Origin of the sequence: Nocardia yamanashiensis (assembly GCF_021183565.1) — a bacterium.
GTDB lineage: Bacteria > Actinomycetota > Actinomycetes > Mycobacteriales > Mycobacteriaceae > Nocardia > Nocardia yamanashiensis.
Genome location: NZ_CP089226.1, coordinates 7,826,169 through 8,051,781 on the forward strand (window position 1 = coordinate 7,826,169; position 225,613 = coordinate 8,051,781).

Below are 225,613 nucleotides of genomic sequence, written 5' to 3' on the forward strand. Positions count from 1 at the left end.
CTACGAGCGCCGCGCCGGCTTCACCTCCTCGGTGAAGCGCTAGCCCTCGGGACAACCTGAATATTGCCTCGACCCGAAGTCCGCCGCCGATCACAATCGGCGGCGGACCTTCGTATGTGCGGCCTCCCGCAGCTGCGCATATCTACGTGCGGAAAGATGGGTGACGTGAGCGGAACCGACATCATCGACGAACTGACCTGGCGCGGGCTGATCGCGCAGTCCACCGACCTCGACGCCCTGCGCGCCGAGATGGCCAAGGGCCCGATCACCCTCTATGCCGGTTTCGACCCGACCGCCGCCTCCCTGCACGCCGGGCACCTGGTCCCGCTGCTCGCGCTCAAGCGCTTCCAGCGCGCGGGCCATCGCCCCGTCGTATTGGCCGGTGGCGCAACGGGTCTCATCGGCGACCCGCGTGACGTCGGCGAGCGCACCATGAACTCCACCGACACCGTGGCCGAATGGGCCGGGCGCATCCGCTCCCAGCTGGAGCGCTTCGTCGATCTCGGCGACGCCCCCAACGCGGCCGTCATCGCCGACAATATGGATTGGACCGGCCCGCTGAGCACGGTCTCCTTCCTGCGCGATATCGGCAAGCACTTCTCGGTGAACGTCATGCTGGCCCGCGACACCGTCAAGCGCCGCCTGGAATCCGACGGCATGTCCTACACCGAGTTCTCCTACATGCTGCTGCAGGCCAACGACTACCTGCAGCTGCGCCGCAATTACGACTGCACCTTGCAGGTGGGCGGCTCGGATCAGTGGGGCAACATCATCGCCGGCGTCGAGCTCAACCGCCGCGTCGACGGCGCGCACGTGCACGCCCTCACCGTGCCGCTGGTGACCTCGGCCGACGGCAAGAAGTTCGGCAAGTCCACCGGCGGCGGCAGCCTCTGGCTCGATCCGGAGATGACCAGCCCCTACGCCTGGTACCAGTACTTCGTGAACACCGCCGACGCCGATGTGGTCCGCTACCTGCGCTGGTTCACCTTCCTGTCCAAGGAGGAACTGGACGAGCTGGAGCAGGCCACCGCCGAACGCCCGCACGCCCGTGAAGCGCAGCGCCGGCTGGCCGCCGAGATGACCACCCTGGTGCACGGCGCGGAGAACACCGCCGCGGTGCAGCTCGCCAGCCAGGCGCTGTTCGGCCGCGGTGAACTTCGCGAGCTGAACGAGCCGACCCTGGGCGCGGCGCTCACCGAGGCGGCCGTCGACGGCACGGTCGCCGAGGCCAAGCCCGGCGACACCATTGTGGATCTGCTGGTCGCGGCCGGTTTGTCGGAGAGCCGCGGCGCCGCCCGCCGCGCGGTCAACGAAGGCGGCGTCTCGGTGAACAACGAGAAGGTCGCCGATCTGGAGTGGACCCCGGCCGACGCCGACTACCTGCACGGCAGCTGGCTGGTGCTGCGCCGGGGCAAGAAGAACTTCGCCGGCGTGCGCCGCGCGGGTTCGTAATTCGCCGGACCGATACGAAAACAAGATCGCCGAGAGCTGGGTCACAAAACCGTGCCCCGACCCGGCGATCTTGTTGTTTCGGGGGTCGGCGACCTGCGCAGACGCGGCGCTCACCAGGCGATTTGCATTCGCGTTTTCCTGGGCGTAACTTAGTCCAGGTCAGAGCGACACGGACACCGACCGGGTGCCAAACGCCCAGCTCAGAGGCTGGCAACGAGGATCCGGAAACGAGGTTGTACGAGGAGCGCCTGGCTTGAACACTCCAGCCTCGAAATTGGTTCTTGACTCTGTGGAGTCTGACCGTTAGGCTGGAACGGTTGCCTCGTTGGACATCTGATCAACTTCAGGTCGAAAACGTGTGCGTGTGTTCTTTGAGAACTCAATAGTGTGTCGATGAATGTCAGTGCCAAATATTTAATTTGGTTCCGATTCCTCACCCCCCGTGTGAGGGTCGGACATTTAGTCAGCAAATACTTTTTGCTGGCGTTCATTGCTAGGTTTTCGGACTCTGGTTCGAGATACTTCTGATTCGCTGCTTCGGCGGTAAATCTAGAGTCTTCAACGGAGAGTTTGATCCTGGCTCAGGACGAACGCTAGCGGCGTGCTTAACACATGCAAGTCGAGCGGTAAGGCCCTTCGGGGTACACGAGCGGCGAACGGGTGAGTAACACGTGGGTGATCTGCCTCGCACTCTGGGATAAGCCTGGGAAACTGGGTCTAATACCGGATATGACCACTTGGTGCATGCCTTGTGGTGGAAAGGTTTACTGGTGCGAGATGGGCCCGCGGCCTATCAGCTTGTTGGTGAGGTAACGGCTCACCAAGGCGACGACGGGTAGCCGGCCTGAGAGGGCGACCGGCCACACTGGGACTGAGACACGGCCCAGACTCCTACGGGAGGCAGCAGTGGGGAATATTGCACAATGGGCGAAAGCCTGATGCAGCGACGCCGCGTGAGGGATGACGGCCTTCGGGTTGTAAACCTCTTTTGACAGGGACGAAGCGCAAGTGACGGTACCTGTAGAAGAAGCACCGGCCAACTACGTGCCAGCAGCCGCGGTAATACGTAGGGTGCGAGCGTTGTCCGGAATTACTGGGCGTAAAGAGCTTGTAGGCGGTTTGTCGCGTCGATTGTGAAAACTTGCAGCTCAACTGCAAGCTTGCAGTCGATACGGGCAGACTAGAGTACTGCAGGGGAGACTGGAATTCCTGGTGTAGCGGTGAAATGCGCAGATATCAGGAGGAACACCGGTGGCGAAGGCGGGTCTCTGGGCAGTAACTGACGCTGAGAAGCGAAAGCGTGGGTAGCGAACAGGATTAGATACCCTGGTAGTCCACGCCGTAAACGGTGGGCGCTAGGTGTGGGTTTCCTTCCACGGGATCCGTGCCGTAGCTAACGCATTAAGCGCCCCGCCTGGGGAGTACGGCCGCAAGGCTAAAACTCAAAGGAATTGACGGGGGCCCGCACAAGCGGCGGAGCATGTGGATTAATTCGATGCAACGCGAAGAACCTTACCTGGGTTTGACATACACCGGAAAGCCATAGAGATATGGCCCCCCTTGTGGTCGGTGTACAGGTGGTGCATGGCTGTCGTCAGCTCGTGTCGTGAGATGTTGGGTTAAGTCCCGCAACGAGCGCAACCCTTATCTTATGTTGCCAGCGCGTAATGGCGGGGACTCGTGAGAGACTGCCGGGGTCAACTCGGAGGAAGGTGGGGACGACGTCAAGTCATCATGCCCCTTATGTCCAGGGCTTCACACATGCTACAATGGCCGGTACAGAGGGCTGCGATACCGTGAGGTGGAGCGAATCCCTTAAAGCCGGTCTCAGTTCGGATCGGGGTCTGCAACTCGACCCCGTGAAGTTGGAGTCGCTAGTAATCGCAGATCAGCAACGCTGCGGTGAATACGTTCCCGGGCCTTGTACACACCGCCCGTCACGTCATGAAAGTCGGTAACACCCGAAGCCGGTGGCCTAACCCTTGTGGAGGGAGCCGTCGAAGGTGGGATTGGCGATTGGGACGAAGTCGTAACAAGGTAGCCGTACCGGAAGGTGCGGCTGGATCACCTCCTTTCTAAGGAGCACTTCTCCAGAAGCACTTCACACAGGTGAATGTCGCTCTGGCAGAGACCGTTTCGGAAACATACGTTTTCCGGCGGACGCTCATGGGTGGAACACTGACAAACTCATCGCATCAAGGCACCGGCCATGTCCGGAGCCGCGATTGATATACCGACACACTATTGGGTCCTGAAAGAACACGCGAAAGCGAGTTTTTTCCAGGCAAAAAACGATCCGCTCGGATCTCCTAGATACCGGTCCTCTTCGAGGGTGCTGGTCTTGGAAAAGTATTCGATGCGGGTGTGTTGTTTGAGAACTGCACAGTGGACGCGAGCATCTTTGTTAGTAAGTGATAAAGAGCGTACGGTGGATGCCTTGGCACCAGGAGCCGATGAAGGACGTAGTAGGCTGCGATAAGCCTCGGGGAGCTGTCAAACGAGCTGAGATCCGAGGATTTCCGAATGGGGAAACCCGGCACGAGTGATGTCGTGTCACCCGCACCTGAATATATAGGGTGTGTGGAGGGAACGTGGGGAAGTGAAACATCTCAGTACCCACAGGAAGAGAAAACAACATGTGATTCCGTGAGTAGTGGCGAGCGAAAGCGGAAGAGGCTAAACCAGGAGCGTGTGATAGCCGGCAGGCGTTGCGTTTCTGGGGTTGTGGGACTCATTTTCTTCTCACTGCCGTGAGGAGCAAGAGTAAGAAACCAAGTTGTTAGCTGAAGTGGTCTGGGACGGCCTATCGTAGAGGGTGAGAATCCCGTAAGCGAAAACATCTTGGCTCTTGTAATGAGCACCCGAGTAGCAGCGGGCCCGTGAAATCTGCTGTGAATCTGTCGGGACCACCCGATAAGCCTGAATACTACCTGGTGACCGATAGCGGACTAGTACCGTGAGGGAAAGGTGAAAAGTACCCCGGGAGGGGAGTGAAATAGTACCTGAAACCGTGCGCTTACAAACCGTCAGAGCCCTCTTGTGGGGTGATGGCGTGCCTTTTGAAGAATGAGCCTGCGAGTCATCGGTGTGTGGCGAGGTTAACCCGTGTGGGGGAGCCGTAGCGAAAGCGAGTCCGAATAGGGCGAACGAGTCGCACACTATGGACCCGAAGCGGAGTGATCTACCCATGGCCAGGGTGAAGCGACGGTAAGACGTCGTGGAGGCCCGAACCCACTTAGGTTGAAAACTGAGGGGATGAGCTGTGGGTAGGGGTGAAAGGCCAATCAAACTCCGTGATAGCTGGTTCTCCCCGAAATGCATTTAGGTGCAGCGTCGCGTGTTTCTCACCGGAGGTAGAGCTACTGGATGGCCTAGGGGGCCCACAAGCTTACCGAAGTCAGCCAAACTCCGAATGCCGGTGAGTGAGAGCGCGGCAGTGAGACTGTGGGGGATAAGCTTCATAGTCGAGAGGGAAACAGCCCAGATCGCCGGCTAAGGCCCCTAAGCGTGTACTAAGTGGAAAAGGATGTGGGGTCGCGAAGACAACCAGGAGGTTGGCTTAGAAGCAGCCACCCTTGAAAGAGTGCGTAATAGCTCACTGGTCAAGTGATCCTGCGCCGACAATGTAGCGGGGCTCAAGTACACCGCCGAAGCCGCGGCATTCACGCATTATCCCGCCTTCGGGCCAGGAGCGTGGATGGGTAGGGGAGCGTCGTGTAGCCAGGGAAGCGGCGGAGTGATCCAGCCGTGGAGGCTGCGCGAGTGAGAATGCAGGCATGAGTAGCGAAAGACGAGTGAGAAACTCGTCCGCCGAATGACCAAGGGTTCCTGGGCCAGGTTAATCCGCCCAGGGTGAGTCGGGACCTAAGGCGAGGCCGACAGGCGTAGTCGATGGACAACGGGTTGATATTCCCGTACCCGTGTATCCGCGCCCAATGGCGAATCAGTTGTGCTAAGTATCCAAAAGCGGACCTATCACCTTCGGGTGAAGAGAAGTGGCTGCATACGACCCTGGCTGTAGTAGTCAAGCGATGGGGTGACGCAGGAAGGTAGCTGGGCCAGGTGATGGAATACCTGGTGTAAGCGTGTAGGGCGTGGTGTAGGCAAATCCGCACCGCATATAGCCTGAGACGTGATGCGTAGCCGATTGAGGCGAATTCAGTGATCCTATGCTGCCGAGAAAAGCCTCTAGTGAGTTGGTACACGGCCCGTACCCCAAACCGACACAGGTGGTCAGGTAGAGAATACTAAGGCGATCGAGATAACTGTGGTTAAGGAACTCGGCAAAATGCCCCCGTAACTTCGGGAGAAGGGGGACCCAGCCCGGTGAACACCTTTACGGTGGGAGCTAGGAGGGGTCGCAGAGACCAGTGAGAAGCGACTGTTTACTAAAAACACAGGTCCGTGCGAAGTCGTAAGACGATGTATACGGACTGACGCCTGCCCGGTGCCGGAAGGTTAAGAGGACCGGTTAGCACTTCGGTGCGAAGCTGAGAATTTAAGCCCCGGTAAACGGCGGTGGTAACTATAACCATCCTAAGGTAGCGAAATTCCTTGTCGGGTAAGTTCCGACCTGCACGAATGGCGTAACGACTTCTCAGCTGTCTCAACCACAGACTCGGCGAAATTGCAGTACGAGTAAAGATGCTCGTTACGCGCGGCAGGACGAAAAGACCCCGGGACCTTCACTATAGCTTGGTATTGGTGTTCGGTACGGTTTGTGTAGGATAGGTGGGAGACTGTGAAACATGCACGCCAGTGTGTGTGGAGTCGTCGTTGAAATACCACTCTGATCGTATTGGACCTCTAACCTCGGACCCTGATCGGGTTCAGGGACAGTGCCTGGTGGGTAGTTTAACTGGGGCGGTTGCCTCCCAAAATGTAACGGAGGCGCCCAAAGGTTCCCTCAGCCTGGTTGGCAATCAGGTGTCGAGTGCAAGTGCACAAGGGAGCTTGACTGTGAGACCGACAGGTCGAGCAGGGACGAAAGTCGGGACTAGTGATCCGGCACCGGCAAGTGGAAGCGGTGTCGCTCAACGGATAAAAGGTACCCCGGGGATAACAGGCTGATCTTCCCCAAGAGTCCATATCGACGGGATGGTTTGGCACCTCGATGTCGGCTCGTCGCATCCTGGGGCTGGAGTAGGTCCCAAGGGTTGGGCTGTTCGCCCATTAAAGCGGCACGCGAGCTGGGTTTAGAACGTCGTGAGACAGTTCGGTCTCTATCCGCCGCGCGCGTCAGAAACTTGAGGAAGGCTGTCCCTAGTACGAGAGGACCGGGACGGACGAACCTCTGGTGTGCCAGTTGTCCTGCCAAGGGCACGGCTGGTTTGCTACGTTCGGAAGGGATAACCGCTGAAAGCATCTAAGCGGGAAGCCTGTTCCAAGATGAGGTTTCTCACCCACTTGATGGGTTAAGGCCCCCAACAGACCATTGGGTTGATAGGCCGGAACTGGAAGCCCGGTAACGGGTGTAGGTGACCGGTACTAATAGGCCGAGGACTTACCAACAAAGCTGCTACGCGTCCACTGTGCGGTATCTGAAACAACACACTGCCGTGTGTTGAGCGGATACCACGAACTCCCGCAAGGGATTCGAGGTATCTACGCTCCACTCGCGGTGGATAGTTTCATAGAGTTACGGCGGCTATAGCGGTGGGGAAACGCCCGGTCCCATTCCGAACCCGGAAGCTAAGGCCACCTGCGCCGATGGTACTGCACTCGACAGGGTGTGGGAGAGTAGGACACCGCCGGAACATCATTCGCGAAACCCCCTGACCTCACGGTCAGGGGGTTTCTGCGTTCCGGGGTAGATCACTCGCCGGATAGGTAGTCCTACCCTGTTGCCACCCTTCCGATTCCGTGAAGCTGACGGCATGAAGAAGCACTGGGGGTCCTTCCGCTCGGCGACCACGCGCAAAGCCCACCTGACCTCGTGGCGCACTGCTCATCGCCTGGATTCCCTGCAGGGCAAGACAATTCCGGTCCCCGGTGAATTCGCCGGCGATTTCCGCCTCCTGACCGGTCGGATGCTGACCCTCGCCACCGGCGTTCACATCGTCCCCGCGGTCTTGGCCGCCGCCCTATCGCTGTTGATCGTGCGAATGCTGCGGACCGGTTCCTACACCTACTGAGCGACTCACTACAGTGGACCGGTGCGCCTCGTGATTGCTCGCTGCCAAGTGGACTACGTCGGCCGTCTCACCGCCCATCTGCCGATGGCCCGTCGCCTCATCATGGTGAAGGCCGACGGCTCGGTGCTCGTCCACTCCGACGGCGGCTCCTACAAGCCGCTGAACTGGATGAGCCCCCCGTGCTGGCTCGAGGAACGCGAAAGCGATTCGGAGACAGCCAAAGCCCTGTGGGTGGTGACCAACAAGGCCGGCGAGGAACTGCGCATCACCCTCGAGGAGATCGAGCACGATTCCGCGCACGAACTCGGCGTCGACCCCGGCCTGCAGAAGGACGGCGTGGAGGCCCACCTCCAGGAACTCCTGGCCGAGCACATCGAAACCCTCGGCGCGGGTTACACACTCATCCGCCGCGAGTACATGACCGCCATCGGCCCCGTCGACATCCTGTGCCGTGACGCCGACGGCGCGACGGTAGCCGTGGAGATCAAGCGCCGCGGTGAGATCGACGGTGTCGAACAGCTGACGCGCTACCTGGAACTGCTCAACCGCGACCCGCTGCTGGCCCCCGTGGCCGGCGTCTTCGCCGCCCAGCAGATCAAGCCGCAGGCGAAGACCCTCGCCACCGACCGTGGCATCCGCTGCCTCACCCTCGACTACGACGCTCTGCGTGGCACCGAGAGCGACGTTTTCCGGCTGTTCTAACCTCGATACCATGCCCCGCCGGAAACCCCGCCCCAGCCCGTCCGCGGCGCGGTTCCAGCAGGAACCGCGCCCCATCTCCGATTCCTTCGGCCGCACCGAGGCGGGCCCCGACGGCGAGACCTACCAGGTCCGCAATATCGCCGGCTCCCGAGCCACCAAGACCTACCGCTGCCCGGGCTGCGACCACGAGATCATGCCCGGCGTCCCCCACCTGGTGGCCTGGCCCGCCTACGGCGGCGAGGACGACCGCCGCCACTGGCACACCGGCTGCTGGAACGGCCGCCGCACCCGCACCATCACCCGCAAGTGGTCATGAGCCGCCGCAAGCTGATCGGCTGGGCGTCGCTGGTCTGGATGCTCTGCGTGTTCCTCGGCGGCATTCTCTTCGTCGGCTACTCGTTCGTGCTGGGTATGCGGATCGCGCAGTGGACGGGTTCGAGCGTCGCGGTCGTGTTCGCGATCCTGATCAGCCCCCTGGTAGGCGCCGCGCTCTGGATCGCACTGCTGGGCGTGGCCTGGCGTCGCCGGCGCGCTTACCTGCGCACCGCGGGAGCCCCGGCGGAAGGCGCGATCACCGCGGCTCGATTCCGTGAGATCCCGAATCGCAACAGCCCTTTCAACACCTATCAGCTCCGCGTCGAGGTGGCCTTCACTCACCCGGAATCCGGCGCCGATCACACCCTGGAGAAGCGCTATCGTTTCCCGGAATGGCATGCGTCCAAAGCGACTTCATTGCGTGATCGCTGCACCGTCGGCGCCTCGATCCCGCTGCTGGTCCGCCGGAACCACGCCGCTTTCGATCTTCCCGAGCGTCCGTCCTGGGCCGATATCTGGTGAGTTCGACCCCCGATAACTGGGGGCCGTCATTCCGAGTCCCGCTGCGGGAGTGATCATTACGCTGCCTCGTGAACTGAAATCTGTTCATTTCACAGGGAGTTGGATTGAGAACACATCGGATCGGCATCGCGGTGGCGGCTGTCGCCGGAGCCGCTATGACCGTCGTCGCGGCGCCGGACGCGGCGGCCGCCGTCGAGGACCTGAATGTCTACGTCGGGGATTACACGCACAGCGAGCAATGGATGATCACCGGGCGGACCTCGGTGTGCTCGGGTGTCATCTGGATCCTCGACAACGGCAAGCCGGTGACCGGTAAGGCCATCGATCCGGGAAATTGGCAGTGCGACAAGGGATATCCCGACTATTACATGGTGCCGTGGCGGCCGACCACTACCGGTGTCCATCACATCGTGATGGAGCAGCGGGACGCGAGTGGGAAAGTGATCAGCTCGATGTCGAAGGACGCCGAGGTGAAGAAGACGCCGTGCGTGTTCATCGATGGTGGTAGCGCGGGTTATGCGGCGTGCAATGTCATGTCCGGCAGCGGTTTCTGACCGGCCGGGTCACGGCATAAGGAAGGCCGCTCCCTGGAAAGGGAGCGGCCTTCGAACGGTGGGTGTCGCCCGGTCGGGTTGAATTAGCTGGAGATGTCGGCGTTTTCGCGCTCTTCGTCGACGATCTCGTCTTCCCGAACGTCGGAGATGGCCTTGCGGCCCTTGTTCGCCAGGGAGCGCTGTTCCGGTGCGCCGTCGAGCAATTCGCTCTCGCGGTTGACGGCGGCCAGCATGGCCGGCACGGAGTCGAGCTGGCCGCGGATGCCGAGCAGCTGGGCCAGTACACGGCCGCGCAGCACGCGCATTTCCTCGGCGAGTTCCTTGGCGTGCGCGATCTTTCGATCGGCGGTGTTGGTCGCCGAGGTGATGAGGCGGTTGGCCTCGTCGGTGGCGTCCTTGATGCGCTGGGCGGCCTCGGCGCGCGAGGTGGCCTCGAGCTCTTCCATGGCGCGGGTCAGCTTGGTGCGACGCTCGGCCATGGTGACCTCGAAGTCCTGCTGCGTCGCCTTGCGCTTGGCCTCGGATTCCTTGGTGAGGCGGTCGGCTTCGGCGTTCGCGGCGTCGACGATCTTGGCGGACTCGGAGCGGGCGTTCGCGAGGGTCTGCTCGAATTCGATTTCGAGGGCTTCGCGCTTCTCTTTGGTCTCGGAGAGGAGCGATTCGTACTTACCGCGCATTTCGGTCGCCTGCTGTTCGGCGATCGAAATCATTTCGGCGGCCTCGGCCTGGGCCTGCGCGCGCACCTCGGAAGCCTCGTCGGAGGCCAGGCGCAGCATGCGCGAGATGCGATCGGACATGCCCTCGGCGGTGGTCGGCGGCACGGACAGCCGGTCGACTTCCTTACGGAGCTCGTCGATCTCGTCGCGGGCGTCCTCCAGCTGGGCCGCCAAGTTGCGGGCCTGGGCTGCGGCGGCATCGCGATCGGTTGCGGTGACCCTTAGCTCGGCATCGAAACGGTCGAAGTAGTTACGCACCTCGTCACGGTCATAGCCCTTCCGCACAACGGTAAAGGGCAGTGCAACGAAGCGATTACGATCGGGCTCAGTGGACGACATGCCCCACAAACTACAGCCTGCCGACCACTGATGGTGACCCGACCGCGAATGTTGTTACAGCCTCTTTAGGGAGCTGAACTCCGGTACTAGTGGGTAGTTTTCGCGGCCGGTTCGACGAGTTCGACCAGCACACCGCCAGCATCCTTGGGATGGATGAAATTGATGCGGGAACCAGCGGTTCCGGCGCGCGGGGCGTCGTACAGCAAACGCAAGCCCCGTTCACGAAGTTGCTGCGAAACAGCTTCCACATCGGTGACCCGATAGGCGAGCTGCTGCAGGCCAGGCCCGTTTCGGTCGATGAACTTGGCGATCGTGGACTCGTCGTTGAGCGGAGCCAGCAACTGCAGCGCAACCGAACCGGCGGGAGCGCCCGCGACGGACAGCATGGCCTCGTGCACGCCCTGCGCCTCATTGATCTCGCGATGCGTCTCGACCATGCCGAGATTGTCTCGGTACCAGGCCACCGCGGAATCGAGATCCGGCACCGCGATACCGACATGATCGACGGCGGTGACGTATTCCGTGGGGATGAATTCGGTGTTCTCGGTGTTGCTCACACCACCGACGGTAGCGCGCACCCTCGGAAGGATGCGGACGTGCCGCACGTTACCTTTGAGTAAAGGCTCCGATGGTTGGCGGGGCCGACTCATCTGACGTAAGCGAGGCCCTCATCGTGACCACCACCTCCGTCATCGTCTCCGGTGCGCGCACCCCTGTCGGGCGACTGCTCGGTTCGCTCAAGGACTTCAGCGGGTCGGATCTCGGCGGCATCGCCATCAAGGGCGCGCTGGAGAAGGGCGGCGTCGCGCCCGAGCTGGTCGATTACGTGATCATGGGTCAGGTGCTGACCGCCGGCGCCGGCCAGATCCCGGCGCGGCAGGCGGCGGCGGCCGCGGGCATCTCCATGGATGTCCCCGCGCTCACCATCAATAAGGTGTGTTTGTCCGGTATCAATGCAATCGCGTTGGCGGATCAGCTGATTCGCGCCGGGGAGTACGAGGTCGTGGTGGCCGGCGGCATGGAGTCCATGACCCAGGCCCCGCATCTGCTGGAGAAGTCCCGCGAGGGCTTCAAGTACGGCGACGTGACCCTGCGCGACCATATGGCCTACGACGGCCTGCACGACATCTTCACCGATCAGGCGATGGGCCTGCTCACCGAGCAGCGCAACGACGCCGACGTGATCAGCCGCGAAGACCAGGACGCGTTCGCCGCCGCCTCGCACCAGAAGGCGGCCGCGGCCTGGAAGAACGGCGTCTTCGCCGACGAGGTCGTGCCGGTGTCCATCCCGCAGCGCAAGGGTGACCCGATCCAGTTCGCCGAGGACGAGGGCATTCGCGCCGACACCACCGCCGAATCGCTCGGCAAGCTGCGCCCGGCGTTCCGCAAGGACGGCACCATCACCGCCGGCTCCGCCTCCCAGATCTCCGATGGCGCGGCCGCGGTCGTCGTCATGAGCAAGGCCAAGGCGGAGTCCCTCGGCCTGTCCTGGATCGCCGAGATCGGTGCCGCCGGCGTGGTGGCGGGCCCGGACTCCACCCTCCAGGACCAGCCCGCCAACGCGATCGCGAAAGCCTGTGCCAAGGAAGGCATCTCGCCGGCCGACCTCGACCTGATCGAGATCAACGAAGCCTTCGCCGCCGTCGGCATCGCCTCCACCCGCAAACTCGGCATCGACCCCGAAAAGGTCAACGTCAACGGCGGCGCCATCTCCATCGGCCACCCCCTCGGCATGTCCGGCGCCCGCATCGTCCTGCACCTAGCCCTCGAACTGAAGCGCCGCGGCGGCGGCATCGGCGCAGCCGCCCTCTGCGGTGGCGGCGGCCAGGGCGACGCCCTCATCGTCCGCGTCTAACCCGCGACCGCATCCAGCGACCGCTGCGGCCCACGCCGCAGCGGTCGCTGCGTTAAAGGGAGAAACAGGGGCAAAGCCCCCGAGATGACCCCTTCCACCCGCGTGAGCGGGTGTGTGACCGGCTCCACTACGAGTCGTCGTAGCTATTCCGGCACAATGGGGGCCGTGGAAATCTTCGATCTGAGCACTGTTGCCAAGCGGGTCCGGTTCTTCGGCATTGTGGAGGCTCCGTCGTGGGCGCTGCTATTGCTCGGGTCGGTGTTGAAGCGGGCTGATTCGCTCGGTATCGCCGATGCGCCCATCAAGTGGCCGGTGATGGTGTTCGGGATGCTGCACGGGATCGTGTTCGTGTTCTACGCGATCAGCGTGCTGCTGGCTTCGCGGGAGTTCGAGTGGCCGGGCAAGGTCACGCTGATCGGGTTGGCCTCCAGCGTGATTCCGTTCGCTTCGGTCTTCTTCGAGCGCTGGGCGATCAAGTCCGGCCTGCTCGGTGAACTCAGCCAAGCCGCGAACCCCGCCGCCGCACGTTCGTGACAGACTGGAGGGCGTGACTCGACCTGCACGCCGTCCCTCCGCCGCAGTTGCCGCCGCCATGTCGGGCGCGGTGGATTTGTCCGCTCTGAAGCAGCCCGCTGCCGCCGCCGCGGATGTCCCCGGAGGCCATGCCGTCACCGAGGCCGATTTCGAAGACAAGGTGCTGCGCCGTTCGACGCAGGTGCCCGTGGTGGTGGTGCTGTACTCGCAGCGCAGCCCCGGCAGCGTCGAACTGGTGCGCCTGCTGGAGAAGCTGGTCGCCGGCAGCGGCGGCGACTGGGATCTGGCCAGCGTCGAGGCCGAGGCGAACATGCGCATCGCCCAGGCGTTCCAGGTGCAGGGCATTCCGACCGTGGTGGCGGTGGCCGCCGGTCAGCCGCTCGCCGACTTCACCGGCAATCAGCCGGAGGAGCAGGTCACGCAGTGGCTGGCCGCCGTGGTGGACGCCGTGCGCGGCAAGCTGCCCGGTGTGGGCGCGGGCGGCGAGGCCGAAGCCGAGGCGCCGGAGGATCCGCGTTTCGTGGCCGCCGAGGAAGCCCTCGAACAGGGCAATTTCGATGGCGCCATCGCCGTCTACCAGGAAATCCTGAACGCCGAACCGAACAATGCCGACGCCAAGGCGGCACTGCGCCAGGTGCAGTTCATCGCTCGCGTACAGCAGCTGGACCCCCAGGCCCTGGCCAAGGCCGACGCCGACCCGGCCGACCTGGACGCCGCCCTGGCCGCCGCCGACCTGGAAATGTTCAACCAGCAGCCCGAGGCCGCGTTCGACCGGCTGATCGCCCAGGTCAAGCGCACTGCGGGCGATGACCGCACGCGCGTCCGCACCCACCTGCTGGAACTGTTCGAACTCTTCGACCCGGCCGAGCCGATCGTGATGGCGGCCCGCCGCAAGCTCGCCGCCGCCCTGTACTGACGCGCGAATCCACGCCGTGCCCCCTCCCGTATCGGGTGGGGGCACGAGTCATATTGGGCCGCAACAATTCTGACCGCCGCGGTATTCCCGCGAGCGGGGCGAGAACACTCACAGCCCTTTCGTCCCCCGGACCACGCATCGCGAAAATAGCCTCGTCCCATGACTTCCCGCACCTACGAAGCCCTGTTGGCCGACGGCCCCGGACTGTTGGCCCTGAACGCACGCGCGGTCCGCGCCAGCGTCGATATCGTCTCCGCGCTGACCGCCGACGATCTCGACGCCCCCACCCCGTGCACCGGCTGGACACTGCGGGATCTGCTGGAGCACATGATCGTTCAGCACCACGGCTTCGCGGCGGCGGCCCGCGGCGGCGCGGCGGACCTGGCCTGCTGGCAACCGCGCCCGCTGGGCCCGGATCCCATCGCCGAATATCGCGCGGCGGCGCAGGATGTGCTGGCGGCCTTCGCGGAGCCCGGCGTACTGACGGGCCGCTTCGCCCTGCCCGAGGTGCGCGAGGGCGCGAAACTACCCGCCCCGCTGGCGATCAGCTTCCATTTCGTGGATTACGTCGTCCACTCCTGGGACGTGGCGAAGACCTTGGGCGCCACGGTGAGTTTCGATCCGGAGGTGCTGACGGCGGCGCTGCTGGTCGCGCGGGCCGTGCCCGGCGGTGATTCCCGGACCGCGCCGGGCGCCGCGTTCGCGCCGGAGGTGCAGACCGGTGACGACGCACCGGGGCTGGATCAGGTGGTGGCGGTGCTCGGCCGGAATCCCGGCTGGCCGCATTGAACCCGGACGGTTCCCCACCGACGGGGCGGGTGGGGAACCGCGCTCGGCCGTTACTTGGCGGTGGTGCCGGAGCTCAGGGAGGGGAGCAGCTTGGCGATCTCGGTCACGATGGACGAGGAGCCGGTGCTGGTCGGATCCGGCTCGCCCACGGCCACCACGGGCGTCAGCTCCACGGCATCGGCCGAGGCGAGGCCGGCGCCGGCGGTGAGAACGCCGGCGACAGCGGCGGTGGCGAGCGCGAAAGTACCCAACTTCTTCATGCGAATATCGTTCCTGTTCAAGAGAATTAGATTGGCAGGGTTGCACCCCTGCCAACCCCTTTATCGGGGTGTGGGGGCGGTAGCCCCCGGGATTGCGGCCGCGTCTCAGTCCTATCACGATCAGAAGCTCTGTCGTTTGACATTGATTCCCTTGCCCAGTGATCTGGGGGCAGCCGGTAGCGGGAATCAGTCCGGTAGCAGCCAGATTCCGCTGTTCGGCGGGAGCGTGATCGATGCCGAGGCCGGGCGTCCGTGCGCCGGTTCGCTCGTCGCCTCGACCGCACCGAGGTTCCCGATCCCATTGCCGCCATAGGTGATCGCATCGGTATTGAGGATCTCCCGCCACCGCCCCGCCGCGGGCAGCCCGACGCGGTGATCGCGATGCTCGGACCCGGAGAAGTTGTAGACGCACGCGATGATCGACCCGTCGGTCCCGTAGCGCAGGAACGACAGCACGTTGTGGTCCCGGTCGTCGGCGTCGATCCAGGCGTACCCACCCGGCGAGGTGTCCTGGCTCCACAGCGCCGGCTGCGCGGCGTACAGCCGGTTCAGATCCCGTATCAGCGTCTGAATCCCTTGGTGCAGTGGGTTTTCCAGCTCGTGCCAGTCGAGTCCGCGATCGTGGTCCCACTCCCGGAACTGCCCGAACTCCTGCCCCATGAACAGCAGCTGCTTCCCCGGATGCGCCCACATGTAGGCCAGCAGCGCCCGCACCCCGCCCGCCTTGGCGAAATCGTCCCCGGGCATGCGCGTCCACAGCGTGCCCTTGCCGTGCACCACCTCGTCATGGCTGATGGGCAGCACATAGTTCTCGCTCCAGGCGTAGGTGAGCGAGAAGGTGATCTCGTTGTGGTGCCAGGCGCGATGCACCGGATCGTGCGCCAGATAGCCGAGCGTGTCGTGCATCCAGCCCATATTCCATTTCATGGTGAATCCCAGCCCGCCGACCTCGGTGGAGCGGGTCACCCCGGGCCAGGTGGTGGATTCCTCGGCCACGGTGAGCACGCCCGGATGATGCTTGTGCACGGTCGCGTTCATCTCCTGCAGGAACGCGACGGCCTCCAGATTCTCCCGTCCGCCATGGATATTGGGCTCCCAGTCGGGGCGCGAATAGTCGAGGTAGAGCATGGAGGCGACCGCGTCCACCCGCAGCCCGTCGATATGGAATTCCTCGATCCAGTACCGGGCATTGGCGACCAGGAAGTTCCGCACCTCGTGCCGCCCGAAGTCGAAAACGTAGGTGCCCCAGTCGAGTTGCTCGCCGCGGCGCGGATCGGCGTGCTCGTAGAGGGCGGTCCCGTCGAACCGCGCGAGCGCCCATTCGTCACGCGGGAAGTGCGCGGGCACCCAGTCCAGGATCACGCCGATGCCCTTGCGGTGCAGGTGATCCACCAGATACCGGAAATCGTCGGGGGAGCCGAAGCGCGCGGTCGGCGCATAGTAGGAGGTGACCTGGTAACCCCACGACCCGCCGAACGGATGCTCGGCCACGGGGAGCAGTTCGACATGCGTGAAGCCTTGCCCCAGCACGTATTCCGCCAATTGCTCGGCGATCTCCCGGTACCCGAGCCCCGGCCGCCACGACCCCAGGTGCACCTCGTACACGCTCACCGGCGCGCGATTGGGATCGGTGGCGGCCCGCCCGCGCAGCCATTCCGCGTCGTCCCAGGCGAATTCGCTCGCCGCGATGACCGAGGCGGTGGCGGGCGGCAGCTCGGTGGCGAAGGCGAACGGGTCGGCGTGATCGACGGTGCGCCCGTCCGCGCCGTGCACCCGGTACTTGTACTTGTCGCCCACCCCGATCCCCGGCAGGAACACCTCCCACACGCCGGAACCGCCGAGTTTCCGCATGGGCGCGGTGTTTCCGCTCCAGCCGTCGAAGTCCCCGATGACCGCGACCCCGCGTGCGTTGGGCGCCCACACCGCGAACGCCGTGCCGGTCACCTCCCCGTCCATGGTCTCGTACCGCTTGGGATGCGCCCCCAGCACTTCCCACAGCCGCTCGTGCCGCCTCTCGCCCAGCAGATGCAGATCGAATTCGCCCAGCGTGGGCAGGAACCGGTACCCGTCGGCGTCGATGACGGTGCGCCCGTGCGGATACGTGGTGACGATCCGGTAGTCCCACAGTTCCGGGAACGGCACCACGCCTTCGAAAACCCCGTGCCCCAAGGCTTCCAGCGGATGATCGCTCCCGCCGATCCGCGCCGCCGCGGTCTCCCCGTGGGGCCGCAGCACCCGGATGACCGTCCCTTCCGGATGCGGGTGCGCGCCCAGCACCGTATGCGGATCGGGATGGGTGCCCGCCGCCAGCAGCAGCAGATCCCGCCGGTTCATCGCAGCGATCTGCGATAGGCGAGTTCGGTGCGCGCGGCGGCGGGCACGGGCGGCAGGGCGAGAATATGCGCGGCCGCGCGCGCGGGATCCAATCGCACGTAATTGCTCTGGCCCCAGTGGTATTCCTCGCCGCTGATCTCGTCCAGCACCACCGGCCGATCGTGCCATTCCCGGCCGATGGCGGGCAGATCGAGCGACACCATGGCGTGCTCGGTGCCGAACGGATTCAGGTTCACCACCACCAGCACCGCGTCCCCGGTGGTCGGGTCGAACTTCGAGAAGGCCAGCACCGCGTCGTTGTCCACCTGATGGAAGTGGATGCACCGCAGCTGCTGCAGCGCCGGATGCGTGCGCCGGATCTCGTTGAGCCGGGTGATCAAGGGCTCCAGGGATTCTCCGCGCGCCGCCGCCGCGGCGAAATTCCGGGGCCGCAGCTGATACTTCTCCGAGTCGAGGTATTCCTCGCTGCCCGGCTGCACCGCTTGATGCTCGTACAGCTCGAACCCGGAGTACACGCCCCAGGTCGGCCCGAGCGTGGCCGCCAGCACCGCGCGGATCGCGAACATGCCGGGACCGCCGTGCTGGAGTGATTCGTGCAGGATGTCGGGCGTGTTCACGAACAGGTTGGGCCGCGCCTCGTCGGCCTTGGCCGCCAATTCCATGCCGAATTCGGCGATCTCGTGCTTGTGTACCCGCCAGGTGAAGTACGTGTAGGACTGGCTGAACCCGCGCCGCGCCAGTCCGTAGAGCCGGGCCGGCCGGGTGAACGCCTCGGACAGGAACACGATCTCCGGATGGTCGCGATGCACCTGCGCGATCAGCCATTCCCAGAAGTCCGCCGGTTTGGTGTGCGGATTGTCGACCCGGAAGATGGTGACGCCCAAGGCGATCCAGTGCCGCACCACCCGCAGGATTTCCGCGTACAGCCCGTCCGGATCATTGTCGAAGTTGATCGGATAGATGTCCTGGTACTTCTTCGGCGGATTCTCCGCGTAGGCGATGGTGCCGTCCGGCAGCGTGGTGAACCACTCCGGATGCCGTGTCACCCACGGATGGTCGGGCGCGCACTGCAAGGCCAGGTCCAGCGCCACCTCCAGCCCCAATTCCCGTGCGGCCGTCACGAATTCGGTGAAGTCGGCCTCGGTGCCCAGCGCCGGATGGATGGCATCGTGCCCGCCCTCGTCCGACCCGATCGCCCACGGCGACCCCACGTCCCCGGGCGCGGCGGTCAGAGAGTTGTTGGGCCCCTTGCGATTCACCTTGCCGATGGGATGCACCGGCGGCAGATACACCACGTCGAACCCCATGGCCGCGATGCGATGCAGTTCCACGGCGGCGGTGGCGAAGGTCCCGTGCACCGGCTTCCCGTCGGCATCCCAGCCGCCGGTCGAGCGCGGGAAGAATTCGTACCAGGCCCCGAACAGCGCCCGCTGCCGCTCCACCAGCACCGTCTGCTGCGGCCCGTGAGTCACCAACTCGCGCAACGGCGTTGCCCGCAGGATCTCGCTCACCTCGGCGCTGAACGCCGGTGCGACCCGCGCGGGCAATTGCGCATCGCCGCGCAAAGCCTCGGCCGCGCCGCGCAATATCTCCCACTGCTTCTTCGGCACCGCCTGCGCGGCGCGTTCCAGCAGCCGCGCCCCGATCTCCAGATCATTGGCCAGATCGACCGCGCTCTGCCCGACCGCCAGCTTGGCCTCGACCCCCGATCGCCAGGTGGTCAGCGGATCGCTCCACCCTTCGATCCGGTAGGTCCACGCACCCGGTTTGCCGGGCGTGAACACGGCATTGAACACATCCGGCTGATAGTCCGGCGTCATCCGGATCCGCTGGGTGCGCGAGGATCCGGGCGCGCGCACCGCCAGCGTGGCGGCCACGGCTTCGTGCCCTTCCCGCCAGACCACGGCCCGCACCGGGAACACCTCGCCGACCACGGCTTTCGCCGGTCGGCCGCCGGGGATTGCCGGGGCGATGTCATCGATTGCGATGCGGCCGGTCACCCGTTCGAACTTACCGGGTGCCCGGCCCGCGCGGCGTTCCGGACCGGCGAGGCGCGCGGGGCCGGCCTACTGCTGGCCGGGCTTGAGGAGCACGAACAGCCCGTTGGCTTCGGCGCACAGGCGGTCGCCGTCGTGCAGGGTGGCGCGCACGAAGATCTTGCGGCCTTCCTGGCGTTCCACCCAGCCGTGCACCTGCAGTTCGGTGTTGAGCGGCGTGATGGAGCGGTAGTCCACGTGCAGGTACGCGGTGCGGGTGGCATTGCCGGAGTAGACGGCCGCGGTCATGCCCAGCAGATCGTCGAAGCCGAGGGCGATGTGCCCGCCGTGCGCCGCCGCATTGCCGCCCAGATGGAAGGTGCGGAAGGTGATGCGCGCGTGCACGCCCTCCTTGCTCACCTTGTCCACCAGGAACGGCGGCAGGGTGATATTGCCGCGCGAGGGCAGGTCGGTGCGGTGCCAGGTCGGCGCGGACCATTCGTCCACCACCGCCGCGTCCAGCTTGTCGTTGAGTTCCTTCAGCGTGGCGATGGCCTCCAGAGCCAATTCGTCGCTGGGACTGACCAGCCGCGCCTTGTCCATCAGCGTCCGGACCTGGTCGATGAGCTCCCCGTAGTGGGGGCCGCCGACGCTGTTGTCGCGTGCCAGTTCCCGGATCGGCCGGAACCCGCCCTCGTGATGCTCCTGGGTGGGGTCTGCCTCGACCGCCTGAACCTGCTGCTCGCTCATATGAAACACGTTATCGGTTGCCGATGGGATGCTCACCTCGGGGATGGCTCAGCGCCGCCGCGCGTCTGACCTGCAAGGTTCGCGGCCGTCTCGTTCTGGACCGAGTGGAGCGGAGGAGCGAAGCGGGGGAGCGGAGGGAGGGAAGAACGAGACATAGAGGCCGCGAACCCGCCCGGAGCGAAGCGGAGGGCAGAATAGACCCCGTGAAGGCACTGCGTCGATTCACTGTCCGCGCTCATTTGCCCGAGCGGCTGTCCGCGCTGACCGAGCTGGCCACCAATCTGCGGTGGTCCTGGCACGGGCCGACGCAGGACTTGTTCGCCGAGCTGGATCCGGGGCTGTGGCTGGAGGTCGGGCACGATCCGGTGCGGATGCTGGGGGAGGTACCGGCGGAGCGGCTCGATGAGCTCGCTGCCGACGAGGCGTACACCCGGCGGGTCGATGCGGCTGCCGCGGATCTCGCCGATTATCTGGCGCGGCCGCGGTGGTTCCAGAAGCAGACGGGCGGGCCGAAGGGGATCGCGTACTTCTCGATGGAGTTCGGCGTCACCGAGGTGCTGCCGAACTATTCGGGCGGGCTGGGGATTCTGGCGGGTGACCATCTCAAAGCCGCGTCGGATCTGGGGTTGCCGCTCATCGGCGTCGGATTGCTGTATCGCTCAGGCTATTTCCGGCAGTCGCTGACCGCCGACGGATGGCAGGCCGAGCGTTATCCCGCGCTGGATCCGCAGGGATTGCCGCTGCGGCTGCTCACCGAGGGCGGCGCGCCGGTGCTGATTCACGTGGCGATGCCCGAGGGCCGGGTGCTGCGGGCCCGGGTGTGGATCGCCCAGGTGGGCCGGATTCCCTTGCTGCTCTTGGATTCCGATATCGCGGAGAACGACCCGGAGCTGCGCGCGGTCACCGACCGGCTGTACGGCGGCGACCAGGACCATCGCATCAAGCAGGAGATCCTGGCCGGTATCGGCGGCACCCGCGCGGTGCGCGCCTACACCCGCGCAGACGGCCTGCCCGATCCCGATGTGTTCCACATGAACGAGGGCCACGCCGGTTTCCTGGGCATCGAGCGCATTCGCGAATTCATGTCCGCCGGAATGGATTTCGATGCCGCGCTGACGGCGGTCCGCGCGGGCACCGTGTTCACCACCCACACGCCGGTGCCCGCCGGTATCGACCGTTTCGCGAGCGCCCTGGTGCGCCGCTACTTCGGCGGTGCGCACGGGGAACGCGAATCGCTGGTGCTGCCCGGCGTTTCGGTGGATCGCATCCTGGCCATGGGCCGCGAGGCCGATCCGTCGGTGTTCAATATGGCCCACCTCGGCCTGCGACTCGCCCAGCGCGCCAATGGTGTTTCGAAGCTGCACGGCGAGGTCAGCCGCGAGATGTTCGCCCCGCTCTGGCCCGGCTTCGATGCCGCCGAGGTGCCGATCGGCTCGGTCACCAATGGCGTGCACGCCCCCACCTGGGCCGCCCGCGAATGGATCGACAAGGCCCGCGAGCTCATCGGCGACGAACTGGTGGAGGAGGCGCGCGGCTGGGAGCGGCTCTGCGATGTGGACCTGGGCGAACTGTGGTCCACCCGCAATGCCCTGCGCGGCGTGCTGGTCGCCGAGGTGCGCCGCCGGCTGCGCGCGTCCTGGCTGGAACGCGGCGCGGCCCCGGCCGAATTGGGCTGGATCGACGAGGTTTTCGATCCGCGCGTGCTGACCGTCGGGTTCGCGCGCCGCGTGCCCACCTACAAGCGCCTCACCCTCATGCTGCGCGATCCCGAGCGCCTGCGCGCCATGCTGCTCGATCCCGAGCGCCCGGTGCAGCTGGTGGTGGCCGGCAAGTCCCATCCGGCCGATGACGGCGGCAAGGCGCTGATCCAGCAGATCGTGCGCTTCGCCGACGATCCGGCGGTCCGGCACCGCATCGTCTTCCTGCCCGACTACGACATGTCCATGGCCCGCTACCTGTACTGGGGTTGCGATGTCTGGCTGAACAATCCGCTGCGCCCGCTCGAGGCCTGCGGCACGTCGGGCATGAAGTCGGCGCAAAACGGCGGCCTCAATCTCTCCATCCGCGACGGCTGGTGGGACGAGATGTACGACGGCGAGAACGGCTGGGCGATCCCCACCGCCGACGGCGTCCGCGACGAGCACCGCCGCGACGATCTGGAGGCGTCGGCGCTCTACGAACTGCTGGAACGCGCGGTGCTGCCCCGCTTCTACGACCGCGACCACGACGACCTGCCGGTTCGCTGGATGGAAATGGTTCGCCACACCTTACGGACCCTGGGCCCGAAAGTGCTGGCGTCCCGCATGGTTCGCGATTACGCCGTCGACTACTACGCCCCCACCGCGGCCGGTTACGCCGCCGTCGCCGCCGACGACTTCAAGGGCGCCCGGGAACTCGCCGAATATCGCCGCCGCGTCGAATCCGCCTGGCCCGCGGTGAAAGTCGTGCAGGTCGACAGCTCCGGCCTGCCCGACACCCCGGTCATCGGCGCGAACCTGGCGTTGCGCGCCCGCATCGATCTCGGCGGCCTCGCGCCCTCCGACGTCGTCGTGCAGGCCGCCCTGGGCCGCGTCACCCCGAACGACGACCTCACCGACGTCCACACCATCGCCATGACGCACAGCGGAACCGATTCCGGCACCGACGTTTTCACCGTCGAGACCCCGGTCCCGGTCTCGGGCGCGGTCGGTTACACCATCCGCATCCTGCCGCACCATCCGCTGCTGGCAGGTGACGCCGAACTGGGCCTGATCGCCACGCCCAGTCCCTGATCGTCAGGTCGGCAGGACCAGGGTGCGCTTGAGGATCTTGCCGGTGGCGTTGCGCGGCAGCGAATCCAGGAAGGTGACGTCGCGCGGCACCGAGAACCGGCTGACCCGGTGCCGGATGTAGTTGCGCACCATGTCCGAGTCGAGGCCGGAGCCGGGGCGTTTGACCACGAAAGCCGCCAGCCGCTGGCCGAATTCGCGGTCCGGCACCCCGACCACCGCCACCTCGCTGACCTGCGGCAGATGCGAGAGCGCCTCCTCGACCGCGCGCGGGAAGACGTTCTCGCCGCCGGAGATGATCATCTCGTCGTCGCGGCCGGACACGAACATCTTCCCGGTGGCGTCGAGATAGCCGATATCGCCGGTGTCGAGCATGCCGTCCGCCTCGTCCGGCGGCGTGGCATCGGTGTAGCCGTCGAAGAGCATGTGATTGCCGACGAAGATCCGCCCGACCACCCCGACCGGCAGCGGCCGCCGATCCGGGCCCAGCACCGCGATCCGGGTGCCCAGCGGCGGGCGTCCGGCGGTGGTGGGGGACAGCCGCAGATCGGCGGGATCGGCGATGGACGCCCACGACACCTCGGTCGAGCCGTACACGTTGTAGAGGATGTCGCCGAAGGCCTCCAGGAACTTCAGCACCACCGCCCCGGCCAGCGGCGCACCGCAACTGGCCACCACTTTCAGGCTGGACAGGTCGTAGCGTTCGCGCACGTGCGCGGGCAGGTCGAGAATGCGATTCACCATGACCGGCACCACGATCAGCGCGGTGATGCGCTGTTCGGCGATGCGCCGCAGGCACTCCTCGGCGTCGAAGCGATCGCTCAGCACCACGGTGGCGCGAATGGCCGTCGAGATCTGCAATGCCGCCAGCCCCCAGGTGTGGAACAGCGGCGAGGGGATCAGCATGGTCTCGTTGACCCCGAACGGAATTCGCGACAGCAGCGCCGCCACCGTCCCGAAACCCTTGGGATGCGGCCGCCGCGCGCCCTTGGGCGTGCCGCTGGTGCCGGAGGTGAGCACGACCAGCCGCCCGGGCCGCGGTGATTTCCGCGGGGGCTGCTGCCGCATGGCGATCAGCTCCTCGACGGTGGTGCGCCCCGGCACCGGCGCCACGTCGTCGGCGGTGAAGCGCGGCAGGTCCGCGGGCAGATACCGCACCAGCGGCTCGAACTCGTTGTCCACGAACAGCGCCGCCAGCTGATGCCGCTGCACGATCTCCTCGACCTGCCGCGCGGCCAGCCCGGTATTGAGCAGCACCGCGTCCGCGCCCGACTTGCCCGCCGCCACCATGCATTCGACCATCCCGCTGTGATTGCGGCACAGCAGCCCGATCGCGGTGCCGGCCCCGAAGCCGAGCGCGGTGAAGGCCCCGGCGAGGGCATTGCTGCGGGCGTGCAATTGCTCGAAGGTGCTGCTGTAGCGGTCGTCCACGACGGCCAGCCGCTGCGGGGAGTGCGCGGCCGCGGCGGCGTATCCGCCCGCCATGCTGAAGCCCCATTTGGCCAGGCTGCCGATCTGCCGCAGCCCGACATCGGGCCGGAAGGTGCGCACCACGCCGGAGGCCACCATCTGCTTGGCAACGCCCGCTTGCAGTTTCATCGGCGAATCCTCGCCATTGATGATGACCGCGGTGGGCGCGCCCTGGATCAGTTCGGCGACCCGCCGCAGGCCCTGCTGCACCCAGGCCGTCACCGCCGAATTGGGCAGCTCGGCCAGCAGCGGATGCACCCGGCTCGCCTTGAAGCAGGTGACCATGACCCGGGTCTGCTCGCCGATCTCGCGCAGCCGCACCGCCGCGAAGCTGCCGTAGTCGGGGCAGTGCAGTTCCAGGCTCTCCTGATCGCGCGCGATCCGCAGCAGCACCCGCAGCGTCCGGATCTCCAGGCCGGCGCCGCCGACGCGCAGATTCAGCGTCTGATGTTCCTCGGCGGTATCCGGTGTTTCACACGCGCCGATTCCGGGAAATAGCCGAGGGTAGGTCTGCGGCTCGACGAGCACATCCCAGATTGCTTTGCGGGCGATCGGAAATTCGGCGATCGCATCGATGACGTCGGTAACCACGTGCTTGCAAACTCTCGTCGGCCGGTTCCCCTGTCGTCCGGCGATAACGCATTTGTAACGTCCCAGACAGTTTAGGTCAAGGCTTCGTAATTACCGGCCGGTAATCAGTTAAATTGCGGACTAATTGCGCTGCTCGCACTGTGAATTCAAGGGTGAGGCAGCTGCGATTGCCGATGGTTCGCCGGGCCGGGTTGAGTCCCGGCGAACCGGACAAGTACGGTGCCCAGGGCATCTTTCTACCCTCCCGCCGACTGGAGACAGCACACTCATGAGCACCGGCGTCCTCACGCGCACCAAGGGGCGCGTCGACGAGTACTTCGGCATCAGCCAGCACGGATCGACCGTCAAACGTGAGCTCATGGCCGGAACCATCACGTTCCTCGCCATGTCGTACGTGCTCGCCGTGAACCCGTCCATCCTCGGCGACGGCCCCAACGGCGCGCTGGGCGACAAGGGCATGCCGGTGCAGGCGGTCTTCACCGCCACCGCCGTGGCCGCCGTCTTCGGCACCCTGGTCATGGGCCTGTGGGCCAAATACCCGGTGGCCCTCGCTCCCGGCATGGGCCTCAACGCCTTCTTCGCCTACAGCGTCGTGCTCGGCATGGGAATCCCGTGGCAGGAAGCGCTTTCGGGCACCCTGCTCTCGGGCATCATCTTCTTCGTGCTCGCCATCACCAAGGTGCGCGAGAAGATCATCGACGCCATCCCCATGCAGATGAAGCTGGCCGTCGGCGCCGGCATCGGCATGTTCGTGGCCTTCCTGGGCCTGAAGAACTCCGGCATCGTGGTGGCCTCCGACGCCACCTTCGTGCACCTGGGCAACTTCCACCACGGCACCACCCTGCTCGCCGTGTTCGGCCTGGTCGTCACCGTCGTGTTCCTGGTGCTGGGCTGGCACGGCGCGGTGCTCTACGGCATCCTCTCGACCACCGTGCTCGGCATCGTCTGCGGTCTGGTGGAACTGCCGAATTCCCTCGCGGCACTCCCGCACGGGCTGGACAAGACCTTCGGCCAGGCGGTCATCCACCTGCCCGACGCCTTCACCCAGCAGATGATCATCGTCGTGCTGACCATGCTGTTCGTCGACTTCTTCGACGCCTCCGGCACTTTGATCGGCGTCGCCAACCAGGCCGGGCTGCTGACCAAGGACGGCAAGCTCGATCGTGCGGGCCAGGCCCTGGCGGCCGATTCGGTCGGCACCGCCGCCGGCGCCATCATCGGCACCTCGACCACCACCGCCTACGTGGAATCCACCGCGGGCGTCTCGGCGGGCGGGCGCACCGGCCTGACCGCGGTGTCCACCGCCTTCTGGTTCCTGGTCGCCATGTTCTTCTTCCCGCTCTTCGCGGTCGTCGCGGGCGTGCCGGCGGTGACCGCCCCGGCGTTGATCGTGGTCGGCGTGCTGATGGCAAGGGCCCTGGGCGAAATCGAGTGGGGCAAGCTGGAGTACGCGGTCCCGGCCTTCCTGACCGTGATCATGATGCCGCTGACCTACTCCATCGCCAACGGCATCGCCATGGGCCTGCTGTTCTATCCCGTGGTCATGGTGGCCAAGAAGCGCGCCCGCGAAGTGCATCCGGTCATGTGGGTGCTCGCGGTCATCTTCCTGTCGTACTTCTGGTTCCTGGCCGAATGATTCGGAATCGGTGACCCAGGTCACCCATTCGGTGCGGTGGCGGCGGAATACGCTGCCGCCGGGGCCGGTTGGCTCCCACTGTCGGCGGCGATACGGACCATGGTCCGTTTTCAGGATCGCGGCCGGGACGCAGACCGACCGATGAGAAACGAGCAAGCCATGACCACCCTCGAGCAGACAGTCGAGAACGCCATGACCACTCCGAACACCACCGCCACCAACTCCGTCACCGGCTCCGATATCGGCCTGCTGATCGCCCGCGTGGGCTTCGGCGGCCTGCTGGCCGTACACGGCTCCCAGAAGCTCTTCGGCTGGTTCAACGGCTACGGCTGGGACGCCACCACCCAGGCCTTCGACGGCATGGGCTACAACCCCGGCAAGTTCTTCGGCACCCTGGCCGGGCTCACCGAACTCGGCGGCGGGCTGCTCCTGCTGCTGGGCCTGCTCACGCCGCTGGCCGCCGCGGCCGCGCTGGGCACCATGATCAATGCCGCGAACGCGACCTGGAGCGGCGGTTTCGCCATGTGGGAACTGCCGGTGCTGTTCGGAATCGCCGCCGCCGCACTGGCCTTCACGGGTCCGGGTCGTCTGTCGCTCGATCACGGCCGGCCGTGGCAGCGGCACGGCCTGGTGTGGGGCGCGGGAGCGGTGGCGCTGGCCGTCGTGGCCGCGATTGTCACGCTCGTGCTGAAGTCGGCGCTGTAAGAAGAAGTTTCGGGTCCCCGCGCCGCGTGCAGGGCTTGGCGCGGGGACTACGGACACATCCGATGTGGGAATTGGGGGGTCACCGGAGTATCGCCTGCCAATTTACTTCTGATCGGAAGCATGAGCCACCCCTGTGAGTGTTCTCACAGACGTTCTTGCATTTGTTAACTCGTTTTAGTAAGTCGCGCCAAGGCTTTCACCACAACTTGGGGATCGGACGTTTCCCAATAGGGCGGCAGCGAGGCGCGAAGATATCCGCCATAGCGCGCGGTCGCCAGGCGAGAATCCAGAATTGCGATAACTCCGCGATCGTCCACACTGCGCAACAAGCGCCCCGTGCCCTGCGCCAGCAGCAGCGCCGCGTGATTGGCCGCGACGGACAGAAAACCGTTGCCGCCCCGCGATTCCACCGCGCGCTGCCGGGCCACCAGCAGCGGATCGTCCGGGCGCGGGAACGGAATCCGGTCCAGGATCACCAGACTCAGCGACGGACCCGGCACATCCACGCCCTGCCACAGCGAAAGCGTCCCGAACAGTGAGGTTTCCGGGTCGTCGGCGAACTTGCGCACCAGTGCGCCGGTGGCGTCGTCGCCCTGGCACAGGATCGGGGTGTCCAGGCGTTCGCGCAGCAGTTCGGTGGCGGCCTTGGCGGCGCGCATGGACGAGAACAAGCCCAGCGTGCGGCCGTTCGCGGCGGTGATCAGCCGTTCGATCTCGTCCATGTACGACTGCGGCAGCCCGTCCCGGCCCGGCGCCGGAAGATGTTTGGCCACATAGAGAATTCCGGATTTGGCGTGGTCGAACGGCGAGCCCACGTCGACCGATTCCCAGCGCAGCTTCTTCTCGTCCGACGGCGCTTCCTTGCCGGTGGCCAGCGCCGGATCCACCTGACTCGCGGACTTGGGCGGCAGGCCCCAGGTGACCGCCAGATTGTCGAAGGAACCGCCGATCTGCAGGGTTGCGGAGGTCAGCACCACGGTGGCCTCGGCGAACAGCCGGCTGCGCAACAGGCCGCCCACCGAGAGCGGGGCCATGTGCAGCGTGCGGCGGGCGACGCCGCGCAGTTCGTCCGACGCCAGCCACACCACATCGCGATGGGCGGCCGGATCGGGTTCCTCGAAGGTTTCGAGCACGCGCACCACCGCGTCGTGCACCTCCTCGACCGCGGCGAGCGCCTGATTGCGAGCCGCCGCGCCTTCCGGATCCCCTTGCGGCGCACTGGAACCCTGTGGATTCAGGGCGGTGCGGGCGTTCCAGGCGGCATCGCGGACCAGCGCCAGCACGGGGGCCGCGCCGTCGGGCAGGCGGTCCCAGCGGCCGGGGTTCAGATCGTCCAGCAGCGCGTGCCAGGCCTCGGCCGCACCCTCCAGGCGATCCACCTCCTGCTCGTCGATGAGCTTGGTGCAGCGCTTGGCGGCGGCGCTGATCGAGGCGGTGGACAACTCGGCGGTGGCCACACCGGTCACCCGGTCGACCAGCTCGTGCGCCTCGTCGATCACCACCACATCGTGTTCGGGCAGTACCTGGATGCCGCTGATGGCGTCGATGGCCAGCAGCGCGTGATTGGTCACCACCACATCGGCATTGCCGGCCTCCGCGCGCGCCTTCTCCGCGAAGCAGTCCTGCCCGAAGGAACAGCGCGACTTGCCGAGGCATTCACGGGAACTCACGCTGACCTGCCGCCAGGCGCGGTCGCTGACGCCCGGGGTGAGCTCGTCGCGGTCGCCGGTCTCGGTCTCGGAGACCCATTCGTTGAGCCGCTGCACTTCGCGCCCGAGCCGCGAGATGGCGAAGGCGTCGAACAGCTCGGCTTCGGCGGGTTCGTCCGGGATCGCGCTGTTGACCTTGTTCAGGCACAGATAGTTGTTGCGGCCCTTGAGAATCGCGAATTGCGCGACCCGCCCGAGGGGTTCGGCGAGCGCCTCGGACAGGCGCGGCAGATCCCGGTCCACCAGCTGCCGCTGCAGGGCGATGGTCGCCGTGGAGACGACCACGGTCCGCCCGGTTCGCACCGCGTGCCGCAGGCTCGGCACCAGATAGGCCAGGGACTTGCCCGTGCCGGTCCCGGCCTGGACCGCCAGATGCTCCCCGGTGTCGATGGCATGCGCCACCGCCGCGGACATGGTCTGCTGACCCTTGCGTTCCTTCCCTCCCAGCGCCTGCACTGCGGTGGCCAAGAGCTTCGGTACGGGAGGGAGTTCGGGCACGGCGGCCAGATTACCGAGCCGATCCGACAACCTCACGCGAACCTCGGCGAGCGGCGGTTTCGCGCCACCCCGGTCGCGTCACACCGGGGTCAGTTCTCCAGGGTTCCGGCTAGTTCGACGCCCGCGGCGCGCAGCTTGTCCAGGGCGGTGTCCACGGTGGCGGGGGAGACGGCGGCGGTGAGGCCGAGCAGGACGCGGGTGTCGAAACCGGCGGCGCGGGCGTCGAGGGCGGTGGCGCGCACGCAGTGATCGGTGGCGATGCCGCAGACGTCGACCGCGTCGATGCCGTGCTCGCGCAGCCAGTCGGCCAGGGTGGTGGAGCCGTCGGTGGCGGTGCCTTCGAAACCCGAATAGGCCGCCGTATAGGCCCCTTTGGAGAAGATCTCCTCGATGGGGGCGATATTCAGGTTCGGGTGGAACTCCGCGCCCGGGGTGCCGGCGCGGCAGTGCGGCGGCCAGCTGTCCACATAGTCCGGCGCGGCGGAGAAGTGCGCGCCCGGATCGATGTGGAAGTCGCGGGTGGCCACCACGGCGCTGTAGTCGGACACGCCGAGATACTCGGAGATCCGATCGGCCACGGCCGCCCCGCCGGTGACGGCCAGCGACCCACCTTCACAGAAATCGTTCTGCACGTCGACGACGATCAAGGCCCGGCTCATGGCTTCCTCCCGATGCCAGCGGCTGAACCCGGGCGGGTCCGGCGCTCGTATTGCATTGTGCCGCCCGGCTCCCAGTCGGTCCACGCGGCGTCATCGGCCCTTGCCCGAGAGGAACGACATGGCGGGGAAGCACATTGCCTGGATACTGCGGTTCGTGGTGGTTTCCGCGTTCTGCTTCATGGGTGGGACCATCGTCACCGCGGTGGCGCTGGGCGACCGGCCCGACGATCCGGGCGCCTGGGTGAGTCTGGTCCTGCACGGCCTGCGCAGCGGGGTCGGCTACGCGGTGGTCGTGCTGATCCTGCTGTTCGTGGCGGCGGCGATCGTGGGGAAGGTGAAGGCGCGACGAGCCGCTGCCACCGACTCCGGCGAGCCGGCCACCGACTCCGGCGAGCCGGTGATCAACTCAGAAAAGTCGTCGGAATAGCGGGTTCCCCGTCCGACAGCTTCAAACCCTCCCACGGCAGGCTGACCAGCCCGCGCGCCACCAGGTCCCGGCTCTCCTGCAAGGTCGGCTGGTCCGGCAGCACCTCCCCGCCGCGTACCAGCGGAGTTTGCAGATCGCGGCTCTGATAGCCGTTGGGCGCGGGCGGTGCGGCGGCGGCCGGGTAGACGATCTCCTCCACCACGGTCCCGCTCGAGCGGGACAAGCGCACGGCCTTCTTGGTCCCGCCGCGAGATTCCTTGTGCGAGCTGCGTTTCGCCACCGGCACGCCCTCGACCTCGACCAGCTTGTAGACCATCCCGGCGGTCGGCGCGCCCGATCCGGTCACCAGCGAGGTGCCCACGCCGTACACGTCCACGGGTTCGGCGCGCAGCGCGGCCATCGCGTATTCGTCCAGGTCGCCGGACACCACGATGCGGGTGCGGGTCGCGCCCAGCGCGTCGAGCTGGTCGCGGACCTGGCGGGCCAGCACGCCGAGATCGCCGGAATCGATTCGGACGCCGCCCAATTCGGGCCCAGCCACCTCGATGGCGGTGGCCACGCCCTTGGTGATGTCGAAGGTGTCCACCAGCAGCGTGGTGCCCACGCCCAGCGCCGCCACCTGGCTGCGGAACGCCTCGGCCTCGTGCGCGCCGTCGGATCCGCTGTGCAGCAGGGTGAACGCGTGCGCGCTGGTGCCCGCGCTCGGCACGCCGAAGGTGCGGGCCGCCTCCAGATTCGAGGTGGCGTCGAAACCGGCCAGGTAGGCGGCGCGGGCGCTGGCCGGCGCGGCGAGTTCGTGAGTACGGCGCGAACCCATTTCGATGGTCCGGCGCCCGCCCGCGGCGCTGATCATGCGCGCCGCCGCGGCCGCGATCGCGCTGTCGTGGTTGTAGATCGACAGGATCAGCGTTTCCAGCAGGACGCATTCGGCGAAGGTGCCGCGCACGGTCAGGATCGGCGAGCCCGGAAAATACAGCTCACCCTCCCGGTACCCGTCGATATCCCCCGAGAACCGGTACCCGCGTAGCCATTCCAGCGTGCGCTCGTCCAGGAATTTCGACACCACTGCGAGTTCGTCCGGCCCGAAACGGAATTCGGCCAGCGCGGCCAGCAATCGCCCGGTCCCCGCGACCACGCCGTACCTGCGGCCGTGCGGCAATCGCCGGGCGAATACCTCGAAGGTGCACTGCCTTTGCGCGGACCCGTCGGACAATGCCGCCGCGAGCATCGTCAGCTCATACTGATCGGTCAACAGTGCGGTGCTCGTCACGCCATCAGCGATCTTCACGCTCCCCACTCTAGGCATATGCCCCGGCCTCGCCACGTCCCCGCGCCACGCCCGGGACGCCGGGGCGTCTTGCGGTCGGTTGTCGGCGTGTCGCGGGCTGTTGTTTATCAGCAGTCGAGTCGTACCCTGGACGTTATGGGTCTGTGTACAGATGACACTGTCCGGGTCGCCGCCGGTCCGGCCGGTGGGAACGTGACACTGTCGGCGGCACAGGCGACCCCCGAGGCGATCGAGTACAGCGAAATCCTGGAGGCCGAGGATCGGCCCTGGGTGACGGTCGTTTGGGACGATCCGGTCAACCTCATGCACTACGTGACGTACATCTTCCAGAAGCTGTTCGGTTACAGCAAAGGCAAGGCAACCGAGCTCATGCTGAAGGTGCACAACGAGGGCAAGGCCGTGGTGTCCTCGGGCTCGCGCGACAAGATGGAACACGACGTCCAACGCCTGCACGCGGCCGGACTGTGGGCGACCATGCAGCGTGACGACTGATCCGGGCGACTACGGTGAACCCGTGCGGAAGTGGAGCAGAAAGAACTCCCTGGGCGGGTTGAAACTGAAGTCGGAAATGGACGGCCACGAAGCGGAGGTCCTGCGTTCGCTCGTCGGCGCCGTCACCGGACTGCTCACCGACCGGGCCCGCTCGGCCCCCGAGGACGATCTGGCCGCCCTCACCGGGCTACAGCTCGGCAACAACACCCCGCCCGACGATCCGCGATTGCGCCGGCTGCTGCCCGATTTCCATCGCAGCGAACCCGGGTCGCCCGATGCCGAACGCGCCGATATGAACAGCGCGCTGCGCAGCCTGCACGAGCCGGAGATCATCGACGCCAAGGTCTCGGCCGGGCTGGTGGTGCTGGAAACGCTGCCGCCGCAGGGCGGGAAGATCGTGCTCACCCCCGAACAGGCCGACGCCTGGCTGAACGCGCTCAACGACGTCCGGCTGGCGCTGGGCACCGCGCTCGACATCAGCGCCGACACCCCCGATCAGCTCGATCCCGACGACCCGCGCGCGCCCAGCCTCGAGGTCTATCACTGGCTCACCTGGATGCAGGATTCCCTGCTGCAAGCCCTCGCGCCCTAGCGCCGACCGCCTTCCCGGACAGGAGAACCGTGTGAACAGCGTTGCCGGACCGCGCAATTCGATCACCGATGTGGCGGGCGTGCTCGTCGGCCACCATCACGCCCTGGACGAGAACGCCGCCATCGGCTCGGGCGCGGCCACCGGGTGCACGGTGGTGCGGGTGCCCGGCGGCGCGGTCGCCTCGGTGGACGTGCGCGGCGGCGGTCCCGGCACCCGGGAGACCGACCTGCTGGATCCGGGAAACACTGTGCGGCAGGTGAATGCGATCCTGCTGACCGGCGGCAGCGCCTACGGCCTGGCCGCCGCCGACGGCGTGATGCGCTGGTGCGAGGAGCACAAGGAGGGGATTCCGATGGATCCCGCCGATCCGGCCCGGGTGGTGCCGATCGTGCCGGGCGCTGTCATCTTCGATCTGCCGGTGGGCTCGTGGCATATCCGCCCCGACGCCGACTTCGGTTTCCTGGCCGCCGATGCCGCGAGCCAGGACTTCGCGCGCGGTTCGGTCGGCGCGGGCGTGGGGGCGCGGGCCGGATCCATCAAGGGCGGAATCGGCACGGCCAGTGTGAAATTCACCGACGGCCCGGCCGCGGGCGTCACCGTCGGCGCGATCATGGTGGCCAATCCGGTCGGCTCGGTCTTCGATCCGCGCACCGGATTGCCGTGGGGGAGCGGCACCGACGGGGCCGAGCATTTCGCCCTGCGGCCCGCCGGCGCCGAACAGCTGGCCGCCGCCAATGCCCTGGCCGTGAAGGGCACCGTGCTCAACACCACCATCGGCGTGGTCGCCACCGACGCCGCCCTGGACAAGTCCGCGTGCCGCCGGCTGGCCGCCACCGGACAGGACGGCATCGCCCGCGCGGTCCGGCCCGCGCATTCGCCGCTGGACGGCGACACCGTCTTCGCGCTGGCCACCGGTCAGGCCGAAGCACAGCCGGATTTCCCACTGCCCCCGGCCTTCCCGGCGGATCTGCTGCTGCTCGACCAGCTCTGTACCGCCGCCGCGGTGTGCGTGGAGCGGGCCATCGTGGACGCCATCCTGTCCGCCACCTCGGTCGCGGGGATTCCGGCCTACGGGGACCTGTTCGGAGCCTGACCAGGGGGTGTGCGCGGGCGCGCCGGGAATACCCGAATATTCTCACCTGTTGACGACAACGTTTGGCCGCCACGGCCGAGCCGCGCCGGGATCGGAAGGATGCGACAGTGCTGGTGATCAGGGCCGACCTGGTGGACGCCATGGTGGCGCACGCCCGCGCCGACCATCCCGACGAGGCGTGCGGGGTCATCGCCGGGCCCGAGGGGTCCGACCGGCCCGAGCGTTTCATTCCCATGATCAATGCCGCGCGCTCGCCGACCTTCTACGAGTTCGATTCCGGTGAACAGCTGAAGCTGTGGCGCGAGATGGACGCCGCCGACGAGGAGCCGGTGGTCATCTACCACTCGCACACCGCGACCGAGGCGTACCCGAGTCGCACCGACATCTCCTTCGCCTCCGAACCCGATGCCCACTACGTGCTCATCTCCACCCGCGATCCGGAGCGGCACGAGCTGCGCAGCTATCGGATTCTGGACGGGCAGGTCCAGGAAGAGCCCGTCCAGATCGTCACCACCTGAAAGCAAGGAGTCCCAGTCATGCCGGTCACCGTGTCCATTCCGACCATCATGCGCCCGATCACCAAGGGCGAGAAGCGAGTTCAGGGCGAGGGCGCGACCCTGGCCGCGCTCATCGACGACCTGGAAGCCAACTTCCCGGGGTTGAAGGAGCGTTTGCTCAAGGACGGCAAGCTGAACCGCTACGTGAACATCTACATCGACGACGAGGACGTGCGTTTCGCGGGCGGGCTGGACGCGCAGGTGACCGACGGCGGCACCGTGACCATTCTTCCGGCGGTCGCCGGCGGCGCGCGCTAGCCGTGGCGCGCTACGAGTCGCTGATCGCGACGCTCGGCGACACCCCCCTCGTCGGGCTGAAGAACCTGTCCCCGCAATGGGACGGAGAGAACCACGTGCGGCTGTGGGCCAAGCTCGAGGACCGCAATCCGACCGGCTCCATCAAGGACCGCCCGGCGCTGCGCATGATCGAGCAGGCCGAGGCCGACGGACGGCTCACCCCCGGCTGCACGATTCTCGAACCGACCAGCGGCAATACCGGCATCTCCCTGGCGATGGCCGCCAAGCTCAAGGGCTACCGGCTGGTCTGTGTGATGCCGGAGAACACCTCGGTGGAACGGCGGCAGCTGCTGACCATGTTCGGCGCCGAGATCATCGACTCCCCGGCCGCGGGCGGCTCGAATCAGGCTGTGGCACTGGCCAAGCAGATCGCCGCCGAAAATCCGGACTGGGTGATGCTCTACCAGTACGGCAATCCGGCCAACGCGCTCGCGCACTACGAGACCACCGGGCCGGAGATCCTCGCCGACCTGCCCGAGATCACGCATTTCGTGGCGGGCCTGGGCACCACCGGAACCCTCATGGGCACCGGCCGATTCCTGCGCGAGAAGGTCCCCGGCATCGAGATCGTGGCCGCCGAACCGCGCTACGGCGAACTGGTCTACGGGCTGCGCAATCTCGACGAGGGCTTCGTGCCGGAGCTCTACGACGAATCGGTGCTGACCTCGCGCTTCTCCGTCGGCCCGTACGACGCGGTCAAGCGCACCCGCGAATTGGTCCTGGAAGAAGGCATTTTCGCGGGCGTCTCCACCGGAGCCATCCTGCACGCCGCGCTCGGCGTCGCTCGCAAGGCGCAAAAGGCGGGCCGGACCGCCGATATCGCCTTCGTGGTCGCCGACGGCGGCTGGAAATACCTCTCCACCGGCGCCTACGACGGCACCCTCGAAGAAGCCGAAGAGCGCCTCGACGGGCAACTCTGGGCCTGATCGGTCGGTACGCTCGGGATCGGAACCCCAGGAGGTGCTGGCGATGAGCGGCGGCATGGGCGCGTCGTTCGATCCCGAGCGGATCGAACGACTGCGCAGGCAACTCGACAATCCGGGCGCGACCTCGCGAGGTCCGAGCCCGGTCCGGCCGGCGGGCGATCCGGCGCGTCCGGGCAATCCGGTGAAGCTGTTGTGGCAGCGCGCCATTGTGATCATTCTCGGGTTTACCGGTCTGCTCTACGGGGTAGAAGCCGTCGACCAGGTGACCGGGGACCGGCTCGACTACGAGGGCGGGGTGGAGCCGCGCGAGATCGACGGCCTCGACGGCATCCTGTTCGCACCTGTGCTGCATGCCAATTGGGAACACCTGATCGGCAACACCCTCCCGGTGCTGGTCCTGGGCCTGCTCACGCTGCTCACCGGGATCGGCCGGGGCCTGGCCGCGACCGCGATCATCTGGGTGATCGCCGGAACGGGCGTGTGGCTCACCGGCGCCACCGGGTCCGTGCACGTGGGCGCCTCGGTGCTGGTCTTCGGCTGGCTGACCTACCTGCTGTGCTGGGGCTGGCTGGCCCGGAACTGGGTCTTCGTCGCCGTCAGCGTGGGGGTGGGGTTGCTGTACGGCTCGATCCTGTGGGGCGTGCTACCCGGACAGCCCGGAATCTCTTGGCAAGGGCATCTTTTCGGGGCGGTGGGTGGTCTGGTTGCCGGATGGGTACTCTCTGCTCATGAACGTCGTCATCGTCGCGGGGCCAACGCCGGCCGCCCTGTTACGTCGGGGTGACGCTGGACCCGGTCGGCGTTTTGGGGGATCCCTCCTTTGAGCGAGACAGCAGCGTGGCAGCATGGGGGAATGCGCCTCACCGTCATCGGGTGCTCGGGCAGCGTGTCCGGCCCGGATTCCCCGGCGTCGGGATACCTGCTCACCGGCCCGGACATGACTCCCACCGTGATCGATTTCGGACCCGGAGTACTCGGCGCGTTGCAGCGCTACCTGGATCCCGGTGAAGTCGACATCTTCCTGACTCACCTGCACGCCGACCACTGCCTCGACCTGCCCGGTCTGCTGGTGTGGCGGCGCTACCACCCGAATCCGCCGAGCGGCAAGGCCATCGTCTACGGGCCGTCCGACACCTCGCTGCGGATCGGCAACGCCTCGGCCGAGATCGGCGGCGAGACCGACGACTGGTCCGACGTCATCGACATGCGCCGGTGGGTGACCGACGCGCCCATCGGCTTCGGGCCCGGGCACACCGTGGAAGCGCGCCGCATGTTCCATCCCCCGGAGTCCTACGGGCTGCGCATCACCACCGCCAACGGCCGCACCCTGGTCTACACCGGTGACACCGCGCTGTGCGACGAGGTCTTCGAGCTCGCCCAGGGCGCGGACGTACTGCTGTCCGAGGCGTCCTGGACCCACGATCCGGCCAATCGCCCGCCCGGCATCCACCTCTCGGGCCACGAAGCGGGATTGATCGCCGCCCAGGCCGGCGTCGGTGAACTGCTGCTCACCCACATTCCGCCGTGGACTTCGCGCGAGGACGTCATCGCCGAAGCCAAGGCCGTGTACTCCGGTCCGGTGCACGCGGTCTCGCCCGGCGAGGTCTTCGACATCTGAGGGTGGCGTCGCCACCCGGTAAGTGAACGGCCCGGCCCGCGTTTCGGCGCGGGCCGGGCCTTTGCTCACTTGTCTCCGCGCGCGGTTAGGCTACTGCCGTGTCGAAACGAGCCGATGGACGTGCGGATGACGAACTCCGCGAGGTAAAGATCACCCGTGGGTTCACCACGCATCCGGCGGGTTCGGTGCTGGTGGAGTTCGGGCAGACCCGGGTCATGTGCACCGCCAGCGTCACCAACGGGGTGCCGCCGTGGCGGCGCGATTCCGGATTGGGCTGGCTGACCGCCGAATACGCCATGCTGCCCGCCGCCACCCACACCCGCTCCGGGCGCGAATCGGTGAAGGGCAAGGTCGGCGGCCGCACCCAGGAGATCTCCCGGCTGATCGGGCGTTCGCTGCGCGCCTGCATCGACCTGTCCACCATCGGCGAGAACACCATCGCCATCGACTGCGATGTGCTGCAGGCCGACGGCGGCACCCGCACCGCCGCCATCACCGGCGCCTACGTGGCGCTCTCGGATGCCGTCACCTACCTGGCCGCCGCCGGGCAGCTGACCGACCCGCAACCCATCTCGTGCGCCATCGCCGCCGTCAGCGTCGGCGTGGTCGACGGCCGGGTCCGGCTGGACCTGCCGTACGAGGAGGATTCGCGCGCCGAGGTCGATATGAACGTGGTCGCCACCGACACCGGCACCCTGGTCGAGATCCAGGGCACCGGCGAGGGCGCCACCTTCCCGCGCTCCACCCTGGACAAGCTGCTGGACTCCGCGCTGGCGGGCTGCGAGCAGATCTTCGCGATCCAGAAGGAAGCCCTGGCCCTGCCGTACCCCGGCGCGCTGCCGGAACCGGAAGAGGCGAAGAAGCGATAATGCCGCGTCAGGTGCTGGTGGCGAGCCGGAACGCCAAGAAGCTCAACGAATTGCGCCGGATCCTGGACGAGGCCGGGATCGCGGGCATCGAGATCATCGGCCTGAACGACGTGCCGCCCTACGAGGAAGCGCCGGAGACCGCCGCGACCTTCGAGGGGAATGCCGTCGCCAAGGCCCGGGACGGGTTCGCCGCGACCGGATTGGCCTGTATCGCAGACGATTCCGGGATCGCGGTGGACGCCCTCAACGGCATGCCCGGGGTGCTCTCGGCCCGCTGGTCGGGCACGCACGGCAATGACGAGGCCAACAACGCCCTGCTGCTCGCGCAGCTCGGTGACGTGCCGGACGAGCGCCGGGGCGCGCAGTTCGTGTCGGCGTGCGCGCTGGTGGCCGACGGCGTCGAGGAGATCGTGCGCGGGGAATGGCCGGGCACGATAGCCCGGAAACCGGTGGGGGACGGCGGATTCGGTTACGACCCGCTGTTCGTGCCGGAAGGCGGCGAAGTGTCCGCCGCCCAGCTCACCCCCGCCGAGAAGGACGCGGCGTCGCATCGCGGCCGGGCGCTGCGGCAGCTGCTGCCCGCGCTGGCGGCCCTCGCGCAGGACTGAATTCCGCTGCGGGGAAAGAACAATGGGGTTCGGGGACCAGGTCCCCGGACCCCTGTTTCGCAGTAGGGGGCTGTTGCTCGGCCGGCCGGAGACGACCGCGCCCCGCCACAGTAGTGGCGGGGCGCGAATCTGGAACTGGGGTTTCTAGAGTCCGAAGGCGCCCTTCACTTCCTGAGTCCGCTTGTGCTCGAACACGAACGACAGGAACGGCACCGTGCCCGCCAGGCAGGTGAGCAGCGTGGTCACCGGCTTCCAGCGCGCCTTGATGCCGAGGTCGATGGTGAAGACCAGGTACAGCATGTAGAACAGCCCGTGCACCTGGCCGATGTAGAAGAACCAGCTCGGCGCGTCGTTGCGATCGTCGAGCAGCAGGTACTTGTAGACGATCTCACCGGTCAGCACCAGCAGCCAGACACCGGTGATCCAGGCCAGGATCCGGTAGCGCAGCAGCGCCCCGCGGATCTTCTCGGTCGTCGCGGCGCCGATCGGCCGGGGCGCGACGGTGGCTTCGGTCGAATTGTCGCTGGTGGTCAACCGGCGTTCCTCTCGGTATTGCGCAGCCCCGCGTCCCGGATCGCCTGATCCAGATCGTGGGCGTGCAGATCGGCCAGGTATCGGTTGTATTCGGCGAGTTCCGGATCCTCGTCCTTGACCGCCTTGGGGCGTTCGGGCAGCAGGCCCGCGGGAATCTCGCGCGGCGCGACCGGCTTCACGCGCTGGGCGCGCGGCGCGGTCTCGCCGGGGGCCTGCGGCGCGGACTCTTCCTCCGCGTCGCGTTCCAGGCGCACGAATCGGAAGTAGGCCCAGACGACGAAGCCGGCGAACAGCGGCCACTGCAGCGCGTAGCCGAGATTCTGGGCGGTGCCCGTGCCGGATTCGAAGCGCCCCCACTGCCAGTAACCCAGGCCCAGGCACGCCGCGGCCGCCACGACCACGAACACGATCAAGGCCGGGCGGCGTTGGGGAGCGGACACGCCCTCCACGGTACCTGCCTACTACGCGCCCCGTAGTAAGAGGTCCGGGGAAAGCGCGGCCGCCGCGACGAAGGTCGCGGCGGCCGGGCAGCCGATCGGGAGCGGGCTCAGAACTTGTATGTGACGCCGGTCAAACGCTCGGACTCGGCCCACAGCCGCTGCCAGAGTTCGCGATTCTGGGACAGGCGGCTGGAGGAGCACGGCTCGACCGGGCCCTGGGTGCCGCGGAAGCGGTTCGGACCCCAGTAGACGGTGGGGTCGGCGTCGGGTTCGGTGGCGGCGAACAGCGAGGAGTGCGCGGCGCGGGCGGGGGAGTGGCCGACCAGCCGGACGAACGGCTTGGAGATCTTGTCCAGCGGGGTCTCGGTGCGGGCGAACAGATCGGTGGCCGAGACACCCGGGTGCACGCCGTAGGAGCGCTTGGCCGAACCGGCCTCGGTGAGGCGGCGCTGGAATTCGCGGGCGTACATCAGGTTCGACAGCTTGGACTGCGCGTAGGCGAGATTGCGCTGGTAGCGGCGGTTCTCGTAGTTCAGGTCGTCGATCCACAGCTTCGGCGTCTGCCGGTGCGCGATGGAGGCCAGGGTGACGACCCGGTCGCGGATCTTGTCCAGCAGCAGGCCGGCGAGTGCGTAGTGGCCCAGATGGTTGACGCCCCACTGGGTTTCGAACCCGTCCTTGGTGCGTGAGAACGGAATGTTCATCAGCCCGGCGTTATTGATGAGCACGTCGATCTCGCCGGACTTCTCGGCGAACTCGCGCACCGAGTCCAGCGACGCCAGATCCAGCGCCGCCACCTGCACATCACCGTCGATCTTGTCGGCGACTTCCTGCGCCTTGGCGGTATTGCGGCAGGCCATGATCACCGTCGCGCCCTTGCTCGCGAGCACCTTGCTGGTCTGCTCGCCGATGCCGCCATTGGCGCCGGTGATCACGAAGGTGCGCCCGGACTGGTCCGAGATTTGGCTGGGCTTCCATGCCATGGGAGTTGACCTCACAGGTTCGGCGTTCGATGTGCACCGTCGCACTCGCTCGCTCAACCTTACTCCAGAGTAAGTTCCGGCGGAAGCGTCCGCGCCAGGAATGACGCCAGGAATGACAAGCCGCCCGGCCCGCCTGAACGGCGGGCCGGGCGGACCGAGGGATAGGGAGGGGGTGAATGCCTGGCGGTTAAGCCCACCGGCCGTCTGGGTCGGATTGGCTGAGCCTGGCCGGGTAGGCCGGGCCCGTAGGTTCGGCCAGGCCCGTCTGGTGGGCCGAGCTTCCCGGATGGGCCGGGCTTGTCGGATCGACTGGGCTTGCTGGCTGCGGTGAGCTTGCCGGATCGGCCGAGCTTGCTGGATCGGCCGAGCTTGCTGGATCGGCCGAGCTTGCTGGATCGGCCGAGCTTGCCGGATCGGCCGAGCTTGCCGGATCGGCCGAGCTTGTCGGATGGGCGAGACCGGTGGCTCAGCCGAGGAGGTCGGTGAGGCCGCGGGTGCGGGAGGGCTGGCGGAGTTTCTGCATGGCTTTGGCTTCGATCTGGCGGATGCGTTCGCGGGAGACGCCGAATACGCGGCCGACTTCTTCGAGGGTGCGGGGGTCGGCGCCGTCCAGGCCGTAGCGCAGGGAGATGACTTGTGCCTCGCGTTCGGCCAGGGTGGATAGGGCGCGCTTCAGTTGGTCGTGGGCGGCGGCGTCGGTGACGGTGACCGATGGGTCGGGGAGGTGGTCGGGGATGAGTGCGCCGAGTTCGGTGGCGTCCTCGTCGCCGATCGGCTGGTGCAGGGAAAGCGGTTCGCGGTCGAGGCGAATCAGTTCGCGGACCTGTTCGACCGGTAGCGATAGTTCGGCGGCGACGTCCTCGGGGGTGACGGCGCGACCGAGTCGCGGGGCGAGGGTGCGCTGGGTGCGGCGGACCTTGTTGAGCGCTTCGACGATGTGGCCGGGCAACCGGATGGTGCGGCTCTGCTCGGACAGCGCGCGGCCGATGGACTGCCGGATCCACCAGGTGGCGTAGGTGGAGAACTTCAGTCCGCGGCGATGCTCGAACTTCTGCGCGGCGCGCATCAGCCCGAAGGTGCCCTCCTGGGTCAGATCCAGCAGCGACATGCCGGTGGGCGCGGTGTAGTGCTTGGCGATGGAGACCACCAGGCGCAGATTGGCGCGGACCATGTGGTCCTGGGCGCGCCGGCCGTCGGTGGCGGTGCGAGTCAGTGTGCGTCGCTCCTCGGTGGTGAGTTCGCTTGCGGTGGTTCCGGATTCGTCGAGCCGGGCCTGGGCGAGCAGACCGGCTTCGATGCGTTCGCCGAGCGCGTACTCCTCGGCGGCGGTCAGCAGGGCGGTGCGCCCGATCTGCCGCAGGTAGTCCTTGATTGCGTCTTCACTCACGATTGCGGTAGCCATCGCGAACAAACTTAGAGCAGACCTAAAAATATGTCAACAGTGTTTTTGGGACGGAATCAGATATAGTCGTCGCCATGAGTGCGCCCCCCGCCGACACCGGCACCCGCCCACCGGGCCTGCGCGAACGGAAAAAGCAGCAGACCAGGCAGAACATCTCCAATACCGCCACCCGCCTGTTCCTGGAGCGCGGCTACGACACGGTCACCATCGCCGAGATCGCCGAAGCGGCCGAGGTCGCCAAGATGACGGTCACCAACTACTTCCCGCGCAAGGAAGACCTGGTGCTCGACGTCCACGAGGTGTTCGTGGCGAGCCTGGCGCGGACCGTGCGGGACCGCGCGGCGGGGGAGTCGGCGCTGGCGGCGCTGCGGCGGGACTACCTGCGGGCGGCGGCCGAACAGGACGCCGTGGTGGCGGGGTTCTCCGGGCCCGAATTCGCCCGGCTGCTCACCGGAAGTCCCGCGCTGGTGGCGCGTTTACGCGAGTTCCACGAGGAGCGGGAGCGACTGCTGGCCGAGGCCCTCGCGAGTGAAACCGATTCCGCGCCGGGCGATCTCGGCCCGCGCATAGCCGCCGCCTTGCTGGCCGGTGTGCATCGGACCCTGTTCGAGGAAACCCTGCGCCGCACCGTGGCCGGGGAAACCAACGACGTCATTGCCGAGGCGCTGACCACGCAGATCAACCAGGCTTTCGATCTGCTCGAACCGGCCCTCGGCGGCTATGCCCTGCGCTCCGCCTGACCCCGCTCGAAGTTAACCGTGTCGTTGCCAGATCAAGGCTGGTGAGCCACACATACTGGGCCGATGACGGGTGCCAGCGCCACCGCCGATGTCCCTGCCGTGCCCGCGCAGATCGGCCGCGGGCGTCGCGACATCATCTTCGCCACCGTGGCGCTCGGCATGCTCATGGCGGCGCTCGACTCCACCATCGTGGCCACCGCGCTGCCGACCATCGTCGCGGATCTGGGCGGCGCCGGGCACATGGCCTGGGTGGTCACCGCGTACCTGGTGGCCGAGGCCATCGCCACCGCGCTGTCCGGCAAGTTCGGCGACCTGTTCGGCCGCAAGCTGGTGTTCCAGCTCAGCGCCACCATCTTCATTCTCGGCTCGATCATCGCCGGGTTCTCGCACGATATGACGCTGCTGATCATCGCGCGCGCCGTGCAGGGCCTGGGCGCGGGCGGGCTCATGGTCACCTCCATGGCGCTCATCGCCGACGTCATCCCGCTGCGCGAACGCGGCAAGTACCAGGGCGCGCTGGGTGCGGTCTTCGGCATCACCACCGTCATCGGCCCGACCCTGGGCGGCCTGTTCACCGACCATCTGAGCTGGCGCTGGTGCTTCTACGTGAACGTGCCGCTGGCCATCGTCATGATCGCGGTGGCGGCCCGCACCATCCCGATGACCCGGGCGGCCACCAAACCGATCATCGACTACCTGGGCATCGCGCTCATCTCCATCGGCGTCACCTGCCTGATCCTCGGATTGGATTGGGGCGGCAACGAATACGCCTGGGGCTCGCCGATGATCATCGGCCTGTTCGTCACGGCGGCGGTGATGACCGTGCTGTTCGTCCTCGCCGAATTCCGCGCCGCCGAACCGATGCTCCCCATGCACCTGTTCCGCAGCAATGTGTTCACCGTGTGCTCGATCCTGAGCTTCATCGTCGGCTTCGCGCTGCTGGGCGCCATGACCTACCTGCCCGCGTATCTGCAATACGTGGACGGGGTTTCGGCCACCGCGTCCGGCATCCGCACGCTGCCGCTGGTGGTGGGACTGTTCGGCACCTCCATCCTGTCCGGCGTGATCGTCGGGCGGACCGGGCAGTACAAGGCGTTCCCGATTCTCGGCACCGCGATCATGGCGGTCGGCCTGTACCTGATGTCCACCATGGGCGCGGGCACGCCGTTCTGGAAGCAGGCGCTGTACATGCTGATCCTGGGGCTGGGCATCGGCCTGGCCATGCAGGTGCTCACCATCGTGGTGCAGAACAGCGTGCCGTACGCGGATCTGGGCACCGCCACCTCGGGCGTGACCTTCTTCCGGACCATCGGATCCGCTTTCGGGACAACGATTTTCGGCACTCTCTACGTGAATCAGATCACGCCGAAACTGGGCGCGGCGGTGATGGAGGCCAAGGTGCCGCCGGAGGCCGCGCAGAGTCCGGAACTGCTGCGGCAGCTGCCGCCCGAGCAGGCCGCGCCGATCATCACCGCCTACGCCGATTCCATCGACTACGTCTTCCGCTGGGTGGTGCCGGTGGCCGTGCTCGGCTTCATCGTGGCGTGGTTCCTGAAGCAGGTGAAACTGCGCGACAGCGCGCGGGCCGAGGCGAGCGATGTGGGCGAAGGCTTTTCGATGCCGGATTCCGCCGACCGGGTGGTGCAGCTGGAGCGCGCCGTCGGCCGGGTGCTGCGCAAGCTGCGTGACAATCAGCTGCCCGATCCGGAAATCCTCAGTGCCGCGGGCAGTTCCCTCACCCGCGACGAGGCGTGGGCGCTCGGCCAGGTGCGGATGTTCGGCAAGGTGCGCGGCGAGGCGACCTTGAGCGAAGTGGCGCACACCTATTGGGTGCCGCAGGAGGTGGTGGCCCCGGTGTACGAGAAGGCCGAACGCGACGGCTTCATCCGGAACCACGGCGGCACACTGACTCTCACCGACAAGGGCATCCAGGAACTGGACCGGGTCCGGGGCGCTTGGCGGCGCTGGCTGGAATCGCAGATCGACGACTGGGATGTCACCAATCCCAAGGATCGCGATCTGCTGGAGCAGGCCATGGACAATATCGCCGCCAAGCTGCTGGACGAGGCCGACAGCCCGGACACCCTCTCCGCCCACCGGTAGCGGGCGGAGCGGGCGCGGATCAGGCCAGGGAGCGCACCGGCTGAACCGTTGCGTCCCAATCGATCCGGAAACGCTGTTCGGGCGCGAAGGTCTTCTCCGGGTTCAGCGCCTTGAACATCAACGGCATCACCAGGCCCATGGCCGCCCGTGCCACCGGACCGGCGGCCTTGGTCTGGTTCATTCGCGCCACCCGGGCCGCGACCGCTTCCACCCGGGGCCGCCGCAGCGCCTCGTAGGTGGCGAAAGCCTTTTCCGGATCCGGGATGTCGCGCAGGCAGCGCGCCAGTTCGATGGCGCTCTCGATGGCCAGCGACGCCCCCTGCCCCGAGGTATTGCTGGGCGCGTGGATGGCGTCCCCGGTGAGCACCATGCGCCCGCGATACCAATGCGGCACCGACGGCATGATGTGCAGCGCCCCGATGGTCACCAGCTGTTCGGGCGTGGTGCTGCGGGCCAGCAGCTCACCCGGCTCGTCCCCCGCGTAGGTCTCGCGCAGGATCCGCAGCCATTCCCCGGCCGGTACCGCACGCGCCTGGGTGAGCGAAAGGTATTGCTGGTGCGGTAGATTCGCGCCCCAGGCGATACGCCCGTCCGGCATGGCCCAGTACAGGTAGTAGGCCCGTTTCCCGAACGCGAACACCATGCTCTCCGCGGGCAGGCGCAGGTCCGGGATGTCGGTGTACGCGCCGAAGCCCAGCATGCGCAGGTAGGTCGGCCCGGGCGCCTTGGGATCGACCAGGGTGCGCACCGCCGAGCGGATGCCGTCCGCGCCGATCAGCACATCGGCGGTCGCGGAACTGCCGTCGGCGAAGATCGCGGTCACGCCGTCGGCCCGCTCCTCCACCTCGACCAGGCGTTTGCTGTATTCGAACGGCACCCCGGCGGCGACCGCGCCGTCGTGCAGCACCTGGTGCAGGTCCGGCCGATCGACCAGCCGCAGCGGTTCGACGTCGGTCAGCATGGGTGCGGTGATCATCTTCTTGCCGACCGACATGGCCTGCCGGCTGAGCGGGACGGCCTTGGCGCGTACCGCGTCGGCGACCCCGATGAGCTCGAGCGCGGCCATCCCGTTGGGTGCGAGGGCCAGATTGGATCCGATGCCGTAGGCCGGTCCCGGATACGCCTCGTACACGCGGGCGTCGATGCCCGCTCTGCGCAGCGCGGTGGCCGCCACCGGACCGGAGATGCCACCGCCGATGACGATGGCGGAACGAATGGTGGACATGGTTGTCTCCCTGTGGGTTCGAGTAATCAACCCGAACCGGTACGCGTGCGGAGAACCCAGTTATCCTGTAGTTGCCAAACTCGGTGCCGAGTTCGCCTGCACGGACGCGGTTCGAGACGGTGTTATCCCGGGCTTCGGCGGCGGTGTTGCAGCACCCTCGCCGGGGCCCGGTTTCGTCTGTGGATCAGTCCTGCCGGGGCGCCTGCTCCGGCTCGCCCCCTTCCAGCAGCGCGGCGAAGTCGGCGGGCATGACGCCGTCGCGATGGAACGCGCGCCAGCTCTCCAGGTCGGGGAAGGTGCCGTCGCGCAGTTCCGCCCGCAGGGCGGTGGACCAGCGCAGTTCGGCCTCCAGCATGGCCAGTTCGTAGTCGTCTTCGATGGTGAACAGGCGCGGCAGCGCGCCCGCCAGCGCGGCCGCGCGGTCGCGATGCGCGGCGATCATGCTGTCCAGCTTGGCGATTCGCTCGGTGAGCAGGTCGGCGACCTCTTCCGGCGGCAGCACCGACAGCACCGACAGGCCGGCGCGGAAGGGGCGCTGCTCGGCGGCCGGTTGCCCGATGAGTTCGCGGGTCCAGTCGGCCAGTTCGGCGCGGCCGGCCGCGGTGATGCGGTAGATGGTGCGCTCGGGGCGGGCGCCGTCGCGTTCGCTGCCCGCGACTTCCAGGAACCCGTGCTTGGTGAGGTTGTCCACGACGGTGTACAGCGAGCCCCATTTGACACCCATATCGGTGTCCTTGCCCCACTGCCGCAACCGATTGGCGATCTCGTAGCGGTGCCCGGGCTGGACGCCCAGGGTGGACAGCACCGCCAGGCCCGTCAGGTTGGTGACTTTGCGTTTGGCTGCCATCTCGAACACCTCCGATACTCGTAGACAAATATACGTCTACGAGTATTCGGCGACAAGTTTTCGATTGGCGGGAGATCCCGGAGGCTCAGGCGGCGTCGAATCGGGCGCGCAGGATATCCGCGGTGGCTTGATCGGCGGGCAGGAACGCTTCCAGGTGCAGTTCGGACAGGGTGATGTCGGTGGCGGTGGCGAACGAGGTCAGCGTGGTGATCAGGCGCAGCTCGCCCGCATCGCTCCGCAGGCGCAGCGGCACCGCGAAACCGATGTGATTGGGGCCCGGATCGACCGGCGGCAGATAGCCCACCAGTTCGGCGATGAGCTCGTCCAGCAGCGGATCCGGACTGCGCGCGGCCCGATTGCGCAGGCTGTCGACGATATGGCGCCCCCACTCGGGCAGATTCAGCACCCGCCGGGCCAGCCCGTCCGGATGCAGCGCCAGGCGCAGCACGTTCACCGGGGACCGCAGCAGTTCCGGCGCGCAATCCTCGGTCAGCAGCTCGAAGGCGGGATTGGCGGCCACCAGCACGCCGAACGGGCGGGTGACCACGGCGGGGTAGGGGAGATGACCCTGCAGGATGGTGTCCAGCGCGTGCCGCACCGCGCCGAGTTCCGGTGCGTCCAAAGTGGATTCGGGAAACGCCGGTGCGTACCCGGCGGCCAGCAGCAGGCTGTTGCGCTCGCGCAGCGACAGTCCCAGTGATTCCGCCAGCCGCACCACCATGGTCCGGCCCGGATGCGACCGCCCCTGTTCCAGGAAACTCAGGTATCGCTGACTGGTCTCGGCTTGAATCGCCAAGTCCAGCTGGCTGATTCGCCGCATTCCGCGCCAATGCCGCAACTGCTGCGCGAACGGGGTCGCCTCCACTACCGCCATGGTCGTCATGCCTCCACTGTCCGGGACCGCGAGCCGTCCCGCGATTCCCCGCGGGGAATGACGAAGGCGGCCACTCGATCATTCCCTGCGGGGAATCGCGGCGTGTTCGCCCGCCGGACAAACTTCTCGGCATGCACGAGCCACTGTCTCCACCGCCGACGGTTCCGAGGGCGGCGCGGGTTACGACGTGCTCGCGCTGGACGCGGACGGCCGCATCCGCAGCGATCACCAGTACATCGGCCCCGCGTAACCACCCGCACTGCCAGTTTCAGGAGAACGAATCATGAATGCCCTTGCCTACCATGTGGAATCGCTGCGCGGCCTGGACGGCCTGAGCCGCCGCGCCCAGGAAATCCCGGTTCCCGGACCGCATCAGGTGGTGGTCCGGGTGCGGGCCACCTCGCTCAATCGCCGGGATGTGATGCTGCTCGAGGGCACCTATCCGCTGCCGCTGAAAGCGGACACGGTGCCGCTGGTGGACGGCGTCGGCGAGGTCGTCGCGCTGGGCGATGGCGTGACCCGCGCCGCCCTCGGTGACCGGGTGGCCGGCAGCTATTTCGTCAATTGGATCGACGGCCCGCAGTCCCTGGCGCTGGCCGCCGAACAGTACGGCGCGAACTTCGACGGCTGGCTCGCCGAATACATCGTGCTGGCGGAACAGTCGGTGGTGCACGTGCCCGCGCACCTCACCGACGAGGAAGCCGCCACGCTCACCTGCGCCGGACTGGTGGCCTGGTCCGGGGTGGCCAAGCCGGTCCCGGCCGGAGCGGGGGAGACGGTGCTGACGGTCGGCACCGGCCCGGTCGGGCTGTTCGCCGTCCAGCACGCGAAAATGCTGGGCGCCCGGGTCATTTCGATCACCTCCACCGCCGACAAGGCCGAACGGCTGCGCAAGCTCGGCGCCGACGAGGTGGTGGATCGGGCGAGCACGCCGGACTGGGAGCTCGCCGTACAGGAGCTGACCGGCGGCCTCGGCGCGGACCATGTCATCGATGCGGTCGGCATGCTCACCCTGCCGAAATCCGTTGCGGCAGCGGCCTATGACGCCCGCATCACCCTGATCGGCGCGAAGGCCTCGGAGGTGCCCGCCGCGGCCGCCGATATCTTCGGCGGCAAATATCTCTCCATCCGCCGGGTCGCGGTCGGCAGCCGCACCGATTACGAGGCCATGAACGCCACCATCGCCGAGCACGGCCTGCGCCCGGTCATCGACAGCGTCTTCCCGTTCGACCGGGCCGCCGACGCCTACCGCCACTTCATGGAGGGTGACCCGTTCGGCAAGGTCGTGATCACCGTCCCGTGACCGGCCGTCAGCACGGTCCCGTGATCGCCCCCGAATGCGGTGCGGTGTCGGTGGGATGCTCAGACGGGAGCGGCCGCAGTGACTGCGGCGCTGGAGAATTCGCGGATGCGCGCCGTCTCGTTGCTGCTCAGCCACAGCAGCGCCCATTCGATCGGCGGGGCGTCGCGAACCGGCAGGTAGGCCACATCGGGGCGCGGGTGATAGCGGCGGGCGTGCGCGCCGACGGGCAGGGTGCCCTGGCCCGCGCCGACCAGGGCCAGCAGTTCGGTGGTGGTGGCGAAAGCGGGCTGCTCCAGGGCGGTGGTGCGCTCGGCCTCGGCGGGCGTGATCGAATCGCGCTGCGCCAGTGGGTGGTTCGCGGGAACGGCGAGCAGTCGGGCCTCGGTGACCAGGACGGGACCGCGGCGGATATCCGTTGCGTCGATCGGGAGCGTGCCGAGGGCGATATCCGCCTCACCCGCGCGCAGGGCCGGAATCACTTGCGCCGGTTGGGTTTCGCGAATGCGCACGGTGCAGTCGGGCAGGGTGGCGCGGAGCAGTTCGGCGGCGCGCGCGACCAGCTGGCTGGTGGCGGCGTCCACGAAGGCGACGGTGAGCGTGCCGCCCCGGCCACGCGCGGTGTCGACGGTGCGCCGCACCGCCGCGCCGATCCGGTCCCAGGCCGGGCGCAGATCGGCGTACAGCTCCCGCCCGGCCGCCGTCACCGCCACCCGGCGGCTGCTGCGCTCGAAGAGCGGAACCCCCAGCCGCCGTTCGAGTTTCGCCACCGTCTGGCTGACGCGGGCGGTGGACAGGCGCAGTTGTCCGGCGGTGCGCCCGAAATGCAGTTCCTCGACCAGGGTCAGGAACACCTCGATCTCGTGCCGCTCCAGCATGCCGTCACCCATCTTCAAGCCTGGCTTAACGATCGTTCCCTACTTTCGCATTGATGCCGCAGGTGGCGCACGGGAGGGTGGACTCATCCGGTCAACGAACCACCGAGGAGTCACCATGTACGTCACCGCAGCCCAGGCCCTGTCCGCCACCGACGACGCGGCCGCGGTCCGCGAACTGCGCGATCGCGCCGAGATCCTGGACGCCCTCTACCGTTTCGGCCTCGGACAGGATCTGCAGGACAAGGAACTGTTCGCGTCGTCCTTCACCCCCGACGCCGAACTCGACTTCGCCCCGGCCGCTGCGAAATGGGGTGCGGAGGTGCCCGTCATGCGCGGTCGCGGGGTCATCGTCGACACCATCCTGAGCGGATTCACCGGGCGGGTGGACACCACCCATCAGGTCACCAATCCGCGCATCGCCATCGACGGTGACACCGCTCGGCTGACCGCCATGGTCGAGGCGCAGCATCTGCTCACCGCCGATCACTCGGTCTTCGCGCTGCTGAAGAACTACTACGACGTGGAGCTGCGCCGCGACGGCGGCCGCTGGCTGCTGCACCGGGTCCGCATCGCCAATTCCTGGTTCACCGGCACTCCCTCGGCGATCTTCTAGCAATCGTTATCGATAGATATTGAGCTGGAACAATTCCGTACCGTGTAGTCCGTTCTGCATCCCGGCAAACCTGTGTACCGTCCGTGAAGGACGAGCATTTCGGATCGGCGGCACAGGTTTCGAGGCGAAGGGATGCGGGTTTGGCACTCGGTGCGGTGCGGGAGAAACCCGCCGCGGACAAGACGGACGACACCCCCGGCGTCATGGCGTCGGGCGAGATGTCGCCCCGAGTGCTGGTGGTATTGCTCGTCCTGTCCTTCGGCCTGGTCTTCGCCCTCATCGGCGGCCCGTTGAAAGCCGGACTGCACCGTCCCGCCGCCGACACGTCGGGCTCGGTCACCACCACGCCCGGCACCAGTTCGTCCCAGCAGCCGGTGAACGCCGCGCCCCCGCCGCCCGCCGCGGCCCCGCCTCCGCCGCCGCCCGCACCCGTCGAAGAGGCGCCGGCCCCCGTTCCCGCCTACACCCCGCAATCCCAGCCCGTCGATATCGCCCCGGTGGAGGCCCCGCCCGAGCCCCCGCCCCCGGCGCCGGCCGCCCCGCCGCCCCCGCCCATCCCGGATATCCTCGCGCCCCTGATTCCGTTCCTGATTCCACCTCCGCCCCCGCCGCCCCCGGCTCCCTGACCGGCCCGGCCCGGAATCCGAAGGAGCACAGCCATGCTCGGCAGCGTCGAACCCGAACGGCCTTCCAGCACCGGCGATATCACTCCGCGCAGCCTGGGCGCGGTGGTGCTGGTGTCGGGGCTGATGGTCCTCGCCATCGGCGCGGGCCTGCTGCTCACCACCGCCAGCGACCGGGGCGGCGACTCGAACCGGCCCGGCGATTCGGAATCGATCGACGATCGGCGCCTTCCGGATTCGCCTGCGGGCGTGGCGAATCCCGCCGGGGCGCCGGCGAGCGGCACGGTGGGCGTGCCGTCCGGCGGCGCGGCCGGTGCGGTGATTCCCGGCGCGCCCGTCGTGCCCTCGGGTGTGGTGCCGGTCAGTCCGGTGACTCCGCCCGGTCCCGCCGCACCGCATCCGGTCGAGATCCCGGTGGTGATCCCGGCCGTGGTCCCGCTGCCGGTCATCGCTCCGATCGATGCCGCCGCCCCCATCGGCGGCCCGGGCTGTTCGCGCGCCGCCCTGCTGCTGCCGCTGACCCTGCCGAACGGCGGCTGGGTGTGCACCGATCCGGTCCCCGCCGCCGAGCAACCCCGGCTCGGAGCTCCCTGCTCTTCGAACGGCGTTGCCGCGCAATGGGATCTGCTGCCGATCGCCCGCTGGATCTGCGTGCCCCAGCAGCCCGCGCCGCCGGCTCCGCCCGCGCCGGCCGAGATCGCCGAACCCCAGCCGGAGTTCCCGGCCGAGCCCTGATCAGATCCCGGAAACGTCCGCCAGCTGCCCGATTCCGTAGGTGACGGCCATGGCGAGCGCACCGCCGATCACCACCCGCAGCACCGCCCGCTTCGGGTCGCTGCCGCCGAGTCGTGAACTGACCGAACCGGTTGCGGCCAGCGCGATCAGCACGGCGACGAAGGTCACCGGAATCCGCCACTGCACCGGCGGCAGCAGAATGGCGATCAATGGCAGCAGCGCGCCGAGGGTGAAGGAGACGGCGGAGGAGATCGCCGCGTGCCACGGATTGGTGAGATCGTCCGGATCGAGCTTCAATTCGGCTTCGGCGTGCGCGGCGAAGGCGTCGTGGGCGGTCAGCTCCTCCGCCACCTTGCGCGCGGTCGCATCGGAAAGACCCTTGTCGCGATAGATCTGGGTGAGTTCGGCGAGTTCGTATTCCGGTTCCTCGGCCAGCTCGCGCCGCTCCTTGGACAGCAGCGCCTTCTCGGTATCGCGCTGGGTGCTGACCGAGACGTACTCCCCGGCCGCCATGGAGATCGCGCCCGCGGTGAGCCCCGCGATGCCCGCCGTGAGAATCGACGAGGTGTCGGTGGACGCCGCCGCCACACCCACCACCAGTCCGGCCGTGGACACGATGCCGTCATTGGCCCCGAGCACGCCCGCCCGCAACCAGTTCAGCCGCGAGGCCAGACTGCTGTCGTGCGGTTCGTGCGGATGCGGTAGCCCGTCCTCCGGCTCGGCGCCGCTGCCCGTCGTCTCATCCACACCGGCAGCCTATGCCAGCTCCGGCCGGGCTTCCGGGATCCCGATTCGCTGTGTGCCGCACGCTCAGCGGGCGGCGGGCCGGGTGGCGGGCTGGAACTTGAAGGAGACCGCCTCCATGATCGGCTTGTGCTGCGTCTTCTGCACCGCCGCGATCCGCCACTGGCCGTCGGCATCGCGAATCACCGTGTAGGTGGCCAGTTTTCCGAGCTTCTTCGGATTGCCCTTCGAGGACTCGCCCCGGGTGACGACGATCGCGGTGTCCCGGCCGTAGCGGCGGATCTCGAGGATCTCGACGGTCAGCCGGCTGCCCTTCAAGAAGCTGTCGAACAGCGCCTGGTGCGCGCTCCCGATCTCGCCGCCGCCGTGATAGACGGTCCCGACGTAGGTGACGTCGGTGGCGTCCGCGGTGAAGCAGGCTCCGTAAGCGGCGCCGTCGCCGTGGTTCCAGGCGTCGCGGCTGCGCTCGATCAGGGCGCGGATGGCGGTGGTGTCGGCGTCGATGGTGTTCATGGGAATCGGCCTCCGTGCTAGTCTTCTGCGTGGAAGATGCTTCTTCTTTGAAGAAGTATCTTCGTTGAGGAAGAGATTACGAGAGGAGAGTCGGCCGTGTCAATGCCCGCCGCCGGCAGCCCGCACGAGGTTTTCCGTCGCTATCTGAGCGCCGTGGTGCTGCATGCCCAAGCGGGTGCGCGCGCGGTCGGACTGGGGGCCACGGATCTGTACGCGCTCAACATCCTGGAATTGCGGGGCGCCATGACCCCGGGGGAACTCGGTGCGCGGGCCGGGCTGACCACCGGCCCGACCACCCGGCTCATCGATCGGCTGGAGGCGGCCGGCTGTGTGCGGCGCGCCGCGGATCCGGGCGATCGCCGGAAGGTGATCGTGGAACCGGTCGGGCAGCCCGCGGAGCTGGAGCGGGTGCTGGCTCCGGCACGCCGGGCGATCGGCGAGATCATGGCCGGGTACACCCCGGAGCAGCGTGAGTTGCTCTTCGATTACTTCGGCCGCGCCGCAGCCGCTTTCGAGCAGGCCGCCGCCGCCATCGAATAATGTCCCGCGCCGCGCGGGGGAGGGATGGCTCTCGTTTTGCGGTGGATGCGACCGAATTGCTGGAACGATGAAGATCATGGTCGGTCTTCTCTCGCGCTGGTGGTCTGTCGTCGTCCCACTCCTCGCGGCGGTGGTGCTGGCCGTTTCCTGGGGGCGGGAGCCGGGTCCGATCGCCGCCACCGTGATCGGCGCGGCCCTGATCGGCGCGGTGTTGTCGGCGGTCAGCCATGCGGAAGTGGTGGCGCACCGGGTCGGCGAGCCGTTCGGTTCGCTCATCCTGGCGGTCGCGGTGACCATCATCGAGGTCGGCCTGATCGTCACCCTGATGCTGTCCGGCGGCGACAAGGCCGCCTCCTACGCCCGCGATACCGTCTTCGCCGCGGTCATGATCACCTGCAATGGCATTTTCGGCCTGTCGCTGCTGGTCGCCGCGCTGCGCAGGCGCGTGGCGGTATTCAATGCCGAGGGCACCGGCGGCGCGCTCGCCACCGTCGCCACACTGGCCACGCTCAGCCTGGTGTTGCCGACCTTCACCACCAGTGAACCCGGCCCGGTCTTCTCGGGTGCGCAGCTGGCCTTCGCGGCGGTCGCCTCCCTCGTGCTCTACGGCGTCTTCGTCATGGTGCAGACGGTCCGTCATCCCGACGACTTCCTGCCGGTCGAGGAGTCCGGTGACGACGAGCGTGCGCATCTGCCGTCCAAGAAGGAAGCGCTGATCAGCCTGGTGCTGCTGCTGGTGGCCTTGATCGGCGTGGTCGGGCTGGCCAAGACGGTGTCGCCGTCGATCGAGGACGGTATCGCCGCCGCCGGCCTGCCCGCGTCCGCGGTCGGTGTGGTCATCGCGCTGCTGGTGCTGCTGCCGGAGACCATTGCCGCCGTGCGCGCCGCCCGCGGGGAGCGGGTGCAGATCAGCCTGAACCTGGCACTGGGTTCGGCCATGGCCAGCATCGGCCTGACCATTCCGGCGATCGCGCTGGCCTCGATCTGGATCGAGGGCCCGCTCATGCTCGGCCTCGGCGCGACGCAGATGGTGTTGCTGGCCCTGACCGTGGTGGTCGGCGCGCTCACCGTGGTGCCGGGCCGCGCCACTCTCCTACAGGGCTGCGTGCACCTGGTGCTGTTCTCCGGCTTCCTGTTCCTGGCCGTAAGCCCTTAGCGCACTAGGCGTTCCAGCGATAGACCTGTCCGTCGCGCAGTTCGACGGTCGCGGCCGGTTTCACGCCGCGGCCCGATAGCAGCGCCATCACCCGGGTGCGGCCGCGCGTGGTGACGCCGTCCTCGGTCCAGTGCACGTAGGGGTGCACGAGCTGTGCGAACCGGGCCCAGTCGCCGGATTCGACGGCGTGCATGACGGCGGTGACGGTGTCGTCCACGCGGCCCAGTGAACACGCCGCGGGCCCGGCTACGGGCGGGTTCGGCGGATTCCTCTGAATAGCTGACAGTTCACTAACAAGGTCGGTCGGGTATGGCTCACCCCCGGAAAACCCCTCGGCCAAGGGTTCGCCGCGCCCGTGTGCGAACTCATGCCCATGCCGATCCACTCTGATAACGCGTTACAGAATGCCTGGTCACATCGGTAATCTGCCCCATGGCCAGCTCTGTTTCCGGGTGTACCGGACAGTTGCGGAGAGGTCTGTGTCACACCTGGAGCGGATTTGTTGTAACTCGGCGTAACCATTAGCTTTGATGGCAGGCAGTGTTGCCGATCACGGAGAAGAAATTTTGAAGCTCGTCACCAAACAAGAGAGTGCTGTCCGCATCGTGCGCGACAACTTCTCCGGCACCGTGGTGGCCTCGCTGCGCACCTTCGGACGTGCCGCCGGCATCGCGCAGGAAGCGGTTTCGGGCACGTTCTCCGATCTCGCGCGCGGGCAGTTCCAGTGGAAAGAAGCCATTCTGCAGGCGTGGCGGCTGATCACGGTCACCGCGATTCCCGCCATCCTGATGGCCATTCCGTTCGGCGTCATCGTCTCGGTCCAGGTCGGCAACCTCATTCACACCCTGGGCGCGGATTCGCTGCTCGGCGCGACCGGCGGCCTCGGCGTCATCAAGCAGGGCGCGCCCCTGGCCACCGGCTTCCTGCTGGGCGGCGCGGGCGCGGCGGCGCTGGCCGCGGATCTGGGCGCGCGCACCATCCGCGAGGAGATCGACGCGCTGAACACCATGGGCATCAGCCCGATTCACCGGCTGGTCATCCCGCGCATGGTCGCCATGATCTTCGTGGCCCCGCTGCTGAACGTGCTCATCATCTTCGTCGGCGTGCTGGCCGGCTACATGGTCGCCATCGGCGGTCAGGGCGTGACGCCCGGATCGTATTGGGCCACTTTCGGTTCCTTCACCACCACCGCGGATGTGTGGGTGTCGCTGCTCAAGGCGGTCATCTTCGGCTTCCTGGTGGTGGTCATCGCCTGCCAGCGCGGACTCGAGGCCAAGGGCGGCCCGCGCGGCGTGGCCGATGCGGTGAACGCCGCCGTGGTGCTGTCGGTGGTGTCGATCGTGACCGTCAACCTGGTCGCCACCCAGATCACCGCCATGTTCCTGCCCACGAGGCTGGCCTGATGTCGGCTACCTATGTGCCCAAAGGTCTGGGCTGGGCGGCGCGCGCCTATCGCCGCCGCGGTCTGGTGCTGCGCCGGGTCGAGAACCTGGGCTTCGTGCTGGCCTTCGTCTGGCAGGTGCTGTCGTCGATTCCGTTGACGCTCAGGCGCTATCGCGACGAGACCATGCGGGCCATCACCAATATGACCTGGGGTCGCGGTTCCATCATCGTGGGCGGCGGGACCGTGCCGATGATGATCGTGCTGGGCCTGGTCATGGGCGCTTCGGTCGCGGTCGAGTCCTTCGCGACGCTGGACATGCTGGGCATGGGCCCGGTCACCGGCCTGGTCTCGGCCTACGCCACCACGCGTGAGCTCGCGCCCATCGCCGCCGCCATCGGGTTCGCCGCGCAGGCGGGCTGCCGCATGACCGCCGAGATCGGTTCCATGCGCATCTCCGAGGAGATCGACGCCATCGAATCGCTCGGCCTGCGTTCGGTGCCGTTCGTGGTGACCACCCGGGTGCTGGCCGGCGCGGTCGCCATCATCCCGACCTTCCTGATCGCGCTGATCCTGTCCTACGCGGCCTGCCGCGGGCTGATCACGCTGGTGCACGGGTCGGCGGCGGGCGTCTACGACCACTACTTCTTCCAGTTCGTCTCCGGCTTCGACGTGATCGCGGCCGTGGTGAAGGTGGCCATCTTCGCGGTGGTCGTCATCCTGATCCACTGCTACTACGGCTTCTTCGCCACCGGCGGTCCGGAGGGCGTGGGCATCGCCTCGGGTAAAGCGGTGCGGGCCTCGTCGGTGGCGATCATCGCCATGGACATGGTGCTCTCGCTCGCGCTGTGGGGCTTCAACTCGGCGATCACGTTCACGGGGTAGGGGATGGCGAATTACGGAATGCCGGGTGTGGCCGTCGATCGCAAGCAGGCGATGACGGTCGGCGCGGTGGCGCTGGCCATCGTGCTCGCGGTGACGGCGGTGTGGACGGTCTACCGGTCCAATAAAACCGAAGCGGGCCTGCCGATTTCGCTGCGCACCGAGCAGATCGGCGACGGCGTGCTGGTGGGCACCGAGGTGCGGGCCAATGGCGTGGTGGTCGGCAAGGTCACCGCCATCGACCCGGATCAGAAAGGCACGCAGCGGATTTCGCTGCGCCTGGACGATTCGCGCATGTTCGGGCTGGACGACAGCCTGCTGGTGGATTACGCGCCCGCCAACCTGTTCGGCATCAGCGAGATCGAACTGCGCAAGGGCGCGGGCGGTGCGCCGTTGCGCTCCGGTTCGGTCATCGACCTGACCGGGCGAAAGTCCGCCGACGTGTACGACGCCACCATGGGCTCGATTCTGCGCAGCATGTCGCAGATGGGCGGTTCGGTGCTGACCCCGCAGATGGCCTCGGTCATCGCGCAGGCCGCCGCCGACACCCAGGCGCTCACCCCGCTGGCACAGGCGCTGATCACCGCGCAGCGCACCATCGCCGACAACCAGCGAATGCCGCTGTCACAGCTGTTCGGTGAACTCGGCCCGGCCTTCGACGGCGGCGGTCAGTTCGCGGGCGCGACCGTGCAGGTCATCGATCTGATTCGCAGCATCCAGCGGTTGCAGGCCGATCGCGCCGAATACGACAGGGGCGTCGCCATCGTGACCGGGCAGCTGCTGCCCATCCTGGCGAACACCCTGGGGCAGGCCGGAACCCAGCTGTCCGGGACCACCGACGCGCTGGTGCCGCTGCTGAGCGCGCTGGCCCAGATGGTGCCCGCCCCGCAGCAGTCCTCGGCCGAATTGCGCACGCTGCTGGAGCGTCTGCGCGCCGCCATGCCCGACAACGGGCAGGGGCCGGTGCTGAATGTGGAGGTCGAGCTGAAGAGCGTGCCCGCGGTCATCGCACCGCTACTGGGAGGAATGCGATGAGTGTGAAGGCCGCGGCGTGGCGGCTGGTGTTGTTCGCGGGCGTCATCGTGGTGGTGCTCATGCTGGTGCTGACCGCCATCCAGCGGCCGGTCTCGGGTGAAACCGATTCGCACGAAGCGATTTTCACCGATGCCAACGGCCTCAAGGTCGGCGACGACGTGCGCATGTACGGCGTGCAGGTCGGCAAGGTGAAGGGCATCGAGCTGGAGGGGAACCGGGCCAAGGTCAGCCTCACGGTCAAGACCGACGCACCCGTCTACGACAACTCCAAGCTCGCTATCCGGTACCAGAACCTCACCGGGCAGCGCTATATCGATCTGCAGCAGCAGCCGCAGCCGGGTAAGGCCATCGCGGCGGGCGCGCGCATCGACATCGATCACACCGTGCCGTCCTTCGATGTGACCAGCCTGTTCAACGGCTTGAAGCCGGTGTTGCAGACGGTGTCTCCGGAGGCCATCAACCAATTCAGCGCCAGCATGGTCGCTTTGATCGAGGGCGACGGCAATGGCGTCGGCCCGGCCATGGACGCCATCGGCAAGCTGGCCGCACACGTGGACAACCGGCAGCAGGTGATCGGCACCCTGATCCGCAATATGTCGGACCTGTCCGATCGCCTGAGCGGCCGCGTGCACTACCTGGTGCCGCTGCTCGCCCAGCTCAGCAATATCTTCGAGGCGCTGCAGCAGAACATCGGCGGGCTGGCGCAATTCGCGGCGACCGCGCCGTCGGTGCTGCGGCCCATCGACGCGCTGCTGCGCACCCTCGGCATCAACAGCGGCCAGGACGTGGACACCTTGATCCGGCAGATCTTCCCCGACGGCAAGCAGGCGGTGGAGCTGCTCGGCCGGCTGCCCGCCGTGCTGGCCGCCGCGGACGCCTCGCTGCCGTCCCGGCCGTCCGGCTGGAAACCGTTGTGCAGCAAGGGGAACGCCGAACTGCCCGGCATGCTGAAGGTGCTGATCGGCGGACAGCAGGTGACACTGTGCAACGGATGAGACTGCCCCGCTTGCGATTCGGCGACGACCGCGTGATCGACGAACCCACCCGGGTGAAGCGGGAACTGCGGCGCGGCATCATCGGGGCGGCGCTGGTGGCGGTGCTGCTGCTGGGCGCGGGCGCACTGTACGTGCTGCCGCTGGGCAAGCACACCTACACCGCCGAACTGTCCGAGGCGCAGTCGGTGAAGGCCGGCGACGATGTGCGCGTGGCGGGCATCTCGGTCGGCGAGGTGAAGTCCCTGGAGCTGAAGCCGGACAAGGTGATCATGAAGTTCACCGTGGATTCCGATGTCTTCATGGGCGATCAGACCTCCCTCGACATTCGCATGCTGACCATCGTCGGCGGCCACTATGTCGCGGTGTTCCCGGCCGGTACACAAGCCCTGGGGGACAAGGCGATTCCGGCCGATCGGGTCCGGCTGCCCTACAGCCTGGTGCAGACCTTCCAGGACGCGGCCGCGCCGCTGTCGAAGCTGGACGGCAACAGCCTCAACCGCAATCTGGCGGCCCTCGGCGATTCGCTGCAGACCGCGCCGGACAGCCTGCGCACCACGCTGACCACCGTCGGCAATTACGTGGACGCGCTGGATCGGCAGCGCACCCAGGTCTCGAACGCCATCTCGGTCGCCGACGAGTACGTGCGCATGTACGACGGCGCGAAATCCGATCTCGGCCGCCTGATGGACAATGCCAACCTGCTGGTCACCGTGCTGGAGGCCAAGCACACCGAGATGGCCGAGGCCCTCCGGCTGCTCAGTGACGTGGTCGGGCGGCTGGGCGGCGCGGCGCCGGCCTGGGACGAGTCGCTGAAGCCGAAACTGAACGCCGCGCTGGAGCAGCTGGAACAGCTCGGCGAGAAGTTCGGCCCCACCCTGACCGCCGCGCACAGCCTGCAGACCAAGCTGTCGGAACTGGTGATCCCGGAGGGCGGCGTCACCGTCGACCAGTCGCGGCAGACGGTTCCGCTGCCGGCCATCTGCATCCCGGCGCCCGGAAAGGACTGCTGATGCTCAAGCGATTGCTCGCCTCACAGGCGTTCATGTCGGTCGCCGGCGCGGTCCTGGTGGTGGCGCTGGCGGTGGTCGGGTACTTCGTCTACTTCGATCCGATGAAGAAGACCCAGTCCTACTGCGCGCTCATGCCGGACGCGGTCGGCCTCTACGTAGGCAACAAGGTCACCATGCGCGGCATCCCCGTGGGCACCGTGACCTCCGTCGAATCCGAGGGCGCGAAGGTCGCGGTCGGGTTCGAGGTGGACGCGAAGTACCCGGTGTACGCCGATGCCGCCGCCACCACGGTCGCGGATTCCATTGTGGCGGACCGGAATCTGGCGGTGCTGTTCAGCGGGAAGAACACCGCGCGCTGGAACCCCGGCGACTGCATCACCAAGACGCTGACGCCCAAGAGCATCACCGAGACGCTGACCGCGCTCGCGGATCTGTCCGCGCAATTGCAGGCGGCGCAGGCCCCGGACGCGCTGGAACGCGGTCTGGGAGCGCTGGACGCGGCGACGGCGGGCGCGGGTCCGGAGATCAACGCGATCGTCAAGAAGCTCGGTTCGTCGCTGTCCGCCCCCGACGCCGACATCGGCCATCTGGCGGGCATTTTCGATGCCTTCGCCTCGGTCGGGCAGAAGGTCGAGGCGCATTGGGGCGATCTGCGCTCCATGCTGCTGCGACTCGCCCCGGCGCTGAACAATGCCAGCAGCGAATTGCTCGGTCCCGGTGCGGAATTGATCGACCGGCTGGGTCAGGCCCTGCCCATGCTCAACGATCTGGTGACCATCGCCGGTGATCCGATCATGCGGGCCCTCGACGACACCATGCCGCTGCTGCGCCTGCTGCGCGCCAATGTCGGCTCCATGTCCGAGATCATGCAGAAGCTGCCGGTGCTGACCAGCGCCGCCGAGCACATGATGGGCTCCGGCGTGACCTACGGTTCGCCGCGCGTGGCACTGTCCGCGGAGCAGTCCGAGCAGGCGTGCGCGGCGCTGAACGCGCTGCAGCCGGGCCGCTGCGCCCAGCCGTCGGACCTCGATATCCCACTGGTGCCGCTGGTGGTCGGAATGGCAGGTGCGCGATGAGGACCATTACCCTCCGTCTTCCGGCGCTGCCGAAACGCGCCCTCGGTGCGGCGGTCGCGGCGACCGCGTTGATAGCGGGTGCCGGCGGCTGTGCGTTCGATCCGTCCTCGGTGCCGGTGCCGGGCACGTCGGTTTCCGGTCCGACCTACAACATCCACATCGAGTTCGGCAATGTGCTGAACCTGCCCGCCCGCGCCAAGGTGATCGCCAACGGCGCGCAGGTCGGCACGGTTACCGGTGTGCGCGTGGTGGATTCGGCGCATTCCGGCGGCAAGGGCGGCTACGTCGTGGTGGACGCCGAGATCTCGAGCAAGGTGCAGCTCCCGGCTACGACGGTGGCCGAGCTGCGGCAGAACACGGTGCTCGGTGACATCCACCTGGCGCTGACCACGCCGCCCGGCGGTTTCGGCAAGCTGCTGCCGGACGGCGGCACCATCGGCCAGGAGTTCACCCGGCCGCCGGTGCAGCTGGAGGACACCATGGCCGCGCTGGCCGCCTTCACCCAGGGCGGGGCGGTGAATCAGTTGCAGGACATCATCAATCGCATCAATTCGGTGCTGCCCGCCGACCCGAACGAGACGCGGCGCATCGCCCAGAACGCGGGGACCAACTTCCAGGACCTGGCCGCGAATCTGGATGCGGTGGACTCGCTGCTCAACGGCCTGGGCACCAATGCCCAGGTGCTGCACGACGGTGTGGACTACCTCGATCATCAGCTGAGCCAGGAATCGGTGGACGCCATGACCGGCATCACCGCGTCCATCAACGGCGTGGCCGGGCTCTTCACCGCACTGGGCCGGCTCGGCTCCTCGCTGACCTGGCTGGAGCCGCTCGCCACCTCGGGCAATGCCGCCGCGCAAGCCTTTGTGCCGCTGGCACTTTCGGGGCAGGGCCTGGACCTGTCCAAGCCCTCGAACCTGGCGCTGCTGCTTTCCCTGCTGCGGGACAAGCTGATTCCGTTCGTGGAGCAGGGCCCGAAGGTGAATGTCACCGGGGTGCAGGCGGATTCGGTGTCCAAGGACGACAAGACGGCCGCGATTCTGTCCGGTCTGCGCGTGATCGGAGCGGTGCGATGAAATGGGGATCGCTGGCCTCCCTCGGCGGTATCGCCGCCGTCACCGTGCTGGGCGCGAGCTATCTGACCTTCGGCGTGGTGCGCGCCGATCCGTTCGCCGAATACACCCGCGCGTCCATGGTGCTGTCGAATTCCGGTGGCCTGAGCGTCGGTTCGCCGATCCTGCTGACCGGCATGAAGATCGGCAAGGTGACCTCCATCGACGGCACCGCCGCCGGTATCGAGGTCGGCTTCCGGGTGGACGCGGACCGCAAGGTCCCCACCGACAGCGTGATCAGCATCGAACAGCTCTCGGCGCTGGGCGAACCGTACGTGGAGATCCGCCCCAAGACCGGCGGCGGCCCCTACCTGCGCGACGGGCAGCGCCTGGACACCGCGAGCGTGAAGTCGCCGCTGTCCATTCCCGAGGTGTCGCGGCTGGTCAACAAGGTCATGAACCAGCTCGACCCGAAGGTGGCCGCCTCGCTGGCGAGCACCCTCGGCGCGGCCTTCCACGACACCGAATCCAGCATGCCGGCGCTGACCCGGGCCGGCGATCTGCTGGCCGCGGCCATCATGAGCCGGGAGCCCAAGATCGCGCAGCTGCTCAACAGCTTCCAGGCCGCGGCCTCGGATATGGACGGCATGGGCGCGGCCACCGCCGCCGCGGCCCCGGCCTTCCTGCGCTTCGAGAAGTCCCTGGAAGAGCTGGTGAACGCGGTCGGTAGACTGGTGGACCGCGCGCCCGGCCCGCAGGTCTATCTCGAAGACGACGGCCTGGCGCCGTTCCTGACCAAGCTGAGCGACTGGCTGCGGCAGGCGGGACCCGAATTGCAGATTCTCGCGCCGCAACTCCGCCCGCTGGTGGATTCGGCGCGCACCGCGGGATCGCAGATCAATATCAGCGGCCTGATCACCCAGGCGCTGGCCAATACCGGTGACAACGCCGTGCGCGTGCAGGTCAACGTCAAGTAGTAGAGGAAGGTATGCGGATGTCCGAGGGCACCGAACCGAAACGGGCGGTCGACGCGGAGTCCGCCGCCGAGACCGAGCCGCAGGGCAAGACCATTCAGCTGAAGGTCTCCACGCTGGCGCTCGCCGCGGCGGCCGTGGTGCTGATCGGCGCGCTCGTCACCATGACGGTGCTGTGGTCCTCGGCCCGCGGCGAACTGCGCGACCGCGATGCCCGGGCCGCCGACGACAAGCACGCCGAACAGGTCGCCACCGATTACGCGGTGGGCGTCTCGACGGTGAACTACACCGACTTCAACGCCTGGATCGCGCGCCTGCAGAAGAACACCACCCCGAAGCTGGGCGCGGCCTTCGACGCGGGCAAGGGCGAACTGCAGAAATTCATGGTGCCGCTGCAGTGGATCTCCAGCCCGACCCCGCTGGGCGCGCAGATCGTCAACCGGGACAACGGCGCGTACAAGGTGAACGTCTATCTGAACGTCAACACCAGCAATACCCAGCGCCCCGACGGTTTCGTCTCGACCGTCTATTACACGGTGAGCGTCGACCCCGAGGAAGACTGGAAGGTCACCGAGGTCAGCAGCATCGACCTGCCCCTGCCCAAGCAGTAGTCAGGCGTGGCGGAGCCGGTCCGCCAGGCGAACCGCCAGCGCCACGATGGTCAGCGTCGGATTGGCGTGCCCGTTCGTCGGGAACACCGAACTGCCCGCCACCCACAGGTTCTCCATCCCGTGCACCCGGCAGTCGGCGTCCACCACCCCGGTCCGGGGATCCGCCGACATCCGGGTGGCGCCGGTGGGATGCGCCCAGTCGGTGAGCCGCACCGGCAGCGAACTGTCCTCCCGCGCCCAATCGTGCAGCTCCGGCGGCGGGAACCCCAGCCGGGTGAATTCCCCGGCCAGCAGCGCCGCCGCCCGCCGCACCGTCCGGTCCTCCTGCGCGCTCAGCCGCCAGTTCACCCGCGGTAGCGGCACCCCGAACCGATCGGCCTTGTCGCTCAGGGTGATCCGGCTCTCCGGATCCGGCGTCTGCTCCACCATGCAGCGCAACTCCACCAGTTCCAGCTTGCGCGGCAGCCCGGTGTGATCGATGAGCCGCCGTTTGGCCCCCGACAGCAGCAGTCCCGGATTGCTCGCCACCGTCCGCGCGTCGTGCAGGTTCAGCTGCCCGCGCAGCAGGTTCTTCACCGATTCCCACGGATCGTCCTCGGCGGGCACTTCCTGAATCCACAAGGCGCAGTTCAACAATCCCTCGGCGGCCTGGATTTCCGGCGACAATGCCACGCCGTGCAGGAAGGTGTGTTTTCCGCCCCGCGTTTTCACCACGTATTTGCCGAAACGGTCGCGCGCCGCCGCGGAACCGTGCGGATCGAGCGTGCCGACCACCCCGCATCGATGGTCCAGCAGGTACCGTCCGACCATATCGTGCCGATTTCCGAGACCGGCCGGAAGTTCGCGGTTGGAGGCGAGCAATAACCGGGCGTTCTCGATTCCCCCGGCGGCCAGCACAATTCGCGCCGCATTCACCGTGCGCGGTTTTCCGTCGGCGTCGACGACGCGCAATCGGACTACCTGTCGGCCGACCGGATCGGTATCGAGGTGGACGACGTTGGCATTCACGATGATTCGCACATTGCCGGCCGGAATATCGGCCAGATGCGGCCCGAATCGCTTGCTGTCGAAGGGATCCGCGGGATCCTTGCTGATCTGCCAGAAGAACGGGCGCAGCCGGCGCCGGTCCAGATCCGGCACGGGCGGCGGCCGGTCCGCCAGCTCCCAGAAGCGATCGTCGGTGAACTGCCCGCCCGGGCCCAGCCCCAGGTGCGCGGCGGCGCGGTCCAGATACGGTTCCACCTGGTCCGGTCCGATCGGCCAGCCGGAACCGGGCACCCAGGACCGGGTCCGGTAGTCCAGGGCGTCCAGCGGGGCGCAGCGCCCGCTCCAGGTATGCGAGCTACCGCCCAGAATTCTATTGCGCGCGTTGCGATATGGCATGGCCCGCGCGGCCCCGGCATTCTCCAGGTCATTGAGTTCGTCGGTTTCCGGGGTGATTTCGAAACCGCCGCTTTCCAAAATGAGAACGCGCAGTGGCGATCCCGCGAGTTCGGCGGCGAGGGTGGACCCGGCCGGGCCCGACCCGATTACGCACACATCGGTGGTGAGTTCGCTGTCCCGGATCGAACGCAAGTCGTCGATACGCACCGGAAATCCTTCCGCACCCGCATCCACCCCCGAGACGGACGCACTTTCGGCTGACCCGCGCTCATCGTAACCGCTCAATTGCGTGGCCGGGGCGCAAGTTTCGATCAACAACCGGTCTGTGCGAATGCGCGCACATATCCCGCCGACTGCCGTATGTACATCCAGGCCCAGAACGCCAGACCCGAATCGCTGGGGCTCGCCACCATCGTGATCTCACCGTCGAAGCATTTCTCCACGATGTAGCGCGCCCGCGACACGTGCGGGGTGTAGGTGATCACGATCAGGTGCTTCCAGCCGTTCAGCTTCGCGCGCCGGCCGATCTCGCGCGCCTCGCCCTGGGTGGTCCACGGATCGGGCACGAAGCACGACACCGTGAAGTCGAAATGCCCTGCGCAGTAACGGTTCATGGCCGGATCGCCGGCCCCGGTGGAGCGGGAGATGAGCAGCTCCGGGGCGAGCCCGCGGCGCGCCAGGTCCAGGCCCAGATCGAAGCGTTCGTAGGCGGTGCCGCCCAGTACCACGATGGCGTCGGCCGGGCGCAGCGGATCCAGCTGCGGGTGCACGTAGACCGGTATCCCGGCGTAGACGATCGCGGCCAGCACCGCGACCAGGGTGGCGACGGCGGCCGCGGCGCGGCGGTACCCAGGCACACGTTCGACGATACGGCCGGTCGCGCGGGGCACGATGACCCGGTCGTTGCGATCCAGGTCACGTTCATGGCATAGTCCTCGCCTATGTGAGACGCAGTGGTCTCACATAGGTTGGGAAGGCAGAAAGTTGATCAAGCCGAAGACGGCGCGCCGCCCGGGCGCGCTACGGGTCGTGATCGCCGCGGCGGCAGTGGCCCTGACCGCGACCGGAACCGCGACCGCCGAACCCGCCGAACAGGCGCCCGTGGCGCCGGCGGCGACCATTCCCGCACCGCCGGAACTGGATCCGGGCTTCTATCACCCGGCCGCCGCGCTCTACGCGGACAAGGCCCCCGGCGAGATCATCGCCGCCCGGCAGATCAATGCCGCCAACCTCGGGCTGATCCCGCTGAATGTGGACGCCTGGCAGGTGTCCTACCGCTCCACCAACACCCGCGACGAGGCCATCGCCGCCGTCGCGACCGTGCTCAAGCCGCGCGGTTCCGCGCCGGACAAACTGGTCTCGATGCAGATCGCGCAGGACTCGCTGGGCGGCTACTGCGCCCCGTCCTACGCCGTGCAGCAGTGGTCCGCGAGCGCCCTGGTCGGGCAGATCGTCGCCCCGGCCGAATTCGCCATCTCACAGGGCGCGCTGCAGCAGGGCTGGGCGGTGGTGATCCCGGACCATCAGGGACCCGACAACGCCTATGCCGCAGGGCCTTTGGCCGGACGCATCACCCTCGACGGCATTCGCGCCACCCGCAACTTTCAGCCCATGCGGCTGACCGAGGACGCCCGCATCGGCATGTACGGCTACTCCGGCGGGGCCATCGCCACCGGGCACGCCGCCGAGCTGAAGCAGTCCTACGCCCCCGAGCTGAATATCGTCGGCGCGGCCGAGGGCGGCGTGCCGTCGGATCTCGGCACCGTGCTGAACGTGGCCAACGGCCAGGCGACCTCGGGCCTGGTGCTGCACGCGGTGCTCGGGCTCAGCCGCGAATACCCGGATTTCAAGCAGTACCTGGACAGCAATATGGACCTGCTCGGCAAGGGACTGTCCTTCGTGCACCAGGGGCTGTGCGTCCAGTACGCCACTTCGCTGCTGCCGTTCCTGAACCTGAAGGGCATGCTCGGCGCGAGCGGCGATCCGATGCAGGCGCTGGCCGTGGTGGACGTGCTGAACAAGACCCGCATGGGCAAGTCGGTGCCGGATATGCCGATGTACCTGTGGAACGCCAACCCGGACGAGGTGATCCCGGTCGGGCAGGTCAACACTTTGGTCGACACCTACTGCCAAAATCCCTCCGCCGATGTGAAATACACCCGCGAGCACTTCGGTGAGCACGTCGCCACCGAGATCTCCGGAGTCGGTCCCGCGCTGCTGTGGATGAAGGATCGCCTGGACGGCGTTCCGGCGCAGCCCGGTTGCTCCACCACCGACGTCGGCTGGCTGGCACTGGATCCGGCCGGAACGCAGCTGGTGCTGTCGACCTTCGGTGAACTGTTCGCGTCGTTCTTCGGAAAGCCGATCGGCGTCAAGTAGCGGCGGTCCATGTACAGGGCGGGCGACGGGCCGGGGGCGTCGCCCGCCCTTGGCGTTTCATTGATTCGCCTGCACACAGAACGGCCGGCCGGTATCATCGCGCGCGCTCGCTCACCACCTGGAGGACCCGTGCCCGCGAAACCCACTGCCGCCGAACTGCTGGCGACCGTCGAAGCCTCCCCGGCGGCCGTCGGAGCCCACGACAAGGCCGCCTGGGTGGGCTTGTTCGCGGACAACGGCAGCGTCGAGGACCCGGTCGGATCGCGACCGCACATCGGCCGCGCGGCCATCGAGCGGTTCTACGAAACCTTCATCGCGCCCAACGGAATCGCCTTCGACGTCACCAACGACGTGGTGTGCGGGACGACGGTCTTCCGCGACCTCACCATCGCCACCACCATGTCCACCGGCGTCACCCTGCACGTGCCCATGCACCTGCGCTACGACCTGGCCGAGGTGGAAGGCGCGCTGAGAATCGCTGTGCTGCGCGCGCATTGGGAACTGCCCGGCATGATCGCGCAGCTCATGGGCTCCGGCGTGCAGGGCCTGCTGGCCGGGGCGAAACTGGGGCCGCAGCTGCTCGGCAATCAAGGCGTCGGCGGCGCACTGGGTTTCATGCGCGGCATGCGCAGCGTCGGCGCGAACGGCAAGCGGGCCGCCGGGCAGCTGCTGGACGCCTTCGCGCGCGGCGAGGTGCCCGCCACCCGGGCCGTGCTCGCGCCCGTGCCCAAACTCGTCTGGGCCGACGGCGACGCGATGTCCCTGGAGGACTTCACCACTCGCGCCAAGGGCCTGCGCTGGAGCAAGCCCATCGCGGCGGGCCGCCACGTCACCGCCTCCGTCGAGACCCGCGCCGGGCGGGGAATCGCGCAGCTGGACTTCACCGATCGCGGCGATCGCGTCGAGGCGGTCCGAATCTTCGTCTGACGCGGCCTATCTGTCCCCGGCTCCCACGATCGCGTCCAGCGGATCGGTCTTGCTGAAGGTGGTGCCGCCGGCCGCGCCGACCACCTTCCCGTGCACGCTGATCAGCCATTGCCCGCATACGCACCGCAGGTATTGCACCGAGCGGTGGGAGGACACAGCCGTGGGGGAGGGCCAAGCGCAGGAAGGGCATTCGGCTATCACCCGTCCCATCCTGCGCGGCCGGGCGCCCACTCACCATGATCGACACGCGGCGGGCCGCAAACTTGTTGCGAATAGGTCAGTTCGGGCCCGCCCCGCCGCGGCGTATCGCGGTCGGCGTTGTGCCCCACCAGCGTTGGCAGCAGCGAGTGAAAGTCGATTGTTCCGAAAGCCCGACCAGCGAGGCGACCTGGCTCATCGGCATATCCGTGGTGGTCAGATAGCGCCGGGCCTCGCTGCGCCGCACCTCGTCCAGCAGCGTGGCGAACGATGTTCCCTCGGCCGTCAGCCGGCGCTGCAGGGTGCGCGGATGAATGGTCAGAAGCCGTGCCACGGCGCCGATTTCGGGTGCGGCGGTGCCCAGCAGCTTCTGTAGCGCGATCCGCACCTTGGGCGCGAGCGCGGTCGCCGCGCCCCCGGCCTGCTGCGCCAGGAACGCCATGGCGAGCCGGTGCAGATTCTCGTCACCACCGGAAAGCGGACGATTGGCCAGCGCGGCGGGCACCCGCAGCAGCGCGGCCTGGCATTCGATTCGCACTGGCGCGCCGAAGAATTCCTCGTACACCCGCAGCGGGGCGATCGGACGATAGGGCAGTTCCACCGAGCGCAGTCCGTAGCGCTCCTCGGTGAGACGCTGAATCGCGTGGTGCACGAACGCGAGTCCCACATCGGTGCCCTGCACCGGGGTCGGCGCGCCCGGCGTGGTCACGCCGTAGCGCAGCGCGACCACCCCGCGATCGCCGTACGGATCGGCCGCCATGGTCAGGCTCAGCGAACGCGCGTGCACGAAGAGATAGCGCGAAGTGCACTCCAGCACATCGGCGAGGGTGGGGGAGTTCCGGATGGCCAGCGCCAGCGGCCCGAGCATCTCCAGGTCCTGCCGCCGCGACATGCGCAGGCCCAGATCCGGGCAGTCCAGGCGATGCGCGGCCAATTCCATGGCGGCGGCGACGGCGTGATCGGACACCAGCAGTTCGTCGGTGTCCAGGGCTTCGACCGGCAGCCCGCAGAGCACGGCGAACTCCTCGGCATCGCCGCCCAGCTCGGCCACGGTGGCGCGGAAGCCGCGCAGGCCCGCGGATCTGATCACCGACATGTCGTCCAGAATCAAATACTTGTCGCGCAGAGTCAAGAAAGTGGGTGCAACCGCCAACAGACTGGTAGGCATGAGCGCTGTGGACACCCTCGCCGAACACCTCGATGTCGTGATCGTCGGAGCCGGCCTGTCCGGCATCGGCGCGGCCTACCGCCTGCAGTCCGAGCACCCGGGGCGCAGCTACGCCGTGCTCGAGGCGCGCGAGCGCCTCGGCGGCACCTGGGACCTGTTCCGCTATCCGGGCATCCGCTCGGACTCGGACATGTTCACCCTCGGCTACCCGTTCAAGCCGTGGCGCGACGCCAAGTCCATCGCGGACGGGCCGTCCATCCTGCGCTACATCACCGAGACCGCGGCCGAGAACGGCATCGACCGGCACATCCGCTACGGCGCGAAAGTCATTGCCGCCGAATGGGACAGCGCCGCCTCGCGCTGGACGCTGACCATCGCCCAGCGGACCGCCGACGGCACCGAGAACCGCACGCTCACCTGCAACTTCCTGTACTCCTGTGCGGGCTACTACGACTACGACCGCGGCCACGAACCGGTCTTCCCGGGTATCGAGGACTTCGCCGGTACCCTCGTGCATCCCCAGTTCTGGCCCGAGGACCTGGATTACGCGGGCAAGAAGGTGGTGGTGATCGGCAGCGGCGCGACCGCGGTCACCCTGGTCCCGGCCATGGCCGAACAAGCCGAACTGGTCACCATGCTGCAGCGCAGCCCCACCTGGATCTCCGCCGTGCCGGGGCGCGACAAGCAGGCCGACAAGATCCGCGAACTGCTGCCGCCGGACCTGGCGCACCGGGTCATCCGCACCAAGAACATCCTGTTCAATATCGGCTTCTACCAGTACTGCCGGCGGCGGCCCGAGGCGGCGCGCAAGCTGCTCACCGGGCTCACCACGCGCATTCTCAAGGATCGCGATCTGGTGGCCGAACACTTCACGCCCGAGTACGACCCCTGGGATCAGCGGCTGTGCGCGGTGCCGGACGCCGACTTCTTCAAGGCCATGCGCAAGGGCAAGGCCGAGGTGATCACCGATCACATCGAAACCTTTGTGCCGGAAGGCATCCGGCTGAAGTCGGGGCGGGTGATCGAGGCCGATGTGGTGGTCACCGCGACCGGTCTGCAACTGCTCGCCTTCGGTGGCGTGCAACTGCGCGTGGACGGTGCGCCGGTGCGGCTGTCCGACGAATTCGTCTGGCAGGGCACCATGATCAGCGGTGTGCCGAATTTCGCGGTCTGCATCGGCTACACGAACGCCTCCTGGACTTTGCGTGCCGACATCACCTCGCGCCTGGTGTGCAAGATCCTCGGCTTCATGGACCGCAAGGGTTACACCGCCGTGGTCCCGCAGCCGCAGGCCGGGCTGAACCAGCGCCCGCTGCTGGATCTGGCGTCCGGTTATATCCAGCGCTCGATCGACGCGTTCCCGCGTCAGGGCGACAAGCATCCGTGGACGGTGCGGCAGAACTACCTGCTGGATTCGCTCACCACCTTCCGTACCGATCTCGGCAAGACGCTGCGGCCCGTCTCGAAGGACAGGACCCTTCAGTCTGTTTGAAATGTCGGCGGGTGAGAATCACCGCATGAGGTTCTCCCACAAGGTGTTCGTGGCGGCCGCGGCCGCCATCGTCCTCGCCCCGCTGCCCGCCGCCGTCGCCGCACCCGGCTCGGGCGGCGGCGCGGCCGGAAGTGGTTCCGGCGCATCGGTTTCCGCCGCCACCGGCTCCAGCGAGGTGCCGACCGCCCCCGCGAGCAGCGCCACGCTCATCCTGGCCTACTCCTTCGGCAACCGGATGCCCGCCGGCGCGGACCCGGACCGCACCATCGGCGAACCCGGCCCGGTGAACGAGGAACTGGCCGCCGCCGTCATGGCCGCGCGCGGCGACCGCAACACCCCTGTCTACGCGCAGACCGAGATCGCCCAGGTGCTGCGCACCCGCTACGGCCTGACCGACGTGGTCGCCATCGATCCCGTCCGCGATGCCGACGGCAAGCTGATCTACCTGTCCACCGACGGCGTGGCGGCGAAGGTCGCCGAACTCCGCGGCGGCGCTGCCGCCGCCGACCGGGTCGCCGTGGTGGCGTTCCAGGACCACCTGTGGCGCGCCACCGCCACCACCGCGAAGCGCGGCTTCACCGCCTTCGCGCCCGAGGGCGTCACCATGCCCAGCACCTACGACCCGCAATCGGGTCAGCTCTGGACCACCAGCGCCCTGCTGTACATCCCGACCGACCTCCTGGGCCGCCTCGCGCTGCTGCGCTGAACCGCGTTCCGGCACCGCCCACGGCGAGGACGAAGATCCGGCGACGCGCCGGGCGGGGTCGCGCGAGGCTGCTCGGCGTGTGCGGACCGGCGGTGCCGGCTGCCACGCTGGCACCGTGACCCTCGAAATTCGCCCGCTGATCACCGCTCCCGAGTCGGAGTCGCGGCCGGGGCGGTGCCGGTCGTTGCCGTCGCGTTCCCGGCCGGGTCCGCAATCGCGGGCGGCGCGGAATCCCGCGGTGCGAAAGGCTTTGCCGCCGCCGGCGGTGGGGCGGTGCGTATTCCGGCCTTCGCAGGATGGCGAAGAGGCGGCGGCCGGCGAAGGGGATTCGCGGGCAAGGAAATTCGCGGGGGCGGCACTGCGGGCGGCTTTGGAGACCCTCGACGGGCGGCGTTCGGTGATGCAGTTGACCGCCCTCGCCGACCGCTCGGTCTTGGCGGCGATTCACACGCTGTGCACGGCGGATGCGGTCCCGGGCCGCGAGCTCGGGCCCGCGTCCCTCAGCAGCGTGAATGTGATCATGTCGGACCCCCGCACCGCCGAAGTTTTCGCCGGATACGATCGCGGAAGTCGGCATTTCGCACTGGCCGCCCGCATTCTGCGCGGTCGTTCCGGGTGGCGGTTGACCGCATTCCGAGTGCGCTGAAGACCGTCTGGTCTCTCCGGTAATAGCAGAATTGCCTGATCTCCCGGAATTCCAATCGCGCCTGGTTTGAAACCTCACTGCTGCGGCATTAGCATTTCGGCGAATAGCGGCACCTCTACGTGGAAGGGCAGTCCATGGCGAAGAAAGTCACCGTAACTCTGGTTGACGACTACGACGGCGAATCGAAGGCCGACGAAACCGTCTTTTTCTCGATCGACGGGAACGAGTACGAGATCGACCTGTCGAACAAGAACGCCGACAAGCTGCGGGAGTCCCTCGAGCCCTGGACGGAGAAGGCGCGCAAGGTCGGCCGCTCCACCAAGCGCAAGGCGGGCGTGATCGCGGGCGGGCGCACCCGCCCGGCCGTGGACCGCGAGGAGAGCACCGCGATCCGGGAATGGGCGCGGGCCCAGGGGCACCAGGTTTCCTCGCGCGGCCGTATCCCGGCCGAGATCGTGGACGCCTACCAGCGCGCCAAGAAATAACCCACCGCATTCCCCGGAGGGCGGCGGAAATTCCGGGCGCGGGCGACCATCGGTCGGCCGCGCCCGTTTTTCTGTCCGGAATACCGCCCGCACCCCATCGGACCAGCCCATTTCACTACCGGCGGAGTACCGATGGCTGGTCGATTTGTGTGGATCGGCCGGAACTATTCGCGAATGCCCGCGGCTTTCCGGAACCGGCGCTCAGGCCGCGTGCGGAAGCGGCGCGCCGCGCGGCGGCAGTTCGGCGCGGATGCGTTCCAGCAGCTGCCGGGCGCGAGCGCGATGGTTCTCGGCGGCCGCGCCGTCCCCGAGTGCCGCGGCCAGTTCGGCGAGGACGGCGTCCATCGGACCGAAGGCCGTCATCCCGGTCTCGATCCCGGCGATGGTGCCGGTGTGCGGCGAAAGATAGTGGTACAGCTCGCGGATCGCGGCCGTGTCCCCGAACGCCAGCGCCGCCCGCGCCCGCAGCGCCGAGGCCAGGACCGGATACAGCCCGGTCCCGATCGGGTCGGAGGCCTCGAACACCGCCCGCGCCCGCTCCGGTTCACCCGCGTCCAGCAGCGCCAGCACGTACGCCTGCGTCACCGCGTTCGGCAGCACCGGATAGGTCTCGGCGATCGGCCCCGCCAGCTCCGCCAGATCCCCGCGCGCCCACCCCACCGCGATGGCGCAGAACAGCTCCGATTCCCGGTCGTTCATGGTCTGCGCCTTGGTGATCCGCTCCCCGTACTGCGCGTAGAGCCGTTCCGCCGCATCGATATCCCCGCGCAGCAGCTCGGTGGTCGCCGCGAAACAGCTCACCCGATCCAGCAGCGCCCGCAACTGCCCCTCGTCCGCGAATTCCACCGCCAGTCCCGCCTGCCGCCCCGCCTCGCGCAGATCGGCTCGCGCCACCGCCGCCCGATACCCCAGATCGTGCGCCACCGCCCGGTATTCGGCCAGCCCCGCCTCGGTCGCCAGCCCTTCCAGCTCGTCCGCCAGTGCCAAGAACTCGGGCCCGCAATCGAATTCCAGATACGTCACCGCATTGATCGCCGCACAGATCTCTTCGGCTTCGCCCAATTTCCGCGCCACCGCCAGCGCCGACCGCGCCAGCCGCTGCCGCAGCTCGTACTCGTAAACCCCCGTCTCGAACGTCGCCGCGATCAGCAGCTGGATCAAGGTCCGCGTCGACCCGGCTGTCGCCGTCCGCTCGGACAGGACCGCGAACCCGCTCGCCCCCGCGGTCCCTTCCCGCCCCGATGGTGCCGCGAATCCGTTCGCCCCCGCTGTCCCGCCTCGCCCCGGCGACGCAGCCGCCCGAGTTTCGGAGTCCGTATGCCCCGCTGCGCCGTCGGACACCGGCCGAGCCGCGAAGTCCCGGTGGCTCGCTGTCGCATCCGAGACCGGCCGAGCGGTGCGGCCGGTACGGTCCGCTGTCACGTCCGGTGCCGACCGAGCCGTGCGCTCTCCGGCCCCCGGGGGCGTGGCCCATCCGGGTCCTGGCTCGGATCCCGCAGGGCCCGTGGCGATTCCGGTCCCGTCCGAATGGCGGCCGGTCCGGTCCCGGGCGCTGTCGGCCGGCCGGTAGCCGTTGCGGCGGGCCGCCCGGTGGGGAGAGCGCTGCGCGGCAGGCCGTAGCGGGCGAGCGCGCTGGAGAGGGCCTGGCGTATTCGGTTGTCGGGGCGCTTCCATTCGCGGATCGGCCAGATGACGGGTGCGCGCCAGCAGGTGAGGGCCTGGGCGCGCAGGGCCGGGTCATCGAGGCGTTCGGCGAGGTCGAGGGCGCGCCGGCGTTCGGCGCGGGCCTCGCGGTGGTGATTGTCGTAGGCGTAGGCGGCGACCAGGGCGCAGCGGGCGTCGAGCAGGGCGCGGCGGTCGGCGCGGTCGGCGTGCTCGCCGTCGTGACCGGCGAGTTCATGGAGTTCGACGGCGGCGCGGGCCAGGCGCACCGTCTCGTGCCGCATACGGCGGCGCATCCGGCGCCGCGCCGCGTCGTTCACGTATTCGATGGCGTGCCCGGCGGTTTCGGAGCTGGCGCCGAGCAGCGCGTGCCGGGCCAGCACCTCGGAATCCCGGGCGGCGGGATAGGCGTGCGCGTTCGCTTCCAGCAGTTCCAGTGCGGCCCAATGCATCCGGCCGCGCCGCAGGGCGGGTATGCCGAGGTAGACGGTGTCGCGCAGCAGGCTGTGCTCGAAGGTGATGCCGCCGTTGCGGCGCGTGCTGACCAGTCCCGCGTCCTCCGCGGCGGCGAGCAGGTCGATCAGCTCCTCTTCGCTCAGTCCCATGTCCAGGCTGAGGATCCCGAGCTCCACCCCCTGCCCCCAGATCGAGATATGTTGCAGCACTTCGGCCACGCCCGCCGGCAACCGCCCGATCCGGGTATTCACGATCTCCCGGATCGAATCCGGTACCTGATCGGTATTCCCCTGCACCGCAACCAGTTTCGCCAGCTCCCGGACGAACAGCGGATTCCCGCCCGCCCGCTGATGCAATTGCGCCAGCAGTTCCTCGCCCACCGGCTCCACCCCCGCCGCCGCCAGCGCGCCGCGCGTCGCCGCCAGATCCAGCCCGCCCAGCTCCACCCAGGCCGCGGTCTGCGGGGCGAGGGCGGCGGCGGTGGTGTGCACCTGCGGCTCGGCTTCCGAGCGCCGCAGCGTCGCCAGCACCAGGACGGCCTCGTCGCGCAGCCAGCTCACCACCTGCCGCAGCACCTGCAGGGTCGCCGTGTCCGCGCGCTGCACATCCTCGAGCAGCAACACCACCGGCCCGGAAGCGGCCGCGCGCCTACATCGTTGCGCGAGGGTGCGCGACATCGTGAACGGATCGTCGGCGCTCGGCGCGTCGGCTTCGGCGGTGACCGCGTCCAGCCGGCTCAGGATTTCCGACCAGGCCCAGGCCGCCGGCGCGCCCTCGATCTCGGGACAGCTCCCGGTCGCGGCCGTCCAGCCCGCGGCGGTGAGCGCGCCGAGCACGCTCTCGGCCAGCGTCGACTTGCCGATCCCGGTCTCGCCGGTGATCCACGCCAGCCGTAAGCGCCCGCCGCGCTCGGCCTGGATCCCACCGCCCACCCCGTCGGCGATCCGCAGCAGTTCCGACAGCTCGGCCGCATAGCCCGACAGCCCGCCGGGCCGAGCCGTCGAATACCGGTGCGGCGCCGGGCTTCCGGCATCGCCCACCCGGGGCTCCGAATCGACGGCCTGATTCAGTATCGCGATCTCCAACTGCCGCAACGCGATACCCGGATCGATCCCGTATTCCCCGCTCAGGAATTCTCGTGCCCGCCGGATCGTGGTGAGCGCCTCCAGCTGCTGGCCCAGCCGGTACTGCGCCGACGCCAGCAGCCGCACCAGCTCCTCGCGCCCCGGATGCGCCTCGAACAACGGCCGCAGCGCGAGTGCCACCTCCCCGGCGCGGCCCAGTTCGAGTTTGGCCTGGGCGTCGAGTTCGACGGCGGTGAGATGCAGTTCGGTGAGCCGATTCGCCTCGGCCGCAGCCCATTCGGATTCCGCGAACGCTTCCAGCGCGGGCCCGTGCCATTGCGCGAGCACATTTTCCAGCATTCCGCTGCGCACCGCCGGATCCGGAATTTCCCGCGGATTGCCGACGATTTCCTGATAGTTTCGCAGCCGCTCCTCGAAGGCCCAGGCATCGACCGCGTGCTCCGCCATTTTCAAGGCATATCCGGACGATTCGGACACGATATAGCGGGCCGGCGCCCGGCGCGGGCGATCCGGTTCGAACAGCCGCCGCAGATTGTGAATATGCACCTGCAGTACCGAAGCGGCTTTCGCGGGCGGCCGGCCCTCCCAGAGGTCGTCGATGAGGCGTTCGGTGGAAACCGCCTGACCTCGGGCGACGATGAGCCGGCCGAGTACGGATCGCTGCATGGGAGTTCCGAGCGGCACGTCCCGCCCGCCGACCGACAGGAGCAGGGGGCCGAGCACCCGTAGTTCCGCTCCGGTCATTCGCGCCCTCCTACGCCCCAAAAGCAAACCGGACGTTCGCCACAAGAAGAGCACTATCTCGCAAAAACCTCGAGATGCCAAAAGGTTGCTAAACAGTTGTCGAATAGTTACGGACCGGCACGCCGGCGCCCGAAAACCCGTGCTAAAGAATTCTATTCGCATGGCTAAGCAGTGACGATCGTCGCACAACTCGGCCGGAAGTCAACCGGAAGAGCCGTGCGCGACACTTCCGAGTGGAAGCAACCTGAGCGAAGGGCGGTTGGCATGTCCCAGCAATCGGATTTCCCGCGCGGAATCGGTGAAACCGGAGTCGAACCGGATCACGCCGGCTTCTATCTGGATCGCGACGGCGACATCTGGGAGAAACAGTCGCGCGGCTGGCGCTTAGTGCTGCAGCGCGGCGTCGCCGTCGACCCGCTGTCGCTATGGGATTGGACCGACGGCCACGTGCGCGACTACGCGCCGTTCGCCCCGGTGGGAGCGGGCAACTGACACCTCCCGCCGCACCGGCTATTTCGGGACGATCACCCCGGTGAGGTGGTCGTAGGCCACCTGCGCGTGCAAGCGCACCCCCGTGACGAGGGTGTCGTCATCGGCGTAGAAGTGCGGATTGTGGTTCATGAACAGCCCGCGCCCGCCCGCGACCGGCACCGGCATCCCCTCGGCGTTCAATTCCGCGTCCTGCACCCCGAGCGTCACATACAGCCCGCCGTACTTGTTCACGAATTCGGACACATCGTCGTACCCGAGCGTCGCCCCGGTCGGCACTACCCGCTCGTCCCCGGCCACCCGCCGGAAGGTCGGCAGGGCGGCGTCCGTCCACGCCTGCTCGTTGTGCACCGCGGGCACGTCCTGCAGGAATTCCACGGTGGCCGAACAGTTATAGGCCTGCGCGGAATGTTCGGCGAGCGTCCGCACCCGCTTCTGCACCTCGCCCATATCGGCTTCCATCGAGCAGCGGATCGTGCCCCAGAGCGTCACGCTCTGCCCGATGATATTGAACCGCCCGACGTCCTCGACATGCCCGATGCTCACCGTCACCGGATCGAAGGCGCTCACCTGCCGGTAGATCTGCCCGATGCCGGTAAGGATCGCGCCCGCCGCGGGCAGCGGATCGATACCCATCCACGGCGTGGACCCGTGCACCTGCTGCCCGGTGATGCCGATCTTGATCAGGCAGGACGCGCCGAACTGATTGCCGACCCGATACCCGATGTACCCCTTCGGATACGGCGTGACGTGGAAGCCGAACGCCATCGTCGGCTCCGGGTCGTCGAGCGCGCCCTCGGCGAGCATCTCTCGCGCCCCGCCCTTTTCGTCGACCGGCGGCCCTTCCTCGGCGGGCTGGAAGACGAAAAGCACTGTCCCCGGTAGTTTCTCGCGCATCCCGGCGAGCACGGTCGCCGCGCCCAGGAGCATCGCGGTATGGCAGTCGTGCCCGCAGGCGTGCGATACCGGGAACGGCCCGCCCGGATAGTTCTGATCCACCACGTGCGAGGCGAACGGCACGCCGCACAGGTCCGGCACCGGCAGCGCGTCGATATCGGCGCGCAGCGCGATCACCCGATCGCCGGGCAGGCCGCCCCGCAGCACGCCCACCACCCCGTACCCGGCAACCCCCCTACGCACTTCGTCGAGACCGAGCGAGGTCAGCTCGTTCGCGATCAGGGCCGCGGTATTCACTTCGCGATTGGACAGTTCCGGGTGCTGGTGCAGATGCCGCCGCCACCGCACGACCTGCGCGGCTGTCGCCTGTGCCCGGGAGTCGAGTTCGTCGTAACTGGCGCTCATCCGGCTCCGTCCGGTCGGTCCGATGTCCGAACACAAACTCGTCACAGCGTATTGCCGTCCTCGGTGAGGCTACTACTGTGAGAGTCGAGTTCGCCATCCGTTAGCTGACGCGCCGGCACACTCTTCGACCGAGGAGGTCGACGCGCCACCCGATGCCACGAGGTGATCATGACTCAGGGTTGGCCAGGTTCGATGGGATCGTTCGACTCGTTCGACGACATCTTCAATCGCTTCTTCAGCTCCGGGATGTCCCGGCAGCCACCGGTACAGCGGATCGATCTGAGTCGTTTGCTGAGTGAAAGCTCGAAACAGGTGGTGGACGGTGCGCGGCAGGCGGCGCACGACTGGGGGAGCGCCGAGATCACCCCCGAGCACCTGCTCTACGCGGCCGCGGACATCGAACCGGCGAAGAGCATCATCGCCGAGATCGGCCGGGACCCGAAGCAATTGCGCGAGACGATGCGCGCGGCCGCCGGCAGCGGCGTCGGCGCGCACGGCGGCGATCACGCCCTCGCCCTCAGCCCCGCCGCGAAGCTCGCCCTGCGGAATTCGCAGCGGAGCGCCGCCGAGGCGGGCAGCAGCTATATCGGACCGGAGCACATCCTCCTCGGCATCGCCGCCACCGACAGCCCCGCGGCGCAGGCCCTCGCGGGCGCGAAGATGCCCGCGAGTAGCGCCCCGAACGCGCCGAAACCGCCGAGCGAGACCCCGACCCTGGACGAGTACGGCCGCGACCTCACCGCCGAAGCCCGGGCGGGCCGGGTCGATCCCGTCGTCGGCCGGGCCGCGGAGATCGAGCAGACGATCGAGATCCTCTCCCGGCGGCGCAAGAACAATCCGGTGCTCATCGGCGATCCGGGCGTCGGAAAGACCGCCATCGTCGAGGGTCTCGCGCAGCGGATCGTGAACGGGGATGTGCCCGCGACGCTCGCCGACCGCCGAGTCGTCGCCCTGGACGTGAGTTCCATGGTCGCCGGTAGCAAGTACCGGGGCGAATTCGAGGAGCGGCTCACGAAGGTGCTCGACGAAGTCCGTGCGCACTCCGACGAACTCGTGATCTTCATCGACGAACTGCACACGATCGTCGGCGCGGGCGGCGGTGGCGAGGGATCCATGGACGCCGGGAATATGCTCAAGCCCGCGCTCGCCCGCGGCGAACTGCACGCGATCGGCGCGACCACGATCGACGAATACCGCAAGTACATCGAGAAGGACGCCGCGCTCGAACGCCGCTTCCAGCCGGTTCTCGTCAGTGAGCCGTCGGTCGCGGACACCATCGAGATCCTGCGCGGGCTCGTCGACGTGTACGAGGAACACCATCAGGTGCGCTATCTCGACGAGGCGCTCATCGCCGCCGCCGAACTCTCCGACCGCTACCTCACCGACCGTTTCATGCCGGACAAGGCGATCGATCTCGTCGACCAGGCGGGCGCGCGGGTCCGACTACGCACGCGCACACCGGATCCGAAGGTGCGCGAACTCGACGAGGAGCTACGCCGCCTGAACCGGGAGAAGGACGCCGCGGTCGCGGGCGAGGACTACGAGAAGGCGAACAAGCTCAAGGCGCAGATCGGGAAGCTCGAGCAGCAGACCGAGGACGAGTTCGATCGCACCTCCATCCCGACCGTCGAGGTCACCGATATCGCCGAGGTCGTCTCGCGCCAGACCGGCATCCCGGTCGCCGATCTCACCACCGAGGAACGGCAGAAGCTGCTGAAACTCGAAGAGGCGCTGCATAAGCGGGTCATCGGCCAGGAGGAGGCGATCGTCGCGGTCTCCGAGGCGGTCCGCCGCGCCCGCGCCGGCATGAAGGACCCGAACCGTCCGATCGGCTCCTTCCTCTTCCTCGGCCCGACCGGCGTCGGCAAGACCGAACTCGCGAAAGCCCTCGCGGAGCAGGTATTCGGCGACGAGGATCGCCTCATCCGCTTCGACATGAGCGAATTCCAGGAGAAGCACACGGTCTCCCGTCTCGTCGGCGCGCCGCCCGGATACGTCGGCTACGACGACGCCGCCCAGCTGACCGACAAGGTCCGCCGGCAGCCGTACTCCGTCATCCTCTTCGACGAGGTCGAGAAGGCGCACCCCGACGTCTTCAATGTTCTCCTCCAGCTCCTCGACGACGGCCGCGTCAGCGATTCGAAGGGCCGCACCGTCGATTTCAAGAACACGATCGTCATTCTCACGAGCAATATCGGGTCGGATCTGATCCTCTCCGCGAAGGACGGCGACCTCGACTCGATCACCCCCCTCCTGGAAGAGCGTCTCCGCCAGCACTTCCGGCCCGAATTCCTGAACCGCCTCGACGAGCAGATCATCTTCCATCGTCTCGACCAGGCCCAGCTCCGGAATATCGTGAACCTCGTCCTCGACGGGACGCGCCGCCGGCTGCGCGCTCAGGACATCGAACTCGACGTCTCGGACAAGGCGATGGACTGGCTCGCCGAGAACGGCTACCAGCCGGAATTCGGTGCGCGCCCGCTCAAGCGCACCGTGCAGAAGCAGCTCGATAATGCGCTCTCGAAGAAGATCCTCGACGGCGCTCTCGCTCCGGGCGACACGGTCCGCATCGACGCGGACGAGAACGGTCTCGAGATCGAGGCGATCCATCACACCGGCGGGCAGAAGACCGACGCGAAGATCGAGGAGGAATCTATCCTCTCCGTCCCGAAGTCCGGTAAGGGCTCGAAGTCCGAGCACGCGAACGGGAACGGGAACGGGAAGGCCACCGGCAAGAGCTCGAAGGGCAAGGCCTCCACGAAGAACTGACCCCGGAAAGCCGCAGCGCCGCATCGGATCCCGACGCGGCGCTGCTCCTTCTCTTCCCTTCTCCCGCTACCGCCGCGCACGAGCCGTCAACTGCCCGTACCCGATCACGTGACTGTTCATCGTGAACGTCGCCACGGCGGGCGGCGTACTCGCCGGCAACTCCAGGCTCGCCGTATCCAGCGCGACGACCGTGATCACGTACTCGTGCGCCCTATCCCCGGCCGGCGGGCAGGGCCCCAGATACCCGGTCGCCCCGGCATCGTTCGTCCCCGCGACACCGACCGCCCCGCCCCCGAACTCCCTCGCCTGCACCGGAATATCCCAGTTCAGCCAATGCCAGAACCCGCTCCCCGTCGGCGCATCCCGATCGAACATCGTCACCGCGAAGCTCCGCGCCCCCTCCGGAACCCCCGACCATTCGATCCGCGGCGCCCGCCCGGCCTCGCTGCACCCGAACGCATTCGCCCAGAACCCCCGCGGAATCGCCTCCCCGGCACCGATATCGGCACTACGGACCTCGAATCGCGCGGCGGTATCCGGAATCCCGGACCGCACGTTCACGCCCGAAGCTCCGGCGTCGCCACTCTCGGCGCCACACCCGCCGGTCCCGACCGCCACGACCGCCGCCCCGATAACCGCGGCGATGGATCCTGCAGTGCGCTTCATGACGTCCTCCAACAGCTCTCTTGCTCCCTTGCGTGGGCATCATTGAAGCAGAGCGGTTCCAAGATATGAAACCACTTTCCTAATATATGAGACGCAAGGCGAAGTAACCCGAAGCCTAGTCCCTTGTCATTAATCCCGAACCCGCGTTAACTTCCGTAAATGACCGACGCCCCCGCCCCGCAGCCCCTACCCCTAGGTGACCGCTTCGCCGAGGGCCCATTCCCGCCTCACCACCCCGGCTGCTTCGGCTGCGGCCCCGCGAACCCCGCATCCCCCCGAATCACCTTCCAGCGCCAAGGAAACCTGGTAAAAGGAACCTTCACCCTAGATCTCCGCCATCAGGGCGCCCCCGGCGTAGCCCACGGCGGCATCCTCGCCGCCGCCCTCGACGAAGCCTCCGGCGCCGTCCTCGTCCCCCTCCAACTCCCCGCCGTAACCGCGAAACTAGACGTCACCTACACCGCCCCCGCCCGCATCCACCGAGAACTCCAAGTCACTTCCCACCTGGTCGCCCGAGCCGGCCGAAAACTCTTCATCCACGCCGCCATCACCGACGACGAATCCCCGATAGCCTCCGCCGACGCCCTCTTCATCGAAGTACCCCCCGCCCACTTCCTCCAGTTCGGCGCCACCCCCGGCGAACTGCCCAGCGTCGGCGTCTAACAGTCGAGTGGCACACCAGCGCGCTCGAATCGGGCAAATCCCCTCGGTGGTGTGCCGCTCGACTATCAGAACAGGGTGGGTGGGTCGGTGGGGATCGGGTGGGGGAGGGGAGCTAGCGCGGGGACGAGGGCTCGGACCTCGTCGTGGAAGCGGCGGGAGAGGGTGCGGGCTTGGGCGTTGTCGGGGGTGTGGATGAAGACGGTCGGGGAGCGGCCTTCGCGGAGCCAGGCGGCTGTCGTGTGGACCCAGGGCTGCCAGCCGGCGATGGTCGTCGCGGCGTCGTCGCGGCCGTGGTAGCGGACGATCGGGTATTCGGTGAGGGCCTTCGTGCGGCGCGGGACTCGCGGTTTCTTCGCGTAGGCCTCTTGTTCGGCGGGGCTGACGGGCGGCGTCGCGAAGAGGACGGTGGTGTCGAACGGAATCCATTCCGAGCCGGTATGTTCCAGCAGCGCTTCCAATTGAGCTATGGCTCTGGGGTTTTCGAAGAAAGCGGGATGGCGGACTTCGACAGCCGTCCGGTAGTGCGATGGCAGCCCCTCGAGCAGGTTCGACAGCGCGCGCAGGTCGGTGAACGACGCCGGCAGCTGAATCCAGAGGGCGTGCAGGCGGCGGCCGAGGGGCGCGATCGCGTCGAGGAAGCTGTTCATATCGTCGTCGATGCCGGAGAGGCGGCGGTCGTGGGTGACGGTGCGGGGCAGCTTCATGACGAAGCGGAAGTCGGGATCGGTTTGGCGGGACCAGGACTCGACGGTGCGGCGCTGCGGAGTCGCGTAGAAGGTGGTGTTGCCTTCGACGGCATTGCACCAGGAGGAGTAGGCGCGCAGGCGCTCGGCCGGGGGTAGCGGCTTTTCCTGCCATTCCGGGTGTGTCCACATTGCGCATCCCACGTGCAGCCGCATACCTGCCACGTTAGGTCAAGGACTTCTTGGGCCGCAGCCAACCGAAGGTAAGCTCCACGGCTCGGCGCCAATTGTCGTACTCCTCGGCACGCAGTGTCGGATCCATGCGCGGCGTCCACTGCGCGGCGACTCGCCAGTTGTGCCGCAGACCTTCCAGATCCGGCCAGTAACCGACCGCGAGCCCCGCCGCGTAAGCCGCTCCGAGGGAAACGGTTTCGGCGACTATCGGGCGCATGACCGGTATGTCGAGCACGTCGGCGATGATCTGCATGAGCAGGTTGTCCGACGTCATACCGCCCGCCACGCGCAGCGCCTCGGCGTGCAATCCGGAGTCGGCGTTCATGGCCTCGACCACGTCCCGGGTCTGCCAGGCGGTGGCCTCCAGCACCGCTCTGGCGATGTGCCCCTTGGTGATATACGACGTGAGCCCGATGAGCAGACCGCGCGCGTCACTGCGCCAGTGCGGCGCGTACAGCCCGGAGAAGGCGGGCACGAGATAGCATCCGCCATTGTCTTCGACTGTGCCCGCGAGGGTTTCGATCTCCGGCGCGCTCGCGATGAGTCCGATATTGTCGCGCAGCCACTGCACGAGCGACCCGGTGACCGCGATCGGCCCTTCGAGGGCGTACACCGGCTCCGAGCCCACCTGATATCCGATGGTGGTGAGCAGCCCGTGCTTGGAGCGCACCAGCTCCCGCCCGGTGTTCATGAGCAGGAATCCGCCTGTGCCGTAGGTGCATTCGGTCTCCCCGGGCGCGAAACAGGTCTGCCCGAACAGCGCCGCGTGCTGATCCCCCAGCGCCGCCGCGATCCGCACGCCCGGCACCGCCTTGCGCGCTATCCCGAAGTCCCCGGTGGACGGTTCGATGCGTGGCAGCATGGCGGCCGGGATATCGAAGAAGCGCAGCAGTTCGGAGTCCCAGTCCAGGGTTTCGAGATTCATGAGCAGCGTGCGCCCGGCATTCGTGACGTCGGTGACGTGCACGCCGTGATCGGCCCCGCCGGTGAGATTCCAGATCAGCCAGGTCTCCATGGTCCCGAACAGCACCTCGCCGCGTTCGGCCCGCGCCCGCAGCCCGGGCACCGAATCGAGCAGCCAGCGCAGGCGCGGTGCGGCGAAGTAGGTAGTGAGAGGCAGGCCGCAGAGTTCCCGGATACGTTCCGCCCCGGGCTTTTCCCGGAATTCGCTGACGAGTTCCTCGGTGCGCACGTCCTGCCAGACGATGGCCCGCCCGATCGGCGTCCCGGTATTGCGATCCCAGACGACGGTCGTCTCACGCTGATTCGCGATGCCGATCGCCGCCACCTGATCGGCGGTGATCCCCGAATCCCGCAGTGCCGCAGGCACGATGCGCTCGACATTCCGCCAGATCTCCAGCGCGTCCTGCTCCACCCAGCCCGGTCGCGGGTAGTACTGCCGTTGCTCGCGCTGCGCCACCCCGGCCAGCCGCGCGCGCTGATCGAACAGGATGCACCGGGTGGAGGTGGTGCCCTGATCGATGGCCAGCACATACCGTTGCGTCATTCGCGCGCGCTCCTGTCGTCTGCGAAAGTCATTGTGCGCCACCGAGATCACGGGATACCGCCGCGGCGGCATCGCGCACCTGGACGACGAGCGGCGGCCGGAAGCGGAGTTGCCCGTCGCAGAGGTGATCGATCGGCCCGGTGATCCCGATCGCGCCCACCACCAGTCCGCCGCGCCCGCGAATCGGCGCCGCGATGCCCGCCTCCCCGGCCCGGTACTCCCCGATATCCCCGGCCCAGCCGGTGCGCCGGACCTCCGTGAGCGCCCGCCCGAGCGCCGCCCGATCGGTGAGGGTGCGATGGGTGAGCGCGGGCAGCTCCGCCTCGCGCACCGCGGCCGACAGCTGAGAGTCATAGGCCAGCAACACTTTTCCGAGCGCGGTCGCGTGCGGCGGCAGCATCTCGCCGACCTCGAGGGCTTGCTCGCTGTTGTCCGGCCGGAAGACGTGGTGCACGACGGACACCCCGCCGTTCACGAGCGCGGCGATCCGCACCGACTCCCCGCTGCGCGCCGCGAGCGCGTCCGCGCGATTGATGGCACGCGACCGCAACTCATTGGCATCCAGCATGCCGCCGCCGAGTTCCCGCAGCGCCGACCCGAGCTGATACTTCCCGCTCGCCAGATCCTGATCCACGAATCCGACGCCCTGGAGCGTGCGCAATATGCCGTGCACGGTCGGTTTCGCGAGGCCGAGCGCGGCGGCGATCTCGCCCACGCCCATGCGCCCGGAGCCGCGCGCGAGCAGCCGCAGGACAGCGGCGGCGCGTTCGATCGACTGGATCGGTCCGGGCATATCGGAAACCTATCAGCAAACCGTTCGGCATTGTCGAACGGCAACCCTGGGCGACATCACGATCGCTTCCTAACGTGGACGTCGGGCGTAGTGACTCAATGACGAGTTTCCGGGAAGGACCGAGATGACGCAGTACGTCGGAGCCATTGATCAGGGCACCACCAGCACCCGCTTCATGGTTTTCGATCACGGCGGGAATGTGGTTGCCCGCCACCAGCTCGAGCACGAGCAGATCCTGCCGCAGGCCGGCTGGGTGGAGCACAATCCCGACGAGATCTGGGAGCGCACCCGCACCGTCATCAAGAGCGCCCTCGCCGGGGCGAACCTCACCGCGAAAGACCTCGCCGCGGTCGGCGTCACGAATCAGCGGGAGACCACGATCGTGTGGAACCGCAAGACCGGGCGGCCGTACTACAACGCGATCGTCTGGCAGGACACCCGCACCGATCGCATCATCGCCGAGATCGAGAAGGCCGGGCATACGGAACTGATTCGCGGCCGCGCCGGACTACCGCCGGCCCCGTACTTCTCCGGCGGCAAGCTGAAGTGGATCCTCGATAATGTCCCGGGCGTGCGGGCCGCCGCCGAACAGGGCGACGCGCTCTTCGGCACCCCCGACACCTGGCTGATCTGGAATCTCACGGGCGGCGTGCACGGCGGCGTCCATGTCACCGATCCCACGAACGCCTCGCGGACGATGCTGATGGATCTCGAAACCCTGGACTGGGACGAGGAATTGCTCGCCGTGTTCGGGGTGCCGCGCGCGATGCTGCCGCGGATCGTCCCCTCGTCGAACCCCGAGACCTTCGGCACGACGAATCCGGACGGTCCGTTCAAGGGTGCGGTGAAAATCGCCGGTGTACTCGGCGATCAGCAGGCCGCGACCGTGGGGCAGGTCTGCTTCCGGCCCGGTGAGGCGAAGAACACGTACGGCACCGGGAACTTCCTGATGCTGAATACCGGTACAGAGATTGTGCACTCGAAGCACGGACTGCTGACGACGGTCGCCTACCAATTCGGCGACGAGAAGCCGGTTTACGCCCTGGAGGGATCCATCGCGGTCACCGGCTCCGCCGTGCAGTGGCTGCGCGATCAGCTCGGAATCATTTCCGGCGCAGCGCAGATCGAGAATCTGGCGCGCCAGGTGCCGAACACCGGCGGGGTGTACTTCGTGCCCGCCTTCTCGGGTCTGTTCGCCCCTTACTGGCGGGCGGATGCGCGCGGCGTGATCGTCGGGCTGTCCCGGTTCTCGAACAATGCCCATCTGGCCCGGGCGACGCTCGAATCCATCTGCTACCAGACCCGCGACGTGGTCGAGGCGATGCAGCAGGATTCCGGGGTGAAGCTCGATACCCTGCGCGTGGACGGCGGCGTGACCGCGAACGAACTCGCGATGCAGATCCAGGCCGACTTCCTCGGCGTCCCGGTCTCGCGGCCGGTCGTACCCGAGACGACCGCGCTCGGCGCGGCCTATGCGGCCGGACTCGCGGTCGGGTTCTGGAAGAACACCGACGAACTCGTGGCGAACTGGCACGAGGACAAGAACTGGCAGCCGACCTGGAGCGAGGAGCAGCGGCAGCGCGGGTACGCGCGCTGGCTGAAGGCCGTCTCGCGCACGCTCGACTGGGTCGATCTCGACGATGACGAGATGGACTGACCCGCAATGACTTACCGCACCGACGACAACAAGGAGCATGTCGTGTCCGCACATCTGGATCCCGCCTACCGCGCCCGCGCGATCGATTCGCTGGGTGACACCGAGATCGACGTCCTCGTCATCGGCGGAGGTGTGACGGGCGCCGGCGCCGCACTCGATGCCGCCTCGCGCGGCCTGTCCGTCACCCTCGTCGAGGCCCGCGACTTCGCCGCCGGCACCTCGAGCCGGTCCTCGAAACTCATCCACGGTGGCCTGCGCTACCTCGAGCAGTACGACTTCGCGCTCGTGCGTGAGGCTTTGAAGGAACGCGGGCTGCTTTTGAACAAGCTCGCCCCGCACCTCGTGCACCCGGTGTCCTTCCTCTTCCCCCTCCAGAAGCACTACGAGCGCTTCTACATCGGCGCGGGCATCGCCCTTTACGACACGATGGGCGGCGCGCGCTCGGTGCCGATGCACCGGCACCTGAGCCGTTCCAGCGCACTGGATCTCGCGCCCGCTCTGAAGGAAGACGCCATGACCGGCGCGATCCGCTACTACGACGCGCAGGTCGACGATGCCCGCCATACGATGATGGTCGCCCGGACCGCGGCCCAGCACGGCGCGACCGTTCTCACGCGCACGAAGGTGACCGGCCTGCTCCGCGAAGGCGAGCGGGTCGTCGGCGCGAAGGTGACCGATCTGGAAACCGGTCTGGAGCACAGCATCCGGGCGAAGACGGTGATTTCGGCGACCGGCGTCTGGACCGACGACATGATCCGGATGACCGGGGTGGACTTCCCGTTCCATGTGCGCATGTCGAAGGGCGTGCACATCATGGTGCCGCGGGAACGCCTGAATATGGACACCGGCCTGGCGATGAAGACCGAGAAGTCGGTGCTCTTCGTGATCCCGTGGGCCGAGCACTGGATCATCGGCACGACGGATACCGACTGGACCCTGGACAAGAACCATCCGACCGCGAGCGCGGCGGATGTCCAGTACATCCTCGACCATGTGAATTCCCTGCTCCGCGAACCGCTTACGCGCGCCGATATCGTCGGCACGTACGCCGGTCTGCGGCCGCTGATGACGGGCGCGTCGAAGGAGACCTCGAAGCTCTCGCGGGAGCACGCGGTCGCCGAACCGGCTCCCGGCCTCTTCGTGATCGCGGGCGGGAAGTACACGACCTACCGGGTGATGGCCTCCGACGTGATCGATGCCGCCGCGGAACGGCTCGGTAGCGATGTCGCGCCGTCCGTGACCGCGAACCTGCCGATCCTCGGCGCGGTCGGCTACCAGGACATGCTCGACGATCTCGCCGGTGTCGCCGCCCGCGCGGAGGTCCCGGTCGCGGTCGTCGAGCATCTGCTCGGCCGCTACGGTTCGCTCGCGAACGAGATCTTCGACCTCGTCGCCGCGGTTCCCGAACTCGCGCAGCCGATTCCGGGTGCGGAGGATTACATCGCCGCGGAGGCCGTCTACGCGGTCACGCACGAGGGCGCGATGCATCTCGACGATCTCCTTACCCGCCGTACCCGGATCTCGATCGAGGTTCCGGACCGCGGCCTGAAGGCGGCTCCCGAGATCGCCCGTCTTATCGCCCCGCACCTCGGGTGGGATGACGATCGTACGAACGCCGAGACGAATCGCTACTACGACCGCGTGCACGCGGAACTCGCGGCGAACGAGGCGAACGACGACGAGGCGGCGAACGCGGCCCGTCTTGTCGCCGTGAGCTGATCTTCTCGGGGATTTATCGATAGACCGAAAGCGCTGTGCCGGAAGGGATTCCGGCGCAGCGCTGGTCGTCGTTCCGCCGACTTTCCGCCCCTTCCGCCGGTTTGTTTCCCGGCTCCCGAGGCCCTAGCGTGTTTCTAGAGATTTGCCAGAGGAAAGACCGTAGAGTCTTTTTCGGCATCGCAGCGACCGCCGACCGGGAGGCGCAGTTATGGACTTCAGCTCGATTTTTCTAAGTGAAGCACTAGGCACGGGAGTGCTGATCCTGCTCGGTGCGGGCGTGGTAGCGAACGTATTGCTGGCTAGGTCGAAAGGTCTCGACGGCGGCTGGCTCCTGATCACTTTCGGCTGGGGCCTCGGCGTCTTCGGCGGCGTCTACGTCGCGTATAAGACCGGCGGCCATCTGAACCCGGCCGTGACTATCGGGAATCTCTTCGCCGGCGCCGAGGAGTACGCCCCCGGCGTCCCCGTGAACTTCACGAATACGGTCGCGTATATCTCCGGCCAGCTCGTCGGCGCCTTCCTCGGCGCCTGCCTCGCCTTCCTCGCGTACAAGAAGCACTTCGACGCCGAGCCCGACGATACGAAGAAGCTCGCCGTCTTCGCGACCGGCCCGGCGATCCGCTCCTATCGCTGGAACTTCCTTACGGAAGTGATCGCGACCTTCGCCCTCGTCTACGTAATCCTCGCCTTCGGCCATACCCCGAGCGGCCTCGGCCCCCTCGCCGCCGCCCTCCTCGTCGTCGGTATCGGCGCCTCCCTCGGCGGCCCGACCGGCTACGCGATCAACCCTGCCCGCGACCTGGCCCCGCGCCTCGCCTACGCCCTCCTCCCGACGAGCCGCCCCGCGAACGTCCTCCCCGAGCGCATCCCCGCCGACATCTCCGCCGGTGGTTCGGCCGAACGCATCCCCGAACAGCTCCCGGCGAACGCCGCCCCCGGCCACAAAACCGCCGACTGGTCCTACGCCTGGGTCCCCGTTTTCGGTCCCCTGCTCGGGGGCGCACTCGCTGGATTGACCGCCCAGGTCTTCCTCTGAGGCAGGCGCCGACCGGCTAAACATCTTTGTGTCTCATTTCACATAACTATTTGGATACGCGGGCGGGCGGGTAACCGGTCATGGTCCGAGTTCATTCGAATAGAGGAAATCGGAGATGAGCACTGATATGGCGACTTTTTCCGAAGTACCCGGTACTGCCCGCGCGGGACGTGATCCCTACGACGACATCGAGCCCTGGCTCGCCGAACTGGCGGCGTTCGACACGGACGACCCCGGACGGCCGGTCCTGCGGGAGCGGATCATCGAGCGGTGTCTGCCGCTCGCCGAGCACATCGCGCGGCGGTTCGCGGGGCGGGGAGAGGCGTTCGAGGATCTGCTGCAGATCGCTCGGGTGGGGCTGGTGCTGGCCGTCGACCGGTTCGATACGACGCGTGGCACCACATTCCTGTCATATGCGGTGCCCACGATCATGGGCGAGGTGCGCCGGCACTTCCGCGATACGAGTTGGTCGGTGCGGGTGCCGCGCCGGCTGAAGGAGCTGCATCTGCGGATCACCGCGGTCACCCCGGACCTCGCGCAGCGGTTGAATCGGATGCCGAACGCGGGCGATCTGGCGTCCGAACTCGGCACCGATCGCGAGGAGATCGCGCAGGCCCTGGTGGCGGCGAACGGCTACAGTCATGATTCCCTGGATGCGGAGCTCGAAACCGAAAGCACCGCAAAGGTTTCCCGGCTGCACACGCTCGGCGTCGAGGAACCGGCCTACGACCTGGTCGACGAAACCCTCACCGTGGAGCCCCTGCTGGACACCCTCTCCGACCGCGAACGCACCGTGCTGGAACTGAGCTTCTTCCAATCGCGGACGCAGTCGCAGATCGGCGCCGAACTGGGCGTCTCCCAGATGCAGGTCTCCCGAATCCTGAACCGCACCCTGCGCACCCTGCGCGAACGCGCCCTCGCCGCGTGACGGGTCATTCGGCCGGCGCCGTGCTCCCGCCCACCAGCCGGACGATCCGCACGGCGGCGAACAGCGCCGCCACCGCCACGATGCCCGCCACGGTGACGACGTGTTCGACATTCACCGCGGGCACCCAGTGCACGCTGCCGCCCCGGATCACATAGGCCCCGACCGGTTTCGCGCCGAGACCGAAACCGGCGCCGGACCCTTCGGCGCCCTCCTGGATGCCGCCGCCGCCGCCGCCGCCCCCGGCGATCGCCGAGACGGGGATGACGGTGACGCCGTCGTGCTCGACGGGTTCCGCGAAAACCCGATGGCTGGTGAGGGATTCGCGAGTGGCGGACAACAGCTCTTGAACGTTCATGGTGCGGCCTCCATCGGGGACCGGCCTGAACCGCCGGTCGCTGCGGCTCATCTCATTGTCGGGTCCCCGATGGCGTCGCGGTGCGGGTTCAGCCGATCAGGATCGATTCCTTGTCCGCGCGTTGGGCTTCGCGGGCCAGGGAGCGGTCGCGCTGCTCTTCGAAGCGGACCACGTCGCGGCGCAGCTTGTCGAGGTAATCGCCCAGGTTGTTGCGGATTTCGTCGCCGCGCGGGCCGAAGTCGTTGCGCTCGAAGACATTCCACTTCTTGAGTACGGGCATGATCACCTCTTCGAGGTGCTGGCGCAGGTCGTAGATGCCGTGCTTGGCCATCAGTACGCCGTTGCGGCGGAAGTTCGGCATGCCCGCGCCGGGCATCTGGAAGGTCATGATGATGTTGGAAATCGCCTCCATGGCCTGGTCGGGGGACAGGTCCAGCGCCGCGCCGCAGAGATTGCGGTAGAAGATCATGTGCAGGTTTTCGTCGGCGGCGATGCGCTGCAACATTTTGTCCGCTATGGGGTCATTGCACACTTTGCCGGTATTGCGATGAGAAACGCGAGTCGCTAATTCCTGGAAAGTGACATAAGCGACGGAATACATAAATCCGGCAGCGTTATACGCCGCCTGGGTGCCGACATAGTTCTTGATGAGATTGGCCGCCCGGTAGCCATTGGTCATATGCACCATGCGCGCGTTCTCCAATGCCACCGGATCCACCCCGCGGGTCACCACGAGATAGTCGCGAATCACGATGCCGTGCCGGTTCTCCTCGGCGGTCCAGCGGCCCACCCAGGTGCCCCAGGCGCCGTCCTGGGAGAAGTTCTCGGCGATTTCCCGGTGATAGCTGGGCAGATTGTCCTCGGTGAGAAGATTGGTGATCATGGCGGCCTTGGCGACCTCGCTGAGTTGCGACTGCTCCGGATCCCAATCGATCCCGCCCATTGCTGCAAAGTTGCGGCCTTCCGTCCACGGCACATAGTCGTGTGGATGCCAATCCTTGGCCATGGATAGATGCCTGTTCACATTCTGCTCGGCGATCGGCTCCAGCTCGATGAGCAACTCGAGCTGAGTGAGATTCCTGGCCACGGTCGTGCGCCTCCCTTGAAATGGCTCGTCGCTGCGGAATGATGGTGGAGATCAACGCCTGTCAGCCGGAATGGCCGGCAGTGGAACGAGGGGATTCCAGGCGATCGCCGCGTCGGCCGCGGGGGAGCATCCGAGGGAATCCGGGATGCCCGCGTGTCCATGAGGAGACTGGTCGGCTTCGCCTCGGATAATCTAGCCCAGTTCGCCCGAGATTGGCTCTACACCCCGCCGAAGTTCTTCGCGGTGGGTTCGTTCGCTAGCTGCAAAACAGTCCTTGACAGCCCACGCGGATCGAGTCTTGGTTCGCCGGAGCATTGCTACGGAGAGTGAACAATGCAGACGCCCAACCGAAGGAAGTTCCCCGATGTCGTCGTGACCTCCCTCGCCGCCACCACCTCGATCGCCGGTGACGTCGACTCCACCTGGAAGGGACTGCTCAACGGCGAGAGCGGAATCGACGTCCTGGAAGACACCTTCCTCGACGATTTCGACCTGCCGGTGCGCATCGGCGGCCACCTCAAAGTCGAACCGGGCACGGCCCTCACCCGCGCGGAGACCCGGCGCTGGTCCTACGTCGAGCAGATGGCCGCCGTCCTGGGCCGCGAGGTCTGGCGCAATGCCGGCAGCCCGGAGGTGGACGGCGACCGGCTCGGCGTCGCCATCGGCACCGGCCTGGGCGGCGCGGAGGTGCTCATGCAGGCCCGCGACCGGCTGCAGGCGGGCGGCTACCGCAAGGTGTCGCCGATGACCGTGCAGGCCATCATGCCGAACGGCCCGGCGGCCGTGGTGAGTTGCGAGCTGGGCGCGAGGGCCGGTGTGACAACGCCGGTTTCGGCTTGTTCGTCCGGTTCCGAGGCGATCGCGAACGCCTGGCGGATGATCGTCATGGGCGATGCCGACATGGTCGTCACCGGCGGCGTGGAGGGTTCCATCCAGGCGCTGCCGATCGCCGGCTTCTCCATGATGCGCGCCATGAGCACCCGCAATCACGATCCCAAGGCCGCCTCGCGCCCGTTCGACAAGGATCGCGACGGCTTCGTCTTCGGCGAGGCGGGCGCGCTGATGATCATCGAGACCGAGGAGCACGCCAAGGCCCGCGGCGCGAAGATCCACGCCCGCATCATGGGCGCGGGAATCACCTCCGACGGTTTCCATCTCGTCGCCCCGGACCCGGAGGGCAGCGGCGCCGCCCGGGCCATGTCCCGCGCCATGGAGCACGCCGGGATCACCAAAGCCGATGTCTCCCATATCAATGCGCACGCCACCGCCACCCCGATCGGTGACTACGCCGAGGCGAACGCCATCAAGCAAGCGGTGGGCAACCATGCCGCGGTGTACGCGCCGAAGTCCGCTCTCGGGCATTCCATCGGCGCCGTCGGAGCCCTCGAATCGGTCATCACGGTGCTCAGCGTGCGCGACGGAATCGTCCCGGCCACTCTCAATTTGGACAATCAGGACCCCGAAATCGACCTGGACGTGGTCAAGGGCACGGCACGGACCGGTCAGTACGACTACGCGCTCAACAACTCCTTCGGCTTCGGCGGTCACAATGTCGCCATCGCCTTCGGCCGGTACTGAGTGACGTACGAATCGACACCCTGTTAGAGTTCTCCAGCCCCAGCTACTTCCGGGCCTTCGTGTCGATCTTTGTTCGGTGTCACTGCACAGCCACGCTCGGCTGTGAGTTGAAAAAGGATAGGGAATGATCGGCGAGACTTTCGATGACTATCTGGACGAGCACGGCAATATCAGGATTCCGGCCAACCAGACCATGATCGACCTGGTCGACAAGCACACGGTGGCAGCCGGAGACGAGCTCGCCTACCGCTTCGTCGACTATTCGCGCGAACGCGACGGCGAGCGTTCCGAACTCACCTGGAACGAGTTCGGCGTCCGGCTGCGTGCGGTGGCCGCCCGGCTACAGCAGGTCACGCAGCCGGGCGACCGGGTCGCCATCCTGGCGCCGCAGGGCCTGGAGTACGTCGTGGCCATGTACGCCGCGGTGTACGCGGGCAATATCGCGGTGCCCCTGTTCGATCCGGACGAGCAGGGCCACTCCGACCGGTTGCACGCCGTCCTCGCGGACTGCACGCCCTCGGCCATCCTCACCGTCGGCTCCGCCGCGGCCGGGGTGCGCGAACTGTTCAAGAACCTGCCCGCGCCGCAGCGCCCGCGAATCATTGCGGTGGAGGCGATTCCGGACAGCGTGGGCGCGACCTGGGTGCGGCCGGACATCAATGTGGATTCGGTGGCCTACCTGCAGTACACCTCCGGGTCCACCCGCACGCCGGCCGGTGTGGAGATCACGCACCGGGCGGTCGGCACGAACCTGCTGCAGATGGTGAACGCCATCGGCATCACCGAGAAGGCGCGCGGCGTCACCTGGCTGCCGCTGTTCCACGACATGGGCCTGCTCACGGTGATCCTGCCGACCATCGGCGGCAAGTTCATCACCATCATGTCGCCGAGCGCCTTCGTGCGCCGCCCGTACCGCTGGATCAAGGAACTCGCGGCGCAGGAGGACGGGGCCGAGATCTTCGCGGCCGCACCGAATTTCGCCTTCGAGCACGCGGCGGCGCGCGGTCTGCCCAAGCCGGGCGAGGACCTGGACCTGTCCCGGGTGATCGGCCTGATCAACGGCAGCGAGCCGGTGTCGGTGACCTCCATGCAGAAGTTCAACGACGCCTTCGCGCCGTACGGGCTGCCCAAGACCGCCATCAAACCCTGCTACGGCATGGCGGAGGCGACGCTGTTCGTCTCGGCGACCCGGCGCGACGACGAGGCGCGGGTGGTCTACGTCGACCGCGGCGAACTCAATGCCGGGCGCATGACCGAGGTGACCTCGGACGCGCCGAACGCGGTGGCCCAGGTGTCCTGCGGCTATGTGGCGCTGTCGCAGTGGGCGGTGATCGTGGATCCGGAGACCGGCGCCGAGAAGGCGGACGGCGAGGTCGGCGAGATCTGGCTGCACGGCAACAATATGGGCGTCGGCTACTGGGGGCGGCCGGAGGAGACCGTGGCCACCTTCAAGAACCGGCTGGTCACCCGGCAGCCGGCAGGCAGTCACGCCGAAGGCGCCGCGCCGGACGCCATCTGGATGCGCACCGGGGATTTCGGGTCGTATCTGGACGGCGAGCTCTACATCACCGGCCGGGTCAAGGATCTGGTGATCGTGGACGGGCGCAATCACTATCCGCAGGATCTGGAGTACTCCGCGCAGGAGTCCAGCACCGCGCTGCGGCCGGGATTCGTTGCGGCCTTCTCGGTTTCGGCGAACCAGCTGCCGACCGAGGCGGTCGCGCCGAACGGCGTCTCGGTGAAGCCGGATCCCGGCGATGCCGCCGAGGCGCTGGTGATAGTGGCCGAGCGCGGTACGGGCGCGGCCAAATTGGATCCGGAGCCGATCACCGAGACCGTGCGGGCGGCCATCGCCAAACGGCACGGGGTGCAGGTGCGCGATCTGCTGCTGGTGCCCGCGGGTTCGATTCCGCGCACCTCCAGCGGCAAGATCGCCCGGCGGGCCTGCCGGACGGCGTATCTGGAGGGCACGCTGCGCGGCGGGTATCAGCAGCGCGACTTCCCGGACGCGTCGGACTGAGGCCGGTGTGAGCGCCGGGCCGATTGCTGCGATCGGCCCGGCGCTGACACGGCCTTCGCGTGGAACGCGCGAGAGCAGACCGGTCTGTACACTCCTGCTCCGTGTGGAAACTCGCCCGGATCGGGCTCCTCATCGCGATGAGCGCAGCGGCGGCGCTGCTTTCCGGGCCGGTGGCCCTGGCCCAGCCGTCGGCCGGCTCCCCGGCGCCCGAGACGGTCTGCGGCTCGCCCTTGTCGGCGGCCGAGCTGGACACCATTGCGCGACTGTCGAATACCGGTGACCTGACCGGAGACGCGTTGCAGCGCTTGACCATCGCCGTCGAGCGCAATCACGAGATCACCGAAATCCTCATCGCGCACCGGGATCGGCGGGGGCTGTTCGGCATCGGGCTGGACGGCGTCGAGCAGGCGGCGGTCATGCCTCTGCAGAACGATCCGGGAGCCTTCCACGATCGCGAGTACGCGCACGCCATCAGCCTGGAGCTGCTGAGCCGGTACCTGAACAATCTGCACGCCGCCTTCACCGGCGGAACCGTGGAACCGCACTGGGCGCGCTACTTCGAATTGGCCGGGGACTGCACCGTTTCCGGCGCACAGGCGGCCATGGCCGGATATAGCGCGCACCTGGCCGTGGACCTCGCCTACTCCATCGCCGCGGTGCACACCCGGCCGGACAATGCCGACGACTACTTCAAGATCGTCGCCGCCATCGCGGGCGCGGGCGAGGTGATCGTGGACCGCACCAAGGAGGTCTACCAGGCCGACCTCGGGCCGCTGTGGCGCTTCTACTTCTTCGGCGAGGGCCTGGATCTGCTGCTCGGCAAGGGCGTCGCCACCAAACCGCTGCTGGTCGCGGCCGACCTCGGGGCGAATGTGGTGATCTTCGGAAACGGCCTGGCGCTACAGGATCCGGTGCTGCACGATCCCACCGTGCTGGAGATCCAGGCGCTGACCGCGGCGGCGGACGTGGCCTTCGGGGTGCTGGCCCAGCTGCGCGCGCTCTGACTCAGGGCCGGGTCCGCGACGGCCCGCGCCCGATCGCCTTGGCCAGATACATCTCGTAGTCGGCGGCCTGCAGCAGATCGTCGGCCGTGGTGTCGCCCGCGCGATCGGCCGCGATGCCCACGCTCGCGGTCACCGTCAGCCGCCGGCGCGTCACCTCGAACGGCCGGCTGAACGAGCGTCGCACGCAGCGCGCGATATCCTCCACGGTCCCAACCGATTCCGGCTCGGTGGCCCCGGAATCCGGGATGAGAATCACGAATTCGTCACCGCCCATGCGCGCCACCAGCTGGCCGGGGCCGGTGGCGCAGCCGGTCAGCCGCGCGGCGGCCTGCACCAGCAGCTCGTCGCCGACCGCGTGCCCGAAGGTGTCGTTGATGGCCTTGAACCGGTCGAGATCCACGTAGCAGAGCCCGATCCGGGCCTCCGGATCGGTGAACGCCGCCGCCAGCGCGTCGAAGAAGCGGGAGCGATTGGCCAGCCCGGTGAGCTGATCGTGGTGGGCACGATAGCGCAGCCGCTCGGCCAGCACCCGCTGCTCGGAGATGTCCTCCACCAGGATCAGCGTGTACTGCGGCAGGCCCTGATCGTCGCGGATGAGCGAGACGTTGATCTTCGTCCAGACCGTGCGGCCGTCCTTGTGCGGATAGGCCTTCTCCATGTGCACGTTGTCGACATCGCCGCGCAGCACCGACGCGTACAGGCCCCACATGTCCGGATCGTCGGCTGGATGGCCGAGGTCGGTCACCGACAGCGCGCACATCTCGGCCTGGGTGTAGCCGAGCATGTCCGCGAACGCGGTATTGACCTCGATGATGCGCCCGGTCATATCCGAGAGCCCGGTGCCGATCCCGGCCTGCGCGAACACCGCCCGGAAGCGAGCCTCGCTGGCGCGCAACTGTTCCTGCACGCGCTGGCGCGCCGCGATATCGGCCATCCGCACGCTTTCCTGTTCGGCCAGCAGCCATTCCCGGAAGGCCCGCACATAGCCGGTGGTGAACGCGCCGATCAATTCCGCGGCGCGCGCGGCCGGAATCTCCTGCTGCCCAGCGAGATACGAAGTCAGCACGTGAATGCTGCGGCCCAGCACCTCGTCGCCGACGAAATGCGCCCGCGCCAGTTCCGCGCCGAGTTCACCCACCTTGGCCGGGGATTCGGCGCTGCGCGCCACCGCGTCCAGCTCGCGGACGATCCGCTGCAGCAACGCCCGGGCTTCGGATCGGCTCATGGGCACCACGTGGTCGCGGGCTCCGCGTGCCAACGCGGCTACCCACTCCTGCACCACTGCGGCGTGCGGGCCACCCTGCTCCGGCCCCACCCCGGGATCCGACGCCATGGAGATCGATGGTAGCCCGACCGGTCGGTGCTCGCTTCGCCTGCCCTCCCGGCGAATATTGGGATACCATTGCGGCGCTTCACGATTGGCTCTGACCACGTGCTATTTCAGCGGGAAGATGGGGATCCGATGACCAGACCGAGTTGGGCGCCCGAAGGCATCGACTTGGACCGCCCGAGCGCGTCGCGGGTCTACGACTACTTCGTGGGCGGGATGCACAATTTCGAGATCGATCGCCAGCTGGCGCGCATGATCGAGCAATTCACCCCGAACGTCGCCGAGACCATGCGCGCGAACCGGGATCTGCTGCGCCGCTGCGTCCGGTACCTCACCGATGCCGGCATCGATCAGTTCCTGGATCTCGGGTCGGGCATCCCGACCGTCGGGAATGTGCACGAGGTCGCCCAGGCCCGCAATCCCGAGGCGAAGGTCGTCTACGTCGATATCGACCCGGTCGCGGTGGCGCACAGCCAGGCCATCCTGGCCGACAATCCGCTCGCCCAGGTGGTGCACGCGGATGTGGCGGATCCGGCGGCGATCCTGGCCGATCCGGCGGTCACCAAGCTGATCGACTTCAGCCGGCCGGTGGCGGTGCTGCTGCTCGGCGTACTGCATTTCGTCCCCGACGACGCCGATCCGGCGGGAGCGGTCGCGCGGCTGCTGGAAGGGTGCGCGTACGGCAGTTACGTGGCGATCACGCACGCCACCGCCGACGGGCAGCCGCCGGAGGTGCTGGAGGCGCAGAAGCTGTCGGGGCGGACCTCCACCGAGATCGTGCTGCGCAGCCGCGAGGAGATCGCGACCTACTTCCTGGATTGGACCCTGGTCGATCCCGGGCTGGTGCACCTGCCGCTGTGGCGTCCGGACAATGCCGCCGATGTGGGTGAGCACCCGGAGCGGTCCGGGGCGTACGGCGGGCTGGCGCGCAAGGACTGACCTCCTACGGAGGCGAAGAGCAAAGGGTGGCGTCGTGCGGAGGCACGACGCCACCGGTTCGTTGTGGCGGGTGGGGGCGTCGGGCTCGACGCCCCCTTCGTTGTGTTCGATTGTCCGGCAGGGGATCACGCGGTGGCGGGCACCTCCGATCGGGCGGGCCGGCGGAAGGTGAGCACCGCCAGGATCGCGGCGACGGCGGCGATGACGGCGGCCGTGCGGAAGGCGGCGGCGAAACCGTCGGTGAGGGCGAGGACGTCACCGAGGTGTTCGGCCCCGGCCGCCGATGCGATGGCGGTGGCGACGGCCAGGCCGAGCGCGGAACCGATCTGGTACCCGGTGTTCACGATGCCCGAGGCCAGTCCGCCCTCCTCCGGCGCGGCGGCCGAGATGGCCGTCTGCAGGGACGGGACGAAGGCCAGGGACATGCCGAGCGCCGCGACCAGCGAACCGGGCAGCACGTCGACCCAGAAATTGCCGTCGGCGCGGATGAACGACAGCCACACCAGCCCGGCCGCCAGGATCAGCAAACCCGCGATGATCATGGTGCGGGCGCCGAAGCGGGCGAACAGCTTCGGGGACAGGGCGATCATTCCGGCCATGATGAGCGCCGTCATGGGCAGCAGCGCCGCGCCGGACGGGAAGGCCGAGTAACCGAGCACCTGCTGCAGGTACAGGTTCAGGAAGAACCACATCGGCACCCACGCCGCGCCCAGCAGCACCTGGGCCAGGTTCGCCGCGCCGAGATCGGGGGCGCGGAAGATCTCCAGCGGCATGAGCGGTTCCCGGCGGCGCCGCTGAATCACCACGAAGGCGGCCAGCAGGACGACGGCGAGGGCGAACACGCTCAGGGTGGCGGCCGACAGCCAGCCGCTCTCCGGTGCGCGGACCACGGCGAACACGGCCGCGCCCAGACCCAGGGTGGCGGTGAGGCCGCCCAGAATGTCCACCGAACCGTGCGGGGCGAGCGCGCCCTCGGGCAGCAGGGCGGGCGCGGCGAGCAGCGCGATCAGGGCGATCGGGATATTGATGTAGAAAACCCAAGGCCACGAAGCGTATTCGGTGATGAGACCGCCCAGGAAGACGCCGGCGGTGCCACCGGCGGGGGCGGCCGCGCCGTAGACCGCGAACGCCTTGGTCAGCTCGCCCGGGTTGGACCCGAACAGCATCATGAGCAGGGTCAATGCGGACGGTGCGATGAGCGCCGCGCCCGCACCCTGTACGCCGCGGCCGATGAGCTCGAGCGTCGCGGAGTTCGCCAGCCCCGCCACCAGTGAGCCGGCGCCGAGGACGGCCCAGCCGAGCTGGAAGATGCGCCGGGCGCCGACGATGTCGGAGAGCTTGCCGCCGAGCAGCAGCAGGCCGCCGAACACCACCACGTAGGCATTGAAGACCCAGGACAGGTTCTCCTGCGAGAAGCCCAGGGAGGTCTGCATTTCCGGTAGGGCGACGCCGATGATCGAGGTGTCCATGATGACCATGAACTGGGCCAGGGCGATGAGGGACAGGGCGACCCACCGTCGTGCGGACGGTGGCGCCGAAGTGCTGGTGGACATGGGGATCACTCCTCGGAGGCGGCGGCCACAGGCGCTGTGCCGCTGGGCAATTCGGACTTCCCATGTATACCCATGGGGGGTACCTGAATTGAAGACCTCCGGAGAGTGATTGATTTCATACCCCTAGGGGGTACTCAAACTGGGCGGACGTGTGCGATGAGCGCCTCCAGTGCGGCGGAAAGCCGTTCCCGCGTTTCGGCATCGGCCACCAGCCCGTCCGCGCCGACCATCTGGCTCAGCACCGTGATGCGCCCGCTCGCGGCCTCGACCAGCTCCGCGCCGACATATCCGAGCACCGTCCGCAGCGTCGCCACCGCCTCGTCGCCCCGGCCCTCGAACGCGACATTCACATAGGCGACCGGCTTTTCGTGCAGATCGGCCGCGCCGACCGTCCACTCCAGGAGGTTCTTGAGACTGCCGGGAATCATCCCCGCGTACTCCGGACTGCAAATCAGCACCGCGTCGGCCGCGCCCAGTTGCTTGTGCAAGTCCTGGACGACAGGCGGTTCGGGCTCTTCGCCGGGTACGAACTGCGGCAGGTCTCGCAGTCCGTCATAGAGCGGGGCCTCGACCCCCTCCGGCGCCAGTGCCGAGATGGTCCGCAGCGCGGCCGTATTCGTCGATCGATCCCGGGTGCTGCCGGAGATCAGCAAGATGCGCAGGGGTGTACTCACCATTGCGGGAACGTACCCGGCCGAGCCGCTATTTCGGTGCGCTGATCCCGCCAGGTGGGGGTCCGGGGGTCACACCCCCGGACCCCTCTTCCTGCTGGTGGCGGAGCCCCCGGGGAACTCCCGGTCCCAATGTGTGGGAGTAGCTGCGACATAACCTGTCACACTCTCTCATTTTAGGTATCGTGGCTTCATGCCGCGCTGTCCGAGACAGTTATGACGATTCGGATTCGGTTGCGCGACAAGTGCATAGCAAGTGTTTGTGCTGGAAGGGCAGGCAACGATGACTGCGAACACCGATCCGGGCCGGCTGCTGTCGGCCAAGCCCATGTCGGCGAAGATGCTCCCCGGATTGCGGCTTCCGGCCCGCGCCTGGCGCATCGAATACACCTCCACGGACGCGCACGGTGAGCCGAACCGGGTGACCGGGACGGTGCTGGTGCCGCGTGCGCCCTGGCGCGGTGCGGGCACCCGTCCGCTCATCGGCTATGCCGTCGGCACCCAGGGCATCGCGCACACAGTGGCCGCCGCGTCCTGGCAGCTGCGCTGGGGTCTGGAATACGAATCGCTGTTCATCCGCGCCGCCCTGCGCCGCGGCTGGGCGCTGGTCGTCACCGACTATCCCGGCCTGGGCAGCCCGGGCACGCATCCGTACGTGATGGGCCGCGCCCTCGGTCCCGCCGTCCTGGACAGCATTCGCGCCGCCCGGCGGCTGAACGCGGCCCGCCTCGACCCGGGCGGCCCGCTCGGCATCTACGGCTATTCCGAGGGCGGCTGCGCGGCCGGCTGGGCGCTGCAACTGCAGCCCACCTACGCGCCGGAACTCACCATCGCCGGCGGCGTGGTCGGGTCCGCCCCGTCCGATCTGGCCGACATGATCGCCTTCCTGGACGACAGCCCGTACGCCTTCCTGCTGTTCTACGGCGTGCTCGGCCTCGATGCCGCCTACCCGGAACTCGATGTCCTGCAATACCTCAAGCCCTCCGGCAAGGCCCTGGCCGCGCTCTTCCGCCGCACCCACGTCATCCCCGCCGCGGTGCTGGGCGTGGGCGTCGGCGCGGTGCTGCCCAAGAAAGTCACCACCTACTGCCACCGGCTGCCGTTCGAGGTGCCCGCGGTCAAGCGCAAACTGCGCGAGAACACCCTGGGCGCACTGGCTCCCGCCGCCCCGGTGCTGGTCGCGGGCGGCACCGCCGAGCAGATCATCCCGTATCCGCAGGCGGTCAAGCTGGCCGAGGACTGGAAGGCGCTCGGCGTGGACGTCACCATGCTGAGCATGCGGGGCCGCGAACACATCACCGGCGCAATGGCTTTCGCCGGTCCGGCGATGCGCTTCCTCGCGGAGTCCTTCGAGCAGTCCAGGACCACCGCACTGCCCAAGGGCGCGTAGGCCCCGGGGAGGGAATCAGGTCGGACGCTGCGCGCGCCGATACGCGGCGGGCGTCGTGCCCGTCCAGCGTTTGAAAGCGTGGATGAACGGCGTCGCTTCGGCATAGCCCAGGCGAATCGCTATGTCGTCCACCGAGAGTGGGGTGGCGGAGAGCATCTCCTCGGCCAGGGCTTGGCGGACCTCGTCGAGCAGGGCGCGGTAGGAGGTGCCCGCCGCTTCCAGGTGCCGGCGCAGGGTGCGCTGGCTGAGGTTGAGTTCGCGCGCCACCGCGTCGAAGGTGAGCGGGGCGGCGAAACCCGTTGTGCCGGAACCGGGCAGCAGCCGATCACGCACCTCGGCGGCGATGCCGGTGCGCGCGCTGCGCCGGTGCAGCAGGTCGCGGCACTGCGCCACGCACACCGCCCAGGTGGGCTGATTCGCCTGGGGGAGCGGCTGGGTGAGCAGATCCGGGTCGATGCCGAACATGGTGTGCGCCCGTTCGAAGCGGGGCCGCACGCCGAACAACGATTCCAGCCGCCCGGCCTGATCGCCTGCCGGATAACCGAATTCGGCCCGGGTGAGATCGACGCGCGCGCCGATCAGATCGCTCATCACCCGATGCATGGCCACGATGTCGCGCTCCACCAGGAACTGCTGTACATCGGCCGGCACGGTGTCGTGGTGAATCCAGGTCACCACCTCGCGCGGCCGCGATTCCACGATCGGCGTGCAGAAGGCGAAGCCGAGCCGGTAGTAGCGCAGTGCGAGCGAAATCGCCTCCCGCAGCGTGGGACTGGTGACGCACGCGTACCCGAAGATCCCGAAGGTGCTGATCCGGTAGCGCCGCCCCACCTCCACCCCGAGCGCGGGCACGTGCGCCAGTTCGCGCACCAGATTGCGCACCACGGTCAATTCGGTCTCGGCGGGTATCTGGGCATCGGGATCGCTCAGCACCCCCGCGCTCAGCCCGGTGCCCGCGAGCACCCGTTCGGCGGCCACCCCGTGCTCGGCGGCGAACTCGGCCATCACCGCCACGCTGGCGGTGCCGCGCGGGAAATGCCAGGTCCGGACGTCGGGTTCCTCGACCGTACTCATGTGTCGATTATGGCCGAATCTATGGATTTTCTGGCCGTCTCGCTTTCCCGTCGCGGTATCCGCAGGTCGTAGCGTCATTGTCGACCACAGCGCAGTGAGGAGACGACCATGAGCGGCACCGGTTCCGGCCCGTCGATCATCATCATCGGCACCGGGTTCGGCGGCATCGGCATGGCCATGGAGCTGACCCGGGCCGGATTCCACGATTTCGTGCTGCTCGAACGCGGCGCGGACGTGGGCGGGGTGTGGCGGGAGAACACCTACCCGGGCGCGGAATGCGATGTGCCGTCGCCGCTGTACTCCTTCTCCTACGAGCCGAACCCGGACTGGTCCAAACGCTGTGCGCCGCAGGCCGAGATCCAGCGCTATCTGCGCGGGCTCACCGAGAAGTACGGGCTGCTGGACAAGATCCGTTTCGGAGCCGACGTCGCGGCCGCCGAATACGACGATGCCACGGGCGCCTGGACCGTACGTCTCGCCGGGGGAGACGTACTGACCGCGGCCCTGCTGGTGTCGGCGGTGGGCCAGCTGTCGCGCCCGGCGGTGCCGAACCTCCCCGGCGCGGAGAGCTTCGCGGGCGCGGCCTTCCACTCCGCCGAATGGGATCACTCGGTCGAGCTGACCGGCAAACGCGTCGCCGTCATCGGAACCGGCGCCAGCGCAATCCAATTCGTGCCCGCCATCGGGCCGCGGGTGGCCGGCCTGACCCTATTCCAGCGCAGCGCCACCTGGATCCTGCCCAAGCCGGACACCGACTACGACGCCGCCCGCCGGGCCCTGTTCCGGCGCCTGCCGCCGGTACTGCTCGCCGAACGCCTGGCCTGGTGGGCGCTGTGCGAGACGGTGTCGCTGAGCATCGTCGACATTCCGGCCATCCGCCCGCTGGTCTCCGGCATCAGCAAGCGGCATCTGGCGAAACAGGTGGCCGATCCGATCCTGCGCGCCAAGCTGACCCCCGACGCCCCGCCCGGCTGCAAGCGCGGATTGTTCTCCAACGACTATTTCCCCGCGCTCACCCAGCCCAATACGCGGGTCGAGACCACCGCGATCGCCGAGATCACGCCGACCGGCATCCGCACCGCCGACGGGACGCTGCACGAGGTCGACGTGATCATCTACGGCACCGGGTTCAAGGGCACCGAATTCCTCTGGCCGATGAGTGTGACCGGCGCTCAGGGGCGCAAACTGCACGATGAATGGTCCGGCGGCGCAAGGGCTTTCAAGGGCATCACGGTTTCCGGTTTCCCGAATATGTTCCTGCTCTACGGCCCGAACACCAATCTCGGCGCGGGGTCGATCGTGCACATCATCGAATCCCAGACCCGCTATATCCGCCAGGCCGTGGCCCTGCTCGCCGACCGGCCCGGGCACGTGCTCGAGGTGCGCCCGGAGGCGGAAGCGGCCTACGACAACCGGATTCAGGATCGCCTGGGCCGTTCGGTGTGGAACTTCTGCACCAGCTGGTATCGCAATGCCGCCGGGCGCATCACCAATAACTGGCCGGGCACCGTCACCGGATACCGGCTGGAGACGCGACGACTGGATCCGGCCGACTACCGCCTGACGCGGGTCGGCTGAGCGACAACGGATTTCGAGGAGTGCACATGCGTTTCGACTACGACGTCATCGTCATCGGCTCCGGATTCGGCGGCAGCGTGAGCGCGCTGCGATTGACCGAGAAGGGCTACCGCGTCGGCGTGCTGGAGGCCGGCCGCCGCTTCGCCGACCACGAGTTCGCCAAGACATCGTGGCGTGCCCGGCAGTTTCTGTGGGCTCCGGCCTTGGGCTGCTTCGGAATTCAACGCCTGACCCTGTTGAAGGACACCTTCGTCATGAGCGGCGCGGGCGTCGGCGGCGGTTCCCTGGTCTACGCCAACACCCTCTACGAGCCGCCGGAGAAGTTCTACGCCGACAAGCAGTGGGGCCATATCACCGACTGGAAGGACGAGCTGGCCCCGCATTACGACCAGGCCAAACGCATGCTGGGCGTGACCGTGAACCCGGCCACCACCCCCACTGACCGGGTGCTGCGCGAGGTCGCCGAGGAGTTGGGCGTCGCCGACACCTACCAGCGCACGCCCGTCGGCGTGTTCTTCGGCGGGCCCGGGCGCAAACCCGGTGAGGACGTGCCCGATCCGTTCTTCGGCGGCGTCGGCCCGGACCGGCGCGCCTGCACCCATTGCGGCGAGTGCATGACCGGCTGCCGCCACAATGCCAAGAACACCCTGGTCAAGAACTATCTGTACCTGGCCGAAAAGGCCGGGGCCACCGTGCATCCGCTGACCACCGTGGTGAACGTGCGCCCCCTGAACGGCGGCGGCTTCGCGGTCGAGACGGTGCGCACCGGACGCTGGATTCGCAAGCAGCGCAAGGAGTTCACCGCCGAACAGGTGATCTTCGCGGCGGCTTCGCTCGGCACCCAGCGCCTGCTGCACCGCCTGCGCGACCGCGGCTCGCTGCCGCGCATCTCGGACCGGCTCGGCTACCTCTCGCGCACCAATTCCGAAGAGCTGCTGGCGGTCCGCAGCCGGAACGCCGCCAACGATTTCACCAAGGGCGTGGCCATCACCTCGTCCATCCATCCGGATCCGGACACCCATATCGAACCGGTGCGCTACGGCAAGGGCAGCAATGCGCTCGCCGCCATGACCACGGTGATGGTGGGCGGCCAGCCGCCCCGCGGGCGGGCCTGGCTGCGCGAGATGGTGCGCAATCGGCGGGACCTGTTCCACCTGCACGATCCGCGGCGCTGGTCGGAACAGATGATCGGGCTGCTGGTCATGCAGTCGGTCGACAATTCCATCACCACGTACACCGAGCGCGGGCTGTTCGGCCGCAAACTGACCACCCGGCAGGGCGAGGGCGACCCGAACCCGACCTGGATTCCCGCCGGGCACGAGGTGGCGCGCAAGGTGGCCGCGAAGATCGACGGGATACCGACGGCCAGTGCGAGCAGCAGCATCTTCGATATCCCGATGACCGGTCACTTCCTGGGCGGCTGCGCCATCGGCGATTCCCCGGAGACCGGCGTGGTCGATGCCTATCACCGCCTGTACGGCCATCCTGGGCTGCACGTGATCGACGGCTCGACCATCTCGGCCAATCTCGGGGTGAATCCGTCGCTGACCATTACCGCCCAGGCCGAGCGCGCGATCGCGCTGTGGCCGAACAAGGGCGACGCCGATGCCCGTCCGGAGCCGGGCGCCGGGTATCGCCGGATCGCCCCCATCGCGCCGAAGCGACCCGTGGTGCCGCCCACCGCTCCGGCGGCGCTGCGGCTGCCGATCGTGGGGATCGGCTGACAGGGTTAGTCGGAGTCGGGGGCCCGATGCCGCCCGCCGCTCGGTGCACCGGCCGGACCGGGGAGTTCGAGGGTGGGCGGATCGGCGTGGTCGGCGCGCAGGCGGGCACAGAACGCCTCGAGGCTGCCGTAGCGGTGCAGTATCTCGGCTAGCAGACGCTGAGTGGTCGTCACCATTCTCGGTTCGTCACCCGGTGGCGGGTGGATGTGACAGATTGTGCCAAACGCCAAGTCGGGCAGTTGGTTTCCCACCTGGAGCTACTGATCGAAGACAATCCGGACATCGTCCGATTCGGGCAGGGTCTGGCAGGCCAGGGTGAGTCCCATGGCGATCTCCTCGTCGATGAGCGCCTCGTTCATGAGCATGCGGGTGCGGCCCTCCCGTACCCGGCACACGCAGGTCCCGCAGGCGGATTCACGGCATACGTACGGGGCGTCGATGCCGTTGTCCAGCAGGACATCCAGTAGTTTGCGGTCGCGTGGCCAGGGCAGGGTGTGGGTGGAGCCGTCGATCTCCACCCGTACAGTCCCCGCACCGTTGGCCGTGACGGAGGGTTCCTCCCGGCGGGGCGGGGCGGCGTTGGACAGTTCGGACGGTGCGACCGCGACCGGGCGCTCGAACGGATTGTCGGTCAGCGACCGGTACTCCTCGCGATGGATCGCGCGAGCGGGGACGCGCAGGTAGGCGAGTGCCCGGGTGGTCACCGTGGCGAAACCTTCGGGGCCGCAGAGGAATACGTCGTACTTCCGGTACGGCCGCAGCATGGTGGCCAGCCCTTGCGTGCCGGGCAATCCGCGCTCGGATTCCAGCCAGTGCAGTACCACCAACCTGCGCGGATACCGCCTGGTCAGCTCGCGCAGCTGCCGTTCGAAGATGATCGACGCCCGATCCCGGTTCGCGTACAGCACCACCACCCGCCCGCGCCCCGTCGTCAGCGCCGATTTGGCGATCGACATGATCGGGGTGATCCCGCTGCCCGCCGCGCACAGCAGGAAATCGCGATCCAGGGAACGCGGCGAGAAGTTCCCCGCCGGTTCCAGCACGGTGAGTATCGAACCCGCGGAAACGTTGTCGCACAACCAGTTCGAGGCGTACCCGCCCGCCGTCCGCTTCACCGTGACCGCCGGCCGGTCGTCGCAGTGCGGGCTGCTGGAGAGCGAATAGCAGCGCGCCACCGATCCGGTGCGGTCGCTCGGCACCCGCACCGTCAGGAATTGCCCGGGCGCGTAGGCGAATCGGCCGCTGAGGTCGGCGGGCACATCGAAGATCAGCGAGACCGCGTCGGCGGTCTCGCTGACGACTTCGCGCACCTTGATCCGGTGTGCGCGTGCGCTCATCCGGCCCCGCCCCGGCCGAGCAGCAGTTCACCCACGGCCTGGATGCGTTCCATCGAAAGCGGTTGCGTCAGCCGCCGATTCACCCCGGGCGCGAGCCGCATGAGGAAGTACCCCAGCCACGCCTCGGTGCGCACCGGCACCACCGCCAGATCGAAGCGGATGGCCCGCTGCACCGCCCGCGCCACCAGGTCCGGGCTCATCGGCGCGACCGGCAGCCGTTCGGCCAGCTGCTGCAATTGCTCGGTGATCCACTGCCCGCGTTCCAGCAGCGCCGGATCCACGCCCACCGCGACGGCGTGCCGCGCGATATTCGTATTGATCACGCCCGGGCAGATGGCGCTCACGCCAACGCCTTTCGGCGCCAGCTCGAGCCGCAGGCATTCGGTGAGCATCTTCACCCCGGCCTTGGACACCGAGTACGCCGACATCACCGGGGTGGGCGTGAACGCCGCCGCCGAGGCGATGTTCACGATGTGCCCGCGCTGCTGCGCCTCGATCATCTGCCGCCCGAAGGTCCGGCAGCCGTAGACCACGCCGAGCAGGTTGACGCTCAGCTGCCGATCCCAGTCCGCCGGCTCCAGGTCCAGAAAGGCCCCGCTGACCAGCATTCCGGCATTGTTGACCAGCACGTTCGCCACGCCGTAATCCGCGCACACGTCCCGGGCGAACAACTCCCAGGCCGCCGGATCGGTGACATCGAGCTGCATGGCCACCGCCCGCCCGCCGGAATCGGTGATCCCGGTGGCGGTGGCGACGGCGGCCGCCTTGTCGATATCGGAGACGATGACCTGCGCCCCGCCCCGGGCGAAGCGCCGCGCCACCGCGCGCCCGATGCCGCTGCCGGCGCCGGTCACCACCACCAGTTCGGGGTCGATATTGTTGAGCTTCAACGGATTACCTCTCAGCCGATCCGGTCCAGCAGTTCGCCGTCCGCGCCGAACAGTTCCTGCCGCCACTGCTCGAGCAGGTCATCGGTATCGATATCGTCGGGATGGAAGCCCGGCCGCAGATAGGGCCGCATCTCCTTCAGCAGCCCCCGCACGATCGGCCCGCGCACCAGCGCCACCGACTGCCGCGCCACTTTCAACGGTCGCCAGCTACGCGGATCGCTCAGGATCGAGGCCAGAATCCCCACGGACACCGCGGGAATGGTGAGGTAGTACATCCCCGCCATCACCCCGATCCGCACGGCTTCCGGCCCGCCCCGGTCCCGGAACACGTCGAAGGCCACCGATTTGTGCTCGAGCTCCTCGAAGGCGTGCCAGTTCAACAGGTTCCACACCTCCGGATCACCGGGGATGTCCTGGATCTCCTGGGTGCCCAGCACCCGCTTGGCCAGCGTCGCGGTGTAGTGCTCGGCGGCCGCGGTGAAGGCCAGGTGCACATGCCGCGGCACCAGGTTCTCCACCATGATCACGCCGCGCTCGCGCAGCGCCCCCGGCCCGAAGGTGAACAGCCGGACGATGGGAAAACCGTTGTGTATCAACTGATCGTTGAGCGCGCGATGCTGCTGCCCGTGCACGGCTTCCTGGCCGATGAAGCCGGCCACCCGCTTCTTGAGCACCGGATCGGTGATCTCGCCGGAGAACTTGCGCACCGAGCGGATGAACGATTCCTCGCCCGGCGGGAAAGCCCCCGACAGCACCGCGATCAGATGGGTGAGCGGAATATCGTCCTGGACGAAATGATGCGCCATCGGCTCGGGCTGCCCGAACCGGAATCGCATGCGCCGCACCTTCGGGTACGGGTCGAGGGACGTGCTTGCCTGGTTGCGACCGATCGCCATTGGTCGGTCCTTTCTCTCTGGAGTTATGGCTATTTCAAGTGGTCGTTGAGGACGCCGTTCTCGCCGAAGAGCTCACGCTGCCAATGGCCGAGCAGGGCGGAGGTGTCGATATCGTCGGGATGGAAACCGGGCCGCAGATACTTCGCCAGCTCGGGCATCAGCCCGCGGAACAGCGGCCCGGTGAACAGCCGGTACGCCTCGCGCGCCACCCGCACCGGCTGCCGCCGCGCCGCCGGATCGCGGGCCAGTGACACCGCCAGGCTGGCATAGGTCAAGGGCAGGGTGAGCGCGTACATGGCGGCCATGACGCCGATCCGGGTGCGCTCGTCGCCGCCCGCCGCGCGGAAGACGTCGAAGGCCACCGATTTGTGCTCGAGTTCTTCCAGCGCATGCCAATTCAGCAGATTCCACACCTCCGGATCGCCCGGAATGGCCTGCAGTTCGGGGCTGGACAGCACCCGCTGCGCCAGCACCGCCGTGTAGTGCTCGGCGGCGGCCGTCATGGCCAGGTGCACCACCGCGGGCAGCCGCTGTTCCAGGCGCAGCATGCGCTCCTTGGCGCGTTCGGAGTCCAGCCATTCGATGGGATAACCCATTTCGACGAGTTTGTCGTTGAGCCGCCGGTGTTCCTGGCCGTGCATGGCCTCTTGGCCGACGAAGCCGGTGACGCGTTTCTTCAGGGTGGGGTCGGTGACGAGTTCGGCGACCCGGCGGACCGAGCGGATGAACGATTCCTCGCCGGCCGGGAAGCCGCCGGACATGCCCGCCACGAAATGGCTGAACACCATGTCGTCGTCGACGAAGTAGCGATCGCCGGAATGCTGTTGTCCGAAGCGGAAAGTGATGCGCCGGGTCTTGGGATACCCGGTCGCGGGAAGGGTATTGACCATCTGGACCATCCTTGGTGCAACACTGAGTACCTAGTACTGAGTGTTCGATGTGAGGTCAGTGTAGGATTGTCCCAGACAGTCTGCAAGGGGGTTCGCCGTAACGGATCGAATTACAATCTGGCGCATGGCCTCCCATCCACCTCACGAGCGTCCGGGTGAGCTCAAAGGTGATGCCAGGCATGACCGCTGGCACTCGCACCGCGCCACCGTGCGAGCCGAACTCATCGAGGCCACCATTCGCGCCATCGACGCGCACGGGCCCGAGCTCTCCATCGACGATGTGGTGAAAACCGCTGGTATACCGCGTCCCAAGCTGTACCGGTTCTTCGGTGACAAGGTGGAGCTGCTGGCCGCGGTGAGCGGGCGGGTGCAGCAGCTGATCGTGGAACGGGTGACCCCGCATCTGGATCCGGCCGGACCGGTGCGCGACGGCATCCGGACCGCGCTCATCGCCTATATCGATCTGGTCGCCGAGCGCCCCAACCTGTTTCGCTTCATCGTCAGCTCGCAGGTGGTGACCGCGTTCGGCGCCACCCGGCTGCTCGAGGACGGGCGGCCACTGTCCGATACGGTCGCGGATTTCTTCTCCGGCCTGCTCCGGCTGCGCGGCGCGAACGGCGATCACACCCAGTACGCCGTGGACGCCATGCTCGGCGCGATCGGGCTGGGGGTGCTGCGCTGGCTCAACGAACCGGTCATCACCGCCCGGGAACTGGCCGAGGAGCTGACCGCCTTCGCCTGGGGCGCGATCGCGTCGACGGCCCAATCCCGCGGTCTCACACTGCATCCCGACGAACCGCTGACCGGGCGGCCGGCGCTGAGCGAACCGGCCGAGCGTTAGCCGTGCAGTTCGCGCTGCACGGTCGCGGTGATCTCGCTGGCGGTCAGGATCATGGCGCACAGGAAGTCGATCAACTGGGCGCGGTCGATGGCGAGGTCGCCGCGCAGCCATTCGGTGAGGATCTCCAAGCCGCCGAAAGAGACGGTGCGGGCGGCCAATTCGGCGTACACGCCGGTGACCGCGGCCGCGCCGAGCAACTCCCGGCCCTGGTCGAGCATGACCGACGTGGCGGTGCCGACCAGTTCGGCCCGGCGGGCGCGCAGCTCCTCGGTCGTCTGTAGTTCCAGGAACAGCCGTCGCCGCAGCGGATCGTCGGCCACGATGGCGACCACGGTCTCGATGACGGCGCGCAGTCGCAGGCGGGTATCGGAAGGAGTGGCGGCCAAGGGCGCGAGCATCTCGGCGGTGATGGCGGCCAGCTGCTCGTCCAGCAATTCACGAAGCAACTGGTCGGTATCGGTGAAGCTCTCGTAGAAGTACCGATCGTTCAATCCCGCGCGGGCGCACAGGGCCCGTACCTTGAGCCCGGCCGAACCCTGCTCCGCGATGAGTTCCCCCGCGGCCGCGAGCAGGCGCGCCCGGCGTTCCCGCCGACGCTGGTCGGCGCTGAGTCCGGCGTATCGACCCGTGGCTGCCGTCACATCTCCGCCTCGTTCATTGCCCGCCCCCACACTGTGGTGAACACTATCACCAGATTTTGTTCACCACCGCAGCAAGGACCGATCCATGACCCTGCCGTCCATCCTGTCCGAGCGCCTGCGCCTGCCCGCCGTCGCCTCGCCCATGTTCATCGTGTCCGGGCCGGAGCTGGTGATCGCGCAATGTCAGGCCGGGATCGTCGGATCCTTCCCGTCGCTGAACGCGCGCCCGCAGTCGCAGTTCCGCGAATGGCTGGTGCGGATCAACGAGGAACTGGCCAAGTGGGATGCCGACAATCCCGAGCAGCCGGCCGCGCCCTACGCGGTGAACCTCATCGTGCACAAGAGCAATGACCGGCTGGAGGAAGACCTCGCCACCGTCGTGGAATTCCGGGTGCCGATCGTCATCACCTCGCTGGGCGCGCGGCCGGACGTGAACGAGGCGGTGCACTCCTACGGCGGCATCGTGCTGCACGACGTGATCAACGACTTCTTCGCGCGCAAGGCCGTCGAGCGCGGGGCCGACGGGCTCATCGCGGTGGCGGCGGGCGCGGGCGGGCACGCCGGAGCGCAGTCGCCGTTCGCGCTGGTGCAGGAGATCCGGGCCTGGTTCGACGGGCCGCTGCTGCTGTCGGGGTCCATCGCGCACGGCCGTTCGATTCTGGCCGCGCAGGCCGCCGGGGCCGATCTGGCTTACATCGGTTCGGCTTTCATCGCCACCGACGAGGCCAATGCGGTGCCGGGCTACAAGCAGATGATCGTGGATTCGGCGGCGGGGGACATCGTCTACTCCAACTTGTTCACCGGGGTACACGGGAACTATCTGCGCGGCAGCATCACCGCCGCGGGCATGGATCCGGACAATCTCGGCCAGTCCGATCCTTCCGCAATGGATTTCGGCACCGGTGAATCCGAATCCGCCACGCCGGGGGCCAAGCCCTGGAAGGATATCTGGGGTTCGGGTCAGGGCATCGGCGCCGTGGACGCGGTGGTGCCCACCGCCGCGATCGTCGCCCGGCTGACTCGGGAATACGCCGCGGCGAAGGAGCGGCTCGCGAGCCTGTAGCCCAAGTGCGGGCGGGATATTCGTTCCGAATGCCCGTTTCGGTAAGATCGGTGTAATACTATCGGTCGGCATCGAAAGAGATTGCACGGCAATTCTTTCCGATGCCGACCGTTTGTGTGCGCCGGTAGGGGGTGTGCGAGAACAGAAGACAGGCACTTCATCGAAGACGTCGTAGCGCAGGGGCAATTCGTCGATACGGTGTGGGTGTTGGATGCGACCCGAACGCGCTGCGGGTCATACACGCGCGGATGACGCCGCCGGAGTCGTCGTGCGCGCGGTGGTGGCCACTGTTGATTCCGCAGATTTGAATGCTGCTCGCACATAAGGAATCTCGCGTGTACGACCCATTCCCCGATCACCCCGCCGAGCTTTCCGCGACTCCGACCGATCTTTCGCTGCTGCTCCGCCCCGCCCCGCCCGGCACCCCCACCGATCGCATCCGACTGCACGGCGGCAAGGGCTACATGCTGTGGGCCGATGTGCCGCCGGCCTTGGTCATGGGCAGTTCCGGCGGTTCCGGAGCGACCACCACCGCGCTCGGAATCGCGGCCGCCGCATACGAATCCGGCGGTCATTCGCCGATCGTGGTGGACGCCACCGCCACCGGCGGCGATCTGGCCCGGCGCGGCTGCGACACCGTCGATCCGGCGGGCACGGTGCAGTCCTGGCTGAATATGACCCACCGCAATCTGGTGTCAACCGTGCTGGACAGCTGCGGTGAGAACAGCGCCAATGTCGGCGTGCTCCCGCGCGGCCCGGAAGCCCTGCCCCGCCGCGAAAGCTACGCCTCGGTCCACCGCGACCTCAGCGGCGCGGGCTGCCTGCCCGTCTACGACGGCGGCGCACCCATCACCAATCGCGCGGTGGCCCCCCTGCTCTGCGACCCCCGCATCGCCCTGGTGATCACCATCGCCGCCCGCCCCGACGCCGTGAACCGCCTGAAACCGGCCCTGATCTGGCTCGACGACAACTACAGCCAGTACCACCTGGCCGACGCCGTCATCGTCGTCACCAGGCAGCACCCCAAAGACGGCCCCCTCATCGCCGAACACACCCGCACCTACCTCGGCGAAGTGGTCCGCGGCGTCACCGAGATCCCCTACGACCCCCACCTGGCCTCCGGCGGCCCCGTCAGCTGGAAGAAGCTGGCCCCGCCCACCCGCGCCGCCTACCGCCAGGTGGTGAGCCTGCTCAGATAGTCCGCACGGCGCGCCACCAGGTGCCAGGCGACGGCGTAAATCGCGAAAGCGACAGCGCCCCACCGAATCGCACCCACGAGCGCGGCCCGCACGAGATCGTAGCCACCGGACCGGACGTACGCGGTGAGGGCATGCGTCACCCCGAAGGCCACGAAAACCCCTGTGCCGCCGAGCACCCACCGTCGCGGCCCCCGCCCGAGCCCCGGGCGCGGCGGCCCCGGCGGCGTCCGGCGATACCAGCCCGCCGCGGCGAAGGCGAGCGCCAGCAGGCCGCCGATCGAGGACAGGTAGCCGAGCACGTTGTAGAGCTTGTGCGGTTCGATCACGGTGGAGCGCAACCAGGGCCAGCGTGCGACCAGCGCACCGTCCCGCTGCACCAGGCTGTCCCAGCACACGTGCGTGATCGCGCCCGCGACCACCGCGGCGGCCAGCCGGGGCAGCTGCCGGACATCCCACTCCGGCTCGCGGATGCGCCGCCGCCACCCGTCGGGAGCCAAGGCCGTCAACGGATCCGCCGCCACTCCGAACAGCGCTGCCAGCAGCAACAGTCCGACCGTCAGGTCCGAGGTCACCGTGCCGGCGAGCGAATGGGTCGGCAACGGCATCGAAATCGGCAGGTAGTAGACCACGTCGGGGGCGAGCGTTCCGGCGATCAGGCCCGGCAGCGGCAGCCGGTGGCGTAACGGCAGCGCCGCTGCGGGGTGGGCGAGGGTGAACGGCACCGTCGCAGCATGCCGCGCGCGAGCCCGCTCGGCCGGGATCGCACGGTATCTCCACAAAGAATTTTCGATCCCCGCGTAAAACCGTCTGACATGGGATGATTCCCGGGATTCGGGGTCCGAGGGGGCGCTGTTCGGGGGTAGCGGGTCGTTCGCATGAGTAACGCCGGGGCGCCGGGGTGCGACGTCTCCCCTGACATGACAGGCGTCGGGGCCCTGTCCATCCACTTGCGGCTTTTTCTCGAATGGGGTTCTGGGCATGGCTTTCGGCGAGTTCGTGCAGAGACAACGCGCCTTGCTGGCAAAAAACAAGAAGATCACGGCGTCCGCTTCGGCACTCGGGGTGCTGGGCGTGGCGACCATCGTGGCCGCGTCGTGGTCGTTGACCGCCTCGCACACCACCGAGACCGCGGACCCGGCTCTGCGCGCTTCGGTGACGGAATGCCATGACATGGTGACCATTTCGGTGGCGGGGCGCGGTGACACTCCGGTCGCGGGCACCACCAGGATGCTGGTGGACGCGAACGGCAACGAGCTGCCGGCCGCGGTGTCGGGGGATCACTCCAGCCAGTGGCTCGATCCGGTGGTCAATGCGCCGCGGGCCGCCGAGGGCGAGGACTCCTACCAGGCCGTCTACATCGCCTATCCGGCGAACATGGCCAGCTACGAGGACGCCGTGAACACCGGTGTCGCCAATACCCAGCAGGTCATGCGGGATATCTCGGTGGCCTGCCCGAACACCAAGTTCTCGATCGTGGGCTACAGCGAGGGCGCGGATGTGGTGCGCCGGGTGGCCATGAAGATCGGCAATGGCGAGCCGGACGCCAACGGGCGCTACGAGACCGTCAATCCCGACGATGTGGTCGGCGTCGTCATCCTCGCCGACTCGGGGCGTTCCGAGGGCGAAGGGCCGTTCATCGGGGCCAAGAACCCGTACGGCAACCCGGACAACTTCGATACCAAGTACCAGAACGGCACCGGCTCGGCGAGCGGCTCGGGTGCGCTGCCGGGCAACTCCGGCGGGTTCGGCAAACTGGGCGGCAAGATCGCGTCCTTCTGCTCCGACGGCGACCTCACCTGCGCCGCGCCCAAGAACATCTCGCTGCTGCAGCTGGTGGTGAACGTGGGCCGCCAGATCAATGCCGACCAGCTGGAGAAGGAAGGGCTGAACCCGGTCACCGGCCAGGACGTCGCGGTCAACCTCGCCAATATCGCCATGAAGGCGTTCGCCGACATCCAGTCCCAGAAGAACTGGATGGCCTCCGACGAGACCTTCCTGTCGGTGCTGCTGCGCGTCTCGGACCCGAACTACAAGCCGGGCGAATCCAAGCCGCAGACCCAGCAGGCGGATTCCATTGCCGCCGAGAACATGTCGCCGCTGGCCTACCTGCCGCAGAAGGTCTTCAACGAGATCATCGGGCTGATCACCACCAACCAGAACACCATTCCGGTCATCCTGAGCGACCCGTACAACCTGACTCTGGGCCCCAACGGCACCGGCCATCACTTCGACTACTGGCGTGACGCGAAGCCCGAGGACGGCAAGCAGCTGACCTCCGCCGAATACGCCGCCGCCTGGCTGACCGAACTGGCCAAGAAGGCGCAGGCCGGGGAACTGAAGACCACCACCACGACCAAGCCCGCCGAGAAGGCCGCACTGGCCGCCAGCTCCTCGGGTCAGCCGAGCACCACCACCGGCAAGCCCGGCACCACCACCTCGGGCACCACCACCCCGGGCGGCACCACGACCACCGCGCCGACCACGACCACGGCTCCGAACACCACGACCCCGGCCGCGGCCCCGCCGACGACCACCGTGGAAGCCGTGGCCCCGGCCACCACCACGCCGGAGGCGGTCAAGCCGACCACCACCGCACCCACCACCACGACGGTGCCGGCGACCACCGCGCCCGCCACCACGACGGCCGCGAAATAGCAACTGTCACACGGCCTTCCGTCCCGCTCACCGGGGGACGGAAGGCCGTTCGCTATTTGGGCGCGGCTCCGGGGCCGCGGTCGCGGCCCGGAACGCCGCGGCGGTCTGCGGCACCAGCAGCGCGGCCACGATGCTCAGCGCCGGGCCGATCGCCATGGACTCGAAAGCCGTCGTGTACGAGGCGTGATCGGTGACCACGCCGAACAGCAGCGGACTGAGCACCCCGGCCAGCTGCCCGCCGAAGATGATCACGCCGGTGGCCGCGCCGATATAGCTGCTCGGCAGCGCGCGCAGCGGAACCGCGAACGCGGGCATGAACGCCAGCCCCGCCAGGAACGTCATCACCGATCCGGTGAGCACGAACAGCGGGAAGAACCCGACCCGCGGCAGTACGAACAGCAGTATCGAGGTCAGCATCATGGCCGGCACCACCAGCAGCCGCGGATGCCCGCCCAGCCGATCCGACAGCCGCGCGCCCAGCACCACCCCGGCCGCCGCCGCCAGCGTGGACGGCACCGCCGCGATCGCCACCACCGTCATCGACAGCCCGCGATCCTCGTGCAGGAAGGTCGGCAGCCACGCCGTCACGCCCCACACCAGCACGTCGTAGCCGAAGAAGATGACCGCGAACCCGAGCAGCGCGGGCGACAGCAGCACCCGCCGCCGGGAGGCGGCGTCCACCCCGGCCGTCGGATGGACGCTGTCCTGCGGCAACGGTTCCGGCATCCAGCGCCGCCAGGCCAGGATCACCGCCACGCCCAGCACCGAGATGATCGCGAACATGGCCCGCCACCCGACGGTCGGCAGCAGGATGCTGGCGATGACCGCGGCCAGCAGAATGCCCACCGCGTTCGAGGCATTGGTCCAGCCGGTGGCGGTGGTGCGCTGTTCGGGGGTGCTGCGCTCGGCCAGCGCCTTGATGGCCGCCGCCGGGAACACGCCCTGCACCAGGCCGAACAGGAATCGCATGGCCAGCAGCGCCAGGAACGACCAGGCCACCGCGGTCAATCCGGTGAAGATCGACCACGCGATCAGGCCCACCACCCCGATCCGCACCGCGCCGTAGCGATCGGCGAGCAGTCCGCCCGGCACCTGCGCGGCGGCATAGGAAATGAAGAAGACCGAAACGAGCAGGCCCTGCTGGGTGTGATCGAGGCGCAGATCCTCGCCGATGTACGGCAGCGCGAAATTGATGACCGTCCGGTCGACGTAGTCGACGACCCACGCCGCGAAAAGCAGCACGATGGTCAGCCGGGTGGTGCGTGGCATCCTTGCCCCTTCATCGAACGCGAGGCAACGTGTCCTCTGGCAGGGTCGCGGATTGCGGGCCCTTCGGAATCCGCAGATTACCTACCGGCCGGGCACGTGGCTTGCCCTCAAACGTATGGGCCGGACGCCGCCGGCGCACCGGAATCGCGCCCTCCGGCGGGCGGCGCCTGCTGCCCGCCGTAGGCCGCCAGCGCCCGCGCCACGATCTCGTCCAGGCGGGCGTGATGCGCTCCCTTCCAATAGGTTTGGCCGCAATCGGCGCAGCGCGCGAAGCTGTCGTAGGTGCGGCCGGTGCTGTCGGGCAACAGCTCTCGCACCGATTCCTTGTCCGCCGGGCGCAGCACCCCGTTGCAGGAGGTGCAGCGCGTCCACGGGGTGAGCGGCGGGGCGAAACGCGACAGCACGTCCTCCAGCTGCTCGGCCGGACGATGGCTGTAAATGTATGCGCCGGAGTAGATTTCGCGGCGGCGCAACAGGCCCCGGTCGCGGGAGAGCAGTACCCGCTGCTCGGCGGCCGAGCGGGCGGCCAGCGCGGCGTCGCCGATATCCGGGTTCTCGTAGGCGGCGTCGATGCCGAGCAGCCGCAGCCGCCGGGCGAGCGTGCCCAGGTGGATGTCGAGCAGGAAGCGCGGCGGTTGCGCGAGGGCCAGCGGCCGGGCCACCGCGAGCACGGTGACGGCCTCCCCGCCGACCGGCACATGACTCGGCCCGACCGTGCGGCCGTCGACCCGCAGCTCGCCCACCTCGGTGAGCGGCACCCCCAGCGACTCCACCACGTGTCCGAGGCCGGCCACCCCGTCCACCCGCACCGCCCCGGCCGCGCGCTGCCCGACGAACACTTGCAACTCCGGCGCGACGGCGACCCTGATCTCCCCAGCGTTCACCCAGCCAGCATGCCAAAAGTCCAGGCCCGGCGGGCAACTCGTTTTCCCGGCGATTAGGCCGCGCCGGTCCGGGTAGAGCCAGGAACGGGCCGACGTCGCGGCCCACGGCAACACCCGGCTACTGCGAAAGGATTGATCGGCCATGCCAGATCCCAAGAATTCCGGACAATTCGGCAATCGGACCGATACCGCGGAGCAGGCCAGCAAGGGCGGGAAGGCGAGCAGCGGCAGTTTCGGCAGCGCACGCGGCGCCGACCCGCGCGAGGCCGGCAGGAAGGGGGCTCAGGCCCAGCCGACCGCGGCCAAGCAGAAGGGCGGTCAGCGCAGCCATTCCCGCTCGGATTCGTAATCCGCGCCCGGTCGTGGGAGGGATCGCCGCCGGCGATCCCTCCCACGGGTTTTTCCGGATGATCCGGACAATGTGAATTGACGTCGAATTTCAGCTGTGCGTGGCCTGGCGCACATTGAAGAGCCGCAGAACATTTCGTTAACCATTTGTTTGCGAGCCTGTGAGTTGCGGGGATCTGACTTTGGTGATTTTCTAGTTGCGCAGGTCGAATCGACCCACCGACGGAGCTGAGTTGTAAAACCCGTCGAGTGCCATTCCCGGCAGCGTCGCCAGCCGCACTCCTCCTCGGCCTGCCCGCTTCAAAACAGAAAGTCGCCGTGCTCCGGCGCACTCCCTGATGCAGGTTCGAAAGGACTCAGGCCGTGAACGCACCCTTTTTCAGCCGTGCCGCAACAGTTCTCGCCGGAATCGCGATCAGTCTCGCGGTCCCGGGCCTGGCTACCGCCGCGGAGGTGGGCGACGCCGCCGCGCCGCCCACCGACGCGGGCAGTTCGCAGACGGTATTGCCACAGCTCGGCAGCGGCAGCGCCGCACTGGGCACCGGCAGTTCCACCGCGGGCGGGGTGGCCGGGGCGCTGGGCACCGGCAGTTCCGCCGCCGGTTCGGTGGGCTCCCTGATCCCCGGTCCCGGATCGGTGCTGGGCCTGCTCGGCACCGGCAGCGGCGCGGCCAGCGGATCCGCGCAGGCGGGCGGCACCCTGGCGTCCGCGCTGGGTACCGGCAGCGCCGCGGCCGGATCCGGTTCCGCGGGTGCGAAATAGGCCGTCGAAGGCCGGATGGGTTTCCCGGTGCAACAGCACCTCTCAGCTATTAACTTCCAATTCGCCAGCACGGTTCATGGGCGCTAGCGCAATCATTCTGCGCACGATGATTTCTTTACGGAATTCGAACGCCCAACCGTAGGCACGAAATTCGATGAGGACCGTCGAGATGGAATACACCCACCTGTCCGAATTCGCCGTGCGCCCGGGAGCATTGACCCTGTGGCGACCGGAACTCGTCCCCGGCCACGATTGGACCCCGGACGATCGCCCGCTCACCAGCGTCCACGTCCGGCATTGCCAGGGCGCCGACGCCGCCGATCCGCGACCCGGGCGCGGGCGCTGGATCGGCACCATCTTCGAAATGGACGCGCCTTTCCATCCCGAGCAGTGGCGGGAAACCGTGCGGCTGTGGCACGTTCGCCACGAAGGACTGCGCACCACGCTCGCCCATCGCATCGAGGGCGAACCGGGCCGGCTGGTGTGCGCCGGGGAAGCGGTGACCGTCACCGACGAGCCGGTGCCCGGCGTCACCACGCCCGCCGCGCTCACCGCGTATCTCACCGACGCCCTCGAACTGCGGTTGTCGCCGCTGCAATGGCCGCACTGCCTGCTCGCCACCGTCGAGCACGACACCGCCGACTTCACCGTGCTGATCGCCGCCGACCATTCGGTCATGGACGCCTATTCGCAGGCCATCGTGATCCTGGAACTGCGCACCCTGTACCGGTCGGTGGCGGCCGGGGAAGCGGCCCGCGAATCGGTGACCTTCGGCAGCGCCGCGGATTTCGCCGCCTACGAACGCGCGGCCGCCGCCGCGCTCACCCCGTCCTGCGCCGGAGTGCAGCTGTGGCAGCGTTTTCTGGACGGTTCCGGCGGTATGCTCCCGCGTTTCGAACCCGCCATCACCCGCGGCAGCGACGCCCCCTCCGCCGATCCGCAGACCAGCGTCTCGCGGAAACTGCTGGAGCTGGCCGAACTCGAACGCATCGAGGACGCCGTCACCGCGCGCGGCCATCGCCTGACGACGGCGGCGTTCACCGCCCTGGCCATCGCCTATCGCCGCACTTTCGGCTATCTGTCCATGCGCGCGATCATGCCCATCGCCACCCGCCCCGATCTGAAGTGGCTGGAATCCATGGGCTGGTTCGTGAACGTCGTCCCCTTGGACATCACCCTGGCCCCCGATCTCGACCCGGACGCTTCCCTCGAATCCACCCGCACCGCACTGCGCCGCTCCCGCGCCGCCAACGACACCACCTGGACCCGCGCCCTCGAGCTCCTGGACTGCACCGACCGCCCCCGCTTCGGTATCTCCTTCCTCGACATCCGCGTCCTCCCCGATCACCAACTCGTCGAAGCCCTGCGCGGCCACACTCTGCGCGCCGAGTGCTACTCCGGCGACGAGGTCTTCTTCTGGATAGTCCGCGCCACCGACGGCCTCCGCCTCTCCACCCGCTTCCCCGCCGCCTTCCCGGCCGCCGAAATGGACCGCTTCCTAGCCGAATTCACCCGCGCCATGCGGGAATTCACCGTCGGCCTGCCCACGGACGAGCAGTCCGCGCCGCCGATCGCCACCCCGGCGGGGCAGGTCCCGGCCGCTCTCACGCCATGCCCACCCGCCGCCGTCGTTCTGGGCACCGACGACCGGATCCCGGTCGAGCAGCCGAGCCCCGCCCCGGCACGGGTCTGAGCCATGCACGCCCTACTGGCCTTCGCGGGCAGCCGCGGTGACGCCCAACCGGGAATCCTGCTCGCACAGGAGCTGATCCGGCGCGGCCACCGTGTGACCCTGGCGGTCTCGCCGAATCTGGTCGGCCTGGCCGAAGGGCACGGCATCGAAGCCGCGCCCTTCGGCCTGGACAGCGCCGAACTGCTGCGCGCCCAGCGCGACGACGAGCGCTTCGCCGCCCGCAACCCGCTGCACCGCCTGCAAGCGGTCTTGGACCTGCAACGCCGCGGTTTCGCCGAAGCCGCACTGGATCTGCTCCCCATCGCCCGCACCGCTGACATCGTCGTCACCGGCATGGCCTGTGAGGAGGCAGCAGCCGAAGTGGCACGGCACCGTGCAATCCCATTGGCGGCCTTGCACTTCTTCCCGATCCGGCCCACGGGTGCGGTGCCGGTGTTACCTACCGCATGGGCGTCCCGCCTGCCCGCCGCTGTGAACCGGCTCGGCTGGCAGTTGCTGACCAAGGCCCGCGCCGCCGCGTTGGCTCCTGAGATCGCCGCGCTGCGTGCCGCGCTCGCGCCGCCGCGGGCGGGCGCCGAACGGCTCGAGTGGACGATGCCGACGCCGCGAGCGGTGTGGGCCGGTCTGCGGCCGGGGGCGCTGTTCGGGGCGATACCGGCCGTCGCCCGCAACCTGACCCGCGTCGGCGAATTCGATCTCACCCATCGCGACGACGGCCCGCGCGATGCGGCCACGGGCGCCGCACCCGGGTCTGTTACCCGGCACCGGGGTGATCGGCCGGACCGTACGGTGCTGCACGCGTATGACGCCGAGCTCTTTCCGGGGTTGGCGAATGAGCTCGGGGAGGCGTTCATCACCGGATTCCCGGTGGTGGAGGCGGACAGCGGGATTGCCGGGGATGCCGCGTTGAACCAATGGCTCGGGGCGGGCAGTGCGCCGGTCTATGCCGGGTTCGGGTCCATGCCGGTGGCCGATCCGGCCGCTACCGCGCGGATGTTGCGGGAGGTCTGTGAGCGGCGGGGGATGCGACTGCTGCTGGCGGGGAACATGTTCCGCGGTGGGATCGAGGGCGATGTCGCCGTGGTGACTCAGGTCGATCATCAGGCGGTGCTGCCTCGGTGTGCGGTGGCCGTCCATCACGGCGGGGCCGGGACGACGGCGGCGGCGCTGCGGGCGGGGGTGCCGTCGGTGATCTGTTCGGTACAGGCCGATCAGCCCTATTGGGGGCGGCAGCTCGAAAAGCTCGGGCTGGGTGTGGCATTGCCGTTCGCCCGGCTGACGGGGGAGCGGTTGGAAAGGGCGTTGCGGCGGGCCACGGAGCCGGAGCTGGTATTGCGGGCCGCCGCGTACGGCATGCGTTTTCGGGACGACGGGGTGGCACGGGCTGCCGCCGTCGTGGAATCCATTGCCTTCACGGGCGATTCGCCGAGCAAGATTGGAGAGATCCGATGACGGCTGAGATCGCCATCGAAACCCGGGGTCTGGGTAAGACTTTCGGCAGCACCACGGCCGTGGACGGCGTCGATCTGACGATCGAGGCGGGCACGGTGTTCGGGTTGCTGGGGCCGAACGGAGCCGGGAAGACGACCACCGTGCGGATGCTGGCCACGCTGCTGCGGCCGGACAGCGGGAACGCCACGGTGTTCGGTTACGACGTGGTGCGCGATGCCACGGCGGTGCGGTCGATGATCGGGCTGACCGGGCAGTACGCGGCTGTCGACGAGAACCTCACGGCGGTGGAGAACCTGCGGTTGTTCGGCCAGCTGCTGGGGATGACCCGGCGGGCCGCGAATCGGCGGGCCGAGGAACTGCTCGAGGAGTTCGAGCTGACCGGTGCCGCCAAGCGGCGGGTGGCCACGTTCTCCGGCGGGATGCGGCGGCGGCTGGATCTTGCGGCCACGCTGATCACGTTGCCGCCCTTGATCTTCCTGGACGAGCCGACCACCGGGCTGGATCCGCACACTCGGGAGCGCATGTGGTCGGTGGTGCGCGCGCTGGTCGATCGCGGGGCGACCATCCTGCTCACCACCCAGTACCTGGAAGAAGCCGACGCGCTGGCCGACCGGATCGCCGTCATCGACCACGGCCGGGTGGTGGCCGAGGGTACGGCGAGCCAGCTGAAATCGTCGGTGGGGGAGGAGATGCTGCGCATCGACCTCGCCGATCCGGGACAGCGGGCGCTCGCCGACGCGGCCGTGGAGCGGATCACCGGCGTCACGCCATTGCATGGGGATACGCCCGCCACGCTCGCGATCCCCCTGCGCGACAGCGATATCGCCGCCGAAGTCGTGGCGGCCTGCCGCACCAGCGGCATCCGGCTGCGGGGCTTCGCCGTCGACCGGCCCGACCTCAACTCGGTATTCCTGACCCTCACCCAGCACGCCGACCGGAGGCTGACATGACCGTGCTCGCCGAATCGCCCCTCGCGGTCCAGCCGGTGCCACGAATCGAACGCCGCCCCACCGTGATTCACGTGGGCCCGCGCGCCGCCCTGCGTCAATCGCTGATCATGGCCAAGCGCGGCATGCTGACCTTCCGGCACAGCCCGCAACTGCTCTACGACGCCGTGCTGCTGCCCATCATCGGCCCGCTGCTGTTCGGCAATGTGTTCGGCACCGCCATCGCGGGCAGCCTGCACGCCTACCTGCCGACCCTGGTGCCGGGCGTGCTGGTGCAGATCGTGCTGACCTCCTCGGTGGCCACCGGCGTACAGCTGTCGGAGGACATCCGCTCGGGCGTCTTCGACCGCTTCACCTCCATGCCGATCGCCCGATCCGCTTCCGTGACAGGCGCATTGCTGGCCGGCGCCACCCGATACGTGATCGCCGCGCTCATGGTCCTGCTGGTCGGATTCGGCATGGGTTATCGCCCCGACCACCCCTTCGGCCTGATCGCCGGCGCGGGCCTGGTCGTACTGGCCACCACCGCCATGAGCTGGATCTTCGCCTTCATCGGCGTCACGATCGCCAGACCCGCTGCCGTACAGGGCATGTCGATGCTGGTGCTCACCTTCCTCTCCTTCGCCTCCAATGCCCTGGTCCCCGTCGAGGCCATGCCGACCTGGCTGCGCCACGTCTCGGACTACAACCCCGTCTCGCATCTGGTGGCGGCAGTGCGCACGCTGGCCGACCACGGCACCCTCGGCTCCGACTTCGCCTGGTCGGCCGGGGCGGCCCTGCTCGTCGCGATCGTGTTCGCCCCCTTGACCGTCCGCACCCTGCGCGCCCGCTGATCGGAGCATTCGCATGGCCATCAATCGGATCACCGCCGACGACGACCTGTTCCTGAAACTGCACTCCCTCTACGGCAATGCCCTGGTCAACCAGCTCGCCTGGCGTTTCGACGAGCCCCTGGACCGGGAAGTCCTGCAACGCTTCCACGCCCACCTGACGCACGGCTTCCTGTCCCGCCGGGTCGAACGCACGGCTGTCCCGATCGCCCGGCCCTGGTGGACCTGGTCCGGCAGAGCGATTCCGCTTGTCTACCAGGAACTTCCGGTGGAGGAGGACGGCGTGCTGGACTGGTACCGGGCACAGAGCCGCGTGGATTTCGACCCCGCCGCCGGACTGGTGTGGCGGTTGTCCGCCGCGCCGACCGCCGATGGCGGCACGCTGCTGTCGCTGGTGACCTCCCATGTCGGTGCGGACGGCGGCGCGGTGCTGTACGCGGTGGGCGACGCACTGCGGCAACTGGATTCGGGCGCGCGGCCATCGGTGGCGCACAGTTCGGGCCGCCTGATCGGCGACGTTCCGGGATTCGAGGCTTCCGGCGGCGGTCTGCTCGATTGGACGCTGGCCCGCTACCGCGCCCACGCCGCGGACGCCCGCGGCCAGCTGGTCGCCGCCGCCAAGGGCATTCGCGCCGCGATAGCCGCCCGCGGCGTCCAGGAACCGGCGCGCAATCCCCGCCCGGCCGACCCCGAACTACCCGTCGGCCCCGAGTACACCCCCGCCGACCTGGTGGTGGAAGTCGCCCTGTCCGAATGGAATGCGGTGGCCGCCGCCCACGACGGCACCGCCAACGGCCTGATGGTCGGCGTCGCGGTCGGCCTGCTGGGCCGCAGCGAACGCATCGACGACGGCGCGACCGTCCGCGTCGACATCCCGCATTCGCTGCGCACACCGGACGACCCGCGCGGCAATGCCACCACCGGCCTGCCCATCGCCGTCGCCTACCGCAAGGGCGACCGCACCGATCTGCGCCAGGTGCGCACCGCCGTCAAACAGGCCGCCGCCGCCTACCGCGATCCCGCCACCACTCCGGCCCTGCAACACCTGCAACCCGTCCAGATGCTGCTGCCCAAACCCGTACTGGCCTGGTTCTCCCGCACCGCCAAGGCCCCGGAATGCCTGTGCACCAATCTCGGCGAGACCGGTCAGGGCGTGGCCACCATCGCCGGCGTGCGCGCCCGCTCGGTGCTCATGCGCCCGGTGGTCTGCACCGGACCGGCCGCCACCTTCCGCCGCATCGAGGTCGGCCTGAATCTGTCCTGGTCCAGCGACGGCGAAACCGTCATCCTGGCGATCACCGGGGCGGACCCGGACCGCTTCCCGACCCGCGCCGCGCTGCGCGAACTGGTCACCGCGGAGTTCGACGCCTGGGGTTTGCGGCCGGTTTTCTGGACCTGACCGGCACCGGTTCGATCGGAGATCGTTGTTGACGCCCGGCCAATTTAGGTGTAACCATGAGGTACAGTAACCTTCGCCACACCTGAGGAGGGTCTGACAATGGTGTCAGCATCCGTGACCACAGATCCCGTGCTCGCGCTCGCGCGGCAGTACGCCGACAAGCTCATGCTGCTGTCCCAGGGCTCGGTCGACAAGCATTTCGACCCGTTCACCGATATCGATTGGGACCACCCCGATTTCGAGGTGCGCGCCGACGATCCGCGCTGGATTCTCCCCGAGTCCGGCGACATGTTCGCGCGCCACCCCTGGTATCAGGCCCAGTCGCAGGCCCGCAAGATCGCCATCGGGCTCTGGCGGCAGGCCAATATCGCCAAGGTCGGCCTCCAGTTCGAGACCCTGCTCATCGGCGGCATGGTGCAGCACACCTTCAAGCTGCCCAATGGCGACGCCGAATTCCGGTACTGCACCCACGAGGTCATCGAGGAGTGCAATCACACCCTGATGTTCCAGGAGATGGTGAACCGCATCGGCATCGACGTGCCCGGCATGGGGCCGATCCTCAAGCAGCTCACCTATATCGTGCCGCCGCTGGCCGCGCTGTTCCCGAATCTGTTCTTCACCGCCGTGCTGTCCGGCGAGGAGCCGATCGACCATATCCAGAAGGCGATCCTGCGGGCGAACGAGGATATTCACCCGATCATGCGCGGGGTCATGGCGATTCACATCGCCGAGGAGGCGCGGCACATCTCCTTCGCGCACGAGTTCCTGGAACATCATGTGCCGCAGGCGGATCCGCTGAGCAAGTTCGTGCTCTCGCTGGCCTTCCCGATCGTCATGTGGATCGGCGGGCGGGCGATCATCGTCCCGCCGCGCGCGTTCTTCCGGGAGTTCGGCATCCCGCGCGAGGTGCGCAAGGACGTGTTCTTCGGGCTGCCCGAATCCAAGGAGACCTTCGCCGGTTTCTATGGCGACGTGCGCGCGCTGGCCAAGCGCATCGGCCTGATGAACCCGGTCTCGAAGCGGGTCTGGAAGGTGCTCGGCATCGACGGCCCGAGCACCCGCTACCGCTCGGAACCGGATCGTCCCGGGCAGGTCCGCGCCGCCTGACCAGGGTGCGCCCGCCCGATGTAGACGTAACTTCAGATCACATGTAATCTTGGTCGCGTCCGGACGCCGGTGTCCGGACGCGCGACCAGTGAAGCGAGTACCCCCAATGACGCGGCATGTCGACGTACTGATCATCGGCGCGGGCCTGTCCGGTATCGGCATGGCCTGCCACCTGACCCGGGAGCAGACCGGGCGCAGCTACCTCATTCTGGAACGCCGCACCGCCATCGGCGGGACCTGGGATCTGTTCAAGTACCCCGGCATTCGCTCCGACTCGGACATGTACACCTTCGGCTACGGCTTCCGGCCGTGGATCGGCACCAAGGTGCTGGCCGACGGCCCGCACATCCGGCAGTACGTCGAGGACACCGCCAAGGAATACGGCGTCACCGACCACATCCGCTTCGGCCGCAAGGTCGTGAAGTCGAGCTGGTCCAGCGCACAGAACCGGTGGACGGTCGAAGCGCACGACGAGCGCACCGGCAAGACCGAGACCTACACCGCGAACTTCCTCGTCGGCTGCACCGGCTACTACGACTACGACAAGGGCTACCGCCCGGACTTCCCCGGCGAGGAGAAGTTCCAGGGCCGGATCGTGCACCCGCAGCACTGGCCCGAGGACCTCGACTACACCGGTAAGCGGGTGGTGGTCATCGGTTCCGGCGCCACCGCCATCACGCTGATCCCGTCCATGAGCAAGGACGCCGCGCACGTCACCATGCTGCAGCGCTCGCCCACCTACATCGCCGCGCTGCCCGCCGACGACCCGGTCGCGGTCGGGCTGAAGCTGGCGAAGGTGCCCGCCGCCATCGCCTACAAGGCCGGCCGGGCCCGCAATATCGCCCTGCAGCGCGCGAGTTACCAGCTCTCGCGGACCAATCCGAAGCTGTCGGCCAAGCTCATGCTGGCGGCGGTGCGGGCGCAGGTCGGCAAGCACATCGACATGCGGCATTTCACGCCCAGCTACAACCCGTGGGATCAGCGGCTGTGCGTGGTGCCCAACGGCGATCTGTTCCGGGTGCTGCGCAGCGGTAAGGCGTCCATCGCCACCGACACCATCGAGACCTTCACCGAGCACGGGATCCGGCTGTCCTCCGGCGAGGAGCTGCAGGCCGACATCGTGATCAGCGCGACCGGGCTGAACGTGCAGATGCTCGGCGGCTCGACGCTCGAGGTGGACGGCGAAACCCTCGCCACCCGGGATCTGGTGGCCTACAAGGGCGCACTGCTGGGCACCGTGCCGAACATGATGGTCATCCTCGGCTACACCAACGCCTCCTGGACCCTGAAGGCCGATCTGGCCGCGGAGTACTTCTGCCGCATCCTGAACCTGATGCGCGACAAGGGATACACCAATGTCGTCGCGATTCCCGAGGAAGGCGATCGCTCCGAGGCCTCGCTCATGGGCGGCGCGCTGACCTCCGGTTACATCCAGCGCGGCGACGGCGTCATGCCGCGTCAGGGCACCCGCGGGCCGTGGCTCGTGATCAACAATTACTTCCGCGATCGCACCATGCTCCGCAAGGAAGCGATCGAGGACGGCATCCTCCGGTTCGGCCGCACCGCGCGGAGTGCGGCCCCGGTGGACGCCGAATCCCGCTCCGCCTGAGCTGATTCCACGAGAACGGGCCAGTGGCGCTGCCGCTGGCCCTTTCGCATGCGCGAGGCGGCGCGCAGCATGGGGTGATGACTGTCGAATCGCTCCCCACCCCGCTCCCGGATCATGTGCGCGCGGCATTCGGCCCCACCGTGACGTATCTGAACGCGGCCAGCTGCGGGCTCATGCCGATCACCACCGCCCAGGTGCTGGAACGCGCGGACCGGCAGCGGGTGACCGGTGAGTTCGAGATTCCGGCGGTGGATGCCGTGGTGGCCGACTGCCGGGCGTCGATCGGCCGGTTGACCGGGTTCCAGGCGCGGCAGATCGCCATCGGCGCGCAGGTGTCGCAGCTGGTCGGGGTGATCGCCGACAGCCTGCCGGCGGGCGCGAAAGTACTGCTGCCGGAAGGGGAATTCGCCTCGGTGGTGTGGCCGTTCCTGGCGCGGCCGGACCTGGAGGTGCGGACGGTGCCGCTGGCCGGACTGGCCGCCGCGGTGCGGCCCGGGGACGCGCTGGTGGCGGCCGCCGTCGTGCAGTCGGCGGACGGTGCCATCGCCGATATACCCGCGGTGGTCGCGGCCGCGCGGGCGGTGGGTGCGCGGGTGCTGTTCGATCTGAGTCAGGCGGCGGGCTGGTATCCGGTGCACGCGACCGGTGCGGACTGGGTGGTGGGCGTCGGCTACAAGTGGCTGCTCGCGTCGAAAGGCAGTGCGTTCCTTGCCGGTACCGATGCGGCGCTCGACACGCTGCGGCCGGTCGCCGCGGGCTGGTATGCCGGATACAACCCGTGGGAGACCTGCTACGACGCGCCACTGCGCTTGGCCGCGGACGCGCGCCGCTTCGATGTGTCACCGGCCTGGTCGGCGTGGATCGGGTTGCGCGTTTCGCTGGAGCTGATCGAATCCATCGGCATCGAGAACATTCGGCGCCATGATGTCGCGCTGGCGAACCGGCTGCGCAAGGGACTCGGCCTGCCCGAAGGGAATTCGAGCATCGTGGCCACCGCGGTCGGGGCCGAGGCGCTGGAGCGGCTGCGGGCGGCGCGGGTGATCGGCTCCATCCGGGCGGGCCGGTTGCGGCTGGCCTGTCACCTCTACAACACCGAGGAAGATATCGACCGCGCCCTGGATGTGCTTGCCGGATAAGGGATTCCGGCTCAGATCGGCTGGAATCCCGACCCGATGCCCTTGCCCGCGTCCACCGCCGCCCGCACCGCCTCGAAGGAGATGCCGATGACGGGGGAGTGGAAGGGGTTGTACTGGCTGGTGCAGCTGAACCGGAAAGCCCTGGTGTCGTTGATGAGCGGCGCGGACACCATGCCGACCAGGCGATCGCCCACCGTCAGCGGGCCGCCGGAATCGCCGTAGCTGGAACAGGCCTGTTCGATCACGCCGACCGGGCTGGAGGCCAGCACCGCGCCGCAGGAATGCCCGCTGGTGCGGCCGTTCTGGCACACCACATCCCAGGCGTCCGGGGTCGGCGCGGTGCCGGCGATGGTGGTGCCGCCGACCGTGCGCAGCGGATCGACCAGGGCGGGATCGAATTCGATGACGGCGTAGTCGAGCTGCTCGTCGGCGGCGCGGACCACGCCCACCACGCCGGCGTCCCGGAACTGCTCGCCCGCGACCGGCGTACCGGCCTCCGCGCAATGCCCGGCGGTGAAACCGACCAGGCGGCCCGCGCCGTCGTAGCCGATGGTGGTGAGACTGCACTTGGTGCTGCCGCCGAGCACGATGCCCGACCCGCCGCCGAGCGGGATCTTCGTGCCCGGCTCGGCCTGGGCCGATGGTGCGGACAGCCCCAGCGCGATGATCACCGCGGCCGGTGCGATCCAGCGGTGCGATTCGAGCATGCCCAACCACCCATCCGTCTCGTTGTGTAACTACACGGTAGCTCTCCTGCTCAGCGCAGCCAGACCGGCCGCTGCGCGGCATACGGATCGGACTGGACGCTCGGTACATCGGCCCAGATCATGGCCTCGCGCCGGTCGAGAGTGTAGCGAGGCCAGGCGGCTCCCGGGTCCCCGTTGCTTATGAAGGACACCCAGGATTTGTGGATGGCGTCGGCCAGCGACTGCGGGGGATTGGGGCCGGCGATCTTGGTCACCCCGTCGGCCTTCAGCAGATCGAAGGCGAAGGGGACATCGAGGCAGTGGAAGGCCATGCCGCGGTACTCCGGGGCCTGCGATCGCCAGGCGAACTCGTAGAGCCAGGTCGGCTGATCGCGGCCGGCGCGGGCCTCGGCGACCCGGTAGGCCGGGGCGCGCAGCAGGGCGTCGCTCTGCGCCTGGCCGGACAGTTCCGCCGCGCTCTGGCCCGGGTAGGCGGCCTGGAAGCCGGCGGCGTCGAAACCCATGGCGGCCAGCGCCATCGGCAGGGTGGCGTCGGTGACCGGTGGGGTGTCGCCGCTCAGCGCGGCGCCGTTGAACTCCTGCGTGGTGAAGCCGAGGAGTAGTGGAACGTCCACGGCGGCACTGTTTTTCACCATGTCGGTGCTGGACTGTGGAATCAGGGTGCCGTCGGCCCATGGCGCGAGCCCCAGCAGCAGTGCCGGTGAACTGTCCGGTCCGGCGGCGCGCAGTTTGTCCTCCAGGGCCTGGATCTGGTCCCGGCCGAGATCTTTCATGGCCGCCGCCGTGGCGGGCAGTCCCGTGCGCTTGGTGAACAGCGCCGACATGGCCATTGCCGTTGCCCGGTCGTTCGGTTGCGACATCGCGCCCGACTCCGAAATGCCCGCCCGGAAAAGCCCTTTCGCCGCGGGCGTACCCATCAGCGCCCACAGCGCTCCGCCGCCCGCCGACTGCCCCGCCACCGTCACCTTCGCCGGATCCCCGCCGAACGCCGCGATATTGTCGCGCACCCATTGCAGGGCGGCGATCCAGTCCAGCACCGCGCGGTTGTCCGGGGCATCCTCCAGGTGCAGGAACCCTTCGATCCCCAGCCGGTACCCGACCGAAACCACCACGACCCCATCGCGATTGAACGCCGCCCCGTCGTACCAGGGACTCGCCGAACACCCCGCCACGAACCCGCCGCCGTGAATCCACACCAGCACGGGCAGTTTCGCGTCCCGCGAAGTCTCCGGCGTGAACACGTTCAAATTCAGGATCCCGTCCCCCGGAATGGTCGGCTCCGGAATAGCGGTCACCTCCGCCAACTGCTTCCGCTGTGCCGTAGGCCCGTATTTCACGCAATCCAGGGTCTCCCGCCACGGCGTCGGCGCCACCGGCGCCGCGAACCGCAACGCCCCGACCGGCGGCGCGGCGAACGGAATCCCCAGGAACGCGAACCCCGTCTCCCGCCGCACCCCCCGAACCGGCCCATGGGTAGTGGAAACGACATCCGCCTGCGTCCCCGCCTCCGACTTGGTGGAGCAAGCCGCGGCCAAAGCCAGCGCCCCCGCTCCCAGCAGCAGCGACCGCCGCCCGATCTTCTCCGCGCCCATTCCGACCTCGATGTTTATATATGTCAACAGTTGAAAAAAATCACCGCCAGCATAATCTCTACCCAATGACTCCTCAACCGGCCCGGATTCTCCGCCGCGCATCAGCCGCCGCCCAGCGGACGGTCACGCCGCGGAACCCGGTCACGTGCTGCCCGATAACGCGCGGCCCGGTCCCAGGTGGCGTAATTGCGCGCGGGCGGGTGGCAAGTGGCGCTGTCGTACGCGGGCCAGTGACCAGCAGCCCGGGTGCCGACGGCCCTGGCGCTTTCGTTGTTCTGCCGGACCCGGTCTCGCTATGACCGCCGGCGAATCCTCCGTCGCACCCGCGGACGCGGCCGCCGTCCGCCGCCGCAACCTCGGCTCGGTCCTGCGGCACGTCGCCGACCACGGCCCCTGCGCCCGCACCGAGATCGCCGCCTCCACCGGCCTGGCGCACGGCTCTGTCACGGCCCTCGTCGCCGACCTCATGGACCGCGGCCTGCTTCGGGAGGACGCCGCCCAGCGCAGCGGCACCCGGGGTCGCCCCGGCCGGCCGGTCCGGCTCAACCCCGCCCGCGCCCTCACTCTCGCCGTCCAGATCAGCGCCGACCACCTCCGCGTCCGCGCCGCCGACCTCGCGGGCACGACGCGCTGGGACGCCGCCGAACCCCTGCGGGCTCCGATCGCACCCGGCGATATGGCCGATGCGATCGCCGCCCTCCTCGGGCGTGCGGTTGCAGCCACCGTCGAGCCGGCCGAGCCGATGCGCCAGCAGAGCCGCATCGTGCGACCGGTCGGTCCCGATTCGGGTGCGAGAACTGGATCGGCGGACCCGGTCGCCGGTTCGGCGCCGGACGGCTCGGCTCGGGTCGCGCGCCGGACCACCGCCGGCGCCGGTGGCGCCGATGCGGCGGCGGTCCCGGAATCCGATGCGGCGGAGGCTGTCTCCGGGGCGCCGGTGGTCGTGCGCGTGGTGGTCGCCATGGCCGGGCCGGTGCGGGACGACAGCGCGCGAACCGTGGTGGTGGCACCGGATTTCGGGTGGCTGCGGCCGGTTCGGCTGGGGGAGTTGATCACCGCGCGGCTGCCCGGGCTGGGGTGTGCGGTGGAGGTGGTGAACGACGGAAACGCGGCGGCGCTGGCCGAGTTCCATGCGCGCGGGCGGGGGCGGGAGCGGGTGGTGCTGATCGAGGCCGGGACCGGCATCGGCGGCGGCGTGGTGACGGACGGGCGCATCGAGATCGGCAGTCACGGGGTGGCGGGCGAACCCGGGCACATGCCGGTGGGGCTGGACGGGCCCGAATGCGTGTGCGGGGCGCGCGGCTGCCTCGTGGTGTACGCCGGACCGGAGGCGGTGCTCGGGGCGGCCGGATTGCGGGAAGTGCTGCGGGACAAGGGCGTATTCGCGGCATCCGGGGAGCTGATGGCATTGCTCGAAGCGGGGGACGAGCGGGCCGTGGGGGCCGCGGAGGTGGCGGGGCGCGCGCTCGGGGCGGCGGTGCAGTCGATCAGCTCGTTGCTCGATGTGGATGCGGTAGTACTCGGCGGCGCACTGGCGCAATGGTTTCCGTGGCTGCTGCCCGCGATGGAGCTGAGCTTGTCGGGGCGGCGGGCATTGGTGCCGGGGTTGCGGTTGGAAGTCGTGCCGGCCGTACTCGGTGCGGATGCCATTCTGCTGGGGGCGGGCGAGTTCGCCAGGCGCGCTGTGCTTTCCGATCCGGCGGTGGTGCCGTCGCTGCCGCTCGGCTGACAGTTCAGGCGATCGGGGTGGCGAGCAGCAGCGCCACCAGGACCAGGCAGGTGGCGGCGGTCAGCCAGGCCATGGCGTGCCGGCTGAGATGCCGATTGCCGGTGCGGATATTGGTGAGGGTGAGGGCCCGGAACTCGCGGTCGGCGGTCTGACGGCCTTCGGCGAAAGCGGGGTCGCCGGGATGCAGATCGTGCGGGAGCCAGGGCAGGAAATGCAGTGTCCAGAGCGCCCCGGTGTCGTCGGTGACGTGCAGGCGCAGCCCGGTGCGGCGGCGGACGAGCGCGAAACGGGCGGTGAGCGGATGCGGGACGAGGCGCGCCGCCAGGTGGACGAGGATGGCGGTGACGGCCACCCCTCCCGCCGTCACCGCCATTATCGCCCGCGACAGCGGCGGGATGCCCTCGAGCATCAGTGCCGCTGCCGCGAAGATGAACCAGCAAGGTTGCAGGACAGGCATTTCCAGTGGTGTTCGGGTACCGGTGACGGTGCCGGTCAAACTGGATCGGCGCGGGTCCATGAGATCGTCCTCCCCGGGATCTCGGAACGGATTGCCGGATAACGATTTCGACGGCTCAGGCGCAGGGCACCGCGGCGGTGCAGTGGTCGCAGTGCCGGATGCCGTGCAGCGGCCGTCGCCGCGCGCGCCCGGCCCGCCGCCGATCGCGCTGTTCGACCCGCTGTGCCAGGCGCACAACGACTTCCCGCAATTCCATGCCGAGTTCACCGGCGCGGAACTCGGCCAGTTCCAGGGCGGGCCCGGCCCCGGTGAGTTCGGGATCGCTGAGGATCTCGTCCAGCACCATGCCGCTCTTGGCCTGATCGAAGGTGAGCACCCGCGCCGGCAGCCAGCTCAGGATCCAGCCGTCACCGGAAGTGGGTGTGCACACTGCGAATTCGGGTGTGCGGTCGCTCGTAATGGTCCAGGGAGTCATGTAGAGGGCCACGGGCGTACACCTCCTCGAAGGAAGCAGGGACCACTCGACGGTGGTCTGTGACATCAATGCTAGGTCATGGCGTCCATGTAGAGAAGCGATAGTTTGTGTCTCGTAAGGCATTTGGGTAAGCATTAAATGCCACTGAAATATCAGAACGCACAACAGGTATCGCGAAAATGTCCGGAACTAGGCGAGATTGCCTGGAGTGCAGGCGAAAACCAGCCATGGAGTGGCAGCAATGCTTGCCGTGCGGTATCAAGATTCTCGCTGGTCGGCCCCCGAAACCCGCCCCCGGCCACCGCGAAACTGAAAATCAGAAAACCCACTCCAGTTGCCTGGCATACATGACACATCGTGCTTAGGATGGGGCACGCACGACACGTTCTGGGCACCGCAATGCAGAACACGATGGGAGACAAGACATGTCTCGCTCCGCCCAAGAGGGCGAGCCGGTCGGCACGCTGGTGCGCCGACTCCGCAAGGAACGCGACCTCACCCAGGCTCAGCTGGCCACACGGGTGGGTTGCTCGCGCAGCCTGGTCCAGCAGATCGAAAACAACACGCGCATACCGCCTCTCGCGCTGCGCGAACGGTTGAGTTCGGTGCTGGGCGAACGCCTGCCCACGGGCATCGCGGAATCCGAGGACGATATCGAGACCAGCGAACTGCGCATGCGTTTCAATATCCTGCTCGGCAAGGATCCCGCCGTGGTCTCCCGCGTGCTGGCGGTGGCGCAGAGCCTGGTGGACGCGGCCGGCGCGCGCGGCGAAGTGGAGCCGCTGCGGTCCATCGCCGAACGTCAGCTGGAACGCGCGGAAGAGGTCTTGACGCAAATCCCGTCCGGCAGCGCCACCGTCTGGGAGTGGAACACCATCAACGACTGGCTCACCGTGCTGGGCCGCGCCGCCACCGCCATCTGCGCCATTCACACCGCCGACCTGGGCACCATCGGCGGTGACGTGGGCGACGAATACCACCAGGAGATCCTGCGGCTGGCGGGCGCGGGCGTGACGGTGCGCCGGCTCTACGTGGTGGACGCCATCGAGGACGTGGTGCCCTACGAGGACAAACTCTGGCAGCAGGTCAAGGCCGGGGTGGAAACGGTGCTGATCAATCGCGCTTTCGCCAGCAATGCCCAGAGCATGCTCATCGTCGACGAGAGCTATGTCGCGACCGGGGAATACGATATGGGCCGCCGGGAACGGGTGGCCACCCGCTTTTCGGCGCTGAAGCACGACGTGCAATTCTCCCAGCGCAGATTCAACAAACTCTACGAACTCAGGAGTGCCGGAATGGCTCTCGTGGTCAACGACGTCGCCGCGCGACCGGAACTGGCCCGGTATCAGCGACTCGGCCAGGACGACTGTCGCGCCCTGTTCCGCGCCGCCCTGCGCCAGGCGTGGGGCGACGGCAATGGGGAGCCGCCGGTCGAAGGCGCCGCCCGGTGACCGAACCGACCGCGCTGTGGTCCCGCGCCAAGCGGCTCAGCTTGGCCAATCGTTCCGACGAGCGCAAGAAGACCGCGCGCGCCTTCCTCGGTGAGCATCCCGTCTTCCGCGGTACGCACGGGCGGGTGTATCAGGGCGTCATCGACGCCTATCACGGCGAGACCGAGCTGGCGATGGACACCGCGGCCGCCGCGGCCCTGGACGCGGCTTGGCGCGAGCTCATGACCGGCGCGCAGCCCGAGGAGTACTGGAACGGCTGGCTGTACGACAAACGCCAGCCGACGCTGCTGCGGAAACTGGCCGCCGAGCGGTTGTTCCAGCGGCTGCATCGTCCGGTGGCGACGGTCCCGGGGGTGCGCGTCGCCCCCGAAGAGGTACTGGTCTGTCCCTACTCGAGTACCATCCTGCTGGAGGAAGCGGTCGCCACGGTCGCTCGTCCGGGCGGCGTGCTGGTAGCCCCCGAGGGCTACTACAAGAGCGCCGAAGAGCACATCGTCAAGTTCGGCCTGTCGCTGGTCACCAGCCCTGCCACCCCCGACCGCTCCTTCAAGATCGATCCCCGTGCCCTGGCCCGCACCCTGGAGCAGCATGCGCACCAAGGCGATCTGTGCGGCGTCATGCTCACCCTGCCCGGCAATCCCGTGGTCGGCGACTACACCGTCGCCGAGCTGACCGAGATCGCCCGCGTCCTGGTGGACGCCGACGTCCCGATCATCTGCGACATGTCCTTCGACCTGCTGGTGGACAACCATCTACCCCTCGCCGCGCTGACCGTGGACACCGCCGCCGGCCCGGTCCGCCTCTACGACCGCATGGTGTGCATCACCGGAAACTCCAAGGCATTCAATGCCTTCGGCCCCTGCAAAGTGGGCGCGATCTGCTCCGGCGATGCGCGCTGGCTGACCGCCGTCCGCGACCGCCTGCGGGTGTCGTTCCAGCGCGAAACCACCCACCTGGTCCGCGCCACCATCGAGCACACCACCGAGGACTACCTCGCCGCCAACCGCCGCTACCTGAACGACCAGGTCGAAGCCGCCTACCGCATGCTCACCGACATCAACACCCGTTGCGGCGCCGAGCTACTCCGCCCCCTGGGCAGCCGCCAGGGCATGTTCATGACGGTCGAATTCGACGCCGAACTCATGGCCACCGCCGGCGTCCGCGAACCCTACGAACTCGAGGACCTACTGCTCACGGTAGCCGGAATAGATTCGGTTGCCCTGGACCGCACCGGTTCCCGCCGCCTCGGCGTCCGCCTCAACGTGGCCGCCCCCCGCCGCCACCAGGACGCCGAACCGACGGACCTCCTCGGCGAACTCTTCGACCGCCTCGAACACCTCCTGCACCGCCTCCGCGCGGGCCTGTCCTACCCGGATGCCCTGGGCGAGTTGCGAATCCCCGCCATCCCGGTCGCCTCGTGATCGTCGGCGTCCCCCGCGAGACCGCCGACGGCGAACGGCGCGTAGCCCTGACCCCCGCCGACGTGGAACACCTCGCCGCACAGGGCATCCAGGTCCTCGTCCAACAGGGCGCGGGCTGGCGCGCCGACTTCACCGATGCCGGTTACCTGCGGGCCGGAGCCGTGCTGCTCCCCGACCAGGACTCGGTTTTCGCCGCCGCCGACGTGGTGGCCTGGGTGAAACCCCCCGCCCGCGAATTGGATTCGCTCCCGCTGCGCTCCGGCCAGGTGCTGATGGGATTCCAGGATCCGGTGCATCGCCGCGGCCGCCTCGCCGAGCTGGCCGCCCGCGGGGTGAAATCGATCGCTTTCGAACAACTTTCGCGACGTCCCGGAACACGCGACCCCGATCCCCTCTCGGCCATGAGCCGCATCGCCGGTGCCGTCGCCTACCTCGAAGGCCGCGCCTTGCTGCCCTTCGCGCGCGAGACTGCCACGCGTCCGGAGTCGATCCACGCCCTGGGGCAGCGCGTTTCCAACGACGAAGGCGGCTCCCACGAGCCGCGAGTCGGCGGACAAGATGTTCCGCCGGATGGCGTCGGCTCCCCCGAAGCGGGCGAATCGCAGCTGGGGCGGAACGCGAGTCGCGCCCTTGTGATCGGGGCGGGACAGGCCGGGCTGGCGGCTGTCGCGGCGGCCGTGGACGAGGGCGATGAGCTGCCCATCGTCATCGGTAACCGGGCGGCTCAGCGTGCTACCGCCCTTGAAGCCGGTGCGGACCGGTTCCGCCTCGCCCCGAGCGCGGATGCCGTGAGTGAGGTGATCCGGCGGTTCACCCCCGACCTGGTGCTGTGTGCCGCCGGCCAGCGCGGGAGCGCTGCGCCGGTGCTCCTGGATCACGCTGGGCTGGCGGCGCTTCCGGTAGGGGCGGTGGTGGTCGACTTGACTGCCAAGGCGGGCGGCAACTGTGTCGCGACGGTCGCCAATGCGACGGTTCGGGTCGCGAACGGCGTCCTGGTCATGCATCGCTCGAACTTTCCGGCCGCCCGCCCGCACCTGGCCAGCCGGGTCTACGGCGCGGCCACCGCCGCGCAGATCCTGGGCTTGGCCGCCGCTTGGCGGACGGTCGCCTGAACCGTTCCGGAAACAATCGCCGGAGATTCGCTGAATCCGGTCCGGTGGGTGGTTCGATGGTCTGATGGAACTGCGGACGGACCTTCCCGGTGCTATCGATGCGCTGCTGCCTGATATGACGGGGCTGCTGGAGCAACTGGTTTCGATTCCTTCGATCGCGTTTCCGGGGTATCCGAAGGAGAACGTGCAGCGGGCGCACGACCTGGTTGCCGATGAATTGCGCAAATCGGGTGTGGGTGACATCAGGGTGCTGGAGCTGCCGGATACCTCGCCGGTGATCTACGGGCGGATTCCGGCTCCGGAGGGTGCGCCGACCGTGCTGCTGTACGGGCATTACGACGTTCAGCCTTCGGGGGACGAAAGTCAGTGGCACACACCGCCGTTCAAGGCGATCGAGAAGGACGGCGCGATCTACGGGCGGGGCGCGGCCGACTGCAAGGCCAATGTGATCGCTCATATCGGTGCGTTGCGGGCCTGGAACGGCAAGCCGCCGGTCGGCGTCACCGTGGTCATCGAGGGGCAGGAGGAATACGGGTCGGTCTTCGACGACTATCCGGCGGAGCATCCGGACCTGTTCCGCGCCGACGCGCTGCTGATCTGCGATGCGGGCAATATTCGCGCCGGCACGCCGACCCTGATCACCGCCCTGCGCGGCGTGGCGGATGTCTTCGTCGAAGTCCGGACCTTGGCCGCGCCGGTGCATTCCGGCCAGTTCGGCGGCGCGGCCCCGGACGCCCTGCTCGCCCTGATGGCCGCCCTGGCCACCCTGCACGACGCCGACGGCAATGTGGCGGTGGCGGGGCTGCGGCGCGACCAGTGGACCGGGATGAACTACACCGACCAGGAATTCGCCGAAGCCACCGGCATGGAACCGGGCATGCCGCTGCTCGGCACCGGCCCGATCGGCGAGCGCATCTGGTACGGCCCGGCCATCACCGTCATCGGCTTGGACGCCCCGCCGACGAAAACCGCTGCCTCGGCGGTGGTTCCGTACGCGAAGGCATACCTGAACGTGCGCGTGCATCCGGAACAGGATCCGGCCGAAGGGCAGCGCGCGGTCATCGAGCACCTGAAGCAGGTCAAGCCGTTCGGCATCGAACTCCAGGTCACCGGCGGGGACGTCGGAGCCGGATTCGCCGCGGGCACAAGCGGTCCCGCGTACCGGGCCATGAGCGCGGCCATGAAGAAGGCGTGGGGGACGGACGCCGTCGACTCGGCCATGGGCGGCTCCATTCCGCTCACCAATTCCATGGCCGCCGCCAACCCCGGCTCCGAGGTGCTCATGCTCGGCGTCGAGGACTCCGAATGCAATATGCACGGCTTCAACGAGCGGGTGCTTTTGAGCGAGTTCCGCAATATCGCGCTCGCCGAAGCCGAATTCTTCCAACTCTTCGCGGACGGGATGCGCAAGTGACCGAGGCGGTAGACACGGCTCCGAAGCCGGCGCAGCACAAGAAGAAGCACGGCTTCCCCTCCACCTACACGATTCTGGCCGGCGTCACCCTCGCGGTGTGGCTGCTGGCCTTCGTGATTCCGCCCGGCGTGTACGAGATGGACGCGCAGGGCCATCCCATCGCGGGCTCGTATCACCGCATCGATTCCACCAAGAGTTTCGTGGAACGGCTGCGGGACTTGTTCCTGGCGCCGATCAACGGGCTCTACGGCATCGAGGACAAGACCGGTCAGGTGGGCCCGGATCTGTCCGGCGACCTGTACGGCGCGGCCGCGGTGTTCATGTTCGTGCTGGCGGTCGGCGCGTTCATCACGGTCGCGTTCGCCACGGGCGCACTGGATTCCGGTATCGGCCGGCTCGCCTACAAACTGCGTGACCGCTCCTTCCTGCTGATCGTCGGCATCATGGTGGTGTTCGCGGTGGCGGGCACGGTGGAGGGTTTCGCGGAGGAGACGCTGGGCTTCTACGCCCTGCTGGTGCCCTTGATGCTGGCGCTGGGCTACGACCGCATGACCGCGGTCGGCGCGATCATCGCGGGCGCGGGCGTCGGCGTGTTGTGTTCCACCGTCAACCCTTTCGCGACCGGCACCGCGTCCTCGGCGGCGGGTGTGGCCATCGGCGACGGCATCGTGCTGCGCGTCGCCATGCTGATCGTGCTCACCGCCGTCACCGTCGCCTACGTCCTCTGGTACGCCCGCCGCGTCAAAACCGATCCCGACAAGTCCTGGTCCGGCTGGCTGCCGGGCGACCGCGAGGTGAAAGCCGAAGACCACGAACCGGATCCGATGACCAAGCGCCAGGTCGCGGTGCTGTGGCTGGTTGGCCTGACCTTCGCCTTCATGATCTTCTCGATCATTCCGTGGGGCACCGTCATCAAGGGCCCGGACGCCCAGAAGTATCCGTGGGAGCTGGACTGGTTCTTCCCGGAGCTGACCGCCCTGTTCCTGGTCGGCGCGGTGGTGGTGGGCCTGGTCGGCGGCCTCGGCGAAGCCAAGATGAGCGAGCAGATCGGCAAGGGTTTCGGCGATTTCGTGGGCGCGGGCATCGTCATCGTGCTGGCCCGCGGCGTCACCGTCATCATGAACAACACCCAGATCACCTCGACCGTGCTGCACGCCCTGGAAGGCGTGGTCACCGGCACCTCGTCGGCGGTGTTCGCGGTGGCGGTGTTCCTGGTGAACGTCCCGCTGGCCTTCCTCATCCCGTCTACCTCCTACCTCCGGCCACGCCACCCTGGCCATGCCGATCATGGCCCCGCTCGCCGATTTCGCGCATGTGCCGCGTTCTTTGGTGGTCACCGCCTGGCAGTCGGCCTCGGGCTGGGCGAACCTGGTCACCCCGACCACGGCCGTGGTGACCGGTGGTATCGCCCTGGCCAAGGTCCGCTACGACCGGTACGTCAAATTCATCGCCCCGCTGATGGGCATCCTGTTCGTGCTGATCTGCGTGTTCCTGGCGGTGGCGGCGCTGATCGGCTAGCCCGCGGTGAAGCGCTCCCAGGCGAGTCGCAGGTGCGCGGTCATATCGATGCTCTCGTCGATGAGCCACCGCGACTGCAACCCGTCGGTGAGCGCGAGGAAAACCGTTGCCATGGAATCGATATCGACGTGCTCGGGCAGTCGCCCGGCCGCCCGCATACCGCGCAGCACCGTGGTCATTCCCTCGGCGCTGCGCCGATAGTGCTCGCGCATGTACTCGTGCGCGGGATGGCGCGGGTCGGCCGCGGCGGCCTGCATGTGGGTGAACAACTCCACCAGCCCGGGCACTTCGATATTGCGGCGGATGAGCTCGAGCAGATCCTCGGGTTCGCCGTAGTGCGCGGCCATGGCGGCCCCGTCGATATCGTCGCGCTTGCGCAGCACGGCGACGAACAGCTCCTCCTTGGACCCGAAGTAGTGCAGCAACCCGCTCTGGCTCAGTCCGACCGCCTCGGCCAGTTCCGCCACCGAGGTCGCCAGGAACCCGCGCTCGGCAATGGTCCGCAGCGCGGCCTCGAGAATCTGCTCCCGTCGTTCGATGCCCTTGCCATAGGGCCCGCGTTTCGCCACCGCCCGAGTGTATGCGCTGCTGGCGGGCCACCTTGCCGTCCAAAACCGAGCACTGTACGGTTTTCGTTATGCGATTCCGCCGCCGCACTCTCGCCCTGCTGACCCTGGCCGCCACCGCGGCGCTCACCCAGACGGCCGCCCCGGCCTTCGCGCGCCCGGAGCCGCCCGCCCGGGTCGCACCGCTCGGCGACGACTTCCTGTGGGGTGTGGCGGCCTCCGGGTACCAGTCGGAAGGGCATGCGCCGGACAGCAATTGGTCGCGCTATGTGGCGGGCGGCAAGGTGTCGGATCCGTACCACGATTCGATCGACTTCTTCGAGCGCTACAGGTCCGACATTCAGCTGGCAAAAGGCTTGGGCGTGAAGGTCTATCGCATCGGCATCGAATGGGCGCGCGTACAGCCGCAGCCGGGCGTGTGGGACGAGCAGGGTCTGCGCTTCTATGACGATGTCATCGCGTCGATCCGCGCCGCCGGTATGCGGCCCATGCTCACCATCGACCACTGGGTGTACCCGGGCTGGGAGGTGGACCGCGGCGGGTGGAGCAATCCCGGCATCGTCGCCGATTGGCTGGCCAATGCCCGCGTGGTGGTCGATCGTTTCGCGAGCGCGGACCCGCTGTGGGTGACCTTCAACGAGCCCCTCGCCAATATCGCCCTGGAGATCGGCTTCGGCGGCATGCCCGCCACCTCCTACACCGCCATGCAGGACAAACTCGCGCAGGCGCACAACGACATCTACGACTACATCCACGCGAAGCAGCCCGGTGCGCTGGTCACCAGCAATGTCGCCTACATGCCCGGTGTCGAGGAGGGTGCCAACGGCCGCTTCGTCGACAGCATCGCCGCCAAGCTCGACTACGTCGGCATCGACTACTACTACGGGTTGTCCCCGGACACGCTCACCTCGATGGCCGCCGTCAAGGACATGTGGACCCGCCCACTCCAGCCGGAGGGCATCTACTATGCGCTGCAACACTATTCGCGTAAATTCCCCGGCAAACCGCTCTACATCGTCGAGAATGGCATGCCCACCGACAACGGTCAGCCCCGCGCCGACGGCTACACCCGCGCCGACAACCTCCGCGACAATATCTACTGGATCCAGCGCGCCAAGGCCGACGGCATGAACGTGATCGGCTACAACTACTGGAGCCTCACCGACAACTACGAATGGGGCTCCTACACACCGCGTTTCGGCCTCTACACCGTCGACGTGCTGACCGACCCGACCCTCGCCCGTAAGCCCACCGACGCGGTCCCGGCCTACACCGAGATCACCCGCGCCGGCGGCGTCCCCGCCGACTACCGCCCCACCCGCGCCCCGCAAGCCTGCTCGCTGGTGGACGCTCTCGACAGCTGCACCGACCCGGTGACGGTCCCGCGCTGATCACCGCGTCACGAGCGGTGCGTGCCCGGCCCGCCCTGTGCGGCGTCGCGCACCAGCGCCGTGTCCACGAACTGCTCGAAGCGCACGATCTTGCCGCCGCGCACCGTGAAGTGGTGGGCCACCCGGACATTCAGCGGATTGCCGGTGGCCTTGTGGGTGGCGGTGTAGCGGGCCAGGACGACGACGGTTCCGGCGAGCGGGAAGCCCGCCATCTCGGTCCATTCCACGTCCGGCGCGAGGGTTTCCCGCAGCGCCGCCAGATCGCCCGCCGAGGAGGCGAGGTACTGGCGGCGCACCACGGCGGCCGGGGACTCGTCGATCCCGTTCAGCCCCATGTCATCTCACCCTTCGCGACCTTGGCGCCGAGGTTGGCGGCGATCTTCAGCCCGTAATCGGGGTACGCCTCCAGCAGTGCGGCCTCGGCGGTGGCGGCGTCGGGGGAGTCGGCGACGACCTTCTCGAAGAACCAGAGGTAGTCGCTGGTCTGCCGGATCGCGGTCTGATCGGTGGGCGCGCCCGCCGCGCGGTGACCGGCCACCACGAAGGTCGGATCCAGGGCCAGCAGCTCGTCCGATACGGCCCGCCAGGCGGCGCGCTACTCCGGCGTGGCGGTGTCGGCGGTCCACACGTGCAGGCCCTCGAACAGCAGCACCCCGCCGAACAGCGCGCGGGCCACGGGTTCGTAGACGTACCAGGCGCGATCGCCGAGAGCGTCGGTGGCGCGGCGAACCTCGAGGACGGTGCCGTCCACGCTGACGGTGTCCGCGGTGAGGGTGTCGATATTCACCAGCCGGGTGGGCAGGTTCGCGCCGAGGTGCGCCCACGCCATGAACCGCCGCCCGGCGTCACCGGCGAGATCGAACTGACCACCCTCGCCCGCATGCGCGAACGCGCCGGCCCGACCGGCTTCCGCACCCCGCAACGCCTCGACTTCGACATCCTCCTGCGCATCGACGCGGGCACGGCCTCGCACACCGTGGACTTCACCGAATACCCCCTCGCGCCGGGTGACGTGCTGTGGATTCGCGCGGGCCAGGTCCACCAGTGGGGCGCGATCGCCGCGATCGACGGCCCGGTGGCGCTGTTCACCCCCGCGGCGATCGACCCCGGCAGCCGCGAGCGGATCGGCGCGGCGGGTGTCGGCACTCCGAACCACTGGCCCGCACCGCTCTCGGCCGTCCGCCCTGCTCAGATCGCCCTGGCGGCCGTCTTCGCCACCGATCCCGCGACCACCGCACCGGGGCGCGGAAGGGCTGTGAGCACGCCGGATTCTCTGGGCGGCAACGCCACTCGGGATGCGGCTCGCGCGCATTTGCTCGCGGGGGCTTTGCTGCTGCTCGCGCTGGCCGCCGCTGCCGGTGATGATCGCGCGGCCGCCCCTACGCGGGAGGCGTTCGTCTGGTTCCGGGACGAGGTGGAGAAGACGTTCGCGACACGGCACAAGGTGGCCGATTACGCTGCGCGGCTGGGGTATTCGACGCGGACATTGAATCGGCTGGCGCGGGAGAACACCGGGTTGAGTGCGAAGCAGCTCATCGATGAGCGGATCGTGCTGGAGGCCCAACGGCTGCTGGTGCACGGGAAGGAACCGGTGGCGCGGATCGCCGAACGCCTCGGGTTCGACGATCCGTCCAATTTCTCCAAGTACTTTCAGCAGCGCGCCGGTGTCACGCCGCTGGGGTTCCGGGAGCGCGCGGTCAGCGCAGCGCCGGAATGACCTCGCGTTCGAACAGTTCCACGCCGGAGGTGTCGTACGCGGTCTCGGGGAAGACGTGGATCGAGTAGCCCAGGCCGAGAGCCTTGACGACGGAGAGCTTTTCGACGACCTGCTCCGGGGTGCCGACGGCGGGGGAGGTCCGGAAGAGATCCTTCACGTGCTGCTGCGCCCCGTCCGCGCCGACGAAGGGGGTCAGCCGCGCCTCCAGCGCCGCCAGCCGGTCCTCCACCTCGGCCTCGGTCGCGCCGACCAGGGTGTTGAAATTGGAGCTGCGGGTGATGGCGTCGAAATCGGTGCCGACGTCGGCACAGTGGGCGCGCAGCAGTTCGGACTTCTGGGTGAAGGTTTCCGGATCGCCCGCGAAATTGGTGTACGAGGCGTACTTCGCGGCAATGCGGAGCGTCTTCTTCTCGCCGCCGCCCGCGACCCAGATCGGAATCCCGCCCTCCTGCAACGGCAGCGGCCGCACGATGGCCTCGTTCACCTGGTAGTGCTTGCCGTCCAAGGTGGCCTTGCCGGTGGTCCAGGCCTGCTTGAAGATCTGCACGCCCTCGTCGAGCCGCGCGAGGCGTTCACCGGCGCTCGGGAAGCCGTATCCGTAGGCCCGCCATTCGTGCTCGTACCAGCCCGCGCCGATACCCATCTCGACGCGCCCGCCCGAGATCAGGTCGACGGTCGCGGCCACCTTGGCCAGGTACGCCGGATTGCGGTAGCTGATGGCGGTGCACATCTGCCCGAGCCGCACCCGCGAGGTGACCGCCGCGAAGGCCGACATGAGCGTCCAGGCCTCGTGGGTGGCTTCCTCGGTGGGCACCGGGACGGTGTGGAAATGGTCGTAGACCCAGATGGATTCCCAGGCGTCCGTGGCGTCGGCGCGTTGCGCCAGGTCCCGCATCACCCCCCACTGTGCCGCCGGGTCGATACCGACCAGGTCGAGTCGCCAGCCCTGTGGGACGAAGAGGCCGAAGCGCACGTGAATCTCCCTTCGAGATGTACTGATCAAGCACACTGTCACGGTTTCGCGAGGACGTCACAATGTTTCCGCGCCGCCTGCGTCGAAAAGCAAATTGTCCCAGACGGGTTAGTCTGGATCGGCGGCGGCCACAGGGGGACGCCACTCACGGAAGGCGCTCGACGATGAGCACGATCGACCTGACCACGCCCGACGGCACCATAGACGCCCTGCTGGAACGCCCTTCGGGCCCCGGACCCTGGCCCGGGGTGGTGGTGCTGCACGACGGTCTCGGCATGAGCGCCGACACCCGCCGCACGGTGCGCCGCCTCAGCAACAACGGTTATCTCACCATCGCCCCGAACCTGTTCGCACGCGGCCGCGTTCGCTGCGTGCCCACCCTGCTGCGCGAGGTCGTGACGGCCGCACCCGGCGTCGGCACCCGCGATATCCTGGCCGCCCGCGAACTGCTGGCCGCCGACCCGGACTGCACCGGCAAGATCGCCGTGGTGGGTTTCTGCCTCGGCGGCGGCTTCGCACTCCTGGTGGCCCCCAAGGGTTTCGACGCCTCCGCCCCGTTCTATCCCTCCGGCAGCGGCAAATACGCCGACTTCCTGCGCGGCTCCTGCCCGGTCGTGGCCAGTTACGGCAAACTCGACCCGGCCAACCCGGGGCGCGGCACCAAACTGGAGCGCACGCTCACGGAATACGGTGTGGCTCACGACGTCAAGACCTACCCCGGCGTCACCCACTCCTTCGCCAACGAGACCCCGGCCGAACCCCTGCTGCGGGTCACCGGCCTCGGCTACAACGACGAGGCCACCGAGGACGCTTGGCGGCGCATCTTCGCCTTCTTCGGCAAGCACCTGGCCTGATTCAGTCCCGGCCCCGGGTGAGCAGGGCCAGCGAGCCCGCGGCCAGTACGGCCAAGGCGCCCAGCATGATCGGGTAGCCGAGGCCGAGGCGGTCGTGCAGCAGTGCCATCACCACCGGCACGCCGAAGCCGAGATAGCTGACCGCGTAGAAGACGGCGTTCAGACCGGCCAGATCGTCGGGACGGGCGATGCGCTCGATTTCCAGCAGCCCGGCGACCAGGCCGATGCCGAAGCCCATGCCGAGCAGGATCGCGGTCAGCACGGCCAGCCACAGCTGCAGCAGCCCGGAACCGATTGCGGCCGCGATCATTCCGGCGATGATCAGCGCGAGCGCCAGCGCGGGCAGCCGCAGCGTGCCGGGACGGTCGAGGCGGCGCGCCACCGATTGGATGCCGAACCCGCAGCCCAGCGTGATGACGGTGATCAAGGCGGAGAACGCGATCGGCGCCCCGTGCACCCTGGGCATCATGAGCGTGGGCATGATGGCGTAAGCCGTTGCGGACGAGGTGAAAAGGAAGATCGATACGGGCAGCGCGATCCACCGGAAGCGGCGGTGACCGGCGGCCGGGACCTTCAGATCGTCGAGCAGTCGCGACCGGTCCGCCTGCGGTGCGGCGGTTTCCGGTGTCCGCCAGATCAGGGCGGCGGCCAGCACGCAGAGCAGGGCGTTGATCAGATAGGCGAGGCTGTCCGGCAGCGGCCCCCACTGGGCCAGCACGCCCGCGACGCCCGCGCCCACGCCGAACCCGCCGGTGAGGCTCATGGCCGAGCGGCGCGCGCCCGCACCCGGGGCGGTTTCCGGCGCGTACGGCGGCTGCGAGAGCTCCTTGAGCCAGCTGCTGCCGACCGCCATGGCCAGGCCCAGCGCCACGCCGCACAGCACCCGGCCGGCGGAAAGCATGGGGACGGAATCGGATCCGAAGGCCAGCAGCAGGGCGCCGGCGGCGGCGATCAGCGGCGCGGGACGCATGAGCGGGCGGCGGCCGTAGCGGTCCGACAGCGGCCCGCCGATGAGCAGCGCCGGAATGATGCCCAGCACGTATTCGAACAGCAGCAGATCCACCGTGGTGACCGGCAGTCCGTCCCGCTTGTACATGACCAGCAGCGGCGTGAATTCGTTTCCGCCCCAGGCGATCGCGAAGATGGCGAGCGCGACGGCCGGCCAGGCCTTCGCCGCGGTGCGGGTGCCGGTTGCCGGAGCGCCGACGGAGGTCAGCGTGGCCATCACAGTCCTCTCAATTTCACGCGATGCACGTCCATCAGGTGCTCGGCCAGTGCGGCGGCGAAGCCCGTGGGGTCCCCGGCCTCGATGAGATCGGCCAGGCGCGTGTGTTGTTCGATGATCAGGTCGGTATCGGTCTCGCCGTGTCGCAGCGCGACGCTGTTCATCCGCCGCTGCCGTTCGCGCAGCGAGTCGTAGAAACCGGTCAGCAGCGGGTTGTCCGCCGCGACCACGTATTCGCGATGGAAATCGGCGTCCACGACGGCGAATTCGTCGAGGTCGCGGGCCGCGGCGAGGGCGCGTTGGGTGTCCAGGGAGGCGCGCAGGCGCGGCATCAGCGCCGTGCGATCGGTGTCGGCGAGCGCGCGCACCGCACCGGTCTCGACCACGTACCGCGCGTGGATCACATGCTCGGCTTCGTGCGAGGGCACGGGCACGATGAGCGCCCCGCGCTTGGGGTAGAGCCGCATCCAGCCCTCGGTCTCGAGCCGCAGGAAGGCTTCGCGCACCGGTGTCCGGGAGGTGCCGAGCAGGGTGGCGATCTCGCCCTCGCTGATCAGCTCGCCGCCGGGCAGTTCGCCGGTGAGGATGCGTTCCTTGACCTCACGGTAGGCGCGCTCGGCGGATGAATACGTCTTAGACACAAGTCGCAGCCTAGGCGACCGACCGGTTGGATTTGCCGGGTTGTGGCTGGCATCACCGGCTCGCATGCAACGGCATGCAGCTGCCCTCACTTGCGCTCACGGCGTGTGTCCAGGGATGATTCGCGTGTTGGCATGCTGCCAGTAGGAGACAGGGAGGTCTGCAATGGCGAACGACGCCACCACGCCGCTGAAGGACGTCGTCAACGGGGCGCTGGAATTCACCATTCCGATCGCGCACAAGATGGGCGTCGAAGCGCTCGAGGTCCGGCCGGGCTATGCCGCCAACCGGGTGCCGATCGAGGGCAATGGCAATCACTTCGGCGTCATGTACGCGGGCGTGCTGTTCACCGTCGCGGAGATCCTCGGCGGCGGCATCGCCATCGCCACCTTCGACACCGCCAAGTACTTCCCGCTGGTGAAGGATCTGCAGATCTTCTTCAAGAAGCCGGCCAGCACCGATGTGACCGCGGTGGCAGAACTCTCGGACGAGGAGATCGCCCGGATCGCCGCCGAGGCGGACGAGAAGGGCAAGGCCGACTTCACGCTGAAGGCCACCGTCACCGATGCCAATGGCGTGGTCGTCGCCGAGACCGTGGGGCTGTACCAGCTGCGCGCGCACGGCAAGTAGGACAGGCGGCGAGGCGGGCGGGCCGGAATCTCCGGGGCCGCCCGCCTTTTCCGTGCGATCAGGCGATGATGATGTAGCCCTCGCAACCGGTGCCCGCACTGCCCGGCCATTCCGACCCGCTCACCTTGAACGGAATCGCGCCCGGCCCCGGCACGCCCAGATCGACCTGGGTGGTCACCGGCTTGTAGGTGTCGGGCAGGTTCACGCGATTGCCCTGCATCTCGATGCGCGCGTCATCGGTGAAATTGTCGGAGGTATTGATCTCCAGCGTGGTCGGCACCCCGGACCGCGCCATGATGGTGGTCTGCCCGCACTTGCCCTTCGAGTAGTCGAGGGTGAGCTTCTGCGGTTGCGGGGCATCGGCGAACGCCGACACCGGCGCGAGGAACAGACCGGCAACGCCGAGCGCGGCGAGCAGGGTGACGCGGCGGAGGTAACGCTGGGACTTGGTATTCACGAGCAACCTCTCCAGTAGTCACGGACATGGGGTCCCCCCGGAGCGAACGCCGCAGATCATGCCAGATCAGGCGCAGACATTGTCACGCAGGCAGGTCAGCAGCAGCAGTGTCACATCGGCTTTGGGCGGTGCGGTCGCGCGCGGTCGCTCCGCCAGCGGAATGCGCTCGAAGTCCGCGGCATTGGCCGCGCCGAGCTGGGTGGCGGACCGGAAACCGTACTTCTTCCAGGCGATCTGCTGAATCTTCGAATCCTGGAGCGCGGTAATGAGTTGCTGCGCCTCGGCGGTCAGGGCGAGCACCGGATTGCTGTTGAAGATGGTCGGCTCCGGGTACAGCATGCGGGTTCCGGCCAGCAGTGCGTCGGTGGCGGAAGCGTTGTCGCGGTAGGCGACCAGCTGCTGCAGGATCTGGTTCTCGTAGCCGGCGTACAGCGAGGCCGCGCCCTGGATCAGCCATTCCCGGAAGCCGCCGTCCGAACTGTCCGATTGCAGGCCCTGCGCGTCGTAGAGCCCGCGCACCGTGGCCAGCCCGGCCTTGGCTTCGGTGAGGGTCGGCGGCTGGTACACGTCACCGGAGGCCACCACGGTGAGTTCCAGTTGCATGAGCGTGAATCCGGAGTTGGAGGTCTTCGGATCGGTGCTGGTGACGCGGATCGGCCCGGCCAGGTTCTGCGCGCCGATCGACTCCCACTTCTGTTTGGGCAGCACGTATTCCAGCAAAAGCCGCTTGAGATCCATGATGTAGTAGGAGTTCTCGCGCTTGCCGACGATGCCCGCCCTGACCAGCGCGTCGGTGGCGGCGGGTCCGGCGTAGATCACCTCGGGCGATTCCAGCACCGATTCCGCCCGGTAGTCCGGGAAGTCGCTCATGGTGTGCTTCTGCTCGAATACGCTGCGCGCGCTCGCCGAGGACGGCCACAGACAGCCGATGCGCTGCGACCGCAGCTGATCGGTGGGCACCTGCGCCAGTTCGTAGGAGCCGCGCTTGTCGAAGCGCACCTCGAGGCCGTAGTCCTCGCGCAGGATGCGCGTCACCTCCGGATCGGCCATCAGCGCCGACTTCTCGGAGCCGCCCAGGCAATTCAGCTTGGTGACGGCGGCCGGGGTCTGCTGTGCGCCGCGGATCACCACGACGCCGATCACGATCGTCACCACGGCGAACACGACGGCGATCAGCACCGGTAGACGAGACTTGTTCATCGCTCCTCGCTCGGGGGCAATCGGGTGGGGAAGATCAGTTCGAGGTGCGCCAGATCGGTGAAGAAGCCGGTCAGGTCCGCCGCGCCGAATTGCTCGGCGGCGTGCGCGGTGAAGCCCTCGAAGCCGCACAGCACCTCGCGTCCGCGCGCCAGCAGGGTCTCGGCGTCGGTGTAGGCGGTGGGATGCGCCTGGATCTCCAGATAGCGTTCCAGTGCCGATTCGACGCCGGTGAGTCCGCCGCGGAGATGTTCGGAAACGGTGGAAAGCGCGGCCGGATCCAGCTTTTCGGTGCGCTCGAGCACGCGCGGCACCGTGTCGCAGGCGCGCAGCAGGGCCGCGCGGGTGGGTGCGTCGGTGACCCGTCCGGCCAGCGCCGCCACCCGCACGGCGGCCTTGTGCACCTGCCGCGCCCGCTGTTTCCGCTGCCGCGCCGTCGCGATCGGTTGTCCCGCAACGACTGTCAGCACCGCGAGCCCGGCAGCGACCAGGGCGGCCCCGGCGACCGACCCCAGCACCGCGTAGATGCCGAGGAAGGCCGCGACCAGCACCGCCAGCGCCGTGATCAGAACCGTATTGCCCGGCAAGCGAACTCCTTACCGGTATCCGGTGGCCTGGCGCAGCGCCGCCACCATATCGCCGGAGGCCAGGAACGAGCCGCCGGTGCGCTGCGCGATCTCCCGCAACGCCTTGGTGTTGGTGCCCTCGCCGAATCCGATGGCCACCACCGGGATTCCGGTCTTGGCGATATCGGCCAGGCCATTGCCGCCCTGGGTGTCGTCGCCGTCGGTCATCAGGACGACCAGCCGTTTGCGATCGGGCGTGGCGGCGTCGAACTGGCGGGCGGCGGCGGCCAGGCAGTTGTAGATGCCGGTGTTGCCGTCGGGTTTGCGCTTGCGGATGGCGTCGTGCAGCGTGTCCAGGCCCGAAGTGCTGTTGCCTTCAACCCATTTCATGCCGTCGGTCGCCGAGCTGAACACCAGCACCGCGGTGCGATCCTTGGGGCCGGTCTGCAGCAGGTACTTCTTGGATTCGACCGGATCGAAGAGCAGGTTCGCGGCCTGCCGCACCCCGTCCCAGCCGCCGTTGCCGTCCATGCTGCCGGAGGCGTCGATGCAGTACACCAGGTCGGTGGGGGTGCGGTAGACGGTCTGGTAGTTCTCCAGCGCCGCTTCGATGACCGGACTCGCCGGGTAGGTGATGGGCTGCCCGGTCAGCGTCGCCTTGACGCCCCACGCCGGATCGAACACGTCCTTGGGCGCGTCGGGCAGCGAGAGGCCGATGCTGGTGATGGGCCGCCGGCCGAGCGCGGTCAGCCGCTTCTGGGTGTCCGCGGTCAGCAGGAAATCCTGCAGCTTCTGGAAATTGCGCTGCTTGTCGGCATTGTCGCCGTGCGGCAGGAAGCCCAGCGGAGCGTCCGAAATCGCCAGCACGCCTTTGGGATACACCACGTGCAGCGGTTCCTGACCCTGCTTGACCAGTTCCTGGTTGCGCTCGATCACCAGGTCTTCGTAGGTGAACAGCGTCTTGCACTGCTGCGGGGCGGCCAGGCATTCGTCCATGAGCAGGCCGGTGGACGGCGGCGTCTTGGCGAAAGCGCGAGCGAACCGGGTGATGCCGGTGCGCACCGGTTCGGAATCGAGCTGTTCCTTGGTGAGCGCCACGCCCGGGCCATTGCCGGCGAAGTAGTTCAGGAAGCCCAGCAGCACCGTCGCGCCCGAATTCGATTGCGTCGGATTGGTCATCCACGCCGTCGTCTTCTTGGCCTCGACCGCGGTGAGGATCTCCTCGATGCCCACCTCGCGGTCGGTGAAGCCGAGCGCGTCCAGTTCGGACTTGCGGCCCGCGTACACCAGCGGTGTGGAGAACATGGGCTGCGCCTGCTTCAGCCGCCGCCCCGTGTCACCCAACTGCTGAAACACGCTGGAGGCGAACCAGAACGCGTCATAGGGCGGGGTGTCGCCCTGCTGCAGCAGCCGGGCCTGATCCACCGACCCCAGCTTGGTCATGGTGCAGGTGAGGCCCTGCTCCCGGCACCACGGTCGCACGATCTGCTCGAACACCGCCTCGTGCTCGGACCCCGCCACGATATTCAGCACTTTCGGATCGCCGTCGTAGGCGGTGACGGACCCGGATCCCGGCTTGTCGGAACCACATCCGGCCAGCAGCCCGCAGACGGTGAGCAGCGCTGTGACAAGCACTTTCGTGCGCCGGTCTCGCAATTTGGCGCATCCTTCCCCTCGGTTACGAGAGCTTAAGCACCCGGTGCGGATGGGAAGGTGAACTGACGATGTCGTATCGGCGAAACCCTGGCGCGAAATTCGCCATGGCGCAGGGGATCCGGTCGATCCCGCTCAGACGGTGAGACCGTCGACGGGCAGCGGCAGCGGGCGTTTGGCGAGCCGATTGTCGCCGGAGGACCGGCCCTGTACGCGCTTCACGGCCCACGGCACCAGCGCGACGCCCGCCCAGCGGAACTCGGCGGCGATGGCCTGCACCAGGTTTCGTTCCGGCAGCTCCGGGAACAACGGCCGGGTCCAGGCGTCGTCGCTGCCGGGCAGACCCAGCGCCTCGGCCAGCGCGTCCGCGATCCGCTGATGGCCGAGCGGGCTGGCGTGCAAGCGATCCGGGCTCCACAGCCGGGGATCGGCGACCACGGCGTGATGCGCGGCCTCGGCGACGATCACTCCGTACCGCGCCGCGGCTTCCCGCACCCGGTCGTTCATGGCGGCCACGCGCCCGCGCACCGCCCGGGCCATCGGAATCAGGCGTCCCACATCGGGAAACGTCAGGGTGGCCACCACCGCTCCGGTGCCCGCGAAGGCCGCGAACATGGCCTCCACGTGTCCGGCCACCTCATCGACCTCGAAGCTGGGACGCAGCAGATCGTTCATGCCCGCGAGCACCGTCACCAGATCCGGTTCCAGCGCCAGCGCCGCGTCCAGCTGCTGCGCGCGGATCTGCCGTGCCAGCTTGCCGCGCACCGCCAGATTCGCGTACTGCAATCCGGGGTTGGCCAGTGCGACCTGCGTGGCAAGCCGATCGGCCCAGCCCCGCAACCCGGTCACATCGTCGCCGTCGCCGACGCCTTCGGTCTGGCTGTCGCCGATGGCGACGTAACGCGTGAAGTTCCCAACGTTCATGACGGACCGGCCTTTCGGTGCGGGTAGCCGGATCATCTCAGGAATAGCCGCCCGCGTCTGTACGCGTTCGAACTGTTCACCCGCGCGACCCGCGCCCGCTACGACCTGCTCTCCTCGTCATTCCGGCGTGCTTTCGGCCGGAGTCTCACTGGTCGAACAACCGATCAGCCACGGCGGCCCCGGATTGCGCGCCGGGCGGGACGGCGAAGAAGGCGCTACCGGTGTGCTGGATGACCGCGTTGAGCCGATCGGTGGCGGCCAGCGCGGTCTGGGCTTTGATGAACTGCTCGGGCGGATTGTTCATGTAGGCGGCGAACAGCAATCCGGCATCGAGCTTGTCGTGGCCGCTGTGCGTGTGCTCGGGTGTGCCGGGGGCGTGGGTGTGCTCGGCTTCGCCGGTGGCGGCGCCCGGAGCCGTGGACAGCAGCGTGCCGTAGTCGTAGTTGTAGCCGCGGCGCAGCATGGTGATGCCGTTGACGAGGCGGACGTGGGCATCGGCGGGGATGGCGAGTTCGCCATTGGGGAGGCGCTTGGCGAGATCCACGGCGTCGGTCTCGGTTTCGCCGCTGAGCGGAGCCCCGTCGCTGCGGCGTCGCCCGATGATGTTGTTCTGCTCGGCCAGCGCCAGCATGTCCCAATCGGCGGTCTTCATGCGGATCTTGCGGAATACCAGATAGGTGCCCTGGTGGAACCAGTCCGGTTCGTCGGCGGCGTCCACCCAGACGGCTTTGTCGAATTCGGTGGTCCCGCGCTTGGGGTTGGCGGTGCCGTCCTTGTGCCCGAACATGTTTCGCGAAGTGCCGCCATCGACGGGCTGGCTCAGGAAGCCGTGCTGCGTCCAGCGGATATTGCCCAGGCCGGGCATGCGGGCGCGCAGGGCCCGGAACGCGTGGCTGACCACCTGATGGTCCTCGGCGCAGATCTGCACCATGACGTCCCCGCCGCTCCAGGCGGACTGCAGTGCGTCCCCGGCGAATTCGGGCAGTTGGCGCAGGTGCTTCGGCCGCCGCCCGGCCAAGCCGAAGCGCTCGTCGAACACCGCCGGACCCAGTCCGAAGGTGATGGTCAGGCGCGCCGGATCCAATCCGCTGGCGAAGTCGGTGCGGACGCTGAATCCCGGTGCGTCGGCGGGATTCTCGGGCGCATCCGCACCAGTCGTGAGGGCGGCGGCGGTCTCGGTCCACACCGTCAGCAGCTCCCGCAGCACCCCGCGATCCGCCCGCGCGATATCGACGGCCAGGAACATGGCGTTCGCCTGCGGCGGCGTCGCGATCCCCGCCTGGTGCACGCCGTGGAAGTCCTCGACCCGTGCGGGTTTCGCCGCATCGCTCGCGGTGCCCCGCCCGATCGCCACCCCGGCCGCCGCCACCCCCGCGGCCGCCAGGCCCGACCCGAACAATGCGCGGCGCGAGACCCGTCCGCCAGCTGTACTACCCGTCGTAGTATTTTCGCTCACTCGCGCCAGGGTAGCCACATTCCGGCTACCCTGGCGAGTGCGCTACGTCACGTAATCAGCTGTGCGACAGCCGAACCAGCATCTTGCCGGTGTTCGCCCCGCCCATCATGGCGGTGAAGGCGTCGAATGCGGAATCGATGCCGTCGTACACCGTCTCCTCGGCGCGCAGCGAGCCGTCGGCCAGCCAGCCGGCGGCCTTGCCGATCCATTCCGGAATCTGGTGGTAGTGGTCGCTGACGTTCATGCCGCGCAGATTGATCCGCTTGCCGATGGCCAGCGGCAGATGCGGCGGACCGGCGGGCAGCTCCACGTCGTTGTACATGGAGATGGCCCCGCACAGGGCGATCCGCCCGCGCAGGTTCATGTTCATGATGGCCGCGTCGAGATGATCGCCGCCCACATTGTCGAAGTACACGTCGATGCCGTCCGGCGCGGCCTCGGCCAGGCGCACCGGCAGATTGCCTTCGCGGTAGTCGATGGCGGCGTCGAAACCGAAGTCGGACAACAGCCGCGCGGCCTTCTCCGGCCCGCCCGCCGAACCGATGACCTTGCTCGCGCCCAGTTGCTTGGCGATCTGCCCCGCGACCGAACCGACCGCGCCCGCCGCGCCGGAAATGAACACCACATCGCCCGGCTGGATCGGGGCGACCTCGGTCAGGCCCGCGTAGGCGGTGAGGCCGGTGGTGCCCAGTACGCCCAGGTATGCCTGCGGCGGAGCCAGATTCGGGTCCACCACCTGCACGGCGCCGGCGTCGAGCAGGGCGTATTCACGCCATCCGGCGAAGTGGGTCACGGTCGCGCCGACCGGGATCGCGTCCGCGCCGGACGCCACCACGGTGCCCACCGCACTGCCGGTCATGGCCTCGCCGAGCACGAAGGGCGGGATGTAGGACTCGACATCGTTCATCCGGCCGCGCATGTACGGGTCCACCGACAGCCAGTCGTTACGGACCAGGACCTGGCCGGGGCCGGGATCGGCGACGGTGGTGGTGGCGAATTCGAAGTCGCCGAACTTGGGTTCGCCGACGGGGCGGGCGATCAAACGCCATTCACGACTGGTCACGGTCATCGGATTGTCTCCTGGAGGTTCGAGTTTCATTGGGGGAGTGCGGCATCCACCGCGCGCCGCAAGAGCTCCGGACGCCCGGTGCCGATCAGGCCGACGGTGAGGGCGAGGAGGATATGCGCGGCATCGCCCGGATCGTCGGTGTGCGCATCGGTGAGCACCCGGGTCAGCAGGCGGTGCAATTCCTCGGTGAAGCGACGGCAGATATCGCCGCTGAGCCGAGCTTGTTCATCGAAAATCTCGGTGGCGTGCGGTGATTCGGCGAACGGCCCGGCGGCCAGCGCCACTTTCGCGGCCAGGATGCCGTACACCCGCTCCGCGAGCGCGCCCTCGGACGCCGCGGCGTGCTGCGCCTGCGTGAGCGCCTGGTCGTGCAGGCGTTCGGCCACTCGCCGCACCGCATCGTCCTTGTTGCGCACGTACTGGTAGACGGCGGACCGGGAAACGCCTGTCTCCGAGGCGATATCGTCCATGGTGGTACGCCGCGCGCCGTACCGCAGCAGGCACCGCAGCGTCGCGTCGAGTACATCCGTGGTCCGGTCCGCCATCGAAATCACAGCGCTTTCAACAGCTCCGCGGCCAGCGGGGCGGAGGACGCCGGGTTCTGCCCGGTGAACAGATTCCGGTCCACCTCGACGTGCGGGGCCCACGGCTCGCCCTCGCGGTAGTCCACGCCCAGCGCGACCAGGCGGTCCTGCAACAGCCACTTGGCCTTGTCCGCGAGCCCGGCCTGGGTTTCCTCGGCATTGGTGAACGCCGCCACCCGGTACCCCGCGAACGGCGACTTGCCGTCCGCGTCGGCGGTGGCCAGCAGTGCGGCCGGTGCGTGGCAGACCACGCCCAGCGGTTTGCCCGAAGCCAGGGCCGCGTTCAGCAGTGCGCCCGAAGTGGCGTCCACCGCAAGGTCTTCCATCGGCCCGTGTCCGCCGGGGTAGTAGACGGCGTCGAAGTCGGTGAGGTCCACGGTCGCCAGATCGATCGGCGAGTTCAATTCGGTGGCCTTGCTCAAGGTATCGGCGATCCGCTGAGCGCCCTCGGCGCCGCCGTTGGCGTCGGCGGCGAGGCTCCCGCGATCGACCGCGGGCACCACTCCGCCGGGCGTGGCCACCACGATCTCGTGACCCGCGCCGGTGAAGGCCTCGTAGGGCGCGACGAACTCCTCGGCCCAATACCCGGTCGGATGCTCGGTGCCATCCGCGAGCGTCCAATAGTCGACTCCGGTCATGACGAACAGAATTTTCGCCACTGCATGCTCCTTCATACGGAACGGTCTATTTGCCGACGATCTGACATTCCGTATCCGATCTGTCAGTCCGTCACCGATCTCAACGTAGGCGCGTAAATATCGTCTGACCAATAGACTCGCCAATATGAGGCATAGGCAAACCGATGGTTCCCTCGACCTGACGCAGTTGCGCACCTTCCTGGCCGTCTATCGGTCCGGCTCCATCACCGCAGGTGCCAGCCGTGTCGGCCTGTCTCAGCCGACCGTCACCACCCAGCTCCAAGCCCTCGAACGGCAGTTGGGTGGTCCTCTCTTCGAACGCCTCCCGCGCGGTGTGACCCCGACCCCGGCGGCCCACGATCTGGCCGCCCGGGTGGCCCCGCCGCTCGATGCCCTCGAGTCCATCGCCGGCGGCTCGGCGGCCGATGTGACAGCCCCCGAACCCCCCGTCCTGCTGGGCGGCCCCGCCGAACTCCTCGCCACCCTGGTCCTGCCGAAGGTGGCCCCGCTCATCCATGACGGCGTCCGCCTGATCGTCTCGACGGGTCTGGCCGACGATCTGCTGGCCGATCTCCGCGTCGGCAAACTGGATCTGGTGCTGTCCACCATCCGCCCGCGCGGCCGCACCGTCCTGTCCGAACCCCTGGCGGACGAAGAGTTCATCCTCGTGGCCGCCCCCGACCTGGCCGCCCGCATAGACCTCGACCGCCTGCGCGCCAGCGACCTCACCGGCGTCCCATTGATCTCCTACGCCCCGGACCTGCCCATCCTGCGCCGCTATTGGCGCCACGTCTTCGAAACCCGCCTCGAAGCCGAACCGGCACTGGTCATTCCGGACCTGCGCGCCGTCCTGGCCGCCGTAGCGGCGGGCGCCGGCATCAGCGTCCTACCCAGCTACCTCTGCGCCCGCGAACTGACCGCCGGCACCCTGATCCCCCTACTCCGCCCAGCAGATTCCCCCATCAACACCGTCTACCTGGCCCGCCGCGTAGGAGGCCCCACCCGCCCACACACCGACCTGGTACACACCCGCCTCCTGGAAGCCGCCGAAACCTGGCGCACCTGCGTGGATTGACCCGTCGCGCGGCTGATCAGCGCGTGAGCCCGGCGCGAACGATGGACAGCAATCGGTCGGCTTGCGGATCGTCGGCCGCCGTGTGCCCGATCCCGTTGGCCGCGGCGAGCAGATCGGCCACCTGGAGATCGGGTTCGATCGCGCCCGCTCGCTGTGCCCGGTGCAGTAGGTCGGCGGCGGCGGTGTGCATCGTCTCGTGCCACTGCTGGTACAGGGCGGATCGCTGCCCGGTGGTGTCGGCCGAAATGGCGAGGGGGAGATCGCTTTTCGTGGATACGTGGGTGATGAAGGCGCGCAGCCAGACGAACAGCGCATCCACTGGCGAGTCGTCGTCCAGCAGGGTGTGGCCCAATTCGCCCAGGGCGGTGACCTCCTCGGCGTAGACGGCGATGACCAGGTCTCGCCGGGCCGGGAAGTGCCGGTACATGGTCGCGTTGCCGACTCCGGCCCGCCGGGCGATTTCGTCCAGTGTGGCGTTGACGCCGAGCTCTTCGAAGACTTCGCGCGCGGCCGCCAGCACCAGGTCGTAGTTGCGCTGCGCATCGGCGCGCCGAGGCCGGCCGGTCATCTTTCTCCTTGTGAAGTGGGGAGCCACTGCGGACCGGCTGGCGATTCACGAGACGATCGCACGCCACGGGCATGTCGCCGACGATCGGGACTGGGATCGCTGGCGTGACGTGTTCACCGAAGACCTGGTCATGGACTTGGCGGACTTCGGTTTCGGTGAGATCCACGGCCTGGACTCGCTCCGGAAACTCTCTCGCGACAACGAACACGACCCCGGTCAGCCCCTGGGTCACCACGTCACCAATATCGTCGTGCTCGAACCGAAGGCCGATCGGGTGCGGACGCGATCCAAAGGCTTCGCGGTCAACGCCGACGGCACCACCGGCACTGTCGTCTACGAGGACGCGTTCCGCCGCGAACCGCAGGGTTGGCGAATCTGCCATCGCAAAGTCATTTGCCTGCCGAAAGATCGGCACGGCAGACTGTGATCGGGGGGAGCCTCCCCGTGCGTTCGAAGCAAGGAAGGCAAGCAATGAAGATTTTCAAGATCGCAGCTATCGGTGGGGTCACCGCCGCCGCACTGATCGGTTTCGCCGGCCCGGCGGCCGCGTCGACGCCCATCGCCCACACGCCCTGTACGCGCAGCGAGATGATGAAGCCGGACTGGGATGTGAACACCGGCGAGCCCGTCATCTGCGTCAGCACCGGTGGCACCGGGTTGAAGTGGGTTCCCGACGCGACTCGCTGATAGCGCGTAGCTCGAGCGAGAAGGCCCGGACCGTAATGGTTTTCGGGCCTTTTGCATTGTGTCCCGACTTGGTGCGGGTTCAGCTCGCGGCTGGGAGGACCCGCCACATTTTCCGTGAGCGCGGGCGGGGCCGGGGCGCCGCGTGTTCGATGCGGCGGCGGGCTTCGTGCGTGGTGATGCGCAATAGGTCGGTCAACAGGTCCACGGTGTCGCGGTAGCCGGTGTCGGCGGCGAGGCCGCGGCGTTCGGCTTCGGCCACGGCGGCGCGCATGGCGGCATCCAGCCGGCGCCGGCGGCGTTCGGTTTCGACTAGGGTGCGCAGCAGGTCGACATCGGCGAGTTCTGGCCATCCTGAGGCTGGAGCATTCGGCGCCAGCGCGGTCGAATGTATGTTCACGCGAGGTAGCCTACCGCAGAATAGAACATATGTTCGACTAATGTTTCGACGGGTTGATCGATAGAGGATTGTGGTGACTGCGGGTAGGCCCCGTGCCGCGAATGACGGCACTGTTTCGTCCAGCCCGGGGTTGAATCAGGCCGCGTAATCCTTGGCGGCGATGGTGCGGGCGACCTTCTGGGGTGCGCCGCCGATGAGCCCGCGCCAGGGCAGGTAGGGGAGCAGGCGCACGTTCAGGTTGCGGAAGCGGATCATGGCCTTGCTGGCCGGGGCGTACCAGGCGCCGGTGCCGTCGGCGAACTTCTGGCAGGCGTCGACCATGGGGCGCATCTGCTGTTCGTAGGCCGCGAAGGCGGCGGTGTGATCGCCTGCGGCGGCGGCCAATTCGCCCGCCAGCAGGTAGGCGCCGACCAGGGACAGGTCCGCGCCCTGGCCGGACAGCGGGGAGGCGCAGTAGCCGGCGTCGCCGACCAGGGTGACGCGGCCCTTCGACCAGGTGTCCATGTGGATCTGGACCATGGCGTCGAAATAGAAGTCGGGAGCGGCGTCGAGGTGGGCGAGCAACTCCGGCACCTTCCAGCCTTGACCGGCATAGGTCTCGGCCAGGATCTTCTTCTGCTGCAACACATCCCGGTAGTCGTAGTCGATGGGATCCGACGCCCAGGCGAAGATCGCCTTGGCTTCGGTGTTCTCGCGGGCGCTGTAGGAACCGGCGACCGTGCCCGGGGTGTTGTAATCCAGTTCCCAGTGGTCCAGTTCCAGGAGGTTCGGGATCGTGTAGATGCTGATGTAGTACCCCATGTGCCGCGCGAAGTCGGCTTCCGGGCCGAAAACCATTCCGCGCGTGTGGGAATGGGCTCCGTCGGCCCCCACGACCAGGTCGAAGGTGCGCGGTGCGGCATGGTCGAAGGTGACATGCACGCCGTCGTCGTCCTGGGTGAGAGTGGCGATCGAGTCGCCGAAGATGTATTCGACGTCGTCACGGGTGGCCTCGTACAGCACCCGCGCCAGATCGCCGCGCTGAATCTCGGTGTCCCCGTTCGCGCCCACGCCGTTGAAGAGCTCACTCGAAATGCTCGCGCGCGCTTTGCCGTTCGCATCCACATACGAGGTACCCCGCTTGCCGGTGCTCAGTTCGTGCACCCGTTCGAGCAACCCCATCCGCCGCACCACCTCGGTCGCGGTGCCCAGCACATCGATGGCCTGCCCGCCCTCGCGCAGCGCCGGCGCCTTCTCCACGATCGTCGGCTCGAACCCGTACCGCCGCAACCAGAACGCGAGGGCCGGTCCCGCGATGCTGGCGCCGGAAATCAGGACCTTGCGATTGCTCATCTGCTCCATGTCTCAAACCATAAGACGATTTGCGCAACTGCGCAAGACAAATGTCTTAGGCGATTGCGCTACACTTCCGACATGGGAAATCGCGAGGATCTGTTGACCGGCGCTCGGGCCTGCCTGTTCGAGAAGGGCTACGCCCGCACCACGGTCCGCGACATCGCCACCGCGGCCGGCGTGAGCATGGCGGCGATCGGCTACCACTTCGGCACCAAGGAAGCCCTGCTCACCGCCGCTCTGGTCGAGGCCACCGAGAACTGGGGTGCTGATCTGGAACGGGCATTGGCTGAGGTCCCGGCTGAGGAAACCGACCCCTGGAAACGATTCGCCGCCCGCTGGGACGCCGCACTGACCACCATCGCCGCCCACCGCGGCGTCTGGTCCGCCACCTTCGACGCGCTCGCCCACCCCGAAGCCCGCGCACAACTGGCGGGAAATATGGAAGAAGCCCGCACCGGCCTGGCCCGCCTCTTCGACGGCGTCGCCGACACCGGCACCCCCCACCTCTCGGGCGCCCTCTACCAGGCCCTGCTCACCGGCGTAGCCGCCCAATACCTGATCGACCCCGAAACCGCCCCCACCGGAACCGATCTCGCCGAAGCGCTGCGCCGAATCACCGATACCCCAGGCTGATTCGGCGCTCCGGGTGGTTAACGGAGGTAGGGCGTGAGTGCGCCCTGGTCGCCGAACAATTCGGTGCGCCAGCGCTCGAGGAGTGCGGCGTTGTCGGTATCGGTGGGGTGGAATCCGGGGCGGTTGTATTCGCCGATGAGCCGCCACATCCGGCGGTCGATGAACGGCAGGTGGCGTAGTTTCAGCGCGCTGCGGATCAGGCGGATCGGGTTGTAGGCGGCGCGATCCCGGACGAGTGAGACCGCCGTGCCGAGGATGACGCCGATGATGAAACCGGCGGTGACCAGGCGCATGCCCCAGACGCGGCGGCGCTCGCCGCCGCCCATGGCGCGGTAGACGTCGAAGGCGACCGACTTGTGTTCGGATTCCTCGTAGGCGTGCCAGAGCAGCATCGTCCGGACTTCTGTTTCACCAAGGAGCGCTTGGGCTTTCGGGTCGGTGAGCAGGATCTCGGCGACGGTCGCGGTGTAGTGCTCCAGCGCGGCGGTGAAGGAGAGCCGGGTGAGCGGCGACAGGAGTTGATCTATGCGCGCGAAGACCCAGGTGACGGCGCGATCGGCATTGTGGGTCGGATAGCCCATGTCCTGCAGCCGGTCGTTGAGTTCGCGATGCTCGCGGCCGTGGGTGAGCTCCTGGCCGATGAAACCCGCTACCTGGTCGAACAATTCGGGATCGGTGATGTCGGCGCGGAAGTGCTTGACCGAGCGGATGAAGAAATCCTCGCCGGGCGGGAAGACCGCCGACAGGAAGGCGACGGCGTGGCTGAGCACCAGGTCGTCGTTCGCGTAGTGGTGCCGGTAGGTCTCCACGGGATACCGGAAGCGGATGCGCCGCGGCTTGATCGTGCGTTCCCGGCGAGTCGGTGGATTTTCGGTCATGAGAGCGTCCCTAACCTCAATAATGCGACACCGTGTCGCCATTGATGAGGACAAAGCTACACCGCGCTCACCGGCCGAACAAGAGAAAATGCGACACGGTGTCGCAATAGATGCGGTGGTTCAGGCCGGCCGGTTCAGGGCTGAGGCCACCAGGTCGTCGATCGGCACATCGACATCGATAGTGACCCCGCGCAGCCGCGCATGACCCTCGAGCAGGATCAGGAACGAATCGGTCAGCATCCGCGCCACCCCCGCCGCGTCCCAACCCTCGGGCGTATCGCGCAACCACCGCGTCACCGCGCCGTCGATCATCGACACCATGGCGAAGACCGCGACGTCCAACCCCGGATCGGTCTGCCCGAGCAGTGCCGCGATCGGCGTGATGAACGACGAGATCTGCCGCGCGATAGCGTCTTTCGCGGAGATGACGGCCGTCGACCCGGTGAACCCCTCGTGCGAGGCCAGCTCCATCCACTGATACAATCGCGGATGCTCGGCCACCAGATTCACATAGTTGTTGACCGCTATGGACACCGTCTCCCGCACGGTCTCCGCCGGATCGAGGACCGGCATCACCGCATCGAGATACATCTCGACCACATGCTCCCGAGCCTGATTGTCCAGATCCATCCGATCACTGAAATGCCGGTACAGCACCGTCCGGCTGATCCCCGCCCGATCCGCGATGTCCTGAAACGAGATCTCCGCCCGCGGCTCCGACTCCTCCACCAGCTCGATCAGCGCCTCGATGACCGCACGCTGACGCTCGGCGTTGCGATCGGCCCAACGCCCCTCCGTGCTCTTCACCCTGCGCGACACCACGCCCACAGCATTCCATCCCGGCCGGATCGCCTCGAACAGCCACCCGGCCGGGCCTGTCGGGAGTGCTCAGTTGGCCTGTTGCGCGCGGTATTCGGTGACCGGCAAGCCGCCGACGCCTTTCAGGGGCGGGCGGTGACGTAGCCGCCGTCGGCGGCGATGACGGCGCCGGTCAGGAAGGTGGAGTCGGTGAGGTGCAGGACCGAGTCGGCTATTTCGGCGGGTTCGGCGACGCGGTCGAGGACGGCGAGGGCGCCGAGGGCGTCTACGTCGGAGCCGGAGTGCAGGGGCGTGCGGACGATGCCGGGGGCCACCTCGTTGACGCGGATGCCGTAGGGGGCGAGTTCGGCGGAGAGGGAGACCGTGAGGGCGCGGACGCCGCCTTTGGAGACCATGGGCGCGGTGACGGGGAAGCCGGTGATGCCGTGGGAGAGCAGGACGGTGGTGATGTTGACGATCGCGCCGCCCAGGGCTTGGTCGATCATGCGGCGGGCCACGGCCTGGGTGATGAGGTAGGTGCCGCGCAGGTTGCCGGTGAGGAAGTGGTCGAGGTCGGCGGGGGTGACGTCGACGAAGGGGGCGGAGGCGAAGGTGCCGGCATTGTTGACCAGGATGTCGACGGAGCCGAAGGCGTCCACGGCGGTGTCGACCAGGGCCTGGCCGGCCCGCTCGTCGGTGAGGTCGGCGACGAGGTGGCGGATGCGGTCGCCCGCGCCGAGTTCGGTTGCGGCAGAAGCGAGTTTGCCCGCGTCGCGGCCGCTGATCACCACATTGTCGCCGCGCTTCAGCAGGGCCGCCGCGACCGCGTAGCCGATGCCGCTGGAGCCGCCGGTGACGATCGCGGTGCGAGAAGTCGTTGTTGTCATGCTTCGAGCTTCGGGCCCGGCGGTATATAAGTCTACGACGTGGATTTGCGCGTATTACTAGACTCAGCTTATGGATCTGGATGTGCGTGATCTGGAGTTGCTGGACGCGCTGGCCGGTGGCGGGACCTTGCAACAGGCGGCGGACCGGCTGTATGTGAGCCAGCCGGCGTTGAGCCAGCGCTTGCTGCGGATGGAGGAGCGGCTGGGGACGGCCGTGTTCGATCGGGTGGGGCGGCGGCTGGTGCCGAATCAGGTGGGAGTGCGTTTGCTGCCGCGCGCATCGCGGATTCTCGCGGACCTGGCGGCGGCCGAACGCGAAGTGCGGGAGGTGGCGCGCAGCGGGGATCGGCATATCCGGTTGTCGACCCAGTGCTCCACCACGGTGTCGTGGTTGACGCCGGTGATGCGGGAGATGCGAAAAGCCTGCCCGGACAGTGTGATCCGGATGGTGAGCAATGCGGACGACGATCTGTCGGACGCGGTGCTGGCGCAGGTGGTGGATGTGGCGGTGCTGACCAAGATGACCCCGGCGGCCGAGCAGGTGCGGCTCACGCATTTGATGGACGACGAGATGCTGGCCGTGGTCGCGTCCGAACATCGCTGGGCGACAAGGAAATACGTGACCGCGCGAGACTTCGCCACCGAGAACCTGATCCTGTACGACAGCTACGACCAGAGCCGCCCGAACGCCCTGCCGCTGCCGATTCCGCCCGGGGCGCGCCCGGATCGGGTCACCATCGTCCCGATGCTCACCGAACTCGTGGTGGAGCTGGTCGCGGCCGGGGAGGGGGTCGGCGTGCTGCCGTCCTGGGTGATCGCGCCGTACCTGGCGCGCGGCGAGGTGGCCACCGTGCGGATGGGTCAGCGCGGTGAGACCAGGGCCTGGTACGCCGCGACCCGGGTCGATGACGAGCGGCCGCACGTGCTCGACTTCGTCGGCCGGTTGCGGGCTCATTTCCGGGACGATCCGGTGGACTAGGCGGGCCAACCTGCCGGGAAGTGGCCATTCGCCGTGCGCACAGCACGAAGGCCGGTCGGTACACGACGCGCGTGCACCGACCGGCCCGACCGGATCTCAGCTCTGCGCAGGCACCGGATTCAGTTGTGCCGCCAGGGCTTCGGCGGTGGCGGGGAACCGATCCAGCAGCCCGGTCACCTCGCGATTGCCCGCCGGACCCGCCTCCTGCCAGCCGCCCTGGACGCCCAGCAGGGCGGCGAGCGCGTCACAGGTGTCGGGGTGGGCCGCCAATAGATCGGTGGCCGGTCCGCGGGGTGCGGAAGCCGCCGGTATCGCGGGCGCGGTGTGCTCGGCCGACCACGGTGGAACGAAGGCGTCCACGGCCGGGAGCGAACCGGGGAAGGTGCGTCCCGCTTCCCGCACCAATGCCGGAATCAGATCGCCCGCTTGATCTTTCAGCGTAGTGATCAACTTCGGCAGCCAGGGCAGCAGAACGGTGTCCGGCAGCCTGCCGAAAGCCTTCGACAGCAGCTCCACGACGAACGGCTTCAAGCCCGGAGCCGGATCGATGGCCTGCACGAACCCGCTGACGTACTGCGGAACCGTCGGCAGGACAAGAGGATTCGACAGCATCCCGTCGCACCGCTCGCGCAGTTCCGCCATGGTCAGCAGCCCGAGCTGGAACCGCGCCGCCCACAACAGCGCCACCTTCGACGGCGCCTCCGGATGCGATTGCAGCACAGCCAATTCCAGCTGAGTGTGATCGCAACCGAGCGACAGCGCCAGGTTCTCCATGCCGAACAGGAAGCCCAGCATGGCCGCCACCTGAGCCGAGCCGGTCTCGTCATCGGCGAACGCGGTCGGCAGCAGCGTGCAGTAATGCGAGTAACCGGCCGTCACGAACCGCCCGCACCAAGTCGGCAGACCGCCTTCGGTGGAGCGATAGTAGTTGAGCAGCAACCGGATTCGCCGCAGCACGGCGGGCGCGCCGTCCACCGTGCGCTCGGCCGCGAGGAGTTCGATGGCACGATTGCCGAGCTCGTCGGCGAGCCGCGCCGAACCCAGGAACACCAGCGCGTCCTCGACGGCTTCGAGGGCGATGGCCGCCGTCGCGGTCGGCGCGGCCACGGACCTGCGCAGGCGCTGCTCGAGCACCTGCTCCACCGACACGCCCTCATAACCCAGCTCGACCAGCGACCGCTGATACTTCCCGAGCCCGATATCCCAGCTCTCCTGGATCGAACTCTCGCCCAGCCCGCGCGAACCCATGATCGGCCGCAGCGCATCGGCCGGCAGCAGCTTGCGCAACAGCCACAGCAGATCCGAGCACGGCCGCAAATCCGGATTCGTTTTCAGATCCAGCAGCGCCCGTTGCAGATTCCGCTTGTTGAGATCCAGCCCGAGCGGCTGCAACCGGTCGAGCACATCACGCGCCAGCGGCGGCAGCGCCTCGTATCCGACCTGCCCGATGCGGTCGCCGCCGAGCAGGATCTCGCACAGCCGGGCCACATCGCGGCGGCCGGGCACCTTGTCCTTCTCGATGCAGGTGACCGCCGCGTCCTGGAAGTCGTACGGGGTGGGCCGGGCGCGATTGCGCATGCCCGCCAGCAGGATCGACGTCTCGAAGACCGAGATGGCGTCCGCGGTGCTGGCCAGGTAGCCGTTGCGCCGGGCCAGCCGCACGATATCGACCGACCATTCCAGCAGTTCGGCCTCGTCCAGGGCATCCAGGACCGGCGGCCGGGACAGGAAGCTCGAAAGCTGGTCCGACACAGCCGAATCCGTCGTGACCGGGCCGAGCGGCTTCTTGGCCTTGGTCTTGCCGCCCTGCTGCCCGGCCAGCTGGAAGGTCTGCAACTTGCCGCGCCGCACCCCCTTCGACCAGGTGGCGGCGGCGATGGACACCGCACCGCCGGCCAGCCCGAACTGCGCTTCGATGGCCGAATGGCTGGACGGGATCAACCCGTAATGCCATTTGGTCGCCGACCGCGGCGTGATCTCGAACGGCGCGTCGCTCGCCAGCCCGAACTGTTCCACCCGGCTGGCGGCGTGCGCCGCACCGCAGATGTACAGCGCCCGTTCGGGATCGGCGCCGGTGGCGGCCAGATGCTCGCGCATGCGCGTCCACATGTACCGCTCACGGTCCTCGTCCTCGACGGTGCTGCCGCGCCGCAACCGCCGGAACAGGCTGCCGATCATCACCATGACCTGGCGGTAGGTGTCGTAGTCGGCATCGGCCAAGGGCTGTTCGACGTACTGATCCCACCATTCCGACCAGTGCCGGACCTTGCCGTGGTGCAGCAGGTACTCCTCGAGTTCGGCGAAACGCGGTCGCAGATCGCCGATTTCGATGCCGACCGCTTCCCCGTGCAGGCCGTCGCCCGGCTTGGCCTCGGCCTCGGTCTTGTCTTCCCTTGGCGCCCACTGGAATACGTGATCCGTGGACCGATCCACCAGCACCAGCTCCACGCCCGGCGTATCGAGCGCGTAGGCGATGGCCTGGTATTCGGCCGAGGATTCGGTGATCGGCGCGACGATGGACAGCGGCGCCCAGTCGATCGGGAAGTCCGCGGTCTCGGTGGCGAACGCCTGCAAGGCCACCGGCAGCCGGCAGTTGCGCAGTTCGTCCAGCAGCGGCCGCAGATCCTCGCACAGCTCCAAATAGATGACGCTCGGTTGCTTTTCGCGCAGCCGCCGCACCATCGCCAGCCCGGAGGCGGGCGAATGATGGCAGACCGGGAAGATCTCCAGCTGCTCCGACAGCGCCCGATCGACATCGTCGACGATGCCCGCCAGGATGTCGCCCGCCGCGCCGGGCGCGCCCGCGAAGGTCGCGGCCGCGTCCACCAGCTGATCCCGCAGCGCCGCGAAAGTATCGGGCGCGGAACGAATATCGGAGACGGTCACGACAGTCTCGCGATCGCCGCCCGGCCGCCCTCCAGGAATTCGGCCCATTCGCCGCCCTTCTTGTCCTTGCTGCGCGGTTCCACCACGCCGTGCAGGTACTTGTTCAGGATGGCGAGGTCCTCGGGCTGCCGGCGCACCAGCGAACCCACCAGCGACCCGGCCAGGGTTTCGGCCTTGAGCGCGCGCTCGCCGAAGAACTGGCTGTGCAGGATGGCGTCCTCGAGCACGCCGATCTGCTCGGCCGTGGACAGCGCCGACTCCAGCTTGTCGTCGTCATTGGTGGAGGCAGCGGCGGCCGCGCGCAGGTCCGCGAAGCTGTCCAGCAGGATGTCGAGCAGCGTGGGCGGCAGTTCCAGTTCGATCTGATGGCGGCGCAACAGTTCCGCGGTCCGGAAGCGCACGATCTCCGCTTCGCTCTTCTTGTTGGACACCACCGGGATGCGCACGAAATTGAAGCGTCGTTTGAGCGCCGAGGACAGATCGTTGACGCCGCGGTCGCGGCTGTTGGCGGTCGCGATGATCGAGAAACCGGGCTGCGCGAACACCACATTGTCGTCGTCGAGCTCGGGAATCGAGACGTACTTCTCGGACAGAATCGAGATGAGCGCGTCCTGCACGTCGCTGGTGGAGCGGGTGAGCTCTTCGAAACGCCCGATCACGCCCTGCTCCATGGCGGTCATGATGGGGGAGGGGATCATCGACTCCCTCGACTGCCCCTTGGCGATCACCATGGAGATGTTCCACGAGTACTTGATGTGGTCCTCGGTGGTGCCGGCCGTGCCCTGCACCACCAGCGTGGAATTGCGGCTGATGGCCGCCGACAGCAGCTCGGCCAGCCAGCTCTTGCCGGTGCCCGGATCGCCGATCAGCAGCAGTCCGCGGTCGGAGGCGAGGGTGACGATGCTGCGCTCGACGAAACTGCGGTCGCCGAACCACTTCTGCTCGACCACCCGGTCCAGCCCGTCGGCGCGTTCGGAGCCGAGAATGAACAGCCGCACCATCTTCGGGCTCAACCGCCACGCGAAGGGCTTCGCCCCGTCGTCGATGGACTCCAGCCAGTCCAGTTCCTCGGCGTACTTGGTCTCGGCGGGGGCGCGCAAAACGTCGTTCATGGTGTTCTCCTAGTCGATGAAGTTCTTGAGCTCGTGCACGAGCTTCTGGATGCGGCCCGAAAGGACCGGGGTGCCGAGCTGTTTGAAGCGCTCGCGGAACCACGGGTTCACGCTCTGATGGCCGGAGCTGTTGACCGAGCCGACGGGGATGAACTTCACCCCGGAGCGATGGACGGCCTCCATGCTCTCGTACAGCTCCTGGCACTCCCATTCGTAGAAGTCCGAGATCCACACCATGACGGTGTTGGCCGGATCCTCGATCTTGGGCTGGGCCAGGGACATGGCCACGCGGCCGTCGGTGCCGCCGCCGAGCTGGGTGCGCAGCAGCACCTCGAACGGATCGTGCACCCAGGGGCTGAGATCCAGGGCATTGGTGTCGTAGGCGACCAGGTGCACGTCCACCTTGGGCAGGCCCGCGAAGATCGAGGCCAGGATGGTGCAGTTGACCATGGCGTCCACCATGGAACCGGACTGGTCCACGACCACGATCATCTTGGCGGGGACGGTGCGCTTGGCGGTGTGCTTGTAATACAGGCGGTCCACGTAGAGGCGCTCGTCCTGCGGGTTCCAGTTGGGCAGGTTCTTCCAGATGGTCTTGTCGACATCCAGGTTCCGCAGGATGCGCTTGGGCGGCACGGTGCGGTCGATGGTGCCGACGCTGGTCTGCGCCACCTGGGTGCGCAGCACCTCGGCGACCTCGTCCACGAAGCGCTTGATGAGCGCCTTGGCATTGGCCAGGGCGACGCCGGACAGATTGTGCTTGTCGCGCAACAACTGTTCGACCAGGGACATGCTCGGGGTGAGCTGCGCCGCCAGTTGCGGATCGGCCAGCACCTCGCGCAAGCGCATGCGGTTGACCAGATCGGCTTCCAGGTCGGCCAGGACGCCGCGCACGGCTCCGGCCTGCTCGTCGCCCAGGCAGTGCTTCAGCCATTTGGCATCGGACTGCCAGCCGGCCAGCTGACCCGCGCTGACCGCGCCCGCACCGGTGGCGAAGACGTTCAGCAGCAGCTTGGAAACGATTGCGGCAGTGCGCACATCGTCCGCGCTGACACCCGGCTCCGTCTCGGTGGGCTGCTCGGCCTCCGCTTGATCGGTGGCCTTGGCTTGATCGGTGGCCTTGTCGTCGGTGAAGTCGAGGCGTTCGAACTCGCCGCGCATCTCCGGAAAGCGTTGCACCACTGTATCTATCGATACGCCGGGATCCAGGACGGCGAGGGGCAGGCCCAGGTCTTCGACGATGCCCGCGCTCGCGGACTCCAGTGTGGGCTGTTGATCCCCGCTGAAGACACCGGCCAGTAGACGCCAGTACAGAATCTGGCGCCGCGTCTCATGATTCGGCCCACCCGTCACCCGACCGCCGCCCCCCATGGAATCGCTTCGCGATGCTGTATTCATTTGCGCAGCAACCGTCCCGCGCGTTCGCGCAGCACCGCCACCGCGTCGCCCGATTTGGCTTGTGCCTTGGCGATTTTCGGATCGGTCGGGCCGAGCGCCCAGTCACCGCCGTGGATCACGGTGAGCGCGCCCTTGACCTTGCGCTGCACCGCCAGCGGACGCACCGACCAGCCGGCGGCGTCCCAGCGCAGCAGGCCGATCATGGCGCTGGAGTTGGTCACGGCGACGGCGGTGAGCGGGCCGCTGGTGGGCAGGGCGTGCAGTTCGACGCCGAGCCGGTGACCGTCCAATTCCATTGCGCCATCCTTGAACCGGTACCCCTCGAGCAAAACCGGTTCGGCGATGTGCACGGGATCGCGGTCCAGCGGTGCGACCGCGGGGGCCTGCGCCTCGTTCAGGAGCACGGTGGCGGTGACGAACGGATCGGCGGACTCCCCGGCCTTCGCCCGGACGTCGTGCCACACCAGATCACCGGTCGCCGTGAGCGGCATATCGGTGAGCTCCAGAACTCGATGCCCGGCCAGCGCGGCGAGCAATTGCGGATGCCCGCTCAGCAGCTGCCAGACGGCCGGGCCGACAATGGTGTCCACCTTGGCGGCGCTCACCGACACCCGCACCCGCCGCGCCGGCGCCCCATTGCTTTCCAGCACGCCGTACACCTGCGCCTGCACCGCGGTGCCGTGCTCGTGCACGTCCACGCCGAGGATCAGCAGGCGGCCCGAAACCGTCTCGGGCGCAGTCGATTCGGCAGTGCGCCAGGACAGCAGCAGGGCGCGGGTCCACAGGTCGGCCCAGCGGCGCGCGGGAATCCGGTCCATGGTCGCGACGGGCGAGGAGGCGCCGAGTTCGGCGGTGAAGCCGTCCAGCAGCACCGCGAGCCGCCGCAGCGCGGGATCGGACAGCAGGGCTTCCACGGTTTGATCCGCGGCGGCCACCAGGTCGTGATCCACGCCCCGCCAGCCGGCGATGGCCAGTTCGCCCAGCCAGGCTCGCGAACCCACCGCGAGCGGGCTCGGTGCGGCCGTCGCGGTCGCGGCGTCCCAGCCGGATCGATTGCGGCCCAAGGCCGTATCCAGCTGACCGAGTAGGGCGTCGTGCACCGCGCCGAGCAGGGCGGCGCGGGCCGCGGCCAGTGCGGACAGCTGATCGGCCCCGATCGCTCCGGTGCCCAGCTTCGCCGCCGCTTCGGCGACCGGCGCGGCCAGCGGCGAACCGGCCACGGATCCGGCCAGTGCGGCCAGCGCGGCGGTCTGCCGTTCGGAGACCCGGGCGAAACCGTCCACGAGCGCGGTGTCGAAACCGTTCACCACGTCGAGTGCCGCCGTCACGCCCTCGGGCGAATTCTCCAGCAGCGCAGTCAATTGCACGCTTCGCATCAGCGACCCACCCCCGCCGGGAACCATTGCAGCTCGGGAATCGCGGTCTGCGTGCCCGGCAATTCCAGATACGTCAGATGCCGCAGGAACCGGCTGAACACCGCCGCGGCGGGCGCGGGATCGCGAGATCCCTTGAGGCAGTGCGCCAGACGCGAGCCTTCCGGCACCTCGACGCGCAGGAAACGCGCCACCCGGTCCTGCCCGTACTGCAGTACCGCTTCCTCGATCAGCGAGTCCAGATGCTTGCAGGCCCAGCCCTGATTCAACCCGCCGCACGGCCGGTTGTTATTGGTGCTGCAGCTCAGCCCGTGCGTTCCCGCCGTCACCGAGGCCACGTAGACCCGTGCGATATCGGACCCGCTCGACACCACGCCCTGCAGTCGGCCGTCGGCCAGCTCGACGAAGGGCACCTTGTTCAGCTTACGCGGGGCTACCGTCGGCGATACCCGCACTACAGAAGTACTTTCCCACTCCGGTTCATCCGGTGTGGCGCTCGGATTCGAGACCATCGTTCTCCCTCCCGGTCGATCACGATGGCCATAAGGTATGCGACGGCACCGACAAGTGCCGCCCCACCCTCGAATGCGCTGGTAGAACCGGTCGAATCCGCTGCGGCGGAAGGCTATTGCAGCGCCTTGTCCGCCCCGCGGTGCAGTTCCACCGGCGCGGTGTTGCGCGCCGTCGCCCGGTCGATCCCCTTGGCCGCCGGGTTGGCCAGCTCGAGCTGCGCCTTGCGGTCGAAGAGCACCTTGGTCAGTACGCAGGCGAGGTTGGCGTCCAGGTCCTCGCGCACCAGCAGCAAATTGGGCACCACGATGGTCCGCACATCGGCCGGCAGCCCGTAGGTCGCGGCGGGGATGATGCCCTGCTCGTACACCGGGTTCACGGTGCGCATCTTGTCCAGCAGGTCGGCGATGTCGAGGAACTTCACCTTGTCCTTGGCGGTGGTGAACAGGTCGGTGATGCCCGGTGTGGGGAGGCCGCCGGACCAGAACATGGCGTCGATGGAGCCGTCCTTCAGGCCGTCGACGGTCTTGGTCAGGTCCAGGCGCTGTGCGGACACGTCGGTTTCCGGGTCCAGGCCGGCGGATTTCAGCAAGCGCTGTGCGATTACTTCGGTGCCGGACTTGGGCGAGCCGGTGGAGACGCGTTTGCCGCGCATATCGGCCAGGGAATTGATGCCGGATCCGGTGCGGACGATCACCTGGGTGTAGTTGGTGTAGATGCGTGAAATAGCGCGCACCGGTTGCTTTTCCGTGAAGCTGCCGGTGCCCAGGGTCGCGTCGGCGGCGGAATCGGCGAGTGAGAATGCGAGTTGATAAGTGCCCGAGACGAGCTGCTGAATGTTCTGCACCGAAGCGCCCGTCTCGGAGGCGGTGGCTTTCACCTTTCCGCCGGTGGCGTCGGAAATCTGTTCGGCGTAGGCATTTCCGAGCGCGAAGTACACGCCGGTGGCATTGCCGGTGGCGATGCCGATGCGGGTTTCCTGGCTCACCTCGCAGGTGACCGCACCGCCCCGGTCGGCGGTGGGAGTGTCCCGCCGCCCGCCGCAACCGGTGAGCAGGCCCGCTGAAACCAGTACGGCCACAGCGATAGTCGTGAACTTCCTCATGTCATTTCTCCTGTTCCGCCGGCACCCCCGCCGGACGAGTACCCAGCCGGGTGAGCGCTGCCGCGACCGCGAGCAGGGCGACCCCGATGCCGAGCGTGATCGGCGAGGGGTAGAGCAAGGCCAGCCCGGCCGCTCCCGCCGCCAGCCGGGCAGTCGTATTCGCCTGTCCCGCACCGAGAATCCAGCCGCCGGTGGCCATGGCGAGGGCGGCGACGCCGAGGGAGACGAGGGCGGTGACCGTGATGATGTCGACGGCTGATCCGCGGCCCAGCAGCCGTTCGCCGGAGCCCGTGAGGACGAACACGATCGGCACCAGGAAGGCGGGCAGGGCGTAGCGCAGGGTCTGCCACATGGTGGCCATCGGGCGCGCTCCGGTCACCGCCGCGGCGCCGACCGCGGCCAATGCGGTGGGCGGCGTCACCTCGGACAGGACCGAGAAGTAGAAGACGAACATGGCGGTGGCGGGCGCGGAGACGCCGAGCGTGAGCAGGGCCGGGCCGATGATGGCCCAGCCAATGACGAACGACGCGGTCACCGGAATGGCCAGGCCCAGCAAAGCCAGTGCGACAGCGGCGAATACGACGGTGAACGCCAGAACTACGGTCGCATTGTCCGAGATTGCCGAAGCGGCCCGCACCAACAGGGCTGCCAGTTGCGACCCCAGCCCCGTCTTGGTGGTCATCGCGGTGATGATCCCGGCGGCCGTGCACACCGCCACGACCGGCAGGGCCGCGCGAATTCCCATGGAGAGCGCCGTGAATGTGCCGAGCGCGAATTCGCCGAGCCTTCCGCGCTCCGGCGAGTTCCGCTGCCGGGCAAGCCGATCGGCAATGGCGAGCAGGAAGGCGAGGACGGTCGCGTAGACCACGGCGCGCGTGGCGCTGACCCCGATGATCAGCAACACCACAATGGCGATCAATGACAGGAAGTGATATCCGAAGCGCCCCAGCAATTTCCAGGCGGAGGCGGGTTGCTCGCTCTCCGTGCCGGGGTCGACCGCGCGATGCGGGAACCGCCTGGCATCGATCTCGACCGCCAGCAGAATCCCCAGGTAGTAGAGCAACGTCGGAATTGTCGCCCACACCAGCACCCGAAGGTACGAAACATCAAGGTACTCGGCGACTATGAACGCCGCCGCCCCCAATGTCGGCGGCGACAGGATCGCTCCCACGCCCGCCGCCGCCAGCATCCCACCGGCCTGCTCCGGCCGATACCCCGCCCGACGCAGAATCGGCCAGGTGACAACTCCCGTGCTCACCGCGGTGGCGGTACCGGACCCCGAGACCGTGCCCAGCAGGAACCCGGAAGTGACGGCCGTGCGTCCCGCCGCGCTCCGCGACCGCCGGAACAGCGACACCGACAGATCCACGAAAAACCGTGCCGCACCGGAGAAGTCGAGTACCGCCCCATAAATGGTGAACAGCACGATATAGCTGGCCGCGACATCCAACGGTGTCCCGTAGAACCCGCTCCCCGAGTTGTACAACGCGTCCACGATCTGATCGAAATCCAGCCCCGCGTGCGCGATGGACCAATGCTGCGGCAGAAATCCCCCGTAATACCCGTATCCCAGGAATGCCAAGCACACCACCGGCAACACCCACCCGGTGGTCCGCCGGCAAGCCTCCAGCACCAGCAAGAGCGTCACCGCCCCCATCCCCACATCCACCGGATCCAGCAACCCCTGCCGATCCAGGAAGTCGTTGTACCCACCCCCGCCGGACCCGATCCGCCACGGCCACACCGGGTACAGGCACACCGCCAACGCGATCGCCGCCAGTACCCAGTCCACCGCGGCAGGTCCGTCCATCCGGTCCAGCCACCGCACCCCGATGCCCGAGCTGTAGCTCAGGAACACCAGCGGCAGCGCACACCCCAGAAAAACAACCAGAAAATACTGACTGCCCTGCGGCAGCGGCCGGAACACCTGCCACAACACCAGCACCGCGATCGCGAACGCGCACAAGGCAACCAGCCGCCCCGCCCACCCCGGCAACTGCCGAGCCGGCCGCTCCTCGTCATCGACCACCAGCTCAGCGGGCACCGCCGAATCCGGTCTCTCACCTTGCAACCCGGACATGCGCGAAACATACCGCCGTCCCGGTTGCCACACCGCCTATTCGATCAACACCGGATAAACGCCCGCCCCTGCCGGTCCGTGCTAACGCGGACGACTCACCCCGTATGTCCCGTCCGACTTGGTGACCTCGATCGTGACGGTCTTGGGCACGCCGTCCCGGGTGAGCGTGCACTCGTACCTGGCCCCTACGACCACCTGCATCCGTTCGGGACACCGGACATCGGCAACCTCGGTAATGCCGTAGCTGTCCCTGAGCACCCGGGTGATCCCGTCGGCGACGCTCGCCTGGTCGAAGTATTCGGTGGGCTGGAAGGAACCCAGGTCCAGTCCCGGGGTTTCGCCGGCCGCCGGTCCGGACGTGAGACATGCTGTGAGAGTGGCGATCCCGGTGAGGGTGCCGAGCGCGACGGTGCGGCGGAGGGAATTCTTCACAGCCCGCATGCTAACCGGCATGTGAGGTATCGGGAATCTCGTGGATCCAAGGCCAGCCGGCGGCTGCCGCGATCTCCATGAGCTGCGCCCGGGCGCCGCAGGCGGCGGGTGTCGTGCCTTGCCCCGCAACGCAATTCCGGTGGGGGAACATCAATGCCTGGACGGATCTGGAGTATGTCAGCGCTTGCGAATCCTGCGGAAGGCGTTCGTGCCGAATCCGGGAAACCGTGTAAACCATCGTTTTTCACCCGGCTCGGTGTTGGGCGTGCTGGCGGTGTCCGGCTCGGCTGGAATTTGCCGGGATGTCGATATGTCCGCCTCCGGTGAGGGAGAGTCGGAGAAATCGGGCATCACCGTCCGACCGGTTGTTTAAATAGTCGCCGATGAATATCCAAATCGAAATTGCGGCGCAGAACGCGCTGAGTGCGACGAGTGCCCATGTCTCCCAATGCATTACGACCACTCCTTGCTGGTGGAGGTTCATTGACATCTCCTAGTAGACACCCAGCTTCGAGGAATTGGAACGTTCACAACGCGATCTCAACGAAATATGATGGAGGCCCAACGCGGAGCATTCACCAGGGAGCATCCCGGATAGCGAGGCTAACGATATGGCCGGATCTACTATCCCGAGAAGGGCATTCGGTCGCCTTTTGCGGACATTTCGAGAACGTGCAAAACGGCCATTGCTGGCGGCCGGAACGCGTATCGAGATTTCTCCGCAGACTTTGGATCGTTTGGAGAACGGACAACAAACCAAGATCACCACTCCGCAGATCTCGGTGCTGCTGGACCTGTATCAGGTGACCGACGGCGAGCGCGCGGAAGCACTCGAGCTGTGGGACGAGATACGGCGGCAGGCCGCGGTGGCGAAAAAGGAAGGTACGCACAAGGGTTGGTGGCAACAGTACAGCGACCTGTTCGCACCGCATCTTCAGCATTATCTGCGGCTGGAGGACGGGGCCGACCATATGACCACGCATCAGCTCGTGATGGTGCCGGGCCTACTCCAGGCTCCGGAATACCGGCGCGCGATCATTCGGGCGAACGATCCGTCGTTGTCACCGGTCGGTGTGGAGCGTCTGCTGGAACTTGCCATGCGCCGCAAGGCCAGGCTGGACGATCCCGGGTTCCGTCTCGAAGCCCTGCTGTCCGAGGCCGTGCTGCATCATCAGCCCGGCGGGCCGCGTGTCATGTCCGAACAGCTCGGCTATCTGGCCGAAGCCAGTGCGCACGAGCGGATTTCGATACGGGTCGTCCCATTCACCGTAGGCATGCATCCCGGGCTCGTGATTCAATCGTTCTCGCTGCTCGAATTCCCCCGGCTGCCCAGGAACCTGGTCGATCCACCCGTCGTCTACCGAGAGGGTGCCGACGGAGCGCTGTACCTCGAGCGCGACGATGTGATCCAGCGTTGCCGCGCGGCGATCGCGGGTATTCAGCAGGTGGCACTGAGTGAGGAAGACACCCGGGAACTGGTGTCCGCCATGGCGAAGGAGTACGCGGCGTGAGCATCCATCCACCCATCCGGACCTGGTTCAAGTCGTCCAGATCGGCGACACAGAGCGAGTGTGTGGAGGTCTACCTCGACGCGGGAGCGGTCGGCGTCCGCGACTCGACGGAGGTGGGCCACGGCCCCGAACTGTGGTTCACCGGCGAGCAGTGGGACGTCTTCCTGCGGAGCGGCATCTGGCAGCACTGACCATCTGGAACATGGAGTTTTGCTCCACTAGCACCCCTCCACCGTCGGTTTCCTGACAGGATGGCTCGCAAAGTGGAGCAAAAATCCACTCCGGCCCCCACGGAGCGTTCGTAGATGTCACAACCGGGCTATTACCCGACTCGCTATCCGGTTCCAGCGCAGCGGCTTCCGCAGCAGGTGCGCCCGTCACTCTGGTGGGTCGGCGCCGGGGTGGCGGTGATCCTGGCCGGGATCATCGGCGCGATGCTGGTCGCCTTCAACGGGCTCACGGGAATGGACGACCGGGTCGACAGCTTCCAGCGGGTCTCCGTGCCGGGGCTCGGGGATCTGCATCTGGCGGCGGGGCGCGACTACACGGGGTACTACGAGTACACCGGTGCGGGCGAGTCGGGTCCGGCGCAGCAGGCGGCGGTCAAGCTGAGTGATCCGACCGGCAAACCCGTCGAATTGCAAACCTATGAAACGAATTTGAGCTACCAGGTGCATTCGCGCGAAGGGCGCGCCGCGTTCACCTTCCACGCCGATAAGGACGGCACCTACCGGCTCACCACGGTCGGCAGCAACAGCGTGACCGTGGCGGTCGGCTCGGGCATCGGCTCCTCGCTCGCGTGGAGCGTGCTGATGCCCTTCGCGTTCGTCGCCGGCGGGCTGATTCTCGGCTTGGCGATCGTGGTGACCGTTGTCGCCCTTCGTGATCGGGACCGGAAGCGAGCGGCTACCACGCCACCGGGCCCAGGCGGTCGATGAAGATGCCCGACGGGCCGTCGGATTCCAAGGTGGCCAGGCGGAGGAACGAGTCGGTGCCTTCGGTGACGGTGAGGGCGCCGGTGTTGTTGTTCATGTCGGTGGCGGCGAACTTGTGATTGGCCACCTCACCGGGGGTGGCGACATTGAATTTGATGCCGGGCAGGGCCTGGGCGTAGCGGACGGTGACCATGTTCAGGGCCGCCTTCGACGAGCTGTAGCCGAGTTCGTGGAATGTGGAGGCGCGCTGCCCGGGGTCGGTGACGACGGCGAAAGAACCGACGCCGCTGGAAACCATGACGACGCGGGGATTGTCGGAGGCCCGCAGGAGCGGGAGGAAGGCGTTGGTGACCCGGATCGGACCGTAGACATTGGTGTCGTACACGGAGTGGATCTCTTCGATCGTCACTTCGGCGGGGTTGGTGCCCTTGCCCGGCGCGCCGGCGTTGTTGATGAGGACGTCCAGGCGGTCGGTGTGCGCGCGGACCGATTCGACGGCGGCGGCCACGGATTCGTCCGAGGTGACATCCAGCGGAACCAGGATGGCGGTGAGGCCCTCGGCGGCCAGCTTGTCGACGGCCGCCTGTCCGCGGGCGGCGTCACGGGAGCCGAGGAAGACCGTCCAGCCCTGGGCGGCGAGCCGGCGGACCGATTCGAGGCCGAGGCCCTTGTTGGCGCCGGTGACAAGTGCGGTGGTGGGGTTCGTGTTCGTCATGCCCACCAGACGTCCGGCCGCCGCCGGACGTGACAGGGTGTGTCCGGCGTCACAATTCAGTGGATGGCGAGCGGGATCTCGGCTTCGAGGCGGGTGAGCTTCTCCGGGTTGCGCACGAAGTAGAGGTTGACGATGCGGTCGCCTTCGACCCGGGCGGCCAGCACGCCGTCCAGTTCGCCGTTCACGTGGAAGCGCAGCGCCGGAGCGCCATTGAGGACGATGTGATCGATGGTGATCGCCGCCGCGGTCTTGGCGATCCCGCCCAGCATGAACCGAACCACATTGTCCGCGCCCGTGATCGGCCGCAGCGCGGCCTGTTTGATCCCGCCGCCGTCGCTCATCGACACCACGTCGGGCGCGAGCACATCGAACATGCCTTGCAGGTCCCCGGTTTCCAGGGCGCGCTGGAACGACTCCAGCACCACCTTGGTCTGCGCCGCCGACACCGTCGCTCGCGGCCGCCGGGCATCGACGTGCAGGCGGGCGCGGCGCGCGATCTGCCGCACGGCCGCGGGCGTCTTGTCCACGGCGGCGGCGATCTCCTCGTACGGCACGTCGAAGACCTCGCGCAGCACGAACACGGCCCGTTCGGTCGGGGCCAGGGTCTCGAGCACCAACAGCATTGCGGTGGAAAGACTGTCGGCCAGTTCGACGTCGTCCGCCACGTCGGGCGCGGTCAGCAGCGGTTCGGGCAGCCATGGCCCGACGTAGGTCTCCTTGCGGCGGCCGAGACTCCGCAATCGATCGAGCGCCTGCCGGCTGGTGATCTGCACCAGATACGCCCGGTGATCGCGCACCGCGGTGAGATCGACGGTCGCCCACCGCAACCAGGTCTCCTGCAAGACGTCCTCGGCATCGGCGGCCGAACCGAGCATCTCGTAAGCCACCGTGAACAGCAGGTTCCGATGCGCCGAGAACGCCGCCACCGCGACATTCCCGGCAGCCGTCTCCGTCATCGGTGCTCCTCCTGCTCGCCCGCCGATCTCCGCACCCACCGTACTTCGATGTCGTGTCAACGTGTACCGGAGATCGGCGCCGCTCGCGAGCTTCAGGTGCGAGCGGCCGCCCTTGCCTGGGCGTATTCGATGACGTCGGAAGCGAATTCGGGGGTGTCGGCGCAGCTGCGGAGGAGTTGGTCCACGGCGTGATCGAGGTCCGGCCCGGGGCCGTCGTCGGCGAGCAGGACGACGATCGCCTCCCAGGTGCCGGTCTGCGGATCGGGCAGGGCCTGTAGCTCTTCGAGGTACCGGCCGGGTTCCAGGAGGCGCAGGGCACGGCGCGCGTAGGCGTGCACCCGGCGCGGGAGTTCGGCCCGGATGGATTCGATATCGCTCGGGCGGACATGGCCCTGCTGGACCGCGTCCAGGCGGATGGACCACCATTCGGTGGTCTCCGGGGGCAGGGCGTCGGGGAGCAGGCCGGGTCCGGTGGCGGACTCCAGGGGCGTGGGGGAGAGGGCGAGCTGCTCGTTGCGCCAGTTGCAGTACTCCCACCACGGAGTCGGGGTGGCGTTCAGCTCCAAGCCGAAGCGGAGCAGTTGCTGGCCGCCGGTCCAGGTGCGCACGGTGCGGGTGCGGCCGACGGTGGCCACGCCTTCGGGCTGGATGCAGACCCAGGTCGGACCGTCGCCTTCAAATCCGTACGGCTCCAGCAGCTTTCCGGTGTCGCGCATCAGGCGGCGCAGGGCGGATTCGGGTCTGACCATGTCGGCAGATTAGCCGGGGGCGGCGACAGAATCGGGTAACACAAGATCGCCAGGCGTGCCGGGGCGGGTGCGGCCCGGTCCGCTGTGGACCGGGCCGCACGGGTGCTATTTCTTGCCGCCGATGACGCCGTACTCGGTGAGGAGTTCGCCGATCTCGGTGGTGTCCAGCTTGTCCAGCAGTCTGCGGCGCAGGAACTCCGGGCCGGGAATGTGGACCGGTTCGCCGTCGCGCAGGCGGGTGGCGGCGGTGAGCAGACTGCGGACGTCGTAGGTGGAGGCGAAGACCTCGGGGACGCCGCGTTCGATGTCCAGGAGCTGGTAGGCGGCCTCCATCCCGGTGCGGACGGAGTATTCGGTGGTGAAGATGCAGTCGCGGGTGGTTTCGGCGAACTGGCCGATGAAGGCGAAATTGACCGCGCCCTCGGGGACCACCTGGGGCCGGTCGCCGGCCTTGCGGGGCATGAAGAAGGCGGTGACGTACGGCATCATGACCGGCACCGTCTTGGCGGCGTTGGCGGCCAGTTCCGGGATGTCCTCGACGGGGACGCCCAGGTGGTACAGCCACTCCTGGGTGATCTCCTCGCCGGTGCATTCCTGCATGGTCTTCTTGACGTAGTCGCCGGGCTTGTCGACGAACAGCGAGTACACCCAGACCACGATCTGATCCTTGGGCTGCTGCTTGAAGTGCGGCTGGCGGTTGACCGTCCAGCTCAGCAGCCAGCTGGAGTCCTTGACGGTGACGATGCCGCCGGTGACCACCTTGCCGCTGAACGGATCTCGCTTACAGATCTTCTGAATGTATTCGGGGATACGCTGATCCAGCGTGGTGACGGTGGCCGATTCCCATTTCGTCTCGGGGATATGCGATCCGAACACCTCCGGGCGGCCGAACGCCGGATCCTTGGCGGCGATGCGCCGCCACAGATCCCACGCCGGGGCCGGACCCTCGTTCAGCACGGCCGGGGTGTGATGGTCGCCCTCGTCGGAGTTCTCGGTCAGCGAGCCGATGGTCATCAGCAACAGATCGTCCGGCCCCAGGTCGACGCCGCCCTCGACGCCCTCGGACACCCAGTGAATCCTGGTGGCCTGCTTGCGCTTTCCGCTCAGCTCGAAATCCACATCGGTGACCGTGGTGTCGAACTTGAACGTCACGCCCTGATCCAGCAGCCACCGGTACAGCGGCAGCACCAGCGACTCGTACTGGTTGTACTTGGTGAACTTGAGCGCCGAGAAATCCGGTAGGCCGCCGATGTGGTGCACGAAGCGATGTAGGTACAGCTTCATCTCGAGCGCCGAATGCCATTCCTCGAAGGCGAACATGGTCCGCCAGTACATCCAGAAGTTGGACTCGAGGAACTCGTCGGTGAAGACCTCGTCGATCCGCTTGCCCTCCATCTCCTCACGGGTGGCGAGGAAGATCTTGGTGATCTCCTTCTGGGCCTTCTCGCTGAGCGTGAAAAGGTCCTTGGTGTGCGCGCTTTCACCGCGATTGACGGTGGCGCGCTCGAGCGAGAAGTTCGGGTCGTCCTTGTTCAGCCAGTAGAACTCGTCCAGCACGCTGGCCCCGTCGATCTCCATGGACGGGATGGTGCGGTACAGGTCCCACAGGCACTCGAAATGGTTCTCCATCTCGCGCCCGCCGCGAATCACGAACCCCTTCTTGGGCTCCTTGATCCCGTCGAGCGCGCCGCCGGGCAGCTTCAACTCCTCCAGAATGGTGATCTTGCTGCCCGGCAGCTGCCCGTCCCGGATGAGGAACGCCGCACCGGACAGCGAGGCCAGCCCCGAGCCCACGAACCACGCCGTCTTCCGGTCCACTCCGGCCGGCTTGCGGGGCCGGGCGAAGGCTTCGTAATTGCCGTTGCTGTAGTACATGAGACTCCTATCCGCGAATTGGTTCGAAGTGCCTGTCACGCAACCTGTTTCAGTACTTGTAGAACCCCTCGCCGGTGGCGATGCCGAGCTTGCCCTGATCGATGTAGTTGGCCTTGAGCCATGCTGCGAGGGGCGCGGCGGCCGGATCCGGGCTGTTGGCGAGAATGTTGTACGGGGTGGTGAGCCCGATGATGTCGAGAATCTGGAACGGCCCCATCGGTGCGCCGGTGCCGATCCGCCAGGTCTTGTCCACCGCGTCGGGCTCCGCGTACCCGCCTGCCGCCAGCGCCATTCCGGCGTTCAGCAGCGGCACCAGCAGCGAGTTGAGGACGTAACCCGCCTTCTCCTTGTGCAATTCGATGGGCACCATGCCGATGGCCTTCGCGAAATCCACCACCGCCTGGAATACCGCCGGATCGGTGTCCGGGGTGCCCATCACCTCGGCGGTGTTCATCTTCCACACCTGGTTGGCGAAATGCAGCGCCAGGAACTTGTCCGGCCGCCCGGTGAAATCCTTCATGGCGCTGGGCAGCAGGGTGGAGGAGTTGGTGGCGAAAATGGTGCGCTCCGGGGCGAGTTCGCCGAGCTTGCGATAGGTCTCCTGCTTGAGCGAAAGCACCTCGGGGACCGCCTCGATCACCAGATCGGCGTCCTTGACCGCCGCCCCCAGATCGGTGGTGAGCGCGATCCCCGCCGCCACCGCGTCGGCCTTGTCGTCCGCGCCCGGCATATGGTCGTTCTTGTAGGCTGCCGCCAGCCCCTCGAACCGCTTGCGCGCCGCGCTCAATGCCTCGTCGCTGATGTCGTACGCGGTGACGTCGAAGCCGTGAAACGCTGTCTGATAGGCGATCTGGGAACCCAGTACGCCGGTGCCCAGTACGGTCACCTTCCGGATCTCGATGCTCATGCCTGTCGTTCCTCTCCTGATGTGAGGTGGTAACCGAGCTCCGCGCGGAACCCGGCGACAATCTGAAGTACTTGTGCGCAAACGTCTTTCACCGCGTCCGCCCCCGCGTGCGCGCCGGTGGCGGGTTGGGCGAGGGTCAGATTCAGCACCGCGAAGGCGCTGCGGCCCGCCAGCTGAGCCCGCCGCTCCAGGTCCGGCGGCGCCGCGCCGTGCGCTCGCGCCTCGGCGGCCAGCCGGTCGGCGATCATGGATTCCAGCTGCGCGATCATGGCCAGCCCCTGCGCCCGGTAGGTGTCGGTGGGCGACCCGAACAGCAGTTCCCGCTGATAGGCGACGGTGTTCTCGGCATTGTCGGTGGCGACGTCGAGAATCGTCCGCATGATCGTCAGCGCCGCCGCGCCCGCGTCGCGTTCGGCCCCCGAGCGCCGCCCGGCCAGTTCCAGCGCGTGCCGAAACCGCTCGTTGTAAACCATCAGCAGCAGTTCGCCTTTGGAGGCCGCGTAGCGGAACAGCGTCCCCGCCGCGATGCCCGCGCGATCGGAGACCTGTTGGGTGGTGACCTGCCCGTAGCTGTTTTCAGCAAACAGGGTGGAAGCGGCCTCGAAGATCCGGGCCCGCTTGTCCTCCACCTTTTGCACACGCCTGCCGACGTCGCTGTTTCCGCTGGAAATCGTCACCTGCCACCTCCGAAATCGAACAGTTTTCTGAGTGGGCTCATTTCTGAGCATACTCAGAGCAACCGTTCGCGCAACCCCGGTGGTCAGGCCGCCGCGAGCACCTCGTCGCGGGCCAGCAGGTCGGCGTAGAAACCGTTGCGGGCCAGCAGTTCCCGATGAGTGCCGCGCTCGACGATCCGTCCCTTGTCCAGCACCACGATCTGATCGGCCTCGCGAATGGTGGACAGCCGGTGGGCGATGGTGATGGTGGTGCGCCCGGCGGCCAGGGCGTCGATGGCGGCCTGCACCTCGCGTTCGGTGCGGGTGTCCAGGGCGCTGGTGGCCTCGTCCAGCACCATGACCGGCGGATTGCGCAGGATGGCGCGTGCCACCGCCAGGCGCTGCTTCTCGCCGCCGGAGAACCGGTAGCCGCGTTCGCCGACCATGGTGTCGTAGCCCTCCGGCAGCGACTCGATGTGGTCGTGGATCTGCGCGGCGCGTGCGGCCGCGTGCAATTCCGCGTCGGTCGCGTCGGGTTTGGCGAAGCGCAGATTGTCGGCCACCGAGGCGTGGAACAGGTAGGTCTCCTGCGACACCACGCCGACCGCCGCGGCCAGATCCGCGAAGGACAGCTCACGGATATCGATGCCGTCCAGGGTGACCCGCCCGGCGGTGGGATCGTACAGCCGCGCCGTCAGATAGCCGAGAGTCGTTTTCCCGGAACCGGTTTCGCCGACGATGGCCAAGCTGGTGCCCGCCGGCACGGTCAGGTCGATATCGCGCAGTGTCTGCCGGTCCGCCGGATCGTAGGCGAACCCGATGCCGTCGAACCGCACCTCGCCGCGCACCTGCTCGGGCAGCGGCACCGGCTTCGCCGGTTCCTCGATATCCGGCCGCAGATCCAGGTATTCGAAGATGCGCCCGAAAAGCGCCATGGAGCTTTGGATTTCGACGCCGGTGGACAGCAGCATGACCGCGGGCCGCAGCAGTCCGGCCTGTAGCGTGGTGAAGGCGACCAGCGTGCCGATGGACACCAGCGGATGCCCGGACGCCGAGGTCAGCCCGGCCGCCCAGTAGATGATCGCGGGCATGGCCGCCATCACGATGCCGATGGTGGACTGCCGCCAGCGCCCGGCCATCGAGGACCGGATCTCCAGATCGACCAGGCCGCGCGATTCCCGGGTGAAGTCGTCGATCAGCGCGGGGGAGCGCCCCATGGTACGGGCCAGCAGAATGCCGCTCACCGACAGCGACTCCTCGACGATGGCCGACATGGCGGCCAGCTGTTTCTGCCGCTGCGAGGTGATGCGCCGGCGTTCGGAACCGACCCGGCGGCTGATCCACACGAAGACCGGCAGCATGGCGAGGGAGACCAGGGTGAGCCGCCATTCCAGGGCGAACATGGCGATGACGGCCGCGATCACCGAGGTGGCATTGGAGACCAGCGAGGTGGCCGTGGAGGTGACGGTGGACTGCATACCGCCGATGTCGTTGGCGATGCGCGACTGCACCTCGCCGGTGCGGGTGGCGGTGAAGAACGACAGCGGCATCGATTGCAGCCGGGCATACACCGCCGAGCGCAGATCGTGCATGACGTCCTGGCCGACCGCGGTCGAGATATAGGTCTGGAGCACGCCGAACACGCTGGTCGCGATGGCGACCACGATCATGCCGGCGGCGAGGACGGTGAGCAGGCCGGTGCGCCCGTGCGGCAGGGCGTCGTCGATGATGCCGCGCAACAGGAACGGGGAGGCCAGACCGGCCAGCGAGGAGAGGCCGACGAGGGCGGCCACCAGGGCGAGGCGGCCGCGATACGGGTGGAACAGCCGGACGATCCGGCGGAGCTGTGGTTGGGAAGCCATAGGCGCCTCCTTTCGAAGGAACTACGCGCTATAACTGAGCTTGGCTCATAATTCTTCCCGAAACAATGACCTATGCTCAGAATCATGGCGAATGCCCCGGAACCCGACCTGCCCGAGCTGTTCCTGCGCACCTCCAAACGCATCCGGCGCAATCAGACGGCCCGGCTCGCACCGCTCGGGCTGACCCCCTCGCAGGGGCGGGCGCTGCGCATCCTCGGCCATGCCGAGGCGCCGCTGTCCATGTCCGCCCTGGCGGGTTACCTCGGCATCGTGCCGCGCTCGGCCACCACCGTGGTCGACGGGCTGGCCGCCGCCGGTCTGGTGTCCCGGGCGCCCGATCCGGCCAACCGGCGGTCCACGCTGGTCACGCCGACGGACGCCGGAAGGCAAGCGGTGCAGGCGATGTCGGCGGCCCGGCGCGCCGCCGCAGCGGAGATCTTCGCCCCGCTCTCGGCGGCGCAGCGAGAAACCTTGCGGGACTTGCTCGCCCGGCTCGTCGAGGACTGATCCGTCGCATCTGCGCCAGCTCGTGCACGGGGTGGCGCAGGCCACGTCTTGCTATGTGTTGTGGCACAAGTTACTGTCCAGTCAGTTTGGGAACGTTGGGGTTCCCATGATTCGACTCGGGGCATCGAATGCGATTGAAGAAGGCCGGCCGTCGCGCGGCCGGGGCACTGGCCGCCGTCTCGGCCGCGGTGGTGGTGGGCGGATTGCTCAGCCCGGTCACCGCGGCCACCGAACCGGACGCCGGATCGCTCGGCGCGGCGTGGACCGCCACCCACGACGGCGCGCCGCAGTATCCGGGCGTGCACATCGACTGGGACGTGCCGATCACCATGAGTGACGGAACGGTCTTGAAGGCCAACGTCTATCGGCCGATGGACGCCGCCGGCAATATCGTCGATACGCCGCTGCCGACCATCGTCAACCTCACGCCGTACACGAAACTCGTGTCCATGGTCGCGGAGTCGGCGCTCTCGATTCCGGGGCTCTCGGATGTGCTGACCGGATTCCTGAACGGATTCGATCTCTCCGGCGTCGGGCTGGGCGGGCTCTCCGAACTCTCCAAGGTGGTACCGGGCGGGGCGGCGCGGCTGTTCGCCGCCGATCGCAAACTGGTGCAGAGCGGCTACACCCAGGTGGTGGCCGATGTGCGCGGAACCGGCTTCTCCGAAGGGGTTTGGCAGGTCTTCCAGGAGCGCGAACAGCTCGACAGCGTCGAGGTGATCGACTGGGCGAGCAAGCAGTCCTGGTCGGACGGCAAGATCGGGATGAGCGGGATCTCCTATTCGGCCATCAATCAGGTGCACGCCGCCGCGCGGCAGCCCGCGGCGCTGAAGGCGATCTTCCCGGTCGAGCCGGGCAGCGATCTGGTGCGCGATGTGCTGGCCACCGGCGGCGCGCTCGGATTCGGTTTCATCCCACCGTGGTTGCTCGGCGTGAACGGCCTCAAGTGGATGCCGGATCTGGTGTCGATCTTCGGCGGCAACTTCGACTGGAAGTGGCTGGGCGATCGCCTGACGAGCCCGCTGACGTTCTTCGACTACGTGATCCAAGCGCTGACCATCAATTCGGTGCCGGAGATCCCCGACACCCTGAAGTCGTTGCTGGAGACCGACAGCCCGCTGCGCACCGCCTGGCTCGGGCATCCGGAGAACGTGCGGGTCCCGACCTTCGTCTACGGCGGCTGGCACGACATCTTCACCTACTCCGAACCGCGCATCTACGACGCGATTCCGCTGCCCGCCGGGCAGAAGCAGCTGATCATGGGCGATACCTACCACGCCAATCCGGGCAGCGGGTTCGGCAATCCGGGCGCGCCGCCGCGGCTGGACGTCTTGCAGCGCGCGTGGTTCGACAAGTGGCTCAAGGGCATCGACAACGACATCGACTCCTACGGCCCGGTCACGCTGTTCCAGCAGGGCGGCGGCTGGACCAGCACCGGCCAATTCCCGCGTGCCGAGGTGGATTACCGGCGCATGTACCTTTCGGCCGAGCCCAGCGGCACCACCGCCACCAGCCTGTACGACGGCAGCCTGAGCGCGGAACCCGGTGCGGCGGCACGGCTTACGGTGGGGCCGGGCATCATGAGCCTGTGCTCGCGGGACAGCGCGCAGATCACCGCCGGCGTCACCGCGATCCTGGATGCCTGCGCCAAGGACGCGCGGCCGATGGAGCTCAACGGGCTCACCTTCACCAGTGCGCCGGTGAGCGAGGCGACCTTGATCTCCGGGGCGGTGAACCTGCACCTGAACACGGTGCTGGACGCCACCGACGGGTACTGGAGCGCCACGCTCAATGACGTTGCGCCGGACGGGAAGTCGACCGTGCTCACCTCCGGGCAGCTGACGGCTTCGCTGCGCAAGGTGGACGAGTCCCGGGCGACCCGGTCGGCCAATGGCGACTACATCGACCCGTATCCGTTCCTGACGCTCGCCGACCGGGAACCGCTGGTGCCGGGTGAGCGGACCGAGCTGGATCTGGGATTGACCGCCACCGACGCGGTGCTGCAACCGGGGCATCGGCTGCGGGTGGATGTGTTCGCGTTCAACTTCCCGCGCGGGCTGCCGTTGCGGCCGCTGCTCAACGAGAGCGGATTGCTGCCGCAGCACGTGGAACTGGATCCGAGCGCGCCGAGCTGGATCAATGTGCCGCTCAGTCGCGCGTTGTGAGCGGTAACGCGGTGGGGGACAGCACTTTCCGGAGTGCCGAACCCATCGCGTCTAGTTCGGCGTCGTCGAGCTTGCCGGCGAACCGGCGTTGGATACCGGCCAGATAGTGCGGGGCGGCTTCGCGAAAGCGTTGCCGCCCTTCGGCCGTGATGGCGACGAACGCCGAACGGCCGTCCTCGGGATTGGCTTCGCGCTGCACCAGGCCGTGTGATTCCAGTTCGGTCACCAGGCGGCTGACCCGGGTGCGGCTGAGCACTACGCGTTCGCCGAGGTCGCTCATCCGCAATCGAGTCGGGCCGTCGAGTTCGAGCAGGACGTCGTACCAGCTCAGCGGCAGGCCGGTGGCGCGGCGCAATTCGGCGTCGAGTTCGGGGACGAGCTTGGCGTGCACCTGGAGCAGGGCGGCCCAGGCGCCGACGGCGGGATGGCTGCGAGCGGGAGGTTTCGGCACGGGCTCAGCCTAGCCTATTGCGTGCGCGCGCACATAAGTAGTAGCGTGCACACGCACATAAATTTCGGTTCGGAAGGAAAACCCATGACCGCGTTGATCACTCGTGACGAGCTCGTCAAGGAAATCGAGGCCGGGAGCGTGATCGTGCTCGACACCCTCGGCGGCGAGTACTACGCCAAGGCGCACCTGCCGGGGGCGGTGGCGCTGGTCGACGACGATGTGGAGGCACAGGCGCCGATCCTGCTGCCCGATCTCGACGCCGCCATCGTCACCTACTGCTCGAATCCGGCGTGCGCGAACAGCCAGCAGGTGGCCACCCGCCTGGAAGGACTCGGCTACACCAACGTCCGCAAGTACCGTGAGGGCATTCAGGATTGGAGCGAGGCGGGGCTGCCGATCGAGCCCTGACACCCCGGGGTCAGAGGGTCGGGTGCGGGCGGGCCTGTTCGAGTTGGGCGGCAACCGGGAGGATGGTGGTTTCACCGTTCGCCGGGGCGATGAGCTGGACCGACAGGGGCAGACCGTCCGCGCCCAGTCCGGCGGGCAGCGCGGCGGCCGGGTGGCCGGTCACGTTCCAGAAGCTGGTGTAGGCGATCATCGGCAGCGCGGCCAGCATGGCGCGCGCCGTACCGCCGCCGTCCAGCACGCCCAGTCGGGGCGGGCGGCCGGTGATGGTCGGGGTGAGCAGCAGGTCGTAGTCGCGGAAGAGCGCTTCGGCCTTGCGCGCCAGGGCTTCTCCGTGTCGGATGGCCCATTCGATCACCGGCCGCCGGGCCCAGGCGCCGAGGCGCACGGTTTCGCGGGTACGGCGCTCCAGCAGTGCCGGATCCTCGACCGCCGCCGCCTCGGCGCGCACGCCGCCGAAGAACTGGGGCAGGAACGCGGCCGTGGCGTCCGGGAACGGAGGGTCCATCTCGAAGACCGAATGCCCCAGGCGGGTCAGAAGTTCCGCGGTCTCGCGGACCGCACGCACATGCTCGGGGTGCGGTTTCGTCAGCGCCGCAGGGGCTTTCGTCGTATAGCCGATGCGGAGCACGCCTGGATCGCGCCGGGCGGCGGCGGTGAAGGACATGATCGGCTCCGCGGCCTGGAAGCGATCCTGCGGTGCGCCACCGCGAATCACGTCGTAGACCAGCGCCGAGTCCGACACGCTGCGGGTCAGTGGGCCGGTGACGCCCAAGGCCCACCACAGGTGCTCGTTGGGTGCGACCGGCACCCGCCCGCGCTGCGGCTTCAAGCCGAACAATCCGCAGCAGGCCGCGGGAATCCGGATCGATCCGCCGCCGTCACCACCCAGCGCCGCCGGTACCAGCCCCGCCGCCACCGCCGCCGCCGAGCCGCCGCTGGACCCGCCCGTGCTGAACTCCCGGTTCCACGGATTGCGGGTCACCCCATAGGTGCTCGATTCCGTGAACGGCCACTGCCCGAACTCCGGCATGGCCGTCTTGCCGACGATCACCGCGCCGGCCGCGCGTAGTCGGCGCACCACCTCGGCATCGGCGCGCGCCGGGGTGCGGTTGGCGCGGGTGCCGAAGCTGGTCACCACGCCCGCCACGTCGATCTCGTCCTTGATCGCGATCGGAATACCGTGCAGCGGGCCGAGTTCCGCGCCCGCCGCGCGTTCCTTGTCCCGTTCGGCGGCCTCGGCCAGCGCCGCCTCGCGCAGCACCCGGGTGAAAGCGCCGAGATCAGCCGCGGCCTCGATGCGTTCCAGCGTGGCCGCCACCAGTTCCGTCGCCGATACGGCCGCGCCGTCGAGGGCCTCGCGCTGCCGTGCGATCCCGGCGGCGGCGATCTCGTTCACTCCCATACGTCTGGATTCTGGCAGCATTCGCGGCGGCGCGAGCGGCCGCCGCGAATTTTCAAGCGCTGGCTTTCCACTCGCCGGAGGTGGCGGTGGGCGAACCGTTCGCCGCCTTGCAGTACACGGCCTTCCCGTCGGCGGTCGCGCCCAGCTTGTCCTCCTTCGGATTGCAGGATTCGCCGACCTCGTGCTGGCCGGCGGCGACGCGCTGGTTCGGCACGCTCCACGCGGACGCGTCCGTGCGCTGGGTGCGGGTGCACAGCACCCGGGTGCCGTCGGCGGTGTAGCCGAAATACCCCACCTGTTCGGCGGAGCACGGCGCGCCGGCGCTGATCGGGTTCAGGTCCTGCCAGCGCAATCCGGAATCCCCGGCCGTATCGCAGGTCAAGGGCGTGAGATTGGCGCTGTAGCCCGTCTCGCCTGCTTTCGTGCACTTGTCGCCGGCCTTGATGACGGTGGGCGCGGCGGACGTGGTGGTCGTGACGCCGCCACAGGAGTAGGCCTTGCCGTATTCCTTCGACGCGGTTTCGCCGAGGCAGCCGAAGACCAGGGCGCCCGCCGAGTTGAGCTGGATCGCGGTGCTGGCCTTCTCGTTCACGCAGACCAGCCCGGATTCCTCCATGCGGCAGTCGTAGTCGTCGAAGGTCACCCGGCTGCCATAGGCCAGGGTGTCGCCCTTGCCGAGCAGGAACTGACCGGGATCACCGGCGTTCTTGCCGATCCCGAGAGTTTCGCCGGGGAAGTCGACCCAGCTGGCGACCCAATTGCCCTTGGCCAGCGCGGCCGGACGCTGCGGCGGATTGTCCCAGTTCACCAGGCACGCCAGGCCTTCCTTGCCGCGGGGACCGCCCTTGGGCGTCATGCACTGGATCTTCCCGGACGGGCTGACGAAGGCCACCCCCGAACCGAGATTATTGGTCTTGCCGTCCGATTCGCTGGTGGCGCTGTGGAATTTGGAACTGTCGACCTGCTTGCCCGCCTTCACCCAGGCGGCCACCGAGGCCAGTGGCGCTCCGGCGACCGGAGCGCTGGGCCCGGTGGGCGCAGCGGAGGTGGTGACGGCGGCGCGCGGCGTGGTGGTCACCACGGCCTCGGCGTCGACGGCCGAACTGCCGAAATGCCGCGCCGCGAAGAACCCGCCGACGGCCAGCACCCCGACCAGCACCACGGCCAGCCCCATCAGCGCGTATCGCACCGCGCCGGAACGCTTCCCGCCGCTGCCGCCGCCCGGCGCCGCGGCCGGGGCATCGCGGATCGGCTCGAACACCTGCGTGGGCTGATCCCACAGATAGTTCTCGTCCCCATACTCCGGAAACTCCTGCCGCCCGGGTCCGGACGAGTCCCGCGCGCCGTACCCGGATCCTTCGCGCGCACCGAACACCGAGGTTTCCTGCGCGCCGTATCCGGATGTTTCGTGCGCGCCGAATACCGAGGTTTCCTGCGCGCCGTGCCCGGATTTTTCGTGCGCGCCGAATACCGAGGTCTGCTGCTCGCCGTACCCGGATTGTTCGTGTGCGCCGAAGACGGAGGTTTCCTGCGCGCTGTACCCGGATCCTTCGTGCGCGCCGAATACCGAGGTTTCCTGCGCGCCGTATCCGGACCCTTCGTGTGCGCCGAACACGGAGGTTTGCTGCGTCTCGTTTCCGGAGGACCCGGGCGCCTCGAAAGCGGTGGTGGGCTCGTGCGACCCGTAACCCGGCTGCGGCCGCTGACCGTATCCGGGCGTCTCGTGCGGCTCGTATCCGGGAGTCTGCCGGGGGCGATAGCCCGGCGACTCTTGCGGCTCGTATCCCGGAGGCATCGGCGCCCTCCAATCCCTATGACGCGCAGGCGGATCGGACGCTCCGGTCTACCTCGCGGACAGCATACGGTCGGGTGTCCGTTTTCGCGCAGCCGTGCGATCGGGCGGGATCGGTCATCCGATCGATTGCCGTGTTTCCCGGGGCCGGGTGGACTCCGGCCGGGATGCGGGTGGCCGGCCGATCGCCCGCTTACGGTGGGTGAATGGATTCTCCAAAGGCCGGGCGGCCGAGTTTCGCCAGTGCGCGCGCCATTCCGGGGCTGCTGCGGTTGATGCGGGTCAACCGGACTTTCCTGGACGCCGATCGGGCGCGGAAACATCTGCGGGAGCGGAGCGTGCGCCCGCGCCCGTACGGACCGCCGCGGCGGTTGCGATCGGATGTGGAGGTCGCGGTCGGGCGGCGGGACGGGTGGCCGATCTACACGCTCACGCCGAAGCGGGGGCGGGCGCGGGGTGCGGTGGTGTACACGCACGGCGGGGGCTGGGTGAACGAGATCTCGCCGCAGCACTGGGGGTTGTGCGCGGATATCGCGGCCGAGGCGGGGCTGGCGGTGACGGTGCCGATCTATCCGCTGGTGCCGTTCGCGACCGCCGCCGAGGTGGTGCCGGTGGTCGCGGAAATCGCTCTCGAACAGCGGGAACAGTACGGAAATGTGTGTCTGGCAGGGGATTCGGCGGGCGGGCAGATCGCCTTGTCGGCCACCGTGCTGTTGCGGGACGCGCACGGGGTGCGATTGCCGCGGACCGTGCTGATCGCGCCGGCGCTGGATCTGTCCATGAACAATCCCGAGATCGATATCGTGCTGCCGACCGATCCGTGGCTGGGGCGGCACGGGATCCAGGTGTTCATCGAGCACTGGCGGGGCGAACTGCCCCTGGACGATCCGATCGTGAGCCCGCTGTGCGCGGAGTTCGACGGGCTCGGACCGCTCACCGTCTTCTGCGGATCGCGCGACATCGTCTATCCGGACACCGAACTGCTGGTGGACAAGGCGCGCGGGGCGGGCGTGGACGTCGAATTCCACGACGGCGTCGGGCTGGTGCACGTGTACCCGCTGACCCCCACGCCGGAGGGCAAGGCCGCGCGAAAGGTCATTTGCGAGCGGCTGAGCAGCGCGTTCAATCAATGATTGAAATATCGTTTGAAACCTGTTTCACTACTCGGCATGGTCGAGAAGGTCGCCGCGGGCACCCGCGAACGGTTGCTGGCCGCCGCTGAGCGGTTATTGCTCACCGAGCCGTACGACGAGGTCTCGGTGCGGGGCATCTGCACCGCGGCCGGGGCGAATCCGGCTGCGGTGCACTATCACTTCGGGTCCAAGGAGGCCCTGGTCGGCGCGCTCATCGAGGATCGGCTGGGTCCGCTGTGGGCCGACCGGCTCACCGATGTGACCACCGCGCACGCCGATTCGCCCGCCGCGGTGCCGGCGGTGGTGGACGCGGTGCTCGCGCCTTTCGTGGAGCTGGCCGCCGACCCGGTCGGGCGGCTGCATCTGCGGCTGCTGGCCCGCTTCGTCATGCGGCGGCAGCTCACCGCGTGGCGGCTGCCCTGGTTCCGCATGGACTCCTGGGTCGGCCTGCTGCCGGAGCTGGCCGAGCTGGAGGCGCGCCGCCGCTGGATGCTGGCCTTCGACCTGATCATCACGCAATTCGGCAGCACCGGCGACCGGGAGCTGTCCGAACGAGCGGTGGCCACCCTGCGGACCTTCGTGGTGGCCGGACTGACCGCGCCGACAGGAGAACAACAGTGACCGACGTCTTCGCCCCCGCCCGGCTGGGGCCGCTCACCCTGCGCAATCGGGTGATCAAGGCCGCGACCTTCGAGGGCCGCACCCCCGATGCCCTCGTCACCGACGAGCTGATCGAATTCCATCGCGAAGTGGCGGCGGGCGGGGTCGGCCTGACCACCGTCGCCTACTGCGCGGTCGCGCCGGGCGGGCGCACCGACCGCCATCAGATCTGGATGCGGCCGGAAGCCGTTGCGGGACTGCGGAAGCTGACCGATGCCGTGCACGCCGAGGGCGCGGCGGCGAGCGCGCAGATCGGGCATGCCGGGCCGGTCGCCAATGCGGCGTCCAATCGGCTGCCCGCGCTCTCGCCCAGCCCCATGTTCAGCCCGCTGGGGATGCGGTTCATGAAGGTGCCCAATGAATTCGAGATCCGGGAGCTGATCGACGCGCACGTGCGCGCGGCCCGGCTGGCCGAGGAATCCGGATTCGATGCCGTCGAAATCCATTTCGGGCACAACTATCTGGTGAGCGCGTTCATGAGCCCGCTGCTCAATCGCCGCAAGGACGCCTACGGCGGATCGCTCGCCAACCGGGCGCGGCTGGCGCGGGAAATCGCCTGTGCGGTAAAGGAAGCCGTCGGCGGGCGGCTCGCCGTCACCGCCAAGCTGAATATGGAGGACGGGCGGCCCGGCGGCCTGACCCTGCCCGATTCCCTGCAGATCGCCGCCTGGCTGGAGGCCGACGGCGCGCTGGACGCCCTCGAATTGACCGCGGGCAGTTCCCTGCTCAATCCCATGCTGCTCTTCCACGGCGACGCGCCCCGCAGAGCCTTCGCCAAAACCCTGCCGGGACCGGCGCGCTGGGGCTTCCGCCTGATGGGACGCGCCTTCCTGAAGGAGTACCCGTACCAGGAGGCCTATCTACTGGAGCGCGCCCGCCAGTTCCGGCGCGAGCTGTCGATGCCGCTCATCCTGCTGGGCGGCATCACCAACCACGACACCATGCGCACCGCCATGGACGAAGGCTTCGACTTCGTCGCCATGGGCCGTGCCCTGCTGCGGGAACCGAATCTGTTGCGACGCATCCAATCCGATTTCACCACGCGGTCGGCGTGCGTGCACTGCAACGAGTGCATGCCCACCATCTACACCGGCACCCGTTGCGTGCTGCGCCCGGTGCGCTGACCGCTCACTCGCCTTGCGACAGATGGGTTTTGGCCTCGTCGTACCCGGCCGCGGCGGGCGCTTCGGCCGGACCGTAGATCACGTGGATGACCCCGGACGGGAACGGCGTGGCCGAGATCAGCCGCAGCGGAACGGTCACGCCGTCGTCGAACAGCCGCTCACCCTTGCGCACCGCGATCGGATGCACCAGCAGGTGCAGTTCGTCGAGCAGGCCCGCTTCCAGCAACTGCCGCACCACCGAGGGCGAACCGCTCATGGCGATATCGGTGGCCCCCGGCTCCCGCTTCAATTCCTCGACGGCCTTGACCAGATCACCCTGCAAGAGTTCGGAATTGCGCCAATCGGAATCCAGTTCCCGGTGTGACACCACGACCTTGCGGGCATCGCCGAGCGCCTTCGCCATCCCCGCGTCCGGCCCACCGGCCTCCTCGCGGCCCGGCCATGCACCCGCGAAACTGTCATAGGTATTACGCCCGAGCAGCAGCGTGTCGGCGGAACCGAGCTGGGCGTTGACCGCCTCGCCCATGGCGTCGTCGAAGTAGGGGAAGTGCCAGTCCTGCGGGTCGGCGATAACGCCGTCGGCGGAAATGAACAGTCCGGCGGTGAGTTTGCGCATGATCGTGCTCCTTGTTTCGAGGTGAGGGTCAGTTGGCCGCGGTGAGGAATTCACCGGCGGGCGGGGTCAGCAGATCGATATTCGGGTTGTGGCTGAGCTTGGCGATTTCCACGTGCTCGGCATCGGGCAGCACGGCGGTGATGCCGGCCGCGCCGGTGCGCAGCAGCTTGCCGCTCTTGCCGCCCGACAGCACCAGCACGGGCACCTTGACGCCGGACCAGTCCGCGGCGCGCAGAGCTTCGCCGCGCATGAACGGGTTCATGATCGCCCAGTCGTGCGCGGTCGCTTTCGCGGTGCGCTGCAGGTCTTTCCACATCGGCGTCAGCGGCATGAGCGCGGTGAAGAACTTCGGCATGCCCATGCCATTGATCATGTAGAACTTCACGACCTCCTTGTCGCGACCCGCCGCGATCATCGGATGCAGGGTGTCGGCGAGGTCGGCGGCGGGCACGAAATCGTCGTGGTTCACCACGAACGGCGGCTCGAACGCGATCACCCGGGTGAGGCCGGGGATGCGACCGGACGCGGCGGCCCGCAGCGCCAGGCCCGCGCCGGACGACCAGCCGAACAGGGCCGCTGCGCCGCCGACCGCGTCGACCAGGGCGGCCAGATCGTCGATCTCGTTCTCGACGTCGTAGACGCCGGGGGTATCGCCGCTGTCGCCGCGCCCGCGCCGGTCGTAATTGATCACGGTGAGGCCGTAGTCGGCGGCCAGGCGCTGCGCCAGCTGCACCATCTTGGCGAAGCCGCGGTGACTGAACGCGCCGCCCACCAGGATCACCGTGCCCGCGTCGCCGCCGGCGTAGCGGTCGTAGGCGATGTCGATACCGGCGGGGGTGGTGATCTTCTCCATGTCGGAGCCTTTCGTTTCGAGCTGCGGAGCGGCCGTCGCGGCGCTGTCGGAGGTGTTGACGGCGGGCCCGCCGGAAACTAATCGGTCGTTCGCACGGGAATCGATTCCGGCCGCACGCGTTGGGTCCGGATATGAACTCGGCACTTCAGGACGTGCGCTTCTCGATCCTCGACCGTTCCCGGGTGCGGGCCGGGCAGAGTTATCCGGACGCGCTGCGGGAGACGGTCGAGTTCGCGCGGCTGGCCGAGGAGTGGGGGTATCACCGCTTCTGGGTGTCGGAGCATCACAGTGTGCCCGGGGTGGCGGGGTCGGCGCCGACGGTGCTGGCCGCGGCGGTGGCGGGGGCGACCTCGCGGATTCGGATCGGCACCGGCGGGGTGATGCTGCCCAACCATCAGCCGCTGGTGGTGGCCGAGCAGTTCGGGGTGCTGGAGTCGGTGTATCCGGGCCGCATCGATATGGGGCTGGGACGGTCGGTCGGGTTCACCGACGGGGTGCGGCGGGCGCTCGGGCACGGCAAGGACGATGCCGAGGATTTCGACGCGCGCCTGACCGAATTGCTCGGCTACCTCGAGGCGGGCCGGAACGGGGTGCACGCCTGGCCCGCCGAAGGGCTGCACATTCCGGCGTACCTGCTGGCCACCGCGTCCGGGGCGGATCGGGCGGCGCGGTTCGGGCTACCGCTGGTGATCGCGGCGGTCTCCGGGGTGGAGCCCATGGTGGAAGCGATCGCGCGCTACCGCAACGACTTCCGGCCGAGTGCACAGCGCGCGGAACCCTATGTGATGGTGTCCGCGTCGGCCGTCATCGCCGACAGTGCCGAGGCAGCGCACCGGCTGTTGCTGCCGGAGGCGTGGTCGGCCGCGTATTCGCGCACGCGCGGGGAATTCCCGGCGCTGATCGCACCCGAGCAGATCGAACGTGAGCCCATGACCGAGCGGCAGCGCAAGATCTTCGAAGAGTCGCTGCGCGGGCACATTCACGGCACCGAGGAGACGGTGATCCCGGAACTGGAGGACCTGGTCGCGCGCACCGGTGCGGACGAAATCCTCGTCCACACCAGCACTTACGATCGCGCGGCCCGCCTGGAGTCACACCGCCGGCTGCTCACCGCAGTGCGGCGCGCGCCCCGGCGGCTTCCAGTTTGATCCGGGCGGCCTCGGCCACATCCTTGTCGACCTTCTCCAGCACCGCCTTGGGGGCGGCCTCGACCAGATCCTTGGCCTCCTTCAAGCCCAGCCCGGGAATGATCTCGCGCATGGCCTTGATGACCTGAATCTTCTTGTCCCCGAACGATTCCAGCACCAGATCGAATTCGCTCTGCTCGTCGGGGGCCTCCACCGCCGGGGCGTCCTGGACGCCGGGCGCCACCACGGGCGCGGCGGCGGTCACCCCGAACTCCTGCTCGAACGCCTTCAGAAACTCCGAAAGCTCCAGCAGCGTCATGGATTTGAAAACGTCGAGCAACGCTTCGGTGGTCATCTTGGCCATAATCTTTTTCCCTCGAACGCCGACCGGGCGGTGCCTCCCATGATAGGTCAACGCAGGTCACCGCCGCCGAAGATATTTGCTGATAGTTCACATTTCGGTGTGGTCTCCGGCCTTGCTCAGCAGGGTGGTGAGGGTGGACAGGTCGGTGGTGCGGGAGCCGCCGGCGAAATCGAGGGTGGCGTAGGCTCGTTCGGCTGCTTCGGGGTGGCCGGCGCCGCAGGCGTCGGCCACCATGATCGGGAGGTAGCCCAGGTCGGTGGCGTGGCGGACGGTCGGTTCTATACCTACTTCCAGTGCGATGCCGGCGATGGCGAAGCTGTCGATGCCCAAGTCGCGCAGGGCGATATCGAGGGGGGTGCCCGCGAAGGCCGACATGGTGATCTTGTCGAAGACCACCTCGTCCGGGCCGGGGGTCAGTTCGGGGATCAGTTGGTAGTGGGGCGAGCCCTGTGGGAAGGCCGTGCCGAGTTCCGCCGGATCGTCGACGTGCTGCCACTCCATGGCGGTGCGCAATTGCGCGACGCCGGCGGCGGCGGGCGGAATCGACATGTGCCGGGTGTAGAAGACGCGAAAACCATTGGCCCGGGCCGCATCCCGCAATTCTGCGCAGGCCGCGGCGATGCGCTCACCGTCGGGGATCTGGCTCACGATGCCGACCTGCATGTCGTAGATGATCACCGCCAGCCGCGCCGGATCGCACGCGTCCTCGACGGTCTGCGGAATGCTCAGGCCGTACGCGCTCCGCATCGCGGCCTCACGCGGTCCGGTCGTAGGGTTCGGACACGTCCACCTCGGCGGCCATCAGCGCCTCCAAAGGCAGTGGCGCGGTGACGGGTACGTAGGTCCACTCCAGGAAACCCTTCTTGGTGAGCGGGAAATCCTCGATGTAGCGTTGGGCTTCCTCGACGCTGTCCACCTCGAACACGATCACCACGCCGGGTTCGTCGGCGCGGGCGTAGTTCTCCCGCACGATCCCGGCCTTCCACAGCCGCCACACATTCGCGACTTCCTCGGGCAGGTACGGGGTGATGGTCTCCAGGGTGACGCCGGGCTTGAATCGATCGAATGTAATCACCTTCATGAGAACCCATGGAAGCGCGATGATTACAGTGTTACAAGAACGCACTTTTCGGTAAGTACCGGAGGCGAGGATGCCCGCGAAGCGCTACTACTGCCCGGTCGAGGTGACCGTCGACCTGATCGGCGGCAAATGGAAGCCGGTCATCCTCGCGCACCTCAAGGAAGGCGTGCGGCGCTACGGCGAACTGCGCCGGCTCATGCCGGGCACCAGTGAGAAGATGCTGGTGCAGCAATTACGGGAGCTGGAGGCCGACGGCCTGGTGCGCCGCACCGTGTATCCGACCGTGCCGCCCCAGGTGGAGTACGACCTGACCGAGGAAGGCTGGAGCCTGGTCCCGGTGCTGACCGCCCTCTACGAATGGGGCGAGAAGCGGTGTGCGCGAACGGGAGTCGTGATCGACGAACCGTAACCCCCGTTCGCGTGGGCGATTACGCGGCCTTGTCGCCGCGCTCGAGGTGCTCGTCCCGCAGCTTCCGGTGCATGGCGCACCGATGCACCGGTCCGGGCTTGACGAATGCGGGATCCAGGCGTTGGGCGAAGGTGAGGTTGTCGCGACGCCAGCAATCCATGCAAACCGGCTCGTCCATGATGTCCTCCTCGGGGTTCTCCGCGTTGAAAGCCTCGCAGCGGTGGAGTTCCCCTTTTTCATGGAATCAGCCGGTCGTGTCCATCACCTCACCGGATTGTTACGAGCGATGGCGTCAGGTCGCGGACGGGCTCAGGGCGTCGGCCGACAGGGCGGTCAGATAGTCGCGTTCGGCGGGGGTGAGCGGGCGGGACGCGCCGTCGGCGATGGCGACCAGGACCGAGGTGGCGGTGAGGTAGACGGTGTCCGTGTCGCGGATCTGGTGCGCCAGTGTGAAAGACGAGGTCCCGATGCGCTGCACCACCGTCGTCACCGTCACCGGCTCGCGGCGGAACACCAGCGGGGTGCGGTAGCTGAGGCTCTGCTTGGCGACCACGACACGCCATGCGGCGTCCGGGGATTCGTGCGCGGCCAGCAGGTCGGCGCGGGCCTCGTCCAGGTACTGGGCGAACACCACGTTGTTGAGGTGCTGCAGCGCGTCCATATCGGTGCGCCGCAATTGGATCTGGTAGGTGTGCATCAGGCGGTCAGCTCCTCGAGCATGTGGCGCTCGGCATCCGGGATCGGACGCGATTTCTGGGTGGCCTGATCGAAGGCGACCATGACGCACACCGCCTTCGAATACACCACGTCGTCGTCGCGGATCTCCTGCTCCAGGGTGAAGGAGGAGCCGCCCACCCGGGTCACCCAGGACTCCACCCGGACCGGATGCGCGCGGTAGCGCAGCGGGACCAGGTAGTCGATGTCCATCTGGGCTACCACGCTGGAACCGGAGAACTCGCGCGACCGGAACAGGTCGATCCGGGTTTCCTCCAGGTAGCGCAGATGTTCGGCATTGTGCACGTGCCCGTCGGCGTCCATATCGGACCACCGCAGGGGGCAGAGGAAGAGGTGTCGAGCCACCCGGCATTCATACCAAGCGGGCGCTGCGGGCCGTGCGGGGCTACCCCGTGCCGGGCCGGGCGAGCAAACGCAGGAAGTGCTCGACCTCGGCCTGAATGGCGTCCCGACCGGGGCCGAGATACTTGCGCGGGTCGCTCAGCTCCGCATCTCCGTCCAGCACGCCGCGCACCGCCTCGGCCAGTGCCACGTTCAACCGGGTAGCGATGTTCACCTTCGCCATGCCGTGGCGCACCGCCGACCGCAACCCGGCATCCGGCACCCCCGATGACCCGTGCAGCACCAACGGCACCGGCAACTTGGTGGCGAGCCGCGCGATCAGCTTGTCGTCCAGGCGGGCGTCCCGGCGGTGCATGGCGTGCGAGGACCCCACCGCCACCGCCAGCGCGTCCACGCCCGTGGCCGCCACGAACGCCACCGCCTCGTCCGGATCGGTCCGCACCCCCGGCGCGTGCGCCCCGTCCTTGCCGCCGACCTCCCCGAGCTCGGCCTCCACGTGCACGCCGCGCTCATGGCACCACTCGGCGATCCGCGCCGTCTGCGCCAGATTCTCCGCGTAGTCCAGGGCCGACCCGTCGAACATGACCGAGGTCATCCCCAATCCGACGGCCTCCCTGATCAATTCGAACGAGGTGGCGTGATCGAGATGCACCGCCAGCGCCGCCCCGCTGCCGCCCGCGACCTCCAGACAGGCGCGTGCCAGCGGCCGCAGGCCGCCGTGATACCGCACCGTATTCTCCGAGATCTGCAGCACCGCAGCCTTCTTCGTGGCTTCGGCGGCTGCCGCGATCGCCTCGGCGTGCTCCAGCGCGATCACATTGAACGCCCCCAGACCACCGGGGCGGGCCGCCACGATCAGATCGAATATGGGTAGCAACGGCATCCGCGCCTCCAGCAGCTAGCAGTTCTCACGCACGCGCCTCCCGTGCACTCGCCCCCAGTTCGCTGACCACCACCGCGGGCAGCAAACGCGCCCGCAAACAGGTGTCGATCGCCCCCGCGATCGGAACCACCACGGCCGCGGCCGAAGTGGCGATGGCATCCCGCAGGATCTCGGGCCAATCCGGTGCGCCCCCGGCCGCCAGCCCCGCCGCAACGGCGGCCGCGGCGGCATCGCCCGCGCCGGTCGGATTGCCCGACAACGGTTCTCCCAGCCACGCGGCCCATGCGCCGGACGTGGTCGCCGCCACCATCCCCGCCGCGCCGCGCGTGGCGATCACGGCCCGAACCCCGCCGTCCACCAGTGGGCGCAGCCGGGCGGCCAAGGCTGCGGTCGATCCGCCGCCGGCCCCGAAAACCGCTGGACCGGAGGAAGTCTCGTCCACGGGGCAGGCTTCGAGGCCGTCCGGGTCGATGACGCCGGTCGCCGCGGCGGCGGCGCTCGGCCCGAGCAGCCGGGCGAGTTCCTCGTTGTTCGGCATCAGCACGACGCCGGGTACGGCCGCGGCGAGCAGCAGTGCCGGTCCGTCGACGTCGCAGATGACCGGCACGCCCGCGGCGAGCGCGATCCGGGCCAGGTCGGCGGGCACCGAATCCGCCACGCCCGCGGGCAAAGAGCCCGACACCACCAGCCCGCGCAGTTCGGGCAGCAGTGTCCGTACCCGATCCAGCAGCCGGTCCACCGACTGCCGCGGATCGTTCACCCGGGCTCCCGGCTCCCACAACCCGGTAGCGGTCCCGTCTCCGGACTCGCTGACCACCAGCGTCCGCCGCACCCAGGGCAGCGCCGGCACGAAGTCCGCCGACAACTCCGCCCCCACGGCCGCCCCGAACTCCAGATCCGCGAATCCCGTGGTGCGCACCGGCTTCCCCAACTGCGCCAGCACCCGCGCCACATTGATCCCCTTACCCCCGAGCCGCTGCTCGACGGCCAGCACCCGCTGCGCCCGCCCCCGCGCCAGCCGCTCGACGCGATAGGTGACGTCGTACGCGGGATTCATTGTCACGGTGAGGATCACCCCGGCCTCCGACCCGGCTGTCGTCCGCCCCGAGTTCGGGCAGCAGCCTGCGCGCCGCCGGTCCAGAGCCCTGGTCCGCCACCGATTCGACGTGTACTCGTGGGGTGCATATGTCGCCGGCTCGCCCGGCGCGGAGACGGCCCGGTGGTCCGACGTGCGGGCTGCTGCGAGGTCATGACAGCCACCTGCCGCGGCGCATTACGCGGCGAAGTCGCAGGTTGTCGTCCAGGACGATGGCGTCGGCGTACATGCCGGGGCGGAGGTCGCCTACTTCGGGGAGGGCGGTGGCCGCGGCGGGGGTGGCGGTGGCGGCGGCTACCGCGTCGATGAGGGGGACGCCGCAGTGGTGGATCGACCAGCGGAGGCAATGAAGGAGGGTGGCGGTGCCGCCGGCGATGGAGCCGGAGGGGACTCGGGCGGTGCCGTTGGTGACGTGGACGGTTTGCGGGCCTAGTTGGTAGGTGCCGTCCGGCATTCCGGCGGCTTGCATGGCGTCGGTGACGAGGGCGATGCGGCGCGGGGCGGTGGTGAAGGCGAGGGCGGCGAAGCCGGGGTCGAGGTGCACGCCGTCGCCGATGAGTTCGATGGTGGCTTGCTGGGCGGCGGCGGCGACCAGGGCGGCGGCGATGGGGCCGGGGTCGCGGTGGTGCAGGGGGCGCATGCCGTTGGCCAGGTGGGTGATGAGGGTGGCGGGGCCTTCGGGTGGCAGGGCGGCGCGGAAATCGGGGAACGCGGCGTCGCTGTGGCCGAGGGCGACGGTCACGCCGTTCTCGGTGAGCAGTTTCGCGGCGGCGGCGAAGCCCGGGAGTTCGGGGGCGAGGGTCATGACGCGCAGCGTGCCTGCGGCCGCTTCCAGCAGGCGTTCGATCAGGCGCGGGTCGGGGTGCCGGAGGAGAGCGGGGTCGTGTGCGCCGCACCGGGTTTCGGACAGGAAGGGGCCTTCGATATGGATACCGGCCAGGGTGCCGTCGGCGACCAGGCCGCGCAGGGTGGTCACCTGGGCGATCAGGTTCTCGGGCGTGGCGGTGACGATGCTGGCCAGCACGGAGGTCGAGCCGGCGCGGTGATGGAAGGCGGCGGCCGCGGCGGCTTCGGCGGGGTCGACGGTGTCGAAGCGATGGCCGAAGCCGCCGTGATTGTGAATGTCCACCAGGCCGGGCAGGATGGTGCCGAGGAACGCCGGGGGCGATTCGCGGGGCGTGGCGGAGCGTTGCGGGACTTCGTGAATGGCGGTGATGCGTTCGCCGCGCACGGTGATCACCGCGTCATCACGGACGCCGGCGGCGGTGATCAGTCGGCCGCGCAATTCCATACGGACCCGATCCTCAGGCGAGCGCACCGGCGCGGGCCAGCTTCGCGGCGCCGACCAGTCCGGAGCGGATACCGAACTCGCCCAGGGCGACTCGCGGCACGGGCGCGACGCGCAGCAGCGCGGACAGCCGCGAGTGCAAGGTGTCGGTGAGGACCGGCCCCGCCCCGGCCAGGCCGCCGCCCAGCACGATCAGTTCCGGGCAGGTGGCGTGGATGGTGCCCAGCAGCGCCTCGGCTATGGCGTCGATGGCATCGTGCACCACCGCCCCGGCATCCCGGTCGCTGCCCAGCGCCGCGAAAACCGCTTCGGCTCCGGAGATTCCGCGTCCGGTGCGGCGGGTGTACGCGCGGGCGATATTGGGTCCGGACGCGACGGTCTCGACGCAGCCGATATTGCCGCAGGGACAGGGCAGGCCGTCACGATGCCGGACCGGAATGTGCCCGAACTCGCCCGCCTGCCCGGCCGCGCCGCGCACCAGCCGGCCGCCCACCGAGAGCATGCCGCTGATGCCCGTGCCGACGATCAGCACGCACACGTCGTCGCTGCCGCGGCCCGCGCCGTAACGCCATTCGGCCCAGCCCGCCACGGTGACATCGTGGTCGATGAGCACCGGCATGCCCCAGCGCCCGCCGAAACGGTCGCCCACCTTCACATCCCGCCAGCCGATATTGCTGCTGAACACCGCCAGCGAACGCGCCGGATCCACGATGCCGGGCAGGATGACGGCGGCCCGGGCCACGCGATCACGGCGGGCGGCGGGCAGTTCGCCGAGCAGCCGCGCGCCGAGATCCTCCATGGCGTCGAAAGCGGCCACACCGCGCGGGGTATCGACGGTGGCGGTGCTGACGACCGCGCCCGCGCCATCGGTGATCTCACCCTTGATGGTGGTACCGCCCACATCGATGCCGAGCACCAGATCCCCGGCAGCGACCTCGTTCACGATGTTCCCCTTACCCGACCGGAATCATTGCAGCACAACCGAACGGCTCAGACCGCGCGGATGATCGGGATCCAGTCCGAGTTCGGCCGACCGCAGCAGGCACAGCCGATGCACCCGCACCAGCTCGGCCATGGGGTCGATGGCGCGATGCTCGAAATTCGCTCCGGTGCGGGCGATCTCGTCGCCGAGCCCGGCGGGCAGCGCACCCAGCCCCCATACCGCCCGGCCCGGCGCGGCAATGCTGATCGGTCCGTGCCGGTATTCGGCGGCCTGGTACGACTCGGCCCAGGACTGGCAGGATTCCCGCAGTTTCAAGGCGGCTTCGTCGGCCAGCGCCGCCGCGAAACCCATACCCACGAAGGAGATCTGAGCGGCCCCGCGCACCCCGGCGAGTGAGATAGCCGGATCTTCGCCGAGTACCGCGCGCGCCTGCGCGATCGCCGGATTCAGGTCTTCGCCGAGATGCCAGCGCAGCACCGCGAGGGCTGTCGTCGCGAACCGCGTCTGCACCACCGAGCGCTCGTCCGCCCAGTCGATCAGGATCGGATCGGCCGAATCCAGCACGGGGGTACCGGGACTGGAGCAGATGACGGCGCGCGGTGCCCCGGCGGGCAGCGCGCGCAGGGCGTCGATCACCTCGGTGGTGGTCCCGGACCGGCAGATCACCAGGTACCGGTCGTACTCCCGGGCCCGCACCTCGCTGGCGGGCCAGGCATCGGTGAGCCCCTGACCGGCGGCTTCTCGCACTGCGGAAACGGCGCGCGCCATGAACAATGAGGTCCCGCAGCCGATCACCGCCACGCGTTCCCCGGCGGCGGGCAGCAACTCCCGATACTCGGCGGCAACCGCGGCGGCTCGCACCCAATCGTCGGGCTGGGTGGCCACCTCTGCGGCCAAATGGGTTTCGGGAATCCGATCGATCGGGCTCGGCACCCACCCAGCATCAACCCGGTGATCGTTCATGTCAATTTTACAGTCCAAACGAGCACATTCGATCAAGAACAGCAGTAGATTCAGGCCACTCGACTGGTTCGGTCCGCATCCGTGGTTCGTCACGTCGGGTGTGAACTTGAAAGGTCCCGATCGTGAAACGTCCACTGCGCGGCGCGCTTTCCTCGATGGCGTTGCTCACCGGCCTGGTCCTGACGGTATCGTCCTGCGGGTTCGGAGGGAACAAAACGGACGACTCGGACCCGAATCACCTCACTTTCCTGGCGCCGGTCTACAGCGACGGCACCAAGGGCGCGTGGGACGCGATCATCGCCGACTTCCAGAAAGCCAATCCCGATATCCACGTCGAATTGCAGATGGAGTCCTGGGATTCCATCAACGACGTGGTCCGGACCAAGCTGCAGTCGAAGTCGACCACCCCCGACATCCTGAATATCGACGCCTACTCCACCTTCGCCACCGACGGCCAGCTCTACCCGGCCACCGAGATCGTGGACGCCTCGGTCATCGCCGATATCCAGCCGGGTTTCGCGCGCAATGCCTCGATCGACGGAACCCAGTGGGCGCTCCCGCTTTTCGCCTCCACCCGGACCCTGTTCTACAACACCGAACTGTTCGCCAAGGCCGGCATCGCGAGCCCGCCCAAGACCTGGTCCGAGCTGACCGACGACGCCAAGAAGATCCAGGCGCTCGGCGGCGGGGTCTCCGGCTACGGCCTGCCGCTGGGCAGTGAGGAAGCCCAGGGCGAGACCTCCATCTGGACCTTCGGCGCGGGCGGCAACTGGTCCGACGGCGGCAAGATCACCGTCGACAGCCCGGCCAATCTGGAGGGCGTGCAGGCCATGAAGGCCATCGCGGAAGCCGGTGTGACGCAGGCCAATCCGGGCGCGACCAATCGCGCCGACGTGCTGAACGCCTTCTACCAGGGCAAAATCGGCATGATCGAGGGCCTGCCGCCGACCATCAGTCAGATCGCGGCCAAGAACCCGGGCCTGAAGTACGCCACCGCGCCCTCGCCCACCAAGACCGGCGACCCGGTGACCCTCGGCGTGGCCGATCACCTGATGGCTTTCAAGAAGGACGGCGCGAAAGCCGCGGCGGTGAAGAAGTTCCTCAGCTACTTCTATTCCGCGGCGGTGTACGCCAAATTCGTGTCCGGCGAACACTTCATCCCGATCACCGAGAGCGCGGCCAAGGCGCTCGCCGACGATCCGGTGACCAAGGCGTTCGCGGCGACCCTGCCGGTGGCCAAGTTCTACCCGAGCAACAACCCCAAGTGGGGCGCCGCACAGGGCGCGATCAAGCAGCAGATGGGCACCATCGCGCAGGGCAGTGATCCGGCCGCGGTGCTGGCGAAGATCCAGCAGGCGGCGAATTGAGCAGTGGCCGGGGCCGATTCGCGCCGACGCTGCGGGCGTTACCGTGGATCGGCCCGGTGCTGGTGCTCATCGCGGGGGTGGTCGCGTTCCCCGCCGGGTACATGGCGTGGACCTCCACTCGTGACCTGAACGCCTACGGCCAGGATCGCGGATCGGCCGGATTCGGTAACTTCCGCAGGCTTTTCGATCTGGAAGAGCTGGGCGGTGTGCTCGCGCACACGGTCGTCTGGGTGGTCGCGGTCGTGATCATCACACTGGTGCTGTCGGCGGGGCTGGCGCAGTTCCTGAACAAGGACTTCCCCGGTCGCACGGCGGTGCGGCTGGCCATCCTGGTGCCGTGGGCGGCCTCGGTCGTGATGACCACCAGCATCTTCTACTACATGCTGGATCCGGACGTCGGCATCGCCAATCGTTTCCTGGTCGATATCGGCGTGCTGGACAAGGGTTTCGGTTTCACCAAGCAGCCCGGTCCGGCGTTCGTGGTGGCGATCGGGGTGGCGGTGTTCGTCTCGATTCCGTTCACCACCTACACGATTCTGGCTGGGCTGCAGTCGATTCCGGGCGACATCGACGAAGCCGGGCGGGTGGACGGCGCCGGCGCCTGGCAGCGCTACCGGCATCTGACCCTGCCGCAGCTGCGCCCGGCCATGGCGGTGGCCACGGTCATCAACATCATCAACGCCTTCAATTCGCTGCCCATCCTGCAGGTGCTCACCGGCAGCATCGCGGGCTTCTCGGCGGACACCACGACCACGTTGACGTTCAAGCTGATCCGGCAGAACCAGCAGGTCGATACCGCCGCGGCGATGAGCGTGCTGAACTTCGTGCTGATCATGACGATTATCGCGATCTACGTGAAGCTGATCCGCCCGGCGGGGGAGGAGGCGCGATGACCCGGCGGCGCTGGGGACTGACCGCGATCGGGGCGCTGCTGGCGGCGGTGTTCCTGCTGCCATACCTGGTGATGGTGCTCGGTTCGCTGAAACCGCGGGCGGAGATCCTGCGCATTCCGCCGACCTATCTGCCCGAGGAATGGCGGCCGGGCAATTACGGAAGCGTGTGGAGCGCAACGGAAACGCCGCTGCCGTTCAACCTGATCAGCACCCTGGTGATCTCGATCGCCGCCACCCTGCTGGTGCTGGCGGTGGCCGTCCCCGCCGCGTATTACACGGCGCGGCGGCGGTTTCCGGGCAAAGCCGTGTTCCTGGGCCTGGTGCTGATCACCCAGATGCTGCAACCCGTGGTGCTGGTCACCGGCCTGATCCGCGAGTTCTTCGCGCTCGGCATCAATGACACCTGGGTGGCCATGATCCTGGTGAATGCCGCGTTCAATCTGTCCTTCGCGGTGTGGATCCTGCACAGCTTCTTCGCCGGGGTGCCGGTGGAGGTGGAGGAGGCCGCGCAGCTCGACGGCCTCAACCGCTGGCAGATCCTGACCCGGGTGAGCCTGCCGCTGGTGTGGCCCGGCATCGTCACCGCGACCGTGTTCGCCTTCGTGTCCTGCTGGAACGAATTCGCCGCCAGCCTGGTCATCCTCACCACGCCGGAGAACCAGCCGCTGTCGGTGGCGCTGACCAAGTTCATCGGTCAGTACGACACGGCTTGGCAATATGTCTTCGCCATCTCTACGGTCGGCATCGTGCCCGTTGTCATTCTGTTCGCGCTCATCGAGAAGCGCCTGGTCGCCGGCCTCACCGCCGGCAGTGTCAAATGACCGCACCCGCCGATCGGTCCCAGCGCTGGAATCGCCTGCTGGAACTGCTCGCCCAAGGGGGACGGCTGTCGGTGGAGGAGGCCGCCGAACGGCTCGCCGTCTCCCCGGCCACCATTCGCCGGGACTTCACCGCGCTGGCCGATCAGCAATTGGCGACGCGGACGCACGGCGGGATCGTGGCCACCGCCGTCGCCTACGACCTGCCCGCGCGGTATCGCGGGGGCGGCGGCGAGGCCAAGCAGCGGGTCGCGGAACACGCGGCGGGGCTGGTGCGGCGGGCCGAAGTGGTCGGGCTCAACGGCGGCACCACCACGACGGCGGTGGCGCGAGCGTTGGCCGGGCGGCCCGACCTGACCGGGCCGGACGAGCTGACCATCGTCACCAACGCGCTCAATATCGCGGGGGAGATGGTGTTGCGGCCGCATCTGCGCACCATCTGCCTGGGCGGGATGGCGCGGCGGGAATCCTATGAACTGCACGGGCCGCTGGCCGAACTGGCGCTGGCCGAATTGCGCTTGGACACCGTGATTCTCGGGGTCGGCGCGATCTCCGCGACCGCCGGGGCGCAATGCCGGCACCTCGACGAGGCGGGCGTGAACGCGGAAATGGTGCGGCGCGCCGAGCGGGTGATCGCGGTGGCGACCGCCGACAAGCTCGACCGCACCGCGCTGGCCCGGATCTGCCCGATCGAGGCCATCCACACCCTGGTGATGGACGAGGCGGCGGATCCGGCCGCCATTGCCGCGATCCGCGAGGCCGGGGTCGAAGTGCACCTGGTCTGATCCGGCGACCCGGCGGGCTACCGTGGAGGCGAACCGTCGAGAAAGGGGCTGCTGGTGCGGGAACTTCGGGTCGCGGTAATCGGATTCGGGCTGGCCGGGGCGGTGTTCCACGCGCCGCTGATCGCCGCCGAACCGCGTATGCGGGTGGCGGGCGTGGTGACCGGATCGGCCGAGCGGGAAGCGCAGGCGCGGCGGGAGCATCCGGGCGTGCGGGTGTTCGCGACGGCCGACGAACTGTTCGCGGCGGCGGGCGATTTCGATCTCGCCGTGATCGCGACGCCCAATCGCACGCATGCCGAACTCGCCGTGCGGGCCCTGGAGCACGGGTTGCCGGTGGTGGTGGACAAACCGTTCGCGGTCACCGTCGCAGAGGCCGAACGGGTGGTCGCGGCCGCCGACCGGGCGGGGCTGGCGTTGTCGGTGTTCCAGAATCGGCGCTGGGACAATGACTTCCGGACCGTGCGGGCGCTGATCGAGGCCGGCCGTTTGGGTACCGTCCGGCGCTTCGAATCCCGCTTCGAACGCTGGCGGCCGGTCACCAAGGGCGGCTGGCGGGAGACCGGCAGCGCCGAGGACGGGGCGGGCATTCTGTTCGACCTCGGCAGCCATCTGGTCGATCAGGCGCTGACGCTGTTCGGTCCGGTCACCGAGGTGTACAGCGAACGGGATCGGCGGCGCGACGGCATCCGCACCGACGATGACGCGTTCCTCGCTCTCACCCACGCGTCCGGGGTTCGCTCGCATCTGTGGATGAGTGCCGTTGCCCCGCAACTGGGTCCGCGTTTCCGGGTGCTCGGCTCCGAGAACGCCTATGTCAGTTACGGTCTCGATCCGCAGGAAGCCGATCTGCGCGCGGGGCGGCGACCGGATGACGGAAAGCCCTGGGGCGTAGTGGAACCCGAACATTGGGGCTTGTTCGGAACCCCGGACGACACGCATCCGATTCCCACCGAACCGGGCGACTACCCGGCCTTCTACCGTGCCATGGCCGCCGCCATCGACCACGGCGGCCCGGTGCCGGTGGACCCGCGCGACGCCATCGAAACCCTGAAGATTCTCGAAAGCGCCTGACCGTCAATTGATTCGGAAGCGGTTGCGGTACTCGGTCGGAGTGGTATCGAGGGTGCGGCGGAACGCGCGGGTCAATGTGTCGGTGGTGTTGAACCCGCAGGCGGCGGCAATGCGCTCGAGGGTGTGGTCGGTGGTCTCGAGCTGATTGCGCGCCACTTCGACGCGAGCGGATTCGAGATAGGCGGCGGGCGTCATGCCCAGCTCGGTCTTGAAGATCCGGGTCAGCTGCCGGTCGCTGACATGCGCGTGCGCGGCCAGATCGGCCACGGTGATCGGCCCGGCCAGATGGCGGGTTATGTACTGGCGCAGGACTTCCACCCGGCGCGTGGTGGAGACCGGTTCGAGATTGACGCTGAACTGGTTCTGGCCGCTCGGGCGCTTGAGGTACATGACCAGCTGCCGGGCGACGCGCAAAGCCGCCTGCTCGCCGAAGTCATCGGCGACCAGCGCCAGCGAAAGATCGAGGCAGGCGGTGAGTCCCGCGCCGGTCCAGACGCCCTGATCGACGATGAAGATGGGATCGGCGTCGACCCGCACGGCCGGATGCTCGGCGGCCAATTGCGGTGCGGTGGACCAGTGCGTGGTGGCGCGCTTGCCGTCCAGCAGCCCGGCGCCGGCCAGAATGTGCGCGCCCACGCACACCGACGCCACGCGGCGGGTCTGCGCGGCCAGGCGTTTCACCCACTCCACCACCATCGGATCGCAGAGCGCGCGGACCCGGCGGGCGTCGTCCACCTCGACCGCGCCCGGCACCAGCAGGGTGTCGATGGCGCGCCCGGAGATCTCCTCGAACGTCACATCGGGCAGCACCCGCACCCCGGCCGCCGTGGTCACCGGGTCCAGGGTCGCGGCGGCCAGCACTACCCGATACCCGGTCGGCTCGTCCATTTCCCGCTGGAGCAGCGCGAAGACCTCCGGCGGTCCGGTCACGTCCAGCAGATCGACGCGATCGAAGAGGACCACGACGATGAGCCGTTCCAGGGCGCCCACACTGATCTCCCGTCGGTCGGCGATGTCGGTATCTGCATGTTGCATGACATTGCCGACATATGCGAACCGCCCATAGCGTCGAAGGCGGCCACCACACGGTGGTTCCGGACTATCGAGAAGGGCATTTCATGGCTACCACCCTGCGCGACCTCAACGGCTTCGACCAGACCCCGGCCGCGCTCGCCGATTCGACGCTCATCCTGGTCGACTACCAGAACACTTACACCCGCGGCGTCATGGAACTCACCGGCTGGGAGCCCGCGCTCGAAGCCGCCGCGGCGCTGCTGGACCGGGCCCGCCGGGCCGGGGCGAAGGTCATTCACGTGGTCAACGACGGCGGCGCGGGCACTCCGTACGACATCACCGCCGAGATCGGGCAGATCCATCCGGCCGTCGCGCCGATCGCGGGCGAACCCGTCGTGGTGAAGACCGTGCCCAACGGTTTCGTCGACACCGAGCTGGGCGCGCAGGTCGATGCCGCGGGCAACAAATCCGTGGTCATCGCCGGTTTCATGACCCACATGTGCGTGACCTTCACGACCGAGGGCGCGTTCCTGCGCGGCAATCTGCCCACCGTCGTCGCCGACGCCTCCGCCACCCGCCCGCTGCGCACGGCGGTCGCCGAGGTCCCGGCCGAACAGCTGCACCAGGCCGCGCTGGCCACCATCGGCGACCTCTACGGCATCGTGGTCCCGTCCGCCGCGGCGCTGAACTAGCCGAGCAGCCCGCCCAGCATGCCGCCGCTCTGCCCGGCCTCCTGACCGCCGCCGGTGCCGCCGAGGAAACCGCCCGGCGGCAGTTCGGAGGGCTGCACGATGACGAAGCCGCGACCGGAGAACGACAGCGTCACGCCCTCGCCGGTGGAGCGGCCCATGAGGCGGCTGAAACCGAACGAGTCATTGCGCTTGATACCGGTCTGCAGGCTGGAGGACCAGGCCACCGCGGCCTGTGGGTCGGCGTAGGTGGGCTGATCGACATTCAGCACGACGGGGGAGCCGTGCGTGGTGATTGCGATCCGGCCGCGCCCGGTGAAGACGCAGTTGAACAGGCCCGCATTGCTGGCGTAACCGGCTGCGCCCTGCACCCTTTGGATGTTGTAGCTCAGGCTGGTGTCGAAGGCGAGGACGTTCGCGCCGTTGATGGTCAGGCCGTCGGAACCGTCCAGATCCACAGTGTGGACGTCGGCCGCGGCATTGGCGAGGAACAGATCGCCGTGACCGGACACGCGCATGAGGGGTACGCCCTCGCCGGTCAGCCGCTGCTGGATGGCGCGGCCGATACCGCCGGACCCGAGCGCCTTGAATTCCAGATTGCCCTGGTAGGCGACCATGGAACCGGCGCGGGCCAGGGTCTCGCCGTTGACGGCGACGCGAATCATCTTGCCGCCCTGCTTCTGAATGCCGGGACCGTTGACCTCGGCGTGGCTGGGATTGAACAGATCGCTCTGCATCGGCGGCATTCCTTGCTGGGACGGGGTCGAGGGAACCGGTGCGTACTGGGGCGCGGGCGGGTACGGCTGCGGCGACGGATACTGCTGCGGCGGTGCGTGACCCGGCGGGGGCGGCGGCGGTGCGGCCGGACGCGGCGGCGCGGATTGCTGCGGTGCGGATTGTTGCGGCGGGGATTGCCGGGGCGGGGATTGTTGCGGCGGCACGGACTTCGGCGGCTCCGGCTCGTCGTCGATATTCACGCCGAACGCGGCCGCGATGCCCGCCAGACCGTCGTCGTAGCCCTGGCCGACGGCGCGCACCTTCCAGCCGTCGCCGCGCCGGTAGATCTCCACGCACACCACGCCGGACTCGGTGGTCAGCCCGGTCATCTGGAAAGTCAATGTGCCCGAGTCGGATCCGATGGTGGCCAGCAGCGGGCCGGCGGCGGCGAAGGTGGGCGGGCCGCTGCCGTCCAGGCTGGCGGTGATGGCGACCTTGTCCACATCGGCGGGCAGCGCGGAGGTCTGCACGTCGACCATGTCGCCGGCGCCGCGGCCGTGCCGGTACACCACGCCGGGACCGACCGGCTGGTTGAAGAACACGAAGTCGGCGTCCGAGCGCACCCGTCCGTTCGCCGCCAGCAGCAGCGCGGACACGTCGACCCCGGCGCTGGAGCGCACGGTCACCGTCATCCGGTCCCCGGGCGCGGGCCGATTCTCACCGCGCGCCAGCCCCGTCACCGCGCACCCACCCGACTCGACAGCTCTCGCACGCCCTCCAGTCTGTCGTGCGCACGCCGCCGGTGCCAGCGACCCGGCGTGGCGCGCTCAGTCCAATGGCACTGTCGGCCCGAAGAACCCGACAATCCTGCCGATCCGCCCGTCGTCGGTGAGCTCGGCCAGATCCAGGCCCTCCGGCAGCGCCGACCCGTCGGCCTGCACCACCCGCCAGGCGAAACGCGCCACCTCGTGGTGCTGATCGACCCGGCTGGTGCGCACCACCCGGGCGCCCGGCCGCCGCGCGATCATGGTCTCGATGTGCGCGAGCAGCTCTTCCGGGCCGACGGTCTGGATCCGCGGATCGGTGTAGGTGGCGTCCGGCGCCCACACCTGGCCGAGGAAGGTGCGCCGGCGCGCCGGATCGGGATCACTCCACGCCCGGCAGTAGGTGTCGATCAACTGCTCGAGCGGTGTATCGGAATCGGCCATGGGTCATCCTTTTCGGCGTCCTCAGCGCACCACTTCGATGATGTCGCCGGGCCACAGGTAGTTGTAGAAGGTCTCCGCGCCCTCGGGCGTCATACGGATGCAGCCGTGCGACTGTTCCTCGGTCGGGCCGATATGGGTCGCGATATCGCCGTCGAAGAACACCGCCCATTTCATCGGCACGTTGTGCAGCGTGCTCCAGTGGTCCTCGCGTTTGAAGTCGACGTCGAACACGCCGACATTGGTCTCGTACCCCGGCCGGCCGTGCGAGATGACGGTCGGGCCGTAGGTCACCTTGCCGTTGTCCATCAGCCAGGCTTCATTGGTGGACAGGCGCATACAGCCGCGCGCGTTGGCCGCGGTGCACGGGGCCACCACCGGTGCGGCGGGCGGGCTGGGAATCAAGGGCGCGACGCCCGGAATATCGGGGCCGCCGGGCCAGAGTGGATCGGCGTGCGCGGGTGTCGCGAGCGCCAGTCCGGCCACGGTGATGGCGGCGAATGCCAGGGAATGGGTTGCCGAGCGGAGAAAACGGTTGTCACTCATGGAGATCCGACCTCTCTGTGCCTTACCTGGCTCCTAATTGTGAACCTGTCCGGTATGGAATCGGGGCATAACCGGCCCGACCCGCCGTCGTTCACTCTCGGACACCGCGTTTTCCGGCCCGGCGACCGCCCGATTTCAGCGCAACGGCACGCCCACATCGCTGCCGCCCTCGGCGGTCAGCCGGGTGCGGACCTTCACCAGCGCGGGCGCGGGCACGAAGCCGCCCGCGAAGAGCGCTTCGCCTTGGCGGAACCACGGCGATTGCGCCAGCAGGGCCGCGGGGGCGTAGCCGAAGTAGGTGCCGAGCTCGTCCAGATCCAGCGGGGAGGTCATCTTCATCAGGGCGAGGTTGTCGCACTGGGAGATGATGCCGGGGTGCACCTTCGAGGGCCGCTGCGTCGAAAGCAGCAGCCACAGGCCGAATTTGCGGCCCTCGGCGGCAATCTGGATGAGCCGCTCCCGGACCGCCACCGCGATCGGCGAATCCAATTGCGGGGAGGCCAGATTGTGCGCCTCGTCGATGACCAGCAGCACCGGGCGGCGTTCCTCGCGGCGCGCCCACAGCTCGTCCAGCAGCGCCAGCGCCACCACCAATTGCTGTCCGGGCGTGGCGAATCCGCCGAGGTCCAGCACGGTGGCATCGGGGCGTTCGGCGACGATATCGGTGACCGCCGCGCCGTCGCGGGCCCAGACCTCCCAGTTCAGCAGGCCCAGATTCTCGATCCGCAGCGCCAGCCGCTGCTGCGCGGCCACCCCCGCGCCGGTCAGTACCGGCAGGATGTCGGCCAGTTCGCCGTTCGCCAGCAGCGGCGCCAGGCGCAGCAGTTCGTTGAACTCCTCCCGATCGGCGATCGGATCCAGCCGCAGCACAGCGGCTTTCGAGGCGAGCGGCAGATCGGTGAACCGGGCGCGCAGCGGCGTGCCGCCCTCGCCGCCCGGGCGCAGTACCCGGATATCGCGCTCCCGCAAGGCCTTCGCGGTCGCGCCGGTGGCCTCGGGGCGCACCTCGCCGAGCCGGATGAAATCGGAATTCGGGTCCAGGATGACCACCGGCAGCGCGGTGTGCGCGATCAGCTGCTCCAGCACCACGCCCAGCGCGTAGGTCTTGCCCGAACCGCTCTGCCCGCACCAGAAGGTGTGCCGGTTGAATCGCTTGGGCAGCAACCGCGCCGGGCCGCCCGGCGGGGTGAGCGTCGCGCCGACCTCCAGCAGTGCGCCCGTGGTCTCGTGCAGGGTCTGCACGGTCTCCTCGTCGACAGGTTCCAGCAACCCGCGCCCGAAGGCATGGCTGGCGCGGGTGTCGATGCCCTCGCCATTGAGCACGCCGATCAATCGGCCGCGCAGGCGCACCGGCGCGGACTCCGAGCGCTCCTCGATCAGGCCGAGCTGCCGATGCCCGTCGGTGCTGATCACCACCAGGGAACCGGCGACGAACGCGCTGTCGGCGGCGTCCGGAACCAGGAACGAACGACCGTCGTCCGAGCGCGCCGCGAGTTGTGACCGGCCGACCGGCATATGCTGCCACCTCCAGGTATCGCCGCCTGCCCGGTCCGGGCCGAGCTGCGCGGCCGGGAATAGCGAACTGTCAGCGACCATTCTGCCAACGAAGTTTGTGGTATTCCGTAAGCTGAGCCCTCTCGATCGGTACGGAGCAGGAGTTTGCAGGGGTGAACGGCACAGCACTGGTCGATCGGATCGAGCTGCGGGGCGGTGGTGACGAACGCTCCGAGCGGGAATGCCTCGAACAATGGGAGGCGCTGCTCAGTGAGACCTATGTGCCGCTGGCCTTCGATCCACTGCCCGCCCCGGCCTTCCACGGGCGGGTGGTCTCGGGACGCTACGGCGAGCTGAGCCTGTCCACCATCGGCTCGACCGCCCAGATCGTGACCCGCACCTCCGGGCTGCTGTCCGCCGCCACCGACGAATACCTGCTCACCACGATTCAGACCCGCGGCCAGGCCCGGTTGCATCAGGACGGGCGGGTCGCGGACGTGGTGCCGGGCTCGATGGTCTGCTACGACAGCACCCGCGAATACCGCTGGGAGGGCACGGCGGACTGGGAGATGCTGGTGGTGCAGATCCCGCTGAGCGTGCTGCGGGCGCGGCCGGACTTCAGCGACGACGACATCCGCACCGCCGTCCCGCTGCCGCAGCTCGGCCCGACCGGCGTGGTGTCGCGCTTCTTCCGCGATCTGGCCGAGGTGCAGGCGGAGAACCCCGAGGGCGCGGCGCTGCTGGCGACCCCGGCCGTCGACCTGCTCGCCGCGGTGCTGCGGCAGACCACCGGCGGCCGCCCCGCCGAACCGGCCCGCGACGCGCTGGAACGGCAGCGGGTGCTCGACTACATGCGCCGCCACTGCGCCGATCCGGGCCTGACCGTCGACCGCATCGCCGACGGCTGCCGCATGTCGCGCCGGTCCCTCTACCGCGTCTTCGACGAATTCGAGGACGGCCCCGCCACGGTGCTGCGCCGCATGCGCGTGGACCACGCCTGCGATCTGCTCGCCCGCTACCCGAACCAGCCCATCTCGATGGTCGCCTACGCCTCCGGGTTCCTCGGCGAACGCCAGTTCTACCGTGCCTTCCGCGAGGAGAGAGGCGTCACCCCGTCCCTGTTCCGCGCGGGAGGCGCAGCGCGCCCGGGGGATTGAGCCCGCCGCCCCGCGACCCGTCATCGCGGCGAGTCACCCGCTCGTCATCCCGGCATGCGGTCAGCCGGGATCTCACCGGTCAGACCGCGCTGCTCAGCTGCACGCTGTGCGCTCCGGCCCGCCGGCCGCTGAATACGCAGTCCGCCAGGGAAAGTCCGCTCACGTACGAGTTCGAGCAGACGCCGACCGCCGCCCGGCCCGCGGCGAACAGGCCGGGGATGGTGCCGCCGTCGGTGGTGCGCACCGCGCCGGTGTCCTCGTCCACCAGCAGGCCGCCCAGGGTGAGCATGGGCGTCGGGTAGGTGAGGCGCTCCTTGAACGAAATGTCCAGCAGCGCGAAGGGTCCGGTGCGGATGGGCTTGCGGATATCGTCCGGTTTGCCCATCGGGTCGGGGCGGCCCGCGTCGATGGCGGCATTGTGCGCGTCCACGGTCTTGCGCAGCGCCGCCGGTTCGATCCCGGCGCGCGCCGCCACGTCCTCGACGGTCGCGCCGGTGATGCCGAGCCGCAGCAGCCGCTCGCCCTGCATGCGCTGGAACCACACCGACTGCGGCCCGAGCTGCCGTTGCGCCTCGGCGGCCAGCGGCGCGTCGATCAGCAGCCAGGCCCGATTGCCCGGACTGGCGGCGATGGCCGCGCCCAGCGCCGCGCCATAACGGGATTCGTCGACCATGCGGCGGCCGTCGGCGTCCACCGCCAGCGACGCGAACAGCGCACTCGGCGGCGCGATGAACCGCCAGGTGGAGATGGCGTCCATCTTGCCGGTGGCCGCGCCCAGCGCCTCGGCCATCCGGATGCCGCTGCCGTCGTCACCGGCCGTGCCCAGCGGAAGTCCTTCGGCCCAGGGGTAATCCGGCGCGTGCCGCGCCACCATGGCGCCATTGGCGATGAACCCGCCGGTGGTCAGCACCACCCCGGATTTGGCCCGGATCCGCACCGGCCGCCCGTGCTTGCGCTCGATGCGGTCCATCAGCACCTGCACGGCCTGCCGCAGACCCTGGTGGTACACACCGGGTTTGGCCGAGATCTTGGCCAGCGCCGCGAACCGCCGCCGCACCCCGGCGGGCGCGCCGCTCAGCGTCGTCGCCTCCACCCCGACGACCCGGCCGTCCTCGAGCACCAGTCGCGTTGCGCGCGTGCCGGTTTGCAGCCGCACCCCGCGGTGCGCCGCCGATTCGGCCAGCGGCCCGAACACCTTCTTGCCCGACACCCCGCGCCCGTGCGCGCGATGCCCGCGCTGCGCCGGTTTCGCCAATTCCCGGAAGCCGCCGGAGTTTTCGCTGCCCGAGTAGTACAGGTAGTGGTCATCGGTCGGGTAGGAGGTCTTGTACGGGCACAGCGACGGCTGGAACGGCACCCCGTGCCGGCTCAGCCACTCGATCAGCTCGGCCGACCCTTCGCAGAACCGCCGCAGCGTCTGCTCGCTGACCGCGTCGCCGACCTCGGCGCGCAGATACGCCAGCATGTTCTCGACATCGTCCTCGACGCCCGCGGCCCGCTGCACCCAGGTGCCGCCGCCCGCGTACACGATGCCGCCGGAGAGCGCGGTCGCGCCGCCGCCCAGGAATCGATCGAGGGCCAGCACGTCGGCCCCGGTTTCACGGGCGGCCAGCGCCGCCGCGACGCCCGCGCCGCCGTAGCCGACGACCACCACGTCGGCGCTGGAGTCCCAGGTCCGCACCATTGCGACACACCTTCCCGAATGCGATCGGCCCGCTTTGCCGAATCAGGCAAAACTATAACGTGTTCTCGTTTGCAACGCCGGGCGCGCCGGGTGCAACGGCGCGGGTTCCTTGCCGGGTGTCAATACCGCTGTGGCCGTTGCGAGTTGGTGGTTATCCAGCGGTCTGCCGCCCGAAATGTCGCTTATTCTGGTTCGCACACAGCTGAACGGATACTCATGAACGAGAACGATCTACGGCAACTGGAGATCCCGCTTCCCTTCCAGTTCGAACAGCATCCGCAGGCACACCAGGCCCAGCAGGCCGCCCGCACCTGGGCGAGCCGTTTCGAACTGCTCCGCGACGCCTCCGCCGCCCGCAAGTTCGACGACCTCGGTTACGGCCGCTTCGCCGCCTACTGCTCCCCGACGGCCAATTTCACCGATCTGGTGCTGCTGACCGAATGGATCGCGCTGTTCTTCGTTTTCGACGATCTGCAAGGCAAGGCCGTCACCGCCGGGCGGCTGGCCGAATACGACGACCTGCGGCACGCGGCGCTCGGCGTGGTGCATCAGCGCGGCCTGGCCGAACCCGCCGAACCGGTGCTGGCGGCGCTGTCGAACCTCTGCAAGCGCACTTTCGACCGCAATTCCCAGGATTGGGCCCGGCGTTTCGAGCTGAACCTGCACATCTGGCTCACCGGCCACGCCCGCGAGAACGCCTTCCGGCACGCCGGCGCCACCCCGACCGCGGCGGAGTTCGTGCGGGTGCGCCGTGACGCCAGCACCATGCAGCCCATCCTGGATCTGATGGAACTGGTGGAGCACACCGAGATTCCCGACCCGCTCTACTACGGGCCGAGCTATCAGCTGATCGTCGCCGCCACCACCGACATCATGTGCTGGATCAACGATCTGCACTCGCTCGCGGCCGAGGTCGAGGCCGGCGACCCGATGAATCTGGTGATCGTGCTGCGGCGCACCGCGGGGCTGGATCTGCCGCAGGCGGTGGCCGAGGTGCGCCGGATGATCGACGAGCGGATCGCCGAGCATCAGGCCGCGACCGACGGCATCGTCGCGGAGATGGACGCGCTCGGGCTGCCGGCGAATTTGCGCAATGGTGTCCGGCGCTGCCTGCGCGACGGCCGATCGGCAATTGCCGGGATGGAACTCTGGGACCGGACCGATACGGTCCGGTTCGCCGCGTCGGCCGCGCAGCACCGAGATCTGGACTACGACAGGGACTTTCTGCTCGAGTCCTGAACGGCGGTCACTGCCCGCCGTTGCGCACCTTGTCCCGGAACTGCCCGGGAGTCAGACCGGTCTCGTCCCGGAAGGCCCGGAAGAAGTGCCGGTCGGTGGCGAACCCGGAGGCCGAGGCGATGGAGGTCATGGAGCGCGTGGAATCGGCCCGGATCAGGCGGCGGGCGTGCTCGATCCGCATGCGCCGCATGATCGTTCCCGGTTCCCCGAAGCCCTCGCACACCCGGTACAGCGTGCGGCGCGAGATGAGGCAGGCGCGCGCGATCTCGTCGACCGTCAGATTCGGTTCGGTGAAATGGCTGCGGATGTAGCTCAGTACCTGCCGGCGGGTGTAGAGCGAATCCGGCGGTGCGGGCGAGCTGTTCCCGGTGGCCAGCAGCACCGCCGAGGACAGCATCATGGCGGCGTCGCCGCGGAAGGCGGTGACCGCGCGGTTCACCTCGGCCGGCGGCAATTCGCCCAGGCCCCGGAAGAATCCGGCGACCAGGCCCAGTGCGCCGTCGGCCGGCATGGCGGTGGCCACCGGGAGCTGGTCCCGGGTCAGCCCGGCGTGGTCGAGCACCAGTTGCAGCGGCGCGCGGACCAGCGTGGACACCGCGTGATCGGTGCAGCGGCTCTCGAACGGCTGGCCGGAGTCGAAGAAGGCGATGGTGCCGGGCTTGGACACCGCGGTGCGCCCGCCCTGTTCGGACCAGTTGGTGCCCTCCACCACGATGTTCACCAGCAGGAACTC

At 68.1% G+C, this 225,613-nt stretch carries 220 protein-coding genes, 3 rRNA genes and 1 pseudogene (2 of these 224 only partly in view); 113 read left to right on the plus strand and 111 right to left on the minus strand.

The features are described 5' to 3' along the window. The 10 genes from LTV02_RS36050 to LTV02_RS36095 form a co-directional block, all read left to right on the plus strand. Positions 1–43, plus strand: the final stretch of a protein-coding gene (locus LTV02_RS36050) for a DoxX family protein (protein ID WP_233036004.1). It extends 383 nt beyond the left edge of the window; only the last 43 of its 426 coding nucleotides appear in the window; its start codon lies beyond the left edge, outside the window; the stop codon is at positions 41–43. Positions 44–156: 113 nt separating this feature from the next. Next, a complete protein-coding gene (tyrS, locus tag LTV02_RS36055) occupies positions 157–1,452 on the plus strand; it encodes a tyrosine--tRNA ligase (RefSeq protein ID WP_233036005.1) in 1,296 nt (431 codons plus the stop codon). Positions 1,453–2,010: 558 nt separating this feature from the next. Then, positions 2,011–3,527, plus strand: a 16S ribosomal RNA gene (locus LTV02_RS36060). A 330-nt stretch (positions 3,528–3,857) separates the two neighbouring features. Continuing rightward, positions 3,858–6,963 (plus strand): 23S ribosomal RNA (locus LTV02_RS36065). A gap of 128 nt (positions 6,964–7,091) precedes the next feature. After that, positions 7,092–7,208 (plus strand): 5S ribosomal RNA (rrf, locus tag LTV02_RS36070). Together the 16S, 23S and 5S rRNA genes form the textbook arrangement of a ribosomal RNA operon. 120 nt (positions 7,209–7,328) lie before the next feature. Then, positions 7,329–7,586, plus strand: coding sequence for a hypothetical protein (locus LTV02_RS36075; RefSeq protein WP_233036006.1), 258 nt, complete (start codon positions 7,329–7,331; stop codon positions 7,584–7,586). A gap of 21 nt (positions 7,587–7,607) precedes the next feature. After that, entirely contained in the window at positions 7,608–8,288 is a 681-nt protein-coding gene (gene nucS / locus LTV02_RS36080; protein WP_067715515.1) for an endonuclease NucS, read from the plus strand. Between the two features lie 10 nt (positions 8,289–8,298). Then, complete coding sequence (locus tag LTV02_RS36085; protein ID WP_233036007.1) at positions 8,299–8,604, plus strand: ATP/GTP-binding protein; 306 nt, start codon at positions 8,299–8,301, stop codon at positions 8,602–8,604. Continuing rightward, the gene (locus LTV02_RS36090; protein WP_233036008.1) at positions 8,601–9,125 is read left to right on the plus strand and encodes a hypothetical protein; all 525 of its coding nucleotides are present in this window, start codon (positions 8,601–8,603) and stop codon (positions 9,123–9,125) included. The genes LTV02_RS36085 and LTV02_RS36090 overlap by 4 nt, the downstream gene beginning before the upstream one ends. 104 nt (positions 9,126–9,229) lie before the next feature. Beyond that, a complete protein-coding gene (locus LTV02_RS36095; RefSeq protein WP_233036009.1) occupies positions 9,230–9,679 on the plus strand; it encodes a hypothetical protein in 450 nt (149 codons plus the stop codon). A gap of 83 nt (positions 9,680–9,762) precedes the next feature. On the opposite strand, the gene LTV02_RS36100 is transcribed toward LTV02_RS36095, so the two are convergent. Further along, the gene (locus LTV02_RS36100; RefSeq protein ID WP_067715502.1) at positions 9,763–10,734 is read right to left on the minus strand and encodes a coiled-coil domain-containing protein; all 972 of its coding nucleotides are present in this window, start codon (positions 10,732–10,734) and stop codon (positions 9,763–9,765) included. Positions 10,735–10,820: 86 nt separating this feature from the next. Next, positions 10,821–11,291 carry a methylmalonyl-CoA epimerase gene (gene mce, locus LTV02_RS36105; RefSeq protein WP_233036010.1) on the minus strand — a complete coding sequence of 157 codons (471 nt, stop codon included), beginning with the start codon at positions 11,289–11,291 and terminating at the stop codon, positions 10,821–10,823. Between the two features lie 116 nt (positions 11,292–11,407). Between mce and LTV02_RS36110 the strand changes: the two genes are divergently transcribed. The 4 genes from LTV02_RS36110 (at position 11,408) to LTV02_RS36125 (ending at position 14,828) form a co-directional block, all read left to right on the plus strand. Beyond that, entirely contained in the window at positions 11,408–12,589 is a 1,182-nt protein-coding gene (locus LTV02_RS36110; RefSeq protein ID WP_233036011.1) for an acetyl-CoA C-acetyltransferase, read from the plus strand. Positions 12,590–12,754: 165 nt separating this feature from the next. Beyond that, complete coding sequence (locus tag LTV02_RS36115; protein WP_408639314.1) at positions 12,755–13,123, plus strand: DUF3817 domain-containing protein; 369 nt, start codon at positions 12,755–12,757, stop codon at positions 13,121–13,123. Between the two features lie 58 nt (positions 13,124–13,181). Beyond that, a complete protein-coding gene (locus tag LTV02_RS36120) occupies positions 13,182–14,039 on the plus strand; it encodes a tetratricopeptide repeat protein (protein ID WP_067715490.1) in 858 nt (285 codons plus the stop codon). Positions 14,040–14,198: 159 nt separating this feature from the next. After that, a complete protein-coding gene (locus tag LTV02_RS36125; protein ID WP_233036013.1) occupies positions 14,199–14,828 on the plus strand; it encodes a TIGR03086 family metal-binding protein in 630 nt (209 codons plus the stop codon). 50 nt (positions 14,829–14,878) lie between these two features. On the opposite strand, the gene LTV02_RS36130 is transcribed toward LTV02_RS36125, so the two are convergent. The 4 genes from LTV02_RS36130 to LTV02_RS36145 all read right to left on the minus strand — a co-directional run bounded on the left by LTV02_RS36130 (position 14,879) and on the right by LTV02_RS36145 (position 20,148). Next, positions 14,879–15,088, minus strand: coding sequence for a hypothetical protein (locus LTV02_RS36130; RefSeq protein ID WP_233036014.1), 210 nt, complete (start codon positions 15,086–15,088; stop codon positions 14,879–14,881). Between the two features lie 186 nt (positions 15,089–15,274). Continuing rightward, on the minus strand, positions 15,275–17,422 hold the full coding sequence (gene glgB, locus LTV02_RS36135; RefSeq protein WP_233036015.1) for a 1,4-alpha-glucan branching protein GlgB: 2,148 nt from the start codon (positions 17,420–17,422) through the stop codon (positions 15,275–15,277). Continuing rightward, positions 17,419–19,422, minus strand: a complete 2,004-nt coding sequence (locus tag LTV02_RS36140) for an alpha-1,4-glucan--maltose-1-phosphate maltosyltransferase (protein WP_233036016.1) — start codon at positions 19,420–19,422, stop codon at positions 17,419–17,421. Before LTV02_RS36140 ends, glgB begins: the two co-directional genes overlap by 4 nt. A gap of 66 nt (positions 19,423–19,488) precedes the next feature. Further along, positions 19,489–20,148, minus strand: a complete 660-nt coding sequence (locus LTV02_RS36145) for a PaaI family thioesterase (RefSeq protein WP_067715479.1) — start codon at positions 20,146–20,148, stop codon at positions 19,489–19,491. 203 nt (positions 20,149–20,351) lie between these two features. Here LTV02_RS36145 and glgP point away from each other — a divergent pair, with 203 nt between their 5' ends. After that, positions 20,352–22,919, plus strand: a complete 2,568-nt coding sequence (gene glgP, locus LTV02_RS36150) for an alpha-glucan family phosphorylase (protein WP_233036017.1) — start codon at positions 20,352–20,354, stop codon at positions 22,917–22,919. Between the two features lie 3 nt (positions 22,920–22,922). Here glgP and LTV02_RS36155 read toward each other — a convergent pair whose 3' ends face one another. After that, a complete protein-coding gene (locus tag LTV02_RS36155) occupies positions 22,923–24,977 on the minus strand; it encodes an AMP-binding protein (RefSeq protein ID WP_233036018.1) in 2,055 nt (684 codons plus the stop codon). Positions 24,978–25,245: 268 nt separating this feature from the next. Between LTV02_RS36155 and LTV02_RS36160 the strand changes: the two genes are divergently transcribed. Continuing rightward, a complete protein-coding gene (locus LTV02_RS36160; protein WP_067715472.1) occupies positions 25,246–26,613 on the plus strand; it encodes an NCS2 family permease in 1,368 nt (455 codons plus the stop codon). Positions 26,614–26,772: 159 nt separating this feature from the next. Continuing rightward, positions 26,773–27,318, plus strand: coding sequence for a DoxX family protein (locus LTV02_RS36165; RefSeq protein ID WP_233036019.1), 546 nt, complete (start codon positions 26,773–26,775; stop codon positions 27,316–27,318). 164 nt (positions 27,319–27,482) lie between these two features. On the opposite strand, the gene LTV02_RS36170 is transcribed toward LTV02_RS36165, so the two are convergent. Then, positions 27,483–29,525 (minus strand): ATP-dependent DNA helicase, encoded by a 2,043-nt coding sequence (locus tag LTV02_RS36170; RefSeq protein WP_233036020.1) that lies wholly within the window; start codon positions 29,523–29,525, stop codon positions 27,483–27,485. Positions 29,526–29,614: 89 nt separating this feature from the next. Continuing rightward, positions 29,615–30,184 carry a nicotinamidase gene (locus tag LTV02_RS36175; protein ID WP_233036021.1) on the minus strand — a complete coding sequence of 190 codons (570 nt, stop codon included), beginning with the start codon at positions 30,182–30,184 and terminating at the stop codon, positions 29,615–29,617. 118 nt (positions 30,185–30,302) lie between these two features. On the opposite strand from LTV02_RS36175, the gene LTV02_RS36180 reads away from it, so the two are divergent. Beyond that, positions 30,303–30,611, plus strand: a complete 309-nt coding sequence (locus LTV02_RS36180) for a hypothetical protein (RefSeq protein WP_233036022.1) — start codon at positions 30,303–30,305, stop codon at positions 30,609–30,611. Here LTV02_RS36180 and LTV02_RS36185 read toward each other — a convergent pair. Continuing rightward, positions 30,586–31,917, minus strand: coding sequence for a nicotinate phosphoribosyltransferase (locus tag LTV02_RS36185; RefSeq protein ID WP_408639315.1), 1,332 nt, complete (start codon positions 31,915–31,917; stop codon positions 30,586–30,588). The genes LTV02_RS36180 and LTV02_RS36185 overlap by 26 nt on opposite strands. Before the next feature lie 117 nt (positions 31,918–32,034). Here LTV02_RS36185 and clpS point away from each other — a divergent pair, with 117 nt between their 5' ends. The 10 genes from clpS to LTV02_RS36235 all read left to right on the plus strand — a co-directional run bounded on the left by clpS (position 32,035) and on the right by LTV02_RS36235 (position 38,951). After that, positions 32,035–32,391: an ATP-dependent Clp protease adapter ClpS gene (gene clpS / locus LTV02_RS36190; RefSeq protein WP_157762378.1), complete on the plus strand. Its 357-nt coding sequence runs from the start codon at positions 32,035–32,037 to the stop codon at positions 32,389–32,391. Between the two features lie 22 nt (positions 32,392–32,413). Continuing rightward, positions 32,414–32,983: an oxidative stress transcriptional regulator AosR gene (gene aosR / locus LTV02_RS36195; protein ID WP_067715681.1), complete on the plus strand. Its 570-nt coding sequence runs from the start codon at positions 32,414–32,416 to the stop codon at positions 32,981–32,983. A gap of 31 nt (positions 32,984–33,014) precedes the next feature. Continuing rightward, positions 33,015–34,076: a P1 family peptidase gene (locus LTV02_RS36200; protein WP_233036023.1), complete on the plus strand. Its 1,062-nt coding sequence runs from the start codon at positions 33,015–33,017 to the stop codon at positions 34,074–34,076. Between the two features lie 107 nt (positions 34,077–34,183). Beyond that, entirely contained in the window at positions 34,184–34,594 is a 411-nt protein-coding gene (locus LTV02_RS36205) for a M67 family metallopeptidase (RefSeq protein WP_269821588.1), read from the plus strand. An 18-nt stretch (positions 34,595–34,612) separates the two neighbouring features. Continuing rightward, on the plus strand, positions 34,613–34,891 hold the full coding sequence (locus LTV02_RS36210; protein WP_233036024.1) for a MoaD/ThiS family protein: 279 nt from the start codon (positions 34,613–34,615) through the stop codon (positions 34,889–34,891). Positions 34,892–34,893: 2 nt separating this feature from the next. Continuing rightward, positions 34,894–35,856, plus strand: a complete 963-nt coding sequence (locus LTV02_RS36215; protein WP_233036025.1) for a PLP-dependent cysteine synthase family protein — start codon at positions 34,894–34,896, stop codon at positions 35,854–35,856. 43 nt (positions 35,857–35,899) lie between these two features. After that, the gene (locus LTV02_RS36220) at positions 35,900–36,640 is read left to right on the plus strand and encodes a rhomboid family intramembrane serine protease (protein ID WP_233041869.1); all 741 of its coding nucleotides are present in this window, start codon (positions 35,900–35,902) and stop codon (positions 36,638–36,640) included. A 69-nt stretch (positions 36,641–36,709) separates the two neighbouring features. Continuing rightward, entirely contained in the window at positions 36,710–37,474 is a 765-nt protein-coding gene (locus LTV02_RS36225; RefSeq protein WP_233041870.1) for a cyclic nucleotide-degrading phosphodiesterase, read from the plus strand. 98 nt (positions 37,475–37,572) lie between these two features. Further along, entirely contained in the window at positions 37,573–38,343 is a 771-nt protein-coding gene (gene rph / locus LTV02_RS36230) for a ribonuclease PH (protein ID WP_067715442.1), read from the plus strand. Continuing rightward, positions 38,343–38,951: a non-canonical purine NTP pyrophosphatase gene (locus LTV02_RS36235; RefSeq protein ID WP_233036026.1), complete on the plus strand. Its 609-nt coding sequence runs from the start codon at positions 38,343–38,345 to the stop codon at positions 38,949–38,951. The genes rph and LTV02_RS36235 overlap by 1 nt, the downstream gene beginning before the upstream one ends. Positions 38,952–39,095: 144 nt before the next feature. Here LTV02_RS36235 and LTV02_RS36240 read toward each other — a convergent pair whose 3' ends face one another. The 4 genes from LTV02_RS36240 to LTV02_RS36255 form a co-directional block, all read right to left on the minus strand. Continuing rightward, positions 39,096–39,437 carry a DUF3817 domain-containing protein gene (locus LTV02_RS36240; RefSeq protein ID WP_233041872.1) on the minus strand — a complete coding sequence of 114 codons (342 nt, stop codon included), beginning with the start codon at positions 39,435–39,437 and terminating at the stop codon, positions 39,096–39,098. 44 nt (positions 39,438–39,481) lie between these two features. Further along, a complete protein-coding gene (locus LTV02_RS36245; RefSeq protein ID WP_233036027.1) occupies positions 39,482–39,934 on the minus strand; it encodes an SURF1 family protein in 453 nt (150 codons plus the stop codon). Between the two features lie 98 nt (positions 39,935–40,032). Beyond that, positions 40,033–40,908 carry an oxidoreductase gene (locus LTV02_RS36250; protein ID WP_233036028.1) on the minus strand — a complete coding sequence of 292 codons (876 nt, stop codon included), beginning with the start codon at positions 40,906–40,908 and terminating at the stop codon, positions 40,033–40,035. Between the two features lie 466 nt (positions 40,909–41,374). Next, positions 41,375–42,295, minus strand: coding sequence for a sigma-70 family RNA polymerase sigma factor (locus LTV02_RS36255; protein WP_233036029.1), 921 nt, complete (start codon positions 42,293–42,295; stop codon positions 41,375–41,377). An 89-nt stretch (positions 42,296–42,384) separates the two neighbouring features. On the opposite strand from LTV02_RS36255, the gene LTV02_RS36260 reads away from it, so the two are divergent. Both LTV02_RS36260 and LTV02_RS36265 read left to right on the plus strand, forming a co-directional pair. After that, complete coding sequence (locus LTV02_RS36260) at positions 42,385–43,050, plus strand: TetR/AcrR family transcriptional regulator (RefSeq protein WP_233036030.1); 666 nt, start codon at positions 42,385–42,387, stop codon at positions 43,048–43,050. Positions 43,051–43,113: 63 nt separating this feature from the next. Next, complete coding sequence (locus tag LTV02_RS36265) at positions 43,114–45,153, plus strand: MDR family MFS transporter (RefSeq protein WP_233036031.1); 2,040 nt, start codon at positions 43,114–43,116, stop codon at positions 45,151–45,153. A gap of 19 nt (positions 45,154–45,172) precedes the next feature. Here the strand turns inward: LTV02_RS36265 and LTV02_RS36270 are convergent, their stop codons facing one another. The 3 genes from LTV02_RS36270 to LTV02_RS36280 all read right to left on the minus strand — a co-directional run bounded on the left by LTV02_RS36270 (position 45,173) and on the right by LTV02_RS36280 (position 48,108). After that, on the minus strand, positions 45,173–46,378 hold the full coding sequence (locus tag LTV02_RS36270) for an FAD-dependent monooxygenase (RefSeq protein ID WP_233036032.1): 1,206 nt from the start codon (positions 46,376–46,378) through the stop codon (positions 45,173–45,175). Between the two features lie 184 nt (positions 46,379–46,562). Continuing rightward, positions 46,563–47,225 carry a PadR family transcriptional regulator gene (locus LTV02_RS36275; protein WP_233036033.1) on the minus strand — a complete coding sequence of 221 codons (663 nt, stop codon included), beginning with the start codon at positions 47,223–47,225 and terminating at the stop codon, positions 46,563–46,565. A gap of 85 nt (positions 47,226–47,310) precedes the next feature. Next, the gene (locus LTV02_RS36280; protein ID WP_233036034.1) at positions 47,311–48,108 is read right to left on the minus strand and encodes a helix-turn-helix domain-containing protein; all 798 of its coding nucleotides are present in this window, start codon (positions 48,106–48,108) and stop codon (positions 47,311–47,313) included. 274 nt (positions 48,109–48,382) lie between these two features. On the opposite strand from LTV02_RS36280, the gene LTV02_RS36285 reads away from it, so the two are divergent. Further along, the gene (locus LTV02_RS36285) at positions 48,383–49,402 is read left to right on the plus strand and encodes a zinc-dependent alcohol dehydrogenase family protein (protein WP_233036035.1); all 1,020 of its coding nucleotides are present in this window, start codon (positions 48,383–48,385) and stop codon (positions 49,400–49,402) included. Between the two features lie 59 nt (positions 49,403–49,461). Here LTV02_RS36285 and LTV02_RS36290 read toward each other — a convergent pair whose 3' ends face one another. Continuing rightward, positions 49,462–50,289: a LysR family transcriptional regulator gene (locus tag LTV02_RS36290; RefSeq protein ID WP_233036036.1), complete on the minus strand. Its 828-nt coding sequence runs from the start codon at positions 50,287–50,289 to the stop codon at positions 49,462–49,464. Between the two features lie 103 nt (positions 50,290–50,392). On the opposite strand from LTV02_RS36290, the gene LTV02_RS36295 reads away from it, so the two are divergent. The 3 genes from LTV02_RS36295 (at position 50,393) to LTV02_RS36305 (ending at position 52,248) form a co-directional block, all read left to right on the plus strand. Then, positions 50,393–50,890 (plus strand): nuclear transport factor 2 family protein, encoded by a 498-nt coding sequence (locus tag LTV02_RS36295; protein ID WP_233036037.1) that lies wholly within the window; start codon positions 50,393–50,395, stop codon positions 50,888–50,890. Between the two features lie 140 nt (positions 50,891–51,030). Then, positions 51,031–51,516 carry a hypothetical protein gene (locus tag LTV02_RS36300; protein WP_233036038.1) on the plus strand — a complete coding sequence of 162 codons (486 nt, stop codon included), beginning with the start codon at positions 51,031–51,033 and terminating at the stop codon, positions 51,514–51,516. A 33-nt stretch (positions 51,517–51,549) separates the two neighbouring features. Next, the gene (locus LTV02_RS36305) at positions 51,550–52,248 is read left to right on the plus strand and encodes a hypothetical protein (protein WP_233036039.1); all 699 of its coding nucleotides are present in this window, start codon (positions 51,550–51,552) and stop codon (positions 52,246–52,248) included. On the opposite strand, the gene LTV02_RS36310 is transcribed toward LTV02_RS36305, so the two are convergent. Both LTV02_RS36310 and LTV02_RS36315 read right to left on the minus strand, forming a co-directional pair. Further along, a complete protein-coding gene (locus LTV02_RS36310; RefSeq protein ID WP_233036040.1) occupies positions 52,249–52,995 on the minus strand; it encodes a VIT1/CCC1 transporter family protein in 747 nt (248 codons plus the stop codon). It lies immediately after the preceding gene. A gap of 63 nt (positions 52,996–53,058) precedes the next feature. Further along, positions 53,059–53,505, minus strand: coding sequence for an SgcJ/EcaC family oxidoreductase (locus LTV02_RS36315; RefSeq protein ID WP_233036041.1), 447 nt, complete (start codon positions 53,503–53,505; stop codon positions 53,059–53,061). Positions 53,506–53,607: 102 nt separating this feature from the next. Between LTV02_RS36315 and LTV02_RS36320 the strand changes: the two genes are divergently transcribed. Continuing rightward, the gene (locus tag LTV02_RS36320) at positions 53,608–54,045 is read left to right on the plus strand and encodes a MarR family winged helix-turn-helix transcriptional regulator (RefSeq protein ID WP_233041873.1); all 438 of its coding nucleotides are present in this window, start codon (positions 53,608–53,610) and stop codon (positions 54,043–54,045) included. Between the two features lie 67 nt (positions 54,046–54,112). Further along, the gene (locus LTV02_RS36325; RefSeq protein ID WP_233036042.1) at positions 54,113–55,201 is read left to right on the plus strand and encodes a calcium:proton antiporter; all 1,089 of its coding nucleotides are present in this window, start codon (positions 54,113–54,115) and stop codon (positions 55,199–55,201) included. A 4-nt stretch (positions 55,202–55,205) separates the two neighbouring features. On the opposite strand, the gene LTV02_RS36330 is transcribed toward LTV02_RS36325, so the two are convergent. Continuing rightward, a complete protein-coding gene (locus LTV02_RS36330; protein WP_067715391.1) occupies positions 55,206–55,418 on the minus strand; it encodes a nuclear transport factor 2 family protein in 213 nt (70 codons plus the stop codon). Between the two features lie 313 nt (positions 55,419–55,731). Here LTV02_RS36330 and LTV02_RS36335 point away from each other — a divergent pair, with 313 nt between their 5' ends. Genes LTV02_RS36335 through LTV02_RS36375 form a run of 9 tightly spaced genes read left to right on the plus strand, consistent with a single transcriptional unit; the run spans position 55,732 to position 64,217 of the window. Continuing rightward, complete coding sequence (locus LTV02_RS36335) at positions 55,732–56,604, plus strand: ABC transporter permease (RefSeq protein ID WP_233036043.1); 873 nt, start codon at positions 55,732–55,734, stop codon at positions 56,602–56,604. Beyond that, a complete protein-coding gene (locus tag LTV02_RS36340) occupies positions 56,604–57,467 on the plus strand; it encodes an ABC transporter permease (protein WP_408639316.1) in 864 nt (287 codons plus the stop codon). The genes LTV02_RS36335 and LTV02_RS36340 overlap by 1 nt, the downstream gene beginning before the upstream one ends. Before the next feature lie 3 nt (positions 57,468–57,470). Continuing rightward, positions 57,471–58,499, plus strand: a complete 1,029-nt coding sequence (locus LTV02_RS36345; RefSeq protein WP_233036044.1) for an MlaD family protein — start codon at positions 57,471–57,473, stop codon at positions 58,497–58,499. Continuing rightward, on the plus strand, positions 58,496–59,494 hold the full coding sequence (locus LTV02_RS36350; RefSeq protein WP_233036045.1) for an MlaD family protein: 999 nt from the start codon (positions 58,496–58,498) through the stop codon (positions 59,492–59,494). Before LTV02_RS36345 ends, LTV02_RS36350 begins: the two co-directional genes overlap by 4 nt. Continuing rightward, a complete protein-coding gene (locus tag LTV02_RS36355) occupies positions 59,491–60,504 on the plus strand; it encodes an MlaD family protein (protein WP_233036046.1) in 1,014 nt (337 codons plus the stop codon). Before LTV02_RS36350 ends, LTV02_RS36355 begins: the two co-directional genes overlap by 4 nt. Next, a complete protein-coding gene (locus tag LTV02_RS36360; protein WP_233036047.1) occupies positions 60,504–61,580 on the plus strand; it encodes an MlaD family protein in 1,077 nt (358 codons plus the stop codon). The genes LTV02_RS36355 and LTV02_RS36360 overlap by 1 nt, the downstream gene beginning before the upstream one ends. Continuing rightward, complete coding sequence (locus LTV02_RS36365) at positions 61,577–62,656, plus strand: MlaD family protein (protein WP_233036048.1); 1,080 nt, start codon at positions 61,577–61,579, stop codon at positions 62,654–62,656. The genes LTV02_RS36360 and LTV02_RS36365 overlap by 4 nt, the downstream gene beginning before the upstream one ends. Further along, the gene (locus LTV02_RS36370) at positions 62,653–63,609 is read left to right on the plus strand and encodes an MlaD family protein (protein ID WP_233036049.1); all 957 of its coding nucleotides are present in this window, start codon (positions 62,653–62,655) and stop codon (positions 63,607–63,609) included. The genes LTV02_RS36365 and LTV02_RS36370 overlap by 4 nt, the downstream gene beginning before the upstream one ends. A gap of 17 nt (positions 63,610–63,626) precedes the next feature. Continuing rightward, a complete protein-coding gene (locus LTV02_RS36375; protein ID WP_233036050.1) occupies positions 63,627–64,217 on the plus strand; it encodes a hypothetical protein in 591 nt (196 codons plus the stop codon). Here LTV02_RS36375 and LTV02_RS36380 read toward each other — a convergent pair whose 3' ends face one another. Next, entirely contained in the window at positions 64,218–65,807 is a 1,590-nt protein-coding gene (locus LTV02_RS36380) for a GMC oxidoreductase (protein WP_233036051.1), read from the minus strand. It lies immediately after the preceding gene. 104 nt (positions 65,808–65,911) lie between these two features. Then, on the minus strand, positions 65,912–66,469 hold the full coding sequence (locus LTV02_RS36385; protein ID WP_408639446.1) for a YdcF family protein: 558 nt from the start codon (positions 66,467–66,469) through the stop codon (positions 65,912–65,914). A 115-nt stretch (positions 66,470–66,584) separates the two neighbouring features. Here LTV02_RS36385 and LTV02_RS36390 point away from each other — a divergent pair, with 115 nt between their 5' ends. Both LTV02_RS36390 and LTV02_RS36395 read left to right on the plus strand, forming a co-directional pair. Beyond that, a complete protein-coding gene (locus tag LTV02_RS36390) occupies positions 66,585–67,979 on the plus strand; it encodes a lipase family protein (RefSeq protein WP_408639317.1) in 1,395 nt (464 codons plus the stop codon). Between the two features lie 129 nt (positions 67,980–68,108). After that, positions 68,109–68,906 carry a nuclear transport factor 2 family protein gene (locus LTV02_RS36395; RefSeq protein ID WP_233036053.1) on the plus strand — a complete coding sequence of 266 codons (798 nt, stop codon included), beginning with the start codon at positions 68,109–68,111 and terminating at the stop codon, positions 68,904–68,906. 6 nt (positions 68,907–68,912) lie between these two features. Here LTV02_RS36395 and LTV02_RS36400 read toward each other — a convergent pair whose 3' ends face one another. Further along, positions 68,913–69,062, minus strand: coding sequence for a hypothetical protein (locus LTV02_RS36400; RefSeq protein ID WP_233036054.1), 150 nt, complete (start codon positions 69,060–69,062; stop codon positions 68,913–68,915). A gap of 121 nt (positions 69,063–69,183) precedes the next feature. Continuing rightward, positions 69,184–70,200, minus strand: coding sequence for an AraC family transcriptional regulator (locus LTV02_RS36405; protein WP_067715650.1), 1,017 nt, complete (start codon positions 70,198–70,200; stop codon positions 69,184–69,186). A 70-nt stretch (positions 70,201–70,270) separates the two neighbouring features. Here LTV02_RS36405 and LTV02_RS36410 point away from each other — a divergent pair, with 70 nt between their 5' ends. From LTV02_RS36410 to LTV02_RS36425, 4 genes are all read left to right on the plus strand, one after another. Beyond that, positions 70,271–71,764, plus strand: a complete 1,494-nt coding sequence (locus LTV02_RS36410) for a flavin-containing monooxygenase (protein ID WP_233036055.1) — start codon at positions 70,271–70,273, stop codon at positions 71,762–71,764. A gap of 25 nt (positions 71,765–71,789) precedes the next feature. After that, positions 71,790–72,470, plus strand: a complete 681-nt coding sequence (locus LTV02_RS36415) for a hypothetical protein (protein WP_233036056.1) — start codon at positions 71,790–71,792, stop codon at positions 72,468–72,470. A 115-nt stretch (positions 72,471–72,585) separates the two neighbouring features. After that, the gene (locus LTV02_RS36420) at positions 72,586–73,116 is read left to right on the plus strand and encodes an Rv3235 family protein (RefSeq protein WP_233036057.1); all 531 of its coding nucleotides are present in this window, start codon (positions 72,586–72,588) and stop codon (positions 73,114–73,116) included. Positions 73,117–73,250: 134 nt separating this feature from the next. Further along, on the plus strand, positions 73,251–73,601 hold the full coding sequence (locus LTV02_RS36425) for a histone-like nucleoid-structuring protein Lsr2 (protein WP_233036058.1): 351 nt from the start codon (positions 73,251–73,253) through the stop codon (positions 73,599–73,601). A 201-nt stretch (positions 73,602–73,802) separates the two neighbouring features. Here LTV02_RS36425 and LTV02_RS36430 read toward each other — a convergent pair whose 3' ends face one another. Beyond that, on the minus strand, positions 73,803–74,762 hold the full coding sequence (locus LTV02_RS36430) for a hypothetical protein (RefSeq protein ID WP_233036059.1): 960 nt from the start codon (positions 74,760–74,762) through the stop codon (positions 73,803–73,805). A 257-nt stretch (positions 74,763–75,019) separates the two neighbouring features. Continuing rightward, complete coding sequence (locus tag LTV02_RS36435; RefSeq protein WP_233036060.1) at positions 75,020–77,548, minus strand: BTAD domain-containing putative transcriptional regulator; 2,529 nt, start codon at positions 77,546–77,548, stop codon at positions 75,020–75,022. 264 nt (positions 77,549–77,812) lie between these two features. Here LTV02_RS36435 and LTV02_RS36440 point away from each other — a divergent pair, with 264 nt between their 5' ends. Then, positions 77,813–78,040 carry a hypothetical protein gene (locus LTV02_RS36440; protein WP_233036061.1) on the plus strand — a complete coding sequence of 76 codons (228 nt, stop codon included), beginning with the start codon at positions 77,813–77,815 and terminating at the stop codon, positions 78,038–78,040. Positions 78,041–78,058: 18 nt separating this feature from the next. On the opposite strand, the gene LTV02_RS36445 is transcribed toward LTV02_RS36440, so the two are convergent. Next, positions 78,059–79,339, minus strand: a complete 1,281-nt coding sequence (locus LTV02_RS36445; protein WP_233036062.1) for a M20 metallopeptidase family protein — start codon at positions 79,337–79,339, stop codon at positions 78,059–78,061. Between the two features lie 168 nt (positions 79,340–79,507). Here LTV02_RS36445 and LTV02_RS36450 point away from each other — a divergent pair, with 168 nt between their 5' ends. Continuing rightward, positions 79,508–82,108, plus strand: coding sequence for an ATP-dependent Clp protease ATP-binding subunit (locus LTV02_RS36450; protein WP_233036063.1), 2,601 nt, complete (start codon positions 79,508–79,510; stop codon positions 82,106–82,108). Between the two features lie 66 nt (positions 82,109–82,174). On the opposite strand, the gene LTV02_RS36455 is transcribed toward LTV02_RS36450, so the two are convergent. Continuing rightward, positions 82,175–82,774, minus strand: coding sequence for a YbhB/YbcL family Raf kinase inhibitor-like protein (locus tag LTV02_RS36455; RefSeq protein ID WP_233036064.1), 600 nt, complete (start codon positions 82,772–82,774; stop codon positions 82,175–82,177). A 159-nt stretch (positions 82,775–82,933) separates the two neighbouring features. Here LTV02_RS36455 and LTV02_RS36460 point away from each other — a divergent pair, with 159 nt between their 5' ends. After that, positions 82,934–83,437 carry a PaaI family thioesterase gene (locus tag LTV02_RS36460; protein WP_233036065.1) on the plus strand — a complete coding sequence of 168 codons (504 nt, stop codon included), beginning with the start codon at positions 82,934–82,936 and terminating at the stop codon, positions 83,435–83,437. A 65-nt stretch (positions 83,438–83,502) separates the two neighbouring features. Here LTV02_RS36460 and LTV02_RS36465 read toward each other — a convergent pair whose 3' ends face one another. Genes LTV02_RS36465 through LTV02_RS36475 form a run of 3 tightly spaced genes read right to left on the minus strand, consistent with a single transcriptional unit; the run spans position 83,503 to position 86,654 of the window. Then, entirely contained in the window at positions 83,503–84,312 is an 810-nt protein-coding gene (locus tag LTV02_RS36465; protein ID WP_233036066.1) for a DUF72 domain-containing protein, read from the minus strand. Positions 84,313–84,346: 34 nt separating this feature from the next. Next, entirely contained in the window at positions 84,347–85,861 is a 1,515-nt protein-coding gene (gene glpK / locus LTV02_RS36470) for a glycerol kinase GlpK (RefSeq protein WP_233036067.1), read from the minus strand. Positions 85,862–85,889: 28 nt separating this feature from the next. Continuing rightward, positions 85,890–86,654: an IclR family transcriptional regulator gene (locus LTV02_RS36475; protein WP_233036068.1), complete on the minus strand. Its 765-nt coding sequence runs from the start codon at positions 86,652–86,654 to the stop codon at positions 85,890–85,892. Positions 86,655–86,778: 124 nt separating this feature from the next. Between LTV02_RS36475 and glpK (LTV02_RS36480) the strand changes: the two genes are divergently transcribed. From glpK (LTV02_RS36480) to LTV02_RS36495, 4 genes are all read left to right on the plus strand, one after another. Further along, on the plus strand, positions 86,779–88,311 hold the full coding sequence (gene glpK / locus LTV02_RS36480) for a glycerol kinase GlpK (RefSeq protein ID WP_233036069.1): 1,533 nt from the start codon (positions 86,779–86,781) through the stop codon (positions 88,309–88,311). A gap of 6 nt (positions 88,312–88,317) precedes the next feature. Then, a complete protein-coding gene (glpD, locus tag LTV02_RS36485; RefSeq protein ID WP_233036070.1) occupies positions 88,318–90,030 on the plus strand; it encodes a glycerol-3-phosphate dehydrogenase in 1,713 nt (570 codons plus the stop codon). Positions 90,031–90,283: 253 nt separating this feature from the next. After that, entirely contained in the window at positions 90,284–91,066 is a 783-nt protein-coding gene (locus tag LTV02_RS36490) for an MIP/aquaporin family protein (RefSeq protein WP_233036071.1), read from the plus strand. 115 nt (positions 91,067–91,181) lie between these two features. Then, a complete protein-coding gene (locus tag LTV02_RS36495) occupies positions 91,182–91,994 on the plus strand; it encodes a SigB/SigF/SigG family RNA polymerase sigma factor (RefSeq protein ID WP_233036072.1) in 813 nt (270 codons plus the stop codon). A gap of 4 nt (positions 91,995–91,998) precedes the next feature. On the opposite strand, the gene LTV02_RS36500 is transcribed toward LTV02_RS36495, so the two are convergent. Together LTV02_RS36500 and LTV02_RS36505 are read right to left on the minus strand one after the other, a co-directional pair. Continuing rightward, the gene (locus LTV02_RS36500; protein WP_233036073.1) at positions 91,999–92,349 is read right to left on the minus strand and encodes a spore germination protein GerW family protein; all 351 of its coding nucleotides are present in this window, start codon (positions 92,347–92,349) and stop codon (positions 91,999–92,001) included. Between the two features lie 88 nt (positions 92,350–92,437). After that, on the minus strand, positions 92,438–93,436 hold the full coding sequence (locus LTV02_RS36505) for an acyl-ACP desaturase (protein ID WP_233036074.1): 999 nt from the start codon (positions 93,434–93,436) through the stop codon (positions 92,438–92,440). A gap of 333 nt (positions 93,437–93,769) precedes the next feature. Between LTV02_RS36505 and LTV02_RS36510 the strand changes: the two genes are divergently transcribed. From LTV02_RS36510 to LTV02_RS36520, 3 genes are all read left to right on the plus strand, one after another. Next, entirely contained in the window at positions 93,770–95,014 is a 1,245-nt protein-coding gene (locus LTV02_RS36510) for a KasA/KasB family beta-ketoacyl-ACP synthase (protein WP_233036075.1), read from the plus strand. 127 nt (positions 95,015–95,141) lie between these two features. Beyond that, positions 95,142–97,034, plus strand: a complete 1,893-nt coding sequence (gene fadD32, locus LTV02_RS36515; RefSeq protein WP_269821652.1) for a long-chain-fatty-acid--AMP ligase FadD32 — start codon at positions 95,142–95,144, stop codon at positions 97,032–97,034. Between the two features lie 101 nt (positions 97,035–97,135). Further along, on the plus strand, positions 97,136–98,038 hold the full coding sequence (locus LTV02_RS36520) for a DUF5995 family protein (RefSeq protein ID WP_233036077.1): 903 nt from the start codon (positions 97,136–97,138) through the stop codon (positions 98,036–98,038). Position 98,039: 1 nt separating this feature from the next. Here the strand turns inward: LTV02_RS36520 and LTV02_RS36525 are convergent, their stop codons facing one another. Beyond that, a complete protein-coding gene (locus LTV02_RS36525) occupies positions 98,040–99,371 on the minus strand; it encodes a GGDEF domain-containing protein (RefSeq protein ID WP_233036078.1) in 1,332 nt (443 codons plus the stop codon). Between the two features lie 129 nt (positions 99,372–99,500). Here LTV02_RS36525 and LTV02_RS36530 point away from each other — a divergent pair, with 129 nt between their 5' ends. Further along, positions 99,501–100,307, plus strand: a complete 807-nt coding sequence (locus tag LTV02_RS36530) for an SAM-dependent methyltransferase (RefSeq protein WP_233036079.1) — start codon at positions 99,501–99,503, stop codon at positions 100,305–100,307. Positions 100,308–100,432: 125 nt separating this feature from the next. Here LTV02_RS36530 and LTV02_RS36535 read toward each other — a convergent pair whose 3' ends face one another. Together LTV02_RS36535 and LTV02_RS36540 are read right to left on the minus strand one after the other, a co-directional pair. After that, entirely contained in the window at positions 100,433–101,860 is a 1,428-nt protein-coding gene (locus tag LTV02_RS36535; RefSeq protein WP_233036080.1) for an MFS transporter, read from the minus strand. A gap of 134 nt (positions 101,861–101,994) precedes the next feature. Next, on the minus strand, positions 101,995–102,537 hold the full coding sequence (locus tag LTV02_RS36540; RefSeq protein ID WP_233036081.1) for an NADPH-dependent FMN reductase: 543 nt from the start codon (positions 102,535–102,537) through the stop codon (positions 101,995–101,997). Between the two features lie 277 nt (positions 102,538–102,814). On the opposite strand from LTV02_RS36540, the gene LTV02_RS36545 reads away from it, so the two are divergent. After that, complete coding sequence (locus LTV02_RS36545) at positions 102,815–103,921, plus strand: lipase family protein (RefSeq protein WP_233036082.1); 1,107 nt, start codon at positions 102,815–102,817, stop codon at positions 103,919–103,921. A gap of 15 nt (positions 103,922–103,936) precedes the next feature. Here LTV02_RS36545 and LTV02_RS36550 read toward each other — a convergent pair whose 3' ends face one another. After that, positions 103,937–104,995: an AraC family transcriptional regulator gene (locus LTV02_RS36550; protein ID WP_233036083.1), complete on the minus strand. Its 1,059-nt coding sequence runs from the start codon at positions 104,993–104,995 to the stop codon at positions 103,937–103,939. A gap of 108 nt (positions 104,996–105,103) precedes the next feature. Between LTV02_RS36550 and LTV02_RS36555 the strand changes: the two genes are divergently transcribed. Together LTV02_RS36555 and LTV02_RS36560 are read left to right on the plus strand one after the other, a co-directional pair. Further along, entirely contained in the window at positions 105,104–106,573 is a 1,470-nt protein-coding gene (locus tag LTV02_RS36555; protein WP_233036084.1) for a flavin-containing monooxygenase, read from the plus strand. Between the two features lie 26 nt (positions 106,574–106,599). Then, entirely contained in the window at positions 106,600–108,297 is a 1,698-nt protein-coding gene (locus tag LTV02_RS36560; RefSeq protein ID WP_233036085.1) for a GMC oxidoreductase, read from the plus strand. A gap of 5 nt (positions 108,298–108,302) precedes the next feature. Here LTV02_RS36560 and LTV02_RS36565 read toward each other — a convergent pair whose 3' ends face one another. From LTV02_RS36565 to LTV02_RS36585, 5 genes are all read right to left on the minus strand, one after another. Beyond that, positions 108,303–108,473, minus strand: coding sequence for a hypothetical protein (locus LTV02_RS36565; protein ID WP_233036086.1), 171 nt, complete (start codon positions 108,471–108,473; stop codon positions 108,303–108,305). A gap of 81 nt (positions 108,474–108,554) precedes the next feature. Next, the gene (locus tag LTV02_RS36570; protein ID WP_233036087.1) at positions 108,555–109,634 is read right to left on the minus strand and encodes a ferredoxin--NADP reductase; all 1,080 of its coding nucleotides are present in this window, start codon (positions 109,632–109,634) and stop codon (positions 108,555–108,557) included. Further along, on the minus strand, positions 109,631–110,524 hold the full coding sequence (locus LTV02_RS36575) for an SDR family NAD(P)-dependent oxidoreductase (RefSeq protein WP_233036088.1): 894 nt from the start codon (positions 110,522–110,524) through the stop codon (positions 109,631–109,633). Before LTV02_RS36575 ends, LTV02_RS36570 begins: the two co-directional genes overlap by 4 nt. An 11-nt stretch (positions 110,525–110,535) precedes the next feature. Beyond that, positions 110,536–111,420, minus strand: a complete 885-nt coding sequence (locus tag LTV02_RS36580; protein ID WP_067715276.1) for a metal-dependent hydrolase — start codon at positions 111,418–111,420, stop codon at positions 110,536–110,538. A 29-nt stretch (positions 111,421–111,449) separates the two neighbouring features. Further along, the gene (locus LTV02_RS36585) at positions 111,450–112,310 is read right to left on the minus strand and encodes a metal-dependent hydrolase (protein ID WP_067715643.1); all 861 of its coding nucleotides are present in this window, start codon (positions 112,308–112,310) and stop codon (positions 111,450–111,452) included. Between the two features lie 124 nt (positions 112,311–112,434). On the opposite strand from LTV02_RS36585, the gene LTV02_RS36590 reads away from it, so the two are divergent. Then, positions 112,435–113,151 (plus strand): TetR/AcrR family transcriptional regulator, encoded by a 717-nt coding sequence (locus tag LTV02_RS36590; protein ID WP_233036089.1) that lies wholly within the window; start codon positions 112,435–112,437, stop codon positions 113,149–113,151. On the opposite strand, the gene LTV02_RS36595 is transcribed toward LTV02_RS36590, so the two are convergent. Beyond that, positions 113,148–113,792 (minus strand): TetR/AcrR family transcriptional regulator, encoded by a 645-nt coding sequence (locus tag LTV02_RS36595; protein WP_233036090.1) that lies wholly within the window; start codon positions 113,790–113,792, stop codon positions 113,148–113,150. The genes LTV02_RS36590 and LTV02_RS36595 overlap by 4 nt on opposite strands. An 85-nt stretch (positions 113,793–113,877) precedes the next feature. Between LTV02_RS36595 and LTV02_RS36600 the strand changes: the two genes are divergently transcribed. Both LTV02_RS36600 and LTV02_RS36605 read left to right on the plus strand, forming a co-directional pair. Further along, positions 113,878–114,855 carry an NAD(P)H-dependent flavin oxidoreductase gene (locus tag LTV02_RS36600; RefSeq protein WP_233036091.1) on the plus strand — a complete coding sequence of 326 codons (978 nt, stop codon included), beginning with the start codon at positions 113,878–113,880 and terminating at the stop codon, positions 114,853–114,855. Between the two features lie 335 nt (positions 114,856–115,190). Beyond that, complete coding sequence (locus LTV02_RS36605; protein ID WP_157762364.1) at positions 115,191–116,054, plus strand: MinD/ParA family ATP-binding protein; 864 nt, start codon at positions 115,191–115,193, stop codon at positions 116,052–116,054. On the opposite strand, the gene LTV02_RS36610 is transcribed toward LTV02_RS36605, so the two are convergent. Continuing rightward, on the minus strand, positions 116,024–116,776 hold the full coding sequence (locus LTV02_RS36610; protein ID WP_233036092.1) for a DUF4184 family protein: 753 nt from the start codon (positions 116,774–116,776) through the stop codon (positions 116,024–116,026). The two genes, LTV02_RS36605 and LTV02_RS36610, sit on opposite strands and share 31 nt — an antisense overlap. Positions 116,777–117,032: 256 nt before the next feature. Here LTV02_RS36610 and LTV02_RS36615 point away from each other — a divergent pair, with 256 nt between their 5' ends. Then, positions 117,033–118,709: a cutinase family protein gene (locus LTV02_RS36615; protein ID WP_233036093.1), complete on the plus strand. Its 1,677-nt coding sequence runs from the start codon at positions 117,033–117,035 to the stop codon at positions 118,707–118,709. Positions 118,710–118,736: 27 nt separating this feature from the next. On the opposite strand, the gene LTV02_RS36620 is transcribed toward LTV02_RS36615, so the two are convergent. Both LTV02_RS36620 and LTV02_RS36625 read right to left on the minus strand, forming a co-directional pair. Then, a complete protein-coding gene (locus tag LTV02_RS36620) occupies positions 118,737–119,978 on the minus strand; it encodes an MFS transporter (protein ID WP_233036094.1) in 1,242 nt (413 codons plus the stop codon). A 107-nt stretch (positions 119,979–120,085) separates the two neighbouring features. Then, positions 120,086–120,862 (minus strand): Mut7-C ubiquitin/RNAse domain-containing protein, encoded by a 777-nt coding sequence (locus tag LTV02_RS36625; RefSeq protein ID WP_233036095.1) that lies wholly within the window; start codon positions 120,860–120,862, stop codon positions 120,086–120,088. A gap of 142 nt (positions 120,863–121,004) precedes the next feature. Here LTV02_RS36625 and LTV02_RS36630 point away from each other — a divergent pair, with 142 nt between their 5' ends. The 10 genes from LTV02_RS36630 to LTV02_RS36675 all read left to right on the plus strand — a co-directional run bounded on the left by LTV02_RS36630 (position 121,005) and on the right by LTV02_RS36675 (position 132,145). Then, positions 121,005–121,211, plus strand: a complete 207-nt coding sequence (locus LTV02_RS36630; RefSeq protein WP_233036096.1) for a hypothetical protein — start codon at positions 121,005–121,007, stop codon at positions 121,209–121,211. A gap of 362 nt (positions 121,212–121,573) precedes the next feature. Then, positions 121,574–121,972: a hypothetical protein gene (locus tag LTV02_RS36635; protein ID WP_233036097.1), complete on the plus strand. Its 399-nt coding sequence runs from the start codon at positions 121,574–121,576 to the stop codon at positions 121,970–121,972. A 154-nt stretch (positions 121,973–122,126) separates the two neighbouring features. Next, on the plus strand, positions 122,127–123,665 hold the full coding sequence (locus LTV02_RS36640; protein ID WP_233036098.1) for a condensation domain-containing protein: 1,539 nt from the start codon (positions 122,127–122,129) through the stop codon (positions 123,663–123,665). Positions 123,666–123,668: 3 nt separating this feature from the next. Continuing rightward, complete coding sequence (locus LTV02_RS36645; protein ID WP_233036099.1) at positions 123,669–125,117, plus strand: glycosyltransferase; 1,449 nt, start codon at positions 123,669–123,671, stop codon at positions 125,115–125,117. Continuing rightward, entirely contained in the window at positions 125,114–126,067 is a 954-nt protein-coding gene (locus tag LTV02_RS36650) for an ATP-binding cassette domain-containing protein (RefSeq protein WP_233036100.1), read from the plus strand. Before LTV02_RS36645 ends, LTV02_RS36650 begins: the two co-directional genes overlap by 4 nt. Further along, on the plus strand, positions 126,064–126,897 hold the full coding sequence (locus tag LTV02_RS36655) for an ABC transporter permease (protein ID WP_233036101.1): 834 nt from the start codon (positions 126,064–126,066) through the stop codon (positions 126,895–126,897). Before LTV02_RS36650 ends, LTV02_RS36655 begins: the two co-directional genes overlap by 4 nt. A 13-nt stretch (positions 126,898–126,910) precedes the next feature. Continuing rightward, on the plus strand, positions 126,911–128,293 hold the full coding sequence (locus LTV02_RS36660) for a hypothetical protein (RefSeq protein ID WP_233036102.1): 1,383 nt from the start codon (positions 126,911–126,913) through the stop codon (positions 128,291–128,293). 99 nt (positions 128,294–128,392) lie between these two features. Beyond that, positions 128,393–129,400, plus strand: a complete 1,008-nt coding sequence (locus tag LTV02_RS36665) for an AurF N-oxygenase family protein (RefSeq protein ID WP_233036103.1) — start codon at positions 128,393–128,395, stop codon at positions 129,398–129,400. A gap of 106 nt (positions 129,401–129,506) precedes the next feature. Then, positions 129,507–131,009 carry a flavin-containing monooxygenase gene (locus tag LTV02_RS36670; protein WP_233036104.1) on the plus strand — a complete coding sequence of 501 codons (1,503 nt, stop codon included), beginning with the start codon at positions 129,507–129,509 and terminating at the stop codon, positions 131,007–131,009. Between the two features lie 77 nt (positions 131,010–131,086). Continuing rightward, positions 131,087–132,145 (plus strand): aminotransferase class V-fold PLP-dependent enzyme, encoded by a 1,059-nt coding sequence (locus LTV02_RS36675; protein ID WP_233036105.1) that lies wholly within the window; start codon positions 131,087–131,089, stop codon positions 132,143–132,145. 11 nt (positions 132,146–132,156) lie between these two features. Here the strand turns inward: LTV02_RS36675 and LTV02_RS36680 are convergent, their stop codons facing one another. After that, on the minus strand, positions 132,157–132,852 hold the full coding sequence (locus LTV02_RS36680; RefSeq protein WP_084535128.1) for a chymotrypsin family serine protease: 696 nt from the start codon (positions 132,850–132,852) through the stop codon (positions 132,157–132,159). Positions 132,853–132,902: 50 nt separating this feature from the next. Then, positions 132,903–134,471 carry a carboxylesterase/lipase family protein gene (locus tag LTV02_RS36685; protein WP_233036106.1) on the minus strand — a complete coding sequence of 523 codons (1,569 nt, stop codon included), beginning with the start codon at positions 134,469–134,471 and terminating at the stop codon, positions 132,903–132,905. A 268-nt stretch (positions 134,472–134,739) separates the two neighbouring features. Between LTV02_RS36685 and LTV02_RS36690 the strand changes: the two genes are divergently transcribed. Next, entirely contained in the window at positions 134,740–136,173 is a 1,434-nt protein-coding gene (locus LTV02_RS36690) for an ROK family transcriptional regulator (protein WP_233036107.1), read from the plus strand. Positions 136,174–136,177: 4 nt separating this feature from the next. Here LTV02_RS36690 and LTV02_RS36695 read toward each other — a convergent pair whose 3' ends face one another. Both LTV02_RS36695 and LTV02_RS36700 read right to left on the minus strand, forming a co-directional pair. Then, positions 136,178–136,690: a hypothetical protein gene (locus LTV02_RS36695; RefSeq protein WP_233036108.1), complete on the minus strand. Its 513-nt coding sequence runs from the start codon at positions 136,688–136,690 to the stop codon at positions 136,178–136,180. Between the two features lie 55 nt (positions 136,691–136,745). Further along, the gene (locus tag LTV02_RS36700) at positions 136,746–137,117 is read right to left on the minus strand and encodes a hypothetical protein (protein ID WP_233036109.1); all 372 of its coding nucleotides are present in this window, start codon (positions 137,115–137,117) and stop codon (positions 136,746–136,748) included. Between the two features lie 413 nt (positions 137,118–137,530). Here LTV02_RS36700 and LTV02_RS36705 point away from each other — a divergent pair, with 413 nt between their 5' ends. From LTV02_RS36705 to LTV02_RS36725, 5 genes and pseudogenes are all read left to right on the plus strand, one after another. Beyond that, positions 137,531–138,556 (plus strand): helix-turn-helix transcriptional regulator, encoded by a 1,026-nt coding sequence (locus LTV02_RS36705; protein ID WP_067715224.1) that lies wholly within the window; start codon positions 137,531–137,533, stop codon positions 138,554–138,556. After that, entirely contained in the window at positions 138,553–139,977 is a 1,425-nt protein-coding gene (locus tag LTV02_RS36710; RefSeq protein ID WP_233036110.1) for a pyridoxal phosphate-dependent aminotransferase, read from the plus strand. The genes LTV02_RS36705 and LTV02_RS36710 overlap by 4 nt, the downstream gene beginning before the upstream one ends. After that, positions 139,974–141,089, plus strand: coding sequence for a Rossmann-fold NAD(P)-binding domain-containing protein (locus tag LTV02_RS36715; RefSeq protein ID WP_233036111.1), 1,116 nt, complete (start codon positions 139,974–139,976; stop codon positions 141,087–141,089). The genes LTV02_RS36710 and LTV02_RS36715 overlap by 4 nt, the downstream gene beginning before the upstream one ends. Before the next feature lie 64 nt (positions 141,090–141,153). Next, positions 141,154–142,503: a M20/M25/M40 family metallo-hydrolase gene (locus LTV02_RS36720; RefSeq protein WP_233036112.1), complete on the plus strand. Its 1,350-nt coding sequence runs from the start codon at positions 141,154–141,156 to the stop codon at positions 142,501–142,503. Continuing rightward, a pseudogene (locus LTV02_RS36725) lies at positions 142,395–143,696 on the plus strand (YfcC family protein); the annotation flags it as partial. The gene LTV02_RS36720 and the pseudogene LTV02_RS36725, both read left to right, overlap by 109 nt. Before the next feature lie 321 nt (positions 143,697–144,017). Here LTV02_RS36725 and LTV02_RS39735 read toward each other — a convergent pair. Further along, positions 144,018–144,590, minus strand: coding sequence for a TetR/AcrR family transcriptional regulator (locus LTV02_RS39735; protein WP_233036113.1), 573 nt, complete (start codon positions 144,588–144,590; stop codon positions 144,018–144,020). 68 nt (positions 144,591–144,658) lie between these two features. Between LTV02_RS39735 and LTV02_RS36735 the strand changes: the two genes are divergently transcribed. Continuing rightward, positions 144,659–145,978: a glycoside hydrolase family 1 protein gene (locus LTV02_RS36735; RefSeq protein WP_233036114.1), complete on the plus strand. Its 1,320-nt coding sequence runs from the start codon at positions 144,659–144,661 to the stop codon at positions 145,976–145,978. Between the two features lie 8 nt (positions 145,979–145,986). On the opposite strand, the gene LTV02_RS36740 is transcribed toward LTV02_RS36735, so the two are convergent. From LTV02_RS36740 to LTV02_RS36750, 3 genes are read right to left on the minus strand one after another with little or no spacing between them, the layout of a single operon-like run. Further along, positions 145,987–146,313, minus strand: coding sequence for a nuclear transport factor 2 family protein (locus LTV02_RS36740; RefSeq protein WP_233036115.1), 327 nt, complete (start codon positions 146,311–146,313; stop codon positions 145,987–145,989). Then, complete coding sequence (locus tag LTV02_RS36745) at positions 146,304–146,519, minus strand: hypothetical protein (RefSeq protein WP_233036116.1); 216 nt, start codon at positions 146,517–146,519, stop codon at positions 146,304–146,306. The genes LTV02_RS36740 and LTV02_RS36745 overlap by 10 nt, the downstream gene beginning before the upstream one ends. A gap of 54 nt (positions 146,520–146,573) precedes the next feature. Then, positions 146,574–146,807 (minus strand): MBL fold metallo-hydrolase, encoded by a 234-nt coding sequence (locus tag LTV02_RS36750; protein WP_233036117.1) that lies wholly within the window; start codon positions 146,805–146,807, stop codon positions 146,574–146,576. On the opposite strand from LTV02_RS36750, the gene LTV02_RS36755 reads away from it, so the two are divergent. Next, positions 146,793–147,695, plus strand: a complete 903-nt coding sequence (locus tag LTV02_RS36755; RefSeq protein ID WP_233036118.1) for a helix-turn-helix domain-containing protein — start codon at positions 146,793–146,795, stop codon at positions 147,693–147,695. The two genes, LTV02_RS36750 and LTV02_RS36755, sit on opposite strands and share 15 nt — an antisense overlap. Here LTV02_RS36755 and LTV02_RS36760 read toward each other — a convergent pair. Continuing rightward, positions 147,676–148,668, minus strand: a complete 993-nt coding sequence (locus LTV02_RS36760; RefSeq protein ID WP_233036119.1) for an LLM class F420-dependent oxidoreductase — start codon at positions 148,666–148,668, stop codon at positions 147,676–147,678. The two genes, LTV02_RS36755 and LTV02_RS36760, sit on opposite strands and share 20 nt — an antisense overlap. Positions 148,669–148,832: 164 nt before the next feature. Between LTV02_RS36760 and LTV02_RS36765 the strand changes: the two genes are divergently transcribed. Then, positions 148,833–149,522, plus strand: coding sequence for a dienelactone hydrolase family protein (locus LTV02_RS36765; protein ID WP_233036120.1), 690 nt, complete (start codon positions 148,833–148,835; stop codon positions 149,520–149,522). Between the two features lies 1 nt (position 149,523). Here LTV02_RS36765 and LTV02_RS36770 read toward each other — a convergent pair whose 3' ends face one another. Together LTV02_RS36770 and LTV02_RS36775 are read right to left on the minus strand one after the other, a co-directional pair. Continuing rightward, the gene (locus tag LTV02_RS36770) at positions 149,524–150,747 is read right to left on the minus strand and encodes an MFS transporter (RefSeq protein WP_233036121.1); all 1,224 of its coding nucleotides are present in this window, start codon (positions 150,745–150,747) and stop codon (positions 149,524–149,526) included. Continuing rightward, entirely contained in the window at positions 150,747–151,388 is a 642-nt protein-coding gene (locus tag LTV02_RS36775; RefSeq protein WP_067715194.1) for a GntR family transcriptional regulator, read from the minus strand. Before LTV02_RS36775 ends, LTV02_RS36770 begins: the two co-directional genes overlap by 1 nt. A gap of 163 nt (positions 151,389–151,551) precedes the next feature. Between LTV02_RS36775 and LTV02_RS36780 the strand changes: the two genes are divergently transcribed. Beyond that, a complete protein-coding gene (locus LTV02_RS36780) occupies positions 151,552–152,016 on the plus strand; it encodes a PaaI family thioesterase (RefSeq protein ID WP_067715191.1) in 465 nt (154 codons plus the stop codon). Positions 152,017–152,074: 58 nt separating this feature from the next. Here the strand turns inward: LTV02_RS36780 and LTV02_RS36785 are convergent, their stop codons facing one another. From LTV02_RS36785 to LTV02_RS36825, 9 genes are all read right to left on the minus strand, one after another. Beyond that, entirely contained in the window at positions 152,075–152,473 is a 399-nt protein-coding gene (locus LTV02_RS36785; RefSeq protein WP_233036122.1) for an HPr family phosphocarrier protein, read from the minus strand. Positions 152,474–152,539: 66 nt separating this feature from the next. Continuing rightward, positions 152,540–153,673: a hypothetical protein gene (locus tag LTV02_RS36790; RefSeq protein ID WP_233036123.1), complete on the minus strand. Its 1,134-nt coding sequence runs from the start codon at positions 153,671–153,673 to the stop codon at positions 152,540–152,542. Then, positions 153,670–154,257: a hypothetical protein gene (locus LTV02_RS36795; RefSeq protein WP_233036124.1), complete on the minus strand. Its 588-nt coding sequence runs from the start codon at positions 154,255–154,257 to the stop codon at positions 153,670–153,672. The genes LTV02_RS36790 and LTV02_RS36795 overlap by 4 nt, the downstream gene beginning before the upstream one ends. A gap of 9 nt (positions 154,258–154,266) precedes the next feature. Next, a complete protein-coding gene (locus tag LTV02_RS36800) occupies positions 154,267–155,871 on the minus strand; it encodes a VWA domain-containing protein (protein WP_233036125.1) in 1,605 nt (534 codons plus the stop codon). Positions 155,872–156,024: 153 nt separating this feature from the next. Further along, a complete protein-coding gene (locus tag LTV02_RS36805) occupies positions 156,025–156,813 on the minus strand; it encodes an SGNH/GDSL hydrolase family protein (RefSeq protein ID WP_233036126.1) in 789 nt (262 codons plus the stop codon). 145 nt (positions 156,814–156,958) lie between these two features. Beyond that, positions 156,959–158,269, minus strand: a complete 1,311-nt coding sequence (locus tag LTV02_RS36810) for a Dyp-type peroxidase (RefSeq protein WP_233036127.1) — start codon at positions 158,267–158,269, stop codon at positions 156,959–156,961. A 55-nt stretch (positions 158,270–158,324) separates the two neighbouring features. After that, the gene (locus tag LTV02_RS36815) at positions 158,325–159,338 is read right to left on the minus strand and encodes an NADP-dependent oxidoreductase (protein WP_233036128.1); all 1,014 of its coding nucleotides are present in this window, start codon (positions 159,336–159,338) and stop codon (positions 158,325–158,327) included. A 26-nt stretch (positions 159,339–159,364) separates the two neighbouring features. After that, on the minus strand, positions 159,365–159,883 hold the full coding sequence (locus tag LTV02_RS36820) for a TetR/AcrR family transcriptional regulator (RefSeq protein WP_233036129.1): 519 nt from the start codon (positions 159,881–159,883) through the stop codon (positions 159,365–159,367). A 5-nt stretch (positions 159,884–159,888) separates the two neighbouring features. Next, positions 159,889–160,581 (minus strand): type 1 glutamine amidotransferase domain-containing protein, encoded by a 693-nt coding sequence (locus LTV02_RS36825; RefSeq protein WP_233036130.1) that lies wholly within the window; start codon positions 160,579–160,581, stop codon positions 159,889–159,891. Between the two features lie 124 nt (positions 160,582–160,705). Here LTV02_RS36825 and LTV02_RS36830 point away from each other — a divergent pair, with 124 nt between their 5' ends. After that, the gene (locus tag LTV02_RS36830) at positions 160,706–161,635 is read left to right on the plus strand and encodes a LysR family transcriptional regulator (protein WP_233036131.1); all 930 of its coding nucleotides are present in this window, start codon (positions 160,706–160,708) and stop codon (positions 161,633–161,635) included. Between the two features lie 16 nt (positions 161,636–161,651). Here the strand turns inward: LTV02_RS36830 and LTV02_RS36835 are convergent, their stop codons facing one another. After that, the gene (locus LTV02_RS36835) at positions 161,652–162,203 is read right to left on the minus strand and encodes a TetR/AcrR family transcriptional regulator (RefSeq protein ID WP_233036132.1); all 552 of its coding nucleotides are present in this window, start codon (positions 162,201–162,203) and stop codon (positions 161,652–161,654) included. Positions 162,204–162,213: 10 nt separating this feature from the next. On the opposite strand from LTV02_RS36835, the gene LTV02_RS36840 reads away from it, so the two are divergent. Both LTV02_RS36840 and LTV02_RS36845 read left to right on the plus strand, forming a co-directional pair. Next, positions 162,214–162,630 (plus strand): nuclear transport factor 2 family protein, encoded by a 417-nt coding sequence (locus LTV02_RS36840; RefSeq protein ID WP_233036133.1) that lies wholly within the window; start codon positions 162,214–162,216, stop codon positions 162,628–162,630. Between the two features lie 44 nt (positions 162,631–162,674). Next, on the plus strand, positions 162,675–162,890 hold the full coding sequence (locus LTV02_RS36845; protein ID WP_233036134.1) for a hypothetical protein: 216 nt from the start codon (positions 162,675–162,677) through the stop codon (positions 162,888–162,890). A 79-nt stretch (positions 162,891–162,969) separates the two neighbouring features. Here the strand turns inward: LTV02_RS36845 and LTV02_RS36850 are convergent, their stop codons facing one another. Next, a complete protein-coding gene (locus tag LTV02_RS36850) occupies positions 162,970–163,287 on the minus strand; it encodes a DUF222 domain-containing protein (RefSeq protein ID WP_233036135.1) in 318 nt (105 codons plus the stop codon). Positions 163,288–163,422: 135 nt separating this feature from the next. Further along, positions 163,423–164,628: an FAD-dependent monooxygenase gene (locus LTV02_RS36855; protein ID WP_233036136.1), complete on the minus strand. Its 1,206-nt coding sequence runs from the start codon at positions 164,626–164,628 to the stop codon at positions 163,423–163,425. A 72-nt stretch (positions 164,629–164,700) separates the two neighbouring features. Here LTV02_RS36855 and LTV02_RS36860 point away from each other — a divergent pair, with 72 nt between their 5' ends. Continuing rightward, positions 164,701–165,255: a TetR/AcrR family transcriptional regulator gene (locus LTV02_RS36860; RefSeq protein WP_233036137.1), complete on the plus strand. Its 555-nt coding sequence runs from the start codon at positions 164,701–164,703 to the stop codon at positions 165,253–165,255. A gap of 17 nt (positions 165,256–165,272) precedes the next feature. Here LTV02_RS36860 and LTV02_RS36865 read toward each other — a convergent pair whose 3' ends face one another. The 3 genes from LTV02_RS36865 to LTV02_RS36875 form a co-directional block, all read right to left on the minus strand. Continuing rightward, positions 165,273–166,133, minus strand: a complete 861-nt coding sequence (locus tag LTV02_RS36865) for a metal-dependent hydrolase (RefSeq protein ID WP_233036138.1) — start codon at positions 166,131–166,133, stop codon at positions 165,273–165,275. A 120-nt stretch (positions 166,134–166,253) separates the two neighbouring features. Next, a complete protein-coding gene (locus LTV02_RS36870) occupies positions 166,254–166,940 on the minus strand; it encodes a TetR/AcrR family transcriptional regulator (RefSeq protein WP_233036139.1) in 687 nt (228 codons plus the stop codon). A gap of 134 nt (positions 166,941–167,074) precedes the next feature. Next, positions 167,075–167,818: an SDR family NAD(P)-dependent oxidoreductase gene (locus LTV02_RS36875; RefSeq protein WP_233036140.1), complete on the minus strand. Its 744-nt coding sequence runs from the start codon at positions 167,816–167,818 to the stop codon at positions 167,075–167,077. A 70-nt stretch (positions 167,819–167,888) separates the two neighbouring features. Here LTV02_RS36875 and LTV02_RS36880 point away from each other — a divergent pair, with 70 nt between their 5' ends. Then, a complete protein-coding gene (locus LTV02_RS36880; RefSeq protein WP_233036141.1) occupies positions 167,889–168,797 on the plus strand; it encodes a LysR family transcriptional regulator in 909 nt (302 codons plus the stop codon). A 96-nt stretch (positions 168,798–168,893) separates the two neighbouring features. On the opposite strand, the gene LTV02_RS36885 is transcribed toward LTV02_RS36880, so the two are convergent. The 8 genes from LTV02_RS36885 to LTV02_RS36920 form a co-directional block, all read right to left on the minus strand. Continuing rightward, positions 168,894–171,683 (minus strand): DUF5682 family protein, encoded by a 2,790-nt coding sequence (locus tag LTV02_RS36885; protein WP_233036142.1) that lies wholly within the window; start codon positions 171,681–171,683, stop codon positions 168,894–168,896. Further along, positions 171,680–172,795: an ATP-binding protein gene (locus LTV02_RS36890; protein WP_067715141.1), complete on the minus strand. Its 1,116-nt coding sequence runs from the start codon at positions 172,793–172,795 to the stop codon at positions 171,680–171,682. The genes LTV02_RS36885 and LTV02_RS36890 overlap by 4 nt, the downstream gene beginning before the upstream one ends. A 9-nt stretch (positions 172,796–172,804) precedes the next feature. Then, entirely contained in the window at positions 172,805–174,166 is a 1,362-nt protein-coding gene (locus tag LTV02_RS36895) for a vWA domain-containing protein (RefSeq protein ID WP_233036143.1), read from the minus strand. Between the two features lie 23 nt (positions 174,167–174,189). Next, entirely contained in the window at positions 174,190–175,569 is a 1,380-nt protein-coding gene (locus LTV02_RS36900) for a hypothetical protein (RefSeq protein WP_233036144.1), read from the minus strand. Next, on the minus strand, positions 175,569–175,979 hold the full coding sequence (locus tag LTV02_RS36905) for a hypothetical protein (protein WP_233036145.1): 411 nt from the start codon (positions 175,977–175,979) through the stop codon (positions 175,569–175,571). Before LTV02_RS36905 ends, LTV02_RS36900 begins: the two co-directional genes overlap by 1 nt. Positions 175,980–176,191: 212 nt before the next feature. Further along, entirely contained in the window at positions 176,192–177,181 is a 990-nt protein-coding gene (locus tag LTV02_RS36910; RefSeq protein WP_233036146.1) for a TAXI family TRAP transporter solute-binding subunit, read from the minus strand. Position 177,182: 1 nt separating this feature from the next. Further along, on the minus strand, positions 177,183–179,261 hold the full coding sequence (locus tag LTV02_RS36915) for a TRAP transporter permease (RefSeq protein ID WP_233036147.1): 2,079 nt from the start codon (positions 179,259–179,261) through the stop codon (positions 177,183–177,185). Positions 179,262–179,342: 81 nt separating this feature from the next. Continuing rightward, positions 179,343–179,693, minus strand: a complete 351-nt coding sequence (locus LTV02_RS36920) for a DUF4333 domain-containing protein (protein ID WP_233036148.1) — start codon at positions 179,691–179,693, stop codon at positions 179,343–179,345. A gap of 686 nt (positions 179,694–180,379) precedes the next feature. Here LTV02_RS36920 and LTV02_RS36925 point away from each other — a divergent pair. The 3 genes from LTV02_RS36925 (at position 180,380) to LTV02_RS36935 (ending at position 182,142) form a co-directional block, all read left to right on the plus strand. Continuing rightward, positions 180,380–181,204, plus strand: a complete 825-nt coding sequence (locus LTV02_RS36925; protein WP_067715123.1) for a helix-turn-helix domain-containing protein — start codon at positions 180,380–180,382, stop codon at positions 181,202–181,204. Beyond that, positions 181,201–181,395, plus strand: a complete 195-nt coding sequence (locus LTV02_RS36930) for a DUF397 domain-containing protein (protein ID WP_233036149.1) — start codon at positions 181,201–181,203, stop codon at positions 181,393–181,395. The genes LTV02_RS36925 and LTV02_RS36930 overlap by 4 nt, the downstream gene beginning before the upstream one ends. Positions 181,396–181,509: 114 nt before the next feature. After that, complete coding sequence (locus tag LTV02_RS36935) at positions 181,510–182,142, plus strand: hypothetical protein (protein ID WP_233036150.1); 633 nt, start codon at positions 181,510–181,512, stop codon at positions 182,140–182,142. Here LTV02_RS36935 and LTV02_RS36940 read toward each other — a convergent pair. The 7 genes from LTV02_RS36940 to LTV02_RS36970 all read right to left on the minus strand — a co-directional run bounded on the left by LTV02_RS36940 (position 182,111) and on the right by LTV02_RS36970 (position 189,859). Next, complete coding sequence (locus LTV02_RS36940; RefSeq protein ID WP_233036151.1) at positions 182,111–182,854, minus strand: SDR family oxidoreductase; 744 nt, start codon at positions 182,852–182,854, stop codon at positions 182,111–182,113. The two genes, LTV02_RS36935 and LTV02_RS36940, sit on opposite strands and share 32 nt — an antisense overlap. A gap of 56 nt (positions 182,855–182,910) precedes the next feature. Next, entirely contained in the window at positions 182,911–183,810 is a 900-nt protein-coding gene (locus tag LTV02_RS36945; protein WP_233036152.1) for an RNA polymerase sigma-70 factor, read from the minus strand. Positions 183,811–183,902: 92 nt separating this feature from the next. Beyond that, positions 183,903–184,559, minus strand: a complete 657-nt coding sequence (locus LTV02_RS36950; RefSeq protein ID WP_233036153.1) for a hypothetical protein — start codon at positions 184,557–184,559, stop codon at positions 183,903–183,905. A 105-nt stretch (positions 184,560–184,664) separates the two neighbouring features. Next, a complete protein-coding gene (locus tag LTV02_RS36955; protein ID WP_233036154.1) occupies positions 184,665–186,434 on the minus strand; it encodes an oleate hydratase in 1,770 nt (589 codons plus the stop codon). A 49-nt stretch (positions 186,435–186,483) separates the two neighbouring features. After that, entirely contained in the window at positions 186,484–187,341 is an 858-nt protein-coding gene (locus LTV02_RS36960; protein ID WP_233036155.1) for a 3-hydroxyacyl-CoA dehydrogenase, read from the minus strand. Further along, positions 187,338–188,018, minus strand: a complete 681-nt coding sequence (locus LTV02_RS36965; RefSeq protein WP_233036156.1) for a TetR/AcrR family transcriptional regulator — start codon at positions 188,016–188,018, stop codon at positions 187,338–187,340. The genes LTV02_RS36960 and LTV02_RS36965 overlap by 4 nt, the downstream gene beginning before the upstream one ends. An 83-nt stretch (positions 188,019–188,101) precedes the next feature. Beyond that, positions 188,102–189,859 carry an ABC transporter ATP-binding protein gene (locus LTV02_RS36970; RefSeq protein ID WP_233036157.1) on the minus strand — a complete coding sequence of 586 codons (1,758 nt, stop codon included), beginning with the start codon at positions 189,857–189,859 and terminating at the stop codon, positions 188,102–188,104. Between the two features lie 84 nt (positions 189,860–189,943). On the opposite strand from LTV02_RS36970, the gene LTV02_RS36975 reads away from it, so the two are divergent. After that, on the plus strand, positions 189,944–190,366 hold the full coding sequence (locus tag LTV02_RS36975) for a MarR family winged helix-turn-helix transcriptional regulator (RefSeq protein ID WP_233036158.1): 423 nt from the start codon (positions 189,944–189,946) through the stop codon (positions 190,364–190,366). A gap of 128 nt (positions 190,367–190,494) precedes the next feature. Beyond that, entirely contained in the window at positions 190,495–192,531 is a 2,037-nt protein-coding gene (locus tag LTV02_RS36980) for a CocE/NonD family hydrolase (RefSeq protein WP_233036159.1), read from the plus strand. On the opposite strand, the gene LTV02_RS36985 is transcribed toward LTV02_RS36980, so the two are convergent. After that, complete coding sequence (locus LTV02_RS36985; RefSeq protein WP_233036160.1) at positions 192,515–192,982, minus strand: MarR family winged helix-turn-helix transcriptional regulator; 468 nt, start codon at positions 192,980–192,982, stop codon at positions 192,515–192,517. The two genes, LTV02_RS36980 and LTV02_RS36985, sit on opposite strands and share 17 nt — an antisense overlap. An 84-nt stretch (positions 192,983–193,066) precedes the next feature. On the opposite strand from LTV02_RS36985, the gene LTV02_RS36990 reads away from it, so the two are divergent. After that, complete coding sequence (locus LTV02_RS36990; RefSeq protein ID WP_233036161.1) at positions 193,067–193,390, plus strand: rhodanese-like domain-containing protein; 324 nt, start codon at positions 193,067–193,069, stop codon at positions 193,388–193,390. Positions 193,391–193,400: 10 nt separating this feature from the next. Here the strand turns inward: LTV02_RS36990 and LTV02_RS36995 are convergent, their stop codons facing one another. Together LTV02_RS36995 and LTV02_RS37000 are read right to left on the minus strand one after the other, a co-directional pair. Further along, on the minus strand, positions 193,401–194,792 hold the full coding sequence (locus LTV02_RS36995) for an amidase (RefSeq protein ID WP_233036162.1): 1,392 nt from the start codon (positions 194,790–194,792) through the stop codon (positions 193,401–193,403). Between the two features lie 52 nt (positions 194,793–194,844). Beyond that, positions 194,845–196,587 carry a hypothetical protein gene (locus LTV02_RS37000; RefSeq protein WP_233036163.1) on the minus strand — a complete coding sequence of 581 codons (1,743 nt, stop codon included), beginning with the start codon at positions 196,585–196,587 and terminating at the stop codon, positions 194,845–194,847. Between the two features lie 203 nt (positions 196,588–196,790). Between LTV02_RS37000 and LTV02_RS37005 the strand changes: the two genes are divergently transcribed. Genes LTV02_RS37005 through LTV02_RS37015 form a run of 3 tightly spaced genes read left to right on the plus strand, consistent with a single transcriptional unit; the run spans position 196,791 to position 199,501 of the window. Next, a complete protein-coding gene (locus tag LTV02_RS37005) occupies positions 196,791–197,717 on the plus strand; it encodes an alpha/beta hydrolase fold domain-containing protein (RefSeq protein ID WP_233036164.1) in 927 nt (308 codons plus the stop codon). 36 nt (positions 197,718–197,753) lie between these two features. Then, the gene (locus LTV02_RS37010) at positions 197,754–198,338 is read left to right on the plus strand and encodes a TetR/AcrR family transcriptional regulator (RefSeq protein ID WP_067715081.1); all 585 of its coding nucleotides are present in this window, start codon (positions 197,754–197,756) and stop codon (positions 198,336–198,338) included. Further along, positions 198,335–199,501, plus strand: coding sequence for an NADH:flavin oxidoreductase (locus tag LTV02_RS37015; protein WP_233036165.1), 1,167 nt, complete (start codon positions 198,335–198,337; stop codon positions 199,499–199,501). Before LTV02_RS37010 ends, LTV02_RS37015 begins: the two co-directional genes overlap by 4 nt. A 4-nt stretch (positions 199,502–199,505) precedes the next feature. Here LTV02_RS37015 and LTV02_RS37020 read toward each other — a convergent pair whose 3' ends face one another. Together LTV02_RS37020 and LTV02_RS37025 are read right to left on the minus strand one after the other, a co-directional pair. Then, entirely contained in the window at positions 199,506–200,117 is a 612-nt protein-coding gene (locus LTV02_RS37020; protein WP_233036166.1) for a dihydrofolate reductase family protein, read from the minus strand. Between the two features lie 28 nt (positions 200,118–200,145). Next, positions 200,146–200,970 (minus strand): alpha/beta fold hydrolase, encoded by an 825-nt coding sequence (locus tag LTV02_RS37025; protein WP_233036167.1) that lies wholly within the window; start codon positions 200,968–200,970, stop codon positions 200,146–200,148. Between the two features lie 131 nt (positions 200,971–201,101). Here LTV02_RS37025 and LTV02_RS37030 point away from each other — a divergent pair, with 131 nt between their 5' ends. Continuing rightward, positions 201,102–202,118: an LLM class flavin-dependent oxidoreductase gene (locus tag LTV02_RS37030; RefSeq protein ID WP_233036168.1), complete on the plus strand. Its 1,017-nt coding sequence runs from the start codon at positions 201,102–201,104 to the stop codon at positions 202,116–202,118. Here LTV02_RS37030 and rplL read toward each other — a convergent pair. The 3 genes from rplL to LTV02_RS37045 form a co-directional block, all read right to left on the minus strand. Continuing rightward, complete coding sequence (rplL, locus tag LTV02_RS37035; protein ID WP_233036169.1) at positions 202,078–202,461, minus strand: 50S ribosomal protein L7/L12; 384 nt, start codon at positions 202,459–202,461, stop codon at positions 202,078–202,080. The genes LTV02_RS37030 and rplL overlap by 41 nt on opposite strands. A gap of 87 nt (positions 202,462–202,548) precedes the next feature. Beyond that, positions 202,549–203,208: a cysteine hydrolase family protein gene (locus LTV02_RS37040; RefSeq protein WP_233036170.1), complete on the minus strand. Its 660-nt coding sequence runs from the start codon at positions 203,206–203,208 to the stop codon at positions 202,549–202,551. A 7-nt stretch (positions 203,209–203,215) separates the two neighbouring features. Next, positions 203,216–203,542 (minus strand): YciI family protein, encoded by a 327-nt coding sequence (locus LTV02_RS37045; RefSeq protein WP_233036171.1) that lies wholly within the window; start codon positions 203,540–203,542, stop codon positions 203,216–203,218. 70 nt (positions 203,543–203,612) lie between these two features. Here LTV02_RS37045 and LTV02_RS37050 point away from each other — a divergent pair, with 70 nt between their 5' ends. Further along, positions 203,613–203,951 carry a winged helix-turn-helix transcriptional regulator gene (locus LTV02_RS37050; protein WP_067715060.1) on the plus strand — a complete coding sequence of 113 codons (339 nt, stop codon included), beginning with the start codon at positions 203,613–203,615 and terminating at the stop codon, positions 203,949–203,951. Between the two features lie 19 nt (positions 203,952–203,970). On the opposite strand, the gene LTV02_RS37055 is transcribed toward LTV02_RS37050, so the two are convergent. The 8 genes from LTV02_RS37055 to LTV02_RS37090 all read right to left on the minus strand — a co-directional run bounded on the left by LTV02_RS37055 (position 203,971) and on the right by LTV02_RS37090 (position 210,171). After that, entirely contained in the window at positions 203,971–204,129 is a 159-nt protein-coding gene (locus tag LTV02_RS37055) for a hypothetical protein (RefSeq protein ID WP_157762345.1), read from the minus strand. A gap of 114 nt (positions 204,130–204,243) precedes the next feature. Next, a complete protein-coding gene (locus tag LTV02_RS37060) occupies positions 204,244–204,648 on the minus strand; it encodes an acyl-CoA thioesterase (RefSeq protein WP_233036172.1) in 405 nt (134 codons plus the stop codon). Then, a complete protein-coding gene (locus LTV02_RS37065) occupies positions 204,648–205,031 on the minus strand; it encodes an acyl-CoA thioesterase (RefSeq protein ID WP_233036173.1) in 384 nt (127 codons plus the stop codon). Before LTV02_RS37065 ends, LTV02_RS37060 begins: the two co-directional genes overlap by 1 nt. A 40-nt stretch (positions 205,032–205,071) precedes the next feature. Then, on the minus strand, positions 205,072–205,911 hold the full coding sequence (locus LTV02_RS37070; protein ID WP_067715053.1) for a class II fructose-bisphosphate aldolase: 840 nt from the start codon (positions 205,909–205,911) through the stop codon (positions 205,072–205,074). 25 nt (positions 205,912–205,936) lie between these two features. Further along, complete coding sequence (locus tag LTV02_RS37075) at positions 205,937–206,968, minus strand: PfkB family carbohydrate kinase (RefSeq protein ID WP_233041877.1); 1,032 nt, start codon at positions 206,966–206,968, stop codon at positions 205,937–205,939. A gap of 190 nt (positions 206,969–207,158) precedes the next feature. Continuing rightward, positions 207,159–208,298, minus strand: a complete 1,140-nt coding sequence (locus LTV02_RS37080; RefSeq protein ID WP_233036174.1) for an N-acetylglucosamine-6-phosphate deacetylase — start codon at positions 208,296–208,298, stop codon at positions 207,159–207,161. A gap of 13 nt (positions 208,299–208,311) precedes the next feature. Further along, positions 208,312–209,238 (minus strand): ROK family protein, encoded by a 927-nt coding sequence (locus LTV02_RS37085; protein ID WP_233036175.1) that lies wholly within the window; start codon positions 209,236–209,238, stop codon positions 208,312–208,314. 24 nt (positions 209,239–209,262) lie between these two features. Continuing rightward, a complete protein-coding gene (locus tag LTV02_RS37090; protein WP_233036176.1) occupies positions 209,263–210,171 on the minus strand; it encodes an SIS domain-containing protein in 909 nt (302 codons plus the stop codon). Between the two features lie 152 nt (positions 210,172–210,323). Between LTV02_RS37090 and LTV02_RS37095 the strand changes: the two genes are divergently transcribed. The 5 genes from LTV02_RS37095 to LTV02_RS37115 are packed head-to-tail and all read left to right on the plus strand — an operon-like array spanning position 210,324 to position 215,135. Continuing rightward, the gene (locus tag LTV02_RS37095; RefSeq protein WP_233036177.1) at positions 210,324–211,568 is read left to right on the plus strand and encodes an extracellular solute-binding protein; all 1,245 of its coding nucleotides are present in this window, start codon (positions 210,324–210,326) and stop codon (positions 211,566–211,568) included. Continuing rightward, positions 211,565–212,461, plus strand: a complete 897-nt coding sequence (locus LTV02_RS37100) for a carbohydrate ABC transporter permease (RefSeq protein ID WP_233036178.1) — start codon at positions 211,565–211,567, stop codon at positions 212,459–212,461. Before LTV02_RS37095 ends, LTV02_RS37100 begins: the two co-directional genes overlap by 4 nt. Continuing rightward, complete coding sequence (locus LTV02_RS37105; protein WP_067715035.1) at positions 212,458–213,282, plus strand: carbohydrate ABC transporter permease; 825 nt, start codon at positions 212,458–212,460, stop codon at positions 213,280–213,282. Before LTV02_RS37100 ends, LTV02_RS37105 begins: the two co-directional genes overlap by 4 nt. Then, positions 213,279–214,064, plus strand: coding sequence for a DeoR/GlpR family DNA-binding transcription regulator (locus tag LTV02_RS37110; RefSeq protein WP_067715032.1), 786 nt, complete (start codon positions 213,279–213,281; stop codon positions 214,062–214,064). The genes LTV02_RS37105 and LTV02_RS37110 overlap by 4 nt, the downstream gene beginning before the upstream one ends. A gap of 54 nt (positions 214,065–214,118) precedes the next feature. After that, positions 214,119–215,135 (plus strand): Gfo/Idh/MocA family protein, encoded by a 1,017-nt coding sequence (locus tag LTV02_RS37115; RefSeq protein WP_233036179.1) that lies wholly within the window; start codon positions 214,119–214,121, stop codon positions 215,133–215,135. Positions 215,136–215,138: 3 nt separating this feature from the next. On the opposite strand, the gene LTV02_RS37120 is transcribed toward LTV02_RS37115, so the two are convergent. Then, positions 215,139–216,170 (minus strand): GlxA family transcriptional regulator, encoded by a 1,032-nt coding sequence (locus LTV02_RS37120; protein WP_233036180.1) that lies wholly within the window; start codon positions 216,168–216,170, stop codon positions 215,139–215,141. Between the two features lie 83 nt (positions 216,171–216,253). On the opposite strand from LTV02_RS37120, the gene LTV02_RS37125 reads away from it, so the two are divergent. Then, positions 216,254–216,841 (plus strand): isochorismatase family protein, encoded by a 588-nt coding sequence (locus LTV02_RS37125; protein ID WP_233041879.1) that lies wholly within the window; start codon positions 216,254–216,256, stop codon positions 216,839–216,841. Here the strand turns inward: LTV02_RS37125 and LTV02_RS37130 are convergent. The 4 genes from LTV02_RS37130 to LTV02_RS37145 form a co-directional block, all read right to left on the minus strand. Beyond that, positions 216,838–218,247 carry an AIM24 family protein gene (locus LTV02_RS37130; RefSeq protein ID WP_408639447.1) on the minus strand — a complete coding sequence of 470 codons (1,410 nt, stop codon included), beginning with the start codon at positions 218,245–218,247 and terminating at the stop codon, positions 216,838–216,840. The genes LTV02_RS37125 and LTV02_RS37130 overlap by 4 nt on opposite strands. A gap of 135 nt (positions 218,248–218,382) precedes the next feature. Beyond that, positions 218,383–218,763 carry a nuclear transport factor 2 family protein gene (locus LTV02_RS37135; protein ID WP_067715023.1) on the minus strand — a complete coding sequence of 127 codons (381 nt, stop codon included), beginning with the start codon at positions 218,761–218,763 and terminating at the stop codon, positions 218,383–218,385. 21 nt (positions 218,764–218,784) lie between these two features. Then, a complete protein-coding gene (locus tag LTV02_RS37140) occupies positions 218,785–219,306 on the minus strand; it encodes a L,D-transpeptidase (protein ID WP_084535116.1) in 522 nt (173 codons plus the stop codon). Positions 219,307–219,441: 135 nt separating this feature from the next. After that, the gene (locus tag LTV02_RS37145) at positions 219,442–220,821 is read right to left on the minus strand and encodes an ATP-binding protein (protein ID WP_233036182.1); all 1,380 of its coding nucleotides are present in this window, start codon (positions 220,819–220,821) and stop codon (positions 219,442–219,444) included. A 152-nt stretch (positions 220,822–220,973) separates the two neighbouring features. Between LTV02_RS37145 and LTV02_RS37150 the strand changes: the two genes are divergently transcribed. Further along, entirely contained in the window at positions 220,974–221,957 is a 984-nt protein-coding gene (locus LTV02_RS37150; RefSeq protein WP_233036183.1) for an AraC-like ligand-binding domain-containing protein, read from the plus strand. A gap of 79 nt (positions 221,958–222,036) precedes the next feature. Here the strand turns inward: LTV02_RS37150 and LTV02_RS37155 are convergent, their stop codons facing one another. Beyond that, positions 222,037–223,641, minus strand: a complete 1,605-nt coding sequence (locus tag LTV02_RS37155) for an FAD-binding protein (protein ID WP_233036184.1) — start codon at positions 223,639–223,641, stop codon at positions 222,037–222,039. 216 nt (positions 223,642–223,857) lie between these two features. Here LTV02_RS37155 and LTV02_RS37160 point away from each other — a divergent pair, with 216 nt between their 5' ends. Further along, positions 223,858–224,880, plus strand: coding sequence for a terpene synthase family protein (locus LTV02_RS37160; protein ID WP_233036185.1), 1,023 nt, complete (start codon positions 223,858–223,860; stop codon positions 224,878–224,880). 7 nt (positions 224,881–224,887) lie between these two features. Here LTV02_RS37160 and LTV02_RS37165 read toward each other — a convergent pair whose 3' ends face one another. Further along, on the minus strand, positions 224,888–225,613 hold the 3' portion of the coding sequence (locus LTV02_RS37165; protein WP_084535114.1) for an AraC family transcriptional regulator. It continues 249 nt past the right edge of the window; the window shows 726 of its 975 coding nt (coding positions 250–975); the start codon falls outside the window, past its right edge; it ends in the stop codon at positions 224,888–224,890.

Coding starts and splice junctions, on each gene's coding strand:
- LTV02_RS36890 (WP_067715141.1), bottom strand. CDS start 172,795: ATGAACGACGTTTTGCGCGCCCCCGCCGAGACCAAGTACGCCGAGGAA.
- LTV02_RS36350 (WP_233036045.1), top strand. CDS start 58,496: ATGAGTGTGAAGGCCGCGGCGTGGCGGCTGGTGTTGTTCGCGGGCGTC.
- LTV02_RS36845 (WP_233036134.1), top strand. CDS start 162,675: ATGAAGATTTTCAAGATCGCAGCTATCGGTGGGGTCACCGCCGCCGCA.
- LTV02_RS37125 (WP_233041879.1), top strand. CDS start 216,254: ATGGCTACCACCCTGCGCGACCTCAACGGCTTCGACCAGACCCCGGCC.
- LTV02_RS37145 (WP_233036182.1), bottom strand. CDS start 220,821: ATGCCGGTCGGCCGGTCACAACTCGCGGCGCGCTCGGACGACGGTCGT.
- LTV02_RS36990 (WP_233036161.1), top strand. CDS start 193,067: ATGACCGCGTTGATCACTCGTGACGAGCTCGTCAAGGAAATCGAGGCC.
- LTV02_RS36630 (WP_233036096.1), top strand. CDS start 121,005: ATGCCAGATCCCAAGAATTCCGGACAATTCGGCAATCGGACCGATACC.
- LTV02_RS36970 (WP_233036157.1), bottom strand. CDS start 189,859: ATGGCTTCCCAACCACAGCTCCGCCGGATCGTCCGGCTGTTCCACCCG.
- LTV02_RS36790 (WP_233036123.1), bottom strand. CDS start 153,673: ATGAACAAGTCTCGTCTACCGGTGCTGATCGCCGTCGTGTTCGCCGTG.
- LTV02_RS36100 (WP_067715502.1), bottom strand. CDS start 10,734: ATGTCGTCCACTGAGCCCGATCGTAATCGCTTCGTTGCACTGCCCTTT.
- LTV02_RS36445 (WP_233036062.1), bottom strand. CDS start 79,339: ATGAGCGCCAGTTACGACGAACTCGACTCCCGGGCACAGGCGACAGCC.
- LTV02_RS36345 (WP_233036044.1), top strand. CDS start 57,471: ATGGCGAATTACGGAATGCCGGGTGTGGCCGTCGATCGCAAGCAGGCG.
- LTV02_RS36720 (WP_233036112.1), top strand. CDS start 141,154: ATGGAACTGCGGACGGACCTTCCCGGTGCTATCGATGCGCTGCTGCCT.
- LTV02_RS36545 (WP_233036082.1), top strand. CDS start 102,815: ATGACTGCGAACACCGATCCGGGCCGGCTGCTGTCGGCCAAGCCCATG.
- LTV02_RS36950 (WP_233036153.1), bottom strand. CDS start 184,559: ATGGTCAGACCCGAATCCGCCCTGCGCCGCCTGATGCGCGACACCGGA.
- LTV02_RS36500 (WP_233036073.1), bottom strand. CDS start 92,349: ATGAACGTTCAAGAGCTGTTGTCCGCCACTCGCGAATCCCTCACCAGC.
- LTV02_RS36865 (WP_233036138.1), bottom strand. CDS start 166,133: ATGACCGAAAATCCACCGACTCGCCGGGAACGCACGATCAAGCCGCGG.
- LTV02_RS36830 (WP_233036131.1), top strand. CDS start 160,706: ATGAGGCATAGGCAAACCGATGGTTCCCTCGACCTGACGCAGTTGCGC.
- LTV02_RS36860 (WP_233036137.1), top strand. CDS start 164,701: ATGGGAAATCGCGAGGATCTGTTGACCGGCGCTCGGGCCTGCCTGTTC.
- LTV02_RS36180 (WP_233036022.1), top strand. CDS start 30,303: ATGGCGGGGAAGCACATTGCCTGGATACTGCGGTTCGTGGTGGTTTCC.
- LTV02_RS36960 (WP_233036155.1), bottom strand. CDS start 187,341: ATGAGCATCGAGATCCGGAAGGTGACCGTACTGGGCACCGGCGTACTG.
- LTV02_RS37070 (WP_067715053.1), bottom strand. CDS start 205,911: ATGCCGTTGCTACCCATATTCGATCTGATCGTGGCGGCCCGCCCCGGT.
- LTV02_RS36320 (WP_233041873.1), top strand. CDS start 53,608: ATGCCCGCCGCCGGCAGCCCGCACGAGGTTTTCCGTCGCTATCTGAGC.
- LTV02_RS36650 (WP_233036100.1), top strand. CDS start 125,114: ATGACGGCTGAGATCGCCATCGAAACCCGGGGTCTGGGTAAGACTTTC.
- LTV02_RS36540 (WP_233036081.1), bottom strand. CDS start 102,537: ATGGTGAGTACACCCCTGCGCATCTTGCTGATCTCCGGCAGCACCCGG.
- LTV02_RS36570 (WP_233036087.1), bottom strand. CDS start 109,634: ATGAGCGCACGCGCACACCGGATCAAGGTGCGCGAAGTCGTCAGCGAG.
- LTV02_RS36130 (WP_233036014.1), bottom strand. CDS start 15,088: ATGAAGAAGTTGGGTACTTTCGCGCTCGCCACCGCCGCTGTCGCCGGC.
- LTV02_RS36475 (WP_233036068.1), bottom strand. CDS start 86,654: ATGCCCGGACCGATCCAGTCGATCGAACGCGCCGCCGCTGTCCTGCGG.
- LTV02_RS36560 (WP_233036085.1), top strand. CDS start 106,600: ATGCGTTTCGACTACGACGTCATCGTCATCGGCTCCGGATTCGGCGGC.
- LTV02_RS36160 (WP_067715472.1), top strand. CDS start 25,246: ATGAGCACCGGCGTCCTCACGCGCACCAAGGGGCGCGTCGACGAGTAC.
- LTV02_RS36945 (WP_233036152.1), bottom strand. CDS start 183,810: ATGACGGAGACGGCTGCCGGGAATGTCGCGGTGGCGGCGTTCTCGGCG.
- LTV02_RS36550 (WP_233036083.1), bottom strand. CDS start 104,995: ATGAGTACGGTCGAGGAACCCGACGTCCGGACCTGGCATTTCCCGCGC.
- LTV02_RS36435 (WP_233036060.1), bottom strand. CDS start 77,548: ATGACCGGAGCGGAACTACGGGTGCTCGGCCCCCTGCTCCTGTCGGTC.
- LTV02_RS36765 (WP_233036120.1), top strand. CDS start 148,833: ATGAGCACGATCGACCTGACCACGCCCGACGGCACCATAGACGCCCTG.
- LTV02_RS37110 (WP_067715032.1), top strand. CDS start 213,279: ATGACCGCACCCGCCGATCGGTCCCAGCGCTGGAATCGCCTGCTGGAA.
- LTV02_RS36220 (WP_233041869.1), top strand. CDS start 35,900: ATGAGCGGCGGCATGGGCGCGTCGTTCGATCCCGAGCGGATCGAACGA.
- LTV02_RS36645 (WP_233036099.1), top strand. CDS start 123,669: ATGCACGCCCTACTGGCCTTCGCGGGCAGCCGCGGTGACGCCCAACCG.
- glgB (WP_233036015.1), bottom strand. CDS start 17,422: ATGAACCGGCGGGATCTGCTGCTGCTGGCGGCGGGCACCCATCCCGAT.
- LTV02_RS36225 (WP_233041870.1), top strand. CDS start 36,710: ATGCGCCTCACCGTCATCGGGTGCTCGGGCAGCGTGTCCGGCCCGGAT.
- LTV02_RS36935 (WP_233036150.1), top strand. CDS start 181,510: ATGTCACAACCGGGCTATTACCCGACTCGCTATCCGGTTCCAGCGCAG.
- LTV02_RS37160 (WP_233036185.1), top strand. CDS start 223,858: ATGAACGAGAACGATCTACGGCAACTGGAGATCCCGCTTCCCTTCCAG.
- LTV02_RS36695 (WP_233036108.1), bottom strand. CDS start 136,690: ATGGACCCGCGCCGATCCAGTTTGACCGGCACCGTCACCGGTACCCGA.
- LTV02_RS36875 (WP_233036140.1), bottom strand. CDS start 167,818: ATGACAACAACGACTTCTCGCACCGCGATCGTCACCGGCGGCTCCAGC.
- LTV02_RS36315 (WP_233036041.1), bottom strand. CDS start 53,505: ATGAACACCATCGACGCCGACACCACCGCCATCCGCGCCCTGATCGAG.
- glpK (WP_233036067.1), bottom strand. CDS start 85,861: ATGACGCAACGGTATGTGCTGGCCATCGATCAGGGCACCACCTCCACC.
- LTV02_RS36590 (WP_233036089.1), top strand. CDS start 112,435: ATGGCCTCCCATCCACCTCACGAGCGTCCGGGTGAGCTCAAAGGTGAT.
- LTV02_RS36260 (WP_233036030.1), top strand. CDS start 42,385: ATGAGTGCGCCCCCCGCCGACACCGGCACCCGCCCACCGGGCCTGCGC.
- LTV02_RS36770 (WP_233036121.1), bottom strand. CDS start 150,747: ATGGCCACGCTGACCTCCGTCGGCGCTCCGGCAACCGGCACCCGCACC.
- LTV02_RS36980 (WP_233036159.1), top strand. CDS start 190,495: ATGCGATTGAAGAAGGCCGGCCGTCGCGCGGCCGGGGCACTGGCCGCC.
- LTV02_RS36750 (WP_233036117.1), bottom strand. CDS start 146,807: ATGGCGTGGGCGCACCTCGGCGCGAACCTGCCCACCCGGCTGGTGAAT.
- LTV02_RS37050 (WP_067715060.1), top strand. CDS start 203,613: ATGCCCGCGAAGCGCTACTACTGCCCGGTCGAGGTGACCGTCGACCTG.
- LTV02_RS36425 (WP_233036058.1), top strand. CDS start 73,251: ATGGCGAAGAAAGTCACCGTAACTCTGGTTGACGACTACGACGGCGAA.
- LTV02_RS36665 (WP_233036103.1), top strand. CDS start 128,393: ATGGTGTCAGCATCCGTGACCACAGATCCCGTGCTCGCGCTCGCGCGG.
- LTV02_RS36995 (WP_233036162.1), bottom strand. CDS start 194,792: ATGGGAGTGAACGAGATCGCCGCCGCCGGGATCGCACGGCAGCGCGAG.
- LTV02_RS36580 (WP_067715276.1), bottom strand. CDS start 111,420: ATGGCGATCGGTCGCAACCAGGCAAGCACGTCCCTCGACCCGTACCCG.
- LTV02_RS36340 (WP_408639316.1), top strand. CDS start 56,604: ATGTCGGCTACCTATGTGCCCAAAGGTCTGGGCTGGGCGGCGCGCGCC.
- clpS (WP_157762378.1), top strand. CDS start 32,035: ATGGGTCTGTGTACAGATGACACTGTCCGGGTCGCCGCCGGTCCGGCC.
- LTV02_RS36620 (WP_233036094.1), bottom strand. CDS start 119,978: ATGCCACGCACCACCCGGCTGACCATCGTGCTGCTTTTCGCGGCGTGG.
- LTV02_RS36440 (WP_233036061.1), top strand. CDS start 77,813: ATGTCCCAGCAATCGGATTTCCCGCGCGGAATCGGTGAAACCGGAGTC.
- LTV02_RS37135 (WP_067715023.1), bottom strand. CDS start 218,763: ATGGCCGATTCCGATACACCGCTCGAGCAGTTGATCGACACCTACTGC.
- LTV02_RS36405 (WP_067715650.1), bottom strand. CDS start 70,200: ATGTCGGTGATCAGATCCGCGGGCCTGCGCGGCTTCCGCGCCACCGTG.
- LTV02_RS36680 (WP_084535128.1), bottom strand. CDS start 132,852: ATGCTCGAATCGCACCGCTGGATCGCACCGGCCGCGGTGATCATCGCG.
- LTV02_RS36815 (WP_233036128.1), bottom strand. CDS start 159,338: ATGACCGTGACCAGTCGTGAATGGCGTTTGATCGCCCGCCCCGTCGGC.
- LTV02_RS37155 (WP_233036184.1), bottom strand. CDS start 223,641: ATGGTGCGGACCTGGGACTCCAGCGCCGACGTGGTGGTCGTCGGCTAC.
- LTV02_RS36360 (WP_233036047.1), top strand. CDS start 60,504: ATGCTCAAGCGATTGCTCGCCTCACAGGCGTTCATGTCGGTCGCCGGC.
- LTV02_RS37000 (WP_233036163.1), bottom strand. CDS start 196,587: ATGCCTCCGGGATACGAGCCGCAAGAGTCGCCGGGCTATCGCCCCCGG.
- LTV02_RS37005 (WP_233036164.1), top strand. CDS start 196,791: ATGGATTCTCCAAAGGCCGGGCGGCCGAGTTTCGCCAGTGCGCGCGCC.
- LTV02_RS36735 (WP_233036114.1), top strand. CDS start 144,659: ATGCGATTCCGCCGCCGCACTCTCGCCCTGCTGACCCTGGCCGCCACC.
- LTV02_RS36530 (WP_233036079.1), top strand. CDS start 99,501: ATGACCAGACCGAGTTGGGCGCCCGAAGGCATCGACTTGGACCGCCCG.
- LTV02_RS36295 (WP_233036037.1), top strand. CDS start 50,393: ATGTACGTCACCGCAGCCCAGGCCCTGTCCGCCACCGACGACGCGGCC.
- LTV02_RS36075 (WP_233036006.1), top strand. CDS start 7,329: ATGAAGAAGCACTGGGGGTCCTTCCGCTCGGCGACCACGCGCAAAGCC.
- LTV02_RS36880 (WP_233036141.1), top strand. CDS start 167,889: ATGGATCTGGATGTGCGTGATCTGGAGTTGCTGGACGCGCTGGCCGGT.
- LTV02_RS36175 (WP_233036021.1), bottom strand. CDS start 30,184: ATGAGCCGGGCCTTGATCGTCGTCGACGTGCAGAACGATTTCTGTGAA.
- LTV02_RS36410 (WP_233036055.1), top strand. CDS start 70,271: ATGAGCGCTGTGGACACCCTCGCCGAACACCTCGATGTCGTGATCGTC.
- LTV02_RS37030 (WP_233036168.1), top strand. CDS start 201,102: ATGAACTCGGCACTTCAGGACGTGCGCTTCTCGATCCTCGACCGTTCC.
- LTV02_RS37040 (WP_233036170.1), bottom strand. CDS start 203,208: ATGCGGAGCGCGTACGGCCTGAGCATTCCGCAGACCGTCGAGGACGCG.
- LTV02_RS36895 (WP_233036143.1), bottom strand. CDS start 174,166: ATGGGGGGCGGCGGTCGGGTGACGGGTGGGCCGAATCATGAGACGCGG.
- LTV02_RS36900 (WP_233036144.1), bottom strand. CDS start 175,569: ATGCGAAGCGTGCAATTGACTGCGCTGCTGGAGAATTCGCCCGAGGGC.
- LTV02_RS36640 (WP_233036098.1), top strand. CDS start 122,127: ATGAGGACCGTCGAGATGGAATACACCCACCTGTCCGAATTCGCCGTG.
- LTV02_RS37045 (WP_233036171.1), bottom strand. CDS start 203,542: ATGAAGGTGATTACATTCGATCGATTCAAGCCCGGCGTCACCCTGGAG.
- LTV02_RS36120 (WP_067715490.1), top strand. CDS start 13,182: ATGTCGGGCGCGGTGGATTTGTCCGCTCTGAAGCAGCCCGCTGCCGCC.
- LTV02_RS36365 (WP_233036048.1), top strand. CDS start 61,577: ATGAGGACCATTACCCTCCGTCTTCCGGCGCTGCCGAAACGCGCCCTC.
- LTV02_RS37060 (WP_233036172.1), bottom strand. CDS start 204,648: ATGCACACCTACCAGATCCAATTGCGGCGCACCGATATGGACGCGCTG.
- LTV02_RS36375 (WP_233036050.1), top strand. CDS start 63,627: ATGTCCGAGGGCACCGAACCGAAACGGGCGGTCGACGCGGAGTCCGCC.
- LTV02_RS37075 (WP_233041877.1), bottom strand. CDS start 206,968: ATGAATCCCGCGTACGACGTCACCTATCGCGTCGAGCGGCTGGCGCGG.
- LTV02_RS36285 (WP_233036035.1), top strand. CDS start 48,383: ATGAATGCCCTTGCCTACCATGTGGAATCGCTGCGCGGCCTGGACGGC.
- LTV02_RS36370 (WP_233036049.1), top strand. CDS start 62,653: ATGAAATGGGGATCGCTGGCCTCCCTCGGCGGTATCGCCGCCGTCACC.
- LTV02_RS36585 (WP_067715643.1), bottom strand. CDS start 112,310: ATGGTCAATACCCTTCCCGCGACCGGGTATCCCAAGACCCGGCGCATC.
- LTV02_RS36975 (WP_233036158.1), top strand. CDS start 189,944: ATGGCGAATGCCCCGGAACCCGACCTGCCCGAGCTGTTCCTGCGCACC.
- LTV02_RS36955 (WP_233036154.1), bottom strand. CDS start 186,434: ATGTACTACAGCAACGGCAATTACGAAGCCTTCGCCCGGCCCCGCAAG.
- LTV02_RS36740 (WP_233036115.1), bottom strand. CDS start 146,313: ATGGGGCTGAACGGGATCGACGAGTCCCCGGCCGCCGTGGTGCGCCGC.
- LTV02_RS36805 (WP_233036126.1), bottom strand. CDS start 156,813: ATGAACGTTGGGAACTTCACGCGTTACGTCGCCATCGGCGACAGCCAG.
- LTV02_RS36250 (WP_233036028.1), bottom strand. CDS start 40,908: ATGGCATGGAAGCCCAGCCAAATCTCGGACCAGTCCGGGCGCACCTTC.
- LTV02_RS36325 (WP_233036042.1), top strand. CDS start 54,113: ATGAAGATCATGGTCGGTCTTCTCTCGCGCTGGTGGTCTGTCGTCGTC.
- glpK (WP_233036069.1), top strand. CDS start 86,779: ATGACGCAGTACGTCGGAGCCATTGATCAGGGCACCACCAGCACCCGC.
- LTV02_RS36565 (WP_233036086.1), bottom strand. CDS start 108,473: ATGGTGACGACCACTCAGCGTCTGCTAGCCGAGATACTGCACCGCTAC.
- tyrS (WP_233036005.1), top strand. CDS start 157: ATGGGTGACGTGAGCGGAACCGACATCATCGACGAACTGACCTGGCGC.
- LTV02_RS37130 (WP_408639447.1), bottom strand. CDS start 218,247: ATGACGGTGACCGTGCGCTCCAGCGCCGGGGTCGACGTGTCCGCGCTG.
- LTV02_RS36510 (WP_233036075.1), top strand. CDS start 93,770: ATGCAGACGCCCAACCGAAGGAAGTTCCCCGATGTCGTCGTGACCTCC.
- LTV02_RS37120 (WP_233036180.1), bottom strand. CDS start 216,170: ATGCAACATGCAGATACCGACATCGCCGACCGACGGGAGATCAGTGTG.
- LTV02_RS36915 (WP_233036147.1), bottom strand. CDS start 179,261: ATGTCCGGGTTGCAAGGTGAGAGACCGGATTCGGCGGTGCCCGCTGAG.
- LTV02_RS36535 (WP_233036080.1), bottom strand. CDS start 101,860: ATGTCCACCAGCACTTCGGCGCCACCGTCCGCACGACGGTGGGTCGCC.
- LTV02_RS36275 (WP_233036033.1), bottom strand. CDS start 47,225: ATGGCAGCCAAACGCAAAGTCACCAACCTGACGGGCCTGGCGGTGCTG.
- LTV02_RS36210 (WP_233036024.1), top strand. CDS start 34,613: ATGCCGGTCACCGTGTCCATTCCGACCATCATGCGCCCGATCACCAAG.
- LTV02_RS36615 (WP_233036093.1), top strand. CDS start 117,033: ATGGCTTTCGGCGAGTTCGTGCAGAGACAACGCGCCTTGCTGGCAAAA.
- LTV02_RS37020 (WP_233036166.1), bottom strand. CDS start 200,117: ATGCGCAAACTCACCGCCGGACTGTTCATTTCCGCCGACGGCGTTATC.
- LTV02_RS36185 (WP_408639315.1), bottom strand. CDS start 31,917: ATGCCTAGAGTGGGGAGCGTGAAGATCGCTGATGGCGTGACGAGCACC.
- LTV02_RS36675 (WP_233036105.1), top strand. CDS start 131,087: ATGACTGTCGAATCGCTCCCCACCCCGCTCCCGGATCATGTGCGCGCG.
- LTV02_RS37010 (WP_067715081.1), top strand. CDS start 197,754: ATGGTCGAGAAGGTCGCCGCGGGCACCCGCGAACGGTTGCTGGCCGCC.
- LTV02_RS37080 (WP_233036174.1), bottom strand. CDS start 208,298: ATGGAATTGCGCGGCCGACTGATCACCGCCGCCGGCGTCCGTGATGAC.
- LTV02_RS36270 (WP_233036032.1), bottom strand. CDS start 46,378: ATGTCCACCATTCGTTCCGCCATCGTCATCGGCGGTGGCATCTCCGGT.
- LTV02_RS36265 (WP_233036031.1), top strand. CDS start 43,114: ATGACGGGTGCCAGCGCCACCGCCGATGTCCCTGCCGTGCCCGCGCAG.
- LTV02_RS36460 (WP_233036065.1), top strand. CDS start 82,934: ATGACCGACGCCCCCGCCCCGCAGCCCCTACCCCTAGGTGACCGCTTC.
- LTV02_RS36415 (WP_233036056.1), top strand. CDS start 71,790: ATGAGGTTCTCCCACAAGGTGTTCGTGGCGGCCGCGGCCGCCATCGTC.
- LTV02_RS36450 (WP_233036063.1), top strand. CDS start 79,508: ATGACTCAGGGTTGGCCAGGTTCGATGGGATCGTTCGACTCGTTCGAC.
- LTV02_RS36165 (WP_233036019.1), top strand. CDS start 26,773: ATGACCACCCTCGAGCAGACAGTCGAGAACGCCATGACCACTCCGAAC.
- LTV02_RS36670 (WP_233036104.1), top strand. CDS start 129,507: ATGACGCGGCATGTCGACGTACTGATCATCGGCGCGGGCCTGTCCGGT.
- LTV02_RS36705 (WP_067715224.1), top strand. CDS start 137,531: ATGTCTCGCTCCGCCCAAGAGGGCGAGCCGGTCGGCACGCTGGTGCGC.
- LTV02_RS36290 (WP_233036036.1), bottom strand. CDS start 50,289: ATGGGTGACGGCATGCTGGAGCGGCACGAGATCGAGGTGTTCCTGACC.
- LTV02_RS36600 (WP_233036091.1), top strand. CDS start 113,878: ATGACCCTGCCGTCCATCCTGTCCGAGCGCCTGCGCCTGCCCGCCGTC.
- LTV02_RS36235 (WP_233036026.1), top strand. CDS start 38,343: ATGCCGCGTCAGGTGCTGGTGGCGAGCCGGAACGCCAAGAAGCTCAAC.
- LTV02_RS36465 (WP_233036066.1), bottom strand. CDS start 84,312: ATGTGGACACACCCGGAATGGCAGGAAAAGCCGCTACCCCCGGCCGAG.
- LTV02_RS37105 (WP_067715035.1), top strand. CDS start 212,458: ATGACCCGGCGGCGCTGGGGACTGACCGCGATCGGGGCGCTGCTGGCG.
- glpD (WP_233036070.1), top strand. CDS start 88,318: ATGACTTACCGCACCGACGACAACAAGGAGCATGTCGTGTCCGCACAT.
- LTV02_RS36525 (WP_233036078.1), bottom strand. CDS start 99,371: ATGGCGTCGGATCCCGGGGTGGGGCCGGAGCAGGGTGGCCCGCACGCC.
- LTV02_RS37025 (WP_233036167.1), bottom strand. CDS start 200,970: ATGGAGAAGATCACCACCCCCGCCGGTATCGACATCGCCTACGACCGC.
- rplL (WP_233036169.1), bottom strand. CDS start 202,461: ATGGCCAAGATGACCACCGAAGCGTTGCTCGACGTTTTCAAATCCATG.
- LTV02_RS36125 (WP_233036013.1), top strand. CDS start 14,199: ATGACTTCCCGCACCTACGAAGCCCTGTTGGCCGACGGCCCCGGACTG.
- LTV02_RS37055 (WP_157762345.1), bottom strand. CDS start 204,129: ATGGACGAGCCGGTTTGCATGGATTGCTGGCGTCGCGACAACCTCACC.
- LTV02_RS36940 (WP_233036151.1), bottom strand. CDS start 182,854: ATGACGAACACGAACCCCACCACCGCACTTGTCACCGGCGCCAACAAG.
- LTV02_RS36690 (WP_233036107.1), top strand. CDS start 134,740: ATGACCGCCGGCGAATCCTCCGTCGCACCCGCGGACGCGGCCGCCGTC.
- LTV02_RS36085 (WP_233036007.1), top strand. CDS start 8,299: ATGCCCCGCCGGAAACCCCGCCCCAGCCCGTCCGCGGCGCGGTTCCAG.
- LTV02_RS36090 (WP_233036008.1), top strand. CDS start 8,601: ATGAGCCGCCGCAAGCTGATCGGCTGGGCGTCGCTGGTCTGGATGCTC.
- LTV02_RS36455 (WP_233036064.1), bottom strand. CDS start 82,774: ATGAAGCGCACTGCAGGATCCATCGCCGCGGTTATCGGGGCGGCGGTC.
- LTV02_RS36145 (WP_067715479.1), bottom strand. CDS start 20,148: ATGAGCGAGCAGCAGGTTCAGGCGGTCGAGGCAGACCCCACCCAGGAG.
- LTV02_RS36855 (WP_233036136.1), bottom strand. CDS start 164,628: ATGGAGCAGATGAGCAATCGCAAGGTCCTGATTTCCGGCGCCAGCATC.
- LTV02_RS36495 (WP_233036072.1), top strand. CDS start 91,182: ATGAGCACTGATATGGCGACTTTTTCCGAAGTACCCGGTACTGCCCGC.
- LTV02_RS36780 (WP_067715191.1), top strand. CDS start 151,552: ATGGCGAACGACGCCACCACGCCGCTGAAGGACGTCGTCAACGGGGCG.
- LTV02_RS36660 (WP_233036102.1), top strand. CDS start 126,911: ATGGCCATCAATCGGATCACCGCCGACGACGACCTGTTCCTGAAACTG.
- LTV02_RS36910 (WP_233036146.1), bottom strand. CDS start 177,181: ATGAGGAAGTTCACGACTATCGCTGTGGCCGTACTGGTTTCAGCGGGC.
- LTV02_RS36555 (WP_233036084.1), top strand. CDS start 105,104: ATGAGCGGCACCGGTTCCGGCCCGTCGATCATCATCATCGGCACCGGG.
- LTV02_RS36655 (WP_233036101.1), top strand. CDS start 126,064: ATGACCGTGCTCGCCGAATCGCCCCTCGCGGTCCAGCCGGTGCCACGA.
- LTV02_RS36820 (WP_233036129.1), bottom strand. CDS start 159,883: ATGGCGGACCGGACCACGGATGTACTCGACGCGACGCTGCGGTGCCTG.
- LTV02_RS36280 (WP_233036034.1), bottom strand. CDS start 48,108: ATGACGACCATGGCGGTAGTGGAGGCGACCCCGTTCGCGCAGCAGTTG.
- LTV02_RS36835 (WP_233036132.1), bottom strand. CDS start 162,203: ATGACCGGCCGGCCTCGGCGCGCCGATGCGCAGCGCAACTACGACCTG.
- LTV02_RS36335 (WP_233036043.1), top strand. CDS start 55,732: ATGGCAGGCAGTGTTGCCGATCACGGAGAAGAAATTTTGAAGCTCGTC.
- LTV02_RS36305 (WP_233036039.1), top strand. CDS start 51,550: ATGCTCGGCAGCGTCGAACCCGAACGGCCTTCCAGCACCGGCGATATC.
- LTV02_RS37140 (WP_084535116.1), bottom strand. CDS start 219,306: ATGAGTGACAACCGTTTTCTCCGCTCGGCAACCCATTCCCTGGCATTC.
- LTV02_RS36355 (WP_233036046.1), top strand. CDS start 59,491: ATGAGACTGCCCCGCTTGCGATTCGGCGACGACCGCGTGATCGACGAA.